Genomic DNA, 227,359 nt, shown 5'->3' on the forward strand with positions numbered 1-227,359 from the left:
GGGCGCCTCGGCGGCGAAGGATTCCCAGGTTGTCATGGCAGGTGAGTATCTCCCCCCTACCTGACAACTCCTGTCAGTCACGGACGCGTGTCGGTCGGTTCAGACCCCCATCTGCTCCCGTAGCCGGTCCAGGGCCGCACGGGTGCGTTCGCGGGTCTCGGCGGAGTCGGGATCCACGCCCTCGTCGTAGCGGAACCGCCAGGTGACCTCGGTGCCGCCGGGGGCGCGGCGCGCGGTCAGCCGCACCCCGGGGGAGTCCTCCTCGGCGGAGAGCAGCGGCACGTGCCTGGAGACGACGATGGTGGCGGTGACCCGTTCGAAGACCGCCTCGGCGAGCCGGCCCGGCTCGGGGACGGGGACGACCCGGTCGGGTTCGCCCTCGACGGTCAGCACCAGTCCGGTGTCGTTCCACCCGGCGTGGTCGACGCGCTCCCACGGCACCCGCCGCCCGTCGGGCAGGTGCAGCGCCGCGGTGGTGGCCACCACCGCGGCGCTGTCCCCGGTCAGGGCGTGGGCGATCACCCGCTCCCCCCGGCCGAGGACGAGTCGGTCGCGGGCCTCGGCGGGAAGGGCGTGTCGGCGCAGCCATCGCAGCATGCTCCCACCGTAGTCCGCTTCCCCGTGGGGGAGGGGGCGGCTCAGGGGTGGGCGGTGGTGCTCGGCGCCGCCGCGGCGGACTCGACGCGGTCGAGTTCGGCGGACTCCTCCTCGCTGGGGCGGGAGAGGAAGTCCCGGACCGAGGTGACCGGAACCTTCTCGGAGACCTTGGCGTAGACGGTCTTGCCGGCGTTGCTGACCTGGGCCCGCACGAGCCCGGCGGTCTCCTGGACGGACGGGTTCTCGACGATGCTGCGCGCGGTCCGGGCGAGTTGGTCGTAGCGGTCCCGGCCGGCCTTGGCGCCGAGCACGTAACCGACGGCGAGTCCAGCGACGAAGGCGATCCGGTAGCGCATGCGGTCCTCCCGACGTGGATGGTCGTTACCGTTCCCAACGCTACCGGTACGGGCCTCCGGCGTACGGGAGGCGACACCAACGCGTCCGTTCCGCCGTGCCGGGAGAAAACCTGTCACGACCACTGCGCCGAGTGCGCTAACCTATTCATGTCGCTCGGAGGGCACTCACGGGCGACGGCAGCGCGATCCCGCGTAGCTCAATTGGCAGAGCAGCCGGCTGTTAACCGGCAGGTTATTGGTTCGAGTCCAATCGCGGGAGCCACATGAGGTCTTACGGGAACCCTTGTACAAACGGTTAACCCCAGTAGCACCTCTGCGGAGTTCAACGACGTAGGGCTCTTCCCAGTTCGGGGAGGGTCCTAAAGTTATTCTGACCGGGGTTTGGTGGCCGGATTCGCGGCGAATGCGACTCCGCCGCACCTCGACGAGGTTGAGGTATTCCACAGAACCCCCAGAAACGGGCCACCACGGGTTGCCAGTGGCCGGTCGAGGCGCCCCCGGCGCCGAGTCTGGACGCAGCGCCACCCTCCCGCGTCTTCGAAGGCGGTTCTACGCCACGGGGGTACCGTCCTGTGATGACTGGTGTTCTTGCGGCTTGTCCGTCTGTGGAGGCGCGCTTGGCCCCGGAGCTGGAAGGGGCCCTCTCCGGTAACGACGCGCGGCGGTGATGGGGTCGGTGGAACCGTGGCCGGATCGGGTTTTCACCGCCGGTACGGTTCACTCCCTCACCCGACCGTGCGATAATCGCACATATGGGTGAGGAGCTGAGCTGGACGCGAATCGGCGAACGGGTCCGAGAGAGCCGGTCGGCCGCCGGTCTCTCCCAACAGGCGCTCGCCGACAGGGTCGGTCTGGAGCGCAGCATGATCTCCAAGCTGGAGAAGGGCGACCGCCGTATCGACGCGGTGGAGCTCACCCGGATCGCTCGCGCCCTCGACTACCCGCTGTCGCACTTCCTGCACCCGGTTCCGGAGGTGGTGTCCCGGCGGGCGGCCATCGCCGACAGCAGCGAGGTCGGAGACAGCGCGGCCGCACGCAGCGCCTACCGCACCGAGGCCCTGCTCTCCGAGTGGTTGCGGGACGTGCGGCAACTCATCCGGGCCGGTGTCCTGCATCCGGAACCGATACGGCGTTGTCCCGGACGGGTGACCGACGCGGAGCAGGCCGGACAGGCCGCCCGGTGGCTGCGCGGAGAACTCGAGCTCGGTGAGGAGCCGATCGATTCGGTCGCCGACGTGTGCGAGCGGGCGGGCCAGTTCGTCACGGTCATCCCGCTGCCCTCCGACGGCGCCTCCCTGGTCGACGGCGAGGTCGCGGTCGCCGTCGTCGGCGCGCGGCAAGACCCGGGGCGGCGGCGCAGCACGGCCGCGCACGAACTCGGCCACCTGGTCCTGGGCGACGAGTTCTCCAGCGACCTCGGGGTGCATGCGTCCCGGGAGGAACGCGAACAGGTGGTGGAGGCGTTCGCCGCCGAGTTCCTGCTCCCCCGGTCCAGGGTGCAGGCGGTCGCGGAGGAGGACGACGCGCAGGCGCGCCGCCACGCCCTGGTGCGGCTGGCGGCGGTCTACCGGGTCTCCTGGAGTCTTGCTGTCGCCCAACTCAGACGCACCGGGATGGTGGACTCCGACGAGTTGCGCGCGTTGCGGGTCCGGAGGCCGACAGATGTCGAGTTCCGGGACGCACTGGGGTGGAAACCCCAGCCGGACCTCGCTTCGGTGCGTGTTCCTCCCCGCTACGCCTCGGCTGTGATGGCGGCGCTGCGCGCGGAGCAGATCACCCCCGTACGCGCCGTGGAACTGATGCGCGGCCAGGTCTCGATCGAAGAACTCACCGAGGAAGCGGCGGATTGACCCTCTCCAACCAACTACTGTTCGATATCCCCGCTGCTGCACTCCGCCAAGGCAGACCGTCTCGACGTTCTCGGAGATCTGCTCAATGGGTTCGTCTCGGTGACGACCAGGGCCGTAATCGACGAGATCGGCCGCAACCACGTGGACGCGCGGACAGCGGTCGTCAATGCCTCGTGGATCTCGGTTGTCAATGGCGACTCGTTGGAACTACTTGTCGCCTTCAGCACGTGGAGTGAGCGCATGGGGCTGACTGACGACCACAACGTCGGGGAGACCACTCTGTGCGCCTACGCCGAGGTCAACGGCGGCACGCTGGTGCTGGACGACCGAGCGGCCCGCAAGGTCGCAGAGCGGCATGGCCTGACGGTTCGGGGCACCGTCGGTCTGATCGCTGACGCGTGCAGACGGGGAAGATGCACGGTCACGAACGCGTCTGTACTCGTGGATGACCTCCACGACACGGGGATGCGGCTTCCTTTTCCCAGAGGCGGATTCGAGTCGTGGGCCAGGGAGAAGAAGTTGCTCGGCTGAGGTGAAGACCGGAGCCGAGCTTGTCGCGGGGTCCGTGCGGGCACTGGTGAGAGCGTCCGCGAAGTGCGGAGACGGCTCCATGTTCACTTGATGGTCTCCCGTATGTGAGCCTGTTCTTGTCCTGGCTGGGATGGACACGTCCTGCCAGCAGCGATTCTTCCTCCCCGTCGGGGCGCGGTTCGCCGTCGACGACGTGCCCCGAGCCCCGTGGTGACAGTGGTCACTGTCGGCCTTCTTGGATTGAAGAATTCTTCATGTTCATACATTCTGGTCCGGTCGATCCTCCCGAAACCCCTCGAAAAGTGAAAGAGAGCCGACCGTGCCGGTGCCGCTCTACCAGGCCAAGGCGGAGTTCTTCCGCACGCTCGGCCATCCCGTCCGCATCCGGGTCCTGGAGTTGCTCCAGGACGGTCCGCGGCCGGTGCACGAACTGCTCGCCGACATCGGGGTCGAGGCGTCCAACCTCTCCCAGCAGTTGGCGGTGCTGCGCCGCACCGGGCTGGTGGTCTCCCGGCGCGAGGGCAGCGTGGTGCGCTACGAGCTGAGCACCCCGCAGGTCGTGGACCTGCTGCGAGCCGCGCGCACCATCCTCACCAGCATGCTCGCCGACCAGGGGGAGCTGCTGGCCGAACTGCGCGGGTCCCGGCGGGAGGAGCGGTGAGCACCCCCGCCACGCGCGGCGGCGCGCTGCGCACGGCTCTCGGCCGCGTCACCGGACTGCTTCCGAGGCGTGCGGACCTGGCGCGGATGCGCCACGCCCCCGGACGCAACCTGCTGGCCGGGCTGACCGTCGCCGTCGTCGCGCTCCCGCTCGCGCTGGGCTTCGGCATCTCCTCGGGTCTGGGCGCGCAGGCCGGGCTGGTCACCGCGGTCGTCGCGGGCGCGCTCGCCGCGTTCTTCGGCGGCTCCAACCTGCAGGTCTCGGGGCCCACCGGCGCGATGACGGTGGTGCTGGTGCCCATCGTCGCCCAGCACGGCCCCTCCGGGGTGCTCACCGTCGGCCTCATGGCGGGTGCGCTGCTGGTGCTGCTGGCCCTGCTGCGCGCGGGCCGCTACGTGCGCTACATCCCCGCCTCGGTGGTGGAGGGCTTCACCGTCGGCATCGCCGCCGTCATCGCCCTGCAGCAGGTCCCCGCCGCGCTCGGCGTGCCCACCCCCGAAGGGGAGAGGGTCGTGCTGGTGGCGTGGGAGGCGGTGCGCGACTTCGCCGCCCACCCGAGGTGGACGGCGGTGGGCGTCGCCGTCGGCGTGGCCGCGGTGATGCTGGTCGGCGCCCGGTGGCGGCCCACGGTCCCGTTCTCACTGCTGGCCGTCGCGGCGGCCACCCTGCTCGTCGAGGCCAGCCCCCTGGAGGCGGAGCGCATCGGCGACCTCCCGGCGGGACTGCCCGCGCCCTCGCTCGGCTTCCTCGACCCCTCGCAGACGGCCGCGCTGCTGGGACCCGCCGTCGCGGTGGCGGCGCTGGCCGCGCTGGAGTCGTTGCTGTCGGCCACGGTCGCCGACGGCATGAGCGTCAACCAGCGCCACGACCCCGACCGGGAGCTGTTCGGGCAGGGACTGGCCAACATCGCCGCCCCGCTGTTCGGCGGCGTCCCGGCGACCGCCGCCATCGCCCGCACCGCCGTCAACGTGCGCTCCGGCGCGAGTTCCCGGCTGGCGGCGCTCACCCACGCCCTGATCCTGGCGGGAACCGTCTACGCGGCCGCGCCCCTGGTCGGACGCGTTCCGCTGGCCGCCCTGGCCGGAGTGCTGCTGGCCACGGCGGTGCGCATGGTCGAGGTCGGGTCGGTGCGCGCCATGGTCCGCGCCACCCGCTCGGACGCGTTCGTGCTGGTGCTCACCGCCGTGGCCACCCTCGCCGTGGACCTGGTGGTGGCGGTCCTCGTCGGCATGTTCGTCGCGGGCGCCCTGGCCCTGGTCGCGCTGGCCCGCAACGCCAGCCTCGACCAGGAGGAGTTGGCCCGCCACCTGCCGCCGGGCGACCACACCGACGAGGAGCGCGCGCTGCTGACCGAGCACATCGTCGCCTACCGGATCGACGGGCCGCTGTTCTTCGCCGCCGCCCACCGGTTCCTGCTGGAACTCAGCGAGGTCGCCGACGTGCAGGTGGTCATCCTGCGCATGGCCCGCGTCAACACGGTCGACGCGACCGGGGCGCGGGTCCTCGGCGACGCCGTCGACCGGCTCCGGGCGCGCGGTATCACCGTCATGGTGTCCGGCCTGCGCTCCGGTCAGCTGCGTCCGTTGGAGTCGCTGGGCACCCTGCCGCGGCTGCGGGAGGCGGGCTGCGTCTTCGCCACCACCCCCGAGGCCATCCAGGCGGCTCTGGCGATGCTGCACCGCAACGGGGTGCTGGCGCGGAAGGCCTGACCGGGGCACCCGGGGCGGACGCGGTCCTGCCCGTGCGGTCGCGTCGGGGCGCGGGAGGTGGCCGCACGGGCAGGACCGCGGGGAGGGGGGCTAGATCCCCGGAACGCCGGTGTAGTTCTCCGCCAACTGGGTCGCCGCCGCCCGCGAGGAGGCGATGAACTCCAGGTGGGAGCGTTGCAGCCGGTGGTCGAAGGCGCTGCCGCCGGGGTCGGCGTGCAGCAGCGTGGTCATCCAGTAGGAGAAGTGCTCGGCCCGCCACACCCGGCGCAGCGCGTCGTCGGAGTAGGAGTCGGCCCGCGACTCGTCGCCCTCCAGCAGCCAGGACCGCAGCGCCCCGGCGAGCAGCACCGCGTCGTGCATGGCCAGGTTGAGGCCCTTCGCGCCGGTGGGCGGCACGATGTGGGCGGCGTCCCCGGCCAGGAACAGCCGGCCGTGCCGCATCGGCTCGGTGACGAAGCTGCGCATCGGCGTGACGCTTTTGTCGGTGATGCGCCCCCGGCCCAGCCTCCAGTCGCTGTCGCGCAGCGCGAACCGGGTCTCCAACCCCTCCCAGATCCGCTCGTCGGACCAGTCGGCGGGATCGGTGCCGTTGGGTACCTGCAGGTACAGGCGGCTCACCGTGGTCGAACGCATGCTGTGCAGGGCGAAACCGGTCGGGTGGTGGGCGTAGACCAGCTCGTCGCACGACGGCGGCACGTCCGCGAGGATCCCCAGCCAGCTGAACGGGTAGACGCGGTCGAAGGTGCGCACCGCCTCCTCGGGCAGCGAACGGCGGCCGATCCCGTGGAAGCCGTCGCAGGCCGCCACGGCCTCGCACTCCAGGACGTGCTCGGCGCCTCCGTGCTCGTAGCGGATGCGGGGCCGGTCGCCGTCGACGCCCTCCAGCGCGGTCGCGGTGGCCTCGAACAGGACCTGTCCGCCGTCGGCCAGCCGCCGGGCCACCAGGTCCTTCACGATCTCGGTCTGCGCGTAGATCATCACCCGCCGGTCGACCAGGTCGGTGAAGTCCACCCGGTGCGCACGGCCGTCGAAGCGCAGCTCGATGCCGTGGTGGACCAGCCCGTCGCGGTCCATGCGCTCGCCCACCCCCGCCTCGCGCAGGATCCGGGCGACGCCGTGCTCCACCACTCCGGCGCGCTGGCGGCGTTCGACGTAGTCACGCGGCCGGCTCTCCAGAACGACCGACTCGACGCCGTGGCGGTGCAGCAGGTGCGACAGCAGCAGGCCGGCGGGTCCGGCCCCGATGATTCCCACGCGGGTACGCACGAGGGGGTCCTTTCGACGGGGGGCGGCGGGATCAGTCGGCGGAGGAGTCGGCCAGCACGCGCTGGGCGATCGCGAACGCCTTGTTGGCGGCGGGCACCCCGCAGTAGATCGCCGCCTGGAGGAACACCTCGCCGATCTCGTCGGGGGTGAGCCCGTTGCGCAGCGCCGCCCGCACGTGCATGGCCAACTCCTCCCAGTGGCCCCTGGCCACCAGGGCGGTCAGCACCATGCAACTGCGGGTCCGCCGGTCCAGGCCGGGCCGGGTCCAGATCTCACCCCAGGCGTAGCGGGTGATGAGGTCCTGGAACGGTTCGGTGAACTCGGTGGTGGCGGCCTGGGCGCGGTCGACGTGCGCGTCGCCCAGGACCGCCCGCCGCACCTGCGTGCCCGCGGCGCGGCGGGTCTCGTCGGTGTTCACGGGTTCGGTGCTCCTCGGAGGTCGACTGGATCACGGGGAGTCCGCCGCCATGGCGGACCTCACCCGCGGAAGTGCTGGATGAGCAGTTCGTTGACCGCGGTCGCCTGCTCCCACGACGCCAGGTGCGCGGCGTCGGGCACGATCTCCAGACGGGCGTCGGGGATCGCCTCGGCGATCAGTTCGGCCTGGTCGGGCGGGGTCGAGGGGTCTTCCTTACCCGCCACGACGAGGGTGGGCGCGGTGATGGAGGGCAGGTCGGGCCGCAGGTCCATGTGCTGGATCGCGGCGCAGCAGCCCGCGTAGCCCTCGACGGAGGTCTCACTGATCATGTCGGTGAACAACTCGATGGTGTCGGGCTCGCGTTCGATGTAGGCCGGGGTGAACCAGCGGCCCACCACGGTGGGAGCGAGGGCGCCCGTACCCTGCTCGCGCACCACGCGGATCCGGTCGGCCCACGACTCGGGGGTGCCGAGCTTCGGCGAGGTGCACAGCAGCGCCAGCCGGTCGATGCGCTCGGGCGCGTGCGCGCCCAGCCACATCCCGGTCATGCCGCCGATCGACAGGCCCGCGAAGTGCGCGCGCTCCACCTTCAACCGGTCGAGCAGCCGCAGCACGTCCGAGGCGAGGTCGGCGATGGAGTAGGGACCGGGCGGGGCGGGGGAGTCGCCGTGTCCGCGGATGTCGTAGCGGACCACCCGGAACAGGCCGGTGAGCCCCGCCATCTGCGGATCCCACATGTCCAGGCGGCTGCCCAGCGATCCGCTGAGCACCACCAGCGGCGCGTCCTCGGGACCGTCCACGGTGTAGTTCACCTCAACGCTCATCGTCTCTCCTCACGTCTGTCAGCCGGTCGGAGCGGAATCGGCCGACACGGATGCGTGTTGTTGACGATCATGACCGACTGGACTCTTCACCACACCCACCCCACAGCCCACGGTGTCGTGCGCTGGGACCGATTCGGCTCGGGCGCCCCCGTGGTACTGCTGCACGGGACGCCGTTCTCCTCCTACGTATGGCGGGATGTCGCCCGCGCCCTCGCCGCTACCCACCAGGTGCACGTATGGGACATGCCCGGGTACGGAATCTCCGAGCAGCGCGACGGCCAGGACGTCTCGCTCGCCGCGCAGACGGAGGTGTTCGTCGAGTTGCTGCGGGTCTGGGACCTGGCGGCGCCCGTGGTCGTGGGGCACGACTTCGGCGGCGCGGTGGCGCTGCGGGCGCACCTGCTGCACGGCGTGGACTACCGCGGGCTGGCGCTGGTGGACGCGGTGGCGCTCGCTCCGTGGGGGTCTGCCTTCTTCCGGCTGGTGGGGGAGAACACGCGGGTGTTCGAGGAGCTGCCCGCACACCTGCACGAGGCCCTGGTGCGCGCCTACGTCGCCTCGGCGGGCCACGGCACGCTGCCCGAGCCGGTCCTGGACGCGCTGGTGGCGCCCTGGCTCGGGGAGCGCGGACAGCCGGCGTTCTACCGCCAGATCGCCCAGGCCGACCAGCGCCACACCGAGGAGGTGCGGCCCCGCTACGGGGAGATCGGCCTTCCGGTGCTGGTGTGCTGGGGGGAGGAGGACACCTGGATTCCCCTGGAGAGGGGACGGGAACTGGCGGCGCTCGTGCCCGGTGCGCGGCTGCGGGTGCTGCACGGCGCGGGGCACCTGGTGCAGCAGGACGCACCGGCCCAGTTGACCGCCGCGCTCGCGGAGTTCCTGGCCGCCCTGGACTGACCCGGTCACCGCGCCCCCCTCCGGAGGGCGCGGTGGGCGGCCGCGGCGCGGTCGGCGAGGCGGGGCGCCTCCCCGAGGTAGTCCTCCGGGTCGAGCAGGGCGTCGATCCGGGCCCGGGTGCGGCGCCCCGCCAGCTCCTCGGTCACAACGTCGGCCAGGCTCCGCCGCTCGGCGACGGACCGGGCGCAGGCGCGCTGGACGAGCGCGTGGGCGTCCATCCGGCCCAACTCGGCGGTCAGGTCGGCGGTGACGCGCTCGGCGAGCAGCAGTCCGCCGGTCGCCTCCAGGTTGCGGCGCATCCGCTCGGGGACCACCCGAAGCCGTCCCAGGGAGGTGCGCAGCCACGCCGCCGCCGACCCGGTGACACCGAGCAGGTCGGCGGCGGCCGGCCATTCGGCGTGCCAGGCCCCGGCCGCGCGCTGGTGCTCCTGCACCTGCGCGGCGAACAGGGTGGCGGCCAGTCCCGGGGCCTGGCGGGCGCAGGCCAGGGCGGACACCGCCGCCACCGGGTTGCGTTTGTGCGGCAGGGTCGAGGAGCCGCCGCTGCCGGGAGGGCCCTCCTCGACCACCTCGCCCACCTCGGTCTGCGCCAGCAGCACGATGTCGCCCGCGGTCTTGCCGACCGCGCCGCACGCCTGGGCCAGCGCCCCGGCCAGTTCGGCGATCCGGCCGCGTTCGGTGTGCCAGGGCAGCGCCGGTTCGGCCAGTCCGAGTTCGGCGGCGAATGCCGCGACCACCTCCGGGCCCCGTTCCCCGAGCGAGGCGAGCGTGCCCGCGGCTCCGCCCAGTTGGGCGGCCAACCGGTGTGCGGCGACGTCGTCGAGGCGGGCCGCGGCGGAGTCCAGGCCGCCCAGCCAGTTCGCGGCGACGGCGCCGAAGGTCGTGGGCAGCGCCTGCTGCAGCAGGGTGCGCCCGGCCATCGCGGTGGCGCGGTGCGCGGAGGCCAGTTCGGCCAGGCGGTCGCCCGCGTCCCGCAGATCGGCCAGGACGACCGCGAGCGCGCGGCGGGCCAGCAGCATCAGAGCGGTGTCCAGGATGTCCTGGCTGGTCGCGCCCTGGTGCACGTGCCGTGCGGCGTCCCCGCCCACGAGCCGGGTCAGCTCCTCGACCAGGGGAATCACCGGGTTGCCGCCGGCCGTGGCGGCGCGGCCGAGTGCGGCGGGGTCGAAGTTGTCGGGGCTGCACGCCCGACCGATCGCCTCGGCGTGGGCGGGGTCGATCACCCCGGCCCGCGCACACGCCCGGGCCAGTGCGGCCTCGGCGTCCAGCAGTGCGCGCAGCCATGCCGCGTCGCCGGTCTCGGCGGTGATCGCACCGTGCCCGAAGACCCCGTCGAACAGCCCCACGAGCGTCGCTCCCCATCTCGTTGGTCCTGGCGGGGGAACCGCGGGAGGAGGCCCCTGCCGCCGCGGTTGCCCCGGTTGCGGTCAGATGTCGAAGAAGACGGTCTCGTCCCTTCCCTGCAGGCGGATGTCGAACCGGTAGTCGGCCCCGTCGCGGGAGGCGACCACGGTGGGTCGGCGGTCCGCCGGGATCGCGGAGAGCACCGGGTCGGCGGCGTTGGCCGCCTCCTCCTCGGGGAAGTAGATCCGGGTGACCACGCGGTGCAGCATGCCGCGCGCGAACACCGAGACGTCGATGTGCGGCGCCTGGGGACCGTCGGGACCGGGGACCGGACCGGGTTTCACCGTGTGGATGCGGTACTCGCCGGAGGCGTCGGTGGGGCAGCGGCCCAGTCCGCGGAAACCGGGGCGGGACACCGCCCCGCGCGGGTCGTCGGGATGGTCGAACCGCCCGTCCGGGGCGGCCTGCCAGGTCTCGACCAGGGCGTCGGTGACCGGCTCCCCGGCGCCGTCGCGGACGGTGCCGCGGATCCAGAAGCCGCCGGGCGTGCCCTCGGCTGCGGCGAACGGCCCGTCGGGCCACTCCAGACCGATCCTCAGGTAGGGGCCGACCGTCTGGGACGGGGTCGTCTCGTACCTCACTCGTCATCCACCTCCGACTCGAAGGGGGTCGCCTCCCGACCCCGCAGCACGATGTCCCACTCGTAGGCCAGCGCCCACTCCGGTTCGGTGGCGTCGTGGTCGTACCGGGCGACCAGGCGCTCCCGCGCCCCAGGGTCGGGGATGGAGTTCCAGATGGGGTCCTGGAAGAACAGCGGGTCGCCCGGGAAGTACATCTGGGTGACCAGGCGCTGGGTGAAGGCCCGTCCGAACAGGGAGAAGTGGATGTGCGCGGGCCGCCAGGCGTTGTCGTGGTTGCGCCAGGGATAGGCCCCCGGCTGGATGGTGACGAACCGGTAGCGACCCTGGGCGTCGGTCATGGTGCGTCCGACACCGGTGAAGTTGGGGTCCAGCGGGGCGGGCCAGTTGTCGGCCACGTGCCGGTAGCGGCCCGCCGCGTTGGCCTGCCAGATCTCGACGAGGGTGTGCGTGACGGGGCGCCCGTCGCTGTCGCGGACCCGGCCGTGCACGATGATGCGCTGGCCCAGCGGTTCGTCCGCGTGCTGGCGGGTCAGGTCGTTGTCCGACTCGCCGACCCGGTCCTCGCCCAGCAGCGGGGCGGTGACCTCGGTCAGCATGTGCGGCAGCAGGACGAGGTCGCGCTTGGGGTGGCGCAGCGCGGTGCTCCGGTACCCGGGAGAGTCCAGCGGCGGATGCACCCCGTGGTCCCGGATGTAGCCGGACGGCTGTCCGGGCGCCCGTTCGGTCATGTCTCCTCCAGTGGGTGAGAGAGGTCAGGCGTGCAGCACCACCGCGAGCCCCTGGCCCACGCCGATGCAGATGGCGGCCAGGCCCCAGCCGCCGCCGCGCCGGTGCAGTTCGTGCGCGAGCGAGCCGAGGATGCGGGCTCCGGAGGCGCCCAGGGGGTGGCCGATGGCGATCGCGCCGCCGTTGGGGTTGACGATGCCGGGGTCCAGTTCCGGCCACAGCTTCAGGCAGGCCAGGGACTGGGCGGCGAACGCCTCGTTCAGTTCCACCACCGCCAGGTCGCCCCAGCCGATCCCGGCGCGACGCAGGGCGGTCTCGGCGGCCTCGACCGGGCCGATGCCGAAGACGTCCGGGTCCACGGCGGCGACCCCGCGGCTCACGATCCGGGCGAGCGGTTCGCGGCCGACCCGCTCGGCCGCGGCGGTGTCGCCGATGAGCAGGGCGGCCGCGCCGTCGTTGAGCGGCGAGGCGTTGCCCGCGGTGATGGTGCCGTCGGGGCGGAACGCCGGCTTGAGGGAGGCCAGTTTCTCCGGGGAGGTGGCGCGGATGCTCTCGTCCCGCTCCATCTCCGCGCCGGGGACCTGGGTGATCTCGGCGTCGAACACGCCGTCGGCCCACGCCCGGGCGGCGTTGACGTGGCTGCGCAGGGCGAAGGCGTCCTGCTCGGCGCGGCCGATGCCGTGCTCGGCGGCGACCTGCTCGGTGCTCTCGCCGAGGGAGACGGTCCACTGCCGCGGCATCGCCGGGTTGACCATGCGCCAGCCCAGGGTCGTCGAGTGCAGGGTCTCGTGTCCGGAGGGGAAGCCCCTGGCGGGCTTGGGCAGCACCCAGGGCGCCCGGCTCATCGACTCCACGCCCCCGGCCACCATCAGGGAGGCGTCACCCACCGCGATCGCGCGGTTGGCGGCGATCGCGGCCTCCAGGCCCGAGCCGCACAGCCGGTTCAGGGTCGCTCCCGGAACCGAGGTGGGCCAGCCCGCGAGCAGCGCCGCCATGCGGGCCACGTTGCGGTTGTCCTCGCCGGCGCCGTTGGCGTCGCCGAAGTAGACGTCGTCCACGGCGGCGGGGTCCAGGCCGGGGGAGCGCTCGGCGAGGGCACGCAGCACGTGCGCGCCCAGGTCGTCGGGGCGGACGCCGGACAGGGCGCCGCCGTAGCGGCCGAAGGGGGTTCGCACCGCGTCGAGGACGTAGACGTCGGTCATGGGGGTCACTCCTGACTCGCAGTCGACTGGGGACGGTCAGCAACATACCGTCCGGTCAGTTTGCGGAGTTCGGTGAGTTCGGTTTCGCCGGGCGGTTCGGTGACCGCCAGGTCCGGCGCCACGGCCAGGTCCCACCCGGTGGCCTCGCGCACCTGCTCGACCGCCACCCCGGGATGCACGCTGACCAGCGTCAGCTCGCGGGTCTCGGGATCGGGCTCCAGGACGCCGAGGTCGGTGATGACCCGGATCGGGCCGCGGCCGCGCAGACCCAGCCGTTCGCGGTCGCCCGCGCCGCTGCCGTGCCCCACGGAGGTCGTGAAGTCCACGCGGTCGACGAAGGCGCGGCGGCTGTGGCGCACGACCACCACGACCTCGCGGCAGGAGGCCGCGATCTCGGGGGCGCCGCCCGCACCGGGCAGCCGCACCTCCGGGTTGGCGTAGTCGCCGATGACGGTGGTGTTGATGTTGGCGTACCGGTCGATCTGCGCCGCGCCGAGGAAGCCGACGTCGATGCGGCCGGGCTGCAGCCAGTAGTTGAAGATCTCGGGCACCGACACGACGCTGTCGGCGGTCTCGGCCAGGACGCCGTCACCGATGGACAGCGGCAGGCTGCCGGGTTTGGCGCCCAGCGTGCCCGACTCGTAGATCAGCCACAGGTCGGGCGCGTGCGTGCGGCGGGCCAGGTTGGCCGCGGTGCTGGGCAGGCCGATGCCCACGAAGCAGGCCATGCCGTCGGTGAGGGCGCGTGCGGCCGTGACGGTCATGATCTCGTCGGCGGACCAGGTGAGGGTCATGGCCGTCCTTCCCGTGTCGGGTGCGAGACAGTGCCGGGCGCGGCGGAGCGCACCGACTCCAGCCAGCGTCCGAACGCGCCGCGGTCCCTGCTGATCGCGTCCCACGCCTGGTAGGCCGCGTTGTCCCGTTCGTAGTAGCCCTGCGCGTAGGAGGGCGCGGCCCCGCCTGGCGCCTCCGCGACCGCGGTGACCACCCGGTGGGGCAGGACCACCTGGCCGGGGACGGGGGCGAGTTCGTCCACGACCTCCTCGACGGTGACGAGGGAGCGCCGCGCGGCGAACACGGCCTCCTTCTGCACCCCGGTGATGCCCCACATCTGCACGTTGCCCGCCCGATCGGCGCGCTGGGCGTGCACGATCGCCACGTCGGGGTTGAGCGCGGGGACCGCGGCCAGCCGTTCGCCGGTGAACGGGCACTCGACGGTCCGGATGGTCGCGGTGCGGGAGGCCAGGTCGGTGCCGAGGTAGCCGCGCAGGACCGCGAACGGCAGCCCGGACGCCCCGGCGACGTAGCGGTTGGCCATGCCCGCGTGGCTGTGCTCCTCGATCTCCAGCGGCACGGGCCAACTGTTCTGGACGGCGTCGCGGAAGCGGTGCAGGGACCCCACCCCGGGGTTGCCGCCCCAGGAGAACACCAGCCTGCGCGCGCATCCCGCGCCGATCATCTGGTCGTAGACCACGTCGGGGGTCATGCGCACGAGGGTCAGGCCGCAGCGGCGCTGCCGGATGATCTCGTGCCCGGCGGCGACCGGGATGAGATGGGTGAAGCCCTCCAGCGCGACGGTGTCGCCGTCATGGACGAGTTCGCCGACGGCCTCGTCCAACGGAACGATCATGGCGTCCCACCCCTATGTGTTCGTATAGCGAACTAATGTTCTCAAAGCGAACGATTCTGCCGATACGTTAGCGACTCCCGAAAGGGGGGTCAATACCGGTGCCGGGAGGTCGAGGAGAGGGGTGCGGCATTCCGGCTGAGCGTCCGGGGCGGGTGAGCACGGGGTGCCGGCGGGCGGTCGGGGCGTTCCCGGTGCCGCGTCCGCCCGCGTCTTCGCCGTCCCGCGTTCTCCGGACTGGTCCGCACCGGGAGGGTCGGGTTGTGGCGTCCGGTGTTCTCTCGTGTGGTCCGTCTGCGGGGGCGCGAGGTGGGCCGCCTCGGGCGCTGGGGAAGGCCTGGCCCGCCTGACTTCCCGGCATCGGGGGCAACACCCGGGCGGCAGCACAAAGCCCCGGATCGGTGGGGATGCGGTCCGGGGCAGAGGAGGGAGCGCGGATCAGATCGGGAAGGGCGCCGTCCCCCGGCCGGCGATCTCCAGGTCCGTCTCGATACGGGCGGCGGCGGCCAGCAGCGGGGGCAGCAGGTCGCGGCGGATGTCCTCGACCGAGGTCCGCGGGGCGTGCGCCGAGACGTTCACCGCCGCCACCACGCCGCCCCGGCGGTCCCGGATCGGCGCGGCCACCGAACGCAGGCCCTCCTCCAGTTCCTGGTCCACGATCGCCCACCCCTGGCTCCCGGCCCGCTCGATCGCGGCGCGCAACCGGTCGACGGAGTCCACGGTGTGGGGGGTGAGCCGGCGCAGTTCCACGCGCGCGAGGTAGGCCTCCAGTTCGGCGGGGGAGCGGCCGGACAGCAGCACCCGGCCCATCGAGGTGGCGTAGGCGGGAAAGCGGGTGCCGACGTTGATCGCCACCGTCATGATGCGCGAGGTCGGCACCCGCGCCACGTAGACGACGTCGTCGCCGTCGAGCACCGACACCGAGGAGGACTCGTGGACCTCCGCGACCAGCCGCTCCAGGTGGGGCAGGGCGACCTCGGGCAGCCCCGCCGACGACAGGTAGGCGTAGCCCAGTTCCAGGACGCGGGGGGTGAGCGCGAAGTGGCGGCCGTCGGTGCGCACGTAGCCCAGGTCCACGAGGGTGAGCAGGAACCGGCGGGCCGCGGCCCGGGTCAGCCCGGTGGCCCGGGCGACCTCGCTGAGCGTCATCGACGGGGCCTCGGGGGAGAAGGCCCTGATGACCATGAGGCCGCGCTCCAGGGACTGGACGAAGTGCTCGCTCCGGGGCGACGGGGGGGTGGCGCTGGCGTCGCTCATCGCAGCGGCCTCCGGGCAACCGCGGAGGGGGTCGGCGCTCGGGGGGTTCGGCGCGGAACGGACATGGATCTCTCCTTCTCGCTTTCCTCGTTGCTTCCGGTCGGGCTCTCGGGGGAGGCGCCCCAGTGATGTTCTCATGTCGAACACCTGGTGCCGGAGCCCCGGAAACGCGGTGGAGGCGTCGCGTCCGGGCCGCGCTTCCGGGGCCCGCTCCCGGCGGTCCTCCCGGCAGCGGTCCGCCCCGCCTCGGACACGGCCGACCGATAGCCTGGGCGCCATGGCTGCCGAGCGTCCCCGTGTCATCCTGAGCTGCGCCGTGTCGCTGGACGGCCGCATCGACGACGCCTCACCCGAGCGACTGCGCCTGTCCAACGAGGCCGACTTCGACGAGGTCGACGAACTGCGCGCCTCCTGCGACGCGATCCTCGTCGGCGCGGGCACCGTGCGCGCCGACAACCCGCGACTGCTGGTGCGCTCCCCGGACCGGCGCAGACGCCGACTCGCCGAGGGCCGGACCGCCCACCTGCGCAAGGTGGTGCTGAGCGGCAGCGGCGCCCTCGACCCGGCGGCGCGGATCTTCACCACGGGCGACGCCGGATGCCTGGTGTACGTCGCCGACGACGCGCTGGCCACCGCCGAGCGGCGTTTCGCCGGACTCGGCGGCGTGGAGGTGGTGGCGGCGGGGCAGCCGGTGCGGCTGGTGGACGTCCTGGCCGACCTGGCCCGCCGCGGGGTGCGCAGACTCCTGGTGGAGGGCGGGGCAGCGGTGCACACCGCCTTCCTCACCCAGGACCTCGCCGACGAACTGCGCCTGGCGGTCGCGCCGTTCCTCGTCGGCGACGAACGGGCGCCCCGGTTCGTCCACCCCGGCGACTTCCCGCAGCGCCCGGACCGCCCCATGCGGCTGGTAGAGGCCCGGAGCGTGGGCGACATGGCGGTGCTGCGTTACGTGACGGGAGAGGACCGATGAGCCGACCGACCGAACGGGACCTGCGCCTGCTGCGCGCGGCCGTGGAACTGTCCCGCTCCTGTCCGCCGTCGCACACCGCGTTCTCGGTCGGCGCGCTCGTCGTCGACGCCGACGGCACGGTCCTCGCCGACGGCTACTCCCGCCGCGACGACCCCCGCGACCACGCCGAGGAGGCGGCGCTGCGCGCGCTCGCCCCCGACGACCACAGGCTGGCCGGAGCCACCCTCTACAGTTCGCTGGAGCCGTGCAGCGCCCGCGCCTCACGCCCCCGCTCGTGCACCGACCTGATCCTGGACACCCCGATCTCCCGGGTGGTGTTCGCCTGGCGGGAGCCCGCGCTGTTCGTGGACTGCGAGGGCGCCGAGCTGCTGCGCGCCGCCGGGCGTGAGGTCGTGGAGGTTCCCGGGCTCGCTCCCCTGGTGCGCGAGGTCAACGCCCACCTGCTGCGCTGACCGCCTCCCCCGCGGTCCGGTACCCGCGGTCGGGCCGGGCACGGTAGGCGGCGCGCGGCCTCAGCCGAGCCGGTCGACCGCCACCACGTGCACGACCGCCCGCCCCTCGGCGTCGGAGGAGGCCAGGTCCACCTGCGCGGTGATCCCCCAGTCGTGGTCCCCCGCCGGGTCGTCGAAGATCTGCCGGACCTCCCAGAGGCCCTCCTGCTCCTCGATCAGCAGCAGCTGCGGACCGCGCGCGTCCGGGCCGGTGCCCAGCGTCTCGTGCTCGTCGTAGTAGGCGGCCATCGCCTCCTCCCACGCCTCGGCGTCCCAACCGTTCTCGCCGTCGAGTTCTCCGAGCTCCCGGTAGCGGCGCAGCGCGGCCAGCTCCACCCGGCGGAACAGCTCGTTGCGCACCAGCACCCGGAAGGCGCGCTGGTTGGCGGTGACCGGCTTCGGCTTGGTCTCCACCGGGGCCTCCTCCGGCAGTTCCTCGGCCGGGTTGGTCAGCTGCTCCCACTCGTCCAGCAGGCTGGAGTCGACCTGGCGCACCAGTTCCCCCAGCCACTCCACCAGGTCGCGCAGCTCCTCGGTCTTGGCGTCCTCGGGAACCGTCTGCGTCAGCGCCTTGTAGGCGCCGGCCAGGTAGCGCAGCACCAGCCCCTCGGAGCGGGCCAGCTCGTAGTGGCCGATGTAGTCGGTGAAGGTCATCGCGCGCTCGTACATGTCGCGCACCACCGACTTGATCTGCAGCGGATGATCCCCCACCCAGGGGTGGCCGCGCCGGTACACCTCGTAGGCGTGCTCCAGCAGCTCCTCCAGCGGCTTGGGGTAGGAGATCTCCTCCAGCCGCGCCATCCGCTCCTCGTACTCGATCCCGTCGGCCTTCATCTGCTGCACGGCCTCGCCGCGCGCCTTGTTGAGCTGGGCGGCCAGGATCTGCCGCGGGTCGTCCAGCGTCGACTCGACCACGCTCACCACGTCCAGCGCGTAGGTGGGCGAGGCCGGGTCCAGCAGTTCGAAGGCGGCCAGCGCGAACGTGGACAGCGGCTGGTTGAGCGCGAAGTCCGGTTGCAGGTCGACGGTGAGCCGCGCGGTGCGGCCGTCGGCGTCGGGCTCCTCCAGCCGCTCCACGATCCCGCCGTCCAGCAGGGACCGGTAGATCGCGATGGCCTCGCGGATGTGGCGGCGCTGCGTCTTGCGGTCGTCGTGGTTGTCGGTGAGCAGGTGGCGCATGGCCGCGAAGCAGTCGCCGGGGCGGGCGATGACGCTCAGCAGCATCGCGTTGCTGACCCTGAACCGCGAGGTCAGCGGCTCCGGTTGGGCGTTGATCAGCTTCTCGAAGACGGCCTCGTCCCAGCCGACGAACCCCTCCGGCGGCTTCTTGCGCACCACCTTGCGCCGCTTCTTGGGATCGCTGCCCGCCTTGGCCAGCGCTTTCTCGTTCTCCACCACGTGTTCGGGGGCCTGCACCACCACGTTGCCGACCGTGTCGAAACCGGCACGTCCCGCCCGGCCCGCGATCTGGTGGAACTCGCGGGCGCTGAGGCGGCGCACCCGCGAGCCGTCGTACTTGGACAGCGCGGTGAACAGCACGGTGCGGATCGGCACGTTCACGCCCACGCCCAGGGTGTCGGTGCCGCAGATGACCTTGAGCAGTCCGCGCTGCGCCAGCCGCTCCACCAGCCGCCGGTACTTGGGCAGCATGCCCGCGTGGTGCACGCCGATGCCGTGCCGGACGTAGCGGGACAGGTTGCGGCCGAACCGGGTGGTGAAGCGGAATCCGCCGATCTCCTTGGCGATGGCCTCCTTCTCCGCCTTGGAGCACATGTTGATGCTGGTCAGTGACTGGGCGCGCTCCACCGCCGCGGCCTGGGTGAAGTGCACGATGTACACGGGCGCCTCGCGGGTGGCGAGCAGTTCCTCCAGCGTCTCGTGCAGCGGGGTGGTGCGGTAGGAGTAGTACAGCGGGACCGGCCGCTCGGCCGAGGCCACCACGCTGGTGGCGCGGCCGGTGCGGCGGGTCAGGTCCTCCTCGAACCGGGTGACGTCGCCGAGCGTCGCCGACATCAGCAGGAACTGGGCCTGCGGCAGTTCCAGCAGCGGCACCTGCCAGGCCCATCCGCGGTCGGGTTCGGCGTAGAAGTGGAACTCGTCCATGACGACGGTGCCGATGTCGGCGTCGGCGCCGTCGCGCAGCGCGATGTTGGCCAGCACCTCGGCGGTGCAGCACACGATGGGCGCGTCGGCGTTGACACTGGCGTCGCCGGTCATCATGCCGACGTTCTCGGTGCCGAAGATCTCGCACAGGTCGAAGAACTTCTCCGACACCAGGGCCTTGATCGGCGCGGTGTAGAAGCTGCACTCGTCGCGGGCCAGCGCGGCGAAGATCGCGCCGGTCGCCACCAGGCTCTTGCCGGAGCCGGTGGGGGTGTTGAGGATGACGTTGGAACCCGACACCACCTCGATGAGGGCTTCCTCCTGGTGGGGGTAGAGGGTGAGCCCCCGTTCCTCGGCCCACAGCGCGAAGGCGTCGAACAGGGTGTCGGGGTCGGCGGTGCCCTTGGGGAGATGATCGATGAGGCTCACCCCTCCATACTGCCCGCTTCCCGCACCTCCTCGCTCCGCTCGGTGACGGGGGGACGGGCCGCCGGTCGGGGTTTTCGCGCTCCCGGCGAACCGGGCCGCCCTGCTAGAATCGCGGACATCCTGGCCGATCCGTGGTCGGTTCGGTGTGCGGAGCCCGCCCCTCGGGGCCCGGTTGTTCGCGTGGGCCGGTAGCTCAGCTGGTCAGAGCAGGGGACTCATAATCCCTGGGTCGCGGGTTCGAGTCCCGCCCGGCCTACCCCAAGTCGCGGAGAAACCCCGGTTCACACGCTGTTCTCCAGTGTGGCGCTGGGGTTTTGTGTTGTGCTCCGGGTGTGTTCGCCACCACGAGTCCCCGCTGCCGGTGGCCGGGGCGCGGGGGACGAGCGCGGCGGCGCTCTCGGCCGCGGTGCGCGCCGCGTCGGACGGCACGCCGGTGTAGGTGCCGACCGCCAAGGCGATGGTGCGCTGGCTGGAGTCGGTCCTGGTGTCCTTGGCCTCGGCGGCCAGGCCCAGTTGCACGATCCGGTGGGCGGTGGTCCCGGTGCGCGCGTCCAGATCCACGTCGGCCCGGCGCAGCAGCCCGCGGGTCTCCCCGCGACGCAGTTCGGCGTGCACGGTCGGGTGGAACAGGGCGTAGAGCGGGCGGAGGCGGGACTGGTCCAGGAAGCGCCCGTCGGGGAGGGCGTCCACACCAGGTCTTCGACGCGGACGCGCCGCTTGCCGCCCGGGCTGACGGTACGCAGCCCTTCGGCGGGGGCGCCCGCGGCGGCCGTCCGCCAAGGAGGTACGGAACGGCGTGTTCCGGTGACGGGTGGCACGGGACGCGCGGCCTGCGGCGGTTGTGCGGCGTGCGTCCCGCAGGAGGCACAGCGGCCGGTCGGCAGGGCACCGCAGGCGGACATCCGCGGACCACCACCGGTTGAGCGCCCCGAAGCGAGGCGGTCCGCAGCCGTGCGCCCTCCGGCCTCCCATGGGCGGATATCCGTCCACGATGCGGCGGCGTGCCACCGCAGGAGCCGCTCCCCGGTCCGACCGTGCTGGCGGGACCGGACTGACCAGGCATTTTCCGCGCGGCGGGGACCGGTTTCCCGTGTCCGTTCCCCGGCGCGGGAGATGCTGTTCACCCCGCTGAAACACGGACGTGGGCATGGCCGGATGCGGACACGGCGGATCCTCTGTCAACCACCGCGGCGCTGCGACGCCAACTCCAGGTGAGCCCCTGTTCTCCGCCAGCTTTGCGAAGATTTCCACCGTTTGTGAAATTGCTCACGCATGAAACATACTTGCGTGCAAACTACCCGTGGAAGTAATTTGCTGATGCATCCAAAAAGAATGCAAAATATGCACATACATGAATTCTGGGTGGTTGATGGACATGGTCGTCTCGATTCCAGCCTTCCGGCTGGAGGTCGTGGAAGAGGGACTGACGGACGGATACTGGATCACGGCCGCGGACATCGACGGCGACGGCCGTCCCGACCTCGTCACCTCGGGAGTGGCCGAGGGGCGGATCTCCTGGTACCGCAACCCCGACTGGACGAAGCAGGAGATCGCGCGCCTGCACCGCCCCGTCGCGGTCGACGTGGGCGACGTGACCGGGGACGGACGCCCCGATCTCATCGTCTGCCACGACTACGGGCGCACACTGCGCGAGTGCAAACCGGACCAGGGCATGATCTCCTGGCTCGGCAACCCGGGAGCCGACGGCGGTTCCGGGCCGTGGCAGCGCCACGACATCGGACAGCTCTGTTCGGCGCACCGGATCATCGGCGTTCGACTGGGCGGTGAGGAGCGGCTGTCGGTCCTCGCCGCGCCCATGGTCGGTCCGAGCGGGGGCGAGGAGGCGCTCACCCAACCCGTCCGGCTGACCGCCTACCGGCAGCCGGAGGATCCACGCACCACTCCCTGGAACGCCGAGGTCATCGACGACAGCACCTATTCGCTCGTCCACGAGCTGACCCCCGCCAGGCGGGTCGGGCCGTCCACGAGCACTCCGCTCCTCGTGGCCAGCGCCGAGGGCGTCACCGAACTGGCCTACGAGGAGACGGCCGGCCACTGGAAGGCGACGGCGATCGGCTCCGGCGAGCGCACCCAGAAGCCCAGGACCGGCTTCCAGGGAAGCAACAGCGCCTCCCTGGGGCGGCTGGCCGGCGGCGGGAACTACGTCGCCGCGCTGGAGCCCTTCCACGGCAACACGGTGGCCGTCTACACGCCTGATCCGAACGAGGCCGGAACGCGGTGGAGGCGCACGGTCCTCGACGTGTTCGCCGATCCCAACGAGGCGGGTGAGGGCCCGGGACACGACCTGGTCTGCGCCGACCTCGACGGGGACGGTGAGGACGAGTTCCTCGTCGCGCTCCGGGGCCCCCAACCCTGGCAGGGCGTCTTCTACTACAAGGCGGTCGACGCCTCTCGGGGCCTGTGGACCAAGAAACGGGTCTCCACCGAGTCCGCCGCACGCATCGCCGTCGCGGACTTCGACGGCGACGGTCGGCTCGACTTCGCGACGGTCGGCTACTCCGTCCCCGGCTACTTCCAGGCAGACAACCCGAAGGTGGTGGTCGCCTACAACACGGGCTTCGGCTCCTGACCCATCCCCCACCGAAGCGGTACGAGCGGAACCGAGGAAGCAGCATGCCGAGAATCCTGTACCTGTGTGGCGGGTGGCCCGGCCACAATCCCGGCGGTGTGGCCGGATGGCTCGTCCCGAAGCTCCGCGACATGGGGTACGAGACGGAACTGACCGCCGATCCGACGCGGCTGGGCGACGACCTGAGCGGATTCGACCTGGTCGTGCTCGGGTGGACCCAGTGCGACACCACCGAACGGCTCGACCCGGCGGTCGAGAAACGGTTCTCCCGCTCTGTGCGGGACGGCCTCGGAGTCGCCGGCTGGCACGGAATGGCGGCGTCCTTCCGGGCCAGCCTGCTCTACAACATGATCGTCGGCGGAAACTGCGTCTCCCACCCGGGGGGTGAGGGCGTACGCGTCCCCTACAAGGTCCGTGTCACCGACCCCCGACATCCGGTGGCGGACGGGATAGCCGACTTCACCGTCGCGTCCGAGCAGTACTACATGCACGTCGATCCGGCCAACCGGGTCATCGCCGAGACCACCTTCAGCGGCGAGCACATTCCCTGGATCGAAGGACTGACCTCCCCCGTCGCCTGGACGAGGACATGGGGGCGCGGAAAGGTCTTCTACATGTCGGTCGGCCACTACCTGGAGGACCTGCAGCTCCCCGACGCCGAGCGGATGCTCGCGCAGGGGGTCGCGTGGGCGACCCGGAACTAGCTCCTCCTCCGCCTCGACCGGGGCGTACCCCCCGGGGGCGGTCCACACGGGCGGGCAGGCGTTCCTCCCCGCCGTTTTCTCCGGCCTCTCCAAGGGGCCGGACCTCTCCGCGGTGGACGCGAGCGCATCCGCGCCCGCGTCCCTGTTCCCCCGGGCCAGGCATCCCCCTCTTCTCTCTCCGAAAAGACACACGGAAGGCAGCCATGTCCGTTATCCCGAAAGAGACCGGTGTTTCCCCGAGCCGACTGAATGTTCCCTCACGGCTGGGGGTGGGACCGATGTCGAAGAACGCGGTGGACGCGGCGATCAGCGTGGCGGCCCGCGCCGACCAGCCGCTGATGCTCATCCCCAGCCGGCGCCAGGTCGAGGCGGCGTCTCAGGGCGGCGGCTACGTCGAGCAGTGGGACACCGCGGCGTTCGCCGACTACGTGCGCCGCAACGACCTTGTGGGACGGATCCTGCTGTGCAGGGACCACGGAGGCCCCTACCAGTCCCCGCGGGAGCGGGAGCAGCGGCTCCCCCTCGACGCGGCGATGGCCTCCGCGCTGGAGTCCTACAAGGAGGACATCCGCTGCGGTTTCGACCTGCTGCACATCGACACCTCCATGGACCTCGACGGAGTCGCCGACGAGTCGGCGGCGATCGACCGGGCGCTGGAGCTCTACGGGCAGTGCGTCGAGTTCGCCCGTTCCCAGGGGCGGGAGGTGATGTTCGAGATCGGCTTCGAGGACCAGGGAAGGGACACCAACGACCCGTTCGAGTTCCAGGAGCTCCTCGACGAGGCGCTGGAGGGGCTGCGCAAGGCGGACCTGCCCGCCCCGACCTTCGTCGTCGCGCAGACGGGGACCAAGGTCGTCGAGACCGGCAACACCGGCGGGATCGGGGTCGCGCCCAGCGCGGTCGGTGTCGCCGTGCGCGCGCTGGCCGACGTCGTGGAGCGGAACGGCATCGCCCTCAAGGCGCACAACTGCGACTACCTGGACGAGAGCACGGTCGGGTACCTGGCCGCCTCCGGTGTGCACGCGCTGAACGTCGCTCCGGAGTTCGGCGTGGTCGAGACGCGGGCGTTCATCGGCGTACTGCAGGAGCTGGGCCTGGGCGTGCAGCGGGAGCGCTTCCTCGCCCTGGCCTACGAGTCCGGCTCGTGGAAGAAGTGGATGGCCCAGAACACCACGGCCACCGACTACGACCGCGCCGTGATCGCCGGCCACTACGTCTACGGCACGGACGAGTTCAAGGAGATCAAGACCGCGGCCCAGCAGATCGCGCAGTCCCGGGGCATCGACGTCGACACCCGGCTGCGTGAGGCCGTCGCCGCGTCGATCGAGAACTACGCGCGACCGCTGCGCGAAGTCGCCGCGGCGGCTTCCGCCCCCGCGGCGGCGTGAGCCGGAGCGCGCCGCGGAGGCGCCCCTCCGGAGTCGTTGAAGCAGCAGCCGACCGACAAGGAGTGCACACATGACGACCACCGTGACGCCGATCTCCGCGCAGACGGACATCGGCGCCCGTGAGAACGGACTGATCGACGAGCTCACCGACGAGTTGCACGCCACCATGGAGGGGGAGATGACCGAGGGCGGATCCCCCGCCCGCCTCGTCCGGTTGCTGATGCCGGACGGCACCCGCCAGGTCCTCAAGCTCCAGGTGGAGATGCCCGGTGCGGTCGATGGTCACGACCTGGAGTCCTTCCGGGTCAAGCTGCGTCAGATCGACAAGGTGCGGGCCGACGCTCCCGCCCTCGGGGAGATGTACACGGAGAAGCTGCGTGAGTTCCACGGCTGGGACTGGTCGGCGTACACGATGCCGTACTACCCCAACGAGGACATCGCGGCGTGCATCAGGGGGCCGCAGCCCCGGGTCGAGGAGTTCTTCGACCGGTTCGACGTGACCATGTCCGTGCTGGCTGAGCGCGGCTGGAGCCTGGCGGAGAGCCACGCGGAACCGGGGCAGATCTCCGAGATCCACTCCGACCGGCTGACGCGGCGGTTCTGGCTGCTGCAGGAGCACCTGGCCGGCGAGTTCACCGAACAGGGCCGGATCGTCGTCAACGGCGTCCCCTGCAGACATCCACTGGAGATCGCCAGGCTTCTCAAGGAACGGCCGGAGCTGACCCGGCACGTGGACGCCACCCGGTTGCACTTCCCCGCGCACGGCGACCTCAACACCCGGAACCTGCTGATCACGGGGAAGAGCGGGGGACGGCCCGCGGTGCGGATCATCGACCCGCGCGGGACCCTGAAGAACTGGGACGTCGTCTACGACTGGGGCAAGGTCCTGTTCAGCCTGACGGTCTGGGACGCCGGCCTGCGGGAGGGGTTCGAGATCGGCGTGGAGAAGAGCGCCGGTGCGCCGACCGCGGTCGCCGTCCGCCAGCGGGGCGGCATCTATCCGGGGTACCGGGCCGCGGTCGCACGGCTGGTCGAGGCGATCGAGAACCACGCGCAGCTTGCTCCACTGGTGGCCGAGGACCCGGGCTGGAAGAGCCGACTGCTGCTCGGTCACGCCTTCCACCTGCTGGCGGAGGCCGCCTGTCGGCTGTCTGACATCAAGAAGCGGGAGAGCGAGAAGGGGGCCGTCGACCTCAGTCCGATCGAGCTGTCCACGGGCCACTACCTGTTCGGCGTGCTCTTCCTGGAGGACGCGGTCGCGCAGTTGGAGCGGCGCGGCGAGATCGACCCGGAGAGCCACCTCGCGCTCCTGGACGCCTGACGGGCCGGTGCGCCCGTGCGGGGTGCCCCTGGGCGCCCGCACGGGCGCCGGTCCGGTCCCACCGGTGACAAGAAGGAAGGAGCAGGCGGTGCTGGAGTGCAGTGCGGTGCTGTTCGACCTCGACGGGGTGCTCGTGGAGTCGGGACCCGTGATCGAGCGGATGTGGCGGAACTGGGCGGTGCGCCGCGGACTGGATCCGGAGGAGGTACTCGCCCTCACACCGGGCCGTCGGGCCCCCGATGTGGTGCGCTTGGCCGCTCCGGACCTCGACGCGGTCGCGGAGGCGGACGCGTTGGAGACGGAGCAGGTCGCCGATCCGCACCTGCTGAGGGAGGTGCCCGGGGCGCGGGCGCTGACGCGGGGACTGGAGCCGGACTCCTGGGCCGTTGTCACTTCCGGCAGCAGGTTCGTGGCGACGACCCGGCTCAGAGTGGTGGGGATACCGGAACCGCCGGTGCTGGTGACAGCCGACGACGTAGCCCGAGGAAAGCCCGACCCCGAGGGCTACCTGGCGGCGGCCAAGGCCCTGGGGTTCGCGCCCGAGGAGTGCGTTGTGGTGGAGGACGCGGTGAGCGGGGCGCGGGCGGCCCGCGCGGCGGGGATGCGGGTCGTGGGGGTCGAGGGCGGCGGGCTCGGCGCGGGCGACGCGACCGAGTGCGTCGTCGCAGACCTCACCGCTGTGCGGATCGAGCGGAGGGAGGACGGCGGGCTGCGTGTCCGGTGGTGAGCCCGCGCGGCGGCCGGGCGTCGCTCCCTCATCCGCGCAGCAGTGTGGCGATCGCGGCGCCCACGTCGTCGTCGGACAGGTCGGCCAAGGCGTCCTCCAGCGCCTTCAGGTAGCTCTCGCGGGCCTCCTCGACCTTGGCCCGTCCCCGTTCGGTGATCTGGGTGTAGACCCCGCGCCGGTCGCTCATGCAGTGGTAGCGCTCGGTGAGGCCGTGCTGCTCCAAGCGGCCGACCATCCGGCTCAGGGAACTCTGGTTGATGGGGATGGAGTCGGCCAGGAACTGCTGGCGCAGGTGCCCTTCGTCGTCGGAGTAGTGGAGGGCAGCCAGGGCCGCGTACTCGGAGCAGGTCAGGCCGTGCGGTTCGAGTGCGCGCTCCAGGCGTTCGCGTACGCGCGCCTCGAACAGCCGCAACCTCTGCCAGCGGGCCTCCAGCACGGTCGGCAGTTCGATCCGGGGGGCGGGGCCGCTGGAAGCTGTCGGGCTCATGACCGGGCTCCTTTCTGTTGCGGATTTTGTACCAGCATATCCCCTCCGAACATCTAGCGCATGCGCATTAGTTTGAAATGCATATAACTCACATGCAATAGTTGTATGAGCGCAGACACGGATGCCGTTCCACTCCGGTCCGCGCCGCCGAGCGTCCACACGACAGGGCCGAAGAAGGAGTCCGTCATGCCCCTTGCCGTATTCGCGTTGATGATCGCCAGTTTCGGCATCGGAACAACCGAGTTCGTGATCATGGGCCTCCTGCCGGAGGTCGCCGCAGACATGTCGGTGAGCCTCACGAGGGCCGGGCTGCTCATCTCCGGTTACGCGCTCGGCGTCGTCTTCGGCGGGCCGGTCTTCACCGCCGCCGCCAGCCGCATGCCGCGCAAGACCATGCTGCTGATCCTCATGGTGCTGTTCATCATCGGCAACGCGCTCGCCGCGGTCGCCCCCGCCTACTGGGTGCTCATGGTCGGTCGCGTCTTCGCCGCGGTCTGTCACGGCGCGTTCCTCGGCATCGGTTCCGTGGTCGCCGCCGACCTGGTCGACCGGGACAGGCGCTCCCGTGCCATCTCCCTGGTGTTCACCGGTCTGACCGTCGCCAACGTGTTCGGCGCTCCCATGGGCACCTGGATCGGCCAGTCCTTCGACTGGCGGGCCACCTTCTGGATGATCACCGCGATCGGCGTGGTCAGCCTGATCGGTCTGATCGTCCTGGTCCCCACCCGGAGGAACGAGACGCCCGCACGCCTGCGCGACGAACTCGGGGTCTTCGCCCGCGGCCAGGTCTGGGCGGCACTGGCCATCGCCGGTCTGAGCATCGGTTCGCTGTTCGCGGCCTTCAGCTACATCTCCCCGCTGATGACCGAGGTCGCGGGATTCTCCTCGGGCATGCTGACCCCGCTGCTGGTGCTCTTCGGTATCGGCCTGGTCGCCGGCAACCTGCTGGGCGGCCGCTACGCCGACCGCGCCCAGGTCGCCACCCTGCTCACCGCCCAGGCGGCGCTGGTCGCGGTGCTGCTCGTCTTCACCCTGACCGTCCAGTTCCAGGTGGCCGCCGCGGCCACGCTCATGCTGCTCGGCGGAGCGGGGTTCGCGACCGTTCCCGGATTCATGACCCGTGTCATCGACAAGGCCGCCGGAGCGCCGACCCTGGCCTCCGCGGTCGCCTCCTCCGCGGCGAACGCGGGCATCGCCGTCGGTTCCTACCTCGCCGGAGCGACCATCGACGCCGGTCTGGGCTACACCGCCCCGCTGTGGGTGGGCGCCGCCATGGCGGCCGTCGCCTTCGCGGTCACCTTCGCCTCCGGCGCGCTGGACCGGCGCGGGAGCCTGGCACGCGCGGCCGGGGCCGCCGCGGAGCCCCGGCTCGCCGGGAGCAGCCAGGGGGAGGCGCGGTGACGGGGGCACAGGACACCGCCGGGGCCGCGGCCGACGCCCTGCGCAGGGTCGCCCCGGGGCCCGGCCGGATGACCGTCGGTCTGGAACTGCCCCTGGACAACGACTGGTCGGAGACTGGGGAGCGGGCGCGCCGCAGCGCTGGCAGGCTCGTCGGCGAGCCTGACATGTCCCGGCACGCGGAGCGGGCCGTCCTCGCGGACCGGTGGGGGTTCGCCGCGCTGTGGCTGCGCGACGTCCCCCTCTACGACCCGGGGTTCGGCGACGCCGGACAGGTCTTCGATCCCTTCCCCTACCTGGGATACCTGGCGTCGGCGACGAGCGGCGTCGTCCTGGGCACCGCCGCCGTGGTACTGCCCCTGCGCCATCCGCTGCACGTCGCCAAGATGGCCGCGACGGTCGACCGGCTGTCGGACGGGCGGCTGCTGCTCGGCGTGGCGTCCGGCGACCGGCGGGTGGAGTTCCCGCTGTTCGGTATGGACTACGGGCGGCGCGCCGTGACCCTCCGGGAAGGCGTCCACATCCTCACCTCCCTGTGGGGCGGTGAGGAACAGCGCGGCGGGGGCGGCGTCCGGCTGCTGCCGTCCCCGGTCCGTACCCGGCCGCCCATCGTCATGGCCGGCCGCGGCGGCCAGTCCCTGGAGTGGATCGCCGACAACGTCGACGGCTACTTCACCTACCACCGCGCTGCCGGCGCGATGGAGCCCGTGGCCGCGGCGTGGCACACGCAGGTGCGCAGACGGTGCGGGGAGGCGGCGTTCAAGCCGCTGCTGACCACCATGCTCGTGGACCTGGCCGGGAACCCGCACGAGGAGGCCGTGCCGATCCGCTTCGGCGCGCGCCTCGGACGCGAGGCGTTGCTGGACCGCCTCCGGGACCTGCGCGCCGCCGGGGTCAACCACGTGGCGATCAACCTGCGGCCCTGCCGCCGCCCGGTGGAGGAGGTGGTCGAGGAGCTCGGGCGCTACATCCTCCCCGAGTTCCCGGCGCCCGGCCCGGTGGCGCGGTGCGGGACCGAGCCGGCGCGGCAGGACACCTCCTGCTGACCCTCGCGGGGACAGGGGCGGCCGACCGGCCCCGCTCGTCCGGGGCCGGTCGGCCGACCGGTCACAACAGCTCCGCCCGGGCAGCGGGAAGCGGTACGGAACGGCGCGTTCCGGTGACGGGTGGCACGGGACGCGGCGGCCTCACAATCCCTGGGCCGCGGGTTCGATTCCCGACCGGCCACCCCCTCATACACCCCCGGTTGCCGCCTCCCCGGTGCCGAACGCTGCGGAACGCCGGTGGGACAGGGGCGGTTCGGCGCCTCCCGTCCTCATCCGTTCCCCGCGCGCAGCCTTCCCAGAAGGGGGAGGAAGCGGCCGGTGCGTGCGGCGTAGTCACGGTAGGCCGCGCCGTGCGTGCGCAGCAGGTAGGGCTCTTCGACGGCGCGGACCTGGACCTGGACGGCGGCGGCGAACACCAGCAGAGCCACCGCGGACAGGACCGAGGGCACCGCGAGCACCTGCCCGGTGAGCAGCACTCCCATCCCGGTGAAGATCGGGTTGCGCGCGAACGCGAAGACGCCGTGGGTGACCAGTTCGGTGCGTTCGGTCTCTTCGACGCCGATACGCCAGGAAGCGCCCATCGTGGCCTGGGAGAGGAGGACCAGAACCAGGCCGAGCAGCATGAGGACCGCTCCCGACGCGCCCACGGCCGTCGGGAGGTCGGCCCCGGGGAGACCGAGGAGTCCGGCCACGGGTGCGGCCAGGCCCAGGACGAGGGCGCCGACGAAGAGCACGGTGCCCCACCAGGCCGGGGTGAAGGCGGTGGTGTCCGGGCGGCGGAACCCGGTGTCGCCGGTGCGCCGCCACGCGATGAAGGTGCGCACGCCGAAGGCCAGGAGCAGGCCGAGCAGGTAGAGGACGAGAGCGGACAGTGCCATGGGGAGACTCCGCTTCGGGAGGACAGGGGGACTTCGGGACCGGTCGGCCTCACACTCTAACATCGTCACTGATGGATAGCATCGTCAATAAGCGATGAGTCTTCCGGTTGAGGCCGTCCTGGTCCGCGGTGTCCGAACGCGGAACCGGCGCGGATGCCCGAAGCCTGTGGTGGACACCGGACCGACGTCTCCCCGGGAGGGCCGCGCACGGAACGGACGAGGCCGACACAGCCGTCGTCCACGACGTGTTCCGCGACACCGGGGGTGCGCTGGCGGGGCGCTGCGCGGAGGTCGGCCACCGGGGCGAGGTGATGGCGTTGGCGGTGCCGCGGCCGCGTCGCCTCGCCGACGCGGGGCGGCTTGCCCAGGCGAGGAAGCCGGCCGGATCGCGGGGGTGTGTTGGCTTGTACGGCACTTTGGGAGGATTTGTAATCTACGGCGTACAGTACCGCGGGGTTCCGGTCACAGCCACCGGGAAAGCGACCGTGACCGGAACAGACCCTCACAGGGGCGGCCTCAGCGGTCCCACACTCCGGAGGCGGCCGCGGTCTTCGCGTACTCGGCGAAGGCTCGCGGCTCGCGGCCCAGGGCGCGCTGCACGCCGTCGGACAGGCGGGCGTCCGCGCCGCTGCGGATGAAGTCGAACAGTTGCACCAGTTCCGCGGCGACCTCGGCGGGGAGGTAGCGTTCCAGGAACCGCCGGTACTCCTCGGAGGAGACCGCGACCGCGCGGACCTCGCGGCCGGTCGCGGCGCCGATCTGCGCGACCGCCTCCTCCAGGGAGAGGGCGCGCGGCCCGGACAGTTCGTAGACCTGTCCGTCGTGCCCGTCCTCGACCAGTGCGGCCGTGGCGACATCGGCGATGTCCTCGGCGTCGACGAAGGCGTGGCGGCCCTCGCCGACACCGTGGACGACCTCCCCGGCGGCCACGCCGTCGGCGAGGAACGGCTCCTCGCCGAAGTTCTGCGCGAACCAGACCGGACGCAGGACGGTCCACGCCGTCCCGGAGTCGCGCACGATCTCCTCGCGCACCAGCGCCGGTTCCACGCCCAGGTCGCGCCACTGGCGCGCGGACAGCAGCACCAGGCGGCGCGCGCCGGAGGCGACGGCGGTCTCGGTGAACGCGCGGAACATCTCGGCGTCCCCCGCGTCGTAGGGCGTGATGTACACGGCCGCGGTCCCGTCGAGGGCCCGTGCCCAGGTGTCCGGGTCGGTCCAGTCGAACCGGGTCGTTCCGGCGCGCGACGCCGCGCGCACCTCGTGGCCCCGCTCCCGCAGTCGGGCGGCGACCCTGCGGCCGACCTTGCCGGTGCCGCCGATGACCGTGATGTGGCTGTCGTTCGTCATGGACCCCAGCCAACCGCGGTCGGCCCGGACGGAGAATGCGTCGGACTCTCGTCCCCATGCGTGATCGTCCGAGGCACTGGTGCGCCGGACGACGCGCTCAGGCGTCGCCGACGTGGCGCAGGACGCCCGAGGGGTCCGGGGCGTAGCGGGACCTGCCGGAGCCGTGGCGGGCGGGGAGCGTGACTCCCCGGGCGATCTGCTCCTCGGTGAGGCTGGACAGGTCCAGACGCTCACCGTCCAGGGGACCGCCGTACAGTTCCACGACCCGCTGGTGCGGTCCGCCCTCCCGGTAGGCGAGGGCGGTCATGACGAAGGTGAGGACCACGACCACTCCGGCGGCGATGACCCACAGCGGATGGCCGGACCACAGCCAGCCGGTCATCAGCCCGGGAACCGCCAGAAAGGCGCAGAAGACGAACCCCTTGTGCAGCGGCTTCCGGGCGGCGGTGGTCGTTCCTGACAGCCGGTTCACCATGCTCTTGCCTCCCATCGGGACCCCTCTACCCACCGGGCCGAAAGTCCCACCCGTTCAAGGACTTAGTGCTCAAATCATTTGCGCACTAATTGATAGCGTGGATGTTATCCCGGGGATTCGGGGCGCTGACAGCGGGGGCTTCGAAGGAGGGGCCGGTGAGACGTGGAGCGGGTGTTCCGGGGAAGAGGGGCGGGGTGCGGCGCTCAGGAGCCGTCCGCGGAGAGGTCCGCGTCGGCCGCCGCCGTGCTGAGGCGGCCGAGCACGGCGTTGAGTCGCCGGAGTTCGTCGGCGTCCATGTCCAGCAGCCGCATCATCCGCTCGGGAACCTCCCTGGCCTGCTCCCGCAGTTCCCGGCCGGCGGGGGTGAGGGTCACCACGAGCCGACGCTCGTCCTCGGGGTCGCGCTCCCGGCGCACCAGGCCCGCCGCCTCCAACCGTTTGAGCAGGGGGGACAGGGTCGCGGAGTCCAGCTCCAGCAGACCCGCCAGCTCCTTGACCGACAGGGGGGCGGACTGCCACAGCGCCAGCATCACCAGGTACTGCGGGTGGGTCAGGCCGAGCGGTGCCAGAACGGGGCGGTAGAGCGCGACGACGTTGCGCGCCGCGATCGTCAACGCGAAGCAGACCTGGTTCTCCAGGGCCAGCGGATCGCCGATGCCGGAGTCGCCGCTCACAGTCCTCACCCCCAGTGAGACCCCCTCTGGGCCCTGTGTAGCATCTTACAAGTAATTAGGGCACTAAATTTTTGCGTGCTAATTCTTTGTCAGTACTCGCCTGTCTGGAGCGCGGCGCGTCCCGGCGGACTCCGCCGGGCACCCAGGGACGCCAGGCGGTCGACCCGAAGGGGAGATGAATCGTGGCCACACAGGTCACGACGGCTCCGAAGCCGTCTGTCCGGGCACGTCCCGGGTCAAGGATCGTCAGCTGGCTGACGTCGACCGACCACAAGGTCATCGGGTACATGTACCTGATCACCTCGTTCGGCTTCTTCGTCGTCGGCGGCATCATGGCGCTGCTGATCCGCGCCGAACTGATGTTCCCCGGCATGCAGCTGATGAACAACGAGACCTACAACCAGTTGTTCACCATGCACGGCACGGTGATGCTGTTCCTGTTCGCCACCCCGCTGTTCGCGGGCTTCGGCAACGTCCTGGTGCCGCTGCAGATCGGCGCGCCCGACGTCGCCTTCCCCCGGCTCAACCAGTTGGCGTACTACCTGCTCCTGTTCGGCGGACTGATCACTCTCGCGGGCTTCGTCACCCCCGGCGGCGCGGCGAGCTTCGGCTGGTTCGCCTACGTCCCGCTGTCGGACGCGGTGCGCTCGCCCGGACTCGGCGGCGACCTGTGGATCATGGGGCTGGCGCTGACCGGCCTGTCCTCGGTGCTGGGCGCCGTCAACTTCGTCACCACCGTGCTGGCCATGCGCGCCCCCGGCATGACCATGTTCCGCATGCCGGTCTTCACCTGGAACGTGGTGCTCACCAGCGTCCTGGTGCTGCTCACCTTCCCGGTGCTCACCGCGGCCTTCATCGCCCTGTTCGCCGACCGGGTCCTCGGCACGCACGTCTACGACCCCTCGCACGGCGGCCCCATCCTCTACCAGCACCTGTTCTGGTTCTTCGGCCACCCGGAGGTCTACATCCTGGCCCTGCCGTTCTTCGGCATCGTCACCGAGGTCCTGCCGGTGTTCAGCCGCAAGCCGATCTTCGGCTACAAGAGCCTGGTCGGCGCGACCATCGCGATCTCGGGACTGTCGGCGACGGTGTGGGCGCACCACATGTTCCCCACCGGCGCGGTCCTGCTGCCGTTCTTCTCGTTCATGACCTTCCTGATCGCGGTGCCCACCGGCGTGAAGTTCTTCAACTGGATCGGCACCATGTGGCGCGGCCAGCTCACCTTCGAGTCGCCGATGCTGTTCGTCATCGGCTTCCTGGTCACCTTCCTGTTCGGCGGCCTCACCGGGGTCATGCTCGCGTCCCCGCCGCTGGACTTCCACGTCACCGACTCCTACTTCGTGGTGGCCCACTTCCACTACACCCTCTTCGGGACCGTGGTGTTCGCGATGTTCGCGGGCTTCTACTTCTGGTGGCCCAAGTTCACCGGGAAGATGCTCAACGAGGCGCTGGCCAGGTGGCACTTCTGGACGCTGTTCGTCGGCTTCCACGGCACCTTCCTGGTCCAGCACTGGCTGGGCGCCGAGGGCATGCCGCGCCGCTACGCCGACTACCTGCCCGGCGACGGCTTCACCCTGCTCAACCAGATCTCCACGGTCTCCTCGTTCGTGCTCGGCGTCTCGACCCTGTTCTTCCTCTGGAACGCCTGGTACACCGCCCGGCACGGAAAGAAGGTCACCGTGGACGACCCGTGGGGCCACGGCTGCTCCCTGGAGTGGGCGACCTCGTGCCCGCCGCCGCGGCACAACTTCACCTCGCTGCCGCGCATCCGTTCCGAACGCCCCGCGTTCGACCTGCACCACCCCTACGCCGCCGTCACCGCCGAGCAGCAGACTCCCACACGGAGGTGACGGCGGCCGGGACACGCTCGCCGGTTCCTCCGGGCGCGTCCACCGCTCCGTTCGCAAAGGCCGACGGCGGCCGCGGAGCGCGGCCGCCGTCGGTGGGAGGGGTCTGCCGTGGTTCCTCCTAGAACGGGCAGGTGGAGCGGTACTCCTCGACGTCGCTGCCCCAACCGGTGCTGGGTCCGGGGCAGAGGAACTGGGTGTAGCGGGTGTCGTCGTCCACGAACCGCTTGAGCCAGGAGATGCTGTACTTGGCGATGGTGGTGTTGGACAGGTTCGGGGCGAAGTGGCTCGCTCCGTCGAGTTCCAGGTAGGCCTTGTCCAGTGAGCCGGGCAGGCTGTTGTAGAACGGCTCGGAGTGGGAGCGGACCGAGGCGATGGTGTCGTTCTCGGCTCCGATGATCAGGGTGGGGACCCGGACGCTGCCCCAGGTCTTGTCGGTGTGCCAGGGGGTCAGCGGGATGGCGGCCTGGAGGTCGGGGCGGCGTTCGGCCAGGCGCAGGGTGCCGCCGCCGCCCATGGAGTGGCCCATCGCCGCCAGGCGGCTGGAGTCGATGCGGTTGCGCACCGAGTAGGAAGAGTCCTCGACCATGTAGTCCAGGGCGGCGTCCAGTTGGCTGGCGCGGCTGTCCGGCTGGTCCAGGGTGGTGTTGGTGTCGATGGTCATGACCACGAAACCGTGGGAGGCCAGCCGCTCACCCAACCAGGAGATGGAGGACTGGGTGCCGGTGTAGCCGGGGGAGATCGCCACCGCGCCGAAGGTGTTGTTGTCGGTCGGGTAGTAGATCGTGCCCCCACCGAAACCGCGCGCCTGCAGACGGGACACTCTCTCCTCGTCGACCCGGAACGGGCCGCGCAGCGCCTCGATGCTGGAGTTGGTGGGGTTGGGGCCGCGCTCGTAGGGGTTGGCGGCCTGTGCGGGGGAGGCGACGGCCACGGTGGCGGCGACGACGGTGGCGGCCACGGCGGTCCTGGCGGCGGTCCTGGCGGCGGTCCGGGCGAGGCGGGACAGCGCCGACCGCGACGTGTCCCGCTGGGGGGTGGTGATCGACATTCTCGTGTTCCTCTTCGTCTCTGGGCGGGGACCGGGCCTGGGCCGCACACTGCGCGTGTCGACGGGCCCGGTCCGCCACCTGACAACAGGGGGGTGAGCGGTGCCGCTCGGGGGATGCGGAACCGGCCTGTCCTCGTCGCGTCCGGTACCAGGGGTTCCTCCGTGCCGTTCGCCGTGGGGAACCGAACGGCCCGGACTCACCGGAGCCGCGCCTCCCCGGCGAGGAGGCGGGAGGCGTGACCTTCACGACCGATGGACGGGGCGGGTACCGCGCGTCTCCCGGACGGTGTGCCGCTCGGCGAGCGCGGAAGGAGACTCGGTGTTTATCAGCTCCTTATCTCGGCTGCGTTGCCACTATGTGTCATCGCTCGATTACGACGCATCCGTGAAACCACCAGTGTGTCCGAGTGGCCGGGGCGGCGGCTGCCGTGCGAGGCCGGAGCCGGTGCGGGGCGACCGGCGCCCCGTGGGAGGGCGGAGGAGCCGCGTACCGATGGCGGAAAGGCCGATGGCGGCCACGGAACGTGACCGCCATCGGGGTGAGGGGGAGAGGCCCTCCCGAGGGGAGGGAGAAGGAAGCCGGCGTCCTTAGAACGGGCAGGTGGAGCGGTACTCCTCCACCTCGCCGAACAGGCCGGTGCTGGGTCCGGGGCAGAGGAACTGGGTGTAGCGGGTGTCGTCGTCCACGAACCGCTTGAGCCAGGAGATGCTGTACTTGGCGATGGTGGTGTTGGACAGGTTCGGGGCGAAGTGGCTCGCTCCGTCGAGTTCCAGGTAGGCCTTGTCCAGTGAGCCGGGCAGGCTGTTGTAGAACGGCTCGGAGTGGGAGCGGACCGAGGCGATGGTGTCGTTCTCGGCTCCGATGATCAGGGTGGGGACCCGGACGCTGCCCCAGGTCTTGTCGGTGTGCCAGGGGGTCAGCGGGATGGCGGCCTGGAGGTCGGGGCGGCGTTCGGCCAGGCGCAGGGTGCCGCCGCCGCCCATGGAGTGGCCCATCGCCGCCAGGCGGCTGGAGTCGATGCGGTTGCGCACCGTGGAGGAGCTCCGGTTGACCATGTAGTCCAGGGCGGCGTCCAGTTGGCTGGCGCGGCTGTCCGGCTGGTCCAGGGTGGTGTTGGTGTCGATGGTCATGACCACGAAGCCCTGGGAGGCCAGGCGCGGACCGAGCCAGGAGATGGAGGACTGGGTGCCGGTGTAGCCGGGGGAGATCGCCACCGCGCCGAAGGTCTCGTTGGTGCCGGTCGGGTAGTAGATCGTGCCCCCACCGAAACCGCTCACCAGCGAGGAGACGCTGTCCTCGCTGACCGAGTAGGGGCCGCGCAGCGCCTCGATGCTGGAGTTGGTGGGGTTGGGGCCGCGCTCGTAGGGGTTGGCGGCCTGTGCGGGGGAGGCGACGGCCACGGTGGCGGCGACAGCCGTGGCGGCCACGGCGGTCCTGGCAGCGACCCGAACGAGGCGGGACAGGGCCGAGGAGGCCTGCCGGGGGGAGGTGCTGGACATTCTCGTGTTCCTTTTCGTCCATGGGCGGGGCCGCACCGGAGTCGCACGCGGCGCGTGTCGACAGATGCGGTCCTCCGCCTCACAACAGGGGGTTGGGCGGCGCCGTCCGGGCGGCGCGCAGACCGACGTCCCGGTCACCCGGTGTCAGGGGTTCCTCCGTGCCGTTCGCCGTGGGGAACCGAACGGCACGGACTCACCGGAGCCGCGCCTCCCGGGGAGGAGATCGGGAGGCGCGGCTCCACCGCCGTCGGAACGGACGGAATCCGATCCGGAAAGGACGTCGGGAGGGATCTCGGGAGGGATCTCGGGGCTCCGGGCCGTTGCGGTCGGCCCCGCCCGAGGGGGTTGTACTGGGGAAATCCGGTGTTTATCAACTCCTTGTCTCGGATGCATCGCAACTATTCGCTACCGCTTGATTACGGCGCATCCGTGAAATCACCAGTGTAGGGAAAACCCCTGTTCAGAGTGGGTGGTTTGGAAGAGGAAGAGGGGGACCGAAGGAGCGGGCAGGGGTGGGAGGGCTCCCAGGAAACCGTTGGCCATCAGCGGGAGAAACCGGAAATACCGGAAAGAAAAGCACTCGGAGGGTATTTCACGGAGGAAAGGGCGCCACTCCGCCGCCCGCCCCCGGCCCGAAACGCCCCGCCGGGAGGCCCCGCCCGGATCACTCGGACGCGGCCGCCGGGCTCCACTCGGGCACGTACAGCACCCAGGCGCGCGGATCGTCGTCGGGGCCCAGCGGCAGGGCGCGCCAGTCGGCGGCCCAGTCGGGCGGGTCGCCGTCCTTGGCGAGCAGGCCGAACGGGACGGTGCGGCCCAGGGCGAGCAGTTCGTCCAGGGTGTGCGTGGTGTTGTTGCCCGACGGCGCGGCCGAGGCGCACCCCGTGTAGTAGGCGACCGGGATGGCCTCGTCCCCGGTGAGCAGGCAGGGCGGACGCAGCCCGGCGGCGTGCAGTTCACCGGCGAGCCGCTCGTAGTCCTCCCGCGCCACCACATGGGTGTTGACCCAGTGTGTCAGGATCACTCCCTGGATGAGCAGGTGCCCGACCACCGCCACGGCCAGGCCCGCGCCCAGCACGGGACGCAGCCTCGGGCGTACCGACGCCCACGAGTAGGCCAGTCCGGCCGCCGCGGGCAGCATCAGCAGGGCGTAGGTCGGCTGCAGGAAGCGCGGGGCCGAGTAGGAGATGAGGAAGAGGTAGGTGAACGACATCGACGCCGCGACGACAACGGGCAGCCATCCCAGAGCGGGCCGTCCCACCCGGTGGGCGGTCGCCACCCCGAACACCGCCAGCGCCGACAGCGCGATCGGCCACAGCAGGGCCGGCCAGCGCACCAGGTCCTCGTCGCAGGGGCGACACAGCAGCGGCCCGTCCAGGGTGTTGAGCGCATACCCCAGGCTGAAGGTCCACCCGGTGCCGCCCTGGATCTCCGAGGCCCGGTCCAGCCGCTCCCACACGCCCCCGTAGGCCAGTTCCGCCTCCGCCAGCCACGGCCCCACACCGGCCAGGGCGCCGAGGACGACGGCCGCGACGACCGCAGGGCGGCGCCACGCCGGAACCGCCAGCACGGCCAGCCCCAGGGGCGCGGTCAGCCAGAAGGCGTCGCTGGGCCGCATCAGCCCGGCCACCGCCAGCATCGCCGCCAGTGCCACCAGCGCCGACCGGGACCCCGGTTCGCGCACCGCCACCAGGAGCCAGCCGACCGCGCCCACGGCGGCCATCGCCGTGTAGTGGTTGGGCATCGCCGCGGCCGCGTAGAACAGGCTCACCCACAGGCTCGCGTAGCCCAGCGCCGCCAGCGGAGCCACCGAACCGCGCGGCCACAGCCGCAGCCACGGCCAGAACGCCGCGAACATCGCCGCGGCGGCGGCCACCGCCAGCCACAGCCGCAGCGCGACCACCGAGTCGGTCACCAGCACCACCGGCGCGGTCAGCAGTGAGACGCCCCGGGAACGGGGAGCGCTGAAGAAGGCCGCGGGATTGCGCGGGTCGTACTGGCTGGCGTAGACGATCTCGTCCCAGCCGAGCCCCAGCCACGGCGGCACCAGGGTGAGGCCCACGGCGGCGAAGCCCGCGCACACCGCGCCCAGCGCCCACGCCCCCTCGGGGAGCCGCCGTCCCCGCCCTCTCGGCGCTCGGTCCGGCTCCGCGGTGGTCGGGGAAGTCCTGAGTACGGATGACACGGTCTCTCCTCGGTCGGACGGGCAGATGCCGGAGGGAACGCGGGGCGCGGCGGTCAGTCAGCCCCGGGAGACGGCACGCCCGACTCCCCGGAGCGGATTCGGTCGTCCCGCGCGGCGCCGCGGCCGACGGGCGCTCCGCCGACGGCGGCCGCGGCGCGCGGCCCCGCACGGGTCACGGGTGGAACAGCGTCTTGACCATCCCGCCGGACTTGCGCTGGAACGCCGAGTAGGCGCGTGGCGCGTCGGACAGGGGGAGCCGGTGGGTGGCGAAGGAGTCCACACCCAGTGGGTCGTCGTCGATGAGCAGCGGCATGATCTCGTCCATCCAGCGTCGGACGTTGGCCTGCCCCATGCGCAACTGGATCTGCTTGTCGAACAGGGTGAGCATGGGAAGCGGGTCGGCCGTGCCGCCGTAGACCCCGGTCAGGGAGATGGTGCCCCCGCGTCTGACCAGGTCGATGGCGGTGTGGAAGGCGGTGAGCCGGTCCACGCCCGCGGTGGTCATGGCCTTGGCGGCCAATCCCTTGGGCAGCAGCGACGTCATGCGCTGCACGGTCTTGACCACCGTCGCCCCGTGCGCCTCCATACCGACGGCGTCGATGACGGAGTCGGGACCGCGTCCGTCGGTGCGGTCCCGGATCGCCTCGACGACGTCGTCGCCGAAGACGAAGGTCTGCACTCCGCGCTTCTCGGCCCGGGCGATCCGCTCGGGCACCAGGTCCACGCCGAAGACCTGTTCGATACCGAGGTGCTGGGCGATCCGGCAGCACATGTCGCCGATGGGGCCCAGCCCCAGCACCGCGAGGCTCCCGCCGGGCGGGACCTCGGCGTAGCGCACGGCCTGCCACGCGGTCGACAGAACGTCGGAGAGGTAGACGAAACGGTCGTCGGGCGGACCCTCGGGGACTTTGACGGGGCCGTAGTCGGCGTGCGGAACGCGCAGGAACTCCGCCTGCGCGCCGGGGACGGCGCCGTAGAGGTTGGTGTAGCCGAAGATCTCGGCGCCCATGCCCTTCTCGCGGACCTGGGTGGTCTCGCACTGGGTCTGCAGTCCCTGCTCGCACATGAAACAGTGGCCGCAGGCGATCTGGAACGGCACCACGACCCGGTCGCCGGGGCGCAGGTCGGTCACCTCGTCGCCGACCTCCTCCACCACGCCCATCGGCTCGTGGCCGAGGATGTCGCCCTCGTTCATGAAGGGCGCCATCACCTCGTACAGGTGCAGGTCGGAGCCGCACAGTCCGGTACTGGTGACGCGGATGACCGCGTCGGTGGGCTCCTGGACCGTCGGATCGGGCACGGTCTCCACGCGCACATCGCGCGGTCCGTGCCAGGTGAGGGCTCGCATTCGGGTCTTCTCCTCCCGCGTGTCCGGTCGCGTTGTGCACAGGTGACCGGAAACGGCGCCGTCAATCACCCCGAAGCGGAATCTTTTCCGCGATCGTGGGAGAACCGGTGCCGGACCCGGACGGGTCCGGCACCGGTGCGCCGACGGGAGGCACGGCCTCCCGTCGCGGGTGGGCCTACTCGAAGACGTCCTTGACCTTGTCGGTCAGGCTCTCGCGAGGACCGGGGGCGCGCTGGGCGCCCTTGGCCGACCCCTCACCGGGTACTCCGGCGAACGTTCCGTACAGTTTCGGGTCGGGCGGCGGAGCCGAGGCGGGGCCGCCCAGCGGGTCGGGGTTGTCGAGGTAGCGCAGTTCGTGCTGACCGTCGGGCGCGGGCCGCTGCGCCCAGCGGCCCTGGGCGGCCGTGCTCCCCTCCGACAGCCCCCAGATGGTGTTGGCGTGGGTCTGGTTCTCCTCGTCGAACAGGGCGGTGGGCGCGACCGTGCCCTCCAGCCCGTCCTCCTTGAGTTCCTCGATGGCGGCCAGCCACATGTTCTGGTGCACGGTGTCGCGGGCGAGGTTGAACTTCAGCATCTCCTTCACGCCCGGGTCGTCGGTCATGTTGTACAGCCGCGCGGTCTGCAGCCGCCCCTGCGCCTCGGCCGCGACGTTGGCGTAGAAGTCGGCGAGGAGGTTGCCGCTGGCCACGATGTACTTGCCGTTCCAGGGGGTGCCCGCCGAGTCGGCCGGAACGGGGCCGCCTCCCGACACGATCGCCTGCTGGGGGTTCATCCCGCCGACGACGGCCGCCACCACCGGGTCCCTCACCGCTTCGGCGGTGGTCTCGGAGGGGGCGCCCTCCAGCAGCCGCGCCACCATCGTGGCCAGCATCTCCACGTGGCCGATCTCCTCGGTGGCCACGTCCATGATGAGGTCCTTGTACTTGCCCTCCATGCGGCAGTTCCACCCCTGGAAGAGGTACTGCATGGTCACGGTCATCTCACCGAAGGCCCCGCCGATCAGCTCCTGGAGCTTCATCGCGAACAGCGGGTCGGGCTTCTCGGGCTTGGCTTCGAACTGCAGGCGTTTGTCGTGACGGAACATCCCTGCTCCCTTCCGAGTGGGACGGACCCCTGCCCGGCCGCAGGAGTCCGGAGTGGCGACGGCTACCCGGCAGATCGGCGAAGGAACGCGGAGGTGCCAGGGATGGTGAAAGCTTTCCGTCGACTCTTCGGGTTTCACGGCGGCTTCTGTGGTCAGCGACGGTGCCGAGAACACCGAATCGATCGGGAAGGGGACCACCATGGCCAACACCTCGACACCGCCCGAGCCGGGGCTGAGGTCGCTGCGCGCGGTGGCCGACAGCGTGGGCGTCTCGCCTCTGGCGGTCCGGCTGTACGAGAACAGGGGGCTGGTGTCACCGATCCGTCGCCCCGACGGGAGCCGCGGTTACCGGGACACCGACGTCGTCCGGCTGCGCCGCGTGGTGGAACTGCTCGACCAGGGCGTCGACTTCACCACGATCGGCTACGTCCTCGACTCCGGGCCGGAACCGGCGGAGTGAGCCGACGTCAACGGGGAATCGGTGCGTCCCCGCTGACGTCGGAAACCTCCCGTGTCAGTGCTCCCCCACGAGCTGGCTGCGCAGGGTCGCCAGGATGGCCGCGAGCCTGCGTGACACGTGCATCTGCGACAGCCCCACGATCTCGGCGATCTGCGCCTGGGTCTTGTCCCCGGCGAACCGGAGCAGCAGGATGCGCCGGTCGCGGGGAGACAGCGCGGCCAGTGCGGGACGCAGCGCCGCGTGGTCGACGACCCGCTCCAGGGCGTCGTCCAGTCCGCCGAGTGTGTCGCCCAGCGTGGCGCCGTCGTCGTCGGGGCCGAAGGGCACGTCCAGGGAGAGCGTGCTGTAGGCGCGTGCGGCGTCGATGAGCTCGAGGGTCTCCTCCTCGCCCATCTCCAGCAGTTCCCCCAGTTCCCGCACGGTCGGCGAACGCCCGTGCTGCTGGGTGAACTCGGCGGTCACCCGGTTGAGTTCGGCGCGCCGCTCCTGGTACTTGCGCGGTACCCGGATCGCCCACGTGCGGTCCCGGAAGTGCCGTTTCACCTCGCCGGTCATCATCGGCAGCGCGTAGGAGATGAACTCCTTGCCGTAGGCGGGGTTGAAGTTGCGGATGGCGTTGTACAGCCCGACCATCGCGACCTGGCGCAGGTCCTCCTCGGGTTCGCCGCGGTTGCGGTACTGGCGCGCGATGCGTCGGGCCACGGGAGCGTGCAGTTCGGTCAGCTTGAGGTAGATGCGTTCGCGGGCGTCCGGATTCTCGCGGACGCGGTCGAGTTCGTCGAGCAGTTCGCGGGTCTGGCGCAGGTAGGCTTCGTCGGCATGGCGGGTTGACGGGCCGCGGCGACCGCGTCTGCCGCTGGCGCCGCAACCGCTGTGTGAAACCGAAACGGACATTGCGAAACGTCCCCCGCAGGGTCATGGTGCGTGGTCTGCGCACTTCGGACGGGCGTGACGACGACGGCCCGCTCCGCCCGGTGCCGTCGCCGTTTCTGGTCCAGAGCGGGTCACCGGGTGGTCTCCGGTGCCGTTCTTCCGGCGAAATCGGGCCGAAGTGGCGGATGGGATTTAGGTCCGCATTTGGACCCGGATTCGCCACCCACTGTAAGCAAGAGATCACGCAAGGGGAACAGACGCGGCCGAAACCGGGAAGTTGTTTTGCCCAGGGACAACACGCCGAGGTTTGGGACGGGCCGGATCGGTGAGTGGGTTTCCCCAGCGGCTACGGACGACCGGGGAGGCGGTATGCGAGGACGCACGGCACTGATGGCACTGGCGGGGGCCGTGGCGGTCGCGGGGTACGCGGCCCGGCGCGCCCACCGGTTCCCGTTGGACGGCCGTACGGCGCTGATCACCGGCGGCTCCCGCGGACTGGGCCTGCTGCTCGCCCGCGAACTGGGCGCACGGGGCTGCCGTGTCGTGGTGTGCGCCCGCGACGGCGACGAACTGCACAAGGCGGTCGCGGACCTGCGCGACCGCGGGGTCCAGGCCCACGCCGTCCGCTGCGACCTGCGCGACCGCGACCAGGTGCACGCCATGGTGGCCGACGCCGTGTCCCGCTTCGGAGGGCTCGACATCGTGGTCAACAACGCCGGGATCATCCACAGCGCCCCACTGGACTCGCTGGGCGAGGCCGAGTTCGACGACGCGATGCGGACCATGTTCTGGGCGTCCCTGTACGTGACCCAGGAGACCCGGCCGCACCTGGGCGGCGGGGTGTTGGTCAACATCACCTCGATCGGCGGCAAGATCAGCCCGCCCCACCTGCTGACCTACGCCTGCGCCAAGTTCGCGCAGGTCGGCCTCTCCGAGGGGCTCGACGCGGAACTGGCCCGCCACGGCATCCGCGTGCTGACCGTGGTTCCCGGCCTGATGCGCACCGGATCGCCCCGCCGCGCCTTCTACGCGGGGCGGCCGGGCCTGGAGTACGCCTGGTTCTCCCTGCTCGCGGCAGTGCCGCCGGTGTCGATGAACAGTAAGCGCGCCGCACGCAGGATCGTCAACGCGATCCGGGACGGGCGCCACCACCTCACCCTGACCCTTGAGGCGCGCGTCGCCATGGCCGTCCACGGCGTGGCGCCGTCACTCACCCAGACGCTGCTGCGCGCCGCGAACCGGGTGCTGCCGGGACCGGGGGCCGAAGGCCCCACCAGCGGTCTGGAGGCCGCGCCCCGCGCCGACCGGTGGGGGATGCGGCTGCTCACCCGGCTCAACGACCGGGCCAGCCGCGACCTCAACCAACTGCCCGGCGCGGAGCACGGCCGCGTCCCCGAACCCCGGGACTCCGGTCGACACGCGCGCCGGTGACGCCGGGCCCCACGGGGCGGCGGGTTTGAAGCGGTTCGGCGGCGGTAGCGGAGGAAACCACGCAGCATCACGCGGCTTTGGGGGTTCACCACGTCACCGCCCGATCCGCGCGGGAGGGGCACCCGATGGAGCACGAACCGCAGATCCAGGACCTGTTGACCACGCTCAAACGCGTCGCCGGTGCCTTCAAGGCCGACGGGGTGCCGTTCGCGTTGAGCGGAGGATTCGCGGCGTTCGCCCGGGGAGCCCCGCCCTCCCGGCACGACGTCGACTTCGCGGTGCTGCCCGAGGACGCCGAACGCGCCCTGGAGGTTCTCGCCAAGGCCGGGCTCCGACCCACCGACGCCGTGGAGGACTGGCTGGTCAAGGCCTACGACGGGGAGATCCTGGTGGACCTCATCCACAGTCCGGCCGACGTCCCGATCACGTCCGCCATGCTGGACCGGGCCACGCTGTTGAAGGTGAACTCGGTGCACGTTCCGGTGCTGGACGCCACCGACCTGATGATCATGCGGCTGCGCGCCTTCACCGAGCACGAGTGCGACTTCTCCGGACCGCTCGTCACCGCCCGGGCGTTGCGCGAACAGGTGGACTGGGCGCGGGTGTGCGTCGAGACCGGGGGGTCGCCGTATGCGCGGGCGTTCCTGGTGCTGCTGAGCCGACTGGGCGTGATCAGCGGAAAGGAGAGCGGAATGCCGCACGAGCCGCCGCAGTACGTGGCGGGCCACCTCCAGCAGGCGCTGGCGGAGGACCCCCGCACCGCGGAGCAGGGAATCCGGGTGCGCGTGGTGGAGGACGACATCTACCTGTCGGGCCAGGTCACCTGCTCACGACGCCGCGACAGGGTTCTGGAGGTGGCCCGGGAGCGGATGCCGGAGTACCGGGTCCATGACGAGCTGTCCGTGGTCCGGTTCGACGGCCCGGTCCGAGAGGAGCGACTGACATGATCACCGTTGCCGCGGTGGGCGATGTGCACCTGGACGGGGAGATGCGCGGACGCTACCGGCAGCGGCTCGGCGGTCTGGCCGACGACGCCGACGTGCTGCTGCTGGCGGGGGACCTCACCAAGCACGGCACAGTCGACGAGGGCAGGGTGGTGGCCGAGGAGTTCCGCGACCTGCCCGTGCCCGTCATAGCGGTCCTCGGCAACCACGACTACCAGTCCGACTCCCAGGACAAGATCGCCGAACTGATGCGGGCCGAGGGGATCACGGTCCTGGACGGCGAGGGGACGATCGTCGACTGCCCGGGGGGACGGCTCGGTGTCGCCGGGGTGAAGGGCTTCGCCATGGGGTTCGCGGGCAAGTGCGCCTCGGAGTTCGGCGAACCCGAGATGAAGAGCTTCGTCCGCCACTCGCGGGACGCCGCCGAACGCCTGAGGGAGGCGTTCAAGCCACTGGACGCCGACATCACGGTCGCGCTCACCCACTACGCGCCGGTCAAGGACACCCTGGCCGGTGAGCCGCCGGAGATCTTCCCTTTTCTGGGCAGCTACCTGCTGGCCGAGGCCATCGACACGGCGGAGGCGCACCTGGCGGTGCACGGACACGCCCACCGGGGCACCGAGTTCGGGATGACGCCGGGAGGGGTCCGGGTGCGCAACGTCGCGCTGCCGGTCCTGGGCCGCCCCTACGGGGTGTACCGCATCGAATGACCGGGGAGGAAGCCAGACAGCGGACAACAGGCGGGGCGCGCCCGATCGGGCGCGCCCCGCGGTGTCCTCGCGGCGTCGCGGCCTCTCACCGGCCCCCGGTGGTCTCGGACACCGCCTTGCTCACCTCGTCGGGCCCCGAGTAGCTGCGGTCGGCGACACCGCGCAGCGCCTCCAGCACCCGGTCCTCGGCCCCCCTGCCCCTGGCGTGGTTGACGAGGTCGTCCCTGTTCGCCGGATAGTCGACGCCGGACAGCGCCTTCTGCACCTCGATGAAGGTCGGATTGGCCATGGTCGTCGTTCCCTCCTGGACGGAATCGGTTCTTCGCCGCGGCGGCGACGGGCGGTTCCCCGGCACGCCGTGCGGACGCACGGGCCGGGTGGCCATGCGCAGGGCGAAGTGGTTGAGCGAGTAGGGCAGCGGCCGGTCCGGGCGCAGCGCGGCCGGCTCCACCAGACGCAGGTCGCGGCGCTCCAGCAGGGCGGCGAGCAGTGCGGTGGTCGTGAACAGCACCAGGTTGCGGCCCGCGCAGTCCGCGGGTCCGCCGCTGAACGGGACCAGCCCGTCCTCCTCGGCGGTGCCGTCCAGCCACACCTCCGGCGCGAACAGGTCGGCGTAGGGCAGCCGCTCGGGGTCGCGGTGGAAGAACGCGCTGAGGATCACAAAAGCCGTGCCCGCGGGAACCACCGCGCCGTCCCACTCGGTGGCCTCGGTGCTGTCGCGGAGGATGGCCAGCGTGGTCGGCCACAGGCGGACCGACTCCAGGACGGTGGCCCGCAGCCGCTCCAGACGGGCCGTTCCCTCCGGCGCGGCCGGGTTGTGCTCGTCGAGTTCGGCGCGGAGCACCTCCGCCTGCTCGGGGTGGGACGCGATCAGCGCGAGCGCGCGGAAGGCGGCGATCACGGCGGCGTCGAACGCGAAAAGCCAGTGCGGCGCCTGCCCGGCCGGGTCGACGCCGCCCGGCGCCCGGTCGCCGGCGAACGCACCGGCCAGGCTGTCCGGGTCGGCCCGGTCCAGGTGGGCGCGGAGCCGTTCGCCGAATCCGGCGCGCAACCGGTCGCGCCGGGGACGCAGGTAGAACCAGTTGGAGTCGGAGCGCAGCCGGTACAGCAGGTCGGTGAGGCGCTGGTCGTCCCTGGCGGCGTCGCCCAGCACGATGCGCCGCACCGCGTTCCAGAAGGACGGCGCGAACCGGGACCAGGTCAGTTCACCGTCCGGACCCAGGGCGCGGTCCAGGATCTCGACCTCCTCGCGGATCACGGCGAGGAAGGAGTCGGCCAGGGCGTGCACCCGGTGGGGCGTGTCCAGAGCGGTCTCGTTGAACTCCCGGCGCCGCTGCCGCTCCTGCCCCTCGGAGATGAGCACCCCGTGCGGCTGGAAGTGTGACAGCGCCCCCTGCTTCTCGGCGTTGGCCGAGGTGAACGGCTCGGGTGTGCCCTCCAGGACCCGGCGCACCTGGTCGGGTTCGAGCAGCAGGACCGCGCGCCTGCCGAACAGGTTCGTCCGGACCGGTCCGGGACCGTGCGCGGCGCGCAGCCGCCGCATCGTCTCCACCGCGTGCCGGTCGGCGTCCAGGGCGCCCACCGCCGCCATGCCGCCGGGCCGACGCACGATAACCCCTCTGACCAGGGTGGGAGTCAGCAGGGTGGCGGTGATCCGCGCCTGCTCCGACACGGAGGCGCGGGGTAGAGAGGGCAGAGGTGACGACATGGGATGCCTTTCTGATGTCAGACGCCGCGCGGGCTCCGGGGCCCGCGGGTTACTCGGAACCGTTGATCTCCGGGTCCTCTCCCGGACGGGGCGAGTCCGGCTTGAGCGGGTCGTGTCCCAGGCTCATCAGGGTGCGCCGCCAGTTCTCGTCGTCCGGCCGCGGCTCGACGAGCAGGGACGACACCTCCTCCACCACGGCGCGCATGGTCTGCACGTCCTCGTCGGTCAGGTCGGTGCGCCGCTTGTCCAGCACGTGGATGATGTCCCGCCCGGTGACATCGATGTCCAGGGAGGGGTGGGAGGTGAAGACCTCCGGTCCCGACGCCTCCGTCAACAGCCACGAACGCAGTTCGTTGCCGTTCATGTTGACGAGTTCGTGGAATCGCGTCCACAGTTCGGCGGTGTCGCCGCCGAGGCGGTTGTGAGCCATGTCTGCCTCCCCGTGACTCCTCCGGATCCGACGTTTCTCCCGGTCCCGCTACCGAACTCCGCCCACCGCAAACCCCGGCGCGCCGTGGCGGGGTTTGGCGGCCGGTCCGGGCGGTAGCGGGGGGACGGCACACGACACGATTCGCGCAGTGGTTCGGAGGAGAGCATGGGCGTGCTGGGATCGGCCGCGCAGGGGGCGGTGGCGGGACTCGCGGCGACGGTTGCCATGAGCGGGGCCATGGCGGCGGCGCGGAAGGAGGGCAAGGTCGGCCGTACGCCGCCGAAGCTGCTGATCCGCCGCTTCCTGCCGGGGGGACGGGAGCAGAGTCCGCGTCCGGGGGAGAATCTCGCGGCCGCCGCGGCGCACTGGGGGTTCGGTGCGGGCGCGGGAGCCGTCTTCGGCGCGCTGACCGGCGGGCGCCCGCCCCGCGCCCTGCTCGGTCTGGGCTACGGGCTGGGGGTGTGGCTGGTCAGCTACGAGGGCTGGGTACCGAAGGTGACCGCCGAGCCGCCCGCCCACCGCGACGCTCCCGGACGCGCCGCCACCATGGTGACGGCGCACCTGGTGTACGGGTACGCGCTGGCCGCCGCGCTGCGTCGGATGCGCCGGTGACGTTTATCCGCGCGCGGTCGGGTCAGCCGCGCCACTGAGGAGCCGGGTCCGATCAGCACAGCAGAGGAGGACCGGTCATGCCAGCCAAGGACGAACTTCCCAGCACGTTGCAGCGTTCTCCCGAAGAAGCCCAGCGCACCTGGGCCGAGGCGCACGACTCGGCGGTGGAGACCTACGGGGAGGGCGAACGCGCCCACCGCACCGCCTACGCCGCCCTGAAGCACAAGTTCGAGAAGGTCGGCGACCACTGGGAGCCCAAGGAGGGCAAGGGGCCGTCGGATCCGCAGGCGACCAACCCCCGGGCAGGGCGGGGGAGGGACACCGCCACCGCGGAGGGCGTGGACGCCAACGCCTCCAAGAAGCACCTGTACGAACGCGCCCGTGAACTGGGCATCTCCGGCCGCTCCACCATGGACAAGGACGAGCTGGTCGACGCGCTGCGCAAGGAGAACCGCTCCCGCACCCGCCAGGCGCGCAAATCGTGAGACCGCCGCCGTGGTCACGGTCCCCGGCGACCGTGACCACGGCGGCACGTTCACGTGCGGGGCCGCGGCCGTCAGGGCCGGGACGGGACGTCCGCGCGGGGACGTGCGGCGAGCAGGTCCTCGCAGGCGTTGAGCACCTCGTCCGCGGTGATCGAGGCCAGCCCCGGGTCGATCCGGTCGGCGTGCGGGTCGCCGGTGGTGCCCGCCCACAGGCAGCGGTGCCGGTCGGTGTCGATGCGCGGCCCCCACGTCTTCGGTGAGGACGGGCCGAACAGCACGACCGACGGGGTGCCGTAGGCGGTCGCCAGATGCGCCACCCCCGTGTCGCCGCTGACCACCAGGCGCGCGCCCGCGACGAGCGCGGCGAGCTGGGACAGTCCGGTCGTGCCCGCCGCGATGCCCTGCGGGTGCAGCCCCGCGACCCGGGCGACACGCTCGGCGATCCGGCGCTCCTCCGCCGAACCGGTGACCATCACCCGCAGCCCCCGCTCCCGCAGGCGGCGGGCGACCTCGGCGAACCGCAGCTCCGGCCAGCGGCGGGAACCGGACGCCGCGCCCGGGTGGACCACCGCCGTCCCCGTGGGGACCGCGCCGCCCGCGGGCTCGGGCCACCTCAGGTCCTCGGGGTCGGCGGTGACGCCGTAGTGGGCGAGCAGGCGGCACCAGCGGTCCACCTCGTGGACGTCGTCGGCCCAGGGCGGCCCGTCGGGGGCCGCGGGGTCCGCGCCGCTGTGCGTCCACAGCCGCCGGGGGCCGAGCGCGGCCAGCGCGCGCACGCTCTGCGGTCCGCGTCCGTGCAGGTTGACCGCGAGGTCCGGCGGGTTCAGCCCCTTCCAGGGCGGGGTGTGGGGACCGTCCACGGTGACGGTCTCCCAGGGCAGACCGGCCAACGCGAGCAGGTCGTCGTAGGAGTCGGGACCCGCCAGGATGTGGCGGTGGTGGGGAAAGGCGCGGTCCAGCGCACGCAGCGCGGGAACCGCAGTCGCGAAGTCACCGAGCCCGAGTGCGCGCAGTACCAGCAGGATCGGCCGGTTGCGGTCCGGTCCGGAGGGGCGGGGGACAGCGACGATGGGTGAGGCAGCACGGTCTTCTTCCATGTGGAACGCCTACCGAAAGGCGGGGAGGGCAAACGTCGACCGGGGAGTCCGGGCCCCTCCGACCTCCGCGTTCCCGACCGGAAACGGCCGCGGCGCACGGTTCGGCTCGCCGCTTCGCGGGTAGCCGGGCGCCCATGAGACTCGGTGAACCCATGCGAAAGATCGAACGGAGCCGGGGCCTGGACCGGATCGCGGCCTTCGCCAAGCGAGTGGTGGACCGCGTCGTCCCCGAGGGGAAGGTGCGCGACGCACTGCACGGCGTGCCGCTCGGCCACCCGGCGCATCCGCTGCTGGTCCAGTTGCCGATCGGCGCGTGGCTGTCGGCGACCCTGCTCGACCTGGTCCCCGGCGGCGGCCCCGGCCTGCGCAGATCGGCCCATCTCCTGGTGAACGTCGGCATCCTGGCGTCCGTTCCGGCCGTGCTCGCCGGATGGATGGACCTGACGCGCCAGCACGAGCGGCAGCAACGCGTCGGCGTGGTCCACGCGCTGACCAACGGGACGGGCATAGCGCTGTACGGGCTGTCCTCGCTGGCGCGGTCGCGGGGCCAGCAGCCTCTGGGGGCGACGCTGGCCGGAATGGGCATGGGCGCGGTGGCGGTCGGCGGCATGCTGGGCGGCCACCTGTCCTACTACCGGGCCAGCGGGGTCAACCGCGCGGACTTCCTGATCGACTGGATGCCCTCCGACTGGGAGGAGATCGGTCGGGTCGAGGACTTCCCCGAGGGCAGGCCCACCCGCGCCGACGTCGGCAACGTGCCGCTGGCGGTGGTGCGTACCAGCGGGCAGGTGCGCGCGCTCGTGGGCTTCTGCAACCACCTGGGCGGACCGCTGTACGAGGGCGAGATCGACGGCGACTGCCTCGTCTGCCCCTGGCACGGCAGCACCTTCCGCACCACCGACGGCGTGGTGGCGCAGGGCCCGGCCACCGCGGCCCAGCCGATGATGGAGGTGTCGGTGCGCGACGGCGTGGTGCGGGTACGCCGCCCCAAGGACCGGCCGGACATGGAGGTCCCGCGCCCCCGGGCCGAGACCGGGGCTCCGAGCGAGGAGAAGACCCAGGCCCGTTGACGGTTTCCGACGAGCCTCGCCGGGGGCGAGAGGGTGTGGCCTCCGGGGAGTCTTCGGGCGGCCTCCACCCCGGGGGTGTGGAAGCTCGGCCCTGTGGGGGCTTCGGGCGGCCTCAGCCCGAGGGGGTCTTGTGACACCACTCCCACGGGGCCGAGGTTCCAAGACCCCGGAGGTCAAGGTCACTTGAAAACCACCCTCGGGGCTGGGGTTGCAAGGCCCCCTGGGGTGGAGGCCGCCCGAAACCCCTGGGCAGGGGCGGCCGTCGGTTCCGGTGTCACCCGGTCGAGTCGCGGCCCACGTCGAAGCGGGCGGTGTAGCGGTGGCGGGCCTCCTCCACCGTGGCCTCCGACAGCCAGGCCATCGGGGTGACGTCGGTGAGGAGGGGTTCGTGGTCGGGGCCGCGACCGCTCACCCGGCCCGACAGCACCCACGCCGCGCGGTCGTCCGCCGAGTCGGTGATCTCGACGTACTTGCAGATCTGCCGCGCCAGCCAGTCGGCGAGCGGACGGGTCCACCACGGTTCCGGAGTCAGTACGGTCGCCGAGAGTCCCGGCAGCGTCAGACCGCTCTCGTAGTCCCTGCTGACACTGGCCGAGTCGGCGTCCGGTCCCCGGGAGTGGCGCAGGTAGAGCGGCCGTTCGGCCCCGGCCACCAGCGACACCAGCGCCTCCAGGCCCTCCACCACGGGCAGGCGCGTGTCGTGGGACTCCTGCTCGGTTCCGGACGAGGTCCTCATGGGCTCCCGCACTACCCCGTCCCCCACGGGGCAATCCCGCATCCCTCCCCGATACCCCGTGTGACCGGCCACAGCATCCCGGACACGCCCGTTTTTGCCCCTTCGACGACGCAGTGTTTGAGAAGCGCTTCTCTTGGTAGTCGATGGTCCGATACGAGGCGAGAGGGGACGACCTGATGCGATTCCTCGGCGTCAACGCCGTTTTTCACGATCCGGCCGCTGCGCTCGTCATCGACGGGCGGATCGTGGCGGCGGCCGAAGAGGAGCGGTTCAGCAGACGCAAGCACGGCAAGGAGGCCGTTCCGTTCTCCGCGTGGGAGCTGCCCGTCCAGGCCATGCGGTGGTGCCTGGAGGAGGCCGGGATACGGGCCGAGGAACTCGACGCCGTCGGCTACTCCTACGATCCCGCGCTCGTCGTCCCCGACGGCCCCGGCCAGGACCCGTCCTGGGAGAAGCTGCGCACCCTGTACGCCCGGCGCGCCCCCGCGTTCCTGGCCACCGCCCTGCCCGGACTGGACCCGGCCCGGGTACGGCACATCCCGCACCACGTGGCGCACGCCGCCTCCGCCGGACTGGCCGCCCCGCCCGCGGACGGCAGCGCCGACAGCGCCGTGTTCGTCGCCGACGGCCGCGGCGAGGACGCCTGCCACCTGGCCGGGGTCTACACCGGCGGACGCCTGGAGGTGCTGGCCCGCCAGGAACTGCCGCACTCCCTGGGGCTGATGTACGAGAACCTCACCGCGCACCTGGGATTCCGCCGCTCCAGCGACGAGTACAAGGTCATGGCGCTGGCCTCCTACGGCCGCCCCCGCATGCTCGCGGAACTGCGCGACCTGGTCCGCTACGAGGGCGACGGGCGCGTCCACGTCGCCGACATCGACTTCAACGCCCTCGCCAAACGCCGCGACCCCGGCCAGGAGCACACCACCGACCACGCCGACCTGGCCGCCAGCGTCCAGCGGCGGCTGGAGGAGGTGCTGCTGGACATCCTGGGCTGGCTGCACGAACGCACCGGGCAGAGCAGGCTGACCATGGCGGGCGGGGTGGCGCTCAACTGCGTGGCCAACACCCGGATCTTCCGGGAGAGCCCGTTCACCGACGTGTGGGTGCAGCCCGCCTCCGGCGACGCCGGGACGGCGCTGGGCTGCGCACTGCACCTGGCGGCCGAGGCGGGAGAGCCCGTCATCCCCATGCACGGCGCCGACCTGGGCCGCTCCTGGACCGACGCGGAACTCGCCGCGGTCCTGGACGAGGCCGACATCGCCTACGAGCGCCCCGACGACCTGGCCGACGTGGTCGCCGACGCGCTGGCCCGCGACGCGCTCGTCGCGTGGTTCCAGGGGCGCGCCGAGTTCGGACCGCGCGCCCTGGGCCACCGCTCCCTCCTCGCCCACCCGGGCGACGCCGCCAACCTGGAACGCCTCAACCGGGTCAAGGGCCGCGAGCAGTTCCGGCCCGTGGCGCCGATGGTGCTGGCCGACCGGGCCGCCGAGATCTTCTCCGCCGGGCCGCTGCCCAGCCCGTACATGCTCTTCGTGCACGACGTCGCCTCCGAGTGGCGCGACCGGATTCCCGCGGTGGTGCACGTCGACGGCACCGCCCGCGTCCAGACCGTGGACGCCGCCGCCGAACCGCTCGTCGCCCGCCTCCTGGAGCGTTTCGAAGCCCGGACCGGCCTGCCGGTACTGGTCAACACCAGCCTCAACACGGCGGGACGGCCCATGGTGGACTCCCCGCGCGACGCCCTGGAGTGCTTCGGCTCCGCCCCCGTGGACCTGCTCGTCCTCGGCCCCCTCGTCGTCCGACGGCACGGGAGGAGCTGACATGCCGCAGCCGGACTACGCGGTGGTCGTCCCCACCGTGGGACGCCCCACCCTGGAACGCGCCCTGCGTCCGCTCCTGGCGGCCGACCCCGTCGACGCGCCGACCGAGATCGTCGTCGTCGACGACCGGCTGGAGCCCGGACCGCTGCCGCTGCCCGAGTCGCCGCTGCTGCGCCTGCTGCGCTCCGGCGGCAACGGACCCGCCATGGCCCGGGAGCTCGGCTGGCGGGCCACCGGCACCGAATGGGTGGCCTTCCTCGACGACGACGTGGAACCGCCCGCGGACTGGCCCGCCAGGCTCCGCGCGGACCTGGCGGGACTGCCCGGCGACGTGGCGGGCAGCCAGGGGCGGATCGAGGTGCCCGTCCCAGAGGGGCACCGGCCCACCGACGCCGAGCGCGCCACCCTGGCGCTGCGGGACGCGCGCTGGATCACCGCGGACATGGCCTACCGGCGCGCCGCGCTGGAGGAGGTCGGCGGATTCGACCCGAGGTTCACCCGCGCCTACCGCGAGGACACCGACCTGGCGCTGCGCGTCATGGACGCCGGGTACCGCCTGGTGCGCGGCGACCGGGTGTGCGCCCACCCGCTGCGCTCGGGCGGACGCTGGGCGAGCCTGGCCGCCCAGCGCGGCAACGCCGACGACGTGCTGATGCGGCGGCTGCACGGTCCCCGCTGGCGCGACCGTGTGGGGGAGCGGCCCGGCAGGTTCCGCTGGCACGTGGCGACCACCGCGACCCTGGCGGGAGCCGTCGCCGCCGCCGCCACGGGACGGCGCCGCCTCGCCGCCGCCCTGGGCGCGGTCTGGCTGGCCCGTACCGCCGAGTTCACCTGGCGGCGGGTCAGCCCCGGACCGCGCGACGCCGCCGAGATCACGGACATGGCCGTCACCAGCGCACTCATCCCGCCGCTGGCGTGCTGGCAGCGCCTGCGCGGCGAGCTGCGCGCCGCCCGCCTCCTCGCGGGCGAGTCCCGCATCCGGGCGGTCCTGTTCGACCGCGACGGCACCCTCGTCGAGGACGTGCCCTACAACGGCGACCCCGAGAAGGTGCGTCCGGTGCCCGCCGCGCGCGCCGCCCTGCGGCTGGCCCGCAACGCGGGCCTGCGGGTGGGCGTGGTGAGCAACCAGTCGGGGATCGCCCGCGGGCTGCTCACCCGCGAGCAGGTCGACGCGGTCAACGCCCGCGTCGACGAACTCCTCGGCCCCTTCGACGTGTGGCGGGTCTGCCCGCACGGCGACGGCGACGGCTGCCGCTGTCGCAAGCCCGCCCCGGGGATGATCGAGGACGCCGCCGCCGCGCTGGGGCTGCGTCCTCGCGACTGCGCGGTCGTCGGCGACATCGGCGCCGACGTGGCCGCCGCCGCGGCCGCCGGAGCCCGGGGAGTGCTCGTGCCCACCGCGGCCACCCTCGACACCGAACGCCACGCCGCCCCCGAGACGGCGACCGACCTGGTCGACGCCGTGCAACTGCTGATCGACGCGGGTGCGTCCAACAGAGCGGAGGGACGGGTTTGGTTTCCGTTTCGCGGCTGACACCACACAATCCCGACGCGCGCGAGCCGAGCCCGCGACCGCAGGAGTGGACCGCCGATCCGCGGCGCCCGTCCACCGCGACCCGGCGCCGCCGCCCGCCCTCCCGGCGGCGCACCCCGCCCGCCCCCGTCGCCTGCGGGCACGCCCACCCGCTGCGTCCCAGACCCGTCCCGCAGAGCGCCGGACCTCCCCCGGGGGAGGGGGGAGACGGAAGAACCGTCCTGGTCGCCCGGATGGACAGCATCGGCGACGTGCTGCTGGCCGGTCCCGCGATCAGGGCCGTGGCGCGCACCGCCCGACGGGTGGTCGTGCTGGCGGGGCCGCGGGGCGGCGCCGCGGCCCGGATGCTGCCCGGCGTGGACCGGGTCATCGAGTGGTGCGCCCCGTGGATCGACCCCGACCCGCCGCCCGTGGAACGCGCCGAGGTCGACCTGCTGTGCTCCCAGGTGCGCGCCGAACGCCCCGACGCGGCGCTGATCCTGACCTCCTTCCACCAGTCGCCGCTGCCGCTGGCCCTGCTGCTGCGCCTGGCGGGGGTGCCGTGGATCGGCGCGGTGAGTGTGGACTACCCCGGAAGCCTGCTCGACCTGCGCCACCGCGTCCCCGACGGCATCCCCGAGGCGGAGCGCATGCTGTCGCTGGCGGAGGCCGCCGGATACCGGCTCGAATCGAACGACCCCGGACGGCTCGCCGTGCGCCGCCCCCTGCCCGACACCACCGCCCTGACCGGGCCGGACGGGTACGTGGCGGTGCACGTGGGCGCGTCGGTGCCCGCACGGGAGCTGCCGGTGCCCCTGGCGACCGAGGTCACGGCGCGGCTGAGCGCGTCGGGAATCCGGGTGGTGGTGACCGCCTCGGCCGAGGACAAGGGGGAGGCGGCGACCGTCGCCGAAGCCGGGGGAGCCGACCTGGCCGGGCGCACCGACCTGCCGGAACTCGCCGACGTCCTGGACCGCGCCGCGGTGCTGGTCGCCGGGAACACCGGCCCCGCCCACCTGGCCGCCGCCGTGGGAACGCCCGTGGTCTCGCTGTTCTCCCCGGTCGTGCCCGCCTCGGCGTGGGCGCCCTACGGCACCCCGCTGCGCCTGCTGGGCAACCAGACGGAGCGCTGCGCCGGAAGCCGCGCCAGGGTCTGCCCGGTACCGGGACACCCCTGCCTGAACTCGGTCACCGCCGACGAGGTCGTGCGGGCCGTCCGCGAACTCATGGAGGGACGATGACGCAGATCGGAGACCGCTGGCTGGCGCGCGCCGCGGTGGGTGCCAGACTCCACGCGGGGCCGCCGCCCCGGCGCACCCTGCGCATCCTGATGTGGCACGTGCACGGCTCGTGGACCACGTCGTTCGTGCACGGCGGCCACGTCTGCCTGCTGCCGGTCACCCCCGACCGCGGCCCCGACGGCAGGGGGCGCGCGGCCACCTGGACGTGGCCGGACAACGCCGTCGAGATCCCCCACGAGAAGCTGCGCCACACCGACGTGGACCTCGTCATCGCGCAGCGCCCCCACGAACTCGACCTGGCCGAGCGCCTGCTGGGCCGCCGCCCAGGCCGCGACGTGCCCGCGGTCTACGTCGAACACAACACCCCCAAGGGCGACGTTCCGCTCACCCGGCACCCGATGGCCGACCGCGACGACGTCACGGTGGTGCACGTCACCCACTTCAACGCCCTGTTCTGGGACTGCGGGCGCGCCCCCACCGCGGTGGTCGAGCACGGCGTCGCCGACCCCGGCCACCGCTACACCGGGGAGACGGAGCGGGCCGGGGCGGTGATCAACGAACCGCTGCGGCGCTGGCGGGTCACCGGAACCGACCTGCTGCCGCTGATCGCGCAGAGCGCGCCGCTGGACCTGTTCGGCATGGGCGTCACCGGGGTCCCCGCACGCCTGGGGCTGCCGCCCGACCGGCTGCGCGTCCACGAGGACCTGCCGCAGCACGCCATGCACGACCGGCTCGCGCGCTGCCGCGCCTACGTCCACCCCATCCGCTGGACCTCGCTGGGCCTGTCCCTGATCGAGGCCATGATGCTGGGCCTGCCCGTGGCGGTCCTGGGCACCACCGAGGCCTACGAGGCGGTTCCGCCGGAGGCCGGAATCGTCACGACCCGACCCGACCGCCTGCGCGCGGCGCTGCGCGACTTCCTCGCCGACCCCGACCACGCCCGCGCGGTCGGGGCGGCGGCCCGCGCCGCGGCCCTGCGCAGATACGGACTCGCCCGGTTCCACTCCGACTGGGACCGGTTGCTCCAGGAGGTGACACGGTGAGGATCGCCATGGTCTCCGAGCACGCCAGCCCGCTGGCGGCGCTCGGCGGAGAAGACGCCGGGGGACAGAACGTCCACGTGGCCGAACTCTCCCAGGCGTTGGCGCGGCTGGGGCACGAGGTGGTCGTGTACACCCGGCGCACAGACGAGGAGTCACCCGATGACGTGACGATGGGCCCCGGTGTGCGGGTCCGTCACGTGCGCGCCGGCCCCGCCGAGGAGATCGGCAAGGACGACCTGCCCCAGCACATGCCGGAGTTCGCCCGGCAACTGCGCGCGGACTGGGCCCGCGACGTCCCCGACATCGTGCACGCCCACTTCTGGATGAGCGGCATGGCGTCGCTGAACGCCGCCCAGGACGCGGGCGTCCCGGTCGTGCAGACCTTCCACGCCCTGGGCGTCACCAAACGCCGCCACCAGGGGGTCGCCGACACCAGCCCCACCGAACGCATCGCCATCGAGCGGTCCGTGGCGCTGCGCTCCGACCTGATCATCGCCACCTCCACCGAGGAGCAGCGGGAACTCCGTTCCTGGGGGGTGCGGCCCGACCGGGTCCAGGTCGTGCCCTGCGGGGTCGACCTGGACCGCTTCACCCCCGAGGGGCCGCGCGCGCCGCGCGGCGACCGGCCGCGCGTGGTCAGCCTGGGCCGCCTGGTCGAACGCAAGGGCGTGGAGACGGTCATCCGGGCGCTGACCGCGGTCCCCGAGGCCGAACTCCTCGTCGCCGGAGGCCCCGAGGCCCACCTGCTGCGCACCGACCCCGAGGCGGTGCGCCTGCACCGGATCGCCCGGGAGGTCGGGGTGGCCGACCGGGTCTGCTTCCTGGGCCGGGTGGCGCGCGAGGACGTCCCGGCGCTGCTGCGCTCGGCCGACGTCTCCGTCAACGTCCCCTGGTACGAACCGTTCGGCATGAGCACGGTGGAGGCGATGGCCTGCGGCGTCCCGGTCGCCGCCTCCGACGTCGGAGGCCACCGGGACACCGTCGTGCACGAGGTCACCGGCCTGCTCGTGCCGCCGCGCGCCCCCGAGACGCTCGGCGCGCGGCTGCGCACCCTCCTCGGCGACGTCGTCGCGGCCGAGAGCTACGGGATCGCCGGGGCCGACCGGGCCGCGGCCTGCTTCTCCTGGGAGTTCGTGGCGCACCGCACCGAGGAGTGCTACACCGAGGCGCTGCGCCTGGCACGCCACCCCTCCTTCGCCCCCGACCTGCCCCGGGTCCGCCCCCACGTCCTGACCGGTCCCAACAGCTTGAGGGGGGAGTAGCCATGCACGCCCACCTGGAGGAACTACGGGCGGCACTGGAGGCCACCGACACCGGACGCGTCGAGGAGTGGGGGCGCGTCGCGGCCGCCGCGCTGCGCTCCGGCCACCGCCTCTTCGCCTGCGGCAACGGAGGCAGCGCCGCCGAGGCCCAGCACCTCACCGCGGAGCTGACCGGACGGTTCGAGAGCGAGCGCCGTCCCCTGTCGGCCATCGCCCTGCACGCCGAGACCTCCAGCGTCACGGCCATCGCCAACGACTACGGCTACCGCCAGGTCTACGCGCGGCAACTGCGCGCCCACGCCCGCCCCGGCGACATCCTGGTGTGCCTGTCCACCAGCGGAACCAGCGACAACGTCATCGCCGCGGCCCTGACCGCCCGGGAGCTCGGCGTCACCTGCTGGTCCCTGACCGGGGGCGCGCCCAGCGCACTGGCCGCGGCCAGCGACGAGACCGTGGCGGTGCCCACCACCCGCACCTCCACGGTCCAGGAGGTCCACCTCGCGCTGGTCCACCTGTTCTGCGAGGCGGTCGACGCGGCGCTGGCCCCGGTCGGTCTGCTGGCCCGGACCGCGGGCAACGGGGAGGCGCGCGCATGACCGGCAGGACGGGACCGCTGGTGGTGATCGGAGACGCCCTGCTCGACGTCGACCTGAACGGTGTCTCCCGCCGCGACTGCCCCGACGCGCCCGGCGCGCCCGTGGTGGAGGACGCGCGCGTCCGGCACCGCCCCGGCGGGGCCGCCCTGGCCGCCTGGTGCGCCGCGCTGCGCAACCGCCGGGTCGTGCTGGTCACCGCGCTGGGCCACGACGCCGCGGGTGTCCGCCTGGCCGAACTGCTGGGCGACGCGGTGTCCCTGGTGACCCTCCCCCTGCTGGGCCGCACCCCGGTCAAGACCCGCGTCCGCGCCGACGGTCGCACCGTGGCCCGCCTCGACGAGGGAGCGGGTCGGGCCGCGCTCACCGCGTCGACCGCGCGGCTGGCCGAGGTGCTCGACAGCGCGGCGGCGATCCTGGTCTCCGACTACGGACGCGGCCTGACCGAACTCGCGGAGGTGCGCCGACTCCTCGCCGAACGCGCCGCGACCACACCGATCGTGTGGGACCCGCACCCGCGCGGCTCCGATCCCGTGCCGGGCGCGCGTCTGGTCACCCCCAACGCGGCCGAGGCGGGAGGCGCCGACGGCGACCCGCGCGCCGTGGCGCTGCGGGCCGCGGAGCTGGCGGAGCGGTGGCGCGCCGGGTCGGTGGCGATCACCCTCGGAGCGGACGGCGCGGTGTGGGCGGACGCCCGCGGCGACCACCGCCGCGTCACCGCCGAGCCCCTGTCCGACCCCGGTGACGTCTGCGGCGCGGGAGACGCCTTCGCGGCGCACACCGCGGGCGCGCTGGCTGACGGCGACGACCCCGCGCGGGCCGTCGCCCGCGGCGTGGCCGGGGCCACCGAGTTCGTGCGCGCGGGCGGCGCCGCGGCGGTGGGCGGGGCCGCGGCCGGATTCGACCCCCAGCCGTCGGCCCTGGCGGTGACCCCCGGCGGTGACGCCTTGGCCGTGGCCGAGGAGGTGCGCTCCCGCGGCGGCCGGGTCGTGGCGGCCGGAGGCTGCTTCGACGTCCTGCACGCCGGACACGTCAGCCTGCTGCGCAGGGCCCGCTCCCTCGGGGACTGCCTCGTCGTGTGCCTCAACGGCGACGCGTCGGTGCGCGCCCTCAAGGGCCCCGACCGGCCGCTGGTGGGCCAGCACGACCGCGCGCACGTCCTGTCGGCGCTGGAGTGCGTGGACGCGGTGTGGATCTTCGACGAGGAGACCCCGCTGGACGCGCTGGAACGCCTGCGTCCGGACGTGTGGGTCAAGGGCGGCGACTACACGCCCGACGAACTGCCCGAAACCCCGGTGGTGCGCCGCCACGGCGGGGAGGTGGTGTGCCTGCCGCTGCTGCCCGGGCGCTCCACCAGCGGTCTGGTGGAGTCCGTGCGCGCCACCTCCCGCTGACCCGGCCCCGAAGCCCCGTCCGACCCGAAGTGACGAACCGACAGAAGGGAAACGCGATGCGCCCGTTGGGAAACACGCTGATCACCGGTGGCGCCTCCGGCCTGGGAGCCGCCGTGGCCCGAGCCGTGGCGGACGAGGGGGGCACCCCGCTCGTCATCGACATCCACCACCCCGGCGAGGAGTGGCCGTTCGTCAAGGCCGACCTGGCCGACCGGACCGCCACGGAGAACGCGGTCGGGGAGTTGGCGGCCCGGGCGGGCGGCATCGACGCGGTGGTCAACGCCGCCGGGACCGACGCCTGCGGACGCCTGGAGGACGTGCCCGCCGACGACTGGGAGCGGGTGGTCCGCGTCAACCTCCTCGGCACCGCCGCGGTGGTGCGCGCCGCGCTGCCGCACCTGCGCGCCAGCGGCGGCACGATCGTCGACTGCGCCTCCACGCTGGGGCTGCGCGCCCTCAGCGACGCCACCGCCTACTGCGCCTCCAAGTTCGGGGTCGTCGGGTTCACCCGGGCGCTGGCCGCGGAGCTCGCCGGGCAGGTCGGGGTGACCCTGCTGGTTCCCGGCGGCATGGACACCGCGTTCTTCGACGGCCGCAGCGAGCAGTACAAGCCCGGCCCCGACGCCAAACTCAACCGGCCCGAGGACGTGGCGAACGCGGTGCTCTTCGCGCTGCGCCAGCCGTCCGGCTGCGAGGTCCGCGAACTCGTCATCTGCCCCTCGACGGAGACGTCCTGGCCGTGACTCCCATCCGAGGACCCCGCCGCCGCACCGACGCGGGTCGCGGCGGCGGGGACGGACCCTGTGAGGAGGCCCGAATGGCACCCACCACCCTGGTGACCGGAGGAGCCGGATTCATCGGCTCCCACCTGTGCGAACGACTCTTGGACGAGGGCATGGACGTGGTGTGCGCGGACAACTTCGCCACCGGCAGCGCCGCCAACGTCGCCCACCTGCTCGACCGCGGGAACTTCCGCCTGGTCGAGGCGGACCTGACCGAACCCGTGGACCTGGACGAACCCGTCGACCTCGTCTTCCACCTGGCCTCCGCCGCGTCGCCGCGGGACTACCTCCGGCTGCCGGTGGAGACCCTGGAGGCGGGCAGCCTGGGCACCCGCAACGCCCTGCGGCTCGCCGAGGAGCACGGCGCCCGGTTCGTCCTCGCCTCCACCAGCGAGGTCTACGGCGACCCGCTGGAGTATCCGCAGCGCGAGAACTACTGGGGAAACGTCAACCCGGTGGGCCCGCGCAGCGTCTACGACGAGGCCAAACGCTACGCCGAGTCGCTGACGATGGCCTGCCACCGCGCGCACGGCACCAACGTGGGGATCGCGCGGATCTTCAACAGCTACGGTCCCAGACTGCGCCCCGGCGACGGCCGCGTCATCCCCACCTTCATCCGCCAGGCGCTCGACGGCGAACCGCTCACCGTCGCCGGTGACGGCCGCCAGACCCGCTCGGTCTGCTACGTCGACGACACCGTGGCGGGACTGCTCGCACTGGCCCGCAGCGACCTGACCGGGCCGGTCAACATCGGCAGCGACGAGGAACTGTCGGTGCTGGCCCTGGCCGAACTCGTCAAGGAGGTCACCTGCTCCAACTCGCCGATCGTCTTCGTCGACCGGCCGGAGGACGACCCGCGGTTCCGGCGGCCCGACATCACCCTGGCCCGGACCAGCCTCGGCTGGCGGCCGCGGGTGCTGCTGGAGGAGGGGCTGCGCCGCACCGTCGACTACTTCCGCAGGGAGCGGGGCCTGCCGCCCATGTCCGAGCGGGTCGTTCCGGTGAACTGACCGCCTCCGCGCGGACGGTAGGCGCCCGCGCACGCGGGTAGTCGTGATCACCGGGGGACCAGACCGAGGAGGGGGACACGGGTGAAGCAGAACCGGGAGACGGCAGGACGGGTCACCGTCGTCATCGCCACCCGCAACCGCCGGGAGGAACTGCACCGGACGCTGCGCCGACTGGCGCGGCTGCGCCCCCGGCCGCCGGTGGTCGTCGTGGACAACGCCTCCACCGACGACACCGCCGAGTCGGTGCGCGCGCTCTTTCCCGAGACGCAGGTGGTGTCGCTGGCCCGCAACATCGGAAGCGCCGCGCGCAACATAGGGGTGTCGCTGGCCCGCACCCCGTACGCGGCGTTCTGCGACGACGACTCCTGGTGGGAGCCCGGAGCGCTGGAGCGCGCCGCCGACGCCTTCGACGCCCATCCCCGCCTGGGACTCGTCGCGGCCTCGGTCAGCGTCGGCGAGGACGCGCGGCCCGACCCCATCAACGCGCAGTTGGCCGACGGGCTGGGCACCGTGCCCGGCCTGCCGGGCCCGCGCGTCCTGGGGTTCATGGCGTGCGCGTCGGTCGTGCGCGTGGCGGCGTTCGAGGAGGTGGGCGGGTTCAACCCGCTGCTGTTCTTCGCGGGGGAGGAGACCCTGCTCGCCCTGGACCTGGCCGCCGCCGGGTGGGAGCCGTGCCATCTGCCCGAGGTGTGGGCGCATCATCATCCCTCCACCCAGCGGCCGCCCGGTCCGTGGCGGCGGCGCCTGGAGGAGCGCAACGCGGTGCTGACGATGTGGCTGCGCCGCCCCTGGGCGCGGGCGCTCGGCGCGACCGCGGGCCTGGCCCGGCGGGGGCTGCGGGACGCACCGGCCCGCCAGGCCCTCGGCGACGTGCTGCGCGGCATGCCGCGGGTGCTCGCGGCCCGGCACCGTCTGCCGCCGTCGGTGGAGAACGACATGCGCGTGCTGGAGACGCGGTGAGCGCCGAGCCGCGGGTCGGCGTCGTCGTCATCACCCACCAGCGCCGCCCGGAGGTGCTGCACACCCTGCGCAGACTCCGCGACCTGCCCGAGTCGCCCCCCGTCGTGGTGGTGGACAACGCCTCCACCGACGGCACCGCCGAGGCGGTGGCGGCGCAGCACCCCGAGGTCGCGCTGATCCGCGCCCCCGTCAACCTGGGGGCGGTGGCCCGCAACATCGGCGTGGAGGCGCTCGACACCCCGTACGTGGCGTTCTGCGACGACGACACCTGGTGGGAGCCGGGGTCGCTGGAGCGCGCCGCCGACCTGCTCGACGAGTTCCCCCGGATCGGCTGTCTGACCGCGCGCATCGTCGTCGAGCCGGACGGCCGGGAGGACCCCATCACCCCGGAGCTGCGCCACTCTCCGGTGCCGGGGCCGCCGGAGCTTCCGGGCCCGGCCCTGCTGAGTGTGCTGGCGGGCGCGTCGGTGTTCCGGGTGAGCGCGTTCACCGAGGCGGGCGGGTTCTCCCCGAGGCTGTGGCTGGGCGGGGAGGAGGAGCTGCTCTCCCTGGATCTGGCCGCCGCCGGATGGTGGCTGTGCTGGATCGAGGACATGGTCGTGCACCACGCCGCCTCCCGCAGGCGCGACAGCCGCGTGCGCCGCCGCCTGGGCATCCGCAACACGCTGTGGACGGCGTGGCTGCGCCGCCCCCTGGGCGGGGCGCTGCTGCGCACCGGCGCGGTGCTGCGCGCCGTGCCCAAGGACGCGGCCAGCGCCCGGGCACTGGCCGCGGCCGTCGCGGGGCTGCCGTGGGTGCTGCGGGAACGGCGCCCGGTGCCCCGCGAGATCGAGCGGGGACTGCGCCTGCTGGCCGAACCGCAGCGCCACTCCCGAGCTCGCCGCTACGTGGGCTGAGGCCCGCCCCGGGGGTGTCGGCATCGACGTGAGTGGGGCCGTGAAGCGCGAGTGCGGCCCCCTGGTGTCAAGATCAACGAGGGGGACGCGGGGTATTCCGCCTGGGCCTCAGGGGTGGGGCACCGCTGGGGTCGGGGTGGAATGCCGTGGGCTGGTCGGCGCGGAGTCCTACGGCCGGTGCTCGCCAGGCGGCCGTCAGACCTCGGTCGGAGCGCGCCGTGTGCGCTCCGAAGAACACCGGCCACCATTGAACGCCCGAGGGTTTCCCGTTTCGGAAAACATTCATGCTTGTCTTCCAGGGCAGGGGCTTCTAACGTCGTGGCATGAAATCCCGAATCCTGTCGGAGGGAGAGCGGCCCCCGTGCGTCTGACCAGGATCGACGGAACGTACAGTCTACGCAACTGACCGAGGAACGTACGTGATCCAGGGGTACGTGGTCAGCGACAGCGAGATGGCGGGTCAAGTGGACCTTCCTCAGGGGGAGACCGCTGTCGAGGTTCCCCGGGAACTCCTTGAGAGGGTCGCCCGTGATCTCTGAGGAAGAGCTCGCAGAATACTTCGCTTCGTTCACGTCATCGGCTTTCCGACTGGAGACACTCGACACGTACCGTGTCGCAGAGGAAGCCGAATACTTCGACCGTTTCCTTTCCGGCGGGGATTTCCCCGAGGAGTGGCGGCACAACCCCTGGGTCCGCAGCATCACCAGCACCGGGAGAAGGCTGCGACGAGTCCGCGTTCTCACTCCTCCACTGAGTGATTACCTGAGGTTCCAACTCTCTTGGGGCTACCCCGGAAACGTCAGGGACGGCGAGGAGATCAGTATCCTCAACCTCTCCGACCACCCCGTCCCAGACCTTCCAGATCATGATTTCTGGCTCTTCGACGAGAAGACGGTCCTCAGGATGCACTACACCGGGACCGGTGAGTTCCTGGGCGCCGAGCGCATCGACGAAGACTTGACCGCCGAGTATTTGGGATACCGCGACAAAGCGCTCGCCGCCGCCGTTCCCTACACCGATTACTGGGACCGCGTCCACCACGATGTCGAGTGACGAGAGCAGCGATCTCGCGGCCGTTTCCCGTTTGAGGTAGGCCGTCCCGGTCAGTGCGGGGGTTGTCGGCCGGTGAGGTGGGGTTGGATGCGGTTGCGCACGGCGGTCTTGCTGAGGCCGACGGTCTCGGCGATGGCTTTGAGGGTTTCGCCTGCCTGGTAGCGGCGGGCGAGTTCGGTGTCGGGGATGCCGATGTCCTTTCTGCGGTGGCGGGGGTGGGGGACGGGCGCGCCGCGTCGGGCGCGTTGGCGTTGGCGCAGTCGCAGGACGGTTCCGGTGACGGTGCGGCGGCCGTGGGTGTGTTTGCCGCGCACGTCGTGGCCCCACGGGCGGGACGGAATCTCGTGTTGGTGCCACAGGGCGAGGAAGGCTCGGCGGGCCTGGGAGAGGGCGGAGACGAAGCTGTGGTACTTCAGGCCGACGGCTTCGGCGGCTCGGGTGTGGTCGTCGTGGGCGGCCAGGGCGAGCAGGACCCGGCGGTGGCGGGGGCGCAGGGCGGGCCAGATCTGGGCGAGGGCGAGGCGTTCGACCACGCCGGGTTCGGGGCTGGGGTGGGGGTTGGCGGCGAGGGCCCAGTAGCGCTCGAAGCCGGGGCGGGTGACGGTGTCGTAGCCGGGGTGCCAGCCGCGGAAGGAGCAGTCGGCGCGGGCGGCGTCTCTGATGGCGTTCCAGGCGACGCGCAGGAGTTCGTGGCGCTGCGGCGGGGTGTCGGTGGCGTAGAGGTGGGTGGTGATGGCCTCCCACGCGGTTTCGGTGCGCACCTGCCGGTTGAGGTGGCTGCGGTGGTAGGCGGTGGCGGCGGCGGTCGCGGCGATGTCGTCGAGTTCGGCGAGGCTGTAGCCGAAGCGCAGGGGTTCGCGGCGGGCGTCGAGGGTGTCGGGTGCGGGCATGGGCGGGCTTTCACGGGAGGGGTGGGTGCGGGCTTGACGCGGTCGAGGTGAGTGGGCCGTTGAGGGGCGGAAACGGCCCACTGCCGTCGAGATCAGCGGGGAGCGGGGGTTCGAAGACGGCCCACACGGCGTGGCCGCCGTCCTCTCAGCGTGGCGCGGCGCTCGGCCACCAGGTTCCGGCGAGGAGCAGCCCCGGTGTGCTCGGCGCACAGCGCGGCGGCGGCCCCTGCCACGTGGGTGGTGGGCGCCTGCCCGGTGCGGCCCCAGATGAACCACCAGCCCCCGGTGACGCCGTGGACCACCACCACCGGCACCAGACGGCCGGAGGTGCGGACGTAGAGCACGGGGTGGGAGGTGGCGGACAGGGCGAGCAGCGCGGTCCCGCCCAGGGACCGGACGGCCTCGGCGAGTTGGGAGAGGAGGGCGATGCGGGGGTTGGGAACGAGAGGCTGGCTCTCTTGAGGGTTACTGCAGCAGAAGATTTCCAAGATCGAGAGCGGAGAGCAGAAGAGAATCCCCGCCTCCGAACTCGACGCACTGCTGAACATCTACAAGGTCAACGACCCCCAGATCCGCGAGTCCCTGCACGAGTGCGCCAAGCTCGCCAAGCAGCGCGGATGGTGGACCAAGTACAAAGACGCCTTCCCCGGCGGCCTGCCCGACTTCGAGAGCGAAGCATCAGTCATCCGCTCCTACGAAGCCCAGGTCATCCCGGGACTGCTCCAGACACCGGACTACGCCGACGCGGTGTTCCGGGCCTACAAGTTCCGCGAGGACGAAGAGATCAACCGCCTGGTCAAGGCACGCATGGAACGGCAGAACATCTTCAGCAGGGTCGATCCACCCCACTTCATGACAGTGATCGATGAGGGGGCGCTCCACCGCCTCGTCGGCTCAATCGAGGTGATGCGCACCCAACTGCGCCACCTGACCCACATGGCCTCCCGGCACAACATCGACATCTACGTCCTGCCGTTCAAAGCGGGAGCGCACGCCGCGACCACGGGAAGCTTCACGATCATGGACTTCCCCGACCCTATGGACACCAGCGTCGTCTACGTAGAAACCCCTACCTCTACCCTGTACCTCGAAGACGACGACGAAGTCCGGGAGTACAACGCCATGATCAGCCGAACCCAGTCGGCGGCGTTGAACCCCACCCTGTCCATGAACCTCGTCGAAGAGGTCATCAAGTCCCTAGAAGAGTGAGCCAAGTGTCTGATCAGCAGGCGTGGCGCAAGAGCAGCTACAGCGGAGGCCGAGAGAACTGCGTCGAGGTCGCCGACCTCCCCGGCGCTACTGCTGTCCGTGACTCCAAGCATCCCGAGGCCGCCGTGTTGGCCTTCCCCGTCTCTGAGTGGGCCGCCTTCGTGCGGGCCGCCTTCGTGCGGGCGGCCCGGGGCGGGCGTGTCTGGCGGGTGTCTGGTTCGTGGGGCTAGGGAGAGGCAGAGGTATTCCACCCGAGCCCCCAGGGGGGCGGGCCTGGAATGCCTCATCCCGGACGGACCCGCACCGCGTCTCCCAGCTCGGGTCATGCACAGGCAGCAGACAGTCTTGCCGCAGCGTGAAGCGCCCCGCTCACACTCGGGGCATGGGTGACCTTCCGCAGTACGGCTCCTCCCCCGAGAACATGAGCTTCTCCCAGCTCCTCAACGGCGCTCCCGCAGCGGGAATCCCCGCCCGGGTGCGTCAGGCGTCCCCCACCTGCCGCCCGGAGCGGTCTTCGTCTCCCGTACCGCCGCCTGGCTGCACGGTGTCGACGTGTTCCCACCAGGTGTGTCGGACTCAAGGTGGCCACTGGAGATCACCGTTCCGCAGACCGGCCGCCTTCCCTCAGGTCCCGGTCCACGGTTCCACCGATGGGACCTCACCGCAGAACAGGTCACCACCGTGACCGGGGTCGCCGTCACCACCAGGGAGCGCACCGTCCTCGACTGCGCCCGCCGCCTGCCGCGCCTGGAAGCGGTCGCGGCCGTGGACCAGCTCCTCTCCCTCGGAGCCGACACCGACCAGGTGGACGGCCTGGTCTCCTCCCTCACCGGGCACAGCCACGCGCGCCGGGTCCGCTCGGTGCTCGACGGGGCCGACCCCCAAGCCGCCTCGGCGATGGAAAGCTGGTGCAGGTGCCTGGTCCGCGACGCGGAACCGCCCCACCCCCACTCCCAGGTTCCGCTCCTCCTGCCCGACGGCAGGCGGGCCTTCCTCGACCTGGGGTTTCCCCGTTACCGACTGGCACTGGAATACGACGGTCGAGAACACCACACCCGGCCCGCCGACCAAAGCCACGACAAGCGGCGGCGTGCCCAATTCCGCGACCTGGGGTGGGAAGTGCTGGTGGTCACCAGCGCCAACGTGGTGGAGAGCCCCGACCAGGTGCTGTCCGCCTTACTGCTCCGCCTCCAACGACGCGGCTGGGCTCCCCATCCAGCGCGGCTGCGCCGAATCCAACGCCGCATCAACTACATGGCGATGTGCCGCCGCCGCGACAGAGAACACTGGTACGAGTCGTACTGACACACGGAGGCAGAGGCGGCACCGGAGAAGGGCGAGGCATTCCAGGTCAGCACCCCGGGGGCCCCACGGGTTGGCGGCGGGGGCCGCCGTCCTACGCCGCCAGGCCCGGCTCGTCCGGGCGCAGGGCCTCGGCGACGGGGCGGGCGACCTCGGGGTGGCGCAGGTACTCCTCGACGTCGTGGGGACGCCTGGGCGAGTTGGCGGTCACCACCTCGACGAGCCCCGGGCCCCACACGGGGTTCAGCGGACAGCCGATGGTCGCGGCGTCGGCCGGGCTCCAGGCGTTCAGCCAAGCCTCCACGCGGTCGGGGCGCCTCGGCGGCTGCAGCAGGACCCGCTCGTGGACCGCGTCGAGACCGAGCGGACTTCCCGTGGTGACCAGCAGCGGCACGGCCACGTCGGGGCGGGCCCGGCTCAGCAGGTCCACGGCCACGACCGTGCCGAGGCTGTGCCCGACCACGACGACCTTTCCGTCCCGGGGGAAGTCGGCGGCCACCCGCTCCAGGACCGCCTCGCGCACCGACTCCTCGCCCAGGTAGGCGGCCACGTCCCGCAGGAACAGGGCGATCAGCACCTCGTCCAGGCCGCTGCGGGCCGCCACCCAGCTCAACTCCCGCTGGAGTCGGCTGGTCAGCGCGGAGAGGAAGCCCATGCCGGTCGCGCCCTCCCGGTCCGCTTCCGTGTCGTCGGCCAGCAACTCGGTCGGCATGCCCGAGCGCAGTGCCGCCTGCGCCAGCAGCGACTCGTAGAGCGCGCGCGGTCCCTCCCGGGAGGGGGCCAGCGCCTCGGCGGGTTCGGTCGCCCCGGTCGGCGGCGGCTGCGCGGTCAGTTCGGCGAGCAGGTCGCCGTAGTAGGGGAACCACACCGACGTCGGGGACACGGTGGGCAGTTCGGCCGCGAGCAGTCCCGTGTTGAGTCCGGCCGTCCACGCGGCGCGCAGCCGTGCGGGGTCCTGTCCCTCCAGGCCGCGTCCGTGGACGAACACCAGCCGGACGGCGTCGGGTTGTGCGTTTCCGCGCAGGCCCGGGCCGCCGGAGCGGGGGCGGCGCTCGCGGCCCCAGAACGGTTCGGCCTCGGTGGGGGCGGGGGCGCCGGCCACTCCCGCGCCGGGGCCCAGCGCCGCGAGGAGGTCTCGCTGCGCCGCGGGGAGCTCCGCCTCGGCCAGGAAGTCCAGGATCGAACTGACACGGGTGCCCTCGTTGCCGATCCATCCGGCCGCGGAGTCGGGGTCGCCGGGACGCAGCGGTGTTCCGTCCGCGCGCAGCCGACGCCCCCGGGCGTCGCGTCGGGGCACGGCCGAGTGGTGCAGTGCCACGACCTCCCACTGGTCGTTGTAGACGGGTGAGCCGGAGCTTCCGGGCTCGGTGTCGGCGGAGTAGTGGAGGAAGTCCTCGGTCTGCTGGAGGATGCGGCTGCCGCGGACCGTGATCTCCTTGAGCCGCCCCCTCGGGTGGCCGATGACGTTCACCGGTTCCCCGGTGACGGCCTTGCCCTGGGTGCGCAGCAGCGGGTTCCAGCCGAAGACCGCGCCCGGGGAACGGCCGTCGGCGTCGGGCCGTACCCGGACGAGGGCGAAGTCGAGTTCCCGGTCGGCGACGAAGAACGTCTCCGGGTCGAGTCGGTGGCGCACCGGGACGCGGGGGCGCAGTTCGACGTCGACCTCGGCGGCGAACTCGGCGACGGTCCGCTCCGCGGTCTCGGCGTCGCTGATCACGTGGTGGTTGGTCAGCAGCAGTTCGGGGGAGACCAGGAATCCCGTTCCGCACGGGATCTCCCGGCCGTTGTGGACCAGGACGATCCGGGCGACGGGGGAGGCCGCGCGCGCCCCCCGGTACAGGAAGCCCACGGACTGGAGTTGGTCGGTGGCGCCGATGATCCGCTGACGGACCCGGTGCCGGTCGGCGGCGCTCGGCGCGGTGTCCGCCGTGAGCGCCTGGGCCGGAACCCGGCGGAGCGCGACGAGCCGTTCCGCGCGCGCCCGAACCTGGTCGAAGGTGTCGTGAACGGGGATTCCGGTCCGCTGCTGCAGTTCCCGGGTGCGGGCCCGGGCCTGCTCGGTTTCGGCGAACCGCTGGGCGGCCCGCTGCTCCTGCCACTGGTATTCGACGGTCGCCTGGTGGGGAAGCGCGTTCATCCGATTCCCTCCTGCTCCTCGTCCGGCGGACCGGGCTGTCCGCCGGATCCTCCCTGGTCTTCATGGTCGCGCGTAACGCCGCGGAATACCGGGGAACTCGGAAAACGGCTGCTCCCCCGTGGGAGGAACAGTCCGGGTGGACCCTGTTTGTGCATGTCAGAAGCCTGTGTCAGAAAGGTGGCGAAAAGTCACGATCGCGGGTGGTTTGGGGTAATTCGCGAATGATAAAAACCGGTTCACCAAAAGACTGCTGAACCGGTTGTGTGAACTGGGACACCAAGGCTATTGTGGCGTCGGCGCCTCAGGAGGGAAAAGGCAGTCGGGGCCGCGTAAACCCACTCTTGTACACCTCTGCCCATCGGCAGTTCTTTCATGAGGAAGGCCATGAGAAAACGTCTCACGGTCGCCGCGGCGACGATTCTCGCGCTGCTCGCGTCCGTCTTCGTGTTCGCGCAACCGGCGAACGCGGCCACCGGCTTCTACGTCGACAACGGTCGGCTCTACGAGGCGGGCGGCCAGGAGTTCGTCATCCGCGGCGTCAGCCACCCCCACGCCTGGTACGCGCAGGAGACCGACTCCTTCGCGGGCATCAAGTCCCACGGCGCCAACACCGTGCGCGTGGTGCTGAGCAACGGCGTCCGGTGGACCAAGAACGACGCCGCCGACGTCGCCAACGTCATCTCCCTGTGCAAGCAGAACCGGCTCATCTGCATGCTGGAGGTGCACGACACCACCGGCTACGGCGAGCAGAGCGGCGCCTCCACCCTCGACCAGGCCGTCGACTACTGGATCGAGATCCAAAGCGCCCTGGAGGGCCAGGAGGACTACGTCCTCATCAACATCGGCAACGAGCCCTACGGCAACGACTCCGCCACCGTCGCCGACTGGGCCTCCGACACCTCCGCCGCCATCCAGCGGATGCGCGACGCCGGGTTCGACCACACCCTCGTGGTGGACGCCCCCAACTGGGGCCAGGACTGGTCGCACACCATGCGCGACAACGCCGGCAGCGTCTACACCAGCGACCCGACCGGCAACACGGTCTTCTCCATCCACATGTACGGCGTCTACGAGCAGGGCTCCACGGTCACCAGCTACCTGGAGCACTTCGTCAACGCCGGTCTGCCGATCATGATCGGCGAGTTCGGCCACGACCACTCCGACGGCAACCCCGACGAGGACACCATCATGGCCGAGGCCGAGCGGCTGGGCCTGGGCTACATCGGCTGGTCGTGGAGCGGCAACGGCGGCGGCGTCGAGTACCTGGACATGGTGAACAACTTCGACGCCGACAGCCTGACCTCGTGGGGCCAGCGGATCTTCTACGGTGCCAACGGCATCTCCAGCACCGCCGAGGAGGCCACCGTCTACGGCGGCGAGCCGCCGACCGACCCCACCGACCCGCCCACCGACCCCACGGACCCGCCGACCGACCCGCCCGCCGAGGGCGACTGCTCGGCCGACTACACCACGGTCGGAAGCTGGGGCGGCGGCTTCCAGGGCGAGGTCACGGTCACCGCGGGCGACTCGGCCATCTCCAACTGGACGGTGAGCTGGACCTTCCCCGGTGGCCAGAGCGTCAGCCACGGCTGGAACGCCAGCTTCGGCGGCGGCTCCCCGGTCACGGCGAGCAACGCTCCCTACAACGGACAGCTCGGCGCCGGACAGTCCACCACGTTCGGCTTCATCGGCTCGGGCAGTGCCCCCGGATCGCTGACGCTGACCTGCACCACCGACTGACCTTCCGGTAGTCCCGGAGGGACGGAACACGGAAGCGGAGCGGCCCGCGAGTCTTTCTCGCGGGCCGCTCTGCGTGTGGTCCGGGGCCCGTCTCAGGGGGTCAGTCCCCGCGGAGCTGGTCGCGGGCCCACACGCCGGACGACTTCAGCGACGAGCCGTTCCACGGGCCCCCGGCCGAGCAGGTGCCCGGCTGGAAGACCGCTCCGGAGCGGTGGTCGTCGGAGTAGTTCCACTTCGTCCAGCCGATCTGCTCCTGCTCCATCAGGTCCAGGTAGCGCTCGGCCATCGCGTAGTCGTTGGTCCCGTCGCCGGTGTAGGACTCGGTGCCGAACTCGGTGACGAAGACCGGGAACATCTGGGCGGCGTCGCGCAGCGCGTTCAGGTAGTTGTCGCGGTGCGAGGCCGCGTAGAAGTGGAAGGTGTACATGACGTTGTCGGCGTCGACCGGGTCGGCGGCGATCTCGGCGGGACCGGAGCCCTCGGAGACGCCGAGCGAGGACCAGCCGGGGGTGCCGACGATGACCACCGAGTCGGGGTCGTGGCTCCGGATCACCGGAATGATCTCCTCGGCGTAGCTCCTGATCGAGCTCCAGCTCACCCCGTTGGGCTCGTTGGCGATCTCGTAGAGCACGTTGGTCTTGTCGGCGTGGCGCCGGGCGATCTCGGTGAAGAAGGTCCTGGCGCGGTCAGCGTTGTAGTGGGGGTCGCCCGGGGTGAGGATGTGCCAGTCCACGATCACGTACATGCCGCGCGCCGTGGCCATGTCGATCAACTGGTGCATCCGGTCGGTGAAGCCGCGCGGATCGGTCTCGTAGCCCTCCTCCTGGACGTACATCGACAGCCGGACGATGTCGGCCTGCCAGTCGTGGGCCAGGGCGTCCAGCGAGCTGTCGGTCAGGCAGTGGTCGAACCACTGGATGCCGTGGGTGCTCATGCCGCGCAGCTGCACCGGGTTGCCGTTCTCGTCGCACAGCTTGGTGCCGCAGACCTGGACCCTGCCGTACCTCTCGACCGGGGTGCCGGGTTCGGGCTCCGGGTCGGGATCGGGGCTCGGGTCGGGGTCGGGGTCGCCTCCCGTGCAGGGCGCGCCGTTGACCGTGCAGCCCGTGGGATCGCCGGTACCGCTGGCGGTGAACCCGAAGGAGACGGAGCCGCCCGGGGCGATGCTGCTGTTCCAGGAGACGCCGGTGAAGGTGTGGGAGCCGCCGCTGCCGGTGTGCTCGGTGTTCCACGCGTGGCCGACCGTCGTCCCGGCGGGCAGGGTGAGAACGACCTGCCAGTCCGAGACGGTGCTCGACGTGTCGTTGTGGACCGTGACGGACGCGGTGTAGCCGCTGCCCCAGGAGGAGTCCTTGGTGAAGGTGGCCGTGACCCCGGCGGCACGCGCGACGCCGGGTGAGAGCACCGCGAGGACGAGGGCGAGTACGGCGGTCAGCGCGACCGCCGTCGGGGAGGCCGCCCGGAGCCGGGCGGTGGGGGATCTGGTCATGGTTCCTCACATCGGTAGGAGACGGGGGAGCGTTCTGGGAACGCTCCCAACAGAAGGGGCCGCATTCGGGGTGAGGATCGGGTGACAGCGGGCAATGCGGTGAAACCGGAACGTAACGACTCGGTAGCGTCAAGTCAAGGGTGCTGGTGCTCCGGACGCGCCGGAAGGAGGTCACCGGTCCCCGAGCAGTGCCCGGAAGCGGGGGAGCGGCGGGGTGTTCCGGGGAGGGACCGGCGGCCCATCCCCTCGGCGGAGATCCCCTCACCGCTTCCCGTCCGCCCCGAGGCCGAGACCGACCCCCTCGGGCCGAGGACATCCCGGAACTTCCCCCGGTTCACCGGTGTTGGGCCTAGAGTGGGAGCGCGAGGGGAGGACGGTGACGATGCGCGACACCTGGACCGCCGTCGACTTCGAGACCGCCAACCGCGACCGGGGCAGCGTCTGCGCGGTCGGACTGGTGCGGGTCGAGGACGGCCGGATCGTCGACCGCTACACCACTCTGGTCCGGCCCCCCGAACCGGTCGACCACTTCGCCCCCTTCAACATCGACTTCCACGGGATCACCCCCGAGCAGGTCGCCGACGCCCCGGAGTGGCCGAGGGTGCACCGCACCATCCTGGAGTTCGCCGACGGAGGCCCCTTCGTCGCCCACAACGCCGTCTTCGACATGGGCGTCATCCAGGCCGCCTGCGCCCACACCGGCCTGGCCGAGCAGCCTCTCGACTACGTGTGCTCCCTGCACACCGCGCGGCGGACCTGGCCCGCGCTGCGCGACCACCGACTGCCCACGGTGTGCCGCCAGATCGGGCACGAACTGAGGCGGCACCACGCCGCCGACGCCGACGCCGAGGCCGCCGCGCACATCATGCTCGCCGCGTTCCGGGCGCACGGGGTGGCCACGCTGCCCGAGCTGTGCCTGCGGCTGCGCCGCCCGCCGCGACGCGCCACGGCGCCGACCGAGCCGCAGCCGCCCCGAACCGCTCCGCTGTGGTCCGCCGACTCCAGGTTCGACCGGTGGCGGCGGGAGGCCGACGAGCCGCTGCCCGAACCGGACCCCGGCGCCGACCCCGACGGCCCGCTGTTCGGCCGGGTCGTCTGCGTCAGCGGAGACCTGGTCGGCATGTCCAAGACCGAGGTGTGGCGGCGCGTCGCCGCGGTGGGCGGAGTCCCGGCCAAGAACGTCACCCGCAGGACCGACGTCCTCGTCACGGGAGCCAACGGGGGAGCCAAGACCGCCAAACACCGCCGGGCCGAGTCCTACAACGCCAGCGGATCGCGCATCGACATCATCGACGAGGCCGAACTGCTGGCCCGGCTGGCCGCCGGGGGCCAGCGGCTGCGCGGACGGCCCTGACGGGCCCGCTCACAGGTCGGAGGGGCGGCAGCGGAAGACCTGCAGGCGGCGGCCGTAGTACTTGTCGGTCTCACCGACCCACTCCATGCCGATCCGGCGCGCCGTGGCGATGGCGCGCTCGTTGTCCGGCCGCGCCACCGCAAACAGCTCCTCCAGGCCCTGGCTGAACGCCCAGCGGATCAGCGCCTGACTCGCCTCCGTGGCATAGCCGCTGCCCCAGGTGTCGGGGCGCAGTTGCCAGTTGAGTTCGAAGTCCTCCTCGAACGGCGGGAGCAGCCGCAGCGACAGGCCGCCGATGACCTCGCCGTCCTCCCTGCGCACCACCGCCCACCGCCCCGCCGGGGGGACCAGGTTGGGCTGCGCCTCCACCCACGCCTCCAGCACCGAACGCATCGCGGAGACGTCGTCGACCGCTCCCGTGCTGAGCCAGTGCGCCACCTCGGGGGAGCCGTAGATCGCGTAGGCGGCCTCGGTGTCGTCGAGGCTCCAGTCCCGGATGAGGAGACGCTCGGTGCTCAGGGGTGGTGTCATGGAACACATGGTAAGTGCCGGTATACCCGATTGGTCTATCCCTGTCGCCGAGGGTTTTCCCAGTTTTGGGGCCGCGGTTGACCGCGGTCGCGCCCGGGATCCGGCCAGCGCTCGCGCAGGAGGGCGTCCACCTGCGCGGCCAGCGGCGGCGCGGCTCGTGTGTTGTCCAGTTCCGCGTGGGGAGCCGCGGGCGGCTCGGAGGGGCGGACGCGGGCGACGAAGGCGGTGAACTCCGCGAGCTTGCCCGCGTCGCGGGCCCGGCCGCGCCCGGTCAGGCGCTCGCGCAGGGTCTCGGCGTCGCTGCGCACCCAGACCAGGCGGACCGGGTCGCCGCCCAGTTCGGCGACCCAGGAGCGCCACCGGGACAGGTCGCGGATCTGCTGGGTGAAGGGGGCGTCCAGCAGCACCGGGCAGCCCGCGGAGCGGATCTGCCGCGCCGCCGCGGTCATCCCCCCGTACTCGTGCCTCTTGACGTGCTCGTCGTACCAGGGGCCCTCGCGCTCCCCGTGGGGGCGGTGGTGCGCGCGCAGCAGGGCCGCGACGAAACCGCTGTAGAGGGTGTCCTTGTCCAGCAGCGCCGGAACGGGGCGCAGCCGTCGCAGCAGCAGTCCGGCGACCGTGGACTTCCCGGCGCCGGGAGCGCCCGAGACGATCCACACGGGCGCCGGCGGCGGAGCGGGGGGAGGCGGTGCTTCGGTCACCGTCCCAGTCTGTCGGGGCGGATCGGGCCGTGCCACCCCGCACCGCGCATGCGGTGCGGGGTTCTGGGCATGTGACCACCACACGGGACCGCCGCTGAAGAGGAGGCACACCATGCGCGCCACACGGTGGGCGGAACGGCGCCGACACCCCATGGACCGGCCGGGGACCTCTGAAGCGTCCTGGCGGGGATGGCCCGCGCTGCGGGAGTTTCCCGCGGTCCATCTGGCCGGGATCACCAGTGCGGTCGCAGTCGCCCCGCACCCCGGGGACGAGATCCTGGCCGTGGGCGGGGCGATCTCCATGCTGGCCGCGTCGGGGGCGCGGCTGCGCGTCGTCTCCGTCAGCGACGAGGGCGAGTTCGGTCCCGGGACGCGCGGAGCGTCCTGGGAGCGGTTGGCCGAGGTGCGTCACGCGCTGCGGGTGCTCGGCGCCGACGACGCCGAGGTCATCCCGCTGGGACTGTCCAGCGGACTGATCCGCGACGGCGCGGCGGGCCTGGAGCAGACACTCGCCAGGCTGTGCGCCGGGTTCGATCTGTGCCTGGGCCCCTGGGAGGGCGACCGGCACCCCGACCACGAGGCGGTCGCCGACGCGGCGCGGGCGGCGTCGGCGACGCTGGGGGTTCCGATGCTGGGCTGCCCGGTCTGGATGTGGCACTGGGCGCGTCCGGAGGACACGCGGGTGCCGTGGGAGCGGGTGAACCGCATCGTCCTGCCGGAGGAGACCCGCAGGCGCAAGGTCGACGCGATCGCCTGCCTCAACGTCTGGAACGGTGCGAACCACGTCACGGCCGACGGGACGACGCTCTCCACGGAGAAGGTGGCGCACTTCATCAGGGACGCCGAACTGGTCTTCCGCTAGGCGGACGGAAGGGGCGCCTCCCCGGGGGTCAGGAGCGCGCGACGCCGAGCAGGTGGTGGAGGACCAGGTCCTCGTAGACGTCGCTGAGCTGCTCCAGGGGCAGCTTCGAGTCGGGCTCGTACCAGTTCAGGCTGGATTCCAGGGTGCGCAGCACGGTGGTCGCCGACACCGGTTCGCGGGAGTCGTCGGACGGGTGGAACAGTCCGAGGGCGCACCCCTGCTCGATGAGGCGGTGCACCCGGTCGTGGTAGGCGCGCAGCAGTTGGGACAGTTCGCGGTAGCGCCGCGGGGAGATCGCCCGCAGTGTGGGCAGCAGCACCCGGCGCAGTTCCAGTTCGGTGCGGCAGCGGCAGTTGAACTCGATGTGGCGGCGGATGAGCGCGCGCATCTGCTCCACCGGGGACAGTTCGGTGTCGGTGGCCGTCGTCTCGCGTTCCACCAGGGTTTTGGTGCGGTCGAGGACGAGTTGGTGGATCAGGTCGAGTTTGCTGGGGAAAACACGGCGGAAATCGGCCGGGTCCACGCCGGCCGCGGAGGCGATCGTGTACATGCTGACACTGTTGGGACCGTGTTCGGAGAAGAGGCGCCCGGCGGTGTCGAGTGCGTGCTTGGTGAATGAGACGTCCTGGGGCGAAAGGTCAGCGGTCATTATTGTCTCTGGAGCCTCGGAGCGCGGAGCTGTGCGCCCTATGAGACGTTCTGAGTGGTTGGAGGTGGGAAGTCCGATATTTGGGAGTTTTTCGGCTTCGGTTACGAACCGTTTTCGAGGATAGCGCCGTCCGGGGCGGTGACCACAAATTCCCGGAGGGGAGAACGGAGGGCTGCCGTCTGCTGCGGCATTCCCTCCGTACTACTAAATCCCTTGGAAGAGGTGGGAAATCCGGGGAACGCGGCTCTTCGGTCCACGGGCCGGACGATGGGCGCGACGGCGCCGGATTCCGGTCTCCGGGGGTGTCGCTCGCGTCCGCGGCGGTGCGGCGGCCCGGCGCGCGGGAGGCCCCGAGCGGGGGAGCGGCGCTGTCAGGAGGCCGGGGAGCTGCTAAGAAAGAGATGCGCGTCCTCACCGCAGGCGCCCCCCGCACCGAGCAGACCCGATCGCGAAGGCCAGAAGATGATCCCCGACCAGCGTCGCGAACACATCCTCAAGCTGCTGCAGGAACGCCACGTTCTCAGCATCAGCGAACTCACGTCGATGCTGTCCGTCTCCCATATGACGGTGCGCAGGGACATCCAGGCGCTGGAGAACGAGGGAAAGGTCCTCTCCGTCACCGGAGGCGTCCGCCTGGCGGCGCGCCTCAAGAGCGAACCGTCCTACCTGGCCAAGGCGCAACTGGAGGTGCCGGCCAAGCGTGCCGTCGCCCGGGCCGCGGCCGAACTCGTCAGGGAGAACTTCACGATCTACCTGGACGCGGGGACGACCACGCTCCAGATGGTCCCGCTCCTCACCGACAAGGCGGGGCTGACCGTGGTGACCAACGACTTCAACGTGGTCGGCCACCTCATGGAGTACCCCAACATCGAGCTCATCCACACCGGCGGCGTGGTCTCGCACGCCGACCACTCCTCGGTGGGGCAGTTCACCGCCGAGTTCCTCCGCAGGGTCAACGTGGACATCGCGTTCGTCGCCAGCAGTTCCTGGGACGTCGACCGCGGTTCCACCACTCCCTCGGAGGCCAAGGTCGTGGCCAAGCAGGAGCTGCTGCGGGTCGCCTCCAAGAGCGTGCTGACGGTGGACAGCACCAAGTACGGCAAGTTCGGCACCTTCACGGTCGCCCGGCTGGAGGAGTTCGACCTCATCGTCACCGACGACCGGCTGCCCGCGAACGCCGTACAGCAGCTCCGGGAGCGCGACATCCGCGTCGAACTGGTTCCGCTGGACTGAGCCGGGCCCGTTTCCGGATCAGTCCTCGCGGGCGGGCGGACAGTACAGTTCGAGCTGGATGCCGTCGGGGTCCTCGAACATCACCAGCGACCCGTGGGCGCGGTGCACGATCGGGGAGTGCTCCACGTCGAAGTCGTCCAGGCGCCTCTCCCACTCCTCCAGCTCCCCCAGGGAGGAGACGGCGAAGGCGAGGTGGTCCACACCGGCATGCCTGTGGTCGAAGCGCGCGTTGAAGTGGTCCCTGTGCTGGGTGAGGTACAGCAGCAGGCCGGTGGGGTGGCGGCAGAGCGTGCGCAGCCAGCGGGAGTCGTCCGTGGTCTCGTACTCGCGGAAACCCAGGACGTCACGGTAGAAGTCGACGCTGTCGTCTCGGTCGCGCACGGACAGGGTGATGTGCGCGATCCCTGTCAGAGTGGGCACGGGCACCTCTCTTCTTCGGTGCGGGGTCCGAAGCCTGAGCGGGGAGAACAAGGTAGGCACAAGCGCCCAGCTTACGCCGCTGTTTTCCGGTTGGAAACACGGCTCGGACATTGGTGGGAAATGTTCGCCTCCCGTGGCTCCGGAACGTTTCCGAACACCACGGAACGGTGTCGGGGCCCCGCTCCCGGGGGCCGGACCCCCTCGCCCCGAGGCGCCCGGAGCGCTCCCCGGGAGGGGGGAGTGGAGCCGGTCGCGGCCGGGCGAGACGCGCTGGAAACATTCCGTTGGTGGCTACGGACGAGGCGCCGGTTGGTAATCTCACCCCTGGTGAACCGGTTCATCAAACACGGGGAGAGGGTATGAGGCGCCCAACGATCGTTGACATCGCCAAGGCCGCCGGGGTCTCCAAGGGAGCGGTCTCCTACGCGCTCAACGGTCGTCCCGGGGTCTCGGATGCCACGCGCCGCCGGATCCTGGACATCGCCGAGCAGTTGGGCTGGGCGCCCAGCAGCGCGGCGAGGGCGCTGTCGGACGGTCGGGCCGGGGCGATCGGCATGGTCGTGGACCGGCCCGCCAAGACGCTGGCCGCCGAGCCGTTCTTCATGCGGCTGATCGGGGGAATCCAGTTCGAACTCGACGGAAGCCCGGTCTCCCTCATGCTGCGCTCGGCGGACGACAGGGACGTGGAGATGGCCACCTACCAGCGCTGGCACGCCGAACGCCGGGTCGACGGCGTCCTCCTGGTGGACCTGCGCCGTGACGATCCCCGTCTGTCCTTTGTGAAGGGACTGGGACTGCCCGCGGTGGTGATCGGTGGCCCCGAGCATACCCAGGGTCTGCCGTGCGCGTGGACCGACGACTCCAACGCCATGGGAGAGGTGGTGCGCTACCTGGCGTCGCTGGGGCACCGGCGGATCGCCCGGGTGGCCGGACCGGCGGAGTTCGTGCACACCGAGGTGCGCTCGCACGCCTTCGCCAGGGTGGCCGAGGAGGTCGGCCTGGTCCACGCCGAGGTGATCCACGCCGACTACTTCGACTCGCAGGCCGCGGAGATCACCCGGGCGCTGCTGTCCGGTCCGAACCCGCCCAGCGCGCTCGTGTTCGACAACGATCTGATGGCGGTGGCGGCGCTGGGCGTGGCCCAGGAGATGGGGGTCGCGGTCCCCGACCGGTTGTCCATCGTCGCCTGGGACGACTCGATGATCTGCCAGGCCATCCGCCCGGCTCTGACCGCTGTCGGCCGCGAGGTGACCCAGCACGGCAGGATCGCCGCCTCCCTGTTGCTGGAGGTCATCGAGGGCGGCGTGCCCCGTTCCAAGCAGACGCCGCGCAGCCGGTTGATTCCGCGGGCGAGCACCGGTCCCGCCGCGTTCTGACCGCCGGTCCGGGACTGAAGTAGGATCTGCGTACTCCACGGGACTCCGCGGCTGGTAGGGCGGCTGAACTGCTGATTGGCGCGTCCACGCTTGCGTGAACCGGTTTAGTTTTCATAACACGTCTTGACGCTGAACCGGTTTATTGATGTTCTTTCGTTCACTCCCGACTGTGTTCTACGTCATGTCGGGAGGGGAGAGATGAGACACGGCCGCGTCAAGCGGCGCATGCGTGCCCAGGTGAGCGGCCACGGGGGTGCCGACGCCTGGAAGCGCTCCCAGTCGGCTGTCGCCGGGTGACACGTCCCCGGTGACAGATGGAGGAGAGAAGTGACGATGCGAAACCGCTACAGGTTTCTGATTCCCCTCGCGCTGGTCAGCCTGATGGCCACGTCCTGCGCGAGCGACACGGAAGGTGACGGTGGCGCGGCAGGGGACTACCCCCGTGCGGAGACCCTCTACACCGGCGGCACCCAGTGGGGCCCGCCGAGCACCTGGAACCCTCTCGACACCGGCAACTACGCCACGGGAACGGTGGGTCTGGTCTACGAGACCCTGTTCCTGTTCGAGCCGCAGTCGGGCGAGTACATCCCCTGGCTGGCCGAGAGCGGTGAGTGGGTCGACGACTCGACCTACGAACTGAAGCTCCGCCAGGGCGTCCAGTGGAGCGACGGCGAGGACTTCACCGCCGACGACGTGGTGTTCACCGTCGAGCTCGGCCAGATCGAGGGCTCCACCTACGGCAACCTGTGGGAGTGGCTGGAAAGCGCCGAGGCCGTCGACGACCACACGGTCCGGTTCACCTTCTCCCAGGCCAACTACGCGCAGTGGGCGAACTGGCTGTACTTCAACGCCATCGTGCCCGAGCACATCTGGTCCGAGCGCTCCGACGAGGAGATCCTCACCGGCGCCAACGAGGAGCCCGTCGGCACCGGCCCCTACGCCTACGAGGCACACGACCAGGACCGCCAGGTCTGGAAGAAGCGGGACGAATGGTGGGCCACCGAGGCCCTGGGCCACGAGGTCGCCCCCACCTACATCGTCGACGTGGTCAACACCAGCAACGAGGCCGCGCTCGGCCAGGTGCTGCAGGGCAACATCGACATGAACAACAACTTCCTGCCGGGCGTCGCCCAGTTGGTCCAGGGCGGCTACGGGGTGGAGACCTACTACCCCGAAGAGCCCTACATGCTCGCGGCCAACACCGCCTGGCTGGTGCCCAACACCACCAAGGAGCCGATGGACGACCCCGAGTTCCGCAAGGCGCTCTCGGCCTCCATCGACATGGACGAGATCGTCACCAACGTCTACGGCGGCCTGGTCACCGAGGCCAACCCCACCGGCCTGCTGCCCGCGTGGGAGGAGTACATCGACACCGAGGTCGTCGAGGAGTACGCCACCCCGCGTGACCCCGACGTGGCCAAGGACATCCTCGAAGAGGCCGGCTACGAGGACACCAACAACGACGGCTTCGTCGAGACCCCCGACGGCGACCCGATCGACCTGACCCTCATCGTCCCCAGCGGCTGGACCGACTGGATGGAGTCGGCCCGGGTCATCAGCGAGAGCGCCGAGGCCGTCGGCATCAAGGTGACCGCCGAGTTCCCCGAGTTCAACGACCTGGTCGACCAGCGCAACAGCGGCGAGTTCGACCTGGTGATCAACAACGAGCGCCAGATCAGCAACACGCCCTGGACCTACTACGACTACATCTTCCGTCTGCCGGTCCAGGAGCAGCAGACCACGGTCAACTTCGGCCGCTACGAGAACGAGGACGCCTGGGAGCTGGTCGGCGAGCTCGACGGTGTCCCGGTGGAGGACGTCGAGGCGGTCCGCGAGGTCGCCGGTGAGCTCCAGCAGATCCACCTCGAGGAGATGCCCGTCATCCCGCTCTGGTACAACGGCCTGTGGTCGCAGACCAGCAACACGGTGTGGACCAACTGGCCCTCCAGCGAGACCGACAACAACTACCTGCCCTCCACCTGGCGCGGCTACTTCCAGCTGGGCAGCATCCTGATGCTGACCGAGCTGGAGCCCGCTCCGGAGGAAGAGTAGGCAGCGAGTTTTTCCGAGACGTGGTCCCGGTGAACCGCCCCCGTCCCTCCGTCCGCACTCCCAGCGGACGGAGGGGCGGGGGCCCCTCGCGACCACCGAGCCCAGGAGGGCCCGTTGCGTAAATACTTCGGCCGCAAGATCTTCGTCTATGTATTGACCTTCTTCGCCGCCGTCACCATCAACTGGATGATCCCGCGACTCATGCCCGGCGACCCCATCCAGAGCCGCCTCGCCCGCGCCTCGCTGACCGACGCGGGGGCCGCCGAGGCGCTGTACGAGTACTTCAACAACATGTTCGGCCTCGACCAGCCGCTCTGGCAGCAGTACCTCAACTTCTGGGTGTCGCTGCTCCAGGGCGACCTGGGGATCAGCATCTGGAACTTTCCCACGCCGGTCACCGAACTGATTATGGGAGCGGTCCCATACAGTCTGGGGCTGCTGCTGCCGTCCATCCTGCTCAGCTGGTTCGTCGGAAACTGGTTCGGCGCCTACGCCGCGCGCAGCAAGTGGCTGGACAACACGATCCTGCCGCTGGGCTACGTGCTGACCGCCACCCCCTACATGTGGCTCGCGCTGCTGCTGGCCTGGAGCCTCGGCATCGTCGCCGACCTCTTCCCCGCCTCGGGGTCCTACGGGCTCTCCCTGCAGCCCGCGTTCACGTGGACGTTCATCTCCAGCCTGCTGGAGCACTGGTTCCTGCCGTTCCTCTCGCTGTTCCTGGTCGCCCTGGGCGGTTGGGCGATCGGCATGCGCAACATGATCATCTACGAACTGGAGTCCGAGTACTCCAACTACCTGCAGGCCCTGGGCGCGCCGCGCCGCCTGATCCGCAGGTACGCCTTCCGCAACGCCATGCTCCCCCAGATCACCGGCCTGGCCGTGCAGTTGGGAACGGTCGTGGCGGGCGCGCTGCTCACCGAGATCGTCTTCTCCTACCAGGGACTGGGCTACCTGATCCTCCAGGCGATCCAGAACCAGGACTTCTTCCTGCTCCAGGGAGCCTTCCTGTTCATCGTCATCGGCGTGCTGATCGCCAACTTCATCATCGACGTCGTCTACGTCATGGTCGACCCACGGGTCCGAGTCCAGATGCAGGGAGGAGCCAAATGACCGCCGCGCACTCGCTGCCCGACCCGACCACGGAGCCCGAGGAGCCGGCGGCCGCCGCTCCGGAGGCGCCCCGGCGCGAGGCCCTGTACTTCGCGCTGCGCAACCCCAAGCTGCTGATCGGCCTGGGGATCGTGCTCCTGCTGCTGCTGGCGGGCCTCGTCGTCCCGCCGTTTCTGGAGCACGGGCCCAACGAGCGGTACGCGCCGCCGCTGCTGCCCCCCTCCGGGGACCACCTGTTCGGCACCACGCAGTTCGGCCAGGACCTGTTCACCCAGTTCGTCCACGGCATCCGCGCGACCTTCGTGGTCGGCCTCCTCGGCGGCGGGATCGCGGCGGTCGTCGGCATGACGATCGGCTTCGTCGCCGGCTACAAGGGCGGCTGGATCGACGAGGTGCTCAACATGCTGACCAACGTCGTCCTGGTGCTGCCCACCCTGGCGGTGCTGTTCATCATCGCCGCCTACGTGGACTCCTACAGCGTGGTGACGCAGTCCTTCTTCATCGGCATGACCTCCTGGCCGTGGGCCGCGCGCGCGGTCCGCTCCCAGGCGCTGTCGCTCAGCTCCCGCGACTTCGTCGACCTGGCCCGGCTCAGCGGGGTGCGCCCCTGGAAGATCATCGTCCGCGACATCGCGCCGAACATGAGCTCCTACCTGTTCATGACGTTCATCCTGCTCTTCGGCGGCGCCGTGCTGGCCGCCGCGGGCCTGGACTTCGTGGGACTGGGGCCGAGCGACGGCATGTCGCTGGGCCTGATCATGCACCAGGCGGTCAAGTGGGGCGCCCTCCAGCTCGGCGTGTGGTGGTGGTTCGTGCCTCCGGGGCTGGGCATCACCGCGATCGTCGGAGCGATGTACGTCATGAACGTGGGTCTGGACGAGGTCTTCAACCCCAAGCTGAGGGAGATGTGAGCAGGTGACCCTCGAAGTCTCGGACCTGCGGGTCTACTACCGGACACTGCGCGGGGACGTCCGCGCGCTCGACGGTCCCACCTTCACCCTGGCCGACGGCGAGATCATGGGCCTGGCGGGGGAGTCGGGCAGCGGCAAGTCCACGCTCAGCAAGAGCCTGATCCGACTGGACGGGCGGATGCGCTACGTCGGCGGCGACGTCGTCCTGGACGGCGACACGGTGCCGGTGTGGGACGACAGGGCGATGAACGAGTTCCGCTACAAGCGGATCTCCCTCATCCCGCAGTACGCGATGAGCGCGATGAACCCCACCCGCAAGATCGGCAGGATGATCGCCGAACTGCTGGAGTCGCGGGGGGTCCGCTTCCGCGGGATCCAGGACGAGCTGCACCGCCGTCTGGAGCTGGTCGGGCTGGAGACGGACGTGCTCAACCGCTACCCGCTCGAACTGTCGGGCGGTATGAAGCAGCGCGTCGTCATGGTGATGTCGACGCTGCTGGACCCGTCGCTGCTGATCGCCGACGAGGTGACCTCGGCGCTGGACGTGTCCACCCAGCGGGCGGTCGCCGAGACCCTGGTGGAGTTCCGCGACCGCGAGTTCGTCAAGAGCATGATCGTGGTCACCCACGACATCTCGCTGGTCTACCAGATCGCCGACACCATCATGGTGATGTACGCCGGACGTCTGGCGGAGAAGGCGTCGGCCAAGACGATCATCGAGATGCCCAGGCATCCCTACACCAAGATGCTGCTGGACTCGCTGCCGGAAGTGGGCGTCAAGTACGAGGACAAGCGGCTGAGCGGCATCCCGGGCAGCCCGCCCGGTCTGCTCAGCCCGCCGCAGGGGTGCCGGTTCCGGGACCGCTGCCCGCTGGCCGACGAGCAGTGCCTGGAGCAGCCGCCGTTCGTGGAAGTGGAACGCGACCACCACGTCGCCTGTTGGAAGGCCGAGTGAGCAGATGTTGAAATTCGACCGGGTCTCCAAGGTCTACAAGGTGGGCGCCTTCGGCGGCGGGGAGCTCACGGCCGTGCGCGACGCCAGCTTCGAGGTGCGCCCCGGCGAGGTGGTGTCCCTCATCGGCGAGAGCGGCAGCGGCAAGAGCACCCTGGGCAAGATGGTGCTGCGGATCGCCTCGGTGACCAGGGGGGCGATCACCTGCGACGACATCAACGTCTCCGGCCTGCGCGGCCACCAGCAGCGCAAGGCCTACTACCGCAAGGTCCAGGGCGTCTTCCAGGACCCCTTCAGCAGCTACAACCCCGTCTTCAAGGCCGACCGGGTCTTCGCGATGATCCGGTCGGAGTACTACTCGGGCGTCTCCGACGCCGAGTGGAGGAAGAAGGTGGACTCGGCGCTGGAGGTGGTGCGGCTCGACCCGGGCCAGGTCCTGAACAAGTATCCGCACCAGCTCAGCGGTGGACAGTTGCAGCGCATGCTGCTCGCCCGGGCCCTGCTGCTGGACATCGACTACCTGGTGGCGGACGAGGTGATCAGCATGCTGGACGCCTCCACCCGGATCGACGTGCTCAACCTGCTGGCCGATCTCAAGGCGCGGGGCATGGGCATCCTGTTCATCACCCACGACCTGGCGCTGGGCAACTACATCAGCGACCAGACGGTGATCCTCTACAAGGGGTCGATCGTGGAGCGCGGCGTCACCGAGAAGGTGTTCGCCGATCCGCGGCACCCCTACACCAAGAAGCTGTTCGCCTCGGTGCCGCAGTTCCACAAGAAGTGGGACGAGGTCGAGGCGGAGCTGCGTGAGCGCGAGGCGGCCGACACCGCCTCCCAGCCCTACCACCTGGGAGAGGGCGAGGAGGTTCCCGGCGAACTGGTGGAGGTCGTGGAGGGGCATTTCGTGCAGCCCTTCCACCCCCGGGTCGCGGTCTGAACTCCGCTGTGAAACAGTCGGTCGGCGGTTGATCGGGTCATCCGCCGACCGGCGTTTCGGCGTGTCCGGGGTGGGGCGGGCGGAGGCAAGACTTTCCCGAGTAAGAACTGAACCGATTCATTTTCGGCCTCAACCTCTTGACCCTGAACCGGTTTAGTAGTCTCATTGAATTCCGGCGGCGCGACGAGGGCCGCCGAGAGAGCCGGGTGCGGCCCGGCACCGGGTTTACGCCCCCTCCCTCCTCCAGGCGCCTGGGCCGCACCCCCCCAAGTGGACACACTCGCTCACGTGTGGAGACGCCATGGCAGTGCGCATCGAACTGCGCGAGAACTGGACCCTGCGAGCCGAGGACCCCGACGAGGTCCCCGTGGCCATCGGCTCCTCGGGGATACCGGCGACCGTGCCGGGGTGCGTGCACACCGACCTCATGGCGGCGGATCTCATTCCCGACCCCTACAAGGGCCGCAACGAGACCGAACTCGGCTGGATCGGCCGCACCCGGTGGAGCTACACCACCGCCTTCGACGCCGCCGACCTGGCCGCGGCGGAGCGGGTGGACCTCGAATGCGAGGGGCTGGACACCGTGTCCTCGGTGTTCCTCAACGGGGACCCGGTCGGCCAGAGCCGCAACATGCACCGCTCCTACCGGTTCGACCTGCGTCCGGCACTGCGCCCGGACGGCAACGAACTGCGCGTCGAGTTCGCCTCCCCCTACGGCTACGCCGAGGCGCTGCGCGAGGAACTCGGCGACCGGCCCAACGCCTACCCCGAGCCGTTCCAGTTCATCCGCAAGATGGCCTGCAACTTCGGCTGGGACTGGGGCCCCACCCTGGTCACCTCGGGCATCTGGCGGCCGATCCGGGTGCACGCCTGGAACACCGCCCGCCTGGCCCAGGTGGTGCCGCAGGTCACCGTGGCCACCGCGCACGACGGCAGCGCGGAGGGCCGGGTCCTGGTCCGCGTCGAGGTCGAGCGCACCGAGGCCGGTGAGGACGCCGAACTGACCCTGCGCGCCGAGATCGCCGGCCAGGTCGGCGCGGTCGTGCTGCCGCCCGGCGTGTGCCGCACCGAAGTCGAGGTGACCGTCGCCGACCCCCGGCTGTGGTGGCCGCGCGGCTACGGCGACCAGCCGCTGTACGACCTGCGGGTCACGCTCGGCTCCGACGGCGCCGAACTGGACTCCTGGCAGCGCCGGGTCGGCTTCCGCACCGTCGAACTGGACACCGGCGTGGACGAGGGCGGACGCCGCTTCACCATCGTCGTCAACGGCGTCCCCGTGCTGGTCAAGGGAGCCAACTGGATTCCCGACGACTGCTTCGTCACCCGGGTGGGACGCGACCGCTACGCCGAGCGCATCGACCAGGCGATCGCGGCGAACATGAACCTGCTGCGGATCTGGGGCGGCGGCCGCTACGAGAGCGAGGAGTTCTACGAGCTCTGCGACGAGCGCGGGGTCCTCGTCTGGCAGGACTTCCTCTTCGCCTGCGCGGCCTACCCCGAGGAGTCGCCGCTGGCCGAGGAGGTCGAGGCCGAGGCGCGCGAGGCGGTGGTCCGGCTCGCCCCCTATCCCAGCCTGGTGCTGTGGAACGGCAACAACGAGAACATCTGGGGCTTTTGGGACTGGGACTGGCAGGAGCCGCTGGCCGGCCGCAGCTGGGGCGAGGGCTACTACCTGGACCTGCTGCCGCGCATCGTCGCCGAGATCGACCCCACCCGCCCCTACTGGCCGGGCAGCCCCTACTCCGGCTCGCCGGACGTCCACCCCAACGACCCCCGGCACGCCAACGTGCACATCTGGGACGTGTGGAACGAGGTGGACTACACCGTCTACCGCGACTACCGGCCCCGCTTCGTCTCCGAGTTCGGTTTCCAGGCCCCGCCCGCCTACGCCACGCTGCGCGCGGCCCTGCCCGGGGAGGAGCTGCGGCCGGACTCCCCCGGCATGCTGCACCACCAGAAGGCCATCGACGGCAACGGCAAGCTCGCCCGCGGCCTCGCACCGCACTTCGGCGACGCCGCCGACTTCGACGACTGGCACTACCTGACCCAGGTCAACCAGGCCAGGGCGATCACCCTGGGCATCGAGCACTTCCGCGCCCAGTGGCCCGACTGCACCGGAAGCATCGTCTGGCAGCTCAACGACTGCTGGCCGGTCACCTCGTGGGCGGCGGTGGACGGCGACGGCCGCCGCAAGCCCCTGTGGTACGCGCTCCGCGCGGTCTACGCCGACCGGCTGGCCACCGTGCAGCCCGACGGGGACGGCCTGGTCCTGGTGTTGGCCAACGACACCGGCCGGGAGTGGTCGGCCACCGCGCGCCTGGCCCGGCGCGCCCTCGACGGCACGGTGCTGGCCTCGACCGAGACGCCCTTCACCGTGCCCGCCCGCGGCGCGGTCAGGGTGCCGCTGCCCGAGGACGTGGCACGCGCCGGCGACGCCGCCGAGGAGCTGGTCACCGCCGACACCGGGGCGCGCAGGGCGTACTGGTTCTTCGCGGAGGACCGCGACATCGCCTACCCCAAGCCCGAGTACGACGTCCGCGTCACGCCCAGCGGCGACGACCTGCGCGTGACCGTGACGGCGCAGAGCCTGCTGCGTGATCTCACGCTGTTCGCCGACCGCCTCGACCCGGGGGCCGAGGCGGACGACATGCTGGTCACCCTGCTCCCCGGGGAGTCGCACACCTTCACGGTGCGCGGAGGAGCCCACCTCGACCCACAACTCGTGGTGGAACCGCCCGTGCTGCGCACCGTCAACGATGCGCTGCGCTCCGCCGAGCAGGACGGCGTTCCGGCCTGACCAGCGGCAGGCCGGTCTCGGAGGGGTGAGATAGCGGGCTTTCCGAGACCGGGTACACGGCGGCACGTGGTGGGACAAGCGCCACGTGCCGCCGCCGTCTTGCCAGGAACCTCCTTCCCCGCCCACCAGTTGCCGAGAAGGCAACTTGTTGCCATATTGGGAAGATCTGACGTGGGGCGGAGGGGAGAACCGGTGGACGGCAACGGCTCTGTGGACACGCGGGAGGCACGGGCGGCGCTGGCCGACGCCGCGGCCGTCGGCGACCGGATGCGCGCCCACACCCGCGGATACGGCGTCTTCGCGCTGGTCCTGTCCGCGCTGTTTCCCACGGTGCTGCTGGCCGTCGCCTTCGTTCCGCTGGATCCGCGGCTCCTCGGCGTGGGCAGCGCGATCGCCGGAGCCCTCGCGGGGACCGGCAGCGCCGTCACCGCCGCACGACTCACCGCGGTCCCCCGCGGCTTCACCCCGCGCTACCTCACGGCCTTCCTGACCTCCTCCGGCCTGTACACGGCGGTGCTGGTCCTCGGAATAGTCGCCTTCCGCGACAGCGCGGCCTGGTGGATCGGCGGCGCCGCGCTCACCGCCGCCCCCCTGGTCGTGCTGGGAGGGACGATCCTGCGCGGCACCCGCCGCACGGCGGCGCCGGATCAGGACGCCGTCCGCACCATGTGGGCGTAGACCACGGTGTTCGCCGAGTAGCGGCCGCTGGCGCGGTCGAACTCCCCGCCGCAGGTGATCAGGCGCAGTTCCGGGCGGTCCACGGGACCGTAGACCCGCTCGGTGGGGAAGTCCTCCTTGGCCACGCGCTCGACCCGTTCCACCACGAACACCGGCTGCGAACCGTCGGCGCGGCGGACGCGGACGGTGTCGCCGCGGCGCAGTTCCGCCAGGTCGGCGAAGACCGACGGTCCGGTCCGGGTGTCCAGGTGCCCGGTGATCACGGCGGGTCCCACCTCCCCCGGCGACACGCCCAGCGAGTACCAGCCCGCCAGGTTGTCCTCGTCCAGCGGCGGATCCTCCAGCGTGCCGTCGGGGTTCAGCCCCAACTCGACCAGGGGCGCGCTCACCCCGATCGCCTCGATCGTCAGGTGCACCGGGACCGAGCGCGCCAGCGCCTCGTCCCGGTCGACACCGCCGACTCCGCCGTCGGTCAGGGCGAACGCCACTCCCAGGGCCAGCGCCACCAGGGCGCCGGTACCGGTGCTTCTGCTGCGTCTTCTAGTCGACATGGCGCACCACACATCGATAGGAGAGCAGGCCGGCGCCGGAGACCAGCAGCAGGCCGACCGCCAGCGCCGCCAGGGGCACGGCCGGGTCGGCCGGGCGGTGCAGGCCCCCGCCCCCGGTCTGCGGCGCGCCGCTCGGGGTGGGGGTCGGCGGCGGCACGGCGAGGCCCGACGAGGACGCCGGGGCGTCCTCCCGGTCGTTTCCGCCGTCCTTCCCGACCACGGTGACGCTGGAGTACAGCACCCGACTGGAGTCGGAGGCCCCGCACTCCCCCCTGATCTGGTAGTCGCCGGGCTCCAGGCCCTCCTTGAGGACGATCCGCTCCTCGGAGTCGGCTCCGTCCAGCGTGACACGGAGGACGGTGGAGAACGCGGGGGAGGTGTACTCCACCCACCGCGCCCCGCCGGAGCAGGACACCTGCACGATGATCGGGGAGCCCGGCTCCGCCTCCGGCGGAAACACCGTGATGGCGCTGTCGGCCGTCGCGGTTCCGGCTCCCGCGACCAGCACCGCGGCCACGACCGCGATCCCGAACGCTGTCCGCACCCTCATGCCGTTCTCCCTCACTCTGCGTGTCACTGATGCCACACAGGAAACATCGCAGAGACTCGGGGCGCGGTGACGTGCAAGAACGGCCGGTTGTGCTGTCTTTGCCCCGACAATGCCCGATTTTCGCCGGGTGCGGCATCTGACTTTCGGCGGTGTTCTGGTGGGGACACGCCGGACTAGCGTCTGCTCCATGAGGTTCTCGGCTGCGGCGCTGCGCCGCCTGCTCCGCGCGGTGGTGCGCCCGGTCCCCGACCGCTCCGCCCGGAGCGTGAAGATCACCGACGCACTGCTGATCATGGTGCTGGCGCCACTGATCGTCCTGGGAACGTCCTCCCTGTGGACGGCCGGCCCCCGCCCCCCGTGGCTCGCCGCCGAACTGGCGGCGATGCTGGCCGTCGTGGTCGGTGTCGTGCTGCTGGCCCGCCCCTGGCCGCTGGCCGCGCTCGTCGGCGCGTTCCTCACCCTGCTGTGGCAGGACTCCTTCTCGCTGCTGCTGATGGCCGTCGCCTACCTGGCGGGCCGCCGGATGGACGACCCGCGTCCGGCGCTGGCGCTGTTCGGCGTGGTCGCGGCGGTGGGCACGGCACGGATCGCGCTGACCACGTCGGCCGCCCCGGAGCACTGGATCAGCGGGGCGGTGACCCTCGCCTTCGGCACCGCGCTTCCGTGGGTGGTGGGCATGTACCGGCGGCAGCGCGTGGAGTTGGCCATGGCCGGATGGGAGCTGGCCGAACGTCTGGAGCGGGAGCAGCGCATCATCGCCGAGCAGGCGCGGCTGCGGGAGAGGTCCCGCATCGCCCAGGACATGCACGACTCCCTCGGACACGAGCTGAGCCTGATCGCGCTGCGCGCGGGCGCGCTGGAGGTCGCCTCGGGCGTGGACGGGGCGGTCCGCTGCTCCGCGCGCGAACTCCGCGAGAACGCCGCGGCGGCCACCGAACGGCTCCGCGAGATCGTCGGGGTGCTGCGGGAGGACACCGAGTCGGTCGCCCTGGAGCCCGCCGATGAGGACGCGGCGGCGCTGGTCGACCGTGCCCGCGCCTCGGGACTGGAGGTGAGGCTGATCCGCCGGGGCGACCCCGCGCGGCTGTCGCCCATGGCGGACCGCGCCGTGCACCGGATCGTCCAGGAGGCGTTGACCAACGCCGCCAAGTACGCGCCCGAGGCGCCGGTCACCGTGCTGCTGGAGCACACCCCGGAGTTCACGTTCGTGCTGGTGGCCAACCCCGAACCACGCGGCGGCCCCGCCCCGGGGGTCGGCGGCGGGCGGCGCGGGCTGATCGGGCTGCACGAGCGCGTCCGACTGGTCGGCGGGGTGCTGCGGGCGGGGACCGGACACGCGGGCGGCTGGCGGGTCGAGGCGTGGCTGCCCGCGGGGCCGAGGAGGGTGCTCGGAACGGAGCGGCACTCCCCGGCCGGGCGGGAGGGGGAGGAGCCCAGCCGCACCCGGCGCGACTACCATCGGGCCCGGATCCGCACCCGCCGGGGACTGCTCGTGCTCGTCGCGCTGTCCGTGACGGGAACGGCTCTGTTCGTGCTGCTTGTCATGGCGGTCGCCTGATGCGGTCGGCGACCCACCCGGGGGGCCGACCTCGGCCAGGCCGCCCCGGTGGAGGGGAGTCCCGGTGATCCGTGTGCTGTTGGCCGACGACGAGACGATGATCCGTGCGGGGGTGCGCGCCATCCTGGGCACGGACCCGCAGATCGAGGTGGTCGCCGAGGCCGCCGACGGGCACGAGGCCGTCGCGTTGACCCGGTCGCACCGGCCCGACGTGGCACTGCTGGACATCCGCATGCCCCGCATGGACGGCCTGGCCGCGGTCGCCGAGATCCACCGGGTCGTCCCGCGGACGGCGGTGGCCGTCCTCACCACCTTCGGCGAGGACGCCTACATCGCGCGGGCCCTGCGCGACGGCGCGGCCGGGTTCCTGCTCAAGTCGGGCGACCCCCACGAGCTGATCGCGGGGGTGCGCGCGCTCGCCGAAGGCGCCGCGTTCCTGTCCCCGCGGGTCGCCCAGCGGGTCATCACCGAGCTCAGCGGCGACCGGATGACGCGCACCACCGAGGCGCGCCGCCGCATCGAGCCCCTCACCGACCGGGAGCGCGAGGTCCTGTCGCTGGTCGGCGCGGGGCTGTCCAACGCCGAGATCGCCCGCCGCCTCCACCTCACCGAGGGCACCGTCAAGAGCTACGTCAGCACCATCCTGACCCGCCTGGGCGCCCGCAACCGGGTCCAGGCCGCGATCGTGGCCCACGAGGCGGGCCTGGTGACCGGAGAGCGGGCGTGACCGCGTGCGGGCGACCGGGGGGAGGATTCCTGACCGTGATCTTGTACCCAGGGGCACATTCGACGCGCGAGTGTGCCCCTGGGGTCACTGTGGAGGGGACTACAGCAGGTCGTTTTTGAGGTTCGAGGGGAAGGCGGCCCACTCGGCGGGGGAGAAACCGAGGTGCCCGAGGTCGCGGTGCCGGGTGTCCCGCACCAGGACAGCACGGGGAGTCTCGGCGACCTCGACGCAGTTGGACTCACCAACCGAATAGGACGACTTTCGCCACCCCCTGGTTCTGATCACTTCAGTCCTCCTTTGGGGTTCTCCAGCAGTCGCCGTGACCCCTCGGCAGGAAGCGCGACCCCGAGGAGGTCCGCGAAGAGACTCGTGTGGACGGACAGGGCGTCAGGGTCTTCGACGGGGCCACCTGTCACACGGGTCTCCAACCAATGGCAAGCAGGTGATCTATCTGGGCCGCCATGACCTGTCTGCCGCCAGTGGGACGGTGGAACACGCCTTCGTCGATGACTGCCACGTACCGGGGAGGCAGATCGGAGGTGAAGACAGCCTGCCGATCGATGCGGGTTGTGGCCAGCCCGTTCGGTTCCTCTTCGGTCATGGCCTTGTTGCTGACCGTGGACTGGGACAGCGGGACCATCGCGGCGAGCTGTGTTCGTGAAAGCCCGGCTTGGGTGCGCTTTCGTCAGACTTCGGCGCCGGACTTACGTGCAGCGCTACTGCGGTCTACCGGCATAAATCAATTTCTACCAGTTCCTATTAAGTCCGACCGGCTTTGATGGAAAATCAGCGCAGGAGGTGGTGATAGATGGCGCTACCAAGAGGGATAGTGTCACGGTCTCCATTAAGGGCATACCAACTTTGGTGGCTTCAGGAGTCAATAGGTCAGGTTGTCGGTGTGCCCTCAAACAAGCGGCCCTGACCGGTATAGCCGCACCGGATCAGGACCTGGCCCCCCTACCTGACTGAGGTGTGGGTGTTCGGTTCTGCGGTGGGTGCGGGGCCGTTGTCGAGGGTGCGGGTGGGTGGGGCCGTGTCCGGTCACTGGCAGCCGGTGGTGTCCCGTTTCTGGGGGTTCTGTGGAATGCCTCGGCCTCACCGGGAGTGGCGGCGGAGCGTATCCACCGCGAACCCGACACTCAAACCTCGATGGGATAGGCAGGTCAAGGACTTGATGAGCAAGACTGCTGCCCATCCCCTGCCTGAAATGCGGCGAACATCCCGTGCCTGGCCCTATGTGCTGTGTTCCGGAAAGGCGGTGTTTCGGTGACCGTCGCCTTCACCTCCTTCCCTGGTGTTCCGGGCAGTACCGTCGTCCTGCACGCCCCCGCCCGGGCCGTCGCCGACGCCCTCGCCTCCGCCGAGGAACCCGACACCACCCCGTCTGGCCCCCGCCCCGCTGAACAGGAGCCCGGGAGTCCCGGTGGTGGCCGGTGCGCTTTCAACGAATCCCCCTGTGAAGGCGCAGGAGTGGGGCGGCGCCCCGGCTGGCTTTTCCGTTGGTGGAGGCGCCCCGGCGGCGCCCCACTCCTGCGCCGACCCGGGACGGGCCACGCCGGACCGTCCTCGGGAATGCCCTTGTGTCCTCGACTCCCGAGGGTGCTGCGCCCCCAGGCCCGTGGGGGAGATCCCAGCTTCCCCGGCTCCGAGGGGTGGGGTTCCAGCCCTCCTCAGCTCCGAGGGGGTCTTGTGGCACCGGCCCCGTGGGGGTGGGCGAGGAGCGTTGCAGGAGAGGCCCGCCGAAGGGGGTGGGCTGGCGCTGGAGTGCTGTTTCCCCGGTTCCGGAACCGGGGAAACAGCGCGGTGAGCGTCCGAGCCCTCAGGCGTCGCGGCCGCGCAGTGCCGCGTAGCCGAGGGCCAGGCCCGCCGCCGCCCAGGCGAGCATGGTCAGCGTCGCGACCTCCGGGGTGTGCGGGGTGTCCATACCGGACACCATCGGGCCGCTGAGCGCGCTGGGCGTGTACTCGCCGAGCCGCAGCAGCGTCTCGTTGCCGATGATCTGCGTGATCATGGGCACCCCCACCAGCAGGCCGATCGCGGCCGTCACCGTTCCGGCGGTGCTGCGCAGCGCCGCGCCCAGGCCCAGGACGAACAGGGTGAGCAGCACCAGGTACAGACCTGCTCCCACCAGGCCGTACCCCAGGTCGGCGCCGGTCACCTCCAGCACGTCGCCGAAGTAGACCGCCACGACTCCCAGGGAGACCAGCCCGATCAGGACGCCCGCCACGAACGACACGGCCGCCCCCACCACGGCCTTGGCGGCCAGCATGGTCCCCCGGCGCGGCACGGCGGTCAGCGTGGTGCGGATCGCTCCGGTGGCGTACTCCCCGGTGACGATCAGCGACGCCAGCGCCACCACCGCGAACTGCGGCAGTATCAGGGCTATCGGGGTCAGCCCGTTCGCGGTGGCGGTTCCGCTCTCGCCGTTGACGTCGATGGAGTAGGCGGCCATCACACAGGTGGCCGCCGCCAGCAGCACCGCCACCGCCAGGCACACCCAGGTCGACCGCAGTCCCCACAGCTTGGTCCACTCGGCCGCCAGGGCGCCGCCGAAGCCCCCGCCGCCCCTCACGGTCGTGGTCGATCGTGTCATCGTCGTGCTCGTCATCAGATCCGTTCCTTCCGCTCGGCCGCGACGGCGGCGTACTCGACACTGGAGGCGGTCAGCTCCATGTAGGCCTCCTCCAGGGAGACCGACCGGGGGCTCAGTTCGTGCAGCACCGCCTGCTCACGGTGGGCCAGGGCACCGATGTGCTCGATGGTCAGGCCGGTGACGAGCAGTTCGTCGTCGGCGGCCTGCTCGACCCGGGCGCCCTCCGCGGCCAGCCGCCCGCCCAGCCGGGACGCCTGCGGGCTGCGCACCCGCACCGCGTTGCCCGAACTGCCCGCGATGACCTCCTCGACGGGGGCGTCGGCGATCAGCCGCCCCCGACCGAGCACCACCAGTTGGTCGGCGGTCTCCTGCATCTCACTCATCAGGTGGCTGGAGACGAAGACGGTGCGCCCCTCGGCGGCCAGTGAGCGCATCAGCCGCCGGACCCAGCGCACCCCGTCGGGGTCGAGGCCGTTGACCGGCTCGTCGAACATCAGGACGGCCGGGTCGCCCAGCAGCGCCCCGGCGATGCCCAGGCGCTGCCCCATACCGAGGGAGAACGAGCCCGTGCGGCGGTGCGCCACCTCGGCCAGGCCCACGGTCTCCAGTACCTCGTCCACCCGGGAGACCGGGATTCCGTTGCTGCGCGCGACCGCCGTGAGGTGGGTGCGGGCGGTGAGCCGGGGGTGGGCCGCCTTGGCGTCCAGCAGCGCGCCGACCTCGCGCAGCGGGTGCCGCAGGGTGGTGTAGGGGCGGCCGTTGACGAGCGCGCGGCCGCTGGTGGGACGGTCCAGGCCGAGGATCATCCGCATCGTGGTGCTCTTGCCCGCCCCGTTGGGGCCGAGGAACCCGGTGACCCTGCCCGGAAGGATGTCCAGGGTCAGGTCGTCCACGGCGGTTTTGGCGCCGTAGCGTTTGGTCAGTCCGCGCAGACCGATCACGTGCTCTCCTCCGTCGTCGTCTTCTTCGTGTGGCCACGACGCTACGGAGCGCCCGCCGGGCGCCGCATCCGGCGACCGGCGGGCGGGGGGACTGACTTTCGGCAGGGATGCGCAGGGGGGCGGGGGCGACTTAGGACAACTCCGGGCGTGTGTCCGCTTCCGGGCTCCGGCCGCCGGATAGATTCGCGTGCGCGGGGTATCTCCAGTGCGCCGCCGGGGGAGTGGGCAAGCGGCATGGGGAGGAGACACCGATGGCCCGACGGCTGTTCGAGCTGGCGCGGGAGTGGAAGCGGTTGGCCGGAGAGGGAGGGGAGGCCGCGGCGGTGGGCGCCGAACTGCTCGCCCGGTGGGCCGAGCCGCACCGCCGCTACCACACGCTCGACCACCTGTGGGCGGTGCTGGCCGCGGTGGACCGGCTCGCCGACACCGCCCACGACATCGTCTCGGTGCGTTACGCGGCCTGGTTCCACGACGCGGTGTACCGGGGGGAGCCCGGCGCGGACGAGGAGAACAGCGCCCAGCTCGCCGAACTGCTGCTGCCCTCGTGCGGACTGAGCACGGACCGCGTCGCCGAGGTGGCCCGGCTGGTGCGCGTCACCGCCGACCACGCGCCCGCCCCCGGAGACGTCGACGCCGAGGTGCTGTGCGACGCCGACCTGGCGATCCTGGCCGCCGACGCGGAGGACTACGCCGCCTACGCCCGGGCGGTGCGCCAGGAGTACGCGCACGTGGCCGACGCGGACTTCGCCCGGGGCCGCACCGCGGTGCTGCGGGAGCTGCTGGCCGCGCCCCGCCTGTACCGGACCCGGGAGGGCCACGAGTGGTGGGAGGAGCGGGCCCGCGCCAACCTGGAGGCCGAGATCGCCCGGCTAGCCGAGGACGCGTCCGGGTTTGCGCCGTCGCAGTCCTGAGGCGTGCAGGCGGGCCACGATCGTGCGGCTCGACACGGCCAGCGCGCCCAGCGCCAGCGCCCTGCCGTAGAGGGTCTCGGGCACGTCGTAGTGGTCCCGGTCGAAGGCGCGCACGGGCAGCCCGAGTTCGCGGGCGAACGCGTGCAGCTCCGCGTAGGAGGAGTCGCTGACCAGGTGGGACCAGAGCAGGCCGCGCGGTCCCGGCCACGCGGGCGGGTCGATGAGGACGCTCACCGCACCGAGGCTACCGGTCGGTCGGCGGGCGGGTGACCGCGCGCCAGGCGACGGGGGAGGACAGCACCATCGTCGAGGAGGGGCGGCCGTGTTCGGAGAGGTCGTCGATGAGCCGTTCGAAGTGCTCCATGGACGGCACGCCGACGAGCAGCACGCAGCAGGCGTCGCCGGTCACCCGGTGCAGTTGCAGGATCTCCGGGCGCGCGACGGCCGCCTCGTCGCGCAGCAGGCACAGCGGACCGTAGCAGCCCATCTGGACCAGGGCGACCACCGGAAGACCCACGGCGGCGGGGTCGACGTGGGCGTGGTAGCCGGTGATCACCCCGCGCTCCTCCATGCGGCGCACCCGTTCGGCGACGGCCGGGGGCGACAGCGCCACCCGGCGGGAGAGTTCGTTGTAGGAGAGTCGGCCGTCCTCCTGTAGCTCGGTGAGGATTCGCCAGTCCACCGCATCCAGCATGGTTGTCGATCATAAGGCAGAACGGAAAAACGCCTTCGGTTCCCAAAGGAAACGGCGGCCGGTGGCTTCTGTTGCTTCTTCTCAGCGGGGCGCCCGCGGCGGCATTCTGGTCCCTGTCCGAATCCGTGCAGGTCACCCCCGATACGAAGCGAGGTGAGCGACTGTGTCCCCGTCAGCGGCCCTCTCCCGACGGGAGCGCGCCGAACACAACGGCGACCGCCCGACCCTGTCCTTCGACGGGGCCACCCCCTACGTCCGCTACGGCGCCATCGACACCCTGCTGTCGTTGCAGCGGCCCAACACCGACGAGCCCGCCGAGACCTCCTTCATCATCACCACGCAGGTGATGGAACTGCTGTTCACGCTCGTCCGGCACGAGTGGGAGCAGGCCCGCGACGCCGTGGACGCCGACGACGTGCCCGCCGCGCTGGCCGCGCTGCGCCGCGCCCACGGAGCCCAGGACGTGCTGGTGGAGTCGTGGGACCTGCTCGCCACGATGACGCCCACCCGGTTCAACCGGTTCCGCGACCAGTTGGGCGAGGCGTCGGGATTCCAGTCCTACACCTACCGCCACCTGGAGTTCCTGCTCGGCAACAAGTCCGCGGCCATGATCGGCCCGCACCGCGCCGACCCCCGGGCGCGCGCGGAGCTGGAGCGCGCGCTGGCCGAGCCGAGCCTCTATGACGCGGTGCTGCGGCTGCTGCACCGGCGCGGACTCCCGGTGCCCGCCGAACGGGTCGAGCGCGACTGGACCGAGGCGGTCGAGGCGCACCCGGACGTGGTGCGCGTCTGGGCGGTGGTCTACGCCGACGACCGGCCCGGAAACGAGCTGCTCGACCTGGCCGAGGCGCTGCTCGACACCGCCGAGCGGGTGACCCGGTGGCGGCACCGCCACCTGATGGCGGTCAAGCGCGCCATGGGGGCCAAGCCGGGGACCGGGGGATCGGCCGGGCTGCGATGGTTGAGCAGGAACGCCCAGCAGGACGTCTTCCCCGAACTCTGGCAGTTGCGCACCCAGATCTGACTCCGTGATCCGGAGCCGACGCACACCGCACCGAGCAAGGAGCCGACGACTTTGACCACCCCCATCACCCGCGACGACTGCGCCGCGCGGGACGCCGCCGACCCGCTGGCCCCCTTCCGCGACGAGTTCGTCCTGCCCGACGGCATCGTCTACCTCGACGGCAACTCCCTGGGCGCGCTGCCCCGGGCGACCCCCGCACGGGTCGCCGAGCTGGTCGAGCGCGAGTGGGGCCAACGACTCATCGCCAGTTGGAACGACGCCGGCTGGTGGGACAAGCCGCGCACCCTCGGCGCGATGCTCGCGCCGCTGGTCGGCGCCGCGGCCGACGAGGTCGTCGTCGGCGACGGCACCTCGGCGAACCTGTTCAAGACGCTGGTGGCGGCGCTGCGGCTGAACCCCGACCGCCGGGTGGTGGTGGGCGAGGCCGGGAACTTCCCCACCGACCTGTACGTCACCCAGGGGGTCGTGGAGCTTTTCGACGGGGCGAGCGTCCGACCGGCCGACGTGGACGGCGGCGGACTGGCCGCCGCGCTGGAACCCGGCGACGTCGCCGTGGTGCTGCTCAGCCACGTGGACTACCGCACCGGCGCGCTGCGCGACATGGCCGCGGTGACCGAACTCGCGCACGCCCACGGCGCGCTCGTCGTGTGGGATCTGTGCCACAGCGTGGGGGCGCTGCCCGTCGCGCTGTCACAGGCGGGCGCGGACTTCGCCGTGGGCTGCACCTACAAGTACCTCAACGCCGGTCCCGGCGCGCCCGCCTTCACCTACGTCGCCCGCCGCCACCACGACCGCGCCCGCCAGCCCCTCAGCGGCTGGCACGGGCACGCCCGGCCGTTCGACTTCGCCGACGACTACGAGCCCGCGCAGGGGGCGAGCCGGTTCCTCAGCGGATCGCAGCCGCTGGTCGCCGCGGCCGCGCTGGAGGCGAGCCTGGACCTGTGGGCGCGCGTCGACATGGAGCGGGTGCGCGCCAAGAGCCTGGCGCTGACCGACCTGTTCCTGGAGTTGACCGCTCCGGCCGGGCTGGAGTGCGCCACCCCGCTGGAGCACGCCCGCCGCGGCAGCCAGGTCTCGCTGCGCCACCCCGACGGCTACCCGATGGTGCAGGCCCTCATCGCCCGCGGAGTCGTCGGGGACTTCCGGGCTCCCGACATCCTGCGGTTCGGCTTCGCCCCGCTGTACCTGCGTTACGTGGACGTCCACGACGCGGCCACCGCACTGGTCGAGGTCGTGGAGTCGGGGGAGTGGCGCGACCCCCGCCACGCCCGGCGCGCGCAGGTCACCTGAGCGGGGTCACCGGGCCCGGCTCCGGGCCCGGTGGGCGGCGACGTTGACCCGGTTGGCGCAGGTCACCGAGCAGAACCTGCGGCGGCCGTTGCGAGAGGTGTCCACGAACACGAGTGCGCATCCCGCGCGTGCGCACCGGCCCAGTCGGTGACCGCCCGCGCCGCACAGGGCGACGGCCAGCCCGCCCGCGGTGGTGGCCCTGACCCGGTCCACCGTGTCCAGCGTCTGCATGACGTAGTGCAGATGGGCGGGGACGCGGCCGTGGTGCGTGGAGACCTGCACGCCGTTCGTGGAGTCGGTGAGCAGCGTGTTGACGATCGCGATCTGGCGCTCCGGGTCCTCCTCCCCGAAGACCGGCCGCAGCCGCTCGATCCACGGGGAGAACCGGGCCGCCTGCTCGTCGTCGATGACCGGGTCGGTGATGCCGTACTCGGTGAGGACCGCGCTCAGGGTCGGGGCGCGGTGGTCCGGCGCGTTGAGCAGCGCGGCGGCAAGGAGGGCTCCCGTCCCTCCGTAAGTGTTGAACTGCATAGGGCCATTACATCAGGCTGGGGCCATGAACACCGGAGCCTGTGCGGCCTGCGGCCGCGAAGCAGCCGACGCGGAGGTCGAGTCCTCCCACTACACCTCCGAGGGGATCGTCCGCTACCGCCGCTGCCCGTGCGGGCGCCGCTGGGTGGACGTGACCCGCTTCGACGCCGTCGTCGGTGTCGGAGGCCGACTCTGGAGCGGGCTCAACTAGGACCCGCCCGGCGGGGCGGCCCGGATCTCCCGGGGGTGGTCACCCGAACGTCACCCTCGGTGATTTTACCCTTTTTGTTGCCTTTTGGGGTGGTCTGTCGGTTAGAGTCCTCGTGATCGGTTCGTGATGCGAGTCTGACCCGACCGGGTAAACCGATCACCCCCCTCGCGCGTCTGCGGATGTTCGCGGGGTGGAGTCTGTCACGCGGTGCGGAACGCACCCAGCGTCCCGCTGACCCCCCTAGATCCGCTGTCTGTGACGGTGGCCGCGCAGCGTGCGCCCGACCCCTCCGGTCGCGGCGCCTCTTCCGCGCTCCCCGCGAGCGCCGGGGGCACCAGCCGGAGCCCCCGCCCTTCCCTGCCGCCGACCCCTTACCTCTCTCATGACGCCTTCCACGCCAACCGACGACGTGCTGCTGCACGGCGAGGTCAAAGCCTCCTACTTCTGGGACGACGGTTCCGGAATCAACGGCGACACCGGAGCGCCCGCCTCCGGCGAACCCATGCAGAAGGGCCTGTTCGCGGCGCCCAGTTGGCCGCTGGGAACCAAAGGCTACGTGGTCTACGAGGGAAAGACCGCCGAGTTCTTCATCGGCGACCGCGGACCGGGAGACCCCTCGCAGGGCTGCGACGTGATGCTCGACATCGACGGCAGGACCTTCGCCGAACTGACCGGGGAGTCCTGGAACGACACCACCTACACGGTCACCGGCGGAGCCGGGCACATCGACGTCGAGTACTACATCACCGAGTGGGGGGACGGCAACGGGACCCCGGGCACCCCCCACCCCTTCCAGAACCCCTCCGAGCCCTGCGACAGCGCGGTCTCCCCCGTCCCCGAGCGGGAGGAGGACACCGGATCCGGGGCCGCGGCGGCGGAGGGCGGCGAGGAGCCGCACCAGGAGGAGTCCGCCCCCGAGCAGGAGGACGCGGCCGGGGACGCCCCCGCCGAGGACGCCGGAGCCGGACAGGAGTCCGCCCCCGAGCAGGAGGACGCGGAGTCCGGCGCGCAGCAGCCCCCCGCCGACGGCGGGGCCGCCGACACGCCGCAGGACACCGCGGAGCAGACCACCGCGACCACCGCGGCCGACCAGCCCGCCCTCGACCTCGTCTCCAACGAGGTCCCGACACTCTCGGCCGGTCTCACCCTCGCCGTCGTCGTCGCCGCCGGAGCCGTCGTGGCCAGGCGGGTCGCCCTCCTCGCCCGCCCCACCGGCCGCCACCACCGGACCTCCTAGCCGCGCCCGCAGCGCCGCACCGGGGCGGGGAGACCGCGCCGACGGAGTAAACAATCTTTGACATCGGGTCAATGATTTTTTACATTGGTCGTGGGTCAACTCCGTCTCACCCGGGAGCGAGCATGGCGTTGGAAGAGAAGCGCGCGTGGATCATGGTCGTGGTCTCGGTCTGCGCGTGCGCGGCCTACCTCACCGTCGTCCTCCTGCGGGCGGCCCACACCCCGCTCGCCGAGGTGCCCTACGCGGCGGCGCTGCTGTGGAGCATCGGCGGCGCGATCGCCGCGTCGATCGTGCTGCACATCGCGGCCGACATCGCCACGCCGAAGGACTCCGCCCGCACGGACGTGCGCGACCGGGAGATCCACCGGTTCGGCGAGCACGTCGGCCGGTGGTCCGTCGCCGCCGGCGGGATCGCGGCACTGGTCATGGCGCTGGTCGAGCTGGACCACTTCTGGATCGCCAACGCGGTCTACCTGTCCTTCGTGCTGTCGGCGGTCCTCGGATCGATCGCCAGGATCGCCGCCTACCGCCGGGGCTTCCAGTCATGGTGAAACCGACCAGGATCACCAACACGATCCGCTCCCTGCGCTTCGCGCACGGGGAGATGACCCAGGCGGAGCTGGCGAGGCGCCTCGGCGTGACCCGCCAGACCGTCATCGCCATCGAACGGGGCCGCTACTCGCCCTCCCTGGAAATGGCGTTCCGGATCGCTCGGGTGTTCGGGGTGCCGCTCGACGACGTGTTCCAGTACCCCGACGACGAGGACAGGGGAGAAACACCGTGAAAGCGATCCTCCAGGACACCTACGGCCCCCCCGACGTGCTGCGGCTCGACGACGTCGACCGCCCCGAACCCGGCGACGGCGAACTGCTCGTCCGGGTGCGCGCCGCCGCCGTCGACCCGGGCGTGTGGCACCTGATGACCGGCATGCCGTACGCGGTCCGCCTCTTCTACGGACTGCGCGCGCCGAAGGTCCGGGTGCGGGGCCGCGACGTCGCGGGACACGTCGAGGCGGTCGGCCGGAACGTCACCCGGTTCCGGCCGGGCGACGAGGTGTTCGGCGTCTGCGAGGGCTCCTTCGCCGAGTACGCGACCCTCCGCCAGGACCGGGCCGCGCCCAAACCCGCCAACCTCACCTTCGAGCAGGCGGCGGCGCTGCCCGTCTCCGGGACCACCGCACTGCGGGCGCTGCGCGACGAGGGCCGGGTCCGCGCGGGCCAGTGGGTCCTGGTCATCGGCGCGGCCGGAGGGATCGGAACCTACGCGGTGCAGTTGGCCAGGGCGTTCGGCGCGCGGGTCACCGGGGTGTGCAGCACGGCCAAGACCGGCCTGGTGCGCTCGATCGGCGCGGACGGCGTGGTCGACTACACCCGCGAGGACTTCGCCGACCGGCCCGAGCGCTACGACCTCATCCTCGACACGGCGGGCAACCGCCGCCTGTCCCACCTGCGGCGCGCCCTCACCCCCGACGGGACCCTCGTCCTCGTCGGCGGCGAAGGCGGCGGGCGGCTGACCGGAGGACTCGAACGCTCCCTGCTGGCGCCGCTGCTGTCGCCGTTCACGCGCCAGAGACTGCGCGGACTGTTCACCACGGAGAAGGACGACGACCTCCGGACACTGGCCGAGCACGCCGAGGCGGGCGAACTCACCCCCGTCATCGACCGGACCTACCCCCTGGAGCGGGTCCCCGAAGCCATCCGCCACCTGACCGAGAACCACGCGCGCGGCAAGGTCGTCATCACCGTGTGAGGCGAACCGGAGCGGCGGCGGCCCGCGGTATCGGCCCCCGCGGTCACCGGTCGGTGGCATGCTGTCCTCTGCCCCCACCCCCGAACAGAAGGACGGACCGCACATGGCACAGGACAGCGAACCGCTCGCGGCGTACCGGGCACGGGTGCGCGGCTGCCTGCTGGGCGGCGCGGTCGGCGACGCGCTCGGCGCGCCCGTGGAGTTCCACACCCTGCACGCCATCCGCGCCGCGCACGGCCCCCGCGGCGTGCGCTCCCACGCCGCCCCCGAAGCGCTGGTCACCGACGACACCCAGATGACCCTGTGGACCGTCGAGGGCCTGATCCGCGCCGGGAACCGGCAGGCGCTCCACGGCGGAAAACTCGATCCGGCACCCGCCGTGCACGACGCCTACCTGCGCTGGTACCACACCCAGAACCACGCCGCCCCCACCGGCGACCACACCGGATGGCTCGCGGGGCGCGCCTGGCTGTACGCCCGCCGAGCACCGGGCACCACCTGCATGAACGCCCTGTCCGAGGCCGCGGACGGCCGACAGGAGCGCGGGGCGGGCAACACCAACGGCTCCAAGGGCTGCGGCGGCGTCATGCGCAGCGCCCCCTTCGGGCTGCTGCCGCCGCACACCGCCTCCGACGACGACGTCTTCGACTGGGCCGACCAGGCCGCCGGACTCACCCACGGCCACCCCACCGGCCGACTCGCCTCCGGCGCCACGGCGCTGCTGGTCCGGCGCCTGGTGAGTGGAGACGACCTGGACGCCGCCCTGGACGCGGTCCTGGCCGCGCTGCGCACCCGCCCCCACCACGAGGAGACCACCGAGGCCCTGGTCGCGGCGCGCGCGGCCGCCGCCGACGGTCCGCCCCGCGCCGAGACCGTGGAGACCCTGGGCGGCGGCTGGATCGCCGAGGAGGCGCTGGCCATCGCGGTCTACGCGGCGCTGGTCCACCGCGGGCCGCAGGAGTTCACCGACGCCCTCGCCCTGGCGGTCACCCACTCCGGCGACAGCGACTCCACCGGCGCGGTCTGCGGCAACCTCCTGGGCGCCCTGCACGGCGAGGCCGCGCTGCCCGGAGAGCTGGCCGACCCGGTGGAGGGCCGCGACGACCTGCTGCGCCTGGCCGACGACCTCGTCACCGCCTTCACCGCCGACCCCCGCCCCGCCTCCCGGGAGTGGCTGGAACGCTACGGAGATCAGCCATGAGTTCAGGGAGCGGTCGTCAGTCGCGGCAGCGGCGGCCTGTGGTCCTGCGAGAGTGCCCCGGTCTTTTGGGCCGGGGGTGAATCGCTTCTTTGCTCACGCACGGGTGGCCGACACGCGCAGGGATTTCGCGCACAAGCTCTCCACGCGGATCATCAGCGAGAACCAAGCGGTGTACGTGGAGGACCTGTCGGTGCGGGGTCTGGCGCGCACTCGGCTGGCCAGGTCCGTGCACGACGCGGGCTGGTCGCGGTTCGTGTCGATGTTGGAGTACAAGTCCGCGCGGTACGGACGGACCTTCGCCAAGGTCGACCGCTGGTTTCCCAGTTCGAAGCTGTGCTCGCGGTGCGGGGCCGTGCAGGAGTCCCTGCCGCTGAACGTCCGGTCGTGGGCCTGTGCGTGCGGGGGAGCGGTCCACGACCGGGATGTCAACGCCGCCAACAACATCCTCGCCGCCGGACGGGCGGAGAGGTTAAACGCCTGCGGAGGGACCGTAGGACCCGCCGCCCAGCGGAGGGCAGGACCCGGTGAAACAGGAAGCCGCAGAGGTGCCGCGTGCGCGGCACGGGCTGAATCCCCGGCCTGAAGGCCGGGGAGCGCGTCGACCGGCGGACTGACCCTGCCGCGTTTCCCGCCGCGACGCCCCCGGCGGGAGGACACCGCTCCGCGAGGAGCCGACAACGGCGGCGCGGCACCAAGACGCGCGGACCGAGGCCGCCCCCGACGCCGCGACAACCCGCCGCGCGCGTCGATAGGGTCGGCAACGACGGGAGGACACACGTCACGGGGGAGCACCGACATGGCGACGACGCACGGTGGACGCGGTGACCGGGGGCGCCGGGGCGGGCGTCCCAGAGGAGGAGACGGGCGGGGCCGGTCCGCGCCCGAACCGATCCGGGGACGCCGCGACGCCGAACGGCTGGAGGACGAACTGCACCGCATGGACGGCGCCTCCTACAGCCGCTACAAGTCGCTCGCCGGCGACTGGGACTTCGGCGACTTCACCCTCACCGTGCAGAAGGTCCAGGCCGACCCCTTCGCCCCGCCCTCCCGGCTCCTCGTGCACGTGCCCGCGCGGACCGCCGGACTGCCCGAGCACGCCTGGCGCGACCCGGTGCGCCGCCGCGCCACCGCCGACTACCTGGTCCGGCAGGCCAGGCGGCTCCTCAAGGGCGCCCGGGTGCGCATCGACGCCGGAGGACAGCAGGTCCTCGACCGCTCCTCCTGCCAGATCCGCGACGGCGCCGTCGAACTGCGGCTGGGCGTGGACCTGCCCGGGCACGGCCGCCGCATCGACGGCCGGGGCGCCGACCGCGCACTGTGCGAGACCGTCCCCTACCTGGTGGACGACCTGTGCTGGAACGCCTTGGACACCGAGGAGGCCACCGCCTTCGCCGACAGCGTCGCCGACACCGTCGCGCTGCGCGACCGCCTCGGCGACCTGGGACTCGTCGCCTTCGTCGCCGACGGCGCGATCCTGCCCCGCGCCAGCGGCGTCAGCGACCTGCCGATGCGCGACGCCGTCCCGTTCGCCTCGCCCGAGAGCCTGCGCGTCACCGTGGAACTGCCGCACCGGGGGACGGTCACCGGCATGGGCGTGCCCGAGGGCATCACCCTCGTCGTCGGCGGCGGCTTCCACGGCAAGTCCACCCTCCTGCACGCACTGGAGCGCGGCGTGTACGACCACGTGCCCGGCGACGGCCGCGAACTCGTCGTCACCCGCGCCGACGCGGTGAAGATCCGCGCCGAGGAGGGCCGCCGGGTGGAGCGCACCGACGTCAGCGCGTTCGTGCGCAACCTGCCCACCGGCGCCGACACCGCGGACTTCGCCACCGACAACGCCTCCGGTTCGACCTCCCAGGCCGCCAACATCGCCGAGGCGCTCGAAGCCGGGACCTCCGTGCTGCTGGTGGACGAGGACACCACCGCCACCAACCTGATGGTCCGCGACGAGCGCATGCAGCGACTGGTGCACGGCGACCGCGAACCCCTCACCCCGTTCGTCGACCTCGTCCGACCGCTCCACCGCGACCACGGCATCTCCACCGTGCTGGTCATGGGCGCCAGCGGCGACTACTTCGACGTCGCCGACCACGTGGTCCTGCTGGACGCCTACCGCGCCCACGACGTCACCGAGCAGGCCCGGGCGCTCGCCCGGCCGCGCCGCGACGCCGACCTGACCGCCCCGGCGCACCGCGTCGTCGACCCGGCGTCGGTGACCGCCACGGCACGCGGACGCACCCGGATCAAGCGGCGCGACATGGACGTGCTCACCTTCGGAGAGGCCGACATCGACCTGCGCTTCCTCGCCCAACTGGTGGACCCCTCCCAGGTGATCGGGCTGGGGCTGGCGCTGCGCGCCCTGGTCGAGGAGGGGTTCGTCGACGGCACGCGCCCCCTGGCCCGGGCCCTGGACCTGCTCGAGGAGCGGCTCCGCGACCACGGCGTCACCTTCCTGGGCCGCGGCCACCACGGCGACTACGCGGCCGTGCGCCGCCAGGAGATCGCCGCGGCCCTCAACCGGCTGCGCACCCTCAGAATCCGCGAACAGTGCTAGAACGGAAATAGGGCAGCAGGGTGCCCGGTTGTTGGCGTTGAGGTGTTTTACGGCCATCCAACCGTGGATCGGTATCCTGAAGATCCGATCACACGAAAAAGCGTGAGAACGGAGACCCGTCCAGGTGCGAGATCCCGCTGATCTCTACGAGCTTCGATCCGACCTTCCCGAACTGTCCTCCCCGGTGCTGCTGGTGTCGCTGGACGGTTTCGTGGACGCCGGCGCGGCCGGAAAGCAGGCGGTCGCGGCCCTCTTCGACGGACTGCAGGCCACCGAACTCGTCGCGTTCGACATCGACGGGCTCCTGGACTACCGCTCCCGTCGACCGGTCATGACCTTCGACGAGACCGCCTGGGTCGACTACACCGAGCCCAAACTCTCCCTCTACCTCGTGCACGACCTGGAGGGAACGCCGTTCCTGCTGCTGCACGGCCTGGAACCCGACCGCGAGTGGGAGGCGTTCACCGCGGCCGTCCAGCAGCTCGTCGAGCGCCTGTCGGTGGGCCTGACGGTCTGCTTCTACGGAATCCCCATGGCGGTGCCGCACACCCGCCCCGTGACCGCCACCCCGCACGCCACCCGCGACGGACTCGTCCCCGACCACGCGTCCTGGGTCGGCCGGATCCAGGTGCCCGGCAACGCCATGTCGCTGCTGGAGTACCGGCTGGGCCAGGCCGGTCACGACGTCATCGGCTACGCCGTGCACGTGCCGAGCTACCTCGCCCAGTCCGAGTACCCGCGCGCGGGGCTCGCCGTGCTGGAGTACCTCGCGGACACCACGGGACTGGCCCTGCCCACCGAGGGACTCGCCGAGGAGGCCCGCAAGACCGACGGCGAGATCGACCGCCAGGTGGAGTCCTCCGAGGAGGTCCAGCGCGTGGTGCGCAACCTGGAGGCGCAGTACGACAGCTTCGTGGCCGCCGACGACGGCGTCGGCGCCGACGCGCTGCTGGCGGGAGACGAGGCCGACCTGCCCACCGCCGAGGAGCTGGGAGCGGAACTCGAACGCTTCCTCGCCGAACACGACCGCGGCTCCGAAGGATAGAGTCCTCACGTGCTCTACCAGTTCCTCTTCCACGCCCTGCTGCGCCGTGTCGACGCCGAGCGGGCCCACCGGGTGAGCCTCGCGGGACTGCGCGCGCTCACCGCCGTCCCGGGCACCTCCCGCCTGATGGGCCGCCTGCTCGGCCCGCGCGAGCCCGAGCTGCGGGTGCGCGCGCTCGGCCTGGACTTTCCCGGGCCGCTCGGCCTGGCCGCGGGGTTCGACAAGAACGCCCGCGGCGTCACGGGGCTCACCGCTCTGGGCTTCGGCCACGTCGAGATCGGCACCGTCACCGCCCAGCCGCAGCCCGGAAACCCCAGACCCCGCCTGTTCCGCCTGGTCGACGACCGCGCCGTCGTCAACCGGATGGGGTTCAACAACGAGGGGTCGGAGGCGGTGGCGCGGCGGCTACGCGCCCAACGCGCAGGGCGGGCCCGAAACCCCGTCATCGGCGTCAACATCGGCAAGACCAAGGTCGTGCCGGAGAGCGAGGCCGTCGCCGACTACGTCACCAGCGCGCGCCGGTTCGCCGACGTCGCCGACTACCTGGTGGTCAACGTCAGCTCGCCCAACACCCCCGGCCTGCGCGACCTCCAGGCCGCGCAGCGGCTCCGGCCGCTGCTGGGCGCGGTGCGCCGCGCCCTCGACGAGGCCGGACGCCCCGATCTGCCGCTGCTGGTCAAGATCGCCCCCGACCTCGCCGACGAGGACGTGGACGCCGTCGCCGACCTGGCCGTGGAACTGGGGCTGCACGGCATCATCGCCACCAACACCACCATCTCCCGCGAGGGACTGGCCACCGATCCCGACGAGGTCGCCGCCGCCGGAGCGGGCGGACTGTCCGGCGCGCCGCTGAAGGCACGCTCCCTGGAGGTGCTGCGCCGCCTGCGTGCCCGTGTGGGGGACCGGCTGGTGCTCGTCGCGGTCGGCGGCATCGAGACCCCCGAGGACGCCTGGGCGCGCATCCGCGCGGGCGCCAGCCTCGTCCAGGGCTACACCGGTCTCGTCTACGGCGGTCCGCTGTGGCCCCGCCGCGTCCACCGGGGACTGGTCGCGCTGGCGCGGAGCGAGGGCTACGCCTCGGTCGCCGACGCCGTCGGCGCGGACGTGGACCCGGCTCCGTCCCGGTCCTCCGCCTGAACCCCGGACGGGCCCGCCTCAGCGGGCGGCCGCCGGTACGGGCGCGTCGAGTTCGGCGCCCAGCAGGGGGCCGCTGAGGTGCCCCGGACGCAGCCGCACCCCGGTGACGCGGTCGGCCAGCGCCAGCAGGGCCGGGCCCGGGTCGGTCTCCTCGGGGTCGATCTCGCCGGTCAGGTCCAGGTCGCGCATGTCCTCGGCGAGGCGGTCGGGGCTGGAGCCGCCGCGCTGGTCGGGCAGGCGCGCGTCGAAGAAGAGCCGTAGCGTGCCGTCGGCCACCCAGCGGAACTCGTACCGGTAGCCCATGACCACCCGCAGGCAGACCAGTTCGGTCCCCGCGGACAGTCTCCGGTACACCTGCGGCCGGGCGGAGCGGCAGCCCGTCGGCTCCACGATCACGGTCCAGTCGCCCAGTGCCAGAGCGTGCGCGGTGAGCGGCGGCTCCTCCTCGGCGCACAGGCCGGCCTCCACCGCCTCGGCTATGGGCAGTGTGCGCAGGGCGCGTTCGTCCGCGCCGAGACGGCACAGCGCCTCGGTCCTGGACAGCCCTCTGACGTAGCACAGGCAGTAGGCCTCGGCCAGGTCGGGCTGCCTCTCCGGCAGCCAGGAGTAGTCACGGGTGTGAGCAACGGACATCAGCCCGTCCCTTCAGACAGGATCTCCGGTGTGTGCCCGAACGCGGCACGGGATGGGGACGACCGTGGAACGAGGGGGACGGGCCGCTGTCGGGCGCCGCCCGGGGCCGGAAGACCCCGGCGGCGGACGCCGCCGGGGCGACCGGGAGGTCCCCACCGAACGCGCATGTCAAGAACCCACAAATCTCCATCGTAGGTCTGTCCCCCGAGACCGGGGGACAGACCCCGACTCCAGGGTGTGCCCGGTTCGGGGTCCTTGGGTAGTCGCGCGGCGGTGACCATGGGCTGCCCCGCCCTCCGGACGGCCCGCGGCGCCGGGGGCGGGGCGGCGGGGCTCACAGCTCCAGGGGCGGGAGGTCCAGTTCGCCCGGGTCCGCGCCCACGCGGCGGCAGGTGTGGGCGGCCACCCGGTGGGCGTGCTGCACGCAGACGGTGAGCTGGGCGTCGGTGAGCGCGGCCAACCGGTCCCTGCCGCCCGCTCCCAGCGCCTTGGCCTGGCCGAAGGCGTCCAGCAGCCCGGCGCAGAACGCGTCGCCCGCGCCGACGCTGTCGACGACCTCCACCGGTGCGGGGACCACCGACAGCGGACGGTCCTCACGGCCGCGCACCATGACGATGGTCCGCTCCCCGCCGCAGGTGACGGCGACCAGGACGGGGCCCCGCTCCAGCCAGGAGCGCGCGACGTCCAGGAGCGGTCCGGTGGGGTCGGCCCCCGAGCCGTGGCCGAACAGCCAGCGCACGTCCTCGTCGCTGACCTTGACCACGTCGGCCAGCGCGACCTGCCGCTCCACCCGTTCCCGGGCGTCGGCCGGGCTTCCCGCCAGCGCGGGACGGATGTTGGGGTCGTAGCTGACCACGGCCCGGCCGCGCTGGCGGGACACCCACTCCTCGATGACGGCCGCGCCCGGTTCCATCGCCATCGCCAGCGATCCCACGTGCAGGGCGACGACATCGTCGGCGATCGGGTCGGGAAGCTCCTCGGGCCGCCACTGCCAGTCGGCGGTGCCCCTGACGTAGAAGTCGTAGCTGGCGTGGCCGGTCTCGTCGAGGTTGGCGATGGCCAGGGTGGTGGGCTGTTCGGCGGTCACCAGGTCACGGGTGCTCACCCCGCGCGAGCCCACGTAGGCGCGCAACTGGCGGCCGAAGCGGTCGGAACTGATCCGAGCCAGCAGTGAGGACTCCACACCGAGCCGGGCCAGCGCGACGGCGGTGTTGGCGGGCGCGCCGCCCGGAGCGGAACGGTAGGTGCCGCTCTCGGAGCTGATGAGGTCGATGAGTGCTTCGCCTACGACGGTGATCAAGGGGCGTCCTTCCGAAACCAGCGGGCTGGGGGCGCTCTGTGAGGGAAGAGTATCCCGCCCCTCCCGCTGTGCTGACAACGCAGGGGCCCCGGACAAGCCGAACGGGAGCGCGGCCGACGAGGCCGCGCTCCCGTCCACGGGTGCGTCTGGGGGCTACAGAGCGCTCAGGGCCTCCTGGCCCACCTGCTTCATGATGTCCTCGACGTCGCCGAAGGACTGCGGGTGGGAGCTGGAGTCGAAGTTGCTGACGCTCCACTCCGCCGTGATGTTGATGTTGTCCTGGCGGATGAGGACCGTCGTGCGGTTGCCGGGGCCGATGATCTCTTCCTCGGCGAAGACGAGCACCGACTCGCTGCCGTAGTCGAGCTGCTGCTCCTCGACGACCTTCAGGTCGAAGATCGAGCCCTCCTCGTCGGTGGCGTAGTCGTAGTTGAACGTGTAGTCCTCCTTGGCGGCCTCGACCGAGTCGGAGCCTCCGTAGGGGGTGGAGTAGTCCACGCGCAGCGTTCCGTAGAAGCCGTTCACCTCGGTGCTCCAGCTGCAGCTGGAGGAGTTGTCGGTGATGGTCTTGCTGCCGTCGGTGGCGCCGAACTGCGAGAGCGTGCTGTCGCCCAGGACCGCGCAGGGGTCCTCGGGCGGCGCGTACGGCGCTCCGCCGGAGGGGCCGGCGGGTTCCTCGGCGGGTTCCTCGGCGGGGTCCCCGGCGGGCTCCTCGTTGCCGCCCTCCTGGTTCTCCTGGGTGGTCTGGGTGCCCGTGCCCCCGGCCTGCGGCGCGCTGCCGCCCCGGTTGAACAGGACCACGACCACCGCGACGACCAGCAGGACGATGACCACGCCACCGGCGATCACGACCCACAGGCCGGCGTTGCTCTTGCCGGGCGGGGGAGGCGGCGGTGCGGAGTAGCCCTGGTTGGGGTAGCCCGGGGGCTGGTTGGCCTGGTGGTACTGCGGTCCGCCCTGGCCCGGGTACGGACCCGTGCCGTACCCCGGTGGCTGCTGCCCGCCGGTCCCCGGGTCCCCGTAGGGAGGCTGCTGGTAGGGGCCGCTCGGGTACCCGGGCTGCCCGCCGGTGCCGGGGTCGGGCTGTCCGCCCTGGCCGTAGGCGCCGCCGTACGGTCCGGGCTGCCCACCTGAGTTGCCCTCGCCACCGGGGTACTGGGGTGGCTGGGTGTAGGGTCCGTTGTCGCTCATGACTCCCCTCGCGCCAGCTGCGTTACGTCAGGACTGGGACGCGCGTTGACTCGTTCACGGTTCCATTGGCGTTGTTCTCCCGGGACCGCTGAGGACGGCGGCTCGGCCGGGCGAAGCCCTGCGCTCCAATGACAAAGCCTTGAGATCTTATCCCTATTAAGAATGCTGTCAGGGAGAGGACCTTGGGGAGGTAAGGGGTGAATTGTCACCCTTTTGGGACCCAAAGTGGTCGGCCGTATCAGATTGTTGTCCGACCGCGACCGCGCAGTCGGGCGGATGGCCGGAAACGGCCAAAAAGACCGACCGGTCTGTCCGTCCCTCCGGTCGGCGGCTCCGGCGTAGGCGCCGCGACGGTGGGAAACGCCGCGTCCGGATGTTCTGGGAGCTTCGGACCGTGCGGGCGGCCGCCAAACATGTCTGGCCGGACCAGGCGCCCTCCCTGGGAGGACGGCGGTCGCGGACGTAGGGTGGCGGCGCGGACCGGACGGGAACAGGGGACGAGGATGCCGTCTTCCCGAGAGCCACCCGAGTACGGCAAACCACCCGAGTACGGTTTCAAGGACTGGTTTCTCTTCCTCGCCGCGATCACGGCGACACTCACCGTCTGCGTCGGATGCACCGCCTGGGTGTACGGTCCGCTGTTCACCGGCTGAACCTCCGGACCCGCCTCCGGCCGCGCCGACGGTCAGAACATCGAGATGTGCACGTGGTCGTAGTGGTTCTCGGTGATGCTGCCGCGGTCGGCCATCGGCCGCCAGCCGCTGTTGCGTCGGATGTCCCAGATCTCCTGGCGCCAGATGACGTACATGATGCCGAGGTCCTCGGCGTGCTCCACGGCCCAGTCCGCGATCGCCTGGCCGTGCGCCTGCTGTTCGGGGGTCGGCATCTGGCCGTTGGCGTTGACCATGAAGTCGCAGGCCCGTCCCTTGGGGTGCTCGCCGACCACCCAGCCGCCGTTGGGGCGGTAGCAGCCCACGCCGCCGTTCGCCCGGTTCTCGCCGAACTCCTCGATGATGAGGTCCCGCATCTGGCGGGTCCGCGGGGTGAGGTTGTCGGGCGGCCCCATCTGCTGCACCGGGTAGTCGGCGATGAGCTTGTGGACCTCCCAGCGGCGGTCCTCCAGTTCGTCCAGGTCGGCTTCGACCTCCTCCAGTTTCTCCTCGGCGTTGGCCTGCGCCTTCTCGTCGCGCTCCATGGCCTCGACCAGGTAGGAGATCTTGTCGCTGTTGGTGTGGGTCAGGTGGTCGACCACCGTCGCCGTGTCGATGATCTCCTGCGGCTCGGAGTCGAGCAGCAGCCCCAGCGCCGGGTCGAGACCGCTGCTGGTGTAGGTGGCCACCGCCAGGTAGCGCACCTGTTCGCGGGCCTCGTCGACCTCCTTGCGGGTGGTGTCGGCGCGTTCCTGGGCCTGCTCGGCCTCCTCGATGACGGCCTCCATGTCGCGGAGTTCGCCGTTGTACTCCTCGCTCAGCGCGTCGGCCCGCTCCAGCAGGGAGTCCAGATCCTCGGTCGGCACCGCCGGGGCGGCCGGAGCCGCGGAGGCGGGGGGCGCGACGTGGACGGAGAGGGGGGCGGCGACCAGGACGAGGGAGAGGACGCCGGCCAGGAGGCCGGGCCAGCGCGGGCCGCCGGAGCGGGGGGAGAACGTCTCGGTGAGGTCGGCAAGGTGGTCGCGCCAGGTTCCGTCGGTGGGATCAGGCGCCCAGAAATCGACGTAGGGGTCGTCTCGGCCGTCGTCGCTCGAATGCTTGGGCAGCACTTCTTCGCTCCTCGATCACACAGAGGTCCTGCGGGCGGCGTTCGCCGCTCCTGCGGGAGGCGGGCCCCTGCTCTGGGGTGGGCCGAGGGGGCCGCTCCCGGCACAGCGGGACCGGGCGGCCGCAACTCACTCGGCGGAATCGAGTGTAGGCGGGTTTGCGGCAGAAAACGGAAATACGTTGTGATCTACATCACATAAAAGGTCGGTGGCGTGGGCCACAGCGGGGGTGGATGGCAGGATTCTTCGTCGTCCACCGGTTGGAGAGAGGGGTTCTCCGGCGCTGACCTGGAGTGGACCGGTGGTGGCGAAGCGCGCGGCGTCCCGTGGGGCCGGGCGGTCCGCGAAGGGGGAGCGGTCCCCGTTGTCCGGGCCGCGGCCGCGGGAGGGCTGTCGCGGCGGCCGCGTCGGAGGCGGAAGGGGGCGGTGGATCCCCGTTCCATCCTCGGGATTCGCGTTCCGAAAGAGGTGTTCGGGCTGTGTGCAAGATGTTTCAGGTAACGGTTGTGTTTCGCGCACGTGATCCGGGATTGACGGAACACAGTGGTGTGGGCCACTCTCTTGGGAGCGCTCCCAAAGCGGGGGATCTCACGGGACGCGATCCAAGACATTCCACTTTGAGCGAGGGGTCGCATACATGCGAACTTTTGAACGTCGGCACTGGCGGGTGGCTGCTGCGGCGCTGGGATCGGTGGCTCTTCTCAGCACGGCCGCGTGCGGCGGCAGCGACGCCGCCGAGGACGGCAAGATCACCCTGACCGTCGACACCTTCGGCGTCTTCGGGTACGACGACCTCTTCAAGCAGTACATGGAAGAGAACCCGAACATCGTCATCAAGGAGAACAACGTCACCGACCTCAACGCCGACTACGTCCCGCAGTTGCAGCAGAACATCGCTGCCGGCAGCGGCGCGGGCGACATCGTCGCCGTCGAGGAGGGCATCGTCCAGCAGTTCTACCTCAGCCAGGGCGACAACTTCGTGGACCTCGCCGAGTACGGCGCGGCCGACCTGGAAGAGAACTTCCTGCCGTGGAAGTGGGAGATGGGCAAGGGACCCAACGGGGAGATCCTGGGCCTGGGCACCGACATCGGCGGCATGAGCATGTGCTACAACAAGACCCTCTTCGAGGACGCGGGCCTGCCCACCGACCGCGAGGAGGTCAGCGCCAGCTGGGAGACCTGGGAAGACTTCATCGAGGTCGGCAAGGAGTTCCAGGAGGCCGAGACCGGCGCGTCCTTCGTCTCCACGGTCACCCCGTACTTCAACTCCATCAACGCCCAGGGCGGCACCCACACCTTCTTCGACGAGCAGAACAACCTCGTCGCCGACTCCAACCCGGTCATCCTGGACAGCTGGGACCTGGCGGAGCGCATGGTCGACGAGGGCCTCTCGGCCAACCTGACCATGTGGTCCGACGAGTGGAACGCCGGCATCCAGAACAACGTCTTCGCGACCCTGCCCTGCCCGGCCTGGATGCTCGGCCACATCGAGAACACCGCCGGTGAGAGCGGCCGCGACCAGTGGGACGTCGCCGAGGTTCCCGGCAACGGCGGCAACTGGGGCGGCTCCTGGCTGTCGGTGACCACCCAGAGCGAGCACCCCGAGGAAGCCGCCGACCTGGCGATGTTCCTGACCAGCCCCGAGGGGCAGATCTCCGCGTGGAACGCCGCCAACACGCTGCCCTCCTCGCCGCAGGCCCTGGAGGACCCGGCCGTCACCGAGTTCACCCGCGAGTACTTCAACCAGGCCCCGGTCGGCGAGATCTACTCCAAGACCGCCAAGGAGCTCGAGCCGGTCTACTACGGCGTCAACAACGCCCAGGTCTCCGAGGAGTTCCGCAAGGCGCTGGAAGCGATGGAGCAGGGCCAGGTCTCCCCGGACGAGGCCTGGGAGCAGGCGCTCAGCGGAGCCCAGCGGGCCTCGGGCGAGTGACCCACCCGGATTCGCCCACCATCAGTGAGTGAACGCGCGGATCCGTCCGGGGCCGCCCGCAGCGGCGGCCCCTCCCAGGACGGGTCCGCGCCCCGTACGGACATCCCCGACCAGACGGTCCGCCTCGGCTCCCCGCCGGGGCTCCCTCACCCGAACCCGGCACGGGCGGGCCGTCTCCTCTCTTCCATCTGACATCTGATCTCTCATGACGAGGAGCGCTTGACGTGACTCTTCTCAAGCGCGGCGGCGCCCCGCCCGGGGGTAAGGAGGACCCGGTCCTCCAGCCGCCCGCGAACGACACCAAGACGAGGAACGAACGCAGGCAGATCCTCTGGACCCGCCTGGACCTCCGGGTCTCCCCCTATCTGTTCATCTCCCCCTTCTTCCTGCTCTTCGCGGTTTTCGGCCTGTTCCCCCTGCTCTACACCGTCTGGGTCTCGCTGCACGACTGGACGCTGCTGGGCGGGAACCAGGGATTCGTCGGCCTCGACAACTACGTCCGCCTCGTCCAGGACGAGAAGTTCTGGAACTCGCTGTACAACACCTTCGGCATCTTCCTCATCGCCGTCATCCCGCAGCTGCTGCTGGCCATGTTCCTGGCCGACACGCTGAGCCGCAGGATCCGCGCGGTCAACTTCTTCCGGATGGGCCTGCTGCTGCCCTACCTGACCTCCGTCGCGGCCGTGGCCATCGTCTTCTCCCAGTTGTTCGGCACCCAGTTCGGCCTGGTCAACTACGCGTTGGGATTCCTCGGGATCGACCCGATCAACTGGCAGGGCGGCACCCTGTCCTCCTGGGCGGTCATCGCGGTGATGGTCGACTGGCGCTGGACCGGCTACAACGCGCTGATCTACCTGGCGGCGATGTCGGCGATCCCGAGGGACCTCTACGAGGCGGCCTCCATCGACGGCGCCTCCCGCATGCGGCAGTTCTGGCAGATCACCGTGCCGATGCTGCGGCCCACCATCATCTTCACCGTGATCGTCTCCACCATCGGCCAGATGCAGCTGTTCACCGAACCGGTCATCTTCGGGGACGTCTCCGGAGGCACGCAGGGACAGTTCCAGACCACGATGATGCTGATCTTCGAGGAGGCCTTCCGGTTCAACAACTACGGATACGGCTCCGCGATCGCCTGGATGCTGTTCATGCTCGTCGTTGTGATCAGCGCGCTCAACGCGCTGCTCAGCAGCAGGATCAAGGGGGCATGATGACGACCACCCTGACCCCGCCCCCGGGCGCCGTGCCCGAGCCCGCCGCGCCCGGGGACACCCCGGCCGCGAAGCGCAGGCGCAAGCGGAAGAACGAGGGCAGCACCGGGGTCCGCGAGGCGACCCCGCTGACCTACATCGGACTCTCCCTCACCGTCCTGCTGTCGGTGTTCCCCCTGTGGTGGATGCTCGTCGTGGCCAGCCGCGACTCGGCCGCCGCCTCGGCCCGCCCGCCCTACATGTGGCCCGGCGGAAACCTCCTGGAGAACCTGGAACGCCTCTTCGCCAACTCCTCGGCCAACTTCCAACTCGGCCTGGTCAACTCGGCGATCTCCTCCACCATCCTCGCGCTGTCGGTGGTGCTCTTCTCCTCGCTGGCCGGATTCGCCCTGGCCAAGCTGAAGTTCCGGGGACGCAACGCCGCCGCCGTCGGCGTGGTGCTGACCATGGCGGTGCCCGTCCAGATCGGCATCATCCCGCTGCTGATGCTCATGGAGTGGTTCGGCTGGCGCGGAGAGATCACCGCGATCATCGTGCCCTTCATGGTCAACGGCTTCGGCGTGTTCATGATGCGCCAGTACTGCATCCAGGCGATCCCCGACGAACTGCTGGAAGCCGCGCGCATGGACGGCTGCTCCACCTTCCGCATCTACTGGAACGTGGTCCTTCCCGCGCTGCGGCCCGCGATGGTCGTGCTCGGCCTGCTGACGTTCATGACGCAGTGGAACGAGTTCACCTGGGCGCTGGCGGTGCTGACCCCCGCCAACCCGACGGTCCAGCTCGCCATCAACCAGCTCAACCAGTCGGCGTACTCGCGTGACTTCGCCCTGATGTTCACCGGGTCCGTCGTCGCCACACTCCCCCTGCTGATCCTGTTCTTCGTCCTCGGCCGCCAGCTCATCGGCCGGATCATGGAAGGTGCCATCAAGTGACCTCGCAGTCAACCGCCTCGCTCGGCCAGACCGAGGAGGAGCCACAGAGAGACATCCGGTTCCCCCAGGACTTCGTGTGGGGGGCGGCGACAGCCTCGTTCCAGGTTGAGGGAGCCACCACGGCGGACGGCCGCGGCACCAGCATCTGGGACACGTTCTGCGCCACCCCCGGCAAGGTCGAGAACGGCGACACCGGTGACCCCGCCTGCGACCACTACAACCGCTACCGCGACGACGTGGCGCTCATGCGCGAACTGGGCATCGGCGCCTACCGCTTCTCCGTGGCCTGGCCGCGCATCCAGCCCGACGGCAGGGGCAAACCCCTGCGCGCCGGCCTGGACTTCTACGACCGGCTCGTGGACTGCCTGCTGGAGGCGGGGATCGAGCCGTGGCCGACCCTCTACCACTGGGACCTGCCCCAGGCACTGGAGGACGAGGGCGGCTGGCCCAACCGGGACACCGCCAAGCGGTTCGGCGACTACGCGGAGATCGTGTACACCCGACTGGGTGACCGCATCACCAACTGGAACACCCTCAACGAGCCGTGGTGTGCGGCGTTCCTGGGCTACGCCTCCGGAGTGCACGCCCCCGGCCGCCGCGAGCCCGCCGCCGCGCTGGCCGCCGCCCACCACCTGATGCTGGGACACGGCCTGGCCGCCGCCGCCATCCGCGACCTGGGATCCCGGTCCGGCCGCACCCCGCTCGTGGGCATCGTGCACAACCAGACCACGGTGCGCCCCTACACCGACAGCGAGGCCGACGTGGACGCGGCGCGGCGCATCGACGCGCTGCGCAACCGCATCTTCACCGAGCCCCTGGTGAAGGGACGCTACCCGGAGGACCTGCTCACCGACGTCGCGGCGATCACCGACTACGGGTTCGTGGAGGACGGGGACCTGGAGACGATCTCCGCGCCGCTGGACATGATGGGCGTCAACTTCTACAACCCCAGTTGGGTGTCGGGCTCCCGGGAGAACGGCGGCTCCGACCGGCTTCCGCCCGACGAGTACTCGCCGTCGGTGGGCAGCCAGCACGTCGTCGAGGTGGACCCCGGCCTGCCGGTCACCGCCATGGGCTGGCCGATCGACGCCACCGGTCTGTACGACACGCTCACCCGCCTCGCCAACGACTACCCGGGGCTGACGCTGTACGTCACCGAGAACGGCGCCGCCTTCGACGACAAGCTGGTCGACGGCGCGGTGCACGACACCGACCGGATCGCCTACCTGGACGCGCACCTGCGCGCCGCGCACGCCGCGATGGAGGCCGGAGTGCCCCTCAAGGGTTACTTCGCCTGGTCGCTGATGGACAATTTCGAGTGGGCGCTGGGCTACGGTAAGCGCTTCGGCATCGTGCACGTGGACTACGAGAGCCAGGTCCGCACGGTCAAGGACAGCGGCCGGTGGTACTCGCGCGTCGTCCGTGACGGAGGGATCATCGGGCAGCGCTAGCCGATCCGATCCGTCGAGTCTGGTCAGAGCCTCGCCGTCCCGGCGTCTTCCAGGATAGAAAGAAGATGCCGGGACGGCGCGGTCGTGGGTTGGGGGGAAGAGTATGGAGCGTCGGCGGCGTCCGACACTGGAGATGGTGGCCGCTCTGGCGGGAGTCGGCCGCGGGACGGTGTCCCGTGTGATCAACGGCTCCGACCAGGTGAGTCCTCCCACGCGGGAGGCGGTGAAGCGGGCGATCAAGGAGTTGGGGTACGTACCGAACCGGGCGGCCCGCACCCTGGTGACCCGACGCACCGACACCGTGGCGCTGGTGGTTTCGGAGGACAATCAGAGACTCTTCGCCGAACCCTTCTACGCCGGGATCGTGCTCGGGGTGGGGGTGGCCCTGTCGGAGCGGGGGTTCCAGTTCCTGCTGGCCACCGGCCGCTCGGGAGCCGAGCACGAACGCCTCGGCGGCTACCTGGCCGGGCAGCACGTCGACGGCGTGCTGCTGCTGTCGCTGCACCGCGACGACCCGCTTCCGGAGATGCTGGACGAGGCCGGGGTGCCCTACGTCTACGGCGGCCGGCCGCTCGGAGTCCCCGAGGAGCAGGTGTGCTACGTCGACATCGACAACATCGGCGGCGGCCGCCAGGCCACCCAGCGGCTGATCGAGACCGGCCACCGCCGTATCGCCACCATCGCCGGTCCCCAGGACATGGTCGCCGGTGTGGACCGTCTCCAGGGCTACCGCGAGGCGCTGGAGGTGGCGGGCCTCGACTACGACGAGAGCCTGGTGAGCTACGGCGACTTCACCTACGACAGCGGCGTGACCGCCATGCGGGAGCTGCTGGACCGCAACCCCGACCTGGACGCGGTGTTCGCCGCCTCCGACCTGATGGGACTGGCGGCGCTGCGGGTGCTGCGCGCGGCGGGGCGCAGCGCGCCCAAGGACGTCGCCGTGATCGGCTACGACGACTCCACCGTGGCCGAGCACGCCGAGCCGCCGATGACCAGCGTCAACCAGCCCACCGAGCTGATGGGCCGGGAGATGGCGCGCCTCCTGGTCGACCGCATCACCGGGGAGATCACCGACCCGGCCAGGCTGATCCTGGAGACCCACCTGATGGTGCGCGAGTCCGCCTGACACGGTGCGCCTCCGCCCGCCAGTGGACGAGACGTCGCCTGCTGTGCCACGCTGACCTCCGAAGACGATGGAAAGAGCAACAGGGGACAGGCGAGTGCCGGTGGAGACGCTCCGAGCGCGGTGTGAGGTGGACGGTTGCGAGTGGTGCGACCGGTCCGACCGGCCGTGCCGATGCTGCGGGGGGACGGGCCGGTGGCGTCCGGAGCGCCCGAGGCGCGACGCCGACGGGGTGATCGGCTGGATCCGCGTGCAGGAGCGGTGCCGCATGTGCGGGGGCACCGGCAAGGAGCACAACCCCCTGTGAGCGGACTCCGCCGCGGAGTCCGACCGGGGACGGGGAGCGGACGGGTTCCCCGGAAGATCGTGTGCCCGGGACGGCGACGGGCCCGGGGTGAGGGGGTTGATCATGCGCTGGGTCACCTATCTGTCCCCCAGCGGCGGCGAGCGGCGTCCCGGGGTGGTGGACGACGGCTGCGTCTTCGGCTACCCGGGGCCGCAGGACGTCCTCGGCCTGCTGGCCGACGGCGGGGACGCCATGGCAGAGGCCCACCGGCGGGCGCTGGCCGAGCCGGTGGAGATCATCGTGGAGTTCGAGACGCGGCTGTGCGCTCCCCTGACACCCGCCCGGCCCGTCACGGTGCGCGGAACGGACTCCGATCCGGTCCCGGTCGGTCCCGGTCTGGTGCGCGGCACCGACGACGGGGCGGTCCTCCCCGCGGGGGCGCCCGGGCTCGTCGCGGACGTGGGCGCGGTGGCCTTCCGCTTCGACACGGGGGAGACCGCCGGCTACACCCTGGCCTGCCTGTGGCGCGCACCCGGCGGAGAGCCGACCACGCTGACCCTGGGACCGGCCCTCGTCACCGCCGAGGAGTTCGACGACGGCGCCGGGTTCGTCGTCACCGCGAGCGTCGAGGACCTGACGGTGGCGGAGGCGGTCCTGGACCGCGCCTGGGCGGAGGCGGCGGACGGCGCCCCGGTCGGCTCGCTGCCCGCACGGACCCGGCTGCTGGCGGCCGGTGAGGAGTTCTTCGTGGACGGGGGGCCGCTCGGCTCCTTCGAACTGCGGATCGGGTCGGGAACGGGAACCTGACTGAGGTGTGGGTGTTCGGTTCTGCGGTGGGCGCGGGGGTCTTCGCGGAGACCCCGGGGAGGGGTGGGGCGGAACCGTATCCGCCGCGGAATCCGACCATCAAACCTCGGTGAGCGACTCCGGCGGCGCGGACGGCCCCTCGGTCCGCACGTGTGCGGCGCCATCCCGCCGGAGAGGTTTTCCCCAGGTCTGTGGGCGAGCCGTGTTCAAGAAGTTATCCATGTGATGGAATGAGGCCGATCCCGCCCCGTGACGCGGGAAATTTTGGTGAAGTCGGCGCGAAGGGCTAGACCAAAGGGGCTAAACGGTATAAACCGGTCGTAGACAGCTCCGGTGATTAGGGATGATCAGGGTAGTGCGGGTTGTCTGCCCGAATTGGTACGCTAACGACTCACGCACGCTGTTCCGGTTCAGCGTTGCGCGACGCCTCAGCCTCTGTGAGGTGAGTCCTGCGGCGGCAAGATCTCCCTTCTCGATACCGGGTTCCATGCACATGACACCTCAAACGGCACCCTGTGGCGTTCACAGCGGGCCGGGTGATGCTGTCCGGTACCCACCCGTGGGGTTCTTGACCCCGGTACCCCAGGCGGTGACACGAAAGGTTGCGAGGGTCCGTGTCGACACGAGCGACGAACAACGGCGCTGACGCCACTGATGACGTGCCGGAGAGGGCCGGAGAGGACACTCCGGCCAAGCGCCCTGCCCGGCGGTGGAATCCCCGGAACTGGCGTGTCCGGTCCCGGCTGGTGGCGCTCGTCGTCGTCCCCACCGCGGCGGCTCTGATTCTGGGTGGTGCGAGGTTCAGCGAGAACGCCATGGTGACGCTCAGGAACGAGCGCATCGAGACGATGGCGGTCCTCGCCGAGGACGTCGTCCAACTGGGCAACGCGCTGGGCCTGGAGCGGATGCTCGCCGCCGCCTACATCGCCGACCACCCCAATCCGAACCGGCGCTCCGACGAGCGCGCGGTCGCACTCCAGGAACAGCAGAAGGTCGTCGACCAGGAACTCAACGACGTCCGCGCGGGGACCAACGAACTGGGGGAGACGGGAGATCCGGTCGTCCAGGAACGGCTCGACCGCATGACCGAGTCCCTGGAGAACCTGAGCGGGATACGGAACGAGATCACCGACACCCGCATCACGATGCTTCCGGCGGTCACCAAGTACCGCCAGATAGCCGACTCCCTCACCGACTTCGTCGAGGCGCTCGCCAACAACGCCGAGGCCACCGAACTGCGCGAGAGCATCCGCGCGCTGACCGCGCTCGGCAGGGCACGCGACGACCAGTCCTACGAGACCGCGCTGATGCTGCACTCGCTGATCCGCGACTCGATGTCGGGCGGTGTCCAGGACTCCATCGAGGGCACCCAGGCCCGCTACAACAACGAGATCCAGAACTTCCGCAACAGCGCCACCCCCGAGCAGGCGGCACTGTTCGACGACAACTACGGGGGTCTGGACGTCAGTCGGCTGGGCACCATGCGACTGCGCGCCCTGCTGCGGGCCGAGGAGGGCCAGACGCTCACCGGCGTCACCGAGGGAGACGACCCCGACAGCTACCAGCAGACGGCCGTGGCCGCGATGGAGCGCATGGAGCAGGTCGAAAGCGCCATGGCCACCCTGGTGCGCACCGAGGCGACGATGCACAAGAACCAGGGCCGCATCCAGTTGCTCTCCGACAGCGCCGCGGTGCTCCTGCTGATCATCGTCGTCTTCCTGACCACCTCGTGGGTGGCGCGCTCCATGGTCGTTCCGCTGCGCGTCCTGCGCGACAGCGCCATGCGCATCGCGGCCAAGGACCTTCCCGACGCCATCAGCCGGATGCGCGAGACCAACGTGCGACCGGGCGAGGTCCGGGTCACACCGATCGAGGTCTCCTCCACCGACGAGTTCGGCGAGGTGGCCCGCTCCTTCGACGAGGTGCACCGCGCCGCGCTGCGCCTGGCCTCCGACGAGGCGGCGCTGCGCACCAACGTCAACGCGATGTTCGTCAACCTCTCCCGGCGCAGCCAGAGCCTGGTCGAGCGGCAACTGCGCCTCATCGAGAGCCTGGAGCAGGGCGAGCAGGACGACGACCGCCTGGCCGACCTGTTCCAGCTCGACCACCTGGCCACCCGCATGCGCCGCAACAACGAGAACCTGCTGGTGCTGTCCGGCCAGGACAACACCCGCAAGTGGGCCCAGCCGGTGCCCCTGGTCGACGTGCTGCGCGCCGCGGTCTCCGAGGTCGAGCAGTACGAACGGGTCAACGTCCGCGCCCCCTCGCACATCTCGGTCCTGGGACGCCCGGTCAACGACGTCATCCACCTCATCGCCGAGCTGGTGGAGAACGCCACCGTGTTCTCCTCGCACGACACCCAGGTCTCGGTCACCGCCCAGGCGATGGACAACGGTGAGGTCGTCGTCGAGATCACCGACTCGGGCATCGGCATGGCGCCCGAGGAGATCGAGAGCACCAACCAGCGGCTCGCCGAGCCTCCGCTCATCGACGTCGCGGTCTCCCGCCGCATGGGTCTGTTCGTGGTCAGCCGCCTGGCCAACCGGCACGGTATCCGGGTGCAGTTGCGCGCCGCCCACAACGGCGGCATCACCGCGGTCGTGTCGCTCCCCAACGACCTGCTGATCACCCCGGTCGAGTCGGCCACCCCGGCGCTCAGCCCGTCGCGCGGACCGGTGCCGGACACCTACGCCGAAGCCACCGCGGCCTTCGCGTCCTCCCCGGCTCCGGCCGATCCCACCGACAGCGTGTGGCAGCCGCCCGAGGGCAACGACCGTCCCGTGTGGCAGCGCGACAGCACGCCCTCGGGGCTGCCCAAGCGTCCCGACCCGGCCGCGCGCGCCGCGCAGCGGGGCAAGCAGGAGCAGTCGGAGCACCCGCCCAGCGGCCAGGACCTGTGGGGTGACGCGGGATGGGCCAAACCCTCGGCCCCCCGCCGGACTCCCACCGAGCCGACGGCCGCCCCCTCCTCGGCGCCCGACACCCCGGCGGCCCCGCCGCCCCCGGTGACTCCGCCGGTGTCCGACACCCCCGCATCGGCTCCGTCGGCGTCCGAGCCCGAGCGGCCGACCTCCGCGGAACCGGCGCAGTCCGACCGGCGCCCCGTCTACGGGTACTCCATCGAGCGGCCCGAGCAGCGCGCCAACCCGCTGGACGACACCGCCCGCCCCGTCGAGGAGACCCGGGCCTGGCAGACTCCCCCGACCGCGCCCTACTCGGGCTCGGGCGGCAACGGCCTCACCTCCGACCGGCCGGAGATCCGCGAGGGCTACGGTTCCACCGCCTACCTGTCCAAGCGGTACGGCTCGGGCAGCAACCAGAACACGATCATTCCGCCCTCCCCGGAGAACGAGTCCAACGAGCCGCTGCCGATCTTCGACTCCATCGAGTCGAACTGGTTCCGTCGCCGCACCGTCAACCCGGCGGTCACCGCGGCCGAGACCGGGCCGATCAACACCGTCGGCACGCCTGACGGACTCGGTTCCACCGAACCCGCCGGATCGGCCGCCGAGCAGCGGTCCCGTTCCGAGGACGGGTGGCGCTCCGAGGCGGACGTCGGCTGGAAGACCGCCGCGGAACGGGCGAGCGAGCCGGTCGCGGGCGGGATCACCTCCTCGGGTCTGCCCAAGCGCGTCCCCAAGGCGAACCTGGTCCCGGGCACCGCTCCGGCGCCGGAGAACTTCAAGCAGATCACCTCCCGTTCCGCAGACCAGGTCCGCAGCAGGTTCTCCAGTTTCCAACAGGGCATCCGCCAGGGCCGCGACGCCCTGAACAAGCGCCCTCCCAGGGAGGGGTAGTGTGTCCGGTTTGGAGGGTGATGTCCCATGACGGCGAAGCCACCTGGGCTTTTGCTGGGGAGTGGATACCAGATGAGTAATGAATTAACATCATCTGCACTTCTCGGACATGGGACCGCAATAAAGTCATCAGCGAGAAACTCTCGGCTGTCGGCCGTTTACCAGATCGGTCGATGCGAAGGCTGGGACCGACAGGAGAGCAGATGAATCAACCGGTGAACGAACTCAACTGGCTGATCACTGACTTCGCCAATCGGGTGCCCGACGTGGCGCACGCGATCGTGGTGTCGTCGGATGGTCTACCGTTGGCGGCCTCAGCCGGATTCCCCACTGATCGAGCCGATCAGCTGGCCGCGATCGCCTCCGGTCTCTCCAGCCTCACCCAGGGCGCGGCCCGAGTCTTCGAGGGTGGAGCGGTCGCCCAGACCGTGGTTGAGATGGAGCGAGGCCTGCTCCTTATCATGGCTATCAGCGATGGATCGTGCCTTGCGGTGCTCGCTGCGGCCGACTGCGACCTCGGTCTGGTCGGTTACGAGATGACACTGCTTGTCGAGCGGGCGGGCCGAGCCCTGACCCCGGCGGCACGCACCTCGGGTACCCACTGACCCACCACCGACAGGAGGAAGTGGTGGCACCACCTCACGGTAGAGACACCGGGAGCGCCTCATGGTTCGGCGACCCGTCGGCTGGCGCTCCCAGGCCGCTGCCCGACGCCGCGGCCGGTGGCGAGCTTCCGCGATCCACCCAACAGGTCACCGGACAGCAGTGGTCGATCAGCGAGAGTGCGCCGAGTTCGCTGGTACGGCCCTACGCGGTGACGCGCGGTCGGACCAAGCCCAAGACCGAGTTGCCGCTTGAGGCACTGATCTCGACGACGGCGACGGCGCGCAGCGAGTTCGGGACCCTCACTCCCGAATGTCAGGCGATCTGCGACCTGTGCCAGGAGTGGCGGTCCGTGGCGGAGATCTCCGCCCTGTGCCGGATACCGCTCGGTGTCGCGCGGGTTCTGGTGGCGGACATGGCAGAACAGGGCCTCGTACAGATCAGGTCGTCGCTCAACACCGACAACCGGCCCAACGTCAACCTGCTTGAAAGGGTACTCAGTGGACTTCGCAAGCTCTAGCCCGGCCGACGAGGGCGGTGCTGTGGCGAACGCGATGACGTCGGTGAAGATCGTCGTCGCCGGGGGCTTCGGCGTCGGTAAGACGACATTTGTGGGGTCGGTCTCCGAGATCGTTCCACTGACCACCGAAGCGGTCATGACCAGCGCCAGCGTCGGCGTCGACGACCTGGCCAAGACGCCGGACAAGCAGACGACCACGGTCGCCATGGACTTCGGTCGGGTCTCGCTGGACTCCGACCTCATCCTCTACCTGTTCGGCACCCCCGGCCAGCACCGCTTCTGGTTCATGTGGGACGACCTGGTCAAGGGAGCCATCGGCGCGGTGGTCCTGGTCGACACCCGCCGTCTGGCGGACTGCTTCCCGGCCATCGACTACTTCGAGGAGGCGAAGCTGCCGTTCATCGTGGCGATCAACGGCTTCGACTCCTACTACCCCCACTCCATCAGCGAGGTGCGTGACGCCCTCACCCTGAGTGAGGACATCCCGATCGTGCAGTGCGACGCGCGCGACCGGGCCTCCACCAAGGCCACACTGATCCGCCTGGTCGAGCACGCCATCGCCGTCGGTGACGCCTCCGCCGAACAGACCACCTCCACCGGCGGTCACTCCTCCTGGCGTTAGATCCTGACGTCGGGGCCTGTCCGGTGGACCACTCGGGGCCCGCGACCGCGCCGGGGCGGCACCCGCGACCCGGAAGCCCTCACCGAACAGGGCCCTCGTGAGGCGAGGCCCGGCGGGGTTCGACAGTCGCTGTCGCGCCCCGCTCCTTCGCCGTGCCCCTCTCGGCGCGGGAAGCTGGACCCGCGGACGCCGACCGGTCATCATGCGGGCATGACTTCCCAAGACGAACGCAGGGCCTTCTGGGAGGAGCGCCTGGCTGCGGACTGGACGGAGACCGGCGTCGGCTACCGGGCGCTGGGACGCCCGTTCAACGAGTGGATGTATCGGGTGCGCCGGGAGGTGTTCCTGGAGCGGGCGGGCGCGCTCGACATGGACCTGACCCGCGCGCGGGTGCTCGACGTGGGCTCGGGGACCGGTTTCTACGTGCAGGCCTGGCGGGACCTCGGCGTCGCCTCGGTCACCGGGTGCGACCTGACCGAGGCCGCGGTGGCGCGGCTGCGCCGCCGCTTCCCCGGCCTGCGTTTCGAACGCCTGGACATCGCCGACCCCGGGGACACGCTGGCCGGAGCCGACTTCGACGCGGTCTCCTGCATGGACGTGCTCTTCCACATCACCGACGACGACCGCTACACCGCCGCTCTGGAGTCCGTCGCCCGGCTGGTGCGGCCCGGCGGCTACTTCGTGCTCTCGGAGAACTTCCTGCACCGTCCGGTGCAGCGCGGCGCCAACCAGGTCAACCGCACGATCGGCTGGATCACCGGACAACTGGACCGCGTCGGCTTCGACGTCGTGCGCCGATCCCCGTTCCTGGTGCTGATGAACGCCCAGGTCGACGCCGGCCCGGTGTGGCGCAAGACGTGGGGCGGGACGCTGCGCGCGGCCACCCTGACCGGGCCGACCGGTTGGCTCGCCGGAGCCGCGCTCTACCCGCTCGAACGGCGACTGGTGCGCACCCGGCAGGAGAGCCCGACCACCGAGATCATGGTCTGCCGCCGCCGCTGAGAGCACCGCGGCGGTTTGGTGCGTGATTTGTCCACCACCGTGGATGCCGTCATGGTCGGTGGGTAGAAGCCCCGACACGTTCCCGTCGGCAGGGGGAGTACGGACGACGGCGGGAACAGTGACGGAAAGGGGGAATTCATGACCACCGCGAAGGACATCATGCACCGGGGCGCCAAGTGCGTCGACGCGAACACCAACCTCACCGACGCGTCCCGCATGATGCGCGACCTGGGGGTGGGCGCGCTGCCCATCTGCGGTGACGACGGCAAGCTGAAGGGCATCATCACCGACCGTGACATCGTGATCAAGTGCCTGGCCGAGGGCAAGGACCCCAACACCTGCAACGCGATCGAACTCGCCCAGGGCAGGCCGTTCTACGTGGACGCCTCGGACGACGTCGAGACGGTGCTGCAGCAGATGATCCAGCACAAGATCAAGCGGCTGCCGGTGATCGAGAACCGCGAACTGGTCGGGATCGTCAGCGAGGCGGACCTCGCCCAGCACCTGCCCGAGAACCAGATAGGACGCCTGGTCGAGGCGATCAAGTCGGGACCGGCCGACCACGTCTCCTGATCCGTCCACATGGCGGTCACGGGCGGCCGCGTGCGTCGCACGCGGCCGCCCGCGGTGGCCGGTCCTGGTCGCCGGGGCGGAACACCCCGTTTCCTGTCGTCCCGAGCCGGATCCGCATCCACCGCAGACCCCGACGCTCACACCCCAGTAGCTGTCGGTCGGCTGGACCTGACGCGTACTTCTCAAAAGAAATCATGTGAAACGGCGCCTGTGGCCGCGCCGCGTGTGATCCACCGCCGCATCGACGTCGACGGAGTCGGAGTCTTCCACCGCGAATCGGTGCCGGACCGGGCAGACGCCCCCGTCCTTCTGCCGCCGCACGGCTTCCCGTCCGCCTCGCACCAGTTCCGCCGCCTCATCGACGCGCTCGGGGCGCACTTCCGGCTGATCTCCCCGGACTACCCCGGTTTCGGCAGCACCGAGGCCCCGGCCGACCTCACCCACTCCTTCGACCGGCTCGCCGACACCGTCGAGGGCTTCGTCCGGAGGATCGGTCCGCTCCGCTTCGTGAGGTACGTCTTCGACTTCGGCGCCCCGGTCGGCCTCCGCCTGGCCCTGCGCCGTCCGGAGCTGATCGCCGGGCTGACCGTGCAGAACGGCAGCGCCTACGCCGAGGGCCTGTCCCCGGCGGCGCGCGAGTCCGCCGCACCCACCCCCGACACCCCCGGCGCACAGCGGACGATCCGCGGCCTGCTCACTTCGGCCGCCACCCGTTCCCGGTACGAGACCGGTACCACCGCCCCGCGCTCGTCGCTTCCGAGGGCTGGCTGCTGGACCGGTACTTCCTCGACCTGCCGGGCCGCAAGGAGGCCCAGATCGCCCTGGCCCAGGACTACCGCCACAACATCGCCGCCTACCCCCGGCGGCAGGACCGGCTGCGCCGACACACCCCGCCCACACTGACCACCCGGGGAGTCGGCGACCCGTTCTTCCCCGAGCCCGGCGCCCGTGCCTACCTGCGCGACCCGCCCGACGCGGAACTGCACCTGTTCGACACCGGGCACTTCGCCCTGGAGGAGAAGCCTTCCGAGATCGCCCCGCTGATCGCCGACTTCCTCGACCGGCTCCGGGACGGGGCGTCCCGGAGCCCTCCTCTCAGGCGGGCATTCCCAGTTCACGGGCGATGATCATCCGCTGGATCTCCGAGGTGCCCTCGCCGACCTCCAGGATCTTCGCGTCGCGGTAGAACCGGCCGACGGCGGACTCGTTCATGAACCCGTACCCCCCGAAGACCTGCGTGGCGTCGCGGGCGTTGTCCATGGCCGCGTTGGAGGCCACCAGCTTGGCGATGGCCGCCTCCTTCTTGAACGGCTCCCCGGCCAGCATGCGCGCCGCCGCGTCGTAGTAGGCCAGCCGCGCGGTGTGCGCGCGGGCCGCCATGTCCGCGATCTTGAACTGGATCGCCTGGTAGCGGCCGATCTCGCGGCCGAACGCCGTCCGCTCACCCGCGTAGCGCAGGCTCTCGTCCACACAGCCCTGCGCCAGGCCCACGGCCAGGGCGGCGATGGCGACGCGCCCCTCGTCCAGGATGCGCAGGAACTGGGCGTAGCCCCGGCCCCGTTCACCCAGCAGATTGGCCTCGGGAACCCGGCAGTCGACGAAGACCAGTTCGTTGGTGTCCGACGCGCTCCAGCCGACCTTGGAGTACTTCTGCCCCACGGAGAACCCGGGCGTGTCCGAGGGGACGATGATCGCGGAGATCTCCGGTCGCCCGTCGGGGCGGGTCCCGGTCACCGCGGTCACCGTGACCAGCGCGGTGATGGCGGTACCGGAGTTGGTGATGAAGCACTTGGTCCCGTTGACGACCCACTCGCCGCCGTCGAGCCGGGCCGTGGTCCGGGTGGCTCCCGCGTCGGACCCGCCGTCCGGTTCGGTCAGGCCGAACGCGCCCAGCGCCTCGCCGGAGCAGAGCCGGGGCAGCCACGTCGCCTTCTGCTCGGGGCTGCCGAAGCGGTGGATCGGCATCGCTCCCAGCGACACCCCCGCCTCCAGGGTGATCGCCACCGAGGAGTCCACCCGGGCCAGCTCCTCCAGGGCCAGGCACAGCGCGAAGTAGTCGCCGCCCATCCCGCCCTCCTCCTCGGGGAAGGGCAGCCCGAACAGGCCCATCCGGCCCATCTTCGCGACGATGTCGTAGGGGAAGGCGGCGCGCTCGTAGTAGTCGCCGATGACGGGAGCCACCTCGGTGCGGGCGAACTCCTCGACGGTGCGGCGCAGCTCCTCGTGTTCGGGACTGAGACGGTGTGACATCAACTCTGCTCCTCTGCGGTGGCGGCGGACACGGAGCGCCCCCGGCCCGGGGCGGACTCCTGGGTGACGACGGCGAGGACCGCGTCCATGGACACCGACTGGCCGGGACGCGCCCGCAGGTCGGTGACGGTCCCGTCGAACGGCGCGGTGACGGAGTGCTCCATCTTCATGGCCTCGACCACGGCGACCGTCTCGCCCGCCCGTACGGCCGCCCCCCGGGCCACGGGCACGGCCAGGACCGTGCCCGGCATGGGGCTGCGCACGGTCCCGTCGGCGTGTGCGGCGCCGCGGCGCAGCGGGGCCGTGCGGTCCTCCTCCCGGACGCGCCAGGACGCTCCGCCGCGGCCGAGCCACAGGTCGCGGCCGGCCGCGGCACGGGCGTAGCGGGCCGTGCGCCCGCCGTAGGAGACGTCCAGGGCGCGGCCGTCGGCGGAGCGCACGGCGGTGGCGGACACGGGACCGCCTTCGCCCACCCGGACCCGGAACCGGTCGGAGGAGCCCCGTTCGGCGCGCACCCGCACCGTGACGGCGTCACCTCCGGCGGGGTGCAGCCGCCAGACGGTCCAGGCGGGCTCGCCGACCCGCCAGCCGTCGGCGGCGGCGAAGCGGTTCGCCGTGGCCTCCGGCGGTCGCAGTCCGAGTTGCCGGTCCAGGGCGGCGGCGGCCAGGACCTCCTCGGGGGTTCGGCGGCTGCGGGCGGTCAGCTCCGGCCGCAGCCGCTCGGTCAGTTCGGTGCTCAGGTTCCCGGCGACCACCTCGGGGTGGGCCAGCAGGGCGCGCAGGAACGCCGTGTTCACCCCGCAGCCCAGGAGGGTGTAGCGGGCCAGCGCGGCGTCGGCCCGCCGCAGCGCGCCCGCGCGGTCGGTGTCCCACACGACGACCTTGGCCAGCATCGGGTCGTAGGCGGAGGTGACGTCGGCGCCCTCGGCGATCCCGGAGTCCACCCGCACGCCGGGGGAGTCGGGTTCGTCGAGCAGCAGCACCCGGCCGCCGGTGGGCAGGAAGCCCCGGGCCGGGTCCTCGGCGTAGATCCGGCACTCGACCGCGTGCCCGGTCAGTGCGACGTCGTCCTGGGTGAACGGCAGCGCCTCGCCCAGCGCGACCCGCAGTTGCGCCTCCACCAGGTCGATTCCGCGCTCGCCGCGGATCGTGGCCACGGCCTCGGTGACGGGGTGCTCCACCTGGAGGCGGGTGTTCATCTCCAGGAAGAAGTAGCCGTCCCCCGCCGCGGGGGCGGCGATGAACTCCACGGTGCCGGCGCCCACGTATCCGCAGGCCCGGGCGGCGGCCACCGCGGCCCGGCCCATCGCGGCGCGCCGGTCGGGGGTGAGCAGGGGGGAGGGGGACTCCTCCACGATCTTCTGGTGGCGGCGCTGCAGGCTGCACTCACGCTCGCCCAGGTGCACGACGTTGCCGTGGGCGTCGGCGAGGATCTGCACCTCGATGTGGCGGGGCCGCTCCACGAACCGCTCCGCCAGCAGGGTGGCGTCGCCGAAGGCGGAGCGGGCCTCCCGGCGCGCCGCGGCGGCGGCCTCGGCCAGTTCGGAGGAGCGGCGCACCAGGCGCATGCCCTTGCCGCCGCCGCCCGCCGACGGTTTGAGCAGCAGCGGGTAGCCGACGCGGTCGGCCGCGGCGGTCAGGTCGGCGTCCGACATGGGCTGTCCGGGGGTCTCGGCGAAGCCGGGCAGCAGCGGCACCCCCGCGTCGGCCACGGTCCGCTTGGCGCGGATCTTGTCGCCCATCGCCTCGATCGCCTCCGGGGGCGGGCCGACGAAGACCAGCCCGGCCGCCGCGCAGGCCCGGGCGAACGCCGCGTTCTCCGCCAGGAAGCCGTATCCGGGGTGGACCATGGTCGCCCCGGACTCCAGGGCGGCCCCGACGATCGCGTCGGCGTCCAGGTAGTCGCCGACGCGCAGCGCGGTGTCGGCGGCGCGCACGTGGCGCGCGTCGGCGTCGGCGTCGCTGTACACGGCCACCGCGCGCAGCGCGAGCCGCCGCAGGGTGCGGATGATCCGCACCGCGATCTCGCCCCGGTTGGCCACCAGTACGGTGTGCGCGCCCGGCGCGGTGGGCGGGAAGGGGATCGTCATCACCGGCTCCGTTCCTCGTCCGGACTCACATGCGGAAGACGCCGTAGCCGACCGGCTCCAGCGGGGCGTGTCGGGCCGCGGACAGGGCGAGTCCCAGCACGGTGCGGGTGTCGACGGGGTCGATGACGCCGTCGTCCCACAGCCGCGCGGTGGAGTAGTAGGGGTTGCCCTGCTTCTCGTACTGCTCCCGGATCGGGGCCTTGAACTCCTCCTCGGCCTCGGCCGACCACTCCTCGCCGCGCGCGGCCAGTTGGTCGCGGCGCACCGTGGCCAGTACGGACGCGGCCTGTTCGCCGCCCATGACCGAGACGCGGGCGTTGGGCCACATCCACAGAAAGCGCGGTGAGTAGGCGCGTCCGCACATACTGTAGTTGCCCGCGCCGAAGGAGCCGCCGATGACGACGGTGAACTTGGGGACGCGGGCGCAGGCCACGGCGGTGACCATCTTCGCGCCGTGCTTGGCGATGCCCCCGGCCTCGTAGTCGCGGCCCACCATGAACCCGGAGATGTTCTGCAGGAACAGCAGCGGGACGGAGCGCCGGTCGCACAGTTCGACGAAGTGGGCGCCCTTCATCGCGGACTCGGAGAACAGGATGCCGTTGTTGGCGACCACGCCGACCGGGTGGCCGTGGACGTGCGCGAAGCCGGTGACCAGGGTGGTGCCGTACTCGGCCTTGAACTCGGTGAACTCGCTGGCGTCGACGATGCGCGCGATCACCTCGCGCACGTCGTAGGGGGTGCGGGTGTCGGCGGGGACCACGCCGTAGAGCTCCTCGGGGTCGGCCGCGGGGGGACGGGAGGGGTGCACCTGCCACGCGGGTTCGGGGCGCGGACCGAGGGTGCCGACGATCCGGCGCACGATGTCCAGGGCGTGGGCGTCGTCGTCGGCGATGTGGTCGACCACTCCCGAGACGCGGGCGTGCACGTCGCCGCCGCCCAGTTCCTCGGCGCTGACGACCTCGCCGGTGGCGGCCTTCACCAGCGGGGGGCCGCCCAGGAAGATCGTGCCCTGCCCGCGCACGATCACCGCCTCGTCGCTCATCGCGGGCACGTAGGCGCCGCCCGCGGTGCACGAGCCCAGCACCGCGGCGATCTGCGCGATGCCCAGCCGCGACATCGTCGCCTGGTTGTAGAAGATGCGGCCGAAGTGGTCGCGGTCGGGGAAGACCTCGTCCTGCATCGGCAGGAAGGCGCCGCCGGAGTCGGCGAGGTAGACGCACGGCAGGTGGTTGTGCAGCGCCACCTCCTGGGCGCGCAGGTGCTTCTTGACGGTCATCGGGTAGTAGCTGCCGCCCTTGACGGTGGCGTCGTTGGCCACCACCACGACCTCGCGGCCCGCGACCCGGCCCACTCCGGTGACGATCCCGGCGGCGGGCGCGTCGTGGCCGTCGGGGCCGTACATCCCGTGGGCGGCCAGCGGTGACAGCTCCAGGAACGGCGATCCCGGGTCGAGGAGGGCGTCCACGCGGTCCCGGGGCAGCAGTTTGCCGCGCGCCACGTGTCGCTCGCGGGCCGCCTCCGGGCCGCCCAGCGCCGCGGTCGCCAGGCGTTGCCGCAGTTCGGCGACCAGGGCGCGGTTGGTCTCGGCGTTGGCCGAAAAACCCGGTTCCGACGGGTCCACGGCGGAGGTGAGCACGGATGGTCCGCCCAACTTCCCCTCCCCACTGTGTTAATGAGCGCTAACATCTGCGATGTTAACGACTGCTAACATTGGTGTCCAGGTTGCCGCGGTCGAAAGAGGTGTGATGGCGGAGCCCAGAGGAGGAGCAACGCGCAGGGCGGCCATTCTGCGCGCCGCCGCCGAACTCTTCGCCGCACGCGGATTCCGCGGCGTGTCCATCGAGGAGCTGGGACGGGCGGTCGGCACCAGTGGTCCGGCCCTGTACCGGCACTTCCCCGGCAAGGAGGCGCTCCTCGCCGCGATCCTCGTGGACATCAGCGAGCGGCTCCTCCGCGAGGGCGCGGCCCGTGTCGCCGCGCACCCCGACCCCGCCGACGCCCTGGACGCGCTGCTGCGCGGCCACATCGCCTTCGCCCTGGACGAACCGGAGTTCATCACGGTCCACGACCGCGAACTGCACAACGTTCCGCCCGAGCCGCAGCGCCGGGTCCGCCGGCTCCAGCGCGGCTACGTCGAGCAGTGGGTCGCCGTCCTGGCCCGGCTGCGCCCCGACACCCCCGAGCCGGTCCTGCGCGCCGCCCTGCACGCCATGTTCGGCCTGCTCAACTCCACGCCGCACAGCGCGGGCGAACTCGGCCGCGACCAGATGGCCGACCTGCTGTTCGCGATGGCCCGCGCGGCGCTGCTCGCCCCCGTCCGCGCGGCGGACCGGCACGGCCCCGACGGGGCGGGCGCCCACGTTTGGCCTCCCGGCTCGGGGGCAGCGGGGACGGCGAACGGCTGACTGACAGGGGGTGGTCCGACGATGGCACGACCGCGTATCGTCGTGGTCGGCGCGGGTTTTGCGGGACTGAACACGCTTCGCCGGCTGGAACGCAGAATTCCCAAGGGCATGGCCGAGCTGGTGCTCGTCGCGCCCAACGACTACATGCTCTACCAGCCGCTGCTTCCCCAGGTGGCCTCGGGCCTGCTGACCCCGCAGTCGATCGCGATCTCCCTGCACCGCCAACTCCGCCGCACCCGCATGGTCCCGGGGGCGGCCATCGGGGTGGACACCGACCGCCGCACGGTCGTGGTCCGCAAGATCTCGGGGGAGTACGCCTACGAGCGCTACGACCGGCTCGTCCTGGCGCCGGGCAGTACCACCCGCACCTTCGACATCCCCGGCCTGATGGAGCACGCCCGCGGCAACAAGAACCTCGCCGAGGCGGTCTACCTGCGCGACCACGTGCTGGCCCAACTGGAGCTGGCCAACGCCAGCGACGACCCCGCCGAACGTGACGAGCGCTGCACCTTCATCGTCGTGGGCGGCGGCTACACCGGGGTGGAGACGGCCGCGTCGATGGAGCTGCTGTGCGAGGAGGCGTGCCGCCTCTACCCGAAACTGCGCAGGCACATCCAGTGGCACCTGGTGGACATCGCGCCCAGCCTGATGCCGGAGCTGGGCGAGAACCTGGGGCGCAGCGCCATGGACCTGCTGCGCAGGCGCGGCGTCCAGGTGGCCCTGGAGGTCACCGTCCGTGAGGTGACACAGGACAAGGTGACCCTGACCGACGACCGGGTGCTGCCCTCCCGGACGCTGATCTGGACCGCCGGGACCTCGCCGAGCCCGCTCATCAAGGCCAGCGGACTGCCCGCCGAGCGCGGCAAGCTCGTGGTCGGGGCGGACCTGACGGTCCCCGGGCACCCCGAGATCTTCGGCATCGGCGACTCCGCCGCCGTCCCCGACCTGAGCAAGGACGAGGAGGGGGCGCTCTGCCCGCCCACGGCGCAGCACGCCTCACGGCAGGGGCCGGTGGCCGCCGAGAACGTCATCGCCTCGCTGCTGGGCCGCCCGACCCAGCACTACTACCACCGGGACCTCGGCCTGCTGGTGGACCTCAGCGGCCGCGACGCGGTCGCCCGCCCCCTCGGCAGGGAGATCACCGGCCCGTCCGCGCTGGCGCTGACCAGGGCCTACCACCTGTACTCGGTGCCGTCGGGCCCGGCCCGGGTGCGGGTGGCCGCAAACTGGGGCATCCGGGCGCTGCTCGGCGGCGAGGTCTCCCGCCTCGGCTTCCTCAACCGCAGCATCGAGACGCTGACGGACATGGAGGAACTCTCCGGCTACCTGACCCCGGAGCAGGCCAGGGAGCGGGTGAGCCTGGTGGAGGGCGACTGAGAGGACCGGAAGCCGGTGCCGGACCTCGCCCCGGGAGCCTGGGGACTCCCTCTCGGCCCCGGACCGGGCTGAGAACGCCGCGCCCGTCCGACCGCCCCCTCCGGGAGGGGAGGGCGGTGGACGGGCGCGGCGGCGGTCTCGGAGGACCGATCAGGCGACGACCTCGTACCCGGCCTCGGCCACGGCACCGCGCAACTGGACGTCGGTGAGCGGAGTCTCGCTGTCGACCTCGACCCGTCCGCTCTGCAGGTCCACGCGCACGTCGGTCACGCCGGGCAGTTCGCCGATCTCCTCCTTCACCGAACTCACGCAGTGCCCGCAGGTCATGCCGCTGACGGTGATGGTGGTGCTGGCCATGTCGACCCTCGTCTCTCGGTCGGTGTCCTCATCGGTCAGGAGCGGACCAGCCGGGCGATCGCCTCGGACGCCTCGCGCACCTTCTCGTCGGCCTCGGCCCCGCCGTCGGCGAGGGCGTGGGCCACGCAGTGCTTGAGGTGCTCGTCCAGCAGGGACAGGGCGAAGGAACGCAGGGCCTTGTTCACGGCGGAGGTCTGGGTGAGGACGTCGATGCAGTAGGCGTCGTCCTCGACCATCCGCTGCAGGCCGCGCACCTGCCCCTCGATCCGGCGCAGCCGGTTCAGATGCTGCCGCTTGTTGTCGTGGTAGCCGTAGGCGGCCATCGCGGTGTTCTCCTGTCGACTGGTCGCTTCCTCGGCCAATTATACCCCCTGTGGGTATATCCGGAGTGGGTTCCGGAGGTGATCATTTTTTGGCCGCGGCATCCCGCGGTCGCTCCATATTCGCCGATCCGTCCGGTTCTGTCGTCCCGGTCCGTCACCGCCGCAGACCGAGCCGACGCAGCTCCAGGGCGGCCAGTTCCTCGACGACCGCCTCGTCCCCGGAACGCCAGGCGCCCACCGGGTCGGAGTGCACCCGGCCCAGTGCGCCGACGGGCGCCGCCGCCAGAGCGCGCAGCGCCAGCAGTCGCGAGGCGGCCTCGGCGGGCATCGCGCGCAGCCGGCGGGTCTGCGCGGCCCGCCGGATCCAGCGGATCCGCGGCGGCAGCCACACGCCCAGCACGGCCAGGAGGGGAAGGACCGCGGTCAACAGGGAGAGGCTCAGGGCGAAGTCGGCCACGGTCTGCTGGAAGCCGACACCGGCCGCGCTCAGGTCCTCACCGGTGGCTCCCATGCTCTCGAACGGCTCGGACAACCGCTCGCCGACGAACGGCACCTCCGCGGCGGTCTCGGCCGCGGTCTCCATGTGCGTGGTCAGCCCCTCACCCGCGTCCTCCAGCAGCACGTCCGGCCGCGCCAGGGCGCTGAGCGTCTCGTGCAGGGCGAACGCGGCCCTGACCCACAGCGCGATCCAGGCGAGCGCGAGGACGTCGCACAGCAACTGGGCGCAGAGGCGGAGCGGACGGTCGGCGTAGATCTTCACGGGGGCTCCCAACTGGCACTCTCGAACGGGGGATCGCCGGACGGTGGGAAGTGCCGACGGCGCGAGGATGGTGTTCCCCCGCCGCTCCCGGCCAATCCGATCTGCCGGACATACCGTACAAAGCACCTGGTGGACTGCGGAAACGCGGTGTTTCGCACCTTGTTTTCCCATGTCGCCCGGCCGAGCATGGGAGGTATGAACGAAAGCCACACCCGCGAGGCGGAAATCATCCAACGCATCGGAGCGCTGGTCACCGAAGAGCGTGACCTGCGGGAACAGCACGAGCACCGGCTCACCCCGGCAGAACGCGACCGCATCAGGGAACTGGAGCGCGCCCTGGACCAGTGCTGGGACCTGCTACGCCAGCGGCGCGCCCGCGAGGAGTTCGGACAGAACCCCGAGGAGGCGCAGCCCCGTCCGAAAACCCAGGTGGAGGAGTACCGGCAGTGAGGACCCGGCGGCACGCCGCCTGAGCCGCGGGAACCCGAGCGGCGCGCGCCGCATCAGACAACGGTGACCCAACCCTCACCGCCCGAGCGGGGCGACCGAGAAGAAGGCACCGCACTTTGGAGATACTGACCGCGGTCGGGATGGCCTCCTCCGCCGGCCTGAACGCCTACATTCCCCTACTCGTGGCGGGGGTGCTCTCCCGCTACACCGACGTGCTGTCGCTGGCGCCCGGATGGCAGTGGCTGGAGAACCCCTGGGCACTGGGAATCCTGACCGTTCTCCTCGTCGTTGAACTGCTCGCCGACAAGGTCCCGATCCTCGACCACGTCAACGACGTACTCCAGACGGTCGTGCGGCCGGCGTCGGGCGGCATCGTGTTCGGGGCCAGTGGGACCGCGCTGACCGGCGAGGCCACCGCGGCCGCCACCGGCTCCGGGGACGGCACGGGGGTGTGGATGGTCGCCGTGGGCGCCGCCATCGCGCTGCTCTTCCACGCGGCCAAGGCGGTGACCCGCCTGATGGTCAACGGCGCCAGCGGAGGAGTCGGCGCGCCCGTGGTCAGCACCGTCGAGGACGTCGCCAGCGCGCTGATGTCCCTGCTCGCCGTCCTGCTCCCGGTCCTGATCCTGGTACTGGTCGTGGCGGCGGTCGTGGGCCTGGGATGGCTCGCGGGGTGGTCCTACGGTCGGCGCCGGAAGAAGGAGCGGAGCAGAGAGGAGCAGACCGGGTGAGAGAGCGCGTCCCTGACACCGTGCCGGCGGCGCCTAGAGTACGGGGTGTGGTAGAGCAACTCCCCGCTTCGCGCGACGGCGTCCGACACATCGTGTGGGACTGGAACGGCACCCTTCTCGACGACAACCACGCCAACCTCGCCGCGGCCAACCACGTGTGCGAGCTGTTCGGGCGGCCTGCCCTGGAACTGGAGGAGTGGCGGCGGATCTTCCGCCGTCCGCTGGTCCCGTTCTACGAGGAACTGCTGGGAAGGCCCTTCGCCGACGGTGAGTGGGAACGTCTCAACACCGCCTACAACAGCCACTACCAGCAGTTCCTCCCCTCGTGCGACCTCGCCGACGGGGCGCGGGACACACTGCGCGGCTGGCGTGAGAGGGGAGGTTCGCAGTCGCTGCTGTCCATGGCCGCGCACGAGCACCTCGTTCCCCTCGTCACCGAGCACGGCCTGGTACCGCACTTCACCAGGGTGGACGGACGGCACTACGACGCCGACGTCGACTCCAAGGCCGAGCACCTGGTCCACCACCTGGCGGCGCAGGACGTCGATCCGGCCACGGTCGTGCTCATCGGGGACATCGACGACGACGCCCACGCCGCCCGCGCCGTAGGAGCGAACGCGATCCTGGTCGCCACGGGACTGATGAGCCGCGAGCGGCTGGAGACCACCGGGTACCCGGTCGCCGACTCGCTGACCGAGGCGGTGCGGATGCTGAACGGCTGAGGAGCCTCCCGACACGGCAACGGGGGCGGCGCTTCCGTCGCGGAAGCGCCGCCCCCGTGCGCACCGTGGTGCGCGGACCGCGGCTAGCCGAGGGCGACCTTGCGGGCGTCCTCGAAGCGCCGGGTGACGTCGTCCCAGTTCACGACGTTCCAGAACGCCTTGACGTAGTCGGCCTTGACGTTCTTGTACTGCAGGTAGAAGGCGTGCTCCCACATGTCCAGCATCAGCAGCGGGTAGGAGCCGGCCGCCAGGTTGCCCTGGTGGTCGTAGAGCTGCTCGATGATGAGCCGCTGGCCGAGGATGTCCCAGGCCAGGATCGCCCACCCCGAGCCCTGGATGCCGGTGGCCGCGGCGTTGAAGTGGGCGCGGAAGGCGTCGAAGGAACCGAAGGCGTCGTCGATGGCGGCGCCCAGTTCGCCCTCGGGCTTGTCGCCGCCGTCCGGCGACAGGTTCGGCCAGAACACGGTGTGGTTCACGTGACCGGCCAGGTTGAAGGCGAGGTTCTTCTGCAGCAGGTTGACCTTGCCCAGGTCCCCCTTCTCCCGAGCCTCCGCCATCTGCTCAAGAGCGTCGTTGGCGCCCTTGACGTAGGTGGCGTGGTGCTTGTCGTGGTGAAGCTCCATGATCTGGCCCGAGATCCACGGCTCCAGGGCGGAGTAATCGTAGGGCAGTGCAGGAAGCGAGTACGGCGCGGACATCTACGCACCTTTCAGTCTCGAGATCTGACAGTTGACCCCTGCGAAAGATCGCTGAGCAAAAAGCTATCAGCCAGAGCGGGTGCCGATCGGTACCGCCTCCGGGACAGGGGCTGGCGGCCTTGGCCCACCTCCGGTGTCAGTTACCCGCGGCCGTATCCCTCATGCATGCCGTCCGTGCCCCGAACCGGAGGGATCGGGGACACACCGGAGCCCCGGGCGGCCCCGGCCCGGGGCCGCCCGGCGTGTCCGCGGCTCGCTGTGCTCAGGGGACGACGAGGCTCAGCGCCTCGGCGACGAGGGCGGGGCGCTCCTGGCCGTCGATCTCCACCTCGTGCCGCATGGTCAGCAGCAGGCCCCTGGGGGTCTCCTTGGCCTCGACCAGTTCGATGCCGTCGCGCACGCGGGAGCCCACCAGCACCGGTTGGAGGAAGCGCACCTTGTTCAGGCCGTAGTTGATGGACATGGCGGGGGCCTGCCGCACCCGGTAGGTCTGCCAGGCGAACATCGGCAGAAGGGAGAGGGAGAGGTATCCGTGGGCGATGGTCCCGCCGAACGGCCCCGAGGCGGCGCGCTCGGTGTCCACGTGGATCCACTGGTGGTCGCCGGTGGCGTCGGCGAACAGGTTCACCTGGTCCTGGGTGACGGTGTGCCACGGGCTGTGTCCCAGGCTGCCGCCCCGCGCGGCGGCCAGGGCGTGGATGTCGGCGAACTCCTGCATGCTGCGTCTCCCTCTTGCCAGCGGTGGACGACCCACCACAAGACCGACTGGACGGTATGTATCGTGGCATACGGTACCGCCCGGTCTCCGGGGCGGGGGACACTCCGGACCGGTCGGTGCCGGGCGGCGGGGAGGCGGACCCGACGGTGCCCTCAGTCCCGGACCAGCTCCTCCAGCCGCTGCTGGGGAACACCGAGGTACTGGGCGATGTCGGAGGGGGACAGGCCCGCCTCGGAGAGCCCGTAGGCGATCTCCTTGATCTTCGCCGACGCCGTACGCGCGGCCTCGTCCGCGATGTGCAGGGCGCGCCGGGCCTCGACCGCCAGTTGGTCGAGGTCCTCGCTCACGTGGGGCTGCAGGTCGACGTGGACGGTGCGCTCCTCCCGGGCGAGCTGGGTGGAGATGAACTCCCTGGCCCGCGAGCAGGCGTCGCCCAGGGTCGGCGACCAGGTGACCCCCACGTCAGCGATGCGAAGTTCCCAGCCGTTCTCCCATTTGCGGGCGTGCACCTCGTACAGCGCCACCGATCTTCCTTTCTGCGGGCCGAGTGGGTCTTGATCATCCCCGAGTCGGGACAGTCGCTGCAATACGCCGAAATGAAATTGCAGCCGAGCAATCCCTAGCACAAGAGAGCTTGTGAACGTCGGATCACCGAGGGGCTGCCGGAACGGCACTATTGCGAAACAGTCCTGTTACGCGAGTTGACAGAACCGAAACCAACGGTTTCTAAGGTCACGGTAATCGATCCGTGATCGTTCGCCCACCGGATGCGGTGGCCCGGAGCGGTCCAGACGAAGGGAAACCGGTGGTGCTGCGTGTCGGGAATCGTGGGCGCGGGTGTGAATCCGCAGCGTGTCGGCGTGGACCCCCGGTGTGACGACGCCCATCCCGTGCCCGCATGGGGCGCGGCAGACCAGCACCCGGGAGGGCACCGCAGCCGTGCCGGGTCTTCCACAGCGAGGTAGAGGACCATGACTCACTCGGTCAAGACGACCGGACGACCCCTTCACGTACCGGTGGTCAACATCTCCCGCTGGGAGATGGGTTCGGCGCGGCACCGCGCCTCCGTCGCGGCGAGCGTGGACGCCGCGGCCACGGACATCGGGTTCCTCCAGATCACCGGGCACAAGATCCCCGAACCCATCGCCGGCGGCCTGGTCCGGGCGATCGACACCTTCTTCGCCCAGAGCGACGAGGCCAAACGGGCGCTCAGCGCGCCCGCGGCCTGGATCGACCGCGGCTACCGATCACCCTCCTCCGCGCCCGGACCCCGTGTCCCCGAATCCTTCACCGTCGGCACCCAGGCCAGTGACCACCGCGACCTGGCGCTGCCGTCCGCCCACTATCCGGAGAACATCTGGCCCTCCGGCCTTCCGCGGTTCCGACACCAGTTGATGGCGTGGTTCGAGGCGGTCCGGCAGTTGGCCCGCAGACTCACCCGGATCTTCGCCGTCACCCTGGACCTGCCCGAGGGCTTCTTCCACACCTACACCGGCCATTCCCTCGACGTGCTGCGGGTGGACCGTCCTCCGGCGCCGACCGCGGCGCGCACCGACGCGGGAATACTCACCGTCCGGTGGGCCGACCCGGCTCCGTGCGTGCAGCTCCGGGACACCGACGGCCGCTGGCGCGGTATCGTCCCCGAACCCGGAGCGATCCTGGTCAACGTCGGTGACCTGCTGGCACGCTGGACCAACGACCGCTGGGTCTCGCCCGTCCACCGCATCGTGCCGTCCCCGGGAGGAGCCCAGGAACGCCACAGGTCGGCGACCTTCTTCCACGACGGGGACTTCGACGCGCTCGTGACACCCCTGCCCACCTGTGTGGACAAGGAGCGCCCCGTCAAGTACGCCCCGGTGACCGTCGCCGCCCACCTCGCCGAACGGCGCGGCTGGGACCTCACCGGACCGGCCGTGTGAGCCCGAGCGCGGCTGTGACCGGAATCAACCGAGAGCGCCCAACGAGACCGAGCGCACCGTCAGGGCGTTGACGGCACGTTCGTCCACCTCGTGCCCCAGGCCGGACTGGGTGAGCGGAACCGCCGCGATACCGTCGTGCGAGCGCACCGGCGGAACGACCAGGTCGCGGGGGAGGCGCTCACCCGCCCGCGGCATCTCACACGGCAGCGCCGCACCGGGAAGCGACGCGAGCGCCACGATCGCGGCCCGGCCCACCCCCGACTCCCCCTCGGAGCCGCACCACATCCGCCATCCGGCGTCCACCGCCCGGTCGTGCGCCCGACGTGCCGGGGTGAGCCCGCCCAACCTGCCGATCCGCAGGTTCAGCACCTTGGCCGCCTCCATGCGGATCGCCTCGTCCAACCGCTCCAGGGAGTCGACGGAGTCGTCCAGCGCCAGCGGAGTGCGCAGGTCGCGAGCGAGCCGGGCGTGCGCGGACAGGTCGGAGGCGGCGAAGGGCTGCTCGATGGCGAGCAGGCCGTAGTCGTCCAGGGCGTGCAGCGCCGCCAGGTCCTCGGGGCTCTCGGTGTAGCGGCCGCCGCCGTCCACCTGGAGCACGAGGAAGGGATAGGTCGCCTGGACGGCGCGCACCGCCTCCACGTCCCAGCCGGGGCCCACCTCCAGGCGGACGCGCTTGCACCCCGCGCCGACCTGCCGGTTGACCTCGCGGACCAGTGCCTCCACGGACGACTGGCGCCCCAGGGTGACCCCGGTGGTGACGGCCGTGCGGACACCGCCCAGCGCGTGCGCCAGCGGGGTGTCGCGCTGTCGGCTCCACAGATCCCAGCAGGCGGTGTCCAGCGCGGCCGCCACGGCGGGACGGGGCCCGAGCGGACGCCACGCCTCGGACGCCTCGGTGGGCCGCTGCCAGCAGTGCCCCACCAGGGCCGGGGCGAAGTCCGCGACCAGGGCGTCCCAGTCGGAGTCGTCGGCACCGGGAATCTCCCCCCAGCCGCTGGTGCCCGACTCGTCGCGCACGCGGATCAGGACGTGCCTGGCGAAGCGGTCGTGTTCTCCGGAGGCGCGCCGCCGCGGTCCGGAGCGGGCCAACGGCAACCGCACCAGGCTCATCTCCACGGCCGCCACACGGGTGAGGGTCGTCGGCTCCGTGCGTGCCACTGACCTACCGCCTCCCAGCACCGGGGTCACAGACGGGAATCGCCGCCTTCCTGCACATTCGACGGTATCCCCTCGACCGGGTCGGCACCACCGGCTCAGCTTGTGGAGAACACGGCAAACCCCGCGGGCGCGGCGGCTCCTACCCTTCGAGGACCTCGGCCACCGGGCGGGCCCCGAGACCGTGCGCCCGGGCGACCGCGTCGTTGGTGAGCTCCCCGTCGTGGGTGTTGAGCCCCGCCGCCAGCGCCGGGTCGTCGGCCAGCGCCCCGCGCCAGCCCCTGTCGGCCAGTGCCACCGCGTAGCGCAGCGTGTCCTTGGTCAGGGCCTGCGTGGAGGTGGTGGGCACCGCGCCCGGCATGTTGGCCACGCAGTAGAACACCGTGTCGTGGACGGTGAAGGTGGGGTCGGAGTGCGTCGTGGGACGGGTGTCGGCGAAGCAGCCGCCCTGGTCCACCGCGATGTCCACCAGGACCGCCCCCGGCTTCATCCGCGCGACCAGCTCGTTGCCGATCAGGGTGGGAGCCTTGGCGCCGGGGATCAGCACCGCGCCGATGACGAGGTCGGACTCCACCGCGGTCCGCTCGATCTCGTAGGCGGTGGAGGCCAGGGTCCGCACCCTTCCCCGGTAGCGGGCGTCGGCGTGGCGCAGCCTGGCGACATCCACGTCCAGCAGGGTCACCTCGGCGCCCATGCCCACGGCGACCTGGACGGCGTTCATGCCCGACACTCCCGCGCCGATCACCATGACCCTGGCCGGACGCACCCCCGGCACCCCGCCCAGCAGCACGCCCCGGCCGCCGTTGGACCGCTGCAGGGCGGCCGCCCCCACCTGCGGGGCCAGCCGTCCGGCGATCTCGGACATGGGCGCCAGCAGCGGCAGGGAGCGGTCCGGAAGCTGCACGGTCTCGTAGGCGATACCGGTGACCCCGCGTTCCAGCAGGGCGTCGGTGCACTCCCGGGAGGCGGCCAGGTGCAGGTAGGTGAAGAGGACCTGGCCCTTGCGCATGCGGGGGTACTCCTCGGCGACGGGCTCCTTGACCTTGAGGACCAGTTCGGCCTCGCCCCACACGTCCTCGGCGGTGCCGAGGACGCGGGCGCCCGCGGCGGCGTACTCCGCGTCGCTGATGGAGGAGCCGACGCCGGCATCGTGTTCGACGAGGACCTCGTGGCCGTGCCGTACCAGTTCGTGGACACCGGCCGGGGTGATCGCCACCCGGTACTCGTGGTTCTTGACCTCGCGGGGCACGCCGACGCGCACGGTTCCTCCCGGATCTCCCTCGACGCTGGTTGCATCCTCCACTCTGTCCTTCGATGTCCGTCTCATCCACCGACATCATGCATGTGAGACCGAAGGTTTCTTGTCACTGTGTAAGTTTTCCCGCGTTTCCCCTAGTTGTAGGCCGACAGCAGGGGACCGCCGTGCAGCGGGGGATCGTCCTCCGGCTCCGTCGACACCGGAACCCCGCACACCCACGTGCCCACCACGCGGCCCTGCAGCCGCCGACCGGTGTAGGGCCCGCCCCCGGACCCCGAGACCACCTGGTGGGCGTCGGGGTCGAAAGCGACCAGGTCCGCGTCCCGCCCCGCCTCGATGCGTCCCTTGGCGGCCAGCCCCATCAGCTCGGCGGGGCGCTGCGCGGTCCACCGGCTCAGCTCGGTCAGGCCGCGACCGCGGCGCCGGGCCGCGGTCCACAGCGCGGGCAGCGTCCAGCGGATCGCCGCGATCCCCGTGCCCGGCCGGTGCCCCGAGGCGACCGAGTCGACGATGGCGTCGCCGAGCGAGTCCGCGCCGTGCAGCAGGGCGTTCCACAGCGCGCCGCGGTTGGCGTCGGAGCGCAGCGGCGGACGGCAGCGGTAGGACGGGTCGCTGTCGGGCACGTGCTCGGCGGGCAGGCACAGGTAGTGCGGGCTGGTCTGCGCGCTCACCGGAATGCCGATGGCCCGCGCCGCGGCCAGGATCGCCGCGCACTCGGCCGCCACGAACGGCGCGATGTGCGCCCGGGCCCCGCTGGTCCGGGCGGCGGCGAGCACCCGCTCCAGACCCCGCCGCTCGGCCCGCGGCGGCCGTGCGGCCAGCAGCGCGCTGTTGTTCGGGCCCACCGGAGTGCCCAGTTCGCCGGAGTCCTCGGCGTGCACCACCAGCGGCACGTCCATCGCCGCCACCTCGGCCATGCTCTTGCCCAGGTAGACGTCGTCGAGCGGAGCCAGATCGGGACCGCCCCCGTCCGACAGCGAGCAGGCGAATCCCACCACCCCGTTGGCGCGCAGGTCCGCCAGTTCGGCGGAGCTGCTGCGCGGAGTGACCCCGCCGAGGAACGCGACGTGGACGGCGCAGTTGCTCGCGGAGGCGTGCAGGTGCGCCCGGAGCGCCTCGGTCGAGGTGATCGCGGGCTGGGCGGGAGCGGGAGCGACGACGAGAGTGGTGATCCCTCCGGCCGCCGCCGCCCTCGTGGTGCGCGCGTACCCCTGGGACAGCAACTGCCCGGGCGTCTGCACGGCCGCGTCGATGTCGACCATCCCGGGAAGCAGCGCGACCTCGCCCAGGTCGGTCTCGTTCCGGCAGGGCAGGTCGGCCGAGTGGTCGGCGACGGCGGCGACACGGCCGCCGGCGACGGCCACCGCGGCCGGTCCGACGCCCGTGGGAGTGACCGCGCGCTGGGATCGGATGACGAGATCGAATTGGCGCACCTGGCCCCCTTGCGTGGTTGTCGTCCGAGAGCCGACGTTCCCGGGGCGGGTCGCGGACCGCGCGACAGCGGGTCGGACGTCGGACTCGGCGGCATTGACCGTATCGTGATGCCGACCACCTGTCCGGGGCGCCGACATCGGCTGGCCGTACCTCTGCCCGCCATTGTTCCCGCCCACCGGGGCGACCGCTGGCTTTTCGACACACCGGGACCGAGTTTCTGGCTTACGGTTCGGTTGCGGAACGTGTCCGGAACCCTGCGGTCAGCGTCGCGACGGGTGGAGTACGACGCTTTGTAGTAATTCGTTTAGGCTTGTCCAAGGTGGTGTCCGTACTGAACGTCATGGACTGGTTCTTCGGCGATGCGGCAGAGGCGGTCGCCCCCTGGCTATGGGGAGCGTTTGGGGTGATAATCGGTGCGGGGCTCGCCACGGTGGTGATCAGCAGCCGCCGAAGACAGTAGGACGTTCGACGACGACGGAGCGCAGGCGTGGCTTCCCCCGATATCCAAAGACCCAGGACCGACGGACACGGCGCCGGCGAGGCCGTCGTGCTGGTCGCCGCGGCCGCGGCCGCGGCGTGCCTGATCGCGCTGATTCTCGCCATGCTGCTGGGGGGCGCCGGCTACCCCCAGATCAGCCCCGGACTGCCCGACCCCGGCGCGCTCACCCGCTGGGGGCTCCCGGTCGCCAGGGCCGCCATGGACGTCTCCGCCGCGCTGACCGTCGGACTTCTCGTCCTCGCGGTGTTCCTGCTGCCGCTGCACCAGGGCACGCCCGGCGAACAGGCGCGCTCCTACGTGCGCGCCGCCTCCTGGGCGGCGCTGGTGTGGGCGGCGGCGGCCGGCGCCGCCCTCGTCTTCCAGCTCTCCGACATCCTGGGGCGTCCCGTCACGGAGGTCGTCGGCAACGAGATCACCAGCTACGCCAGTTCGGTGCCCCAGGGCATCGGGCTGACCCTGACCGTCCTCGCCGCCCTCGGCGTCGCCCTGATCGGCCGCACCACGACCGGTGCGGCCGCAACGGTCGGACTCACCGCGCTGGCCCTGGTCGGACTGCTGCCACCCGCCCTCACCGGCCACGCCTCGTCCTCGGGCAGCCACGAGATGGCCATCGTCGGCCTGTCACTGCACGTGCTGACCGTCTCGGTGTGGGTGGGCGGCCTGGCCGCGCTGACCTTCCACGCCCTGCGCGGCACCGGCGAGCACGTGCCCACGGCGGTGCGGCGCTTCAGCACGATGGCGCTGTGGGTCTGGATCGGTGTGGCGCTGAGCGGAGCGGCCAGTGCCGCGAGCCGCCTCTACACCGTCGGAGAGCTGTTCACCACCGCCTACGGGCAGTTGATGCTCGCCAAGACCGCCGCCTTCCTCGCCCTGGGCGTCCTGGGCTGGGCACACCGCGCCCACGCCGTCCCCCGGATCGCCGAGGAACCCGGACGGCGGCTGTTCCTGCGCTTCGCCGGAGTCGAGATCGTCCTGATGGCGGCGGCCATGGGGCTGGCCGCCGCGCTCAGCCGCACCGCCCCGCCGCCCGACCTGACGGAGGCCACGGACGCCTTCCGCAACCTCGCCGGCTTCGCCATGCCGCCGCCCATGAGCCCGCAGACCCTGCTCACCCTGTGGCGGCCCGACCTCTTCTTCATCCTGGTCATCGGCGTCCTGGCCGGTCTCTACACCGCCGGTGTGGTCCGGCTGCTGCGCCGCGGCGACACCTGGCCCCGGGGGCGGACCGTCGCCTGGCTGGCGGGCCTGCTCGCCCTCGCCGGAGCGCTGCTCAGCGGCGTCGGCACCTACTCGTACGTGCTGTTCAGCGTGCACATGGTGCAGCACATGGTGTTGTCGATGCTGGTACCGATCCTGCTCGTGCTCGGCGCCCCGGTGACCCTGGCGCTGCGTGCCCTCAGGCCCGCCCACCGGCGCGGCGACAGGGGACCGCGCGAGTGGCTCAACGCCTTCCTGCACAGCAGGTACTCGCGTCTGGTGACGCACCCGGGCTTCGCCACGCCCGTGTTCGTCTTCAGTGTCTACGTCCTCTACTTCACCCCGTTGTTCGGCACCCTCATGCAGGACCACCTGGGGCACATGTTCATGAACGTGCACTTCCTGCTCGCGGGGTTCCTGTTCTACTGGATCATGATCGGCGTGGACCCCGCCCCCCGGAAGGTCCCCTTCCTGCTGCGGATCGTGCTGCTGCTGGTCGCGATGGGCTTCCACGCCTTCTTCGGCATCGTGATCATGATGCAGTCCGCCCCGCTGGGCATGGAGTACTACGGCCAGTTCGAGGTGCCGTGGCTGGACGACCTCGCCGAGGACCAGTACGCGGGCGGCGGGGTGGCCTGGGCCGTCGGCGAGATCCCCACCCTGCTGGTGCTGATCGCCCTGGTCGTGCAGTGGTCCCGCGACGAGGAGCGTGCCGAGCGCCGCCGCGAGCGCCACAGTCGGCGCGACGGCTCCGAGGACGCCGACCTGGACGCCTACAACGCCTACCTGGCCTCCCTGGAGCGCAGGGCCAAAAAACGGGAGGAGCGGGAGGAGCGGCTCTGAGAGACCGTTGGGTATGCGTGTGGCTACGCGGGGCGCTCACCGGGGCTGAGGCCGCGGAACCCCGGCCGGGGCGTCCGGGAGGCCCCTCTTCCCACCGGCCTCCCCGCTGGCTTCGAATCCTTCCTGCTGTCGGCAGAACGGGCTGTGCCCGGGCGGCCGCGTGTGGTTGGTTCGGGGGATGACCGACTTCCGCTTCGGCGTCAACTTCCGCGACGCCGACCTGGACCACTGGACCGACTACTGCGCACAGACCGAGGCACTGGGCTTCGACGTCCTGTACGCCTACGACCACCTGGGACAGCCCGACCCCTTCGCGATGCTCGCCGCCGCCGCGGCGGCGACCACGCGGCTGGGGCTGGGCACCTACGTGGTCAACAACGAGTTCCACAACCCCGCGCTCCTGGCCCGGGCCGCCGCCACCGTGGACCGGCTCAGCGGCGGACGGCTGGAACTGGGCCTGGGCGCGGGGCACATGAAACGGGAGTTCGACGACGCCGCCGTCCCGTGGCGGCCCTACGCCGAACGGATCGAACGCCTGGAGCGCACCATCGTCGAACTCGACCGGCGGTTCGCCGCAGGCGAGCCGACCCCGGCACGGTCGCCGCGCCCCACGCTGACGGTCGGGGGCCACGGGGAGCGCATCCTCGCGCTGGCGGCCCGGCACGCCGACGTCGTCGCCTTCAGCGGGCTGAAGCAGCACCCCGAGCGGGCACCGGGGGAGTTCACCGTCGCGGGGACCGACGAACTGCTGCGCCGGGTGGAGTTCGTCCGCCGCACGGCGGGAGAGCGCGCCGGGGAGCTGGAGTTCAGCGTGCTCGTCCAGGCGGTTCTCCTCACCGACGACCCCGAGCGGACCTTCGCCGAGACGGCCGGGCTGTTCACCGAGGCCGGACTGCCGGACCTGCGCGCGGTCCTGGACAGCCCGTTCGTCCTGCTCGGCAGTGCCGAGGAGATCGCCCGGGAGATCATCGCCCACCGCGACCGCTTCGGGTTCACCACCGTGGTCGCGCACGGAACCCACCGCGACGCGCTGGCCCGGGTCATCCCCGAGGTCCGCGCCCTGGCCTGAGGGCGTCAGACGAGGGTGGAGGCGGTGACCGCGCCGAGGATGCCGACCAGCACGCAGATGCCCAGGGCTCCCAGGTAGACCGCGGGACCCGAAAGACGCGGCAGCGACTCGGGCCGGGCGGAGCGCCGTGTGGTCACCGCCGAGAAGAGCAGGGTGGAGCCGACGATCAGCAGGGCCACGCACAGCGACGCGGTGAAGGCCGAGGCGAATCCCGCCTCGGCCACGGTCGTCAGCAGGTTGGCGGCGGCCAGGGTCGGCAGCACGACGAGCAGCAGGGCGATGGCCACCCCCGACGCGACGCGCGGGCCGGTCCGGGAGGAGCGGCCGACGAGGGTGAGCAGCAGTCCCTGGAGCGCGATGTTGAGCACGGCGCCGCCGACGCCGAAGATTGCGATGGTGGTGAGCAGCGAGATCACCGGACGATTGTCCCACTGTTGCGCCGTGGTCGGTCTCCGGGGCCGCTGTGGCGTTTCACGTCATGCCGCGACGGCCCGGTACGACCCGTGTGTCCCACCGGGGCGGGGACTCTCCCCGCGGGTGAACTCGATCCGCTCCAGTCGGGCGGCCGCGGAGCGGTCCAGCAGCACGAGGGAGCGCGCCGCGGGCGTCGCCGAGCGGGGGTCGCGCACGACGGCGTCCCTCAGGGCCCGCCACCGGCGCAGGTGCCTGCGGAAGCTGTGCGCGCTGACCCGCCTGCCGCGGGCGAACTGCCCCCGGCGGGCCTCGTCGGGGGCCGCGTCGATCAGCAGCACGTGGAGTTCGGCACCCACCAGGCGGCAGTACAGCGCGAACAGCAGGCGCACGAGGCGCCGGGTGCCCGTCTCGTGGGCGATGACCGGGCCGCCGCAGCGCAGCGCCACCAGGACCCGCAGGTAGTGCAGCAGGTGGGTGATCCAGCGCCAGGAGGGGTAGGGCACGGCGGCCAGATACGGGGTGAGCCGGTTGCGGGCCTGCAGTGAGTCGACGACGCGCACCCCGTCGGCGGTGCGCACCGTCGTGCTCTCGGCTCCTGACAGCCCGTAGAGCCGACCCAGCAGGGTGCTCTTGCCCGCGCCGGGGAGTCCGCCCAGCAGGACCAGGCAGCGCCGCGGGTAGCGCAGGACACGTTCGTCGGGGCGGGCGGGGCCTTCGGGGTACGGCGGTGAGGCGATCACAACAGGGGTATCACCGCCGGGGGTAAGGAGACGGTAAGGACGGGGTTGACTTTGTGCCACGGCGGCGGGGACGCCGCCGCTGCCGGTCGGGTGCCGGGCTACCTCCGGCGTGCCAGGGTCAGGCCGTCGCCGATGGGCAGCATCACCAGTTCCACCCGGTCGTCGGCGCGGGCGCGGGCGTTGAAGTCGCGGATGCCCTGGACCCCGGGGGAGGTCTGCGCCGGGTCCAGGACCCGGCCGTGCGAGAACACGTTGTCCACCAGCAGTACCCCTCCCGGACGCACGCGGGGCACCAGTTCCTCCCAGTAGTCGACGTAGGACTCCTTGTCGGCGTCGATGAAGGCCAGGTCGAACCGGGGTTCGGCGGGCAGCGCGCGCAGGGTGTCGATCGCGGGGCCCAGACGCAGCTCGATCCGGTCGGCGACCCCGGCCCGCTTCCAGTAGCGGCGGGCCACCGCCGTCCACTCCTCGCTGATGTCGCAGGCCAGCAGGGTGCCGTCGGCGGGCAGGCCGCGGGCCGTGCAGATCGACGAGTAGCCGGTGAAGGTCCCCACCTCCACCGCGTGGCGGGCGCCGGTCAGACGGGCCAGCAGGGTCAGGAACAGTCCCTGCTCGGGACCGATCTGCATGCCGGTCCGCTCAGGGAAGAGCCGTTCGGTCTCGGCTGCCAGGTCGGCCAGGACCTCGTCGACGGGGGTGCTGTGCGCGACCACGTAGGCGTGCAGTTCCGGGCTGAGGTTCTCCGAGAAGCGTGTCACGCGCCCAGCCTATCCAGGCGGCCTGGAATCCCCGGGGACCGAGGCCGCACGCTCCCGGGGCCGCCCTGGAAGCCCCCGGCGCCCGGTCGCGGGGTCGGCCCCGCTCACCGGGCCGCCTCCGCCGTCACAGTTCGGGCACCAGGTCCTTCCAGGGGAACAGGTAGACCGACATCAGCACGATCGCGATCGTGAGCATGGGGGTGATGACCTTGCGCTCCACCGGACCGTCGGTCTTGAAGCCGATCTTCTGCCCGAACCGGTACTTCCACACCGGCCACAGCAGGGGCACCCCCATCTCGGTGGCCATGTCGCCGACGAAGTGCAGCAGGCAGCCGTAGGCCACGGCCAGGCCGAGCCAGGAGTAGTTCACCCCCGAGGTGTAGAGAGCCAGTGTGATGCCCGCCGTGGCCAGCGCGTTGATGAACTCCGCGGCCACGCGGTTCTTCTCCATGCCGTAGCCCAGGCCGTTCAGCGCGATGCCGACCAGCAGGAACACGAACACCTGGGCGGCCAGTTCCGACCACCACACCAGCAGTTGCGCGAGCCCGCCCATCAGCAGCGCGAACAGCAGGGAGTGGGTGCCGTTGCGGTGGCCGCCGAACGCCCAGTTGAAGAAGGCGCCCAGCGTCTCGGTGAAGACGCCGTAGGTCTTGGTGATGGTGGCGCTCCTGTGGTCCAGGTCGGGGACCAGCGCGGCGCCCGCGCAGACCAGTCCGCCCGCGATGATCTCGCCGGGCCCCAGGTCGAAGGTGACGCCCATGACGTCGACCTGGTTGAGCAACGGAACGACAGCCATCCAACCGACCACGCCGCTGAGCGCGTGAGAGTGCCCCATCATGGGCGGAACCGTAGCGGTTGGCGGGGGTTTCTGGCGAGTCGTGGAGCGTGGGAGGTGCCGGAAGAAGGCGGGGCGGTGGTGTGAGATACGGCTCAATGGTAGACGGCGGGGCCGCGTCCGATGGCCGGACGCGGCCCCCCGTCCGGAGCGGCCGTTCGGGGCCGGGCCGCCGACCAGCGACAACGCCTTCCTGCGGACGTGCCGCCCGTTGTGGCGCCATCCACGGGCGAACGGGAGCCTCTCCGCGTTCCGCATATGCTTCTTCCAGCCGCCCGTTCCGGCCTGGCCGTCAGGCGCCGAGTCATCGGTCGCCTAGTGCCGGACCTGGCCGCCGTGGCCGATCCACGGCGGCCCTGGCCTCGGTGGCACCCGACATGCTCGTGGGGATCATGTCGGGAACCACGGGGGCACGGGCGGCCTTCCGCGTTCCGCCGCGCCTTCCCCGCAACCGCACCGGCGCCCGTGTCCCGCCGCCCGGAGGGACGACGGGAGCGGGGGAGCGGAGGTCCTCCGCTTGACAGCGGGGACTTCTGTCCCCGATATTGGTCATACGCCCAAGGCGATCGACCAGTAAATGGAGGTGGCGGTGCCCGCGGAGACCGCGAGCGAGCGGGGACGGCAGACCAGGCAGCGGCTGGTCGCCGCCGCGATCGAGCTGATCCCCGAGGTCGGCTGGGCAGCGGTGACCACCCGCCGCGTGGCCGAGCGCGCCGGGGTGCGCCCCGGACTGGTGCACTACCACTTCGACTCGGTGGCCTCCCTGCTCACCACCGCGGCGGTCGAGTTCGCCCGGGAGGCGCTGGGAACGCCGCTGCGGGAGCTGCGGGCGGCCTCCGACCCCGCCGACGGCCTGGTCCGACTGCTCGCCGCCCTCGACGCCTACGACGGCCGCGACCCCGGATCGCTGCTGATGATCGAGGCGACCCTGGCGGCCACCCGCGACGCCGCGCTGCGCGCCGCCTTCGCCGAACTGCTGGACGACTTCCGCGCCGACGTGGCCGAGTGGCTGACCGGACACGCGGTCCCCGACGCCGCCGAGTGCGCCGCGCTGCTGTGCGCACTCCTCGACGGGATCGTCCTGCACCGCGGACTGAGCCAGACCCCCGACGCCCGATCCCTCGCGGGACCGCTGGGCAGACTCCTGGCCGCTCCCGCGCCCACCGACGAGAGGAGCCCCCGGTGAGAGTCGTGGTCTGCGGAGCCGGAATCGCCGGCCTGTCGCTGGCCTGGTGGCTGGAGCGCGCCGGATGGGAGGTGCTCGTCGTGGAACGCGCCCCCGAACAGCGCGGCGCGGGCTACCTCATCGACTTCTTCGGCCCCGGCTACGACGCCGTCGAACGGATGGGCCTGCTGCCCCGGGTGCGCGAACGCGCCCAGCGGGTGGCCGGGGTGCGCTACCGCGACCCCACGGGCCGCGTCACCGGCACGATCCCCTACTCCTCGTTCCTGCGGCTGCAGCGGGGCCGGGTGGTCACCATGATGCGCGGCGAACTGGAGAACATCCTGTTCGAGGCGCTGGGACCGGGGGTGGAGTTCCGCTACTCCACCAGTGTCGACGCGGTGACCACGACCGACGACCACGTGGCGGTCACCCTCACCACCGGCGAGGTGGAGCGCGCCGACCTGCTCGTGGGCGCCGACGGCGTCCACTCCCGGGTCCGCGGACTCGCCTTCGGCCCGGAGCGGCGCTTCCTGCGCCACCTCGGCTACCACACCGCCGCCTACCTGTTCACCGACCCGGCGATCGCCGCCCGCCTCGACGACCATCTGGAGATGCTGGAGGCGCCGGGCCTCCAGGCCGGGGTCTGCCGCCTCGACGGGGACCGGTGCGCCGCGGTGTTCGCCCACCGCGCCCCCGCGGACTCCCTGCCGCAGGACGCCCGCGCACGCCTGCGGGAGCGCTACGCGGATCTGGGCTGGCTGCTGCCCGAGGTCCTCGACCACTGCCCCGAACCGTCGCGGCTGTACTACGACGAGGTCGCCCAGATCGAGACGGCCTCCTGGACACGGCCCCGCGTGGTGCTGCTGGGGGACGCCTGCCAGGCGGTCTCGCTGCTGGCCGGGCAGGGGGCGGCGATGGCGGTGGCGGGCGCCTGCGTGCTCGCCGAGGAGCTGCTGCGCGACGGCGACGCGGTGGCCGCGCCGTTGCGCTACGAGGCGCGGGTGCGGCCCGCGATCGTGCGCAAGCAGCGGGCGGGTCGGCGCACCGCCGACTGGTTCGTGCCCGCCACCCGGGCCCGGCTGCGGCTGCGCACGGCGGTCCTGCGGCTGGCCGCCGCACCCGGCCTGACCGGGCTGCTCAGCCCGGTGCTCACCACCCCCGCGGACCGGCTCAACAGCCTCCGGCCGCCCCGCTGAGTGTCACCCGACGTCGTCCGGAAGCCCCAGGGCGCGCCGCTCCCGCCGGGCGCGCACGTCGCGCATCAGCGCCGTCACGGTGGGACCGTCGGCCACGCCGTTCCCGGGCAGTCCCCGCTCGGTCTGGAACTCGCGGAGCACCGCCACCCGCTCGGCAGGCGCGGCGGCGGGAGCGAGACGCCCCAGTTCGACCAGCAGGGCGTGGACCTGCCCGGGATCGGCCTCGGGCAGCACCCGCTCGGCGTCGAACAGCGCGCCGAGCACTCCCGTCACGAAGAACAGCATGTCGCGCAGGCGCCGACCGGCCGGGCCGGACCACGGACTCGTCCGCCGGGGAGCCCGCACGACGCCGTGGCACCCCGGGTGGACCATCACCAGCATGGTTCCTCCCCCCCTCGGAACCAGCCCTTTCTTTCAAGTATGGGCGGTGGGGCAAACCGCGCGCCGGGCGGAAGGCGCGACGGAACCGGGAGGGGTCAGGGCAGCGTCAGGATCTCCGCGCCGTCCTCGGTGATGACGATGGTGTGCTCGAACTGCGCGGTGCGCCTGCGGTCCTTGGTCACCGCGGTCCACCCGTCCGGCCAGACCTCGTAGTCGATGGTGCCGAGGGTGATCATCGGCTCGATGGTGAAGGTCATGCCGGGGACCATCACGGTGTCGGCGCGCGGGTCGTCGTAGTGCGGGATGATCAGCCCGGAGTGGAACTCCGGGCCCACGCCGTGGCCGGTGAAGTCGCGCACCACGCCGTAACCGAAGCGCTTGGCGTAGGACTCGATGACCCGGCCGACCACGTTGATCTGCCGTCCCGGTCGGCACGCCCGGATGGCCCGCATGGTGGCCTCGCGGGTGCGCTCCACCAGCAACCGGGACTCCTCGTCGACGTCTCCGGCCAGGAACGTGGCGTTGGTGTCGCCGTGCACGCCGTGGATGTAGGCGGTGATGTCGACGTTGACGATGTCACCGTCGGAGATGACGGTGTCGTCGGGGATGCCGTGGCAGATGACCTCGTTCAACGAGGTGCACACCGACTTGGGGAACCCCTTGTAGCCGAGCGGGCTGGGGTAGGCGCCGTGGTCGCACAGGAACTCGTGGCCGACGCGGTCGAGCTCGTCGGTGGTCACCCCCGGTTCGACGTGCCTGCCGACCTCCTGCAGCGCCTGCGCCGCGATCCGGCCGGCCACCCGCATGGCCTCGATGGTCTCCGGGGTCTGGACATCCCCCAGCACACCCTCGACCGGACGCTTCTTGCCGACGTACTCGGGGCGGGGAATGGACGGAGGGACCGTGCGTTTGGGCGAGAGACGCCCGGGAACCAGCGGGGTAGTCATAGAACACGAGTGTAGTCAGCCGCAGATGGGAGGCGTCCGTGAGCGGAGCCCTGGGACGGGACATCCTTCCCGAACCCGAGAACGGGCCGGGACAGTGGTGGTACTCCCTGAAGACCAAGCAGGTGGAGTACGGTCCTGGCAGTCCCGGCAAGGACCGGATGGGCCCCTACCCTGACCGGGCCTCGGCGGAGGCCGCGATGGAGAGGGCGAGGGAGCGCACCGAGCGGTGGGACGAGGAGGACCGCGAGTGGAACGACTGGTGAGAGCGCCCTGAGTGCATCGCCCGGGTACGTGCGGAACGTAGTGGGCGAACCGCCGTGAACAGGGCGCTTCCGTGGAACGGTCTAGAGTGGTCCTGCGGGTGGGAGCTGCTCGCGGGGCGGATAACGCGGAGATAACGAGCCGCAGAACCGCAGGTCAACTTCTCCGAGCCCCACGCACGTGGGGATGGACCGGCGATCACCGAGGGCGGGGGCGGAATCCTGTCCCGAGCCCCACGCACGTGGGGATGGACCTCGAGGATTGTGGATACTCCGCGGAGCGGTCGCCCGAGCCCCACGCACGTGGGGATGGACCGGGGGTGGGGCGGCGAAACACCGGGAACACCAGCCGAGCCCCACGCACGTGGGGATGGACCGTACGACCAGTCCGACCACGGGCCCTCCTCGCCCCGAGCCCCACGCACGTGGGGATGGACCGCCGAAACCCTCATCACCCACCTCACCGCCGAACCGAGCCCCACGCACGTGGGGATGGACCGACCGTCCTGGCCCTCGACCTGGCTCGGCACGCCCGAGCCCCACGCACGTGGGGATGGACCGGACACCGCCGAGTGGACCGACCGGGGCACCGGCCGAGCCCCACGCACGTGGGGATGGACCGCGCGCCTGGCCGACGCTGACAGCCGCATCGCCCCGAGCCCCACGCACGTGGGGATGGACCTTCAGCTTCCTGCTGACTGTGCCGATCGAGATCCCGAGCCCCACGCACGTGGGGATGGACCGTCCCGACCAACGCCAGCACGGTGTGCTGGTCGCCGAGCCCCACGCACGTGGGGATGGACCGATGCCGTCCGTGACCTCCCTCAGTTCCCGCCCCCGAGCCCCACGCACGTGGGGATGGACCTCGTTTCCAAATGGTGGCGGTCGGGGCGCAACCCCGAGCCCCACGCACGTGGGGATGGACCGGGGTTGGTGGTGCCGCTGAACAGGAGCCTGCGGAGTCCCGGGGGTGGCCGGTGCGCTTCCAACGAATCCCCCTGTGGAGGCGCAGGAGTGGGGCGGCGTCCCCACAGGCGGAAAAGGCAGAAGGACGTCGGCCGCCACCGGGAGGGCGCTCCCGTCACCGACCTAGCGGGGGGTCGGAACAGGGCTGAGGCCCCCTCGGGTGCCATGATCATGGTTATGACACAACAGAGTTCTCCGCACGACCTGCCCGACGTGTCCGGACTGTCCGTCGCCGTGCTCGGCGGCACCGGCGACCAGGGCCGCGGCCTGGCCCGGCGGCTCGCGATGGCCGGACACGAGGTCATCCTCGGGTCCCGCAGCGCCGAACGGGCGCAGGCCGCGGCCGACGAACTCGGCGCGGACCTGCCGGTCCGCGGACTGGACAACGCGGCCGCGGCGGCCGCCGGGGACGTGGTCGTCGTCGCGGTTCCCTGGGACGGCCACCGCGCCCTGCTCGAATCGCTGAAGGACGTCCTGGCGGGCAAGATCGTCGTCGATTGCGTCAACCCGCTCGGCTTCGACAAGCGCGGCGCCTACGCGCTGCCGGTCGAGGAGGGCAGCGCCGCCGAGCAGGCCGCCGCCGTCCTGCCGGACAGCCGGGTCGTGGCCGCCTTCCACCACGTCTCCGCCGTGGTCCTGCTCGACCCCGAGGTCACGGAAGTGGACCTGGACGTGCTGGTGCTCGGTGACGACCGCGAGGCCACCGACACCGTGCGCGCCCTGGCCGCCCGGATCCCCGGCGTGCGCGGGGTCTACGGCGGTCGGCTGCGCAACGCCCACCAGGTCGAGGCGTTCACCGCCAACCTGATCTCGATCAACCGCCGCTACAAGGCGCACGCGGGAATCCGGATCACCGACGTCTGACACCGCCGGTCCCGACACCGGGGGTGCGCTTCGCGACCTCGCCCCGGTGTCAGGACCGCCGCGCGGTCACCGCCGGTCGGTGACCCGCTTGTCGCCGTCGGCGCCCTTGGTGATGGTGAAGGCGTCCACCAGGGTGCCGTCCAGGGTCCGCGACTCGTAGCTCAGCTCGTCGTTGTCGACCCCGACGACCTGGTAGGTCTGGGTGTCGGCGACCTGGACGCGGACCTCGGCCCCGTTGGCCGTCCAGTTGCGGTCGGACACGTCGTACATCTTGGGGCCGGTCACCGAGACCACGTAGACCGGACCGGTCTGGACGGCGGGGTCGTCGGTGCGGTGGGCGGTCAGGTTGCCCCGGCCGTAGGAGTGGTCGTGCCCCTGGAGCACCAGGTCCACGTCGTACTCCTCCAGGATGTCCAGCCACTCCGAGCGCAGCGACCGGTTGTCGCGGGAGGGCGAGTTGGCGAACACCGGGTGGTGGAAGGTGACCACCGTCCACCGGTTGGGGTTGTCGGCCAGCACCCGCTCCAGCCAGTGCCCCTGGTCCTCCAGCCAGTCCGTGACGTCGAACCAGGGCGCGTTGCGGTAGTTGCTGTTCAGCACCACGAAGCGGACGCCCTGGAAGTCGGTGTAGTAGACGGTGTCGTCGAGGTCGTCGTCACCGGGGCCGTTGCCCGCGCCGGGGAACTGCCGGTTCCAGTGGCCCGACAGGCTCCACCCGCTGTACTCGTGGTTGCCGGGGGTGGTGATGTGGTTCATCGTGGCGCTCTCGTCCCCGACGGCGGCGTACCACTCGGCCCACTCGGAGTCGGAGTTGGCGCTGTTGACCAGGTCGCCCGAGTGGACGGTGAGCGCGGCGTCGGGGGCGGCGGCGTAGGCGGCGCGGACGGTCGGGGCCGCCCCGCCGGTGATGTCGTTCTGCACGTCGCCCAGGTAGAGGAAGGTGAACGGTTCGGCGGTGGCGGAGGCGGTGGTGAACTCGAACCAGTCGCTCCAGGAGGTTCCGTCGCCGATCCGGTAGCGGTAGTCGGTCGCGGGGGTCAGTCCGGTGAGCGTCGCGACGTGGTAGCGGCCGCCGCCCGCGGTGCCGGTGCTGCTGCCCTCGACGGTGACGGTCGCGCCGCCGGAGACCGCTCCGTACTCCAGGTGGGAGACGCTGACGCCGGTGGCGGTGCGCCAGGTGACGGTCTGGGAGGTGGCGGGGGTGGCGGTGGGGGAGAGGGTGACGCGCTCCGCGACGCCGGGGTCGGCCGCAGCCGGGGCGGGGACCGCGACGACTCCCGTGCCGAGGACGGCGGAGCCGAGGAGGGCGAGGAGTCCGGCGCGGGCGGCCGGGCGGGAACGGAACGAGCGGACGGAGGAGGACATCATCTGCGACTCCCGGTGGGACGAGCGGGTGGACCGCCCGGAGGACGTGTGCCGCGTCTCCGGGCGGTTTCGTTCCGTGACGGAAGTTAACGCCGACGGGCGACGTGCCGGTGAATGCCCGTCAACCGTCCGCCCGCCTCCGCGGTGCCGTTGGGTTGCCTGCGGGGGAACGGCTCACAGCCAGCCCCTGACCTTCTCGATCAGCGCGACCGGGTCGTCGGAGAAGGGGATCAGGTTGAGGTGGGTGACCCCGGCCTCGCGGAACGCCTCGACGCGTTCGCGGACGTAGGACTCGGGACCGACCAGGTTGGTCAGCTCCACCATCTCCTCGGGCACCGCCGCGGCGGCCTCCTCCTTCTTCCCGGACAGGTAGAGGTCCTGGATGCGCTCGGCGGCCTCCTCGTAGCCGTAGCGGCGGGCCACCGAGTTGTAGAAGTTCTTCCCCCGGGCGCCCATGCCGCCGACGTACAGCGCGATCATGGGGCGGGCGAAGTCCAGCAGCCTCTTGGTCTCCTCGCCCTCGCCGATCGCGACCATGCCGCCCGCGGCGATCTGGAGTTCGCCCAGGTCGGCGGAGCGCCTGGCGCGGCCCGCGGCCAGGGAGTCGCCCCACACGTCGCGGGCCTTCTCCGGGATGAACAGGTGGGGCAGCCAGCCGTCGGCGATCTCGGCGGTCATCTCGACGTTCTTGGCGCCCAGGGACGCCACGAACACCGGGATGCGGTCGCGCACCGGATGGTTGATGATCTTGAGCGGCTTGCCCAGGCCGGTGCCCTGCTCCGGCGGCAGGGGCAGGGTGAAGACCGTGCCCTCGTGGGTCAGCGGGGCCTCGCGCGCCCACACCTTGCGGCAGATCTCGATGACCTCCCGGGTGCGGGCGAGCGGTCTGGTGTAGGGCACCCCGTGCCAGCCCTCGATGACCTGCGGGCCGCTCGCGCCCAGGCCGAGTACGGCGCGGCCACCGGAGAGGTAGTCCAGGCCCGCGGCGGTCTGCGCAATCAGGGTGGGGGTGCGCGAGTACAGCGGCAGGATCGCCGAGCCGATGTTGACGCGTTCGGTGCGGGCGGCGAGGTAGCCCATCAGGGTGGGGCCGTCGAAGCCGTAGAGTTCGGCCACCCACACGGTGTCCAGGCCGACCTTCTCCAGTTCGACCACCTGGTCGACGGTCCTCCTGATGTCTCCCGAGTAGTTCAACGGCATGGAGATCTGCATGGGAAAGCCTCCGCTGTCCGGTGCGCCAGAATCCCGACCATGCTACTACCGAGTAGCTTTCTGGTCGGGGAACGGAAGAACCCCCGGAGGGTCCGGACCGGACCGCCCCGGGGGCCGTGGACACAGAAAGCCGCCGCGTCAGGCGTAGGAATGCTGCTCGTCCGGGAACACCCCGGTCACGACCTCGTCGGCGAAGCCCTTGGCGGCGTCCCGCAGTCCCGCGGCGAGATCGGCGTAGGGCTTGACGAACTTGGCCACCCGCGGCGACAGCCCCGCCATGTCCTGCCACACCAGCACCTGCGCGTCCGTTCCCGGCCCCGCGCCGATCCCGATGGTCGGAATGGTCAGCTGCTGGGTGATCTCGGCGGCCAACCGGGCCGGGACGCACTCCAGGACCACCGAGAACGCGCCCGCGCGCTCCAGCTCCTTGGCGTCGGAGAGCAGGGCCTCGGCCGCCTCGTGGCTGCGCCCCTGGACGCGGTAACCGCCCAGGGCGTTGACCGACTGCGGGGTCAGACCGATGTGGCCCATCACCGGGATGCCGGCTGAGACCAGCGCCTCCACCTGGGGAGTGACCCGGTGGCCGCCCTCCAGCTTGACGGCCTGGGCGCCGCCCTCCTTCATCAGCCGGGCGGCCGAGGCCAGCGCCTGCTCGGGCCCGGCCTGGTAGGAGCCGAAGGTCAGGTCGGCCACCACCAGCGCCCGCCTGGACGCCCGCGACACCGCCGCGGTCAGCGGCACCATGTCGTCGATGGTGACGGGGATGGTGGAGTCGTAGCCGAAGACGACCATGGCGGCGGAGTCGCCCACCAGCAGCACCGGGATACCCGCCTCGTCGAAGATCCGCGCCGTCAGCGCGTCGTAGGCGGTGAGCATCGGCCAGCGCTCGCCGCGCTGCTTGGCCGCGGCCAGGTCGTGGACGGTGACACGACGGTTCGAGGTGCCGCCGTACAGGGCGGGAGTGGGGGTTGTGGGGTTCATCTGTGCGTTTCCTCCGTTGTCTCGAAGCGCCGTCAAGGCGTCCCCGGACGTGTCGGTCGCGGTCGGCGCGGGTGCGCCGGACATCCTCATCATGGCACGCATGATTTGCGTTGTTCTACCGGATGAAACTGATTTGTCGTTTTGTTTCGTCCGGACGCGCGTGAGAGTCGTCACCGCGGATACGCACAGCACAGGGGCCCCCGCCGCGGAGTCGCGGACACCGCCGGGGGAGGCGGTGCGGCCCGCCCGGAGCGGCGGGGAGGGGCCGACGGGGCCACCCGCCCTCGCGGGCGGGGGACCGTCACAGTGTCGGCAGGTAGCGCTGCAGCTCGTAGGGGGTCACCTGGCGGCGGTAGGCCTGCCACTCCGCCTTCTTGTTGCGCAGGAAGAAGTCGAACACGTGCTCGCCGAGCGCCTCGGCGACCAGCTCGCTGTTCTCCATCGCCCGCAGCGCCTCGTCCAGGCTCTGCGGCAGCGGGGTGATGCCCAGCGCCCGGCGCTCGGCGTCGGTGAGCGCCCACACGTCGTCGGCGGCGCCCGGAGGAAGCTCGTAGCCCTCCTCGATCCCCTTCAGCCCGGCGGCCAGGACCACCGCGAAGGCCAGGTAGGGGTTGCACGCCGAGTCCAGCGAGCGGAACTCGATCCGGGTGGAGTTGCCCTTGCGGGGCTTGTACATCGGCACGCGCACCAGCGCGGAGCGGTTGTTGTGCCCCCAGCACACGTACGCGGGCGCCTCACCGCCCGCCCCGGCCGAGGCCGCGGCGTTGTCCCACAGCCGCTTGTAGGAGTTGACGAACTGGTTGCACACCGCCGTGATCTCGGCGGCGTGCCGCAGCACGCCCGCGATGAACCCGCGGCCGATCTTGGACAGCTGGTACTCGGCCCCCGGCTCGTAGAAGGCGTTGCGGTCCCCCTCGAACAGCGACATGTGGGTGTGCATGCCGGAACCGGGGAACTCGGTGAACGGCTTGGGCATGAAGGTGGCGTAGATGCCCTGCTCCAGGGCCACCTCCTTCATCACCAGCCGGAAGGTCATGATGTTGTCGGCGGTGGTCAGGGCGTCGGCGTAGCGCAGGTCGATCTCCTGCTGGCCGGGGCCGCCCTCGTGGTGGCTGAACTCCACCGAGATGCCCATGTCCTCGAGCATCATGATGGCGTTGCGGCGGAAGTCGTGCGCGCTGTTGTGCGGCGTGTGGTCGAAGTAGCCGCCGTCGTCGTTCGGCTCGGGGAACTCGCCGTACTCGGGCTTCTTCTTCAGCAGGTAGAACTCGATCTCGGGATGCGTGTAGAACGTGAAACCGAGATCCGAGGCCCGGCTCAGCTGCCGCTTGAGCACGTTGCGCGGATCGGCGTAGCTGGGCGAGCCGTCGGGCATCAGGATGTCGCAGTACATGCGCGCGGTCCCGTGCGGCTCGTTGCGCCACGGCAGCACCTGGAACGTGGTGGGATCGGGCTGGGCGAGCATGTCCGACTCGTGCACCCGGGCGAATCCCTCGATCGCCGAGCCGTCGAAGCCGATGCCCTCGGCGAAGGCGGCCTCCAGTTCGGCGGGGGCCACCGCGACCGACTTGAGGTAACCGAGCACGTCGGTGAACCACAGTCGCACGAAGCGGATATCGCGCTCCTCAAGCGTGCGGAGCACGAATTCCTGCTGTCGGTTCACGGTCCACCTTCCTCGTTTGGTTTCGTGGGATGTCTGACGCGTTCATACCAGACTCCCCACCGTCAGTGTGCCCTGCGGGCGTTACCACGACGTTAAGCGAGGCCGTCCTCGGCACCCCTACCCGCTGTGAGCCGACCGCAACACCCGTGGTCGGGGCCACGGGAACGCCGGGAGGAGTCGGGCGTTAGGCTCATTGTCGTGGCACAACTGCGATTGGCTATGGCCCAGGTCAACCCTACTGTGGGAGACCTGGAAGGAAACTGCGGGATCGTCGTCGAGCACGCGCGCCGGGCGGCCGAGGCAGGGGCTCACCTGGTGGTGTTTCCCGAGATGATGGTCACCGGATACCCGGTGGAGGACCTCGCGCTGCGCAGGACCTTCGTCGACGCCTCCATCGAGGCCGTGCACGCCCTGGCCGGGCGGCTCTCCTCCGAGGGACTGGGCGAGCTTCCCGTCGCCGTCGGCTACCTGAGCCGCCGCAGGGGAGCCGCGACCACCGCGCTGGGCCAGCCGGTCGGGGCCCCGCAGAACGCGGTGGCCCTGCTGCACCGGGGGCGGGCGGTCTTCACCTCCGCCAAGCACCACCTGCCCAACTACGGGGTGTTCGACGAGTTCCGCCACTTCGTCCCCGGAGACGTCCTCCCGGTGGTGCGGCTGCACGGCATCGACACGGCCTTCGTGGTCTGCGAGGACCTGTGGCAGGACGGCGGCCCGGTCGCCGCCGTGCGCGAGTCCGGGGCCACCCTGCTGGTGGTGCTGAACGGGTCGCCGTACGAGCGCGACAAGGGGGACGCGCGGCTGGAGTTGTGCGCCCGCCGCGCCCGCGAGGCCGACGTGGCACTGGCCTACGTCAACATGGTCGGCGGCCAGGACGAACTGGTCTTCGACGGCGACTCCCTGGTCGTGGACGCCGCCGGGGACCTGGTCGCGCGCGCCCCGCGGTTCGAGGAGGCGCTTTTGGTGGCGGACCTGGAACTGCCGGGGGCGGAGGGACCGGGCATGTGGGGCGCGGCGGCGGAGGCCGACGGCATCACCATCGAACGCCACCTGATCTCCGACTCCCCGCTGCCGCCCTACCGGCCGCTGCCCAACCCCGTGGCCCCGCGCCCGGACGACCTCGGCGAGGTCTACGCGGCCCTGGTGCTGGCCACCCGCGACTACGTCCGCAAGAACCGGTTCCCCTCGGTGATCCTGGGGCTGTCCGGCGGTATCGACTCGGCGCTGACCGCCACCATCGCCGCCGACGCGCTCGGACCGGAGCGGGTCCACGGCGTGCTCATGCCGAGCCGCTACTCCAGCGACCACTCGGTCTCCGACGCCGAGGAACTGGTGCGCCGCCAGGGGATCAACGGGCGCACCGTCGCGGTGGGGCCGATGATCGAGGCGTTCGAGAAGGCCGTGGAGATCGACGGTCTGGCCGCGGAGAACCTGCAGGCCCGGGTGCGCGGCCAGTTGCTGATGACGCTGTCCAACCAGGAGGGCCACCTGGTGCTGACCACGGGCAACAAGAGCGAGCTGGCGTCGGGCTACTCCACCCTCTACGGCGACTCCGCGGGCGGCTTCGCGCCGATCAAGGACGTCTGGAAGACCCTGGTGTGGGAGCTGGCGCGGTGGCGCAACGCCGAGGCCGAGCGGCTGGGGCGGACCCCGCCGATCCCGGAGGAGTCCATCACCAAGCCGCCCAGCGCGGAGCTGCGGCCGGGGCAGTTGGACACCGACTCCCTGCCGGACTACCAGATCCTGGACGCGCTGCTGGACGACTACGTGGGCACCGACCTGGGGCGTGCCGAGCTGGTCGCGGCCGGACACCACCCCGAACTGGTGGACCGGGTCATCCGCATGGTCGACCGGGCCGAGTACAAGCGCCGCCAGTACCCGCCGGGACCCAAGATCAGCAAGCGCAACTTCGGTCGGGACCGGCGGTTGCCGATCACCAACCGGTCGACAGTCTGACCTCCGTTGGCTCCGGCGGCGGTGGAGGCCCGCCCGCGGTCCACCGCCGCCGGAGCCGTTCTCACCAGAACACGGCCACGCCGATGTTGAGCAGGGTCAGCAGACCGGCGGCCAGCGCCAGGCGCGGGGAGGGCCCGCGCACGTTGAGGACGGCCAGCACGACCACGGCGAGGTTCACGACCAGTTTGACGCCGATCTTGACGTGGTCGACGGCGCCGAGGTCGCCCATCTCCCGCAGGCCCACCAGCAGCAGGCCGATGACCAACTGGGTCAGGGCGCTGTGCAGCAGCACCTTGGGGGCCTTGGCGTAACCGCCCATCTGCTGCATCAGCCAGCCGGAGACGATCCCGGCCAGGGCCACGAAGTGAAGGAAGACAAGCGCGGAGTAGACGATTTCCATACCCCGCACACTACTACGTCACGTAGTTGTCAATTTCCGGGCAACGGCGCTTTCCGGACGGTGCGGTGCCGCCCCGGGAGGGGAGCCGGGGCGGCACCGCGGGAGAGGGACACGGCGGGCGGGGGATCACGGGAGGGGGTGCGCCACCCGCCGACGCCTGCTTCGGACCGGCCGGTCACCTCCTTTCCGAAGGGGTCCGGGCGGTGGTCGGGAGGCGGCTCACCGCCAGGAGCCGGTGAAGGTCCGGGAGCAGCCGCCGCTGTCGTCGGCCACGGCGGACCTGTTGTCCCCGTTCTCCCACTCCACGGTGCCGTCGGGGTTGATCTTGACGTACTTGTAGTCGAACCGGGTCCCCTCGGGGAGGGAGACCTGTCCCTTCCAGACGGGGTAGGTGCTCCCGTCGGTGTTGAGCTTCAGGCCGTCGGCGGGGTTCCAGGAGCCCAGTTCGGGGATGGAGCCCACCACGTGGACCTCCTGGCCGTACCAGGTGGTGACGGTGGCGTCGAAGCGGGAGTCGATGACGGAGCACTCGCCGCCCGGGGGAGGCGGTTCGGAGGAGCAGCCGTCGGGGTCCTCGCACTCGCCCAGGGCCCCGACGTGCAGCGCGACCGCGCCGTTGGCCGGGACGGAGGCGGTGAACCGGCCGTCGGACACCTCATAACTGGGCGCGTCGCACACGCCGTCGACGAAGGTGCCGTTGGCCACGTCGCAGTAGGTCCCGTCGGGCAGGTCGGTGGAGAAGGTGCGCGTCCAGGCGCTGCCCGTGGCGTTGAAGGCGGCGTAGCCCGCGGAACCGCGCGCGAACGCCAGCCGTCCGTCGCCGTCGGTGACGGTGCCGCCGATGCCGTGCCCGTCCACCGCGTTGCGGAAGGACACCATGCCCGCGACGGCGCGGTGCTCGCACACCCACCGCGAGGCGGAGCAGTCGGTGGGGTCGGTGGTGCCGTCCGCGCTCATGGGCGGTCCCGTGTCGGTGCTGCCGGACCAGGTGTAGCTGGACATCACCTTGGGGGTGCCGTAGGGGTGGGCCAGCATGAACGACTGCGCCAGGTCGTAGCGCGCCCCGTCGGTGTGGGTGAGGATCGGGTCGCTGCGCTGGGTGTCGTGGTTGGCGACGAACACCACGGCCTTGTCACCCGGGGTCAGACCGCCGCCCAGTCCGCTCAGGTGGGCGATGTTGCCGTCGTCGAAGGCGTGGCTGATGTCGCGGTGGTACTGGAACTCGGTGACGTCCCCCATGGGGGTGTAGGAGCCGGTGCCGATCGTGCCGTCGGCGATGACCTCCTGGAAGACGTACGGCTTGCCGCCGCCCCAGTCGGCGTGGACGTCGTCCAGCCGCGAGACGATCGCCTGGACGTCGGCCTCGGGCACGTGCTTGGCCGCGTCGAGGCGGAAGCCCGCCACGCCGATGCCGACCAGGTCGTTGAGGTAGGCCGCGACCCGGTCGCGGACGTGGTCGGAGGAGGTGTCCAGGTCGGACAGTCCGACCAGTTCGCAGTTCTGCACCTCCCACTTGTCGTTCCAGTTGGCGATGTCGCGGCGGCAGTCGCCGAAGTGCTGGCTCTGGTAGATGCCCGGGTAGTCGTACTTGCTGTAGCTGGACCCCGCGCTGCCGGGGCCGGCGCCGATGGAACCGGTGCCGCTCATGTGGTTGATGATCGCGTCGACGTAGATCTTCACCCCGGCGTCGCGGCAGCGGTCGACCATGTCGACGAAGTCGGCCCGGGTGCCGCGGCGGGTCTGGTCGAGTCGGTAGGAGACCGGCTGGTAGTCCTGCCACCAGGGGTAGCCCTGGCCGGACAGCACCACGTGCTCCTGCGGCGGTGAGACCTGCACCGCGCCGAACCCGTTGGGGCCCAGTGTGCTCTCGCACTCCTCGGCGACCGACTCCCAGCGCCACTGGAAGAGGTGGACGATGACGTCCCTGTCCCCGGACGGCGCGGCATGAGCGGGGGAGGCCGCGACGGTCAGGGGGATCAGGGACAACGCGAAGCCCAGCACGGCCGCGAGTACCGCGGCCAGGGGTCTGCGAACTCCCATCAAACGCTCCAATACGGATAGGGGATCCACTCCTGAAAGCTGCCTTGCAGTTTGTGCAAGCTTTGCAAGAACTTTCAGGGTGAGACGAAGATAACAACCGGCGGTCGGTTTGTGAACCGTCGCCCGTGGAATCTCGCTGATTGTCCGAAAGTGGGAGTTTGTGGGGGTTTTGTCGGGATCACGAAGGGGGAAGGTGGCGGGAAGAAGCGGGGGAAGAGGCGTAGAGCGTTTGAGAAATGCCCGCAAAAACCGCAACAACTTGCAGAAATCTCGCTGTGAGAAGCGACCGGCCGAGACACGGAGGGAGCGCCCGGGACACGCTCCCGACCCCCCGGGGGGGGAGTGCCGAGTGGCCCGGGCCTGGGGCCGAGGTCACCTGAAACCCTCCTTCGGGGGGTGAGGCCACACGACACCCTAGGGCCCGGGCCACCCGAAAACCCCTTGGGTCCGGTGCTGCGCGGTCCTCTTCCGCCCGGGGCACCCGGAATCCCCTGGGCCGGGCCGCCCGAAGGCTCCTCCCCGGACTCCCGGGGCCGGTTCCGGTTCCTCCGGGTGCCCGTCCGGCACCGCGCCCCGCGAAGCGCTCAGCTGTCGTAGAACACGCGCTCCATCACCGCCCGGGCGCGGCGGGTGGCCCGGCGGTACTCCTCCACCATCAGCTCGCCCGGACCCGCCTCGCTGTCGTCGGCCCGGTACCCCAAGGCTCCCGCGATCGCGGTGCGCTCCCGCAGATCCGTCGGAATGGAGTCGCCGCCCCTGCCGCGGACCAGGGTGACCGCGCCGCGCACCCGCGACGCCAGCCGCCAGGCCACCTCCAGCGTCGCACCGTCGTCGGGATCCAGCAGGCCGCCGCGCACCGCGGCGTTCAACGCCTGCAACGTCCCCGTGGTGCGCAGCTCCGGAACCGCGTGGGCGTGCCGCAACTGGAGCAGTTGCACCGTCCACTCCACGTCCGAGAGCCCGCCCCGGCCCAGCTTCGTGTGCAGGGTGGGGTCGGCGCCACGCGGCAGCCGCTCGGCCTCCATCCGCGCCTTGAGCCGCCGGATCTCCCGCAGCGCCTGGTCGCTGGGACCGCCCTCGGGGTAGCGGATCGGGTCGATCAGCGCCGTGAACCGCTCACCCAGCCCCGCGTCCCCGGCCACCGGCATCGCACGCAGCAGCGCCTGGCTCTCCCAGCTCGACGCCCAGCGCGTGTAGTAGGCCGCGTAGGAGTCGAAGGTCCGCACCATCGGCCCGCTCTTTCCCTCGGGGCGCAGCGCCGCGTCCAGGCGCACCGGAGGCTCGGCCGCGGGCAGTTCCAGCAGCCGGGCCAGCTCCCGCACGATCGCCCCGGCGGTGGCCGCGGCCTCCGCCGGATCGGCTCCCGGCAGCGGGTCGTGCACGTACATCACGTCCGCGTCGCTGGTGTAGCTCAACTCGTTGCCGCCGAACCGCCCCATCGCGATCACGCACATCCGGGTGCACGGCTCCGCGCCGCGCTGGTGGGCGACCCGCTCGGTCGCCGCCCGCAGCGCCGCGTCGATGGTGACCGACGCGATCGCGGTCAGCGCGTCGCCGACCCCGTCGATGTCGGTCACCCCCAGCAGGTCGGCGGCGGCGGTGCGCAGCAGTTCCCGGCGGCGCAGCGCACGCACCCCGGCCACCTGGTTCTCCGCCGTGTCGTGCCGCCGCAGCGCCGCGTTTGCCTCGGCGATCAGCTCGGCGTCGCGGCGCTGCGCGAGGTCGGCGTCGTCGGCGAGCAGCGCCACCGCCTCCGGCGCGCGCAGCAGCAGGTCGGTGACGTAGCGGCTGGTGCCCAGCAGGTAGGCCATCCGCTCGGCCACCCGGATGTCGTCGCGGAGCAGCCGCAGATACCACGGGGTGGTCCCCAGCGCGTCGCTGACCTGCCGGAACCCCAGAAGTCCGGCGTCGGGGGCGGGCGAGTCGGCGAACCAGCCCAGCATCACCGGCAGCAGGGTGCGCTGGATGGCCGCGCGCCGCGTCACCCCGGAGGTGAGGGCCTCCAGGTGGCGCAGGGCCCCCGCCGGGTCGAGGAAGCCCAGCGCCTCCAGTCGGGTGCGCGCCTGTTCGGGGGAGAGTCGCGCCTCGTCCTCGGGCAGCCGCGCCACCGCCTTGAGCAGCGGCTGGTAGAACAGCTTCTCGTGCAGGCGACGCACCTCACCGGCGCGCCGCCGCCAGGTGGCGGCCAGGTCGGTGACCGGGTTGGCGGTGAAGCCCAGCGACCGGCCCAGACGGCGCAGCTCCTGCTGGCCGCTCTCGGTCCGCGAGTCGGGCAGCAGATGGGTGCGGCGCAGCCGGTGCAGCTGGAGCAGGTGCTCCACGCGGCGTAGGAACCGGTAGGAGTCGGCCATTCCGGCGGCGTCCTGGCGGCCCACGTAGCCGCCCCTGGACAGCGCCTCCAGGGCCTCCAGGGTGTTGCCCGAACGCAGGGAGTCGTCACCGCGGCCGTGGACCAGTTGCAGCAGCTGCACCGCGAACTCGATGTCGCGCAGCCCGCCCCGGCCCAGCTTGAGCTGCCGGTCCACCTCGGTGTGCGGAATGTGCGACTCCACCCGGCGGCGCATCGCCTGCACGTCCTCGACGAAGTTCGGCCGTCCCGCCGCCTGCCACACCATGGGGCTGATCGCCCTGGCGTAGGCCGCTCCCAGTTCGGCGTCCCCGGCGATGGGGCGGGCCTTGAGCAGCGCCTGGAACTCCCAGGTCTTGGCCCAGCGCTCGTAGTAGGCGACGTGACCGGCGAGGGGGCGCACCAGCGGCCCGTTCCTGCCGTCGGGGCGCAGCGCCGCGTCGACCTCCCACAGGGTGCCCTCGGCGTCGGTCTGGCGGGGGATCTCCATCATCGCGGCGGCCAGCCGGGTGGCCGCCTCCAGCGCCGCGTGCTCGTCGGAGAAGCCGTCGGCGGGTTCGGCGACGAAGACCACGTCCACGTCGCTGACGTAGTTGAGTTCCCGGCCGCCGCACTTGCCCATGCCGATCACCGCGAGCCGGCAGCGCGCGGCGTCCTTCGGGAACCGGGCGCGGGCGACGGCCAGCGACCCCTCCAGCACGGCCGCGGCCAGGTCGGCCAGCTCGGTGGCGACCTCCTTCAGGTCCTGCACCCCGGTGAGGTCGCGTCCGGCCAGCCGCAGCACCCGCCGCCGGTAGGCCAGCCGCAGGGCGTGGGTCACCTCGGCCACGTCGAAGGCCGACAGGTCGGCCGTCGGCGCGGGAGAGTTCGGGTCGGCGCCGACCACGTGCAGCAGTCCCGCGCGCAACTCCTCGGCGTCGGGCAGGCGGGCGGCGTCGGCGCCGCGCAGCTCCCTCCAGTCGCCGGGGTGGCGCACCAGGTGGTCGGCGAGCGCGCGGCTGGCGCCCAGCACCCGGATCAGCCGGTCCCGCAGGTCCGCGTCGTCGAGCAGGGCGGTGCGCAGATCCGCCGCCTCCTCGGAGCGTTCCACGATCCTGCCCAGTCCCAGCAGGGCCAGGTCGGGGTCGGCGGACCGGCTGATGGCGTCCACGACCGGCTCGTGCGCGACGGGGTCCAGCCCCGCCTCCGTCAACAACCGCGCCGCGCGCGCCGCGTCGCCGAACCCCCGGCGGGCCAGCGCGCCCACGCTCATTCCCGTGCTGTCCCGAGTCGCCACACGACAACGGTAGCCCGCGCGGGTGCGGCGGGCGGCACCCGAGGGGGACAAACGCGGACCGCCCCGCGCGAAAAGGCGCGTCCACCGGGATGGACACTGGGTGCCGTCGGTTGTCCGTCCGCGTTCTTCTGGAGTGCTCCATGCAGTGGCTGCTGCTCGTCGGCGCGATCCTCGCCGAGGTGACCGGGACGATCTCCCTCCGGTTCTCGGAGGGATTCACCCGACCGCTGCCCTCGGTGGTCACGCTCGTGGGCTACGGAGTGGCGTTCTACCTGCTCGCTCAGGTGCTCAAGCTGGGCATGGGGGTGGGCGTCGCCTACGGCATCTGGTCGGCGCTGGGCGTGACCCTGGTCGCGCTCATCGGCGCCCTCTTCCTGGGCGACACCCTCACCTGGGTGCAGGTCTGCGGCATCGTCCTGGTGATCGCGGGCGTGGCCGCCCTGGAACTGGGCGCGGCGCACTGAGAAGCGGTGCCTCGCGCCCAGAAGACCGTGCCCCGGGCGGCGTGCTGCGCACAGGCGCCCCGGGGCTCACGGGGCCGACCGTATCACCCGTGGTGGCCGGTGAGCGGAGACGACGGAGAGGCGGCGGAAATCTCGGGGAAGCGGGGGCGCGATCGGTTCTCTCCGAGCGGATGCGGCCCCGCCCGCCTCCCCGAGGACTGCCGAACCGTACCGGCGAAGCCGCGGCCACCCGGGAACCGCGGGAGATCCTGGCGCCGCTGCTGATGACCGGGGCGGTCGGGACGCGGATGCGAGGAACGCGGCGGGGCCGCCCTCCCAGAGGAGGGCGGCCCCGCCCGAAGGTTCACCGCGCCCGGACGGTGCCCCTCGATCAGACGTCGTAGTACAGCTCGAACTCGCGCGGGTGCGGGCGCAGACGCAGCGAGTCGATCTCGACGGTGCGCTTGTAGTCGATGTAGGTCTCGACGAGGTCCTCGGTGAAGACGCCGCCCTCGACCAGGTACTCGTGGTCGGCCTCCAGGTTGTCCAGCACCGCGTCCAGGGACGCCGGGACCTTGGCGATCTCCGCGGCCTCCTCGGGCGGCAGCTCGTAGAGGTCCTTGTCCAGCGGCTCCGGCGGCTCGATCTTGTTCTTGATGCCGTCGATGCCGGCCATCAGCATGGCGGAGAACGCCAGGTACGGGTTGGCCGACGGGTCGGGAACCCGGAACTCCAGACGCTTGGCCTTGGGGTTGGGGCCGGTCAGCGGGATGCGCACGCACGCGGAGCGGTTGCGCTGCGAGTACACCAGGTTGATCGGGGCCTCGTAGCCCGGCACCAGGCGGTGGTAGGAGTTGACCGTCGGGTTGGTGAAGGCCAGCAGCGACGGGGCGTGCCTGAGCAGACCGCCGATGTAGTAGCGGGCGGTGTCGGACAGCTGCGCGTAGCCGCTCTCGTCGAAGAACAGCGGGGAGCCGTCCTTCCACAGGCTCTGGTGGCAGTGCATGCCGGAGCCGTTGTCACCGAACAGCGGCTTGGGCATGAAGGTCACCGTCTTGCCCACCGAGTTGGCGACGTTCTTGACGATGTACTTGTACAGCTGGACCCGGTCGGCCTGCTGGAGCAGCGTGCCGAACTGGATGCCGATCTCGGACTGGCCGGCGGTGCCGACCTCGTGGTGCTGCAGCTCGACCGGCAGCCCCGCCTCGATCATGGTGCGGACCATGCGGGAGCGCAGGTCGCTGTAGTGGTCGCTGGGCTCCACCGGGAAGTAGCCGCCCTTGTAGCGGGGCCGGTAGCCCAGGTTGCCGCCCTCGCGCTTGCTGCCGGTGTTCCAGGCTCCCTCGACGGAGTCGATGGAGTAGAAGCCGGTGTTGGGCTGGGTCGAGAACTGGACGTCGTCGAAGATGTAGAACTCGGCCTCGGGACCGAAGAACGCGGTGTCGGCGATGCCGGTGCTCTTCAGGTAGGCCTCGGCCTTGCGGGCGACGTTGCGGGGGTCGCGGCTGTAGGACTCGCGGGTGAGCGGGTCGTGCACGAAGAAGGTGATGTTCAGCGTCTTGTACTCGCGGAACGGGTCGAGGACCGCGGTGCCCAGGTCGGGCAGGAGCAGCATGTCGGACTCGTGGATCGCCTGGAAACCACGGATCGACGAGCCGTCGAACATCTGACCGTTGGTGAGGAAGTCCTCGTCGACCCTTTCGGCCGGGATCGTCACGTGGTGGACGCCACCGAACAGGTCGGTGAACCGGACGTCCACGAACTGAACGCCTTCTTCTCGGATGAAAGCGAGAGCCTCATCGGCGCTGCTGAACAAGATTACCTCCGTGCAGGTTCATAAGGCCGCGTGGGACAGGCGTCCGCCACATCGCGAAGAGCCACCCTCGCCACCTCCCGGCTACGTATGCGACGCTAGGAGCGGCCGATTTCCGACCCGTGTCTCATATGTTTCGTGGGTGTTACGGCGGAGGTCTTTTCCCGTTTGACCTCCTTCATCAACCTTTCTGCGGGTCAAGGCCGGGTAAGCCGGCGCACTACGGCCCAGTACGGTGAGGACATGGGCGAATCGAGAGGTCACGACGGTCCGACCGGCATCACCGACGGTGACAGCGGAGACGGTGCGGAGTTCCGTTACCGGGGAAACCGGCTGGACCGCCCCGAGACGGGACCGGGATCGGTTCCGGGCTTCGGCCGCCGCCTGGTCGCCGTCACCATCGACTGGCTGCTCGCGCTCTGCCTGTCGTCCCTGCTCTTCGGGGTCCCGTCGTTCTCCGCGGCGGGGGGCGCCGTCGCGTCGGGCGCGGCGGGATGGCTGCCGCTGCTGGTTTTCGCGGCCATGACCACGGTGTTGCTGATCCTGTTCGGCACCACCGTGGGCAAGCGACTGGTCGGCGTCCGCATCGCGGCGACGGGGGAGCGGGCGCTGCCGTGGCCCGCCGCGATGGTCCTGCGCACCGTCCTGCTGTGCCTGGTCCTTCCGGCCGTCGTCTACGACCGCGACCAGCGCGGCCTGCACGACCGCGCCGCCGGAACGGTCAACCAGAGGCTCTGAGCCGCGGAGGAGCCGAGAGACGGAACCGGCGTCGCCGGGACCGGTCCGCACGGTCCCGGCGACGCCGGAGACGTCTGGGGTGCGGCGCGTCAGCGCTGCTTGGGGCGCGGCATCTTGGGCATCTTGACCCCCTTGGGGATCGGGCCGCGCGGAGCCTGCATCGCCGGGGGCAGCGCCTTGAGCCGGTAGCGCAGCTCGGTCAGCTGCGGCTTGTCCAGGTTGCGGGGCAGCTTGAACACGCGCTTCTGCAGTTCGGAGACCTTGACCTGTCCCTCGCCGTTGCCGACCTGGACGTCGTAGATGGGGGTCTCGTAGGCCACGCGCATCACGCGCTTGCGTTCGGCCGCGATCAGCGACTTCAGCCGCTGCGGGTCACCCTCGCCGACCAGCACCACACCGGGGTAGCCCACCGCGCGGTGCACGACGTCCATGTTGCGGTTGGCGTTCACCCCCGGCTCGATCGTCCAGTTGCCGCGCATGTTCTGCAGGATCGCCAGCCCGGCGCCGAGCTGGCCGTCCAGCATCCGGTACTGGATCTTCTGCGCGCTCCGGGAGAAGGTGATCAGCCCGGCCAGCAGCGCCAGCGGAAGGCCCAGCAGCAGCGAGTACAGCCAGAAGCCCGTGAGGACGCCGATCAGGACGGCCAGTGCCAGCACACCCACCATGACCCCGACCGCGATCGGGATGCTCCTGGGGCTCTGCTGGTGCACGATCTTGACGACCATGCCGAACTGCTTGAACCTGCCGGGCCGCTTGGCGGCGTCCTCGCCCTTGGCGTCGCTGGCCGGGGCGGTCTGGGTGTCCTTGGGCTTCTTGGCCATATCTCAAGGATAGGGCGGGAAGGGGGACAGGTGGGACGGCGGCGGCTCCCGCCGCCGTCCCACCCGGGTACCGTCGACGCGGCCGTTCAGGCCGTGGTCGTCGCCTCGCGGCGCTCGACCGCCTGCCGGTACAGCCGTCCGGCCCGGTACGACGAGCGCACCAGCGGTCCCGACATCACCCCGGCGAAGCCGATCTCCTCGGCCTCGCGGCCCAGTTCCACGAACTCCTCCGGCTTGACCCACCGGTCGACCGGGTGGTGCAGCTTGGAGGGACGCAGGTACTGCGTGATCGTGAGCAGGTCGCATCCCGCTTCGTGCAGGTCGCGCATTGCCTGGCTGATCTCCGGGCGCTCCTCGCCCATGCCCAGGATCAGGTTGGACTTGGTGACCAGTCCCGCCTCGCGGGCGCGGGTGATCACCTCCAGGGAGCGCTCGTAGCGGAAACCGGGCCGGATCCGCCGGAAGATCCGCGGCACGGTCTCGATGTTGTGCGCGAGCACCTCGGGGCGCGCGCCGAAGACCTCGGCGAGCTGGTCGGGTTCGGCGTTGAAGTCGGGGATCAGCAGTTCGACGCCGGTGCCGGGGTTCAACTCGTGGATCTTGCGGACCGTCTCGGCGTACAGCCACGCGCCGCCGTCGTCCAGGTCGTCGCGGGCCACCCCCGTGACGGTCGCGTACCTCAGTCCCATGGTGCGCACCGACTCGGCGACCCGCAGCGGCTCGCCCCGGTCCAGCGCGGTGGGCCTGCCCGTGGCGATCTGGCAGAAGTCGCAGCGCCGCGTGCACTGGTCGCCGCCGATGAGGAAGGTGGCCTCGCGGTCCTCCCAGCACTCGTAGATGTTGGGGCACCCGGCCTCCTGGCACACCGTGTGCAGCCCCTCGCTCTTGACCAGCGAGTGCAGTTCGGTGTACTCGGGCCCCATCTTCGCCTTGATCTTGATCCACGGCGGCTTCTTCTCGATGGGGGTCGTGCTGTTGCGGGCCTCAATCCGCAGTAGCCTGCGGCCCTCGGGAGCGATGCTCACAACCGGCCTTCCTTTCGTTCTTCGCTTGTGGCGCGGAGTCCGTCGACGCGGCTCAGGCGTCGACGAACTCGGGGAGCACGGGCACGCCCTCGGCCCGGCGGTGGCCGGACGCGCCGAGCGCCCTGGTCAGGTGCCGTTCGGTCGCTTCCAGGATGTCGCCTACCCCGACGTCGCGGCCCAGTTCGGCCGACAGGGAGGTGACACCCGCGTCGGAGATGCCGCAGGGGACGATCCGGTCGAACCATGACAGGTCGTTGTTGCAGTTCACCGCGAACCCGTGCATCGTCACGCCCTTGGAGACCCGGCAGCCGATCGCGGCGACCTTGCGTTCGGGCAGGCCCCGTTCGGGGTCGGCGGCGAGCCACACGCCGGTGCGGCCCTCGACCCGGATGCCGGCGAGACCGAACTCGCCGATCACCCCGATGATGGCCTCCTCCAGCATCCGCACGTAGGCGACGACGTCCAACGGAGCGGACAGCTTGACGATGGGATAGGCGGTGAGCTGGCCGGGGCCGTGCCAGGTGATCCTGCCGCCGCGGTCGATGTCGACGATCGGGGCGCCCGGGTCGGTCAGCGGACGGTCCCAGGGGCCGGTCCGCTTGCCCGCGGTGTAGACGGGCTCGTGTTCCAGAAGCAGCACGGTGTCCGGCAGTTGATCGGCGACGCGGCGCCTGTGGAGCTGCCGCTGGAGTTCCCAGCCCGCCTCGTAGGGGACCGGTGCCTCGCCCAACCACTGATACAGGAGCTCACTCACGTCCCCACCTTACGCGCTGCCCGAGATCTCCGGGGATTCGCGGGGACGGCCGCACTCCGGTCGGTGCGCGCCACCGGTCCGACCGGACGACTTTCGGGGAAGCACTCCCTTCTGCCACAGTCAGTGATAACCTGATTACATCGCGCTTGGCGGGCATGGCGCCGACAAGCGCGCCCCGGCGCCGGGGGAGCGGCTGCCGGGACACAGAAACCTTGGTGGTGGGGATCACCAGGGATGATGGTGGGGTATGCGGTGGGGCGACACCCGAACAGGTGTCGCCCCACCGTGCGTCTGCGGCCGGTCCCGACGCAGACTCCCCGTGAGGGGAGCCCACCGCGGGGACCGGCCGGTGGCCGTCCTGCTAGTCCAGACCCAGTTCGGCCTCGAAGGAGCCCTCCTCCAGGCGCTCCTTGACACTGGTGAGGAAGCGCGCGGCGTCGGCGCCGTCGATGAGTCGGTGGTCGTAGCTCAGCGACAGGTACGCCATCGAGCGGACCGTGATGACCTCGCCGAGCTGCGGGTCCTCGACCACCACCGGGCGCTTGACCACGGTGCCGGTGCTCAGGATGCCCACCTGCGGCTGGTTGATGATCGGCGTCTCCAGCAGTGCGCCGTTCGCCCCGCTGTCGACCAGGGTGAACGTGCCGCCGCTGAGCTCGTCGGGACCGAGCCGGGCGGTGTGCGCGCGCTCGCTCAGGTCGGCGATCTTGCGGGCCAGACCGCCCAGGTTGAGGTCGCCGGCGTCCTTGATCACCGGAGCCAGCATGCCCCGCTCGGTGTCCACCGACACCGCGAGGTTCTCGATGCTGTGATAGGTGACCTCGGTCCCCTCGATGACGGCGTTGAGCTTGGGGTTGGCCTTCAACGCCTCGATCGTGGCCAGCGCGAAGAACGGGAAGAAGCCCAGCTCCACGCCCTCGACGGCGGCGAACTGAGCGGCGGCCTGCTCCCGCAGTCGGGCGATCCTGGTGACGTCGACCTCGATCACCTGGGTGAGCTGGGCGGAGGTGCGCAGCGACTCGACCATCTGCTCGGCGATGGTCTGCCGCAGCCGCGACATCGTCTCGGTGCGTCCGCGCAGGGTGGTGTCGGCGGCCGCGCGGCGCGGCGCGGGAGCCGTGGCGGGAGCGGGTCCGGCGGCGGCGCGCTGCTGCTGCTCGCGCCTGCGCCGGGCGGCCTCCAGGACGTCCTGCTTGCGGATGCGGCCACCCACGCCGGTGCCCTTCACCGAGGACAGGTCCACGCCCTCCTGGGCGGCGAGCTTGCGCACCAGCGGGGTCACGTACCCCTCGCTGGTCGCGTCGGTGCCCGAGACCTGACCGGTGCCGCTCAGCGTCCCCAGGTCCACCGTCGGAGTCTCCTCCTCGCGGGTGCGGCGGGCCTGCGCGGCGGGAGCGGGAGCGGGCTGCGCAGCGGGCTCCGGCCGCGGAGCGGGGGCGGGCTCGGGCGCGGCCTGCGGTGCGGGCTCCGGCTCCGGTTCCGGCTCGGGTGCGGCCTCGGCCTCGGGCTCGGGTTCGGCCGCGGGGGCCTCCTCCTGCGGCGCGGGAGCCTCGTCGGCACCGCCGATGATCGCGATCTGGGCCCCCACCTCGACCGTCTCGTCCTCACTGACCAGGATCTTGGTCAGCACGCCGGAGACGGGGGAGGGGATCTCGGTGTCGACCTTGTCGGTCGAGACCTCAAGAAGCGGCTCGTCGACCTCGACGGTGTCGCCTTCCTTCTTGAGCCATTGGGTGACGGTGCCCTCGGAGACGCTTTCGCCCAGCGCGGGCATGGAAACGGGAGTGGACATGGGTTCCTCTTGTGTGAGCGGTCGCAGGAACGGCGGAAACGGGGTGGGCGGGTGCCCGCGGGACCCGCCCACCCCCCGACGGCGGATCAGTCGTGGACGTGCAGCGGTTTGCCCGCCAGCGCCAGGTGCGCCTCGCCCAGCGCCTCGGACTGGGTCGGGTGCGGGTGGATGAGCTGCGCGACCTCGGCGGGCAGGGCCTCCCAGTTGTAGATCAGCTGGCCCTCGGTGATCAGCTCGCCGACACGGCTGCCCACCATGTGGACACCCAGCACCGGGCCGTCCTTGGCCGCGACGACCTTGACCGCGCCCTGCGTCTGCAGGATCTGGCTCCGGCCGTTGCCCGCCAGGTTGTAGACGAACTCGGTGGTCTCGATCCCGCGCTCGGCCGCCGTCTTGGAGGTGATCCCCACGGAGGCCACCTCCGGCTCGGAGTAGGTGACGCGGGGAACGCCGTCGTAGTCGATGTTCACCGGGTTCAGCCCGGCGATGTACTCGGCCACGAAGATGCCCTCGGCGAAGCCGACGTGCGCCAACTGCAGGGTCGGGATGAGGTCGCCCACGGCGTAGATGTTGCCGACGCCGGTGTGCAGGTTCTCGTTGACCTGCACGAAGCCGCGCTCCATCCGGATGCCGACCTCTTCGAAGCCCAGCCCCTGCGAGACCGGGCCGCGGCCCACGGCCACCAGCAGCAGCTCGCCCTCGACGGTCTTGCCGTTGGCGAGGGTCATGCTGACGCCGGTCTCGGTGGTCTTGACGCTCTCGAACGGGTTGGCCAGCTCGAACTTGATGCCGCGCTTGCGGAAGGCCCGCTCCAGCAGCTTGGAGCTGGACTCCTCCTCGGCGGGCAGCAGGTGCGGCAGGCCCTCGACGATCGTCACCTCGGCGCCGAAGGAGCGCCAGGCGCTCGCGAACTCCACGCCGATGACGCCGCCGCCCAGGATGATCGCCGACTTGGGGATGCGGTCCAGCCTGAGGGCCTCGTAGCTGGAGATGATCCGTTCACCGTCCAGCTCCAGGCCGGGGATGGAGCGCGCCTGGGAACCGGTGGCCAACACGATGTTGGCGCCCTTGTAGACCGCGCCGTTGACGGTCACCTCGTCGACGGCGGTCAGCCTGCCCTCGCCCTCGACGACGGTGATGCCGTGGGACTTGATCAGGCCGGTCAGACCGCGGTGCAGACCGCCGACGACCTTGTCCTTGTACTTGTGCACGCCGGCCATGTCGATGGAATCGAACGCGGCCCGGACGCCGAACTTCTCACTCTCGCGGACGGTGTCGGCGACCTCTCCCGCGTGCAGCAGGGCCTTGGTCGGGATGCAGCCGTAGTGCAGGCAGGTGCCGCCGAGCTTGTCTTTCTCGATCAGGGCGACACTCATGCCCAGTTCGGAGGCGCGGATGGCAGCCGCGTAGCCGCCGCTTCCGGCGCCCAGGATGACGAGGTCGAATGTGCCGCCGCTCTCACTCACGGGAAGGACACTCCTTGCTGGTTCTTTCGGTGTGATCGCACACCGTTGGCGAGCCCGGACGCGGCTCATGACGTCCGGTCTTGGTTATTCGGCTCTTTCGGAGAGGGACTCGGCCAGGCGAACGAGGGTGCGTGTCGCCGCGCCCGTGCCCCCCTTCGGGGTGTAACCGTGGGGCTGTCCCTGGTTGAACGCCGGTCCGGCGATGTCCAGGTGGGCCCACCTGACTCCGTCTGCGATGAACTCCTTGAGGAACACTCCGGCGCTGAGCATGCCGCCCCAGCGCTCCGCCGACACGTTGGCGATGTCGGCCACCGACGAGTCCAGGCCCCTGCGCAGCTCCTCGGGCAGCGGCATGGGCCACGCCGCCTCGCCCGCGGCCTCGGCGGCGGCCACCACCTGCTCGCGCACCGCGTCGTCGTTGGCCATCACCGCGAAGACGCGCGTGCCCAGCGCGACCAGTTGCGCGCCGGTCAGCGTGGCCACGTCCACGATCAGGTCGGGAGAGTCCTCGTGGGCGCGCACCAGCGCGTCGGCCATGACCAGGCGCCCCTCGGCGTCGGTGTTGAGCACCTCGACGGTCTTGCCGCCGTAGACGGTCAGCACGTCGGAGGGGCGCTGCGCGGTGCCGCTGGGCATGTTCTCGGCGATGGCGAGGTAGCTGACGACGTTCACGGCGGGACGCAGCTCGGCGATGGCGCGCATCGCGGCCAGCACCGCCGCGGCGCCGCCCATGTCGGACTTCATCCAGTCCATCGACGAGGTGGGCTTGAGCGACAGGCCGCCGGAGTCGAAGGTGATGCCCTTGCCGACGAGCGCGAGGGTCCTGGTCGCGTCGGGGTGGCTGTAGGACATGCGGACCAGGCGCGGCGGGTTGACCGACCCCTGGCCGACTCCGACGAGGCCGCCGTAGCCGCCCTCGGCCAACGCCCTCTCGTCGAGGACCGTCACGTCCAGGCCGCCGTCCCGGGCGACCTGCTCGGCGATCCCCGCCAGGTCCTCGGGGCACAGGTCCACGGGCGCGGTGTTGACCAGGTCGCGGGCCAGGCAGACCGAGGAGGCCAGCACCCTGGCGCGCTCGACCGACTCGGACGCGCCGTCGGCACCGCTGACCACGACCAGGGACTCGACCGGGGACTCGGTGGAACCGGTGCGGTAGCGGTCGAAGGAGTAGCCGCCCAGCAGCGCGCCCAGGGCCGCGGCGGCGGCCAGCTCACCGCTTTCGGCCGGCAGGGCGAGCACGACCCGGGACTTGCCGCGCAGGCCGCGCAGGGCGGCTCCCGCGGCACGCGCCACCGTGTCGGCGGACACCGACCCGCCGTCGGCGGGTGCCGGACCGAGGCCGACCGCGACCACCACCGGGGCCGCGACAGCGCCCAGAGCCGGGACGGTGCGCACCTCCTCGGCCGCTCCGGTGGCACCCAGCAGGGCCAGGGCCGCGCCGAGTCCGCCGGGGAAGGCGGAGTCGACGTCGTGAGCGCCCGACGCGGGTTCCGGGCCGTCGGCCCCGGAATGGTAGCCGACGACTACCGCGTCAGCGTCGAGCGAACGTGGGGACTCGGATTTGACTTCCAGCGACGTGCTCACGGTCTCGATGCTAGTCCTTGCGCTGTGCGGGCGGACACACACGTCCCAGGCGTGCCCCGAACTTCTCCGGGAAACGCCCGGGGCGCTCTGCGACGTCCGGGACGTGCGGGTTTGTCGGATGCGCGCACGCCGCGGGCGGACGGCGCGGAGCGGGGTGCGAGTGATCTTATGTGAACGAATGTGATGCTGCTTACAGAGCCGCGGCGACCACGAGGGCGACGCTCGCCGCGGTCTCGGCGAGCGCGCCCAGCACGTCGCCGGTCATCCCGCCCAGACGGCGACGCAGCCGTAGCAGCAGCGCGCCCGCCGCGACCAGGCCCGCGCCCACCGCCACCGGCCATCCCCGGTCCCACAGTCCGACCAGCAGCACGGCGCAGGTGACGGCCGCCGCCGCCGGATAGGGCACGGTCCGTGCCACGAACGCGCCCAACCCGTCCGGCCGGGCCGCGCCGACGGCGCGCGTGCACGCCCAGGTGATGGCCAGCCGCCCCGACAGTAGTGCCGCCGCCAGCCCCAGCGCGGCCTCGGCGATCCCGCGCTCGGCCAGCGCGGCCAGGGCCGCCACCTGCACCAGCACCGCGAAGACCAGGGTGACCACGCCGAACGGGCCGATGTCGGAGCGCTTCATGATCTCCAGCGCCCGCCCGGAGTCGGCGCCGCCGCCCAGGCCGTCGGCGACGTCGGCCAGCCCGTCCAGGTGCAGGCCCCGGGTGAGCAGCGCCAGCGCGCCCACCGCCAGCGCGGCGGCCAGCAGGGGCGACAGCCCGACCAGCAGCGCCCCCGCCAGCACCAGTGCGCCCACGGCCGCCAGCAGCACGCCCACCAGCGGTGCCGCGGTCATCGCCCAGGCGGCCACGGTGCGGTCCACCCGGCTCACCCGGACCGGAACGACCGTCAGCGTGCCCACCGCCATGCGCAGCCCGTCGGCGCAGTCACGGAACACGCCGCTCACGGCAGTTGCGTGACACGACCGGCCGTGGCCAGCACGACCTCCTCGGACTCGGCGGCGAGCGACTGGTTGAGCCGCCCCAGCCAGTCGCGGAACAGGCCGCCGCTCGCGGTCGGCGGCACCACGCCCGAACCCACCTCGTTGGTCACCGCCACCACGTAGGCCGCGCTGCCGCGCCACGCCGCCACCAGCTCCGCCACACGCCCGGCCAGCCGCTCCTCGGCGTCGGTGGCCTCCCCGGCCCACAGCCCGCAGTCCTCCATGACGCGGGCCAGCCAGGTGCCCACGCAGTCGAACAGCACCGCGCCGCGCGCCTCCGCCAGCACCGAGGCGGCGTCGGGCGTCTCGACCGTGCGCCACCACGGCGGGCGGCGCGCCCGGTGCTCGGCCACCCGCCGCGCCCACGACCCGTCCTCCTCCGGGTCGGGAGCCGGTCCCGTGGCCAGGTAGAGCACCTCGGGTTCGCCCAGCAGCCGCCGCTCCGCCTCCGCGGACTTGCCCGAGCGCGCGCCCCCGGTGACCAGCACCCGGTGGGGGCCGTGCGGACGCGACGGCGGCCAGGTCGCGGGCGGGCACCTCAGCTCCTGGCCGTCGGAGGGGGCCAGCGCCCCCCACAGCCGGGCCCGGCGGGCGAACTCGCCGGGGGAGTGCACCCGGTGGTCGCCGCCCACGGCCACCACGGCGGTGGTGAACCCGACGACCCCGGCCCGCCGCAGCGCGCCGATCGTCTCGGGTGACTCCACCACGTCCACCAGCACCAGGTCGGCCTGGTGGGCGGGGCGCGGATCGTCGGGATCGGCGTCCTCGGGAGGCTCGGCGGGCGCGCCGGGGCGCGCGTACAGCAGCCGACCGCCGTCCGCGCCGTCCACCCGCAGGCCGTACGGGGTCAGCACGGCCGAGTAGCCGTCGGGAGGCGGGTTCGGGACGGCGGAGTCGGGGGAGGAGAGGCTGAGGACGTTGTCGACGGTCACCCGGAGGGGGAGCCGACGACGGTTGACAGCCCGGTTGCAGGAGGCGCAACGGCAGTTGGGCGCGGGCCACCCCGCGGCCCCCGCTGTCCCGGCGAGACGGATACGCACGTCCGCTAGTTAACCGCATCCGGGACACCGCCGGACGGTCGAGCCCCGCATGGGGGCAGTGGGCCAATGCCGGGAAGTCAGGCGGGCAGGGCATTCCACCAGAGCACCTGAGGCGGCCCACCGCGGACGCTCGCCTGGAATGCCGCGCCTTCCCCCTGACTCTCCGGCATTGGGTAATAGGCTCCCCGAAGGGCCTTCGGTGGCCGGTGGACAGGATTGGGGAGTGCTCATGGCGTGGAGTTGGCGGTACGAGACGGCCGACGGAACGGTGCTGGACGGCTCGGCCCTGCCGGACGAGCTGTTCGCCTCGCGCGGCGACGCCGAGAGTTGGCTCGGCGAGACCTGGCGGGAACTGCGCGACGCCGGGGCCGAGCGCGTGACCCTGCTGGACGAGGGCTCCCCCGCCTACACGATGAGTCTCAGCGAGGAGATCTGAGCGGACGCGGCGGCCCGCCGCCGCGTCCGCTCACCGGCACTCCGGGCACCTGGCGGGCGGGCGGCCCCGGCCCCGGTGGACGAAGGAGGAGCCGCACTCCCGGCAGCGCCGCTCCGGCGGATCCGCGGACCGGGCGGAGACGGCGGCCGGTGACGGGCCGTCCGCGGCGGTGCGCGCCCCGGGGGTGAAGCGCCGCAGCCGGTGCACGTGCACCCGGTCTTCGGGAAGAACGTCGCGGGCCAGGTCGGCCAGGTGCGCGTGGTGGGTGAACACCACCGGCTGGAAGCGGTCGGCCAGGTCGTCGAGAACCCGCAGTCCGGCCGCGGTGCGCTCCTCGTCGAAGGTCATGAAGACGTCGTCGAGCACGAACGGCATCGAGCGGCCCTCGGCCGCGTAGCGCTCCAGCGAGGCCAGGCGCAACGCCAGGTAGAGCTGGTCCCGAGTGCCCTCGCTCAGCAGGTCCATGCCCAGCAGCTCCCCGCTGTCGCGGCGGGCCAGCAGCACGGTCGCCCCGTCCTCGGACGTCTCCGCCCGCAGCTCCCGGAACCGGCCCCCGGTGAGCGTCCCGAACAGGTTCTGGGCGCGACCCAGAATCGGGTCCTGGTTGGCCTGGCGGTGCTCCTCCATGCACCGGACGAGGATCGCGTGGGCCAGAACCAGGCGGGTGTGCTCCTCGGCGGCCTCCGAGAGCTGGGCGAGAACCTCCTCACGCTCCTGGGCGGCCAGTGCCGCCTGGGAGGAGCCGTCGATCCGCTCCAGCGCCGCCCTGGCCTCCTGCAGTTCGCGCAGCGCACGGGTGCGCTCGTCCTCAAGCGCGGCGATCTCCTCCTCCAGCCGCTGCAACCGGGAGGGGAGCGCGTCCTGGTCGACTTCCGCGGCCTCGTCCTCGGCCGCGGCGACACCGCCGTCCCACGCCTTCGCGATCGTGGTGGACAGCAGCTCCACGTCCTCGCGGAGCTTGGCCGCGGCGGTGGAGCGCGCGATGGCCGCACGCAGTTCGGCGACGGAGGCCACCCCCGTCTCCTCGCACATGCGGGCGAGCTCGGTCTCGGCGCTGTCCCGTTGGGCGTGCCTCTCCCGCCGCTGCCCCTGAAGTCTGTCCAGGTCGCCGGTGAGCGTCCTGCGCCGCCGTTCCCGCTCGTCGGTCTCCTCGGCCCGTTTGCGCAGGGCCTCCAGCTCCCGATGGCGTTCCCCGGCGGTGTCCGGCACCGCCACGCCGCAGGCGTCGAGCACTGCGCGCACCGCGTCGTGGAAGACGGTGATCCCGCAACGCAGTTCCTCGGCCTCGGCGGTGCGCAGCTCGGCCTCGGCGGCGAGCGAGGCGACACGGGAGAGCTGGTCGAGGTCGCCCAGCACCTCCCTGGGAAGGCGGTCGTCGGACAGGTCCAGGGAGGCCGCGACCGGACGCCACCTCTCCTTCCAGGCGAGCATCGCCTCGTTCACGGAGTCGAACTTCGCCCGGGCGGCGGTGAGCGACCGCTCCGCCTCCGCGACACTCCTGCGCTGACTCTCCCGGTCCCGGGCGGCCCGGTCGCGGCGGGCGAGTTCGGCGGCGGCGATCTCCCGGAGCTCCCGCAGCAGCGGCCCGATCCGCCCCTCCCCGCTGTCCGCGGGGGAGACGGTCGGCACCTCCAGCCCCGCCTCCCGCAGCACCCGGCCGAGCCGTTCGGCGTGTGCTGCGGCCCGGTCCCGGCGGTCGGACAGCCTGCGGGCGGCGGCCGTGTGCTCCTGGTGGTGGTGCCGCAGGTCGGCGAGCCGGTCGAGCACGGTTTCGGCCGCGTCCAGGTCCGGGGCGGGCAGCACCGGGTCGGGCCACAGCTCCCGCCATCGGGCGGCGAGGTCGTCGGCGACCTCCCGGAGCGCGGCGGCCCCGGCTTCGGCGTGCTCCAGGAGATTCTCCAGCTCGGCGATCCGCTGCCGGGTCCGCTGGCGCTCGACGATCCGCTGGGCGCCCGCCAGCGCGCGGTCGGCGAGCCCGTCGGCCCGGTCGACCGCGCGCTCGTAGGCGGCGAGGGTCTCGCCGTCGGTCCCGCCGTCGCGGACGCGCCGCCACAGCGCGTCGCGGCTCCGGCGGGCCTGCTCCAGGGCGTCCTCGGTGGGTACGGTCTCGTCCCGGGTCAGCTCCTCCATCCGGAGGCGCTCCTCGGCCAGTTCGGCACGGAGCCTCGCGCACTCCCGGGCGGCCCGCTCCTGCTCCCGGGCGTTGTCGCGCTGCCGGTCGCGGTGCGCGGTGACCTGCTCCCGCGAGGGGGCGTGTGCGGCGGCGAGCGCGGCGACGTCGGCGGAGTCCCACCCGGCCTCGGCCACGACACGCTCCCGTGCCGCGGCTGCCTCGTGCACGGCGTCGGCCGCCGAGTCCAGTTCGTCGAGCAGCGCGGCGGGCACCGCGTCGAGGGCGGCGGCGACCGCCGCGCCGTCCTCGGGATCGGGGAGTTCCTCCAGTCTGCGCTGCTCGGCCTCGTGGTGGTGGCGTCTGCGCGCGACCTCGTCGCGGGCGTCGTCCAGGCGGGTGCGGAGGTCGGCGTAGTCCTCGGCGAGTGTGCTGACGCGGTCCCGTGCGGCGCGGTCGACGGTGAACGCCGCGGGCTCGTCCAGGGACGCCTCGGGACGCACCTCACGCAGGGCGTCGCGGGCCTGCCTCCTGAGCTGTGCCGCTTCACGGTCGAGCGTGGCGAGCCGCCGCTCGTCGGCCTCGATCCGCTCGCGCGACTGGCTCAGGCGCTCGGTCTCGGCCGCGGCGTCCAGCAGACGCTCGTCCACGGTCAGGCCGTCCAGTTCCTCCTGTTTGGCCGCGATGTCGTCCGCGACCGTCCGCAGCGCCTCCCCGGCGGCGCGAAGCCGCCGCTCGACGTCGGGCAGCCGCTCCGCGAACCCGGCGGGGGCCAGCGGCCCCTCGGCCTCCAGTTCGCGCAGGCGCTCCAGTTTGCGCGCCCGCTCCGCCAGGGAGGGCAGGACCTGCCGCAGCCGCTGCAGCCGGACCAGTTCGGCGCGGCGCCCGTCCAGCCGCTGCCGCAGTTCCTCCTCGCGCTTCTCGGCCGCGGCGGCCGCAGCGCGGGTGCTCTGGTAGTTCGCGGGAAGCACCTGGGCGTCCCGCACCACGCGGGTCAGTTCCGAGTAGCGTTTGATCGCCTGGTTGATCAGCGGTTTCTGACCTTGGCGCAGGAACAGCGCGTCGCGCCGCTCCTCCAGTGCGCGTCGCAGCGCGCCGAGGTCGTGGCTGGACTGGGCGGACAGCAGGGCCTCCCCGAGCTCCCCCCTCCCCTCCAGCAGCTCCTGACCGCCGCGCTGCAGTTCCTCCAGGTCGAGAGCGAACGTGGAGCGGAAGGTGGCGCGGTCCACGCCGTTCAGCAGCCGCAGCAGCGTGGACTCGTCCAGCGGCCTGCCGTCGGCGTCGACCAGCGAATTCCCGCGCCTCTTGAGCCGGACGAACTCCACGACCCCGCCGTCGTCGCCGCGGACCGCCGCGCCCAGCCGCAGGTCGGGCTTGGCGTGGACGAAGTCGTAGGGGCTGCGCCAGTCGATGCCGTAGAACAGTTGGTCCAGGGCGTGCAGGGCGGTGCTCTTTCCCGCCTCGTTGGGGCCGAAGACGATGTGCAGACCGGGCGCCTCCAAGGACAGCGACAGGTCGGTGAACGGACCGAAGGCGAGCAGGTCCAGCCGTTCGATCCTCATCGGCGGCCCTCCAGTTCCGCGGCGAGCAGTTCGACGGCCTCGACCGCCAGGCGGCTCTGCTCGTCGGGCCGCTGCAACCGCGCGCCCACCCCGGAGGGGAGTTTGCCCAGGAGACCGGAGGAGCCGACGAGCTGCTTCAGCCGCTCGGGGTCGGCTGACAGCAGATCACCCACCCGCCGCAGGTCACCGAGCAGGCCCGCCAGTTGTGCGGCGCTGGGGCCCTCCTCGGGAGGGGCGGTCTTCACACGCACCTTCTCGATCCAGACGTCGCCGCGCTGGCTCGCCAGGGAACGCACCTCGTTCAGGAAGCGCTCCTGGTCGCGGTGGAGCGCGTGGTGGGCGTCGGTGGGGCCTTCGGCCACGACCCGCACCGCGTGCACCCGACCGGGCGCGGTGGCGGCGTCGACCTCCTTGGCGAGCTGTTCCGCGACGAGCACGCAGGCGTCGTCGAGGTCGCGGGCGCCCGCCATGTCCACGCGCGCCTCGTGCCAGCGGGCGGTGCTGTCGAGGTCGTGGTGGCGCAGGTCGGCGACCGCGTGGCGGTCGTCGACGGTGACGAGGGTGCAGCCCTTCGGGCCGGTCTCGCGGGCGTGCCGTCCCTGGATGTTGCCGGGGAAGACGACCTTGACATCGGAGTCGTGCTCGACCCTGCGCCGGTGGACGTGGCCCAGCGCCCAGTACTGGTAGCCGCGGTCGACGAGGTCGCCGATGCTGCACGGCGCGTAGTGGTGGTGGCCCTCCCGGCCGTTGAGCGCGGTGTGCAGCAGCCCGACGTTGAACAGGTCGGGCACCGGCGAGGGGTAGTGGACGGCGAGGTTGTCGGTGATGTCGTAGCGGGCGAACCCCTGGCCGTGGACGGCCAGCCCGCGTGCCTCGTCGACGACCGTGTCGGGCCGGTCGGTGCGGAAGGAGTGCACGTTGTCGGGCAGCGACAGCGTCTTCGTCATCGAGTTCTGCGCGTCGTGGTTGCCCGCGATCAGGTACACCGGGATGTCGGCCTCGCGCAGCCGGGCCATCTGCCGGGTGAAGAACAGTCCGGTGTTGTAGTCGGGCCAGTCCCCGTCGTAGACGTCACCGGCGAGCAGCACCGCGGTGACCTCCTCGGCGACCGCGAGGTCCACCAGGTTCTCCAGGGCGCGCCGCGTGGCGTCGCGCAACTGCTCGGCCGGGGCCCCCTCGTATCTGGACAGCCCGCGCAGCGGACTGTCGACGTGCAGGTCGGCGGCGTGGAGCAGCTTCATGGATCTCCTCCGGGGGAAGACGGAAGACAGCCGCCCAGCATGGCACGACAGGACGCCTCTTCGCAGCGGTCTGTGCGAAGATCCGCAGAATCGGGGACGGGGAACCGGTGCCGCAGGGCCGGGGGACGCGCCCGGTGTCCCCTGCCCCCCGGGGAGGCGGGCGACAGCGGCTCCGGGGAGAAAGACGCCGGGCGCCCCGACCCCGGCATCCCGTCCTCACCGCCGGGAGAAGACGGGACACGGGGAAGGAGTGCTCCGCCCCCTCCCCCCGGAGTCGGGACCGGCGGAGACTCCCCGTTGTCCCGACCCTCCGGCAGGAGACGCCGTTTCCGGGAAAACTCCGGCTCTGACAGTTCGGGGTATTTTGGCGGAATCCGGCGGGCGACGGACAGCCGGCCGGAGAAGACCGCGCAGAAGCACAACGGAAAGGGCCGCGCCTTGGCGGGGAGCCTGCTGGATCCAACCGTCCTGTCGACCACCGCCTGGTCGGGCGAGCCGTTGCCGGGAGCGGCCCGCCTCGCGCTCTTCGCGGTCCTGGCGCTCGCCGGGGCCGCCGTCGCCGCCACGGGGGTGATGGGAGCCCGGGAAAGGCTCCGGCCGAACCTGTTCGTCGGCATCCGCACCGCCTACACGCTGCGAAACGAGCGCGCCTGGTACACGGTCCACCGGAAATCGAGCCCCTGGGTGGTCGCCTCCGGAGCCTCGTTCCTGGTCGGCGGGGTGGGACTCCTCCTCGCCGAGAATCCCGCCGTGCAGCTCTCCTCGGTTCTCGCCGCCTGCGCGCTGACCCTGCTCCTGCTGGTGACGGGCACCGTGCTCGCGCACCGTGCGGCGCGGCGCGAGGAGGACGGGCGACCGCCGCGATGACGCGGCTCCGTCACGGGGCGCAGCCCCGGGGCCGATGGCGGGGACCCCGGGGCGGGCGGACCGGGGCGGCGGCACGCGGCCGTCGCCTACGGGCGCTCCTTCGGGCTGGCGGTCAGCGACGGGTCGCGCTGGACGAACTCGCTCAGCAGTTCGTCGATGCGGCTCATCAGACCGGCGTCGAGCCTGACCCCGGCGGCCTTGACGTTGTCACGCACCTGCTCGGGCCGCGACGCGCCGATGATCGCCGAGGACACGTTCGGGTTCTGCAGCACCCACGCCACCGCCAGTTGCGCGGGACTCAGCCCGGCCTCGGCGGCCAGCGGAGCCAGTTCCTGCACGCGCGTCAGCAGGTCCTGGTCGTCCAGGTAGCGCCGGACGAAGTGCGCGCCCGACTTCTCGTCGGTGGCCCGCGAGCCGGCCGGAGGCGGCTGGCCCGGCTTGTACTTGCCGGTCAGCACACCCTGGGCGATCGGCGACCACACGATCTGCCCCACGCCCTCGCGCTCGCACAGGGGAACGACCTCGGACTCGATCACCCGCCACAGCATGTTGTACTGCGGCTGGTTGGAGACGATCCGGTCCAGCCCCATCTCGTCGGCGATCTTCAGCGCCCGCTCGATCTCGTCGGCACGCCACTCCGACACGCCGACGTAGAGGACCTTGCCCTGGCGGACCAGGTCGTCGAAGGCCCGCAGCGTCTCCTCCAGCGGGGTGGCGTGGTCGAACCGGTGCGCCTGGTACAGGTCCAGGTAGTCGGTGCCCAGGCGGCGCAGCGACTCCTCCACGGCGCGGATGACGTGCTTGCGCGACAGGCCGCGGTCGTTCCTGCCCGGACCCACCGGCCAGTACAGCTTGGAGAAGATCTCCAGGCCGTCGCGGCGCTGGCCCCTGAGCGCGCGGCCCAGCACCTCCTCGGCGCGGCCCTGGGCGTAGACGTCGGCGGTGTCGAACGTGGTGATGCCCTCGTCCAGCGCGGCGTGCACGCACGCCACGGCCGCGTCCTCCTCGACCTGGGAGCCGTGGGTGATCCAGTTGCCGTAGGAGATCTCGCTGACGACGAGTCCGCTTCTGCCAAGATGACGGAATTCCATGATCATCACCTTAGTCGCCGGACCCCGAAGCCCTCTCCGGTCCCCGCGCGGTCCGCGGTGGCGGCTCAGCGCCGGTGCTTGGCCAGGAAGTCGTCGCCCACGCCCACCCGCGGCTTGGGCAGCCGCAGTCTGCGGATCTGCATCTGGCGCATCACGGCGTACATGCCCGCGCCGCGCACGTTCTCGGTCTCCTTGGGGTAGTGCTCCGCGATCAGCTTCTTGACCCGGCGCGCGGTGAAGAATCCCTCGACGACCATGGTGATGATCATCATGGGCCACACCGCGTAGGTGACGAACAGCTGGACATCCTGGAAGGGCAGGAACAGCAGCGCGATGATGACCAGCGAGAAGTACAGGAAGAACTCGCTGACCGTGCGGCGGGAGTCCACGTAGTCGCGGGCCAGGGCCCGCGCGGGGCCGAGGTCCTGGGGGCGGATGTAGCGGTCCTCGGGGTTCTTGACCAGCCCCGCCCGCTCCCGCTGCCGCCTGCGCCGCTCCCGCTCCCGAAGCTGCTTGTAGGCCTCCTTGCGCGTCTGGGGCGCCGACAGCGGCCTGCGCAGCTGCTGCGACGCCTCCTTGCGCTTGGGCGTGGGGACCTGCTTTTTGGGGGAGTACCCCTTGCGGGCGGGCGCCTGATCGTCCTTGGACTGGGTGGAGTTGCTCATGACCTGCTCTTGGGGTGCTGAGGCGGAGCGACGACGGAACACATCCACCAGGGTAGCCGCTCGACGCCTCATGGCGACCTGCGGTCGGAGCACATAAGGTTGAGAGAAGCGCCCGCTGGGAACAGCCGATACGGACCGAGAAAGAGGACGGCCACGCCGATGAGCGTGTTTCAGCGACTTTCCATGATCTTCAGGTCCAAGGCGAACAAGGCCTTGGACGCCGCAGAGGACCCGCGAGAGACCCTCGACTACTCGTACCAGAAGCAACTGGAGCTGCTGCAGAAGGTGCGGCGCGGGGTGGCCGACGTCGCCACCTCCCGCAAGCGCGTCGAACTGCAGATCCAGCAGTTGGAGCAGCAGTCCAACAAGCTGACCAACCAGGGCAAGGCCGCGCTCACGCAGGGGCGCGAGGACCTCGCCCGCGAAGCGCTGCAGCGCAAGTCCGGACTGCAGAGCCAGATCGACGGACTGCGCGAGCAGCACGCCCAGTTGCAGGGTGAGGAGCAGAAGCTCACCCTCGCCGCCCAGCGGCTGCAGGCCAAGGTCGACGCCTTCCGCACCCGCAAGGAGACCATCAAGGCCACCTACACCGCGGCCCAGGCGCAGACCCAGATCAGCGAGGCCTTCTCCGGCATCTCCGAGGAGATGGGCGACGTCGGCATGGCGATCCAGCGGGCCGAGGACAAGACCTCCGAGCTGCAGGCGCGCGCCGGCGCCGTCGACGAACTACTCGCCTCGGGCGCGCTCGACGACCTCACCGGCTCCAGCCGCGACGACATCCAGACGGAGCTGGACCGCATGGCCAGCACCGACGGCGTCGAGCGGGAGCTCGAGGCGATGAGGCGTGAACTCGGCAGCGGAGGGGACGGCACCCCCAAGCAGATCGAGGGGGGCGGCGCGTGATCGTCCGCATCATGGGCGAGGGGCAGCTCGACCTGTCCGAGGCCGATCTCGACGTGCTCAACTCCTTCGACCGCAAGCTGGAGGAGGCCATCGAGACGGGCGACGAGGCGGTCTTCCGCGTCGCGCTGCACGACCTGCTGGCCAAGGTCCGCGAGGACGGCAGTCCGCTGCCCGACGACTCCCTCCAGCCGTCGCAGTACATCCTGCCCCCGCCCGACGCGAGCATGGACGAGGTGCGCGCCATGCTGGGCGACGAGGGGCTGATCCCCGAGAGCCTCTAGCCGCTCTCCCCGGTCCGGACGGGGCCGCCGCGACGTCGGCGGCCCCGTGTTTCTTTCCCGCCCCTGCGGTCAGTGTCCGTCCGCGGGGCCTCCGGCCGGGTCGCGCGCCCGGCCCGCCCCGAACAGGCGGAAGGCGGTGTGTCGTGGCACGTGACAGGTTCATACCCGACCGGGGGCTGACCACCCGGATGGCGGTGACGATGACCCTGCTGGGCGTCGTCTACGTGGCCTTCGTCATAGCGCTGGTCTGGGTGGGCATGCCGTGGTGGCTGGTCATCCTCGTCGTGGCGGGCTTCGCGGTCGTCCAGTACTTCGCCTCCGACCGGATCGCCATGGTCGCGATGGGCGCCCACGAGGTCACCCCGCGCCAGGAGCCCGAGCTGCACGCGATCGTGGACCGGCTGTGCGCCATGGCCGACATGCCCAAACCCCGGGTGGCCGTCGCGCGCACCGACGTCCCCAACGCCTTCGCCACCGGACACAGCAGGAAGAGCACGGTGGTGTGCGTCACCACCGGACTGCGCCGCCGGTTGGACAACGTCGAGCTGGAGGCGGTCATCGCGCACGAGCTGTCCCACGTGGCGCACCGCGACGTGACCGTGATGACCATCGCCGGGTTCCTCGGCATCGTCGCGGGCTTCCTCGTCCAGGCGGGAGTGCGCTTCGCCTTCATCGCCGGGGGCGGGCGCGGCCGCGAGGGCGGCCCCGCCCCCGCGGTGGTCGCACTGCTGGTGGTCGCGGTCAGCGCCGTCGTGTGGGTGCTCAGCTTCCTGCTGACCCGCATGCTCTCCCGCTACCGGGAACTGTCCGCCGACCGCGCCGCGGCCCACCTGACGGCCCGGCCCTCGGCGCTGGGCAGCGCGCTGACCAAGATCACCGGGGACATGGCCCGCATCCCCACCCGGGACCTGCGCCAGGTCGAACCGTTCAACGCCTTCTTCTTCACCCCCGCCCTCTCCGGGGAGGGGTTCAGCCTCAGTTCGCTGCTGTCCACCCACCCCCCGGTCGAGCAGCGCCTCTCCCAACTCGCCGAGATCTCCCGCCGCCTCGGCAGGGAGGGCTGACCGCAGTTGCCGTCCCCGAACCGACCGAGGAAGGAGCACACCGTGGGCTTCCTCCGCGCGCTGCTGGGCCGCAGCAGGCCCCGCAGACCCAATCTGGACCAGCTCTTCGCCCTGCCGTCGGCGACCGTGACACTGCGGGCGGTCGCGGGCCTCACCCCCACCGGAGCCGCGTCGGTGGCCTTCCGCGCCGCCGAGGGGCAGGCGTTCGCCGCGCTCCAACAGGAGATCACCGACCTGCTCAACGCCGACGAGGGCCCCGAGGTCGAGGCGGCGCGCGACGAGTACGGCTACACCTGGCTGGTGGTGCGCGCCCATTCCGCCGACGACCTCACCGGACTGGTCACCGACCTGCACGCGGTCAATTCCAGTCTGGAGAGCGCCGGGTTCGGGCCGTCGCTGCTGTGCTCCCTGGTGGTCTTCGCCGACCCCGGCGGACGCCGGGTCGCCCTGGTCTACCTGTACAAGCGAGGCACGTTCTACCCGTTCGCGCCGCAGGGCGCGCACAGCCGGAACAACGCCCTGGAACTCCAGGTCAGCGCCGCGCTCGGTGACGAGCTGGCCATGGAGCCGGACAAGAGCCGCTGGTTTCCCGTCTACGGCGCGCCGGGCCTGTGAGCGCCCCCGGGCCGCCGAAACGGGAGGGGACCGGCGCGTCCGGCGAGGTTCCCCGGCAGACTACAGACGTGCGTATCGTTATCGCTCCCGACAAGTTCGCAGGCACTCTCACCGCGCTGGAGGCGGCCGAGGCCGTCGCCGAAGGCTGGCGCTCCGTCGACCCCGCGGCCGAGTGCACCCTGCTTCCCCTGTCCGACGGCGGTCCCGGGTTCGTGGAGGTGCTCCACACCGCCCTGGGCGGCACCCTCGTGCCCGCCGAGGTGACCGGCCCCCTGGGCGAACCGGTGGCGGCCCGGTTCCTCCTCGTGGACCGCACCGCCTACGTGGAGAGCGCGCAGGCGTGCGGCCTCCACCGGGTCCCCCCGGACCGGCGCGACCCCGGCGCCACCTCCACCCACGGGGTCGGCGAGCTGATCGCCCGGGCCGTCGACCACGGGGCCCGCACCGTGGTGGTCGGCATGGGCGGCAGTTCGACCAACGACGGCGGCGCCGGAATGCTCGCCGCCCTGGGCGCCGCCCCCGCCGGGACGCTGCGCGGCGGAGGAGCGGCGCTGGCCGACCTGGACGCCCCCGTGGACCTGGCCGCCGCCCGCGAACGGGTCCGCGGAGTCCGCCTGGTCGCGGCCACCGACGTGGACAACCCGCTGCTCGGCGAGCACGGAGCCAGCGCCGTCTTCGGCCCGCAGAAGGGCGCCGACGCCGAGCAGGTGCGGTTCCTGGACGCCGCACTCGCCCGCTTCGCCGAGGCCGCCGACCCCGACGGACGGCTGCGCCGGGTCCCCGGATCGGGCGCGGCGGGCGGTCTGGGCTACGGGCTGCTGCTGCTCGGCGGCACGGTCGAGTCGGGCGTCAGTCTGGTGCTCGACGCGGTCGGCCTCGACGAGCTCGCCGCCTCCGCCGACGTCGTCGTCACCGGGGAGGGCTCCTTCGACTCCCAGTCCCTGCGGGGCAAGCTTCCGCACGGAGTGGCCCGCACCGCGGCCCGGCACGGCGTTCCCTGCCTGGTGCTGGCCGGGCGGGTCGCGGTGGACGGGGCCGAGGCCGCGGCGGCGGGCGTCACCGCCGCCCACTCCCTGGTCGAGTCCGCCGGATCGGTCCAGGCCGCGGTGGAGCGCTCCGGTCCGGAGCTGCGGGCGCTCGCCGCCCGGGTGGCGAGCGACTGGAAGCGCTGAGCCGGTGGCCGTCCGGCGCCGCCGAGGCGGACGCGACCGCGCGGCCGGACGCACGTCAGCGGGGCCGGCGGATGGCGACGGCCCGCCCGACGACCTACTCTGAGGATTGAGCACCAGATGGAATGCCGGAACGAACGCTGACGTTGACACGTCAGGAACCGACGGGTCGCCTGTGGCGGCGGCCACCCCGTTTTGGAGGAATTCGCACATGACGGCTCAGACTGACGCCACCACGCAGGGGGTCACCCTGACCGACGCGGCGGTGGAGAAGGTCAAGACGCTGCTGGCCCAGGAGGGCCGCACCGATCTGCGACTGCGCCTGGGTGTGGCGCCCGGCGGCTGCTCGGGACTGCGCTACCAGCTCTACTTCGACGACCGTCAGCTCGACGGAGACATCGTGACCGACCACAACGGGGTCGAACTCGCCGTCGACCGTCAGAGCATTCTCTACCTCATGGGCGCCACCATCGACTTCGTCGACACCATCGAGAAGCAGGGCTTCACGATCGACAACCCCAGCGCGCAGAGCTCCTGCGCCTGCGGCGACTCCTTCCACTGAGTCGACCGAGGCCCGCACCGCGCGCCGCTTCGGGGCCCGTCCGGAACGTCTCCGGACGGGCCCCGCCTTTTCGCCGGCCCGGCCGCGCGGCCGCGGCGTCCCCGCGGCGCTGGATACAGTTGTGCCGTTCCCACCCGTCTTCGACCCCGAGGAGCCCGCCGCCGTGCGCATCGCGGTTACCGGATCAATCGCCACCGACCATCTGATGACCTTCGAGGGCCGGTTCGCCGAACAGCTCATCGCCGACCAGCTGGCGCAGGTCTCCCTGTCCTTCCTCGTCGACGAACTGGAGGTGCGCAGGGGAGGGGTCGCGGCCAACATCAGCTTCGGTCTGGGCTGCCTGGGGCTCAACCCCGTCCTGGTCGGCGCGGTCGGCCCGGACTTCGCCGAGTACTCCGCCTGGCTGGAGCGCCACGGTGTGGACGTCTCGGGCGTGCACGTCTCCGAGATGCGGCACACCGCGCGGTTCGTGTGCACCACCGACCGGGACCACAACCAGATCGCCTCCTTCTACGCCGGGGCGATGACGGAGGCGCGCAACATCGAACTGTGGCCGCTCGTCCAGCGGGTGGGCGGTCTCGACCTGGTCCTGGTCGGCGCCAACGACCCCGAGGCGATGGTCCGGCACAGCGAGGAGTGCCGTGTCCGGGGGGTGAGCTTCGCCGCGGACCCCTCCCAGCAGCTCGCCCGCATGGAGGGACCCCAGGTGCGCTCCCTCATCGAGGGCGCCGAGTACCTGTTCGCCAACGAGTACGAGAAGGCGCTGGCCGAGCAGAAGACCGGCTGGAACGACACCGAGATCCTCTCCCGGGTGAGGACCCGGGTGACCACACTGGGCGCCAAGGGGGTGCGCGTCGACCGCGCCGGGGAACCCACGCTGCACGTGCCCGCCGCCCACGTCGAGAACCCGGCGGACCCCACCGGGGTCGGTGACGCCTTCCGCGCCGGGTTCCTGGCGGCCGTCGCCTGGGGCCTGGAACTGGACCGCTGCGCCCAGGTCGGCAACGCCGCGGCCGTGCACTGCCTGGAGGTGAGCGGTCCGCAGGAGTACCGGCTGACCGCCGCCAGCCTCCTGGACCGGCTGGCCCGCTCCTACGGCGACGACGCGGCGGCCGAGGTCGCCGACCGGATGCCCTGATCCGGGACCGGCCGAGGCCGTGGTCGGGGCACCGCCGAATCCCGCGTAGAGTAGATGTCCGACCCTCGTGTCCGGGCATCTCGGCGCCGACCTCTTCTGGTCCGCGCGCTCGGCATGAAACCGCCCGGGCGCTGAGACGCGTGCCGGGATCACCGCCAACGCCGCCGCGACGGGGTCACCGCGGCGGTGGGGAACGGACCCGTCCGACAGCCCGGACGGGCAGGGCCTCACGTGAGCCTCCCAGATCTAGGCGAGCCTTACCTGGGATTCCCGCTCTGTCTGAGAACCGAAAACGGAGGACTTGAATGCGCTACACCGGACCGAAGGTGCGGTTGTCCCGGCGCGCCGGTACCCCGCTGACCCGTAAGGCGGTCAGCTACTTCGAGAAGCGGCCCTACCCCCCGGGTGAGCACGGCCGCCGCGTGCGCCGCTCCACCAGCGACTACGCCGTCCGCCAGGCCGAGAAGCAGAAGCTGCGCTGGTACTACGACCTGTCGGAGAAGCAGCTCGCCCGCGTCTACGAGAACGCCAAGAAGCGGCCGGGGCGCACCGGTGAGGAGATGATCGCCGAGCTGGAGCTGCGCCTGATGACGGTGCTGATGCGCGCGGGCTTCGCCGCCTCGATCTACGCCGCCCGCCAGTTCATCAACCACGGCCACATCACCGTGGACGGCAAGAAGGTGGACATCCCGTCCTACCAGGTCAAGCCGGGACAGATCATCGGCGTGCGGGAGAAGTCGCGCACCATGGTCCCGTTCGTGGAGGCCGCCGAGGGCGTGCACGCCGACGAGAGGATCGCCGGCTACCTCGCCGTCAGCCACAGGGATCTGCGGATCGCCGTGGTGGACCGGCCCAAGCGCGAGCAGGTGCCGGTGCCCTTCGACGAGAACCTCATCGTCGAGTACTACGCCCGCTGATCCACGCGTGAAGCGTCAGGGCCGCACGATCTCCCCGCGAGAGGTGCGGCCCTCGTCGTCGCGGCGGCCGGTGCGGTGGTCCCGCCGGTCAGTACATGCGCCGCACATGGAAGGCGCTGCCCCGGCCGAGCGGGACCTCGGCGACGAAGGTGTGCCGCTTCATGCGGCACCAGGCCGGGATGTCGGTCCGTGCCGCCGGGTCGTCGGCGGTCACCGCGATCACCGATCCGATCGGCACCTCGCGCAGTCGTCCGGCGAGCATGATGATCGGCACGGGGCACTTGCGGCCGATCGCGTCGATGGTCAGCAGCGGCTGCTCCAGCACCGAGACTCCTTGTCCAATGGGGGTGTGTCCTAATCTTTACCCCGGTGGGCGGCTAAAAGGCACCCGGTGAAGGACCTCGCGGACACAGCGATAATCTCCCCTTAGCCAGTCCTGCGGTCCCCGGGGCTGCCGAGGTTACGGTCAGGGCTGCACCCTCACAACGGACGCCGCGCAACACGCTGACCAGCGATCCCCGGAGTCGGGAGGCTGGGGCGTTCGCGATAATGTTTCCGCTTGACAGGCTTTTGACATACGACCCGCCCGCACACACGGTGCGGCATCACCGCTGGGAAGGCAATCCGTGAGTCCGACCCGCCATAGGAATCGGCGCCACGCGCTGCGCCGATGGGCACCACGCGGCGCCATGCTCGCCGCGCTGGCTGTGGCCGCGACCGGCTGCGCGTCGAACGAGTTCACTCGTCTGGGGCTGCCGGAGCCGATCACCGAGCAGGGGGAGCGTGTCCTCACGCTCTGGCAAGGCTCGTGGGTGGCGGCGTTCGCGGTCGGCATTCTCGTCTGGGGGCTGATCATCTGGTCGGTGATCGCCTACCGCAAGCGCTCCGAGCAGCTTCCGCCGCAGGTGCGCTACAACATGCCCATCGAGGCGCTCTACACAGTTCTGCCCGTCATCGTCATCTCGGTGCTGTTCTACTTCACGGCCCGGGACCAGACCTACCTGCTGGAGACCGACGAGCCCGCCGACGTGAACGTCGACGTGAACGCGTTCCAGTGGAGCTGGCAGTTCACGTACGAGGAGGAGATCGACGCCAACGGCAACCCGGTCTCCGTCGCCGGCGTCCCGTCGACCAGCAAGGACGAGCTGCCGGTCCTGGTGCTGCCGAGCGACAGCGTCGTGCACTTCGACCTGGCGGCCCCGGACGTCATCCACTCGTTCTGGATCCCGGCGTTCGCGTTCAAGATGGACGCCATCCCGGGCCACCCCAACGAGTTCCAGGTCAAGATCCAGGACGGGACCGAGGGCGACTACGAGGGCCGCTGCGCGGAGCTGTGCGGTTACGACCACTCCCGCATGCTGTTCATCCTCCGGGTGGTCAGCCCGGAGGAGTACCAGACCTGGATCGAGGAGCAGAAGGCCAACCCCCCGGAGCTGCCCGCGATTCCCGAACTGGAGGAGGACACTCCGGCCCCCGACCCGGCCCTGGGCGACGTGAGTGAGGAGGGGGGCGGAACCGACACCGGTGACGCGCCCGACGAAGAGGATGGTCAGTGATGACGACGACGGCTGATACTCCGACGACCGCCGGGAAGTCCGCCGCGCCGCGACGGACGCCCTCCCAGGGCGCCAAGATCGTCAACTGGTTGACGTCGACCGACCACAAGGTCATCGGGTACATGTACCTGATCACCTCGTTCGGCTTCTTCGTCGTCGGCGGCATCATGGCGCTGCTGATCCGCGCCGAGCTGATGTTCCCCGGCATGCAGCTGATGAACAACGAGACCTACAACCAGTTGTTCACCATGCACGGCACGGTGATGCTGCTGCTGTTCGCGACCCCGCTGTTCGTCGGCTTCGCCAACGTCCTGGTGCCGCTGCAGATCGGCGCGCCCGACGTCGCCTTCCCCCGGCTCAACCAGTTCGGGTACTACCTGTTCCTGTTCGGTGGTCTGATCGTGCTGGCCGGGTTCATGACCCCCGGCGGCGCGGCGAGCTTCGGCTGGTTCGCCTACGTCCCGCTGTCGGACGCGGTGCGCTCGCCCGGACTCGGCGGCGACCTGTGGATCATGGGGCTGGCCGTCGGTGGTCTGGGCACCATCCTCGGCGCGGTCAACTTCATCACCACCATCCTGTGCATGCGCGCCCCCGGCATGACCATGTTCCGCATGCCGATCTTCACCTGGAACGTGGCGCTGACCAGCATCCTGGTGCTGATCGCCTTCCCGGTGCTCACCGGCGCCTTCGTGGGGCTGGCCGCCGACCGCGTCGTCGGAGCCCAGGTCTTCAACCCCGAGCACGGCGGTGCGCTGCTGTGGCAGCACCTGTTCTGGTTCTTCGGCCACCCGGAGGTCTACATCATCGCGCTGCCGTTCTTCGGCATCGCGACCGAGATCCTGCCGGTGTTCAGCCGCAAGCCGATCTTCGGCTACAAGAGCCTGGTCGGCGCGACCATCGCGATCACCGGGCTGTCGGTGACGGTGTGGGCGCACCACATGTTCCCCACCGGCGCGGTGCTGCTGCCGTTCTTCTCGTTCATGTCGTTCCTGATCGCGGTGCCCACCGGCGTGAAGTTCTTCAACTGGATCGGCACCATGTGGCGCGGCCAGCTCACCTTCGAGTCGCCGATGCTGTTCGTCATCGGCTTCCTGGTCACCTTCCTGTTCGGCGGGTTGACCGGTGTGCTCCTGGCCTCCCCGCCGCTGGACTTCCACGTCACCGACTCCTACTTCGTGGTGGCCCACTTCCACTACGTGGTGTTCGGCACCGTGGTGTTCGCGATGTTCGCGGGCTTCTACTTCTGGTGGCCCAAGTTCACCGGGAAGATGCTCAACGAGGCGCTGGCCAAGTGGCACTTCTGGACGCTGTTCGTCGGCTTCCACGGCACCTTCCTGGTCCAGCACTGGCTGGGCGCCGAGGGCATGCCGCGCCGCTACGCCGACTACCTGCCCGGCGACGGCTTCACCCTGCTCAACCAGATCTCCACGGTCTCCTCGTTCGTGCTGGGAGCCTCCACCCTGTTCTTCCTCTGGAACGTCTGGTACACCGCCCGGCACGGAAAGAAGGTCACCGTGGACGACCCGTGGGGCTACGGCAGTTCCCTGGAGTGGGCGACCTCGTGCCCGCCGCCGCGGCACAACTTCACCTCGCTGCCGCGCATCCGTTCCGAACGCCCCGCGTTCGACCTGCACCACCCCTACGCGGCCCCCGGCGCCGCCCCGGCCAGCGCGAAGTAGAAGGGAAACACCATGCGAGTTCAGGCGCATCTGTTCATGGGCGTTTCCAGCTTCTTCGGCGGGGTCGCCGCCATCTACGCCCTCGCGAGCTGGTACGTCCTCGGAGAGGTGGAGTGGACCGGGACGGTCGCGCTCGCCATCGCGGTCGGCTTCGGCTGGATGGTCGGCTTCTGGCTGCTGCAGGCCACCCGGCGCAGTGAGCGCTACCACGGCCTGCCGCCGGAGGAGCGGATCGACGCCGAGGTCGACGAGGGCGCCGGCGAGTACGGCTTCTTCAGTCCGCACAGTTGGTGGCCGCTGTTCGTGGCCCTGGCGGTGGCGTTCACCGCCGTGGGCGTGGTGATCGGCTGGTGGATGACGATCATCGGAGCCCTCGCGCTCCTGCTGACCGTCATCGGCTGGGTCTTCGAGTACTATCGAGGCGAGTTCGAGCACTAGGCGGATCCGCAGAACACGCCGCGGGCGGCGCTTCCTTTCGGGGGGCGCCGCCCTTTCGGTATCGTTTTGGTCACGGGCCTGGTGTATGTCGAGAACAAGTGACGTGCACCCGAGGCCCTTTTCATTTTTCTTTGAACCTTTCCGCCTGGTTGCGCGTCTTACCACGGCGAAACCCTGTTCACCAGACAAGGCAGATACTGGAGGTCGCACGCGTGGAGGGCAGTGTATTCCCGGCGGCTCGCCGTCTCGGGGTCGGATTGGTGGCTACGAGCCTCCTCTTCACCGTGGCGTGCTCCGGTACGGGAGAGGAAGAAGCCAGCGAGGTCAGCAATGACGTCCCGGCGGTAGAGCTCACCATCGTCCCCGCCGACGGGGGTTCCGACGTCCGCCCGGACACCCCTGTCACGGTTACCGCGACCAACGGAACCATCGAGGACGTCCAGGTCACCCAGAGCTCCGCCCAGGGGGAGGACACCGAGTCCACTCCTGAGGAGGAGGGTGGCGACGGCCTGGACGCCGTCACCGGAACGCTGAACGAGGACGGGACCGAGTGGGTCAGCGACTGGACGCTGACGCCCGGCAGCACGGTCACGGTCGTGGCCACCGGAAAGAGCGCCAGCGGCGAGACCGTCGAGGCCACCAGCGAGTTCACCACGCTGGAGGCCACTCCCGGCCAGCGGTTGGAGCTGCAGTCGAACTTCCCGGTCAGTGGTGACGTGGTCGGTGTGGGCATGCCGATCATCGTCAACTTCGACCTTCCGGTGCAGAACAAGGCGGCGGTCGAGGCGGCGATGGAGGTCGTCTCGGACAAGCCTGCCCAGGGGGCCTGGAACTGGTTCGGCGACCGGACGGCGGTGTTTCGCACCGAGGAGTACTGGGAGCCGTACCAGGAGGTGACCGTCAACATGCGCCTCGCCGGGGTGCAGGCCTCCGAGGGTGTCTACGGCATCGAGAACTACCAGTTGAACTTCGAGGTCGGCCGGTCCCAGATCAGCGAGATCGACAACGACACCCACCGCATGGTCGTCACCCGCGACGGGGAGCAGATCCAGGACTTTCCCATCAGCAACGGCGACGGCAGCACCCGGGCCTACACCACCACCACGGGCGTCCACCTGACGATGGAGAAGTACCAGCACCTGATCATGGACTCGGCCACCGTCGGTATCCCCGAGGGGCACCCCGACTACTACCGCCTGGACGTCAACTACGCCGTCCGCATCTCCAACAGCGGCGAGTTCACCCACGCGGCTCCGTGGAACACGGACCTCGGTGTGGCCAACCGCAGCCACGGCTGCACCAACATGAGCACCGAGGACGCCAGGTGGTTCTACGAGAACTCCTACATGGGCGACCCGGTGATCATCACCGGCACCGACCGTGAGCTGGAGGTCGACAACGGCTGGGGCTACTGGCAGCGCTCCTGGGACGAGTGGCTGTCCCACAGCACGCTCGGCGAGGCGGACCGGACCGACGAGCCCGGCTCTCCCGGATCCCCGCACGGCACGGCGGCCGAGGAGCAGGCCGAGGCCGCGGAGTAGATCCCGACACCACCGGGAGGACCCCGGAGGCCCCCACGGCGTGGCCGTGGGGGCCTCCGGCTGTTCCGCAGGTCCTGCGGGGTGGGTGGCCACGGGTTGGCGGCGGCAGGTCGAGGCGCCCCCGGCGCCGTGTCCGGGCGCGCCTCCGCGGGCGGACGGGCCGTGAGGACACCGGAAACCTCGGGCTGGTGCCCTGTGGTGCGGGACCGTCTTCGAGGGTGCGGGTGGGTGGGGCCGTGTCCGGACTCGGCGCCGGGGGCGCCTCGACCGGTCACTGGCAGCCGGTGGTGTCCGGTTGTGGGGGTTGGGGTGGAATGCCTCGGGCCGGTCGGCACGGGACCGGCTCGCGGCCTTCGCACGCCCGACGCCCCGAGAACCCCACCGGCAAAGTTCAGCCGGCCCGTGGGAAGTCTCCAGGCGCCCTCGGGGCCCAGCGGACCCCTGAGAGCGGTGTGGCCGCAGAAGCGCTCTGAGGCCTGCTGAGGGCACGGAGAAGGCCCGGCGGCTCCCCCTGCCGCCGGGCCTTCTGTCCGTTCCGTGGTGGGCGCCTCAGCGCCGTACGGTCAGTGCTGGCCGACCTTCTCCTCGGACTCGGCCTGCTCCTTGTGCAGGTGGCCGTGCGGCTCCACACCCTCGAAGGACACGTTGTCCTTCGTGTACCAGCGGGCCAGCCCGCCCCGGAGCCTGCCGAGGAGGCCGCGCGTCGCGGGGGACTCCACCCCGTTGGCGTCCACGGTGGGCGTGGACGTGCGCGGCTGGTACCTGGCGCTCTTCAGCACCTCGACGGTCTCCGGCGAGGACTCCCGGTGGACCTCGACGAACTCGCCGCCCGGAAGCTGCGTGATGGTGCCGCTCTCGTACCCGTGCTCCAGGGTCTCGCGGTCCCGGCGCTGCAGTCCCAGGCAGATCCGCTTGGTGACGATGAACGCCACCACCGGCCCCACGAGCAGGGCGACCCGGAAGATCCACGTGGTCGTGAACAGGCTGATCTGGAAGGTGTGCGACAGGATGTCGTTCGACCCGGCCAGCCAGAGGACGCCGTAGAAGGTGATGCCCGCGGCGCCCAGACCGGTGCGGACCGGGGCGTTGCGCGGCCGGTCGGCCACGTTGTGCACCCGCCTGTCCCCGGTGATCCAGGCCTCCAGGAACGGGTACACCGCCAGGCCGCCGAAGAGCAGGCCCATGAACCCCAGGCCCGGAATCAGCACGCCGGTGACGATCGCGTATCCCCCGATGTCGAAGTCGAACCAGTTGGGGAAGAGCCGCAGCGATCCCTCCAGGAAGCCCATGTACCAGTCGGGTTGCAGGCCCGAGGTGACGGAGGTCGGCGTGAACGGCCCGAACAGGTGGATCGGGTTGATCTGCACGAACGCGCCCAGGCCCGTGACGACCGCGAAGGTGAGGAAGAAGAAGGCGCCCGCCTTGAGGGCGAAGGCCGGGAACATCGGCGTGCCGACGACCTGCTTCTCCGTTCTCTTCGGGCCCGGATACTGGGTGTGCTTCTGGTACCACAGGATCATGATGTGCGCCACGATCAGCGCCAGCAGGATGCCCGGGAGCAGCAGGATGTGCAGCATGTACAGCCGCGGGATGATCGCCTCGCCGGGGAACTCGCCGCCGAACATGAAGAACGACAGGTAGGTTCCGATGACCGGGATCGACAGCAGCACACCCTGGAAGATGCGCACACCCATGCCCGACGGCAGGTCGTCGGGCAGCGAGTAGCCGAACAGGCCCTCGACGATCGCGAGGGTGAAGATCGCGACGCCGATCAGCCAGTTGATCTCGCGCGGCTTGCGGAACGCGCCGGTGAAGAACACCCGCAGCATGTGGACCACCAGCGACGCCACGAAGATCAGCGCCGCCCAGTGGTGGATCTGCCGGATGAGCAGACCGCCGCGCACGTCGAAGGTGATGTACAGGGTCGAGGCGTAGGCCTCGCTCATCCCCACCCCGCGCATGCGCTCGTAGGAGCCCTCATAGGTGGTGTGGGCCATGCTGGGGTTGAACCACAGCGTCAGGAACACACCGGTCAGCAGCAGGATGATGAACGAGTACAGCGCGATCTCGCCCAGCATGAACGACCAGTGGTTCGGAAAGACCTTGCGCAGGTTCTTCTCGCCTGTCTTGGCCAGGTAGAACCGGTCGTCGATGTAGTTGCCGATGCCGCGCAGCGCCTTGGGCGCCCGCGGTGCCTGGTTGTCGCTCATCAGTCCTCAACTCCAACATCCCAGAAGGTCGGGCCGACCGGGGCGGAGAAGTCTCCGGCCGCGACGAGGTAGCCCTCGTCGTCGACCCGGATGGGCAGCTGCGGCAGCGGCCGGTGCGCCGGACCGAAGACGACCTCGGCACCGTTGGCGGCGTCGAAGGTGGACTGGTGGCACGGGCACAGGATCCGGTGCGTGGTCGGCTCGTACAGGGCCGCGGGGCAGCCCACGTGGGTGCAGATCTTGGAGTAGGCGACGATGCCCTCGTACGTCCACTCGAGCTGCTGCTGCGACATCCCCGCCTCGAAGTCCTGCGGGTCCATCCTGATGAGGATGATCACCGTGTTGGCCTGCTCGTCCAGGCTCAGCCCCTCCTCGGGGTCCTCCGGCTCGGGCAGCGCGGAGATCATGCCGCCCGTGGTGAGGTCCTCGGCGCGGATGCGCTGGGTGGTGCCCTCGACGACGATGTGCCGGCCGTCCGCCCAGAGCGTGTTCTTGAGCTTGTCGCCGGGCAGCGGGCCCATGTCGCGCAGCAGCACGACGGGGGCCACCCCCAGCGGCACCATGGCCAGCAGCAGGGTGCGCCGCATCAGCGGGCGCCTGGTGAAGCCGCTCTCGTGGGCCCCGCGCATGAAGAACTCGCTGAAGGAGCCCTTGTCCTCCTCCGACGACGACAGGTCGTCGTAGGGGGAGGAGACCTCGTAGTGCGGCAGGACCCGGCGGGACCACACGGTCATACCCGCGCCGATGCCGAACAGCGCCAGTGCGAGCGTGCCGCCGATCAGCATGTTCGAGACCTGGGTGGTGCCCGGGTCGGAGATGGAGGGCTGCCCCTCGCCGAGCGGCGCGAACGAGAAGTAGCTGACGAAGAAGCCGATGCCCGCCAGGAACGCGACGAGGAACCACAGCGAGGCCATCCGCTCGCCTTTGCGCTGCATCTCCTCGGAGCGGACGTGCGTCTCCTCGGCGAGGTACGGACCCTCGTGTCTGCGGTGCGGGTCGCCCGTGGCGGTGGCCAGTGTGGCGCCTTCGGAGAGCGACGGGGTGCCGATGACCCGTTCCCGGGGCTTGTCTGCGCCGGATCCGGCGTCGTGGTGGTTGGTGTTATCAGTCATGGGCTCGCTGCTTCGCGGTGATCCAGATCGCGCACGCCACGATCAGGCTGAGGCCGATGGTCCAGCCGATGAACCCCTCGGCGACCTGGCCGACCCTGTCGAGGGAGAAGGGGCCGCCGGCGTTCGGCTCGGCCTGGAGTTGTTCGAGATAGGAGATCAGCGCCTGCTTGTCCTCCGGAGTGATGGTCTCGTCGCTGAAGATGGGCATGGCGCCGGGGCCGACGATCATGGCCTCGTAGATCTCCTGCGGGGAGGCGTAGAGGAGCTCGGGGGCCCAGCGGCCCTCGGTGAGGGCGCCGCCCGCGCCCGACCAGCTGTGGCAGTGCGCGCAGTTGGCCATGTACAGGCGCATGCCGACCTCGGTGTCCTCGCCGCTGATGTAGGCGGCGTAGTTCTCCTCGTACTCGGCCAGGGCCTCCTCGTAGGCGGCCTCGGATTCGAACTCGCTGCGCAGCGGCGCGTCGTCGGGCACGTTGTACGGGATGGCCGGGCCGCCGCCGAACGCGCTGTCCACGTAGGCCGCGAGGTCGGCGATCTCCTCGTCGGAGTAGACCTGCGGCCTGCGGGGCATCTGGTTGTTCGGGTCGGTGGACGGCATACGACCGGTGCTGACGTAGAAGTCCACGGCCGCGGCGCCCACGCCCTCCAGGCTCGGCCCCCAGGCGACGGCGCTGCCGGTCTCCTCCGGGGAGCGTCCGGTGCCGTCCTCGCCGTGGCAGCTCATGCAGCTCTGCGTGTAGATCTGCTTGCCGTTGGCGATGTCGACCTCGGTCGCCTCTTCGGGCTGGGCCAGGGTGTCGGCCACGGCTTGGTCAGGGGTGGGAGCGACGAGGGCGTAGCCCACCCCGAGAAAGGCCAGCGCGAGGATGACGACGACATACCCCGCCAGGGGATGCCGTCGCCGCGCGGTAATCCATTTCACGGTTTCCCCGTTCGGGTCACTGGAGTAGGTAGATGGATGCGAACAAAGCGATCCAGACGACGTCGACGAAGTGCCAGTAGTAAGACACGACGATCGCGCTGGTCGCCTGCTGGTGGGTGAAGCGCTTCGCGGCGTACGTGCGTCCCAGCATGAGCAGGAACGCGATCAGACCACCGATGACGTGGAGACCGTGGAACCCCGTGGTGAGGTAGAACATCGAGCCGTAGGCGCTGGACTGCAGCGTCAGCCCCTCGTGCACGATCAGTTCGTAGTACTCGTAGCTCTGGCCCGCGATGAAGATCGCGCCCATGACGAACGAGATGATGAACCACTTACGGAGCTTCTTCACGTCACCGCGCTCCGCGGCCCAGACGCCGAGCTGCGCGGTGAAGCTGGAGGCCACCAGGATGACGGTGATGGTCGTGGACAGCGCGACGTTGAGGTGCGCGTCAGGCCACGCTCCGAGGTCAGGGCTGCCCTTGGTCACCGATCGGATGGTGAAGTACATCGCGAACAGCGCCGCAAAGAACATGAGTTCGTTGGCAAGCCACACGATGGTGCCAACACTCACCAGGTCAGGTCGCTTAGCCGCACCATGCACTGGTGTCGGTCCTGTCTCTTGGTTCGCGGTTACTGTCGCCACGCCAGCATTATTGCGGTATCTGGCGAGGGGTGCTGCCCGACCCCCCGTAACGCGTCAGGGCAGGCGGCGTCCCCGGGGGTGCGCGCTGAACTCGTGCTACTCGCGCGAACGCCCCCGCCGCGGTCGCGGCGGCGGTGTGCTCCCCGGGTTTCGGACCGACCCTATACGTTCGGCTCCGGTGGCCGCGAAGGGCGCCAACCGGCAACACCCTGTCGTCTTCGGCGGCACGAGGCAATAGGCTCCCAAGGAGCACCCCGGCCAGTGTAAGGACGGTAACCATGGCGAACACCGGAACCGACAAGTCGGCTTTGATGCGCGTCCTCGTCTACAGCGACGACGCCTCCGTCCGCGAGCAGGTACGCCTCGCGATCGGCCGCCGCCCCGCGGCCGACGTGCCCAGGGTCGAGTTCGTCGAGTGCGCGACCGCCCCGGCGGTCCTCAAGCGCCTCGAGGAGACCCGCATCGACGTGGCCGTCTTCGACGGCGAGGCCAGGCCCGCCGGAGGGATGGGCCTGTGCCGGCAGGTCAAGGACGAGATCTTCGAGTGCCCGCCGGTCCTGCTCATCGTCGGCCGCCGCGACGACGGGTGGCTCGCCGCCTGGTCGCGCGCGGACAAGGTCGTCAGCCACCCCGTCGACCCCGTCGCCCTGGCCGAGTCCCTCGCCGAGCTGATGCGCGAACGCGCCCGTCGGTCGGCCATCGCCCGGTAGGCCCGGAAGAAGCGGGTAACAGCGACCGTGTCACTCGCCCGCGCCACCGCGACACCACGCGGCGGCCGGTTCCTCCGGCCCTTCGCCGGCGCTTCACGTCACGGGGCGGACACCGCCCGATGGCGCTCCCGCGCGCCCTCGCCGTGTCCACCCCCTCTCCCGGTGAAAGCTAAGGAAGCAAGGAATCCCTGTGAGTGAACGAACCTGGTCCCAACTGATCGGAGCGCTGCTGGACGGCGCGTCCCTCTCGGCCTCCGACACCGAGTGGGCGATGAACGAGATCATGTCCGGGTCGGCCACCGACGCCCAGATCGCGGGTTTCGCGGTCGCGCTGCGCGCCAAGGGTGAGACCGTCGCCGAGGTCCGCGGCCTGGCCCAGGGCATGCTCGACAACGCGGTGGAGATCTCCGTCCCCGGACAGACCCTGGACATCGTGGGCACCGGCGGCGACCGCGCGCACACCGTCAACGTCTCCACGATGGCCTCCATCGTCGCCTCCGCGGCGGGCGCGCGCGTGGTCAAGCACGGCAACCGGGCCGCCTCCTCCTCGTGCGGCACCGCCGACGTGCTGGAGCGGCTGGGCGTGGTGATCGACCTCGACCCCGAGGACACCGCCGCGGTCGCCGAGGAGGTCGGGATCACCTTCTGCTTCGCGCCGCTGTTCCACCCGTCGCTGAAGTACGCGGCCAGGACGCGGCGGGAGCTCGCCGTCCCCACCGTCTTCAACTTCCTGGGACCGCTCACCAACCCCGCCCGGCCGGTCTCCTCGGCCATCGGGGTCTTCGACCGGGGCATGTGCGAGGTGATCGCCGGGGTGTTCGCCGACCGGGGGGCGCGCGCCCTGGTCTTCCGCGGCGACGACGGACTCGACGAGCTGACGACCACCACCACCTCGTCGGTGTGGGTCGTGGTCGACGGCGCGGTCCGCCACGAGCGACTGGACCCCGCCGACCTGGGCATCGAGCGTTCGGCGCCCGACGCGCTGCGCGGCGGCGACGCGGAGTTCAACGCCCGGGTCGTGCGCGACCTCCTGGACGGCCGCACCGGCCCGGTGCGCGACGCGGTCCTGCTCAACGCGGCGGCGGCGCTGGCCGCGGCCGACGGCGTCACCGGCTCCCTCACCGAGGCGCTGCGCGCCCAGTACGAGCGGGCCGCCGGGGCCGTGGACAGCGGCGCCGCCCGGCAGCGGCTGGAGGACTGGGTGGAGGCCAGCCAGGCCCGCACCAAGAAGGGCTGAGACACGGTTCCGTCCCGCGCCGGGCGCGCGGTCCCGTTCGGCGGGGCCGCGCGCCCGCGCCGTCAGAGCCCCAGTGAGAAGGCCGCCTCCAGGTCGTGCCGGGAGTAGGTGTGGAAGGCGATGTGGGTGTCCGACGACAGCACGCCCGGCACCCTGTTGATCCGGCCGGGGATCACCTCGGCGAGTTCCTGGTGCTCGCGGACGCGCACGACCGCGATCAGGTCGATCTCCCCGGTGACGGAGTAGACCTCGCTGACCCCCTCCAGGTCGGCGATGGTCGCGGCGACCTCGGGAATGCGGCCCACGTCGGCTTTGATCATCACGATCGCGGTGATCACGTGTCCTCCTCGAAAAAGAGAGCGTCCGACGGCCTCAGTGCACGTCGGACAGGCGGGCGCCCGCCCCCCAGCGGACGCGGTAGACGAGCAGCCCCACGACCAGACCGGTGAGGAAGCCGTAGACGTGTGCGGCGTAGGCCACGCTCCCCTGCTGCTCGTCCGGGTAGAGGCTGCTGCTGAGGTAGAGAAAGTAGTCCAGCGCGAAGAAGGTGGCCACCAGCATCCACCCGGGCAGCCGCACCGGGAGGATGCCCAGCAGCAGCGTGGTCACCCTGCTGCGGAACTGAACGACGAGGTAGGCGCCCAGCACCCCGGAGATCGCGCCCGAGGCGCCCACCATCGGGACCACGGCGGGCCCCTCGGCGAGGGCGAAGCCGTAGCAGGCCGCCAGTCCCGTGCCCAGGTAGATGGCCGCGAAGCGGAACCTGCCCAGCCGGTCCTCCACGCAGGGGCCGAACACGAACAGGTACACCATGTTGCCGACCAGGTGCCAGGCGTCGGCGTGCAGGAACATCGAGGTGACCGCCGACACCCACGGCCACGTGCCGGCCGGGTCGACGGAGCACACCGCGAAGGAGTCCACCTGCTCGGCGCCCAACCGCGTGCCGGTGAGCAGTTCGGCGGGGAAGGCCGCCCAGCGCAGCAGGTACTGCTCCAGCGCGCACACCCGGGCCGACGGGTCGCCGTACCAGACGGCCAGCATCGACATCGGGGACAGCAGGTAGACCGTGACGTTCACGGCGACCAGCGCGTAGGTGACCACCGGCACTCTGCGTACCGGATAGTCGTCGCTGAGTGGAATGCCTGCCATAGGCCCCGTGTCCGTTTCCTCGGAGAACTCCTGTCGTGACTCAGTCTGTCAGGATTTCCGGCTGATTTTGCGCCCACGGAGTGGCGTGCCGGTGAATCAGGTGCCGGTACCGCTCCGCCCCGCCGACCGGGCAGACCCAGTCGCGTTCCACCTCCAGCAGCCGTGTCCCCGGCGACTCCAGCCAGCGCAGCAGGCACTCGGTCTCGGCCGCGTCCGCGCGGGGCAGCGAACCCGTCCCCGCGGGGACGGTCTCGGCGGTGGCCACCAGCGCGCGCAGGAAGGCCCGCGGGTCGCTTCCGGGACGCATGCGCCCGCTGGCGGCCAGTCGGCCGTGCCGCACCACGCACAACTCCCAGTCGTCCCCCACCGGGCGGGCCGCCACCAGGTGGGGCACGGCTCCCAGCGCGCGCAGCCGCTGCGTGCGCGCCGCGGCGCCCAGGAACGCCGACAGCCGGTCCCGGTGGACCGCCGCCTCCTCGTAGCGCAGCTCCCGCGCCAGCGTGGCGACGTGCGCGCTGACGGCCTCCACGACGGAGGAGACGTCACCGGTCATCGCGCGGGCGGCCGCCGCGGCGTGGACGGTGTACTCGGCGGGGGACTGCGCGCCCTCGCACGGCGCGCCGCAGCGGCCCATCCCGGCCAGCGCGCAGGCGGCGCCCCTGCGGGGCGGGGTGATCCGGTGGGAGCAGCGGCGCAGCGGGAAGGCGTGGTGCAGGGCGTCGCGCGCCGACTCGGCGGCCCGGGTGCCGGGGAACGGGCCCAGGTAGCAGGCGCCGTCGTCACGGACCTCCCGGACCACCGCCAGCCGGGGGAACGTCTCGGCGGTCAGCTTGAGCCAGGGCGCGCGCTCGGGGTTGCGGGAGCGCCGGTTGTAGGGCGGTTTGCGTTCGGCGATCAACCGGAGTTCGCGGACCTCCGCCTCCACGGCGGTGTCGCACACGATCGGCGTGACCCGTTCGGCCAGACCGACCATCTCGCGGATGCGGGGCCGGGTCTCCGACGCGGTGAAGTAGGACCGCACCCTGGTGCGCAGGTTGACGCTCTTGCCGACGTAGAGGGACGCGCCCGAGGCGTCCTCGAAGACGTAGACGCCCGGCGCGTCCGGGATGCTGTCGGCGAGGTGCCGCCTGCCGCGCTGCGCGGGCGTGGGCGCGCTGCGGAAGGCCCGCAACTCCTCCCAGGTGTCCACCCCCCGGGAGCGGAGCCGTCCGATGAGGCCGCGCAGGACTCCCGCGGTGGCCCGGGCGTCGTCGAGCGCCCGGTGCGTGGGCCGGTCGGCGACCCCGAAGAAACCGGCGAGCGTGCCGAGCTTGTGGTTGGCGACCTCGCCGCGCGCCACCAGGCGGCGCGCCAGCCGCAGGGTGTCCAGCACCGCGGGGGAGGGCCAGCGCGTTCCGTGCGCCGCGCACGCGGCCTTGAGGAAACCCACGTCGAACGGGGCGTTGTGGGCGACCAGCACGGTATCGGGGCCGAAGCCGGCGAACTCCAGGAAGGCGGGGAGCGCCGTCTCGACGGGGGGCGCGGAGTCCACCATGGCCTGGGAGATCCCGGTCAGCAGGGTGACGAACGGCGGAACGGGGGTCCGCGGGTTCACCAGTGTGCCGAACTCGTCCAGGACCCGTCCGTCGCGGACCCGCACCGCGCCGATCTCGGTGATGCCCGCCTCGCCGGGGCGGGGGCCGGTGGTCTCCAGATCGACCACCACGAACGTGGTGGCGGCGAGCGGGGTCCCCAGTTCGTCGAAGGCGCCCTGGACCGGATGCCTGGGTTGTGCCACCACGCCAGCGTACGGGTGTTCGGGACAACGGGGAACCCGCGGGTGCTTTGCGCACACCCGGTCGTCTCCCAGGGCGTTCATGGAAAGATGGCCTGGACTGGTCGATGTCCGCCCGGCCGCGGCCGCTCCGGGAGCGACCGCGCCCCCGTCCGGGCGGCCGGGCCGTGACCGACGGAGGAGGAACGGACTGTGAGGGCTGCGACGGCGCCGCTCGGAAACGGCGGGGCATCGTCATGACCGACGGTTCCGAGCACGCGGGAGAGGAGCACACGACGGAATCCGCGGAGACGGAGGCGCTGGACCGGCCGCTGCCCGAGGCGGTCCGCACCCGGATCATCGAGTACGGGGCCGAGATCCTCGCCGCGCTGCCTCCCGCCGAGATTCCTCCGAGACTGCGCCGGATCGCCAAGTTCGAACCGCGCCGCCGGGCGCGGCTGGCCGGGCCGGACATCGCCGCCCAACTGGAGTCCGACGCCGCGTTCCGCGACCGGGTGGCCGACCGGATGCGCCAGGCGTGGCCGACCCTGGCCGAGGAGCTCGACCGCGGGGAGGTCCCGCCCGCGGTCGACCCGGTCGTCCTCGGGACGGTCGCCTACGTGCTGCGGCCCCCCGGGTGGTCGGCGGTCGTCGAGCGGGTCCACACCGAACTCGACCGCGAGGCCAGGGCCAAGGCCGCGGACAACACCGCGGAGACCATCACCGAGCTGCGCGACAGACTCGACGAGGTCAAGGCCGAGCACCGGCAGGAGCTGCTCCGCCTCCGCGCCGAGCTGCGCGAGCACAAGGCCGAGATCAGCGACCTGCGCCGCAGGCTGCACCACGAGCGCCAGCGCGCCAGGAAGGCGGTGCGCGACGCCGAGCGGTCGGTGGCCGAGGCGCGGGAGCGCAGCGACGACGCGGCCGCGCGGCTGAACTCCGTCGAGGCCGAGAACCGGCGGCTGCGCAACCGGCTGGCCGCAGCGGAGGCCCAGGTCGAGAACGCCCGCCGGGCCGCCCGCGCGGGGCGCAGCGCGGAGGAGGCGCGGCTGCGGGTGCTGCTGGACGTGCTCCAGGAGGCCGCGCAGGGGCTGCGCCGGGAGCTCGCGCTGCCCGCCTCGATCACGCTGCCCGCCGACCTGGTGGCCGCCGAGGCGCGCGCCGGGACCGCCGGGATGCCGGGACTGGGGCTGCCCGCCGACGACCCCGGACTCGTCGACCAGTTGCTGGCGATACCGCACGTCCACCTGCTCGTGGACGGCTACAACGTCACCAAGACCGGGTACGGCACCCGGCCGCTGGCGGACCAGCGCGCCAAGCTGCTGTCCGGGCTGGAGGGCCTGGCCTCGCAGACCAAAGCCGAGATCACCTGCGTGTTCGACGGCGCCGAGATCGACGCCCCGGTACCGCTGGCGGCGTCCCGCCGGGTCCGCGTGCTCTTCAGCAGTCCCGGGGAGACCGCCGACGAGCTGATCATCCGGCTGGTGCGGGCCGAGCCGGAGGGTAGACCCCTGGCCGTGGTCACCTCCGACAAGGAGATCATCGCCGCGGTGCGGCGGGAGAAGGCGCGTACGGTGGCCTCCTCCCTGCTGCTGCGGCGCCTGGAGTGACTCCGCGGTGACCGGGGTCTCCGGTTGTGCCGACAGTTACAATTCCTCATCGCGGTTGAGGGCCCGGAACCGGGTCCGCTAAGTTCTATTCGGAGTCATGGCTGTGCGCGCCGAATCGCGCCGCCGACTCCACGCGTCGCACCCCCAGACGCACCCCCCGCTTCACCAGAACCCCTCATGGTGGACTTTGATCGAAGGAGCGTGTACCGCCCCATGTCTGACAAAGGTGGACGGCGCGCGGCCCGTCGGATCGCGACCGGACTCGGGTTCGTGGCGGCCGGTGGCCTGGTCCTGCCCCAAGGGATCGCGCACGCCGAGCCGACCCAGGAGGAGGTCGAGGCCAAGCTCGAGGAGCTCCACGAGGAGGCCAGCGCCCTCGTCGACGAGTACAACGCGATCCAGGAGGAGTACGAGGCCGCCCAGGAGAAGGTCGAGGAGCTCGACAAGCAACTGGGCGACGAGGAGGAGCGCTACGAGGAGCTGCGTGAGAAGGTCTCCTCTTTCGCCAGCGCCGCCTACATGTCTCCCGACCTGGAGGCGGTGACCACGATCCTCTCGGTCGACGACCCCGCCGACGTCCTGGAGCAGTCCGCGGACCTGAGCTACCTCTCCGAGAGCCAGCGGGCCGAGCTGGAGGAGTTCTCCAACTCCTCCGAGCGGCTGATCCAGCTCAAGGAGGAGAACGAGGAGCTCCTCGCGGACGCCGAGGAGAAGAAGGACGAGGTCGAGCAGAAGCAGGAGGAGGTCGAGGAGAAGATCGAGGAGCAGGAGACCCTGCTCGCGCAGTTCCCCGACGCCGACCCCATGACCGAGGCCTCGAACTCGACCGGCGGCACCTACTCGGGTCCGGCCTCGGGCAACGCCCGCACGGCCCTCGACTTCGCCTACGCCCAGATCGGCAAGCCCTACGTCTGGGGCGGCACCGGCCCGGACGGCTACGACTGCTCCGGCCTCATCATGCGCGCCTGGGGCGCGGCGGGCGTGAGCCTGCCCCGCACCACCTACGACCAGGCCAACGCCGGGACTCGGGTCAACTACGAGAGCATGCAGCCCGGCGACCTCATCTTCTTCTACCCCGAACTGGGCCACGCGGGGCTGTACGCGGGCAACGGGCAGATGGTCCACGCCCCCAGCTCCGGGCGGACCGTCGAGGTGGTCTCGCTGTCGGGGTACTGGTCCAACCACTTCCAGTTCGCGGTGCGGCCGTAGCCCGCGCCTCCGAGGGGAGGGCGGGGGCTGCCCGGAGCGGTGTCTCCAGGGAGGGGCAGAAGGGTCCGGTCGTGACCGTCGAGGGGTCGCGGCCGCCGCGGATCCGTGCGCCTCGGGTGTTCCGTACCGCCCGGGCGTGAGCCGGACGAGAGGTCGTCTCCGGGGGTGACGGCGCGGACCCGCGCCGTCACCCCCGTTTCCGGCTTCGTGGGCAGTCTCTCCCCGGCGGAGACAGGGCGGACCGTGCGGAGCCGGAGATCCCGCCCCGGGGTCCGGGTGGGAAGTCCGGGGCCGGACGGAATCGGCGGACTCCAATGTGATTTCGGGCTTTTGCGAATTTCGTCCCCAAAATAACGAATTGGTTGAGTTCAGCAGCTCGGATGCACTATGTTCATCACCGAGCGAAGTCGTGACTCTCGCCATCACCCGATGGCAGCGACCGCTCCCGCCGTACTCCGCGACCTCCCTCGCACGTTCTGAGCGCGGAGGCCGGGAAACCTCCCTCCTGGCACGCGACCCCCGTCGACGAGTCGTGCCCGGGGAGTTTCTTACGCTGTCGGGACAACTCCCCGTCCCGACCCACACGCGCTTTTCACCGGCAGGCGGACACGGGAGAAAGGTGTGCCACAACCGTGGATGATGACCGCCATGACCGTGGCTTCTGGTGCCGTCGTCTGACGGCCGCGGGCGTCATCGCCGCAAGCCTCCTCGCCCTGACCCCGGGGGTCGCCCACGCCGAGCCGACCGCGGACGAGGTCCGCGAGGAGATCGAGCGGCTGGAGCAGGAGTTCTCCGAGCTCAACGAGGCGTACAACAAGGCCAAGGAGGAGCACGAGGCCGCCCGGGAGAAGCTGGAGGACATCAACGAGGACCTCGAGGACACCGAGTCCGAACTGGAGGAGCTCCAGGGCGCGGTCAAGGCCCTCGCCAGCACCGCCTACAGCGGGGCCGACTACGACTCCCTCCTCTACCTGGTGGGCTCCTCCGAGCCCGACGACCTGCTGGCGCAGTCGGCCGACCTGAACTACCTGTCGGCGAGCCAGCAGAGCAGGCTGGACCGCTACACCGAGCAGAAGGAGAAGCTGGAGCAGCTCCGGGACGAGGCGGAGGAGACCGAGGAGGAAGCCCAGGAGAAGCTCGACGAGGCAGAGGAGGCCCGGCAGGAGGGCGAGGAGAAGATCGAGGAGCAGCAGGCGCTGCTCGACGATCTGACGGCCGAGGAGCAGGCCGCGGCGACGGCCGGGATCAACACGGTCAGCAACTCCTCCGGATCCTCCGGGACGACCTACACCGGTCCGGCCACCGGAAACGCCCGGGTGGCCCTGGAGTTCGCCTTCAACCAGGTCGGCAAGCCCTACGTCTGGGGCGGTACCGGCCCCAACGGCTACGACTGCTCCGGGCTGACCCAGGCCGCGTGGGCGGCCGCCGGGGTGAGCCTGCCGCGGGTCTCCCAGGACCAGTTCTACGCCGGCCAGCGCGTCTCCTGGGACAACATCCAGGCGGGCGACCTGCTGTTCTTCTACAACAGCACCGCGCCCACCCACGTGGGCATGGCCACCGGAGACGGCCGCATGGTGCACGCCTCCACCTCCTCCAAGCCCATCGGGGTGGTGGACCTGACCTCCTACTACCGGGAGAACTTCGTCGGCGCGGTCCGTCCCTGACGGTTCCGCCGCGACACAGCGAAGAGCGTCCCGCCTCCTGTGAGGCGGGACGCTCTCTTCGTGTCCGGCGGCGGCCGCGGGGAGTCAGTCCGCGTAGAGCGCGTCGATCTCGGCGCTGAACTGCTTGGCGATGACGTGCCGCTTGAGCTTCAGCGACGCGGTCATCTGGCCGCCCGCCTCGGTGAAGTCCACGGGCAGGATGGCGAACTTGCGGACCGACTCGGCCTTGGAGACCGCCCGGTTGCCGTCGTCCACGGCCTCCTGCACGGCGGCCCGCAGATCGGGGTCGTCCACCAGTTCGGCGACGGTTCCGGTCTTGCCGTGCTGCTTCTTCCAGAACTCGAAGGCCTCGGGGTCGATGGTGACGAGCGCGGCGACAAACTTGCGGTTGTCGCCCACGACCATGCACTGACTGACGATCGCGTGGCCGCGGATGCGGTCCTCGATCACCGCGGGGGCGACGTTCTTGCCTCCGGCGGTGACGATGATCTCCTTCTTGCGCCCGGTGATGCGCAGGAACCCGTCGTCGTCGAGTTCGCCGATGTCGCCGCTGCGGTACCAGCCGTCCTCGGTGAACGCGTTCTTGGTGGCCTCGGGGTTCTTCCAGTAGCCGCGCATCACGTTGTCGCCCTTGACGAGCACCTCGCCGTCCTCGGCGATCCGGATCGAGGTGCCCGGGATGGGGCGGCCCACCGTGCCGATCCGGTTGGTCGCGGGGTCGTTGGCGGTGGCGGGGGCGGAGGTCTCGGTCAGTCCGTAGCCTTCGAGGATGGTCAGGCCGATGCCGCGGAAGAAGTGGCCCAGCCGGTCGCCCAGCGCGGAGCCGCCGGAGACGGCGTACTTGGCCTCGCCGCCCACCGCGGCCAGGATCTTGCCGTAGACGAGCCTGTTGAACAGGGCGTGCTTGGCGCGCAGGCCGAAGCCCACCTTCCCGGAGTCCAGTGCCTTGCTGTAGGCGATGGCGGTCTCGGCGGCGGCGTGGAAGATCTTGCCCTTGCCCTCGGAGACGGCCTTCTGCTCGGCCTTGTTGTAGACCTTCTCGAACACCCGGGGCACCGCCAGCAGGAAGGTCGGCTTGAACGTGGCGAGGGCGTCGATGAGTTCCGGACCGGTGGAGGGGAAGTGCCCCATCACCGTCTTGGTCTCCACGCAGCCGACCTGGATGATCCGGGCGAGGGAGTGTGCCAGAGGCAGGAACAGCAGGGAGGAGCGGTCCGGCAGGGAGAAGACCTGGTGCATGGGGCCGCTGTTGACGCTCATGACGTCGAACGTCAGGTTGCGCTGGGTGAGTTCGCAGCCCTTGGGGCGGCCGGTGGTCCCGGAGGTGTAGATCAGGGTGGCCAGGTCGTCGAGGGTGACGGCGGTGCGGCGCTCCTCGACGGCCGAGTCGTCGACGCCGCTGCCGGACCCGATGAGTTCACCGAGGCCGCCCCCCTCGATCTGCCAGACGTCGCCGAGTTCGGGAAGGTCACCGGCGACCGCCTTGACCAGCGCGGCGTGCTCGGCGGTCTCGACGAAGACGGCCTTGCTGTCGGAGTCGCTGAGGATCCAGTGCACCTGCTCCTCGGAGGAGGAGTCGTAGATCGGGACGGTGACCCCGCCGACGGTCCAGACGGCGTAGTCGATGACGGTCCACTCGTAGCGCGTCCGCGACATGAGGGCCACCCGGTCACCGTGCTCGATTCCCGCCGCGATCAACGCCTTGGCGACGTCGACGACGTCGTCGCGGAACCGGGCGCAGGTGACGTCCCGCCACTGTCCGTTCTCCTGTCGCCGGAACATCACGGCCTCGGGTTCCTCGGCAGCGCGGGCGAAGACGGTGTTGGTGAGCCGCGTGTCTGGAGGAAGGTCACCCTTCGCGGGACTGGTGTACTCGCGCACTGTTCAACTCCTGGTCCTCGTGCGGGTCGGTGAAAGAATGTGAGGACGGTAACAATTTCTACTACTCGCCGGTAGGATCTGCGGTCATTTGGTATCTGATGGTGACCCCGCGCGACGCGACCTCCAGTCGGACATGATGCCCGTTAAGGAAGAATTCATGTCCACTGCCGAGCGGTCAGTATGTCGCACGTGTCGGCGTTGTGGTAGGCGGCCTGTGGTCGCGTCCCCGGACTTTCTCCGGAGTCGTCCAGGTTTCGGATGATTGGGCGAGACAGCGGCCCGACAGCCGATTACCGTGATGGTGAGACGACCGACGACCAGACGGGTGAGCATGGCCAGTCCCAACCGCGACCAGGGAAACTCCACCGAGATCATCGACGAGGCGCTGCGCCTGGTGGACGCGCTGCAACGCAGGCTGATCGTCGCCGGCGTGCGCAGGGGGGTGAACAGCGTCACCTCCCCACCGCCCCGCAGGGGCGACGTGTGGGAGGAGGCCGTCAGAGAGGAGACGGAACCGGACGCCCCCGTGGCGGACCAGGTTCTCGGCATCGCCAGGGAGACCCTCCCCGAGGTGGGGCGCCACCTCAGCGCCGCGGGCGCCCTGGTGTTCGACGCGATGGGCCGCAGTCTGTCGGCGGTCGAGCGCTCTCTGCGGTACCGTCCCGGGGGCGACTCCGCCTCCTCCGACGCGAAGTGACGAGCCACCCATCACCAGGGCCGACCGACCGCTCCGACCGTCGACACTGGTTTAATCCAATGGTTTACTCCAATCGGCGAGACCCAGAGGCACTCGGACGTGAGCTCGGGCATGAGGTGAAAGGGAGCCGACCATGCGGTTGACGATCGGCGTGGACATCGGTGGCACCAAGGTGGCCGCCGGCGTTGTCGATGTTGACGGCCGGATCCTGGAGAAGGTCAAACACCCCACTCCCGCCGACGGTGACGCCCTCGCCGACGTGGTCTGCGACATCGTCGAGGAACTGGCGGCGCGCCACCCCCGGGGCGCCATCGGCGGGGTCGGGGTGGGCATGGCCGGTTTCGTGGACGAGAACCGCTCCACCGTGATCTTCGCCCCCAACCTGGACCTGTGCGGCGAACCGCTGCGCGACCGCATCCGCCGCCGGATCGACCTGCCGGTCGTCATCGAGAACGACGCCAACGCCGCGGCCTGGGGCGAGGTCCGCTTCGGTGCGGGCCGCGGCGTCGACCACGTGGTCTGCGTGACTCTGGGCACCGGAATCGGCGGCGGCATCATCGTCAACGGCCAACTGTTCCGGGGGCGCTACGGCGCGGGAGCGGAGATCGGCCACTACCGCGTCGTCGCCGACGGCCGCCCCTGCGGGTGCGGCAACCGGGGCTGCTGGGAGAAGTACGCCAGCGGACGCGCGCTGGTGGCCGAGGCGCGCACCCTGGCGCGCACCGCGCCCGCCCACGCCGAACGGCTGCTCAAGCTCGCCGGCGGAGACCCCGACCTCATCCAGGGCCACCACATCACCCAGGCCGCCCTGGACGGCGACGCAGCGGCGCTGGAGTGCTTCGCCACCATCGGCGACTGGGTGGGGCAGGGCCTGGCCGACCTCGCCGCGATCCTCGACCCGGAGCGGTTCGTCATCGGCGGCGGGGTCTGTGAGGCCGGGGAGATCCTGCTCAGACCGATCCGCGAGTCCTTCGCGCGTCACGTCACCGGCCGTGACGTGCGTCCGCTCGCCGACATCCGCGTCGCCGAACTCGGCTCGGCGGCGGGCATCGTCGGAGCGGGCGACCTGGTCCGCCTCTGAGACACCGCCGGGGAACCGAGGGGCCACCACGAGCCCTCGACCCGTGCGGCCGTACGGCCGCTGCCGGGAAACTGGGGCCGGGAGGGTTCCGGGACCCTCGATCCCGGGGGTCGTGTGGCCCCGGCCCCGTGGGGGTGGGCGAGAAGCGTTGCAGGACTCCTCCGCCCGAGGGGGCGGGCTGGCGCTGGAGTGGGGAGGCGCCCCGGCGCCGACCCACCCCCGCCTCCACCTCCCCGCACCCTGAAGGCCACTCCGCACCACGGGGCCCAGCCCCGTGGTGCCAGATGCTCTCCCCACCAACCCGCCAGTGAAGGCGCGGGCGGCCCGAGCGCTCCGCACTCCTGTCCACTCCGCCGCCACCCCGACTCGGCCCACCCCGGACCACATCCCGGGACCCCCTCACCGTTCCCCGGCATCTCGGCAGTGCCCCCAGTCCCCGGACACGGGCAGAACGCGGCGGACAGGGTAGTGCGGGGGGGTGACCACTGTGCTGCGCGTGCTGTCGTACAACATCCGATCACTGCGCGACGATCCCGCGGCCGTCGTGCGGGTCATCAGGTCCTGCCGCCCCGACGTGGTCTGCCTCCAGGAGGCGCCCCGGCTTCTGGGGTGGCGGCTCGGGCGCTGGCGGCTGGCCCGGCGCTGCGGACTGCGGGCGGCGGTGCGGCGCCGTCCGGGCGGACTGGAGATCCTCACCGGGCCCGGCGTCACCGTGGAGCGGCGCCGCCACCGGCGGCTGCGTCGCCACCCGCGGTTGCAACTGCGCGCCCTGTCGACGGCGGTCGTGCGGATGGCCGGGCGGCGCGCCGCCGTGGCGGTCAGCCACCTGGACCTGTGCGAGCGGGCGCGTCTGGAGCACGCGGAACAGGTCCTGGCGTTCCTGGAACGGGAGAACGCGCCGGTGGTGCTGGCGGTCGACGTCAACGAGGAGTCCCACGGTCCCGCCTGGCGGCTGCTGGCCGACCGCCTGGTGGACGCGGGAAGCGGCGCCGGACCGACGTTCCCGGCGCGCCGTCCGCGCAACCGTATCGACACGGTTTTCGTCGACCCGCGCCTGACCGTGCTGGCCGCGGGCGTTCCGCGGGAGCCGTCCGCCCAGGACCTGGCGGCGGCCAGCGACCACCTTCCGGTACTGGCCGAGATCTCCCTGGAGGAGTGAGGGGAGTTCCTGGACCAGTGCGGGGGAGTCAAGGGCATGGCGAGGCGTGTCGGTGGTGGCCCGGGGCAGGGTGCTCGGGGCGGCGGTGGAGTGGACGGGGGCGTGCAGCGCCTGGGCCGCCCGCGTCTCCACCGGCGGATTCACCGGGGAAGGTCCCTCTTGGGGGTTGGGGAGCCTGTGGTGCACGGCATCTCCCCAGTGCGGGGAGGTGGGGGCGTGGGGGGCGCCTCCCCACTCCTGCGCCAGCCCACCCCCTTCGGCGGGCCCTTTCCCACAACGCTTCTCGCCCATCCCCACGGGGCTGAGGCCACACGGCCCCCCTGGGGCCGAGGGTGCCCGGAGGTCTTCCCCCC

At 71.4% G+C, this 227,359-nt stretch carries 211 protein-coding genes, 2 tRNA genes, 1 pseudogene and 1 CRISPR repeat array (1 of these 215 running past the window's edge); of the genes and pseudogenes, 117 read left to right on the forward strand and 97 right to left on the reverse strand.

The genetic code is table 11. The features are described 5' to 3' along the window. From NI17_RS01480 to NI17_RS01490, 3 genes are all read right to left on the reverse strand, one after another. Positions 1-36 carry the start of a pyridoxamine 5'-phosphate oxidase family protein gene (locus tag NI17_RS01480; RefSeq protein WP_068687868.1) on the reverse strand. Its footprint begins 429 nt before the window's first position, so the window shows 36 of its 465 coding nt (coding positions 1-36); the start codon lies at positions 34-36; the stop codon falls past the left edge of the window. Between the two features lie 63 nt (positions 37-99). Then, positions 100-597, reverse strand: coding sequence for a hypothetical protein (locus NI17_RS01485; RefSeq protein WP_068687869.1), 498 nt, complete (start codon positions 595-597; stop codon positions 100-102). A gap of 41 nt (positions 598-638) precedes the next feature. Next, a complete protein-coding gene (locus tag NI17_RS01490) occupies positions 639-953 on the reverse strand; it encodes a hypothetical protein (protein ID WP_068687870.1) in 315 nt (104 codons plus the stop codon). Positions 954-1,139: 186 nt separating this feature from the next. On the opposite strand from NI17_RS01490, the gene NI17_RS01495 reads away from it, so the two are divergent. The 5 genes from NI17_RS01495 to NI17_RS01515 all read left to right on the forward strand — a co-directional run bounded on the left by NI17_RS01495 (position 1,140) and on the right by NI17_RS01515 (position 5,704). After that, positions 1,140-1,215: transfer RNA gene (locus NI17_RS01495), tRNA-Asn, on the forward strand. A gap of 490 nt (positions 1,216-1,705) precedes the next feature. Further along, positions 1,706-2,803 carry a helix-turn-helix domain-containing protein gene (locus NI17_RS01500; RefSeq protein ID WP_068687871.1) on the forward strand — a complete coding sequence of 366 codons (1,098 nt, stop codon included), beginning with the start codon at positions 1,706-1,708 and terminating at the stop codon, positions 2,801-2,803. Between the two features lie 36 nt (positions 2,804-2,839). Continuing rightward, positions 2,840-3,334 (forward strand): PIN domain-containing protein, encoded by a 495-nt coding sequence (locus NI17_RS01505; RefSeq protein ID WP_481571772.1) that lies wholly within the window; start codon positions 2,840-2,842, stop codon positions 3,332-3,334. Between the two features lie 319 nt (positions 3,335-3,653). Further along, complete coding sequence (locus NI17_RS01510; protein ID WP_068687873.1) at positions 3,654-3,995, forward strand: ArsR/SmtB family transcription factor; 342 nt, start codon at positions 3,654-3,656, stop codon at positions 3,993-3,995. Between the two features lie 86 nt (positions 3,996-4,081). After that, positions 4,082-5,704 carry a SulP family inorganic anion transporter gene (locus tag NI17_RS01515; protein WP_119267847.1) on the forward strand — a complete coding sequence of 541 codons (1,623 nt, stop codon included), beginning with the start codon at positions 4,082-4,084 and terminating at the stop codon, positions 5,702-5,704. A 90-nt stretch (positions 5,705-5,794) separates the two neighbouring features. On the opposite strand, the gene NI17_RS01520 is transcribed toward NI17_RS01515, so the two are convergent. Genes NI17_RS01520 through pcaD form a run of 3 tightly spaced genes read right to left on the reverse strand, consistent with a single transcriptional unit; the run spans position 5,795 to position 8,212 of the window. Beyond that, on the reverse strand, positions 5,795-6,970 hold the full coding sequence (locus NI17_RS01520; RefSeq protein ID WP_068687875.1) for a 4-hydroxybenzoate 3-monooxygenase: 1,176 nt from the start codon (positions 6,968-6,970) through the stop codon (positions 5,795-5,797). A gap of 31 nt (positions 6,971-7,001) precedes the next feature. Continuing rightward, positions 7,002-7,388 carry a 4-carboxymuconolactone decarboxylase gene (pcaC, locus tag NI17_RS24510; protein ID WP_068687876.1) on the reverse strand — a complete coding sequence of 129 codons (387 nt, stop codon included), beginning with the start codon at positions 7,386-7,388 and terminating at the stop codon, positions 7,002-7,004. 59 nt (positions 7,389-7,447) lie between these two features. Next, positions 7,448-8,212 (reverse strand): 3-oxoadipate enol-lactonase, encoded by a 765-nt coding sequence (gene pcaD, locus NI17_RS24515; RefSeq protein ID WP_068687877.1) that lies wholly within the window; start codon positions 8,210-8,212, stop codon positions 7,448-7,450. A 69-nt stretch (positions 8,213-8,281) separates the two neighbouring features. Here pcaD and NI17_RS01530 point away from each other — a divergent pair, with 69 nt between their 5' ends. Beyond that, positions 8,282-9,109, forward strand: coding sequence for an alpha/beta fold hydrolase (locus tag NI17_RS01530; protein WP_068687878.1), 828 nt, complete (start codon positions 8,282-8,284; stop codon positions 9,107-9,109). A 5-nt stretch (positions 9,110-9,114) separates the two neighbouring features. Here NI17_RS01530 and pcaB read toward each other — a convergent pair whose 3' ends face one another. The 7 genes from pcaB to NI17_RS01565 form a co-directional block, all read right to left on the reverse strand. Beyond that, complete coding sequence (pcaB, locus tag NI17_RS01535) at positions 9,115-10,449, reverse strand: 3-carboxy-cis,cis-muconate cycloisomerase (protein ID WP_068687969.1); 1,335 nt, start codon at positions 10,447-10,449, stop codon at positions 9,115-9,117. An 87-nt stretch (positions 10,450-10,536) separates the two neighbouring features. Then, the gene (gene pcaG / locus NI17_RS01540) at positions 10,537-11,094 is read right to left on the reverse strand and encodes a protocatechuate 3,4-dioxygenase subunit alpha (protein WP_068687879.1); all 558 of its coding nucleotides are present in this window, start codon (positions 11,092-11,094) and stop codon (positions 10,537-10,539) included. Then, positions 11,091-11,822, reverse strand: coding sequence for a protocatechuate 3,4-dioxygenase subunit beta (gene pcaH, locus NI17_RS01545; RefSeq protein ID WP_068687880.1), 732 nt, complete (start codon positions 11,820-11,822; stop codon positions 11,091-11,093). Before pcaH ends, pcaG begins: the two co-directional genes overlap by 4 nt. A gap of 24 nt (positions 11,823-11,846) precedes the next feature. Then, complete coding sequence (locus tag NI17_RS01550) at positions 11,847-13,022, reverse strand: thiolase family protein (protein ID WP_068687881.1); 1,176 nt, start codon at positions 13,020-13,022, stop codon at positions 11,847-11,849. Positions 13,023-13,027: 5 nt separating this feature from the next. Next, positions 13,028-13,816, reverse strand: coding sequence for a CoA-transferase subunit beta (locus NI17_RS01555; protein ID WP_068687882.1), 789 nt, complete (start codon positions 13,814-13,816; stop codon positions 13,028-13,030). After that, on the reverse strand, positions 13,813-14,652 hold the full coding sequence (locus tag NI17_RS01560) for a CoA transferase subunit A (RefSeq protein ID WP_068687883.1): 840 nt from the start codon (positions 14,650-14,652) through the stop codon (positions 13,813-13,815). The genes NI17_RS01555 and NI17_RS01560 overlap by 4 nt, the downstream gene beginning before the upstream one ends. A gap of 435 nt (positions 14,653-15,087) precedes the next feature. Further along, entirely contained in the window at positions 15,088-15,906 is an 819-nt protein-coding gene (locus tag NI17_RS01565) for an IclR family transcriptional regulator domain-containing protein (RefSeq protein WP_068687884.1), read from the reverse strand. A 277-nt stretch (positions 15,907-16,183) separates the two neighbouring features. Between NI17_RS01565 and NI17_RS01570 the strand changes: the two genes are divergently transcribed. After that, entirely contained in the window at positions 16,184-16,876 is a 693-nt protein-coding gene (locus NI17_RS01570; RefSeq protein WP_068687885.1) for a RibD family protein, read from the forward strand. Next, a complete protein-coding gene (locus NI17_RS01575; protein WP_068687886.1) occupies positions 16,873-17,328 on the forward strand; it encodes a cytidine/deoxycytidylate deaminase family protein in 456 nt (151 codons plus the stop codon). Before NI17_RS01570 ends, NI17_RS01575 begins: the two co-directional genes overlap by 4 nt. 60 nt (positions 17,329-17,388) lie before the next feature. On the opposite strand, the gene NI17_RS01580 is transcribed toward NI17_RS01575, so the two are convergent. Beyond that, the gene (locus NI17_RS01580; protein WP_068687887.1) at positions 17,389-19,899 is read right to left on the reverse strand and encodes a DEAD/DEAH box helicase; all 2,511 of its coding nucleotides are present in this window, start codon (positions 19,897-19,899) and stop codon (positions 17,389-17,391) included. 182 nt (positions 19,900-20,081) lie between these two features. Here NI17_RS01580 and NI17_RS01585 point away from each other — a divergent pair. The 6 genes from NI17_RS01585 (at position 20,082) to NI17_RS01610 (ending at position 26,629) form a co-directional block, all read left to right on the forward strand. Beyond that, positions 20,082-20,155 (forward strand) — tRNA-Ile (locus NI17_RS01585). Between the two features lie 1,113 nt (positions 20,156-21,268). Beyond that, complete coding sequence (locus tag NI17_RS01590) at positions 21,269-22,489, forward strand: FG-GAP repeat domain-containing protein (protein WP_199859904.1); 1,221 nt, start codon at positions 21,269-21,271, stop codon at positions 22,487-22,489. A 44-nt stretch (positions 22,490-22,533) separates the two neighbouring features. Beyond that, on the forward strand, positions 22,534-23,193 hold the full coding sequence (locus tag NI17_RS01595; RefSeq protein ID WP_068687889.1) for a ThuA domain-containing protein: 660 nt from the start codon (positions 22,534-22,536) through the stop codon (positions 23,191-23,193). Between the two features lie 278 nt (positions 23,194-23,471). Then, positions 23,472-24,581 carry a class II D-tagatose-bisphosphate aldolase non-catalytic subunit gene (locus tag NI17_RS01600; RefSeq protein WP_119267845.1) on the forward strand — a complete coding sequence of 370 codons (1,110 nt, stop codon included), beginning with the start codon at positions 23,472-23,474 and terminating at the stop codon, positions 24,579-24,581. Between the two features lie 70 nt (positions 24,582-24,651). Beyond that, positions 24,652-25,902, forward strand: coding sequence for a hypothetical protein (locus NI17_RS01605; RefSeq protein WP_068687891.1), 1,251 nt, complete (start codon positions 24,652-24,654; stop codon positions 25,900-25,902). Between the two features lie 88 nt (positions 25,903-25,990). After that, the gene (locus tag NI17_RS01610) at positions 25,991-26,629 is read left to right on the forward strand and encodes an HAD-IA family hydrolase (RefSeq protein WP_068687892.1); all 639 of its coding nucleotides are present in this window, start codon (positions 25,991-25,993) and stop codon (positions 26,627-26,629) included. A gap of 28 nt (positions 26,630-26,657) precedes the next feature. Here NI17_RS01610 and NI17_RS01615 read toward each other — a convergent pair whose 3' ends face one another. Then, entirely contained in the window at positions 26,658-27,116 is a 459-nt protein-coding gene (locus NI17_RS01615; protein WP_068687893.1) for a MarR family winged helix-turn-helix transcriptional regulator, read from the reverse strand. Positions 27,117-27,302: 186 nt separating this feature from the next. On the opposite strand from NI17_RS01615, the gene NI17_RS01620 reads away from it, so the two are divergent. Both NI17_RS01620 and NI17_RS01625 read left to right on the forward strand, forming a co-directional pair. Beyond that, entirely contained in the window at positions 27,303-28,517 is a 1,215-nt protein-coding gene (locus tag NI17_RS01620) for an MFS transporter (RefSeq protein ID WP_068687894.1), read from the forward strand. After that, complete coding sequence (locus NI17_RS01625; protein WP_234401587.1) at positions 28,514-29,560, forward strand: TIGR03571 family LLM class oxidoreductase; 1,047 nt, start codon at positions 28,514-28,516, stop codon at positions 29,558-29,560. Before NI17_RS01620 ends, NI17_RS01625 begins: the two co-directional genes overlap by 4 nt. 269 nt (positions 29,561-29,829) lie before the next feature. On the opposite strand, the gene NI17_RS01630 is transcribed toward NI17_RS01625, so the two are convergent. The 4 genes from NI17_RS01630 to NI17_RS01645 form a co-directional block, all read right to left on the reverse strand. Beyond that, positions 29,830-30,438 (reverse strand): methyltransferase family protein, encoded by a 609-nt coding sequence (locus tag NI17_RS01630; protein WP_068687895.1) that lies wholly within the window; start codon positions 30,436-30,438, stop codon positions 29,830-29,832. Between the two features lie 516 nt (positions 30,439-30,954). After that, a complete protein-coding gene (locus NI17_RS01635; protein WP_068687896.1) occupies positions 30,955-31,785 on the reverse strand; it encodes an NAD(P)H-binding protein in 831 nt (276 codons plus the stop codon). Positions 31,786-31,882: 97 nt separating this feature from the next. Continuing rightward, entirely contained in the window at positions 31,883-32,275 is a 393-nt protein-coding gene (locus NI17_RS01640) for a hypothetical protein (RefSeq protein WP_234401588.1), read from the reverse strand. A 188-nt stretch (positions 32,276-32,463) separates the two neighbouring features. After that, the gene (locus NI17_RS01645; RefSeq protein WP_234401589.1) at positions 32,464-32,934 is read right to left on the reverse strand and encodes a MarR family winged helix-turn-helix transcriptional regulator; all 471 of its coding nucleotides are present in this window, start codon (positions 32,932-32,934) and stop codon (positions 32,464-32,466) included. A gap of 182 nt (positions 32,935-33,116) precedes the next feature. Here NI17_RS01645 and ctaD (NI17_RS01650) point away from each other — a divergent pair, with 182 nt between their 5' ends. Further along, the gene (gene ctaD / locus NI17_RS01650; RefSeq protein ID WP_119267846.1) at positions 33,117-34,784 is read left to right on the forward strand and encodes an aa3-type cytochrome oxidase subunit I; all 1,668 of its coding nucleotides are present in this window, start codon (positions 33,117-33,119) and stop codon (positions 34,782-34,784) included. A gap of 118 nt (positions 34,785-34,902) precedes the next feature. On the opposite strand, the gene NI17_RS01655 is transcribed toward ctaD (NI17_RS01650), so the two are convergent. The 5 genes from NI17_RS01655 to NI17_RS01675 form a co-directional block, all read right to left on the reverse strand. Beyond that, entirely contained in the window at positions 34,903-35,832 is a 930-nt protein-coding gene (locus NI17_RS01655; protein ID WP_243597586.1) for an alpha/beta hydrolase family protein, read from the reverse strand. Positions 35,833-36,420: 588 nt separating this feature from the next. Then, entirely contained in the window at positions 36,421-37,332 is a 912-nt protein-coding gene (locus NI17_RS01660; RefSeq protein WP_243597587.1) for a cutinase/poly(ethylene terephthalate) hydrolase, read from the reverse strand. Positions 37,333-37,996: 664 nt separating this feature from the next. Beyond that, entirely contained in the window at positions 37,997-39,517 is a 1,521-nt protein-coding gene (locus tag NI17_RS01665; protein WP_119267524.1) for a hypothetical protein, read from the reverse strand. Positions 39,518-39,689: 172 nt separating this feature from the next. Continuing rightward, positions 39,690-40,865, reverse strand: coding sequence for a zinc-dependent alcohol dehydrogenase (locus NI17_RS01670; protein WP_068694104.1), 1,176 nt, complete (start codon positions 40,863-40,865; stop codon positions 39,690-39,692). Positions 40,866-41,040: 175 nt separating this feature from the next. Further along, positions 41,041-41,949 carry a manganese catalase gene (locus NI17_RS01675; protein WP_068694102.1) on the reverse strand — a complete coding sequence of 303 codons (909 nt, stop codon included), beginning with the start codon at positions 41,947-41,949 and terminating at the stop codon, positions 41,041-41,043. A 199-nt stretch (positions 41,950-42,148) separates the two neighbouring features. On the opposite strand from NI17_RS01675, the gene NI17_RS01680 reads away from it, so the two are divergent. Then, a complete protein-coding gene (locus tag NI17_RS01680; protein ID WP_068694110.1) occupies positions 42,149-42,409 on the forward strand; it encodes a MerR family transcriptional regulator in 261 nt (86 codons plus the stop codon). A 54-nt stretch (positions 42,410-42,463) separates the two neighbouring features. Here NI17_RS01680 and NI17_RS01685 read toward each other — a convergent pair whose 3' ends face one another. Then, entirely contained in the window at positions 42,464-43,303 is an 840-nt protein-coding gene (locus tag NI17_RS01685; RefSeq protein WP_068694100.1) for a SigB/SigF/SigG family RNA polymerase sigma factor, read from the reverse strand. Between the two features lie 348 nt (positions 43,304-43,651). On the opposite strand from NI17_RS01685, the gene NI17_RS01690 reads away from it, so the two are divergent. The 3 genes from NI17_RS01690 (at position 43,652) to NI17_RS01700 (ending at position 46,367) form a co-directional block, all read left to right on the forward strand. Next, a complete protein-coding gene (locus tag NI17_RS01690; RefSeq protein ID WP_068694098.1) occupies positions 43,652-44,713 on the forward strand; it encodes an SDR family NAD(P)-dependent oxidoreductase in 1,062 nt (353 codons plus the stop codon). A gap of 125 nt (positions 44,714-44,838) precedes the next feature. After that, positions 44,839-45,660 carry a nucleotidyltransferase gene (locus NI17_RS01695; protein ID WP_068694096.1) on the forward strand — a complete coding sequence of 274 codons (822 nt, stop codon included), beginning with the start codon at positions 44,839-44,841 and terminating at the stop codon, positions 45,658-45,660. Continuing rightward, positions 45,657-46,367 carry a metallophosphoesterase family protein gene (locus tag NI17_RS01700; protein WP_068694094.1) on the forward strand — a complete coding sequence of 237 codons (711 nt, stop codon included), beginning with the start codon at positions 45,657-45,659 and terminating at the stop codon, positions 46,365-46,367. Before NI17_RS01695 ends, NI17_RS01700 begins: the two co-directional genes overlap by 4 nt. A gap of 85 nt (positions 46,368-46,452) precedes the next feature. Here NI17_RS01700 and NI17_RS01705 read toward each other — a convergent pair whose 3' ends face one another. Next, on the reverse strand, positions 46,453-48,075 hold the full coding sequence (locus NI17_RS01705) for a cytochrome P450 (protein ID WP_234402163.1): 1,623 nt from the start codon (positions 48,073-48,075) through the stop codon (positions 46,453-46,455). Between the two features lie 49 nt (positions 48,076-48,124). After that, positions 48,125-48,505 (reverse strand): DUF3140 domain-containing protein, encoded by a 381-nt coding sequence (locus NI17_RS01710; RefSeq protein WP_068694090.1) that lies wholly within the window; start codon positions 48,503-48,505, stop codon positions 48,125-48,127. Between the two features lie 165 nt (positions 48,506-48,670). Here NI17_RS01710 and NI17_RS01715 point away from each other — a divergent pair, with 165 nt between their 5' ends. Further along, complete coding sequence (locus NI17_RS01715; RefSeq protein WP_068694088.1) at positions 48,671-49,117, forward strand: hypothetical protein; 447 nt, start codon at positions 48,671-48,673, stop codon at positions 49,115-49,117. Between the two features lie 77 nt (positions 49,118-49,194). After that, positions 49,195-49,602, forward strand: coding sequence for a ChaB family protein (locus NI17_RS01720; protein WP_068694086.1), 408 nt, complete (start codon positions 49,195-49,197; stop codon positions 49,600-49,602). Between the two features lie 71 nt (positions 49,603-49,673). Here NI17_RS01720 and NI17_RS01725 read toward each other — a convergent pair whose 3' ends face one another. Continuing rightward, the gene (locus tag NI17_RS01725; protein WP_068694084.1) at positions 49,674-50,699 is read right to left on the reverse strand and encodes a glycosyltransferase family 9 protein; all 1,026 of its coding nucleotides are present in this window, start codon (positions 50,697-50,699) and stop codon (positions 49,674-49,676) included. 134 nt (positions 50,700-50,833) lie between these two features. On the opposite strand from NI17_RS01725, the gene NI17_RS01730 reads away from it, so the two are divergent. Continuing rightward, entirely contained in the window at positions 50,834-51,769 is a 936-nt protein-coding gene (locus NI17_RS01730; protein WP_068694082.1) for a Rieske (2Fe-2S) protein, read from the forward strand. A 274-nt stretch (positions 51,770-52,043) separates the two neighbouring features. Here the strand turns inward: NI17_RS01730 and NI17_RS01735 are convergent, their stop codons facing one another. Next, positions 52,044-52,505, reverse strand: coding sequence for a DUF6098 family protein (locus NI17_RS01735; RefSeq protein ID WP_068694080.1), 462 nt, complete (start codon positions 52,503-52,505; stop codon positions 52,044-52,046). Positions 52,506-52,681: 176 nt separating this feature from the next. Between NI17_RS01735 and NI17_RS01740 the strand changes: the two genes are divergently transcribed. The 12 genes from NI17_RS01740 to NI17_RS01795 all read left to right on the forward strand — a co-directional run bounded on the left by NI17_RS01740 (position 52,682) and on the right by NI17_RS01795 (position 66,075). After that, positions 52,682-54,328 carry a carbamoyltransferase family protein gene (locus NI17_RS01740; RefSeq protein ID WP_068694108.1) on the forward strand — a complete coding sequence of 549 codons (1,647 nt, stop codon included), beginning with the start codon at positions 52,682-52,684 and terminating at the stop codon, positions 54,326-54,328. Position 54,329: 1 nt separating this feature from the next. Then, a complete protein-coding gene (locus NI17_RS01745) occupies positions 54,330-55,862 on the forward strand; it encodes an HAD-IIIA family hydrolase (protein ID WP_243597588.1) in 1,533 nt (510 codons plus the stop codon). A 233-nt stretch (positions 55,863-56,095) separates the two neighbouring features. Then, on the forward strand, positions 56,096-57,082 hold the full coding sequence (locus NI17_RS01750) for a glycosyltransferase family 9 protein (protein ID WP_068694078.1): 987 nt from the start codon (positions 56,096-56,098) through the stop codon (positions 57,080-57,082). A gap of 89 nt (positions 57,083-57,171) precedes the next feature. Then, entirely contained in the window at positions 57,172-58,125 is a 954-nt protein-coding gene (locus tag NI17_RS01755; RefSeq protein WP_243597696.1) for a glycosyltransferase, read from the forward strand. Then, complete coding sequence (locus tag NI17_RS01760) at positions 58,122-59,387, forward strand: glycosyltransferase (protein ID WP_084012890.1); 1,266 nt, start codon at positions 58,122-58,124, stop codon at positions 59,385-59,387. The genes NI17_RS01755 and NI17_RS01760 overlap by 4 nt, the downstream gene beginning before the upstream one ends. Positions 59,388-59,389: 2 nt before the next feature. Next, complete coding sequence (locus NI17_RS01765) at positions 59,390-59,983, forward strand: D-sedoheptulose-7-phosphate isomerase (RefSeq protein ID WP_068694076.1); 594 nt, start codon at positions 59,390-59,392, stop codon at positions 59,981-59,983. After that, on the forward strand, positions 59,980-61,374 hold the full coding sequence (gene rfaE2 / locus NI17_RS01770; RefSeq protein WP_068694074.1) for a D-glycero-beta-D-manno-heptose 1-phosphate adenylyltransferase: 1,395 nt from the start codon (positions 59,980-59,982) through the stop codon (positions 61,372-61,374). The genes NI17_RS01765 and rfaE2 overlap by 4 nt, the downstream gene beginning before the upstream one ends. Before the next feature lie 56 nt (positions 61,375-61,430). Beyond that, positions 61,431-62,117, forward strand: a complete 687-nt coding sequence (locus tag NI17_RS01775; RefSeq protein ID WP_068694073.1) for an SDR family oxidoreductase — start codon at positions 61,431-61,433, stop codon at positions 62,115-62,117. Between the two features lie 74 nt (positions 62,118-62,191). After that, the gene (locus NI17_RS01780) at positions 62,192-63,166 is read left to right on the forward strand and encodes a UDP-glucuronic acid decarboxylase family protein (RefSeq protein WP_068694071.1); all 975 of its coding nucleotides are present in this window, start codon (positions 62,192-62,194) and stop codon (positions 63,164-63,166) included. 81 nt (positions 63,167-63,247) lie between these two features. After that, complete coding sequence (locus NI17_RS01785; RefSeq protein ID WP_068694069.1) at positions 63,248-64,126, forward strand: glycosyltransferase family 2 protein; 879 nt, start codon at positions 63,248-63,250, stop codon at positions 64,124-64,126. Continuing rightward, entirely contained in the window at positions 64,123-65,022 is a 900-nt protein-coding gene (locus NI17_RS01790; RefSeq protein ID WP_068694067.1) for a glycosyltransferase family 2 protein, read from the forward strand. Before NI17_RS01785 ends, NI17_RS01790 begins: the two co-directional genes overlap by 4 nt. A gap of 528 nt (positions 65,023-65,550) precedes the next feature. Then, a complete protein-coding gene (locus NI17_RS01795; RefSeq protein WP_068694065.1) occupies positions 65,551-66,075 on the forward strand; it encodes a DUF6879 family protein in 525 nt (174 codons plus the stop codon). 50 nt (positions 66,076-66,125) lie between these two features. On the opposite strand, the gene NI17_RS01800 is transcribed toward NI17_RS01795, so the two are convergent. Both NI17_RS01800 and NI17_RS01805 read right to left on the reverse strand, forming a co-directional pair. Continuing rightward, positions 66,126-66,965: a hypothetical protein gene (locus tag NI17_RS01800; protein ID WP_119267893.1), complete on the reverse strand. Its 840-nt coding sequence runs from the start codon at positions 66,963-66,965 to the stop codon at positions 66,126-66,128. A gap of 92 nt (positions 66,966-67,057) precedes the next feature. Beyond that, positions 67,058-67,453, reverse strand: a complete 396-nt coding sequence (locus tag NI17_RS01805) for a hypothetical protein (protein ID WP_119267894.1) — start codon at positions 67,451-67,453, stop codon at positions 67,058-67,060. 166 nt (positions 67,454-67,619) lie between these two features. Here NI17_RS01805 and NI17_RS01810 point away from each other — a divergent pair, with 166 nt between their 5' ends. The 3 genes from NI17_RS01810 to NI17_RS01820 all read left to right on the forward strand — a co-directional run bounded on the left by NI17_RS01810 (position 67,620) and on the right by NI17_RS01820 (position 69,479). Further along, complete coding sequence (locus NI17_RS01810; protein WP_267887205.1) at positions 67,620-68,174, forward strand: DUF5753 domain-containing protein; 555 nt, start codon at positions 67,620-67,622, stop codon at positions 68,172-68,174. Between the two features lie 5 nt (positions 68,175-68,179). After that, positions 68,180-68,404, forward strand: coding sequence for a DUF397 domain-containing protein (locus NI17_RS01815; RefSeq protein ID WP_068692520.1), 225 nt, complete (start codon positions 68,180-68,182; stop codon positions 68,402-68,404). A 451-nt stretch (positions 68,405-68,855) separates the two neighbouring features. Then, positions 68,856-69,479, forward strand: coding sequence for an endonuclease domain-containing protein (locus tag NI17_RS01820; RefSeq protein ID WP_147416923.1), 624 nt, complete (start codon positions 68,856-68,858; stop codon positions 69,477-69,479). A gap of 91 nt (positions 69,480-69,570) precedes the next feature. Here the strand turns inward: NI17_RS01820 and NI17_RS01825 are convergent, their stop codons facing one another. After that, positions 69,571-71,613, reverse strand: a complete 2,043-nt coding sequence (locus NI17_RS01825; RefSeq protein ID WP_068692522.1) for a trypsin-like serine peptidase — start codon at positions 71,611-71,613, stop codon at positions 69,571-69,573. Between the two features lie 384 nt (positions 71,614-71,997). Here NI17_RS01825 and NI17_RS01830 point away from each other — a divergent pair, with 384 nt between their 5' ends. Next, positions 71,998-73,353, forward strand: coding sequence for a cellulase family glycosylhydrolase (locus NI17_RS01830; protein ID WP_119267895.1), 1,356 nt, complete (start codon positions 71,998-72,000; stop codon positions 73,351-73,353). 100 nt (positions 73,354-73,453) lie between these two features. On the opposite strand, the gene NI17_RS01835 is transcribed toward NI17_RS01830, so the two are convergent. Beyond that, the gene (locus NI17_RS01835) at positions 73,454-74,842 is read right to left on the reverse strand and encodes a cellulase family glycosylhydrolase (protein ID WP_068692524.1); all 1,389 of its coding nucleotides are present in this window, start codon (positions 74,840-74,842) and stop codon (positions 73,454-73,456) included. A gap of 382 nt (positions 74,843-75,224) precedes the next feature. Between NI17_RS01835 and NI17_RS01840 the strand changes: the two genes are divergently transcribed. Continuing rightward, positions 75,225-76,196 carry an exonuclease domain-containing protein gene (locus tag NI17_RS01840; RefSeq protein ID WP_068692525.1) on the forward strand — a complete coding sequence of 324 codons (972 nt, stop codon included), beginning with the start codon at positions 75,225-75,227 and terminating at the stop codon, positions 76,194-76,196. Positions 76,197-76,205: 9 nt separating this feature from the next. Here the strand turns inward: NI17_RS01840 and NI17_RS01845 are convergent, their stop codons facing one another. Both NI17_RS01845 and NI17_RS01850 read right to left on the reverse strand, forming a co-directional pair. Beyond that, positions 76,206-76,727 carry a GNAT family N-acetyltransferase gene (locus NI17_RS01845; RefSeq protein ID WP_119267896.1) on the reverse strand — a complete coding sequence of 174 codons (522 nt, stop codon included), beginning with the start codon at positions 76,725-76,727 and terminating at the stop codon, positions 76,206-76,208. Between the two features lie 35 nt (positions 76,728-76,762). Beyond that, positions 76,763-77,428: a P-loop nucleotide/nucleoside kinase family protein gene (locus tag NI17_RS01850; RefSeq protein WP_234402013.1), complete on the reverse strand. Its 666-nt coding sequence runs from the start codon at positions 77,426-77,428 to the stop codon at positions 76,763-76,765. A 112-nt stretch (positions 77,429-77,540) separates the two neighbouring features. On the opposite strand from NI17_RS01850, the gene NI17_RS01855 reads away from it, so the two are divergent. Further along, positions 77,541-78,290: a PIG-L deacetylase family protein gene (locus NI17_RS01855; protein WP_068692527.1), complete on the forward strand. Its 750-nt coding sequence runs from the start codon at positions 77,541-77,543 to the stop codon at positions 78,288-78,290. Positions 78,291-78,318: 28 nt separating this feature from the next. Here the strand turns inward: NI17_RS01855 and NI17_RS01860 are convergent, their stop codons facing one another. Beyond that, positions 78,319-78,939 carry a TetR/AcrR family transcriptional regulator gene (locus tag NI17_RS01860; protein ID WP_068692528.1) on the reverse strand — a complete coding sequence of 207 codons (621 nt, stop codon included), beginning with the start codon at positions 78,937-78,939 and terminating at the stop codon, positions 78,319-78,321. Positions 78,940-79,401: 462 nt separating this feature from the next. Here NI17_RS01860 and NI17_RS01865 point away from each other — a divergent pair, with 462 nt between their 5' ends. Next, on the forward strand, positions 79,402-80,172 hold the full coding sequence (locus tag NI17_RS01865; protein WP_068692529.1) for a DeoR/GlpR family DNA-binding transcription regulator: 771 nt from the start codon (positions 79,402-79,404) through the stop codon (positions 80,170-80,172). 18 nt (positions 80,173-80,190) lie between these two features. On the opposite strand, the gene NI17_RS01870 is transcribed toward NI17_RS01865, so the two are convergent. Continuing rightward, positions 80,191-80,592, reverse strand: coding sequence for a VOC family protein (locus NI17_RS01870; RefSeq protein WP_068692621.1), 402 nt, complete (start codon positions 80,590-80,592; stop codon positions 80,191-80,193). Between the two features lie 359 nt (positions 80,593-80,951). Here NI17_RS01870 and NI17_RS01875 point away from each other — a divergent pair, with 359 nt between their 5' ends. The 8 genes from NI17_RS01875 to NI17_RS01910 all read left to right on the forward strand — a co-directional run bounded on the left by NI17_RS01875 (position 80,952) and on the right by NI17_RS01910 (position 91,408). Beyond that, positions 80,952-81,968, forward strand: coding sequence for a LacI family DNA-binding transcriptional regulator (locus tag NI17_RS01875; protein ID WP_068692530.1), 1,017 nt, complete (start codon positions 80,952-80,954; stop codon positions 81,966-81,968). A 333-nt stretch (positions 81,969-82,301) separates the two neighbouring features. Continuing rightward, on the forward strand, positions 82,302-84,020 hold the full coding sequence (locus NI17_RS01880) for an ABC transporter substrate-binding protein (protein WP_068692531.1): 1,719 nt from the start codon (positions 82,302-82,304) through the stop codon (positions 84,018-84,020). Between the two features lie 114 nt (positions 84,021-84,134). Beyond that, a complete protein-coding gene (locus tag NI17_RS01885; RefSeq protein ID WP_068692532.1) occupies positions 84,135-85,130 on the forward strand; it encodes an ABC transporter permease in 996 nt (331 codons plus the stop codon). Next, positions 85,127-86,041 (forward strand): ABC transporter permease, encoded by a 915-nt coding sequence (locus tag NI17_RS01890; RefSeq protein WP_068692533.1) that lies wholly within the window; start codon positions 85,127-85,129, stop codon positions 86,039-86,041. The genes NI17_RS01885 and NI17_RS01890 overlap by 4 nt, the downstream gene beginning before the upstream one ends. A gap of 4 nt (positions 86,042-86,045) precedes the next feature. Continuing rightward, positions 86,046-86,996, forward strand: coding sequence for an ABC transporter ATP-binding protein (locus NI17_RS01895; RefSeq protein WP_068692534.1), 951 nt, complete (start codon positions 86,046-86,048; stop codon positions 86,994-86,996). A gap of 4 nt (positions 86,997-87,000) precedes the next feature. Then, positions 87,001-87,933: an ATP-binding cassette domain-containing protein gene (locus NI17_RS01900; RefSeq protein WP_068692535.1), complete on the forward strand. Its 933-nt coding sequence runs from the start codon at positions 87,001-87,003 to the stop codon at positions 87,931-87,933. Positions 87,934-88,234: 301 nt separating this feature from the next. Further along, positions 88,235-90,730 (forward strand): glycoside hydrolase family 2 protein, encoded by a 2,496-nt coding sequence (locus NI17_RS01905; RefSeq protein ID WP_068692536.1) that lies wholly within the window; start codon positions 88,235-88,237, stop codon positions 90,728-90,730. A gap of 192 nt (positions 90,731-90,922) precedes the next feature. Beyond that, positions 90,923-91,408, forward strand: a complete 486-nt coding sequence (locus NI17_RS01910; protein ID WP_068692537.1) for a hypothetical protein — start codon at positions 90,923-90,925, stop codon at positions 91,406-91,408. Here the strand turns inward: NI17_RS01910 and NI17_RS01915 are convergent. Then, complete coding sequence (locus tag NI17_RS01915) at positions 91,378-91,959, reverse strand: class F sortase (RefSeq protein ID WP_068692538.1); 582 nt, start codon at positions 91,957-91,959, stop codon at positions 91,378-91,380. The two genes, NI17_RS01910 and NI17_RS01915, sit on opposite strands and share 31 nt — an antisense overlap. After that, positions 91,949-92,509 (reverse strand): hypothetical protein, encoded by a 561-nt coding sequence (locus tag NI17_RS01920; protein ID WP_068692539.1) that lies wholly within the window; start codon positions 92,507-92,509, stop codon positions 91,949-91,951. Before NI17_RS01920 ends, NI17_RS01915 begins: the two co-directional genes overlap by 11 nt. A 187-nt stretch (positions 92,510-92,696) precedes the next feature. On the opposite strand from NI17_RS01920, the gene NI17_RS01925 reads away from it, so the two are divergent. Together NI17_RS01925 and NI17_RS01930 are read left to right on the forward strand one after the other, a co-directional pair. Next, on the forward strand, positions 92,697-94,067 hold the full coding sequence (locus tag NI17_RS01925; protein WP_068692540.1) for a sensor histidine kinase: 1,371 nt from the start codon (positions 92,697-92,699) through the stop codon (positions 94,065-94,067). 64 nt (positions 94,068-94,131) lie between these two features. Further along, positions 94,132-94,794 carry a response regulator gene (locus NI17_RS01930; protein WP_068692541.1) on the forward strand — a complete coding sequence of 221 codons (663 nt, stop codon included), beginning with the start codon at positions 94,132-94,134 and terminating at the stop codon, positions 94,792-94,794. Between the two features lie 99 nt (positions 94,795-94,893). Here the strand turns inward: NI17_RS01930 and NI17_RS01935 are convergent, their stop codons facing one another. The 4 genes from NI17_RS01935 to NI17_RS01950 form a co-directional block, all read right to left on the reverse strand. Beyond that, positions 94,894-95,079: a DUF397 domain-containing protein gene (locus NI17_RS01935; protein ID WP_068692542.1), complete on the reverse strand. Its 186-nt coding sequence runs from the start codon at positions 95,077-95,079 to the stop codon at positions 94,894-94,896. A 127-nt stretch (positions 95,080-95,206) separates the two neighbouring features. Next, positions 95,207-95,395: a Scr1 family TA system antitoxin-like transcriptional regulator gene (locus tag NI17_RS01940; protein ID WP_147416863.1), complete on the reverse strand. Its 189-nt coding sequence runs from the start codon at positions 95,393-95,395 to the stop codon at positions 95,207-95,209. Positions 95,396-96,613: 1,218 nt separating this feature from the next. Then, entirely contained in the window at positions 96,614-97,402 is a 789-nt protein-coding gene (locus NI17_RS01945) for an ABC transporter permease subunit (protein ID WP_084012698.1), read from the reverse strand. Further along, on the reverse strand, positions 97,402-98,328 hold the full coding sequence (locus tag NI17_RS01950; protein WP_068692544.1) for an ABC transporter ATP-binding protein: 927 nt from the start codon (positions 98,326-98,328) through the stop codon (positions 97,402-97,404). Before NI17_RS01950 ends, NI17_RS01945 begins: the two co-directional genes overlap by 1 nt. Positions 98,329-98,579: 251 nt before the next feature. Between NI17_RS01950 and NI17_RS01955 the strand changes: the two genes are divergently transcribed. Next, the gene (locus tag NI17_RS01955; RefSeq protein ID WP_068692545.1) at positions 98,580-99,239 is read left to right on the forward strand and encodes an HD domain-containing protein; all 660 of its coding nucleotides are present in this window, start codon (positions 98,580-98,582) and stop codon (positions 99,237-99,239) included. Here the strand turns inward: NI17_RS01955 and NI17_RS01960 are convergent. Beyond that, positions 99,198-99,473, reverse strand: a complete 276-nt coding sequence (locus NI17_RS01960) for a DUF4031 domain-containing protein (RefSeq protein ID WP_068692546.1) — start codon at positions 99,471-99,473, stop codon at positions 99,198-99,200. The genes NI17_RS01955 and NI17_RS01960 overlap by 42 nt on opposite strands. Positions 99,474-99,483: 10 nt before the next feature. Continuing rightward, the gene (locus NI17_RS01965) at positions 99,484-99,933 is read right to left on the reverse strand and encodes an Lrp/AsnC family transcriptional regulator (RefSeq protein WP_068692547.1); all 450 of its coding nucleotides are present in this window, start codon (positions 99,931-99,933) and stop codon (positions 99,484-99,486) included. A 163-nt stretch (positions 99,934-100,096) separates the two neighbouring features. On the opposite strand from NI17_RS01965, the gene NI17_RS01970 reads away from it, so the two are divergent. Both NI17_RS01970 and kynU read left to right on the forward strand, forming a co-directional pair. Beyond that, on the forward strand, positions 100,097-100,957 hold the full coding sequence (locus NI17_RS01970) for a tryptophan 2,3-dioxygenase (RefSeq protein ID WP_068692548.1): 861 nt from the start codon (positions 100,097-100,099) through the stop codon (positions 100,955-100,957). A gap of 51 nt (positions 100,958-101,008) precedes the next feature. Continuing rightward, positions 101,009-102,247 carry a kynureninase gene (gene kynU, locus NI17_RS01975; RefSeq protein ID WP_119267645.1) on the forward strand — a complete coding sequence of 413 codons (1,239 nt, stop codon included), beginning with the start codon at positions 101,009-101,011 and terminating at the stop codon, positions 102,245-102,247. A gap of 6 nt (positions 102,248-102,253) precedes the next feature. On the opposite strand, the gene NI17_RS01980 is transcribed toward kynU, so the two are convergent. Further along, positions 102,254-102,778: a CGNR zinc finger domain-containing protein gene (locus tag NI17_RS01980; protein ID WP_068692549.1), complete on the reverse strand. Its 525-nt coding sequence runs from the start codon at positions 102,776-102,778 to the stop codon at positions 102,254-102,256. Between the two features lie 25 nt (positions 102,779-102,803). Between NI17_RS01980 and NI17_RS01985 the strand changes: the two genes are divergently transcribed. The 10 genes and pseudogenes from NI17_RS01985 to NI17_RS02030 all read left to right on the forward strand — a co-directional run bounded on the left by NI17_RS01985 (position 102,804) and on the right by NI17_RS02030 (position 111,912). Beyond that, positions 102,804-102,989 carry a hypothetical protein gene (locus NI17_RS01985; RefSeq protein ID WP_068692550.1) on the forward strand — a complete coding sequence of 62 codons (186 nt, stop codon included), beginning with the start codon at positions 102,804-102,806 and terminating at the stop codon, positions 102,987-102,989. Positions 102,990-103,371: 382 nt separating this feature from the next. Further along, positions 103,372-104,226 (forward strand): hypothetical protein, encoded by an 855-nt coding sequence (locus tag NI17_RS01990; RefSeq protein WP_068692551.1) that lies wholly within the window; start codon positions 103,372-103,374, stop codon positions 104,224-104,226. Positions 104,227-104,348: 122 nt separating this feature from the next. Then, positions 104,349-104,777, forward strand: a complete 429-nt coding sequence (locus NI17_RS01995; RefSeq protein WP_068692552.1) for a hypothetical protein — start codon at positions 104,349-104,351, stop codon at positions 104,775-104,777. Then, the gene (locus tag NI17_RS02000; protein WP_068692553.1) at positions 104,771-105,010 is read left to right on the forward strand and encodes a helix-turn-helix transcriptional regulator; all 240 of its coding nucleotides are present in this window, start codon (positions 104,771-104,773) and stop codon (positions 105,008-105,010) included. Before NI17_RS01995 ends, NI17_RS02000 begins: the two co-directional genes overlap by 7 nt. Next, on the forward strand, positions 105,007-105,975 hold the full coding sequence (locus NI17_RS02005) for an NAD(P)-dependent alcohol dehydrogenase (protein ID WP_068692554.1): 969 nt from the start codon (positions 105,007-105,009) through the stop codon (positions 105,973-105,975). The genes NI17_RS02000 and NI17_RS02005 overlap by 4 nt, the downstream gene beginning before the upstream one ends. Positions 105,976-106,078: 103 nt before the next feature. After that, positions 106,079-107,176, forward strand: coding sequence for an ADP-ribosylglycohydrolase family protein (locus NI17_RS02010; RefSeq protein ID WP_234402014.1), 1,098 nt, complete (start codon positions 106,079-106,081; stop codon positions 107,174-107,176). Between the two features lie 91 nt (positions 107,177-107,267). Next, a pseudogene (locus NI17_RS02015) lies at positions 107,268-107,759 on the forward strand (RNA-guided endonuclease InsQ/TnpB family protein); the annotation flags it as partial. 213 nt (positions 107,760-107,972) lie between these two features. Beyond that, a complete protein-coding gene (locus tag NI17_RS02020; RefSeq protein ID WP_068692557.1) occupies positions 107,973-109,730 on the forward strand; it encodes an ABC-ATPase domain-containing protein in 1,758 nt (585 codons plus the stop codon). A 124-nt stretch (positions 109,731-109,854) separates the two neighbouring features. Further along, positions 109,855-110,775, forward strand: a complete 921-nt coding sequence (locus NI17_RS02025; RefSeq protein ID WP_068692558.1) for a proteasome assembly chaperone family protein — start codon at positions 109,855-109,857, stop codon at positions 110,773-110,775. Positions 110,776-110,784: 9 nt separating this feature from the next. Beyond that, positions 110,785-111,912 (forward strand): quinone-dependent dihydroorotate dehydrogenase, encoded by a 1,128-nt coding sequence (locus NI17_RS02030; protein ID WP_068692559.1) that lies wholly within the window; start codon positions 110,785-110,787, stop codon positions 111,910-111,912. 18 nt (positions 111,913-111,930) lie between these two features. Here NI17_RS02030 and NI17_RS02035 read toward each other — a convergent pair whose 3' ends face one another. The 3 genes from NI17_RS02035 to NI17_RS02045 all read right to left on the reverse strand — a co-directional run bounded on the left by NI17_RS02035 (position 111,931) and on the right by NI17_RS02045 (position 115,036). Further along, positions 111,931-112,545 carry a DUF6461 domain-containing protein gene (locus tag NI17_RS02035; RefSeq protein ID WP_068692560.1) on the reverse strand — a complete coding sequence of 205 codons (615 nt, stop codon included), beginning with the start codon at positions 112,543-112,545 and terminating at the stop codon, positions 111,931-111,933. Between the two features lie 334 nt (positions 112,546-112,879). Then, positions 112,880-113,845, reverse strand: a complete 966-nt coding sequence (locus NI17_RS02040) for a carbohydrate kinase family protein (RefSeq protein WP_068692561.1) — start codon at positions 113,843-113,845, stop codon at positions 112,880-112,882. Between the two features lie 153 nt (positions 113,846-113,998). Further along, the gene (locus NI17_RS02045) at positions 113,999-115,036 is read right to left on the reverse strand and encodes a hypothetical protein (RefSeq protein WP_068692562.1); all 1,038 of its coding nucleotides are present in this window, start codon (positions 115,034-115,036) and stop codon (positions 113,999-114,001) included. Positions 115,037-115,539: 503 nt separating this feature from the next. On the opposite strand from NI17_RS02045, the gene NI17_RS02050 reads away from it, so the two are divergent. Then, positions 115,540-115,689, forward strand: coding sequence for a hypothetical protein (locus tag NI17_RS02050; RefSeq protein ID WP_157129762.1), 150 nt, complete (start codon positions 115,540-115,542; stop codon positions 115,687-115,689). A 32-nt stretch (positions 115,690-115,721) separates the two neighbouring features. Here NI17_RS02050 and NI17_RS02055 read toward each other — a convergent pair whose 3' ends face one another. Next, positions 115,722-116,795, reverse strand: coding sequence for a coiled-coil domain-containing protein (locus NI17_RS02055; RefSeq protein WP_068692563.1), 1,074 nt, complete (start codon positions 116,793-116,795; stop codon positions 115,722-115,724). 634 nt (positions 116,796-117,429) lie between these two features. Between NI17_RS02055 and NI17_RS02060 the strand changes: the two genes are divergently transcribed. The 13 genes from NI17_RS02060 (at position 117,430) to NI17_RS02120 (ending at position 132,555) form a co-directional block, all read left to right on the forward strand. Beyond that, a complete protein-coding gene (locus NI17_RS02060) occupies positions 117,430-118,725 on the forward strand; it encodes an ABC transporter substrate-binding protein (protein WP_068692564.1) in 1,296 nt (431 codons plus the stop codon). 341 nt (positions 118,726-119,066) lie between these two features. Next, positions 119,067-119,936, forward strand: a complete 870-nt coding sequence (locus tag NI17_RS02065) for a carbohydrate ABC transporter permease (protein ID WP_084012710.1) — start codon at positions 119,067-119,069, stop codon at positions 119,934-119,936. Further along, complete coding sequence (locus tag NI17_RS02070) at positions 119,936-120,868, forward strand: carbohydrate ABC transporter permease (RefSeq protein ID WP_369975105.1); 933 nt, start codon at positions 119,936-119,938, stop codon at positions 120,866-120,868. Before NI17_RS02065 ends, NI17_RS02070 begins: the two co-directional genes overlap by 1 nt. A gap of 53 nt (positions 120,869-120,921) precedes the next feature. Then, positions 120,922-122,319, forward strand: coding sequence for a GH1 family beta-glucosidase (locus NI17_RS02075; protein WP_068692624.1), 1,398 nt, complete (start codon positions 120,922-120,924; stop codon positions 122,317-122,319). A gap of 103 nt (positions 122,320-122,422) precedes the next feature. Further along, positions 122,423-123,445 (forward strand): LacI family DNA-binding transcriptional regulator, encoded by a 1,023-nt coding sequence (locus NI17_RS02080; RefSeq protein ID WP_119267881.1) that lies wholly within the window; start codon positions 122,423-122,425, stop codon positions 123,443-123,445. Positions 123,446-123,851: 406 nt separating this feature from the next. Continuing rightward, a complete protein-coding gene (locus tag NI17_RS02085; RefSeq protein ID WP_068692626.1) occupies positions 123,852-124,535 on the forward strand; it encodes a hypothetical protein in 684 nt (227 codons plus the stop codon). 614 nt (positions 124,536-125,149) lie between these two features. Further along, positions 125,150-128,332 carry a sensor histidine kinase gene (locus NI17_RS02090; RefSeq protein ID WP_068692567.1) on the forward strand — a complete coding sequence of 1,061 codons (3,183 nt, stop codon included), beginning with the start codon at positions 125,150-125,152 and terminating at the stop codon, positions 128,330-128,332. A 203-nt stretch (positions 128,333-128,535) separates the two neighbouring features. Next, positions 128,536-128,937: a roadblock/LC7 domain-containing protein gene (locus tag NI17_RS02095; protein WP_068692568.1), complete on the forward strand. Its 402-nt coding sequence runs from the start codon at positions 128,536-128,538 to the stop codon at positions 128,935-128,937. A 20-nt stretch (positions 128,938-128,957) separates the two neighbouring features. After that, a complete protein-coding gene (locus tag NI17_RS02100) occupies positions 128,958-129,455 on the forward strand; it encodes a DUF742 domain-containing protein (RefSeq protein ID WP_234402016.1) in 498 nt (165 codons plus the stop codon). A gap of 34 nt (positions 129,456-129,489) precedes the next feature. Beyond that, positions 129,490-130,077, forward strand: coding sequence for a GTP-binding protein (locus tag NI17_RS02105; protein ID WP_119267883.1), 588 nt, complete (start codon positions 129,490-129,492; stop codon positions 130,075-130,077). 210 nt (positions 130,078-130,287) lie between these two features. After that, complete coding sequence (locus tag NI17_RS02110; protein ID WP_068692570.1) at positions 130,288-131,079, forward strand: class I SAM-dependent methyltransferase; 792 nt, start codon at positions 130,288-130,290, stop codon at positions 131,077-131,079. A gap of 138 nt (positions 131,080-131,217) precedes the next feature. Then, the gene (locus NI17_RS02115; protein WP_068692571.1) at positions 131,218-131,652 is read left to right on the forward strand and encodes a CBS domain-containing protein; all 435 of its coding nucleotides are present in this window, start codon (positions 131,218-131,220) and stop codon (positions 131,650-131,652) included. A gap of 210 nt (positions 131,653-131,862) precedes the next feature. Continuing rightward, positions 131,863-132,555: an alpha/beta fold hydrolase gene (locus NI17_RS02120; protein WP_234402018.1), complete on the forward strand. Its 693-nt coding sequence runs from the start codon at positions 131,863-131,865 to the stop codon at positions 132,553-132,555. A gap of 192 nt (positions 132,556-132,747) precedes the next feature. Here the strand turns inward: NI17_RS02120 and NI17_RS02125 are convergent, their stop codons facing one another. The 3 genes from NI17_RS02125 to NI17_RS02135 are packed head-to-tail and all read right to left on the reverse strand — an operon-like array spanning position 132,748 to position 137,628. Further along, positions 132,748-133,905 (reverse strand): acyl-CoA dehydrogenase family protein, encoded by a 1,158-nt coding sequence (locus tag NI17_RS02125; RefSeq protein WP_119267882.1) that lies wholly within the window; start codon positions 133,903-133,905, stop codon positions 132,748-132,750. Beyond that, complete coding sequence (locus NI17_RS02130; RefSeq protein ID WP_243597589.1) at positions 133,902-135,992, reverse strand: ATP-binding protein; 2,091 nt, start codon at positions 135,990-135,992, stop codon at positions 133,902-133,904. The genes NI17_RS02125 and NI17_RS02130 overlap by 4 nt, the downstream gene beginning before the upstream one ends. A 25-nt stretch (positions 135,993-136,017) precedes the next feature. After that, positions 136,018-137,628: a carboxyl transferase domain-containing protein gene (locus NI17_RS02135; protein WP_068692573.1), complete on the reverse strand. Its 1,611-nt coding sequence runs from the start codon at positions 137,626-137,628 to the stop codon at positions 136,018-136,020. 109 nt (positions 137,629-137,737) lie between these two features. On the opposite strand from NI17_RS02135, the gene NI17_RS02140 reads away from it, so the two are divergent. Both NI17_RS02140 and NI17_RS02145 read left to right on the forward strand, forming a co-directional pair. Further along, a complete protein-coding gene (locus NI17_RS02140) occupies positions 137,738-138,397 on the forward strand; it encodes an SACE_7040 family transcriptional regulator (protein ID WP_084012701.1) in 660 nt (219 codons plus the stop codon). 21 nt (positions 138,398-138,418) lie between these two features. Continuing rightward, positions 138,419-139,774: an NAD(P)/FAD-dependent oxidoreductase gene (locus tag NI17_RS02145; RefSeq protein ID WP_068692574.1), complete on the forward strand. Its 1,356-nt coding sequence runs from the start codon at positions 138,419-138,421 to the stop codon at positions 139,772-139,774. 150 nt (positions 139,775-139,924) lie between these two features. Here the strand turns inward: NI17_RS02145 and NI17_RS02155 are convergent, their stop codons facing one another. The 3 genes from NI17_RS02155 to NI17_RS02165 form a co-directional block, all read right to left on the reverse strand. Further along, positions 139,925-140,131 (reverse strand): heavy-metal-associated domain-containing protein, encoded by a 207-nt coding sequence (locus NI17_RS02155; protein WP_068692575.1) that lies wholly within the window; start codon positions 140,129-140,131, stop codon positions 139,925-139,927. Positions 140,132-140,166: 35 nt separating this feature from the next. Then, entirely contained in the window at positions 140,167-140,454 is a 288-nt protein-coding gene (locus NI17_RS02160) for a metal-sensitive transcriptional regulator (protein WP_068692576.1), read from the reverse strand. 154 nt (positions 140,455-140,608) lie between these two features. After that, the gene (locus NI17_RS02165) at positions 140,609-141,214 is read right to left on the reverse strand and encodes a hypothetical protein (protein ID WP_119267832.1); all 606 of its coding nucleotides are present in this window, start codon (positions 141,212-141,214) and stop codon (positions 140,609-140,611) included. 195 nt (positions 141,215-141,409) lie between these two features. On the opposite strand from NI17_RS02165, the gene NI17_RS02170 reads away from it, so the two are divergent. The 3 genes from NI17_RS02170 (at position 141,410) to NI17_RS02180 (ending at position 143,117) form a co-directional block, all read left to right on the forward strand. After that, on the forward strand, positions 141,410-141,664 hold the full coding sequence (locus NI17_RS02170) for a DUF2630 family protein (RefSeq protein ID WP_068692577.1): 255 nt from the start codon (positions 141,410-141,412) through the stop codon (positions 141,662-141,664). Between the two features lie 116 nt (positions 141,665-141,780). Continuing rightward, positions 141,781-142,395 (forward strand): DUF4126 domain-containing protein, encoded by a 615-nt coding sequence (locus NI17_RS02175; protein WP_084012702.1) that lies wholly within the window; start codon positions 141,781-141,783, stop codon positions 142,393-142,395. Between the two features lie 47 nt (positions 142,396-142,442). After that, a complete protein-coding gene (locus NI17_RS02180; RefSeq protein ID WP_068692578.1) occupies positions 142,443-143,117 on the forward strand; it encodes an HAD family hydrolase in 675 nt (224 codons plus the stop codon). 83 nt (positions 143,118-143,200) lie between these two features. Here NI17_RS02180 and NI17_RS02185 read toward each other — a convergent pair whose 3' ends face one another. From NI17_RS02185 to NI17_RS02195, 3 genes are all read right to left on the reverse strand, one after another. After that, positions 143,201-143,815, reverse strand: a complete 615-nt coding sequence (locus NI17_RS02185) for a superoxide dismutase (protein ID WP_068692579.1) — start codon at positions 143,813-143,815, stop codon at positions 143,201-143,203. Positions 143,816-144,077: 262 nt separating this feature from the next. Then, positions 144,078-144,533 (reverse strand): MaoC family dehydratase, encoded by a 456-nt coding sequence (locus NI17_RS02190; protein WP_119267833.1) that lies wholly within the window; start codon positions 144,531-144,533, stop codon positions 144,078-144,080. Between the two features lie 152 nt (positions 144,534-144,685). Continuing rightward, positions 144,686-145,057, reverse strand: a complete 372-nt coding sequence (locus NI17_RS02195) for a hypothetical protein (RefSeq protein ID WP_068692581.1) — start codon at positions 145,055-145,057, stop codon at positions 144,686-144,688. A gap of 447 nt (positions 145,058-145,504) precedes the next feature. Between NI17_RS02195 and NI17_RS02200 the strand changes: the two genes are divergently transcribed. Next, entirely contained in the window at positions 145,505-146,452 is a 948-nt protein-coding gene (locus NI17_RS02200) for an isopenicillin N synthase family dioxygenase (protein WP_084012704.1), read from the forward strand. 24 nt (positions 146,453-146,476) lie between these two features. Here the strand turns inward: NI17_RS02200 and NI17_RS02205 are convergent, their stop codons facing one another. The 3 genes from NI17_RS02205 to NI17_RS02215 form a co-directional block, all read right to left on the reverse strand. Then, complete coding sequence (locus NI17_RS02205) at positions 146,477-147,610, reverse strand: enolase C-terminal domain-like protein (RefSeq protein WP_068692583.1); 1,134 nt, start codon at positions 147,608-147,610, stop codon at positions 146,477-146,479. Between the two features lie 139 nt (positions 147,611-147,749). Then, positions 147,750-148,868, reverse strand: coding sequence for an alanine dehydrogenase (ald, locus tag NI17_RS02210; protein ID WP_068692584.1), 1,119 nt, complete (start codon positions 148,866-148,868; stop codon positions 147,750-147,752). Between the two features lie 131 nt (positions 148,869-148,999). Beyond that, positions 149,000-150,298 carry an amidohydrolase family protein gene (locus tag NI17_RS02215; protein WP_068692585.1) on the reverse strand — a complete coding sequence of 433 codons (1,299 nt, stop codon included), beginning with the start codon at positions 150,296-150,298 and terminating at the stop codon, positions 149,000-149,002. A 488-nt stretch (positions 150,299-150,786) separates the two neighbouring features. On the opposite strand from NI17_RS02215, the gene NI17_RS02220 reads away from it, so the two are divergent. Together NI17_RS02220 and NI17_RS02225 are read left to right on the forward strand one after the other, a co-directional pair. Further along, a complete protein-coding gene (locus tag NI17_RS02220) occupies positions 150,787-152,838 on the forward strand; it encodes a bifunctional copper resistance protein CopD/cytochrome c oxidase assembly protein (RefSeq protein WP_068692586.1) in 2,052 nt (683 codons plus the stop codon). A 178-nt stretch (positions 152,839-153,016) separates the two neighbouring features. Further along, on the forward strand, positions 153,017-153,907 hold the full coding sequence (locus tag NI17_RS02225) for a TIGR03621 family F420-dependent LLM class oxidoreductase (protein WP_068692587.1): 891 nt from the start codon (positions 153,017-153,019) through the stop codon (positions 153,905-153,907). Between the two features lie 5 nt (positions 153,908-153,912). On the opposite strand, the gene NI17_RS02230 is transcribed toward NI17_RS02225, so the two are convergent. The 4 genes from NI17_RS02230 to NI17_RS02245 form a co-directional block, all read right to left on the reverse strand. Next, on the reverse strand, positions 153,913-154,323 hold the full coding sequence (locus tag NI17_RS02230) for a hypothetical protein (RefSeq protein ID WP_068692588.1): 411 nt from the start codon (positions 154,321-154,323) through the stop codon (positions 153,913-153,915). A gap of 60 nt (positions 154,324-154,383) precedes the next feature. After that, the gene (locus tag NI17_RS02235) at positions 154,384-155,061 is read right to left on the reverse strand and encodes an AAA family ATPase (RefSeq protein WP_068692589.1); all 678 of its coding nucleotides are present in this window, start codon (positions 155,059-155,061) and stop codon (positions 154,384-154,386) included. A gap of 98 nt (positions 155,062-155,159) precedes the next feature. Then, a complete protein-coding gene (locus tag NI17_RS02240) occupies positions 155,160-155,819 on the reverse strand; it encodes an O-methyltransferase (protein WP_068692590.1) in 660 nt (219 codons plus the stop codon). A 124-nt stretch (positions 155,820-155,943) separates the two neighbouring features. Further along, positions 155,944-156,657 (reverse strand): metal-dependent hydrolase, encoded by a 714-nt coding sequence (locus NI17_RS02245; protein ID WP_068692591.1) that lies wholly within the window; start codon positions 156,655-156,657, stop codon positions 155,944-155,946. 586 nt (positions 156,658-157,243) lie between these two features. On the opposite strand from NI17_RS02245, the gene NI17_RS02250 reads away from it, so the two are divergent. After that, positions 157,244-157,840, forward strand: a complete 597-nt coding sequence (locus tag NI17_RS02250) for a TetR/AcrR family transcriptional regulator (protein ID WP_234402021.1) — start codon at positions 157,244-157,246, stop codon at positions 157,838-157,840. Beyond that, positions 157,837-159,015 carry an FAD-dependent oxidoreductase gene (locus tag NI17_RS02255; protein WP_068692593.1) on the forward strand — a complete coding sequence of 393 codons (1,179 nt, stop codon included), beginning with the start codon at positions 157,837-157,839 and terminating at the stop codon, positions 159,013-159,015. Before NI17_RS02250 ends, NI17_RS02255 begins: the two co-directional genes overlap by 4 nt. Positions 159,016-159,018: 3 nt before the next feature. On the opposite strand, the gene NI17_RS02260 is transcribed toward NI17_RS02255, so the two are convergent. Continuing rightward, a complete protein-coding gene (locus tag NI17_RS02260; protein WP_068692594.1) occupies positions 159,019-159,396 on the reverse strand; it encodes a hypothetical protein in 378 nt (125 codons plus the stop codon). A gap of 95 nt (positions 159,397-159,491) precedes the next feature. Beyond that, a complete protein-coding gene (gene map, locus NI17_RS02265; RefSeq protein WP_068692595.1) occupies positions 159,492-160,343 on the reverse strand; it encodes a type I methionyl aminopeptidase in 852 nt (283 codons plus the stop codon). Between the two features lie 38 nt (positions 160,344-160,381). Between map and NI17_RS02270 the strand changes: the two genes are divergently transcribed. Both NI17_RS02270 and npdG read left to right on the forward strand, forming a co-directional pair. After that, complete coding sequence (locus NI17_RS02270) at positions 160,382-160,606, forward strand: hypothetical protein (RefSeq protein WP_084012705.1); 225 nt, start codon at positions 160,382-160,384, stop codon at positions 160,604-160,606. A gap of 163 nt (positions 160,607-160,769) precedes the next feature. Continuing rightward, positions 160,770-161,530: direct repeats of the CRISPR family, unit length 29 nt; unit sequence CCGAGCCCCACGCACGTGGGGATGGACCG. A gap of 216 nt (positions 161,531-161,746) precedes the next feature. Next, positions 161,747-162,433: an NADPH-dependent F420 reductase gene (gene npdG / locus NI17_RS02275; RefSeq protein ID WP_068692629.1), complete on the forward strand. Its 687-nt coding sequence runs from the start codon at positions 161,747-161,749 to the stop codon at positions 162,431-162,433. Positions 162,434-162,499: 66 nt separating this feature from the next. On the opposite strand, the gene NI17_RS02280 is transcribed toward npdG, so the two are convergent. The 4 genes from NI17_RS02280 to glnA (NI17_RS02295) form a co-directional block, all read right to left on the reverse strand. After that, on the reverse strand, positions 162,500-163,798 hold the full coding sequence (locus NI17_RS02280) for a purple acid phosphatase family protein (RefSeq protein ID WP_068692630.1): 1,299 nt from the start codon (positions 163,796-163,798) through the stop codon (positions 162,500-162,502). 174 nt (positions 163,799-163,972) lie between these two features. Beyond that, positions 163,973-165,010, reverse strand: a complete 1,038-nt coding sequence (locus NI17_RS02285; protein ID WP_068692596.1) for an LLM class F420-dependent oxidoreductase — start codon at positions 165,008-165,010, stop codon at positions 163,973-163,975. A gap of 138 nt (positions 165,011-165,148) precedes the next feature. After that, a complete protein-coding gene (panB, locus tag NI17_RS02290) occupies positions 165,149-165,991 on the reverse strand; it encodes a 3-methyl-2-oxobutanoate hydroxymethyltransferase (protein ID WP_068692597.1) in 843 nt (280 codons plus the stop codon). A 301-nt stretch (positions 165,992-166,292) separates the two neighbouring features. Further along, positions 166,293-167,654, reverse strand: a complete 1,362-nt coding sequence (gene glnA, locus NI17_RS02295; RefSeq protein WP_199860101.1) for a type I glutamate--ammonia ligase — start codon at positions 167,652-167,654, stop codon at positions 166,293-166,295. 219 nt (positions 167,655-167,873) lie between these two features. On the opposite strand from glnA (NI17_RS02295), the gene NI17_RS02300 reads away from it, so the two are divergent. After that, positions 167,874-169,607 (forward strand): NAD+ synthase, encoded by a 1,734-nt coding sequence (locus NI17_RS02300; RefSeq protein ID WP_243597697.1) that lies wholly within the window; start codon positions 167,874-167,876, stop codon positions 169,605-169,607. A gap of 61 nt (positions 169,608-169,668) precedes the next feature. Here NI17_RS02300 and NI17_RS02305 read toward each other — a convergent pair whose 3' ends face one another. The 3 genes from NI17_RS02305 to NI17_RS02315 form a co-directional block, all read right to left on the reverse strand. Then, the gene (locus tag NI17_RS02305; RefSeq protein WP_068692598.1) at positions 169,669-170,007 is read right to left on the reverse strand and encodes a hypothetical protein; all 339 of its coding nucleotides are present in this window, start codon (positions 170,005-170,007) and stop codon (positions 169,669-169,671) included. 219 nt (positions 170,008-170,226) lie between these two features. Further along, complete coding sequence (locus NI17_RS02310) at positions 170,227-172,047, reverse strand: carbohydrate-binding module family 20 domain-containing protein (RefSeq protein ID WP_068692599.1); 1,821 nt, start codon at positions 172,045-172,047, stop codon at positions 170,227-170,229. A gap of 584 nt (positions 172,048-172,631) precedes the next feature. Beyond that, positions 172,632-175,646 carry a bifunctional [glutamine synthetase] adenylyltransferase/[glutamine synthetase]-adenylyl-L-tyrosine phosphorylase gene (locus NI17_RS02315; RefSeq protein ID WP_068692600.1) on the reverse strand — a complete coding sequence of 1,005 codons (3,015 nt, stop codon included), beginning with the start codon at positions 175,644-175,646 and terminating at the stop codon, positions 172,632-172,634. A gap of 164 nt (positions 175,647-175,810) precedes the next feature. Here NI17_RS02315 and NI17_RS02320 point away from each other — a divergent pair, with 164 nt between their 5' ends. Continuing rightward, complete coding sequence (locus NI17_RS02320; protein ID WP_068692601.1) at positions 175,811-176,134, forward strand: DMT family transporter; 324 nt, start codon at positions 175,811-175,813, stop codon at positions 176,132-176,134. 370 nt (positions 176,135-176,504) lie between these two features. On the opposite strand, the gene glnA (NI17_RS02325) is transcribed toward NI17_RS02320, so the two are convergent. Continuing rightward, positions 176,505-177,929 carry a type I glutamate--ammonia ligase gene (gene glnA, locus NI17_RS02325; RefSeq protein WP_068692602.1) on the reverse strand — a complete coding sequence of 475 codons (1,425 nt, stop codon included), beginning with the start codon at positions 177,927-177,929 and terminating at the stop codon, positions 176,505-176,507. Between the two features lie 240 nt (positions 177,930-178,169). Here glnA (NI17_RS02325) and NI17_RS02330 point away from each other — a divergent pair, with 240 nt between their 5' ends. After that, on the forward strand, positions 178,170-178,664 hold the full coding sequence (locus NI17_RS02330; protein ID WP_084012706.1) for an RDD family protein: 495 nt from the start codon (positions 178,170-178,172) through the stop codon (positions 178,662-178,664). Positions 178,665-178,753: 89 nt separating this feature from the next. On the opposite strand, the gene NI17_RS02335 is transcribed toward NI17_RS02330, so the two are convergent. From NI17_RS02335 to NI17_RS02370, 8 genes are all read right to left on the reverse strand, one after another. After that, positions 178,754-179,485, reverse strand: coding sequence for a DUF4191 domain-containing protein (locus tag NI17_RS02335; protein WP_119267835.1), 732 nt, complete (start codon positions 179,483-179,485; stop codon positions 178,754-178,756). Between the two features lie 86 nt (positions 179,486-179,571). Then, positions 179,572-180,510: a lipoyl synthase gene (gene lipA, locus NI17_RS02340; protein ID WP_068692604.1), complete on the reverse strand. Its 939-nt coding sequence runs from the start codon at positions 180,508-180,510 to the stop codon at positions 179,572-179,574. Between the two features lie 52 nt (positions 180,511-180,562). Further along, on the reverse strand, positions 180,563-181,264 hold the full coding sequence (gene lipB / locus NI17_RS02345; protein ID WP_068692605.1) for a lipoyl(octanoyl) transferase LipB: 702 nt from the start codon (positions 181,262-181,264) through the stop codon (positions 180,563-180,565). A gap of 361 nt (positions 181,265-181,625) precedes the next feature. Beyond that, on the reverse strand, positions 181,626-183,128 hold the full coding sequence (sucB, locus tag NI17_RS02350; RefSeq protein WP_369974927.1) for a 2-oxoglutarate dehydrogenase, E2 component, dihydrolipoamide succinyltransferase: 1,503 nt from the start codon (positions 183,126-183,128) through the stop codon (positions 181,626-181,628). Between the two features lie 14 nt (positions 183,129-183,142). Then, on the reverse strand, positions 183,143-184,522 hold the full coding sequence (lpdA, locus tag NI17_RS02355) for a dihydrolipoyl dehydrogenase (RefSeq protein WP_068692607.1): 1,380 nt from the start codon (positions 184,520-184,522) through the stop codon (positions 183,143-183,145). A gap of 84 nt (positions 184,523-184,606) precedes the next feature. Further along, on the reverse strand, positions 184,607-186,106 hold the full coding sequence (locus tag NI17_RS02360) for a leucyl aminopeptidase (protein ID WP_068692608.1): 1,500 nt from the start codon (positions 186,104-186,106) through the stop codon (positions 184,607-184,609). Positions 186,107-186,296: 190 nt separating this feature from the next. Continuing rightward, entirely contained in the window at positions 186,297-187,058 is a 762-nt protein-coding gene (locus tag NI17_RS02365; RefSeq protein ID WP_369974926.1) for an adenosylcobinamide-GDP ribazoletransferase, read from the reverse strand. Continuing rightward, the gene (locus NI17_RS02370) at positions 187,055-188,026 is read right to left on the reverse strand and encodes a bifunctional adenosylcobinamide kinase/adenosylcobinamide-phosphate guanylyltransferase (protein ID WP_243597590.1); all 972 of its coding nucleotides are present in this window, start codon (positions 188,024-188,026) and stop codon (positions 187,055-187,057) included. The genes NI17_RS02365 and NI17_RS02370 overlap by 4 nt, the downstream gene beginning before the upstream one ends. Positions 188,027-188,363: 337 nt before the next feature. Between NI17_RS02370 and NI17_RS02375 the strand changes: the two genes are divergently transcribed. Next, complete coding sequence (locus NI17_RS02375) at positions 188,364-188,570, forward strand: hypothetical protein (RefSeq protein WP_068692634.1); 207 nt, start codon at positions 188,364-188,366, stop codon at positions 188,568-188,570. A 30-nt stretch (positions 188,571-188,600) separates the two neighbouring features. Here NI17_RS02375 and NI17_RS02380 read toward each other — a convergent pair whose 3' ends face one another. Beyond that, positions 188,601-192,242: an ATP-binding protein gene (locus NI17_RS02380; protein ID WP_243597591.1), complete on the reverse strand. Its 3,642-nt coding sequence runs from the start codon at positions 192,240-192,242 to the stop codon at positions 188,601-188,603. Then, entirely contained in the window at positions 192,239-193,483 is a 1,245-nt protein-coding gene (locus NI17_RS02385; protein WP_068692610.1) for a metallophosphoesterase family protein, read from the reverse strand. The genes NI17_RS02380 and NI17_RS02385 overlap by 4 nt, the downstream gene beginning before the upstream one ends. A 438-nt stretch (positions 193,484-193,921) precedes the next feature. Between NI17_RS02385 and NI17_RS02390 the strand changes: the two genes are divergently transcribed. After that, entirely contained in the window at positions 193,922-194,350 is a 429-nt protein-coding gene (locus tag NI17_RS02390) for an SdpI family protein (protein WP_170163062.1), read from the forward strand. An 86-nt stretch (positions 194,351-194,436) separates the two neighbouring features. Here the strand turns inward: NI17_RS02390 and NI17_RS02395 are convergent, their stop codons facing one another. Then, the gene (locus NI17_RS02395; protein ID WP_068692636.1) at positions 194,437-195,441 is read right to left on the reverse strand and encodes an aldo/keto reductase family protein; all 1,005 of its coding nucleotides are present in this window, start codon (positions 195,439-195,441) and stop codon (positions 194,437-194,439) included. Positions 195,442-195,506: 65 nt separating this feature from the next. Further along, positions 195,507-196,106 carry a DUF3043 domain-containing protein gene (locus NI17_RS02400; RefSeq protein ID WP_119267950.1) on the reverse strand — a complete coding sequence of 200 codons (600 nt, stop codon included), beginning with the start codon at positions 196,104-196,106 and terminating at the stop codon, positions 195,507-195,509. Positions 196,107-196,265: 159 nt separating this feature from the next. On the opposite strand from NI17_RS02400, the gene NI17_RS02405 reads away from it, so the two are divergent. The 8 genes from NI17_RS02405 (at position 196,266) to rpsD (ending at position 202,755) form a co-directional block, all read left to right on the forward strand. Further along, positions 196,266-197,009 carry a PspA/IM30 family protein gene (locus tag NI17_RS02405; RefSeq protein WP_084012708.1) on the forward strand — a complete coding sequence of 248 codons (744 nt, stop codon included), beginning with the start codon at positions 196,266-196,268 and terminating at the stop codon, positions 197,007-197,009. Continuing rightward, complete coding sequence (pspAA, locus tag NI17_RS02410; RefSeq protein WP_068692613.1) at positions 197,006-197,290, forward strand: PspA-associated protein PspAA; 285 nt, start codon at positions 197,006-197,008, stop codon at positions 197,288-197,290. The genes NI17_RS02405 and pspAA overlap by 4 nt, the downstream gene beginning before the upstream one ends. A 143-nt stretch (positions 197,291-197,433) precedes the next feature. Further along, positions 197,434-198,354: a zinc metalloprotease HtpX gene (gene htpX, locus NI17_RS02415; RefSeq protein WP_068692614.1), complete on the forward strand. Its 921-nt coding sequence runs from the start codon at positions 197,434-197,436 to the stop codon at positions 198,352-198,354. Positions 198,355-198,396: 42 nt separating this feature from the next. Continuing rightward, positions 198,397-198,969, forward strand: a complete 573-nt coding sequence (gene pspAB, locus NI17_RS02420) for a PspA-associated protein PspAB (RefSeq protein ID WP_068692615.1) — start codon at positions 198,397-198,399, stop codon at positions 198,967-198,969. 68 nt (positions 198,970-199,037) lie between these two features. Continuing rightward, positions 199,038-200,141 (forward strand): glycerate kinase family protein, encoded by a 1,104-nt coding sequence (locus tag NI17_RS02425; RefSeq protein ID WP_068692616.1) that lies wholly within the window; start codon positions 199,038-199,040, stop codon positions 200,139-200,141. A gap of 208 nt (positions 200,142-200,349) precedes the next feature. Beyond that, positions 200,350-200,700, forward strand: a complete 351-nt coding sequence (locus NI17_RS02430) for a HesB/IscA family protein (protein WP_068692617.1) — start codon at positions 200,350-200,352, stop codon at positions 200,698-200,700. Positions 200,701-200,863: 163 nt separating this feature from the next. Further along, positions 200,864-201,838 carry a carbohydrate kinase family protein gene (locus NI17_RS02435; protein ID WP_068692637.1) on the forward strand — a complete coding sequence of 325 codons (975 nt, stop codon included), beginning with the start codon at positions 200,864-200,866 and terminating at the stop codon, positions 201,836-201,838. A 305-nt stretch (positions 201,839-202,143) separates the two neighbouring features. Continuing rightward, positions 202,144-202,755, forward strand: a complete 612-nt coding sequence (gene rpsD, locus NI17_RS02440) for a 30S ribosomal protein S4 (protein ID WP_068692618.1) — start codon at positions 202,144-202,146, stop codon at positions 202,753-202,755. 88 nt (positions 202,756-202,843) lie between these two features. Here rpsD and NI17_RS02445 read toward each other — a convergent pair whose 3' ends face one another. After that, positions 202,844-203,080, reverse strand: a complete 237-nt coding sequence (locus NI17_RS02445; protein WP_068692619.1) for a sulfurtransferase TusA family protein — start codon at positions 203,078-203,080, stop codon at positions 202,844-202,846. A gap of 364 nt (positions 203,081-203,444) precedes the next feature. Between NI17_RS02445 and ctaC the strand changes: the two genes are divergently transcribed. From ctaC to NI17_RS02465, 4 genes are all read left to right on the forward strand, one after another. Next, the gene (gene ctaC / locus NI17_RS02450) at positions 203,445-204,311 is read left to right on the forward strand and encodes an aa3-type cytochrome oxidase subunit II (protein WP_234402022.1); all 867 of its coding nucleotides are present in this window, start codon (positions 203,445-203,447) and stop codon (positions 204,309-204,311) included. Then, a complete protein-coding gene (ctaD, locus tag NI17_RS02455) occupies positions 204,311-205,990 on the forward strand; it encodes an aa3-type cytochrome oxidase subunit I (protein ID WP_243597592.1) in 1,680 nt (559 codons plus the stop codon). The genes ctaC and ctaD (NI17_RS02455) overlap by 1 nt, the downstream gene beginning before the upstream one ends. Positions 205,991-206,002: 12 nt before the next feature. Then, positions 206,003-206,428, forward strand: coding sequence for a cytochrome c oxidase subunit 4 (locus NI17_RS02460; protein ID WP_068692620.1), 426 nt, complete (start codon positions 206,003-206,005; stop codon positions 206,426-206,428). A gap of 257 nt (positions 206,429-206,685) precedes the next feature. Next, positions 206,686-207,969, forward strand: a complete 1,284-nt coding sequence (locus tag NI17_RS02465; protein ID WP_243597593.1) for a L,D-transpeptidase — start codon at positions 206,686-206,688, stop codon at positions 207,967-207,969. 563 nt (positions 207,970-208,532) lie between these two features. Here NI17_RS02465 and qcrB read toward each other — a convergent pair. The 4 genes from qcrB to ctaE are packed head-to-tail and all read right to left on the reverse strand — an operon-like array spanning position 208,533 to position 212,856. Beyond that, positions 208,533-210,179 (reverse strand): cytochrome bc1 complex cytochrome b subunit, encoded by a 1,647-nt coding sequence (gene qcrB, locus NI17_RS02470; RefSeq protein WP_068689774.1) that lies wholly within the window; start codon positions 210,177-210,179, stop codon positions 208,533-208,535. Next, positions 210,179-211,291: a cytochrome bc1 complex Rieske iron-sulfur subunit gene (gene qcrA / locus NI17_RS02475; RefSeq protein ID WP_068689772.1), complete on the reverse strand. Its 1,113-nt coding sequence runs from the start codon at positions 211,289-211,291 to the stop codon at positions 210,179-210,181. The genes qcrB and qcrA overlap by 1 nt, the downstream gene beginning before the upstream one ends. After that, positions 211,284-212,213 (reverse strand): cytochrome bc1 complex diheme cytochrome c subunit, encoded by a 930-nt coding sequence (gene qcrC, locus NI17_RS02480; protein WP_068689770.1) that lies wholly within the window; start codon positions 212,211-212,213, stop codon positions 211,284-211,286. The genes qcrA and qcrC overlap by 8 nt, the downstream gene beginning before the upstream one ends. A 16-nt stretch (positions 212,214-212,229) precedes the next feature. Beyond that, on the reverse strand, positions 212,230-212,856 hold the full coding sequence (gene ctaE / locus NI17_RS02485; protein WP_170163065.1) for an aa3-type cytochrome oxidase subunit III: 627 nt from the start codon (positions 212,854-212,856) through the stop codon (positions 212,230-212,232). Positions 212,857-213,134: 278 nt separating this feature from the next. On the opposite strand from ctaE, the gene NI17_RS02490 reads away from it, so the two are divergent. Both NI17_RS02490 and trpD read left to right on the forward strand, forming a co-directional pair. Then, entirely contained in the window at positions 213,135-213,566 is a 432-nt protein-coding gene (locus tag NI17_RS02490; protein ID WP_068689766.1) for a DNA-binding transcriptional response regulator, read from the forward strand. Between the two features lie 190 nt (positions 213,567-213,756). Then, positions 213,757-214,803 carry an anthranilate phosphoribosyltransferase gene (gene trpD, locus NI17_RS02495; protein WP_119267975.1) on the forward strand — a complete coding sequence of 349 codons (1,047 nt, stop codon included), beginning with the start codon at positions 213,757-213,759 and terminating at the stop codon, positions 214,801-214,803. Between the two features lie 62 nt (positions 214,804-214,865). On the opposite strand, the gene NI17_RS02500 is transcribed toward trpD, so the two are convergent. The 3 genes from NI17_RS02500 to NI17_RS02510 are packed head-to-tail and all read right to left on the reverse strand — an operon-like array spanning position 214,866 to position 217,732. Continuing rightward, on the reverse strand, positions 214,866-215,141 hold the full coding sequence (locus NI17_RS02500; protein ID WP_068689765.1) for an Lrp/AsnC family transcriptional regulator: 276 nt from the start codon (positions 215,139-215,141) through the stop codon (positions 214,866-214,868). Between the two features lie 34 nt (positions 215,142-215,175). Continuing rightward, positions 215,176-215,952, reverse strand: a complete 777-nt coding sequence (locus tag NI17_RS02505) for a rhomboid family intramembrane serine protease (RefSeq protein WP_068689763.1) — start codon at positions 215,950-215,952, stop codon at positions 215,176-215,178. Between the two features lie 40 nt (positions 215,953-215,992). Next, complete coding sequence (locus tag NI17_RS02510; RefSeq protein ID WP_068689761.1) at positions 215,993-217,732, reverse strand: DEDD exonuclease domain-containing protein; 1,740 nt, start codon at positions 217,730-217,732, stop codon at positions 215,993-215,995. A gap of 230 nt (positions 217,733-217,962) precedes the next feature. Between NI17_RS02510 and NI17_RS02515 the strand changes: the two genes are divergently transcribed. The 3 genes from NI17_RS02515 to NI17_RS02525 all read left to right on the forward strand — a co-directional run bounded on the left by NI17_RS02515 (position 217,963) and on the right by NI17_RS02525 (position 222,188). Then, the gene (locus tag NI17_RS02515) at positions 217,963-219,315 is read left to right on the forward strand and encodes an NYN domain-containing protein (RefSeq protein WP_068689759.1); all 1,353 of its coding nucleotides are present in this window, start codon (positions 217,963-217,965) and stop codon (positions 219,313-219,315) included. A gap of 213 nt (positions 219,316-219,528) precedes the next feature. Then, complete coding sequence (locus tag NI17_RS02520) at positions 219,529-220,524, forward strand: C40 family peptidase (RefSeq protein WP_068689757.1); 996 nt, start codon at positions 219,529-219,531, stop codon at positions 220,522-220,524. A gap of 632 nt (positions 220,525-221,156) precedes the next feature. After that, a complete protein-coding gene (locus NI17_RS02525) occupies positions 221,157-222,188 on the forward strand; it encodes a C40 family peptidase (protein ID WP_068689755.1) in 1,032 nt (343 codons plus the stop codon). Positions 222,189-222,272: 84 nt separating this feature from the next. On the opposite strand, the gene NI17_RS02530 is transcribed toward NI17_RS02525, so the two are convergent. Continuing rightward, positions 222,273-224,069, reverse strand: coding sequence for an AMP-dependent synthetase/ligase (locus tag NI17_RS02530; protein ID WP_068689753.1), 1,797 nt, complete (start codon positions 224,067-224,069; stop codon positions 222,273-222,275). 331 nt (positions 224,070-224,400) lie between these two features. Between NI17_RS02530 and NI17_RS02535 the strand changes: the two genes are divergently transcribed. The 3 genes from NI17_RS02535 (at position 224,401) to NI17_RS02545 (ending at position 227,006) form a co-directional block, all read left to right on the forward strand. Beyond that, positions 224,401-224,766: a hypothetical protein gene (locus NI17_RS02535; RefSeq protein WP_234401797.1), complete on the forward strand. Its 366-nt coding sequence runs from the start codon at positions 224,401-224,403 to the stop codon at positions 224,764-224,766. A gap of 133 nt (positions 224,767-224,899) precedes the next feature. After that, on the forward strand, positions 224,900-225,847 hold the full coding sequence (locus NI17_RS02540; RefSeq protein ID WP_068689749.1) for an ROK family glucokinase: 948 nt from the start codon (positions 224,900-224,902) through the stop codon (positions 225,845-225,847). 478 nt (positions 225,848-226,325) lie between these two features. Next, positions 226,326-227,006, forward strand: a complete 681-nt coding sequence (locus NI17_RS02545) for an endonuclease/exonuclease/phosphatase family protein (RefSeq protein WP_068689746.1) — start codon at positions 226,326-226,328, stop codon at positions 227,004-227,006. Positions 227,007-227,359: the final 353 nt, after the last annotated feature.

The organism is Thermobifida halotolerans, from assembly GCF_003574835.2.
In the GTDB taxonomy this organism is placed as follows: domain Bacteria; phylum Actinomycetota; class Actinomycetes; order Streptosporangiales; family Streptosporangiaceae; genus Thermobifida; species Thermobifida halotolerans.

Bases quoted from the DNA above. Each gene is read 5' to 3' on its own strand.
- NI17_RS01485 (WP_068687869.1), bottom strand. From the start codon at position 597: ATGCTGCGATGGCTGCGCCGACACGCCCTTCCCGCCGAGGCCCGCGAC.
- NI17_RS01490 (WP_068687870.1), bottom strand. From the start codon at position 953: ATGCGCTACCGGATCGCCTTCGTCGCTGGACTCGCCGTCGGTTACGTG.
- NI17_RS01500 (WP_068687871.1), top strand. From the start codon at position 1,706: ATGGGTGAGGAGCTGAGCTGGACGCGAATCGGCGAACGGGTCCGAGAG.
- NI17_RS01515 (WP_119267847.1), top strand. From the start codon at position 4,082: ATGCGCCACGCCCCCGGACGCAACCTGCTGGCCGGGCTGACCGTCGCC.
- pcaD (WP_068687877.1), bottom strand. From the start codon at position 8,212: ATGAGCGTTGAGGTGAACTACACCGTGGACGGTCCCGAGGACGCGCCG.
- NI17_RS01530 (WP_068687878.1), top strand. From the start codon at position 8,282: ATGACCGACTGGACTCTTCACCACACCCACCCCACAGCCCACGGTGTC.
- pcaH (WP_068687880.1), bottom strand. From the start codon at position 11,822: ATGACCGAACGGGCGCCCGGACAGCCGTCCGGCTACATCCGGGACCAC.
- NI17_RS01550 (WP_068687881.1), bottom strand. From the start codon at position 13,022: ATGACCGACGTCTACGTCCTCGACGCGGTGCGAACCCCCTTCGGCCGC.
- NI17_RS01555 (WP_068687882.1), bottom strand. From the start codon at position 13,816: ATGACCCTCACCTGGTCCGCCGACGAGATCATGACCGTCACGGCCGCA.
- NI17_RS01560 (WP_068687883.1), bottom strand. From the start codon at position 14,652: ATGATCGTTCCGTTGGACGAGGCCGTCGGCGAACTCGTCCATGACGGC.
- NI17_RS01565 (WP_068687884.1), bottom strand. From the start codon at position 15,906: ATGAGCGACGCCAGCGCCACCCCCCCGTCGCCCCGGAGCGAGCACTTC.
- NI17_RS01570 (WP_068687885.1), top strand. From the start codon at position 16,184: ATGGCTGCCGAGCGTCCCCGTGTCATCCTGAGCTGCGCCGTGTCGCTG.
- NI17_RS01575 (WP_068687886.1), top strand. From the start codon at position 16,873: ATGAGCCGACCGACCGAACGGGACCTGCGCCTGCTGCGCGCGGCCGTG.
- NI17_RS01590 (WP_199859904.1), top strand. From the start codon at position 21,269: ATGGACATGGTCGTCTCGATTCCAGCCTTCCGGCTGGAGGTCGTGGAA.
- NI17_RS01595 (WP_068687889.1), top strand. From the start codon at position 22,534: ATGCCGAGAATCCTGTACCTGTGTGGCGGGTGGCCCGGCCACAATCCC.
- NI17_RS01600 (WP_119267845.1), top strand. From the start codon at position 23,472: ATGTCGAAGAACGCGGTGGACGCGGCGATCAGCGTGGCGGCCCGCGCC.
- NI17_RS01605 (WP_068687891.1), top strand. From the start codon at position 24,652: ATGACGACCACCGTGACGCCGATCTCCGCGCAGACGGACATCGGCGCC.
- NI17_RS01615 (WP_068687893.1), bottom strand. From the start codon at position 27,116: ATGAGCCCGACAGCTTCCAGCGGCCCCGCCCCCCGGATCGAACTGCCG.
- NI17_RS01620 (WP_068687894.1), top strand. From the start codon at position 27,303: ATGCCCCTTGCCGTATTCGCGTTGATGATCGCCAGTTTCGGCATCGGA.
- NI17_RS01630 (WP_068687895.1), bottom strand. From the start codon at position 30,438: ATGGCACTGTCCGCTCTCGTCCTCTACCTGCTCGGCCTGCTCCTGGCC.
- NI17_RS01635 (WP_068687896.1), bottom strand. From the start codon at position 31,785: ATGACGAACGACAGCCACATCACGGTCATCGGCGGCACCGGCAAGGTC.
- NI17_RS01640 (WP_234401588.1), bottom strand. From the start codon at position 32,275: ATGGGAGGCAAGAGCATGGTGAACCGGCTGTCAGGAACGACCACCGCC.
- NI17_RS01655 (WP_243597586.1), bottom strand. From the start codon at position 35,832: ATGTCGATCACCACCCCCCAGCGGGACACGTCGCGGTCGGCGCTGTCC.
- NI17_RS01660 (WP_243597587.1), bottom strand. From the start codon at position 37,332: ATGTCCAGCACCTCCCCCCGGCAGGCCTCCTCGGCCCTGTCCCGCCTC.
- NI17_RS01670 (WP_068694104.1), bottom strand. From the start codon at position 40,865: ATGCGAGCCCTCACCTGGCACGGACCGCGCGATGTGCGCGTGGAGACC.
- NI17_RS01675 (WP_068694102.1), bottom strand. From the start codon at position 41,949: ATGTTCCGTCACGACAAACGCCTGCAGTTCGAAGCCAAGCCCGAGAAG.
- NI17_RS01680 (WP_068694110.1), top strand. From the start codon at position 42,149: ATGGCCAACACCTCGACACCGCCCGAGCCGGGGCTGAGGTCGCTGCGC.
- NI17_RS01685 (WP_068694100.1), bottom strand. From the start codon at position 43,303: ATGTCCGTTTCGGTTTCACACAGCGGTTGCGGCGCCAGCGGCAGACGC.
- NI17_RS01690 (WP_068694098.1), top strand. From the start codon at position 43,652: ATGCGAGGACGCACGGCACTGATGGCACTGGCGGGGGCCGTGGCGGTC.
- NI17_RS01695 (WP_068694096.1), top strand. From the start codon at position 44,839: ATGGAGCACGAACCGCAGATCCAGGACCTGTTGACCACGCTCAAACGC.
- NI17_RS01700 (WP_068694094.1), top strand. From the start codon at position 45,657: ATGATCACCGTTGCCGCGGTGGGCGATGTGCACCTGGACGGGGAGATG.
- NI17_RS01705 (WP_234402163.1), bottom strand. From the start codon at position 48,075: ATGTCGTCACCTCTGCCCTCTCTACCCCGCGCCTCCGTGTCGGAGCAG.
- NI17_RS01710 (WP_068694090.1), bottom strand. From the start codon at position 48,505: ATGGCTCACAACCGCCTCGGCGGCGACACCGCCGAACTGTGGACGCGA.
- NI17_RS01715 (WP_068694088.1), top strand. From the start codon at position 48,671: ATGGGCGTGCTGGGATCGGCCGCGCAGGGGGCGGTGGCGGGACTCGCG.
- NI17_RS01720 (WP_068694086.1), top strand. From the start codon at position 49,195: ATGCCAGCCAAGGACGAACTTCCCAGCACGTTGCAGCGTTCTCCCGAA.
- NI17_RS01725 (WP_068694084.1), bottom strand. From the start codon at position 50,699: ATGGAAGAAGACCGTGCTGCCTCACCCATCGTCGCTGTCCCCCGCCCC.
- NI17_RS01730 (WP_068694082.1), top strand. From the start codon at position 50,834: ATGAGACTCGGTGAACCCATGCGAAAGATCGAACGGAGCCGGGGCCTG.
- NI17_RS01735 (WP_068694080.1), bottom strand. From the start codon at position 52,505: ATGAGGACCTCGTCCGGAACCGAGCAGGAGTCCCACGACACGCGCCTG.
- NI17_RS01740 (WP_068694108.1), top strand. From the start codon at position 52,682: ATGCGATTCCTCGGCGTCAACGCCGTTTTTCACGATCCGGCCGCTGCG.
- NI17_RS01745 (WP_243597588.1), top strand. From the start codon at position 54,330: ATGCCGCAGCCGGACTACGCGGTGGTCGTCCCCACCGTGGGACGCCCC.
- NI17_RS01750 (WP_068694078.1), top strand. From the start codon at position 56,096: ATGGACAGCATCGGCGACGTGCTGCTGGCCGGTCCCGCGATCAGGGCC.
- NI17_RS01755 (WP_243597696.1), top strand. From the start codon at position 57,172: ATGTGGCACGTGCACGGCTCGTGGACCACGTCGTTCGTGCACGGCGGC.
- NI17_RS01765 (WP_068694076.1), top strand. From the start codon at position 59,390: ATGCACGCCCACCTGGAGGAACTACGGGCGGCACTGGAGGCCACCGAC.
- rfaE2 (WP_068694074.1), top strand. From the start codon at position 59,980: ATGACCGGCAGGACGGGACCGCTGGTGGTGATCGGAGACGCCCTGCTC.
- NI17_RS01775 (WP_068694073.1), top strand. From the start codon at position 61,431: ATGCGCCCGTTGGGAAACACGCTGATCACCGGTGGCGCCTCCGGCCTG.
- NI17_RS01780 (WP_068694071.1), top strand. From the start codon at position 62,192: ATGGCACCCACCACCCTGGTGACCGGAGGAGCCGGATTCATCGGCTCC.
- NI17_RS01800 (WP_119267893.1), bottom strand. From the start codon at position 66,965: ATGCCCGCACCCGACACCCTCGACGCCCGCCGCGAACCCCTGCGCTTC.
- NI17_RS01825 (WP_068692522.1), bottom strand. From the start codon at position 71,613: ATGAACGCGCTTCCCCACCAGGCGACCGTCGAATACCAGTGGCAGGAG.
- NI17_RS01830 (WP_119267895.1), top strand. From the start codon at position 71,998: ATGAGAAAACGTCTCACGGTCGCCGCGGCGACGATTCTCGCGCTGCTC.
- NI17_RS01835 (WP_068692524.1), bottom strand. From the start codon at position 74,842: ATGACCAGATCCCCCACCGCCCGGCTCCGGGCGGCCTCCCCGACGGCG.
- NI17_RS01840 (WP_068692525.1), top strand. From the start codon at position 75,225: ATGCGCGACACCTGGACCGCCGTCGACTTCGAGACCGCCAACCGCGAC.
- NI17_RS01845 (WP_119267896.1), bottom strand. From the start codon at position 76,727: ATGACACCACCCCTGAGCACCGAGCGTCTCCTCATCCGGGACTGGAGC.
- NI17_RS01855 (WP_068692527.1), top strand. From the start codon at position 77,541: ATGCGCGCCACACGGTGGGCGGAACGGCGCCGACACCCCATGGACCGG.
- NI17_RS01860 (WP_068692528.1), bottom strand. From the start codon at position 78,939: ATGACCGCTGACCTTTCGCCCCAGGACGTCTCATTCACCAAGCACGCA.
- NI17_RS01865 (WP_068692529.1), top strand. From the start codon at position 79,402: ATGATCCCCGACCAGCGTCGCGAACACATCCTCAAGCTGCTGCAGGAA.
- NI17_RS01875 (WP_068692530.1), top strand. From the start codon at position 80,952: ATGAGGCGCCCAACGATCGTTGACATCGCCAAGGCCGCCGGGGTCTCC.
- NI17_RS01880 (WP_068692531.1), top strand. From the start codon at position 82,302: ATGCGAAACCGCTACAGGTTTCTGATTCCCCTCGCGCTGGTCAGCCTG.
- NI17_RS01890 (WP_068692533.1), top strand. From the start codon at position 85,127: ATGACCGCCGCGCACTCGCTGCCCGACCCGACCACGGAGCCCGAGGAG.
- NI17_RS01900 (WP_068692535.1), top strand. From the start codon at position 87,001: ATGTTGAAATTCGACCGGGTCTCCAAGGTCTACAAGGTGGGCGCCTTC.
- NI17_RS01905 (WP_068692536.1), top strand. From the start codon at position 88,235: ATGGCAGTGCGCATCGAACTGCGCGAGAACTGGACCCTGCGAGCCGAG.
- NI17_RS01915 (WP_068692538.1), bottom strand. From the start codon at position 91,959: ATGTCGACTAGAAGACGCAGCAGAAGCACCGGTACCGGCGCCCTGGTG.
- NI17_RS01920 (WP_068692539.1), bottom strand. From the start codon at position 92,509: ATGAGGGTGCGGACAGCGTTCGGGATCGCGGTCGTGGCCGCGGTGCTG.
- NI17_RS01925 (WP_068692540.1), top strand. From the start codon at position 92,697: ATGAGGTTCTCGGCTGCGGCGCTGCGCCGCCTGCTCCGCGCGGTGGTG.
- NI17_RS01940 (WP_147416863.1), bottom strand. From the start codon at position 95,395: ATGACCGAAGAGGAACCGAACGGGCTGGCCACAACCCGCATCGATCGG.
- NI17_RS01945 (WP_084012698.1), bottom strand. From the start codon at position 97,402: ATGACGAGCACGACGATGACACGATCGACCACGACCGTGAGGGGCGGC.
- NI17_RS01955 (WP_068692545.1), top strand. From the start codon at position 98,580: ATGGCCCGACGGCTGTTCGAGCTGGCGCGGGAGTGGAAGCGGTTGGCC.
- NI17_RS01965 (WP_068692547.1), bottom strand. From the start codon at position 99,933: ATGCTGGATGCGGTGGACTGGCGAATCCTCACCGAGCTACAGGAGGAC.
- NI17_RS01980 (WP_068692549.1), bottom strand. From the start codon at position 102,778: ATGCAGTTCAACACTTACGGAGGGACGGGAGCCCTCCTTGCCGCCGCG.
- NI17_RS01985 (WP_068692550.1), top strand. From the start codon at position 102,804: ATGAACACCGGAGCCTGTGCGGCCTGCGGCCGCGAAGCAGCCGACGCG.
- NI17_RS01990 (WP_068692551.1), top strand. From the start codon at position 103,372: ATGACGCCTTCCACGCCAACCGACGACGTGCTGCTGCACGGCGAGGTC.
- NI17_RS01995 (WP_068692552.1), top strand. From the start codon at position 104,349: ATGGCGTTGGAAGAGAAGCGCGCGTGGATCATGGTCGTGGTCTCGGTC.
- NI17_RS02000 (WP_068692553.1), top strand. From the start codon at position 104,771: ATGGTGAAACCGACCAGGATCACCAACACGATCCGCTCCCTGCGCTTC.
- NI17_RS02010 (WP_234402014.1), top strand. From the start codon at position 106,079: ATGGCACAGGACAGCGAACCGCTCGCGGCGTACCGGGCACGGGTGCGC.
- NI17_RS02020 (WP_068692557.1), top strand. From the start codon at position 107,973: ATGGCGACGACGCACGGTGGACGCGGTGACCGGGGGCGCCGGGGCGGG.
- NI17_RS02035 (WP_068692560.1), bottom strand. From the start codon at position 112,545: ATGTCCGTTGCTCACACCCGTGACTACTCCTGGCTGCCGGAGAGGCAG.
- NI17_RS02045 (WP_068692562.1), bottom strand. From the start codon at position 115,036: ATGAGCGACAACGGACCCTACACCCAGCCACCCCAGTACCCCGGTGGC.
- NI17_RS02050 (WP_157129762.1), top strand. From the start codon at position 115,540: ATGCCGTCTTCCCGAGAGCCACCCGAGTACGGCAAACCACCCGAGTAC.
- NI17_RS02060 (WP_068692564.1), top strand. From the start codon at position 117,430: ATGCGAACTTTTGAACGTCGGCACTGGCGGGTGGCTGCTGCGGCGCTG.
- NI17_RS02070 (WP_369975105.1), top strand. From the start codon at position 119,936: ATGACGACCACCCTGACCCCGCCCCCGGGCGCCGTGCCCGAGCCCGCC.
- NI17_RS02080 (WP_119267881.1), top strand. From the start codon at position 122,423: ATGGAGCGTCGGCGGCGTCCGACACTGGAGATGGTGGCCGCTCTGGCG.
- NI17_RS02085 (WP_068692626.1), top strand. From the start codon at position 123,852: ATGCGCTGGGTCACCTATCTGTCCCCCAGCGGCGGCGAGCGGCGTCCC.
- NI17_RS02095 (WP_068692568.1), top strand. From the start codon at position 128,536: ATGAATCAACCGGTGAACGAACTCAACTGGCTGATCACTGACTTCGCC.
- NI17_RS02105 (WP_119267883.1), top strand. From the start codon at position 129,490: ATGACGTCGGTGAAGATCGTCGTCGCCGGGGGCTTCGGCGTCGGTAAG.
- NI17_RS02110 (WP_068692570.1), top strand. From the start codon at position 130,288: ATGACTTCCCAAGACGAACGCAGGGCCTTCTGGGAGGAGCGCCTGGCT.
- NI17_RS02115 (WP_068692571.1), top strand. From the start codon at position 131,218: ATGACCACCGCGAAGGACATCATGCACCGGGGCGCCAAGTGCGTCGAC.
- NI17_RS02130 (WP_243597589.1), bottom strand. From the start codon at position 135,992: ATGACGATCCCCTTCCCGCCCACCGCGCCGGGCGCGCACACCGTACTG.
- NI17_RS02140 (WP_084012701.1), top strand. From the start codon at position 137,738: ATGGCGGAGCCCAGAGGAGGAGCAACGCGCAGGGCGGCCATTCTGCGC.
- NI17_RS02145 (WP_068692574.1), top strand. From the start codon at position 138,419: ATGGCACGACCGCGTATCGTCGTGGTCGGCGCGGGTTTTGCGGGACTG.
- NI17_RS02155 (WP_068692575.1), bottom strand. From the start codon at position 140,131: ATGGCCAGCACCACCATCACCGTCAGCGGCATGACCTGCGGGCACTGC.
- NI17_RS02160 (WP_068692576.1), bottom strand. From the start codon at position 140,454: ATGGCCGCCTACGGCTACCACGACAACAAGCGGCAGCATCTGAACCGG.
- NI17_RS02170 (WP_068692577.1), top strand. From the start codon at position 141,410: ATGAACGAAAGCCACACCCGCGAGGCGGAAATCATCCAACGCATCGGA.
- NI17_RS02185 (WP_068692579.1), bottom strand. From the start codon at position 143,815: ATGTCCGCGCCGTACTCGCTTCCTGCACTGCCCTACGATTACTCCGCC.
- NI17_RS02190 (WP_119267833.1), bottom strand. From the start codon at position 144,533: ATGCAGGAGTTCGCCGACATCCACGCCCTGGCCGCCGCGCGGGGCGGC.
- NI17_RS02200 (WP_084012704.1), top strand. From the start codon at position 145,505: ATGACTCACTCGGTCAAGACGACCGGACGACCCCTTCACGTACCGGTG.
- NI17_RS02225 (WP_068692587.1), top strand. From the start codon at position 153,017: ATGACCGACTTCCGCTTCGGCGTCAACTTCCGCGACGCCGACCTGGAC.
- NI17_RS02245 (WP_068692591.1), bottom strand. From the start codon at position 156,657: ATGATGGGGCACTCTCACGCGCTCAGCGGCGTGGTCGGTTGGATGGCT.
- NI17_RS02260 (WP_068692594.1), bottom strand. From the start codon at position 159,396: ATGCTGGTGATGGTCCACCCGGGGTGCCACGGCGTCGTGCGGGCTCCC.
- map (WP_068692595.1), bottom strand. From the start codon at position 160,343: ATGACTACCCCGCTGGTTCCCGGGCGTCTCTCGCCCAAACGCACGGTC.
- npdG (WP_068692629.1), top strand. From the start codon at position 161,747: ATGACACAACAGAGTTCTCCGCACGACCTGCCCGACGTGTCCGGACTG.
- NI17_RS02280 (WP_068692630.1), bottom strand. From the start codon at position 163,798: ATGTCCTCCTCCGTCCGCTCGTTCCGTTCCCGCCCGGCCGCCCGCGCC.
- NI17_RS02285 (WP_068692596.1), bottom strand. From the start codon at position 165,010: ATGCAGATCTCCATGCCGTTGAACTACTCGGGAGACATCAGGAGGACC.
- panB (WP_068692597.1), bottom strand. From the start codon at position 165,991: ATGAACCCCACAACCCCCACTCCCGCCCTGTACGGCGGCACCTCGAAC.
- NI17_RS02300 (WP_243597697.1), top strand. From the start codon at position 167,874: ATGGCCCAGGTCAACCCTACTGTGGGAGACCTGGAAGGAAACTGCGGG.
- NI17_RS02305 (WP_068692598.1), bottom strand. From the start codon at position 170,007: ATGGAAATCGTCTACTCCGCGCTTGTCTTCCTTCACTTCGTGGCCCTG.
- NI17_RS02310 (WP_068692599.1), bottom strand. From the start codon at position 172,047: ATGGGAGTTCGCAGACCCCTGGCCGCGGTACTCGCGGCCGTGCTGGGC.
- NI17_RS02315 (WP_068692600.1), bottom strand. From the start codon at position 175,646: ATGAGCGTGGGCGCGCTGGCCCGCCGGGGGTTCGGCGACGCGGCGCGC.
- NI17_RS02320 (WP_068692601.1), top strand. From the start codon at position 175,811: ATGCAGTGGCTGCTGCTCGTCGGCGCGATCCTCGCCGAGGTGACCGGG.
- NI17_RS02330 (WP_084012706.1), top strand. From the start codon at position 178,170: ATGGGCGAATCGAGAGGTCACGACGGTCCGACCGGCATCACCGACGGT.
- NI17_RS02335 (WP_119267835.1), bottom strand. From the start codon at position 179,485: ATGGCCAAGAAGCCCAAGGACACCCAGACCGCCCCGGCCAGCGACGCC.
- NI17_RS02375 (WP_068692634.1), top strand. From the start codon at position 188,364: ATGGCGTGGAGTTGGCGGTACGAGACGGCCGACGGAACGGTGCTGGAC.
- NI17_RS02380 (WP_243597591.1), bottom strand. From the start codon at position 192,242: ATGAGGATCGAACGGCTGGACCTGCTCGCCTTCGGTCCGTTCACCGAC.
- NI17_RS02385 (WP_068692610.1), bottom strand. From the start codon at position 193,483: ATGAAGCTGCTCCACGCCGCCGACCTGCACGTCGACAGTCCGCTGCGC.
- NI17_RS02395 (WP_068692636.1), bottom strand. From the start codon at position 195,441: ATGGAATTCCGTCATCTTGGCAGAAGCGGACTCGTCGTCAGCGAGATC.
- NI17_RS02400 (WP_119267950.1), bottom strand. From the start codon at position 196,106: ATGAGCAACTCCACCCAGTCCAAGGACGATCAGGCGCCCGCCCGCAAG.
- NI17_RS02405 (WP_084012708.1), top strand. From the start codon at position 196,266: ATGAGCGTGTTTCAGCGACTTTCCATGATCTTCAGGTCCAAGGCGAAC.
- NI17_RS02430 (WP_068692617.1), top strand. From the start codon at position 200,350: ATGACGGCTCAGACTGACGCCACCACGCAGGGGGTCACCCTGACCGAC.
- rpsD (WP_068692618.1), top strand. From the start codon at position 202,144: ATGCGCTACACCGGACCGAAGGTGCGGTTGTCCCGGCGCGCCGGTACC.
- ctaC (WP_234402022.1), top strand. From the start codon at position 203,445: ATGCTCGCCGCGCTGGCTGTGGCCGCGACCGGCTGCGCGTCGAACGAG.
- ctaD (WP_243597592.1), top strand. From the start codon at position 204,311: ATGACGACGACGGCTGATACTCCGACGACCGCCGGGAAGTCCGCCGCG.
- NI17_RS02460 (WP_068692620.1), top strand. From the start codon at position 206,003: ATGCGAGTTCAGGCGCATCTGTTCATGGGCGTTTCCAGCTTCTTCGGC.
- qcrB (WP_068689774.1), bottom strand. From the start codon at position 210,179: ATGAGCGACAACCAGGCACCGCGGGCGCCCAAGGCGCTGCGCGGCATC.
- qcrA (WP_068689772.1), bottom strand. From the start codon at position 211,291: ATGACTGATAACACCAACCACCACGACGCCGGATCCGGCGCAGACAAG.
- NI17_RS02490 (WP_068689766.1), top strand. From the start codon at position 213,135: ATGGCGAACACCGGAACCGACAAGTCGGCTTTGATGCGCGTCCTCGTC.
- NI17_RS02505 (WP_068689763.1), bottom strand. From the start codon at position 215,952: ATGGCAGGCATTCCACTCAGCGACGACTATCCGGTACGCAGAGTGCCG.
- NI17_RS02515 (WP_068689759.1), top strand. From the start codon at position 217,963: ATGACCGACGGTTCCGAGCACGCGGGAGAGGAGCACACGACGGAATCC.
- NI17_RS02520 (WP_068689757.1), top strand. From the start codon at position 219,529: ATGTCTGACAAAGGTGGACGGCGCGCGGCCCGTCGGATCGCGACCGGA.
- NI17_RS02535 (WP_234401797.1), top strand. From the start codon at position 224,401: ATGGCCAGTCCCAACCGCGACCAGGGAAACTCCACCGAGATCATCGAC.
- NI17_RS02540 (WP_068689749.1), top strand. From the start codon at position 224,900: ATGCGGTTGACGATCGGCGTGGACATCGGTGGCACCAAGGTGGCCGCC.